Source organism: Paenibacillus sp. RC84, from assembly GCF_041260495.1.
GTDB lineage: Bacteria > Bacillota > Bacilli > Paenibacillales > NBRC-103111 > Paenibacillus_F.
Genome location: NZ_JBGBYL010000012.1, coordinates 57,351 through 244,284, shown reverse-complemented (window position 1 = coordinate 244,284; position 186,934 = coordinate 57,351). Strand labels below are relative to the sequence as shown.

Annotated in this window: 125 protein-coding genes and 1 pseudogene (1 of these 126 running past the window's edge); 85 read left to right on the top strand and 41 right to left on the bottom strand. The window is 53.9% G+C overall.

The genetic code is table 11. The annotated features are described in order from the left end of the window. Positions 1-1,444 precede the first annotated feature (1,444 nt). Both ABH899_RS25610 and ABH899_RS25605 read left to right on the top strand, forming a co-directional pair. Positions 1,445-3,043 carry a DNA cytosine methyltransferase gene (locus tag ABH899_RS25610; RefSeq protein WP_370001533.1) on the top strand — a complete coding sequence of 533 codons (1,599 nt, stop codon included), beginning with the start codon at positions 1,445-1,447 and terminating at the stop codon, positions 3,041-3,043. A gap of 181 nt (positions 3,044-3,224) precedes the next feature. Further along, positions 3,225-3,662: a very short patch repair endonuclease gene (locus ABH899_RS25605; RefSeq protein WP_370001531.1), complete on the top strand. Its 438-nt coding sequence runs from the start codon at positions 3,225-3,227 to the stop codon at positions 3,660-3,662. Positions 3,663-3,677: 15 nt separating this feature from the next. Here ABH899_RS25605 and ABH899_RS25600 read toward each other — a convergent pair whose 3' ends face one another. Continuing rightward, positions 3,678-4,880 (bottom strand): DNA cytosine methyltransferase, encoded by a 1,203-nt coding sequence (locus ABH899_RS25600; RefSeq protein WP_370001530.1) that lies wholly within the window; start codon positions 4,878-4,880, stop codon positions 3,678-3,680. A 225-nt stretch (positions 4,881-5,105) separates the two neighbouring features. Between ABH899_RS25600 and ABH899_RS25595 the strand changes: the two genes are divergently transcribed. From ABH899_RS25595 to ABH899_RS25565, 7 genes are all read left to right on the top strand, one after another. Continuing rightward, on the top strand, positions 5,106-8,234 hold the full coding sequence (locus tag ABH899_RS25595; protein WP_370001529.1) for a sensor histidine kinase: 3,129 nt from the start codon (positions 5,106-5,108) through the stop codon (positions 8,232-8,234). A 1-nt stretch (position 8,235) separates the two neighbouring features. After that, entirely contained in the window at positions 8,236-10,122 is a 1,887-nt protein-coding gene (locus tag ABH899_RS25590; RefSeq protein ID WP_370001528.1) for a response regulator receiver domain, read from the top strand. A gap of 33 nt (positions 10,123-10,155) precedes the next feature. After that, positions 10,156-11,844: a hypothetical protein gene (locus tag ABH899_RS25585; protein ID WP_370001527.1), complete on the top strand. Its 1,689-nt coding sequence runs from the start codon at positions 10,156-10,158 to the stop codon at positions 11,842-11,844. A 120-nt stretch (positions 11,845-11,964) separates the two neighbouring features. After that, a complete protein-coding gene (locus ABH899_RS25580) occupies positions 11,965-12,231 on the top strand; it encodes a hypothetical protein (protein WP_370001526.1) in 267 nt (88 codons plus the stop codon). 185 nt (positions 12,232-12,416) lie between these two features. Next, positions 12,417-13,100 carry a nuclease-related domain-containing protein gene (locus tag ABH899_RS25575; RefSeq protein ID WP_370001525.1) on the top strand — a complete coding sequence of 228 codons (684 nt, stop codon included), beginning with the start codon at positions 12,417-12,419 and terminating at the stop codon, positions 13,098-13,100. Between the two features lie 49 nt (positions 13,101-13,149). Then, a complete protein-coding gene (locus ABH899_RS25570; protein ID WP_370001524.1) occupies positions 13,150-14,136 on the top strand; it encodes a restriction endonuclease in 987 nt (328 codons plus the stop codon). A 54-nt stretch (positions 14,137-14,190) separates the two neighbouring features. Next, positions 14,191-14,988: a hypothetical protein gene (locus ABH899_RS25565; protein WP_370001523.1), complete on the top strand. Its 798-nt coding sequence runs from the start codon at positions 14,191-14,193 to the stop codon at positions 14,986-14,988. A gap of 246 nt (positions 14,989-15,234) precedes the next feature. Here the strand turns inward: ABH899_RS25565 and ABH899_RS25560 are convergent, their stop codons facing one another. Beyond that, a complete protein-coding gene (locus tag ABH899_RS25560; protein WP_370001522.1) occupies positions 15,235-15,732 on the bottom strand; it encodes a DinB family protein in 498 nt (165 codons plus the stop codon). A gap of 159 nt (positions 15,733-15,891) precedes the next feature. Next, complete coding sequence (locus ABH899_RS25555) at positions 15,892-17,130, bottom strand: YbfB/YjiJ family MFS transporter (protein WP_370001520.1); 1,239 nt, start codon at positions 17,128-17,130, stop codon at positions 15,892-15,894. A 116-nt stretch (positions 17,131-17,246) separates the two neighbouring features. On the opposite strand from ABH899_RS25555, the gene ABH899_RS25550 reads away from it, so the two are divergent. From ABH899_RS25550 to ABH899_RS25540, 3 genes are all read left to right on the top strand, one after another. Further along, positions 17,247-18,149: a LysR family transcriptional regulator gene (locus ABH899_RS25550; protein WP_370001518.1), complete on the top strand. Its 903-nt coding sequence runs from the start codon at positions 17,247-17,249 to the stop codon at positions 18,147-18,149. Next, positions 18,146-18,382 carry a hypothetical protein gene (locus ABH899_RS25545; protein ID WP_370001516.1) on the top strand — a complete coding sequence of 79 codons (237 nt, stop codon included), beginning with the start codon at positions 18,146-18,148 and terminating at the stop codon, positions 18,380-18,382. The genes ABH899_RS25550 and ABH899_RS25545 overlap by 4 nt, the downstream gene beginning before the upstream one ends. A gap of 394 nt (positions 18,383-18,776) precedes the next feature. Then, positions 18,777-38,207, top strand: coding sequence for an amino acid adenylation domain-containing protein (locus ABH899_RS25540; protein ID WP_370001514.1), 19,431 nt, complete (start codon positions 18,777-18,779; stop codon positions 38,205-38,207). An 86-nt stretch (positions 38,208-38,293) separates the two neighbouring features. Here ABH899_RS25540 and ABH899_RS25535 read toward each other — a convergent pair whose 3' ends face one another. Beyond that, the gene (locus tag ABH899_RS25535; protein WP_370001512.1) at positions 38,294-39,499 is read right to left on the bottom strand and encodes a polysaccharide deacetylase family protein; all 1,206 of its coding nucleotides are present in this window, start codon (positions 39,497-39,499) and stop codon (positions 38,294-38,296) included. A gap of 228 nt (positions 39,500-39,727) precedes the next feature. Here ABH899_RS25535 and ABH899_RS25530 point away from each other — a divergent pair, with 228 nt between their 5' ends. Continuing rightward, entirely contained in the window at positions 39,728-42,886 is a 3,159-nt protein-coding gene (locus ABH899_RS25530) for an FG-GAP-like repeat-containing protein (protein ID WP_370001510.1), read from the top strand. A gap of 229 nt (positions 42,887-43,115) precedes the next feature. Here ABH899_RS25530 and ABH899_RS25525 read toward each other — a convergent pair whose 3' ends face one another. From ABH899_RS25525 to ABH899_RS25510, 4 genes are all read right to left on the bottom strand, one after another. Next, positions 43,116-43,922 carry an endonuclease/exonuclease/phosphatase family protein gene (locus ABH899_RS25525; protein ID WP_370001508.1) on the bottom strand — a complete coding sequence of 269 codons (807 nt, stop codon included), beginning with the start codon at positions 43,920-43,922 and terminating at the stop codon, positions 43,116-43,118. 476 nt (positions 43,923-44,398) lie between these two features. Then, a complete protein-coding gene (locus ABH899_RS25520) occupies positions 44,399-45,868 on the bottom strand; it encodes a hypothetical protein (RefSeq protein WP_370001506.1) in 1,470 nt (489 codons plus the stop codon). Between the two features lie 1,208 nt (positions 45,869-47,076). Beyond that, positions 47,077-48,339, bottom strand: coding sequence for a hypothetical protein (locus ABH899_RS25515; protein ID WP_370001504.1), 1,263 nt, complete (start codon positions 48,337-48,339; stop codon positions 47,077-47,079). Between the two features lie 435 nt (positions 48,340-48,774). Further along, positions 48,775-54,978 (bottom strand): OmpL47-type beta-barrel domain-containing protein, encoded by a 6,204-nt coding sequence (locus tag ABH899_RS25510; RefSeq protein WP_370001503.1) that lies wholly within the window; start codon positions 54,976-54,978, stop codon positions 48,775-48,777. Between the two features lie 472 nt (positions 54,979-55,450). Between ABH899_RS25510 and ABH899_RS25505 the strand changes: the two genes are divergently transcribed. Next, positions 55,451-56,266: a GNAT family N-acetyltransferase gene (locus ABH899_RS25505; protein ID WP_370001501.1), complete on the top strand. Its 816-nt coding sequence runs from the start codon at positions 55,451-55,453 to the stop codon at positions 56,264-56,266. Positions 56,267-56,500: 234 nt separating this feature from the next. Further along, positions 56,501-56,884, top strand: a complete 384-nt coding sequence (locus ABH899_RS25500) for a response regulator (protein WP_370001499.1) — start codon at positions 56,501-56,503, stop codon at positions 56,882-56,884. 155 nt (positions 56,885-57,039) lie between these two features. On the opposite strand, the gene ABH899_RS25495 is transcribed toward ABH899_RS25500, so the two are convergent. Next, positions 57,040-57,924 carry a LysR family transcriptional regulator gene (locus ABH899_RS25495; RefSeq protein ID WP_370001498.1) on the bottom strand — a complete coding sequence of 295 codons (885 nt, stop codon included), beginning with the start codon at positions 57,922-57,924 and terminating at the stop codon, positions 57,040-57,042. A gap of 210 nt (positions 57,925-58,134) precedes the next feature. On the opposite strand from ABH899_RS25495, the gene ABH899_RS25490 reads away from it, so the two are divergent. The 11 genes from ABH899_RS25490 to ABH899_RS25440 all read left to right on the top strand — a co-directional run bounded on the left by ABH899_RS25490 (position 58,135) and on the right by ABH899_RS25440 (position 84,293). Then, positions 58,135-59,514, top strand: coding sequence for a GntP family permease (locus ABH899_RS25490; RefSeq protein WP_370001541.1), 1,380 nt, complete (start codon positions 58,135-58,137; stop codon positions 59,512-59,514). 145 nt (positions 59,515-59,659) lie between these two features. Beyond that, a complete protein-coding gene (locus ABH899_RS25485) occupies positions 59,660-60,445 on the top strand; it encodes a 3-hydroxybutyrate dehydrogenase (RefSeq protein ID WP_370001497.1) in 786 nt (261 codons plus the stop codon). 37 nt (positions 60,446-60,482) lie between these two features. After that, the gene (locus ABH899_RS25480; RefSeq protein WP_009675121.1) at positions 60,483-61,193 is read left to right on the top strand and encodes a CoA transferase subunit A; all 711 of its coding nucleotides are present in this window, start codon (positions 60,483-60,485) and stop codon (positions 61,191-61,193) included. After that, positions 61,190-61,864: a 3-oxoacid CoA-transferase subunit B gene (locus ABH899_RS25475; protein WP_009675076.1), complete on the top strand. Its 675-nt coding sequence runs from the start codon at positions 61,190-61,192 to the stop codon at positions 61,862-61,864. The genes ABH899_RS25480 and ABH899_RS25475 overlap by 4 nt, the downstream gene beginning before the upstream one ends. Before the next feature lie 6 nt (positions 61,865-61,870). After that, positions 61,871-63,055: an acetyl-CoA C-acetyltransferase gene (locus ABH899_RS25470; protein WP_370001496.1), complete on the top strand. Its 1,185-nt coding sequence runs from the start codon at positions 61,871-61,873 to the stop codon at positions 63,053-63,055. A gap of 461 nt (positions 63,056-63,516) precedes the next feature. Next, positions 63,517-66,639, top strand: coding sequence for a hybrid sensor histidine kinase/response regulator (locus ABH899_RS25465; RefSeq protein ID WP_370001495.1), 3,123 nt, complete (start codon positions 63,517-63,519; stop codon positions 66,637-66,639). Beyond that, entirely contained in the window at positions 66,636-67,769 is a 1,134-nt protein-coding gene (locus ABH899_RS25460; protein ID WP_370001493.1) for a response regulator, read from the top strand. Before ABH899_RS25465 ends, ABH899_RS25460 begins: the two co-directional genes overlap by 4 nt. 296 nt (positions 67,770-68,065) lie before the next feature. Next, complete coding sequence (locus ABH899_RS25455) at positions 68,066-72,262, top strand: S-layer homology domain-containing protein (protein ID WP_370001491.1); 4,197 nt, start codon at positions 68,066-68,068, stop codon at positions 72,260-72,262. 199 nt (positions 72,263-72,461) lie between these two features. Continuing rightward, positions 72,462-74,342: a molecular chaperone HtpG gene (gene htpG / locus ABH899_RS25450; protein ID WP_370001489.1), complete on the top strand. Its 1,881-nt coding sequence runs from the start codon at positions 72,462-72,464 to the stop codon at positions 74,340-74,342. Positions 74,343-74,609: 267 nt separating this feature from the next. Beyond that, positions 74,610-83,540 (top strand): GH36-type glycosyl hydrolase domain-containing protein, encoded by an 8,931-nt coding sequence (locus ABH899_RS25445; RefSeq protein ID WP_370001487.1) that lies wholly within the window; start codon positions 74,610-74,612, stop codon positions 83,538-83,540. Between the two features lie 96 nt (positions 83,541-83,636). Beyond that, positions 83,637-84,293 (top strand): spore coat protein, encoded by a 657-nt coding sequence (locus ABH899_RS25440; protein ID WP_370001486.1) that lies wholly within the window; start codon positions 83,637-83,639, stop codon positions 84,291-84,293. Between the two features lie 54 nt (positions 84,294-84,347). On the opposite strand, the gene ABH899_RS25435 is transcribed toward ABH899_RS25440, so the two are convergent. From ABH899_RS25435 to ABH899_RS25425, 3 genes are all read right to left on the bottom strand, one after another. Beyond that, the gene (locus ABH899_RS25435) at positions 84,348-85,118 is read right to left on the bottom strand and encodes a YqcI/YcgG family protein (RefSeq protein WP_370001485.1); all 771 of its coding nucleotides are present in this window, start codon (positions 85,116-85,118) and stop codon (positions 84,348-84,350) included. A 96-nt stretch (positions 85,119-85,214) separates the two neighbouring features. Then, complete coding sequence (locus ABH899_RS25430; protein ID WP_370001484.1) at positions 85,215-85,841, bottom strand: LysE family transporter; 627 nt, start codon at positions 85,839-85,841, stop codon at positions 85,215-85,217. 82 nt (positions 85,842-85,923) lie between these two features. Then, complete coding sequence (locus tag ABH899_RS25425; RefSeq protein WP_370001483.1) at positions 85,924-86,514, bottom strand: DUF1989 domain-containing protein; 591 nt, start codon at positions 86,512-86,514, stop codon at positions 85,924-85,926. 192 nt (positions 86,515-86,706) lie between these two features. On the opposite strand from ABH899_RS25425, the gene ABH899_RS25420 reads away from it, so the two are divergent. The 4 genes from ABH899_RS25420 to ABH899_RS25405 all read left to right on the top strand — a co-directional run bounded on the left by ABH899_RS25420 (position 86,707) and on the right by ABH899_RS25405 (position 91,393). Next, entirely contained in the window at positions 86,707-87,369 is a 663-nt protein-coding gene (locus ABH899_RS25420; protein ID WP_370001482.1) for a phosphodiester glycosidase family protein, read from the top strand. Positions 87,370-87,756: 387 nt separating this feature from the next. Further along, positions 87,757-89,133, top strand: coding sequence for a glycosyltransferase family 2 protein (locus ABH899_RS25415; RefSeq protein WP_009675101.1), 1,377 nt, complete (start codon positions 87,757-87,759; stop codon positions 89,131-89,133). Positions 89,134-89,147: 14 nt separating this feature from the next. Then, entirely contained in the window at positions 89,148-90,251 is a 1,104-nt protein-coding gene (locus tag ABH899_RS25410) for an acyltransferase (RefSeq protein ID WP_009675099.1), read from the top strand. Positions 90,252-90,253: 2 nt separating this feature from the next. After that, positions 90,254-91,393, top strand: a complete 1,140-nt coding sequence (locus tag ABH899_RS25405) for a glycoside hydrolase family 18 protein (RefSeq protein ID WP_009675112.1) — start codon at positions 90,254-90,256, stop codon at positions 91,391-91,393. A gap of 101 nt (positions 91,394-91,494) precedes the next feature. Here ABH899_RS25405 and ABH899_RS25400 read toward each other — a convergent pair whose 3' ends face one another. The 4 genes from ABH899_RS25400 to ABH899_RS25385 form a co-directional block, all read right to left on the bottom strand. Next, positions 91,495-92,226 carry a class I SAM-dependent methyltransferase gene (locus tag ABH899_RS25400; RefSeq protein ID WP_370001480.1) on the bottom strand — a complete coding sequence of 244 codons (732 nt, stop codon included), beginning with the start codon at positions 92,224-92,226 and terminating at the stop codon, positions 91,495-91,497. Between the two features lie 219 nt (positions 92,227-92,445). After that, positions 92,446-93,327 (bottom strand): WYL domain-containing protein, encoded by an 882-nt coding sequence (locus ABH899_RS25395; protein ID WP_370001478.1) that lies wholly within the window; start codon positions 93,325-93,327, stop codon positions 92,446-92,448. After that, positions 93,302-94,633: a helix-turn-helix transcriptional regulator gene (locus tag ABH899_RS25390; RefSeq protein ID WP_370001476.1), complete on the bottom strand. Its 1,332-nt coding sequence runs from the start codon at positions 94,631-94,633 to the stop codon at positions 93,302-93,304. Before ABH899_RS25390 ends, ABH899_RS25395 begins: the two co-directional genes overlap by 26 nt. Positions 94,634-94,877: 244 nt before the next feature. Then, positions 94,878-95,273, bottom strand: a complete 396-nt coding sequence (locus tag ABH899_RS25385; protein WP_370001474.1) for a hypothetical protein — start codon at positions 95,271-95,273, stop codon at positions 94,878-94,880. 218 nt (positions 95,274-95,491) lie between these two features. Between ABH899_RS25385 and ABH899_RS25380 the strand changes: the two genes are divergently transcribed. Both ABH899_RS25380 and ABH899_RS25375 read left to right on the top strand, forming a co-directional pair. Beyond that, a complete protein-coding gene (locus tag ABH899_RS25380) occupies positions 95,492-96,757 on the top strand; it encodes a class I SAM-dependent methyltransferase (RefSeq protein WP_370001472.1) in 1,266 nt (421 codons plus the stop codon). 3 nt (positions 96,758-96,760) lie between these two features. Next, positions 96,761-99,346 carry a metallophosphoesterase gene (locus ABH899_RS25375; protein WP_370001470.1) on the top strand — a complete coding sequence of 862 codons (2,586 nt, stop codon included), beginning with the start codon at positions 96,761-96,763 and terminating at the stop codon, positions 99,344-99,346. A 294-nt stretch (positions 99,347-99,640) separates the two neighbouring features. Here the strand turns inward: ABH899_RS25375 and nrdG are convergent, their stop codons facing one another. Both nrdG and ABH899_RS25365 read right to left on the bottom strand, forming a co-directional pair. After that, positions 99,641-100,174, bottom strand: a complete 534-nt coding sequence (nrdG, locus tag ABH899_RS25370; protein WP_370001468.1) for an anaerobic ribonucleoside-triphosphate reductase activating protein — start codon at positions 100,172-100,174, stop codon at positions 99,641-99,643. Beyond that, on the bottom strand, positions 100,171-102,150 hold the full coding sequence (locus tag ABH899_RS25365; protein ID WP_370001466.1) for an anaerobic ribonucleoside triphosphate reductase: 1,980 nt from the start codon (positions 102,148-102,150) through the stop codon (positions 100,171-100,173). Before ABH899_RS25365 ends, nrdG begins: the two co-directional genes overlap by 4 nt. Positions 102,151-102,403: 253 nt before the next feature. Between ABH899_RS25365 and ABH899_RS25360 the strand changes: the two genes are divergently transcribed. The 4 genes from ABH899_RS25360 to ABH899_RS25345 all read left to right on the top strand — a co-directional run bounded on the left by ABH899_RS25360 (position 102,404) and on the right by ABH899_RS25345 (position 106,059). Next, positions 102,404-102,961 carry an SLOG family protein gene (locus tag ABH899_RS25360; RefSeq protein WP_217561720.1) on the top strand — a complete coding sequence of 186 codons (558 nt, stop codon included), beginning with the start codon at positions 102,404-102,406 and terminating at the stop codon, positions 102,959-102,961. 244 nt (positions 102,962-103,205) lie between these two features. Next, entirely contained in the window at positions 103,206-104,261 is a 1,056-nt protein-coding gene (gene desA, locus ABH899_RS25355; RefSeq protein ID WP_009675092.1) for a Delta(5) desaturase DesA, read from the top strand. 65 nt (positions 104,262-104,326) lie between these two features. Next, positions 104,327-105,463: a sensor histidine kinase gene (locus ABH899_RS25350; protein ID WP_370001464.1), complete on the top strand. Its 1,137-nt coding sequence runs from the start codon at positions 104,327-104,329 to the stop codon at positions 105,461-105,463. After that, complete coding sequence (locus ABH899_RS25345; RefSeq protein WP_103997010.1) at positions 105,460-106,059, top strand: response regulator transcription factor; 600 nt, start codon at positions 105,460-105,462, stop codon at positions 106,057-106,059. Before ABH899_RS25350 ends, ABH899_RS25345 begins: the two co-directional genes overlap by 4 nt. A 276-nt stretch (positions 106,060-106,335) precedes the next feature. On the opposite strand, the gene ABH899_RS25340 is transcribed toward ABH899_RS25345, so the two are convergent. Then, on the bottom strand, positions 106,336-107,415 hold the full coding sequence (locus ABH899_RS25340; protein ID WP_370001462.1) for a DNA alkylation repair protein: 1,080 nt from the start codon (positions 107,413-107,415) through the stop codon (positions 106,336-106,338). 141 nt (positions 107,416-107,556) lie between these two features. Between ABH899_RS25340 and ABH899_RS25335 the strand changes: the two genes are divergently transcribed. Continuing rightward, the gene (locus ABH899_RS25335; protein ID WP_370001460.1) at positions 107,557-108,510 is read left to right on the top strand and encodes a helix-turn-helix transcriptional regulator; all 954 of its coding nucleotides are present in this window, start codon (positions 107,557-107,559) and stop codon (positions 108,508-108,510) included. Between the two features lie 45 nt (positions 108,511-108,555). Here the strand turns inward: ABH899_RS25335 and ABH899_RS25330 are convergent, their stop codons facing one another. Further along, positions 108,556-109,074, bottom strand: a complete 519-nt coding sequence (locus ABH899_RS25330) for a hypothetical protein (protein ID WP_370001458.1) — start codon at positions 109,072-109,074, stop codon at positions 108,556-108,558. Between the two features lie 258 nt (positions 109,075-109,332). On the opposite strand from ABH899_RS25330, the gene ABH899_RS25325 reads away from it, so the two are divergent. Both ABH899_RS25325 and opuFB read left to right on the top strand, forming a co-directional pair. After that, on the top strand, positions 109,333-110,295 hold the full coding sequence (locus ABH899_RS25325; RefSeq protein ID WP_370001456.1) for an ABC transporter ATP-binding protein: 963 nt from the start codon (positions 109,333-109,335) through the stop codon (positions 110,293-110,295). Beyond that, positions 110,292-111,812: an osmoprotectant update ABC transporter permease/substrate-binding subunit OpuFB gene (gene opuFB, locus ABH899_RS25320; protein WP_370001454.1), complete on the top strand. Its 1,521-nt coding sequence runs from the start codon at positions 110,292-110,294 to the stop codon at positions 111,810-111,812. The genes ABH899_RS25325 and opuFB overlap by 4 nt, the downstream gene beginning before the upstream one ends. Positions 111,813-111,943: 131 nt before the next feature. On the opposite strand, the gene ABH899_RS25315 is transcribed toward opuFB, so the two are convergent. Further along, a complete protein-coding gene (locus tag ABH899_RS25315) occupies positions 111,944-112,501 on the bottom strand; it encodes a DJ-1/PfpI family protein (protein ID WP_370001452.1) in 558 nt (185 codons plus the stop codon). Between the two features lie 198 nt (positions 112,502-112,699). Here ABH899_RS25315 and ABH899_RS25310 point away from each other — a divergent pair. The 5 genes and pseudogenes from ABH899_RS25310 to speD form a co-directional block, all read left to right on the top strand. Beyond that, a pseudogene (locus ABH899_RS25310) lies at positions 112,700-112,852 on the top strand (PfkB family carbohydrate kinase); the annotation flags it as partial. Positions 112,853-113,093: 241 nt separating this feature from the next. Next, complete coding sequence (locus ABH899_RS25305) at positions 113,094-114,011, top strand: AraC family transcriptional regulator (protein ID WP_370001450.1); 918 nt, start codon at positions 113,094-113,096, stop codon at positions 114,009-114,011. Between the two features lie 26 nt (positions 114,012-114,037). Continuing rightward, complete coding sequence (locus tag ABH899_RS25300; protein ID WP_009675095.1) at positions 114,038-114,616, top strand: GNAT family N-acetyltransferase; 579 nt, start codon at positions 114,038-114,040, stop codon at positions 114,614-114,616. A gap of 158 nt (positions 114,617-114,774) precedes the next feature. After that, the gene (locus ABH899_RS25295) at positions 114,775-115,833 is read left to right on the top strand and encodes a site-2 protease family protein (protein WP_370001448.1); all 1,059 of its coding nucleotides are present in this window, start codon (positions 114,775-114,777) and stop codon (positions 115,831-115,833) included. Between the two features lie 162 nt (positions 115,834-115,995). Next, on the top strand, positions 115,996-116,838 hold the full coding sequence (gene speD / locus ABH899_RS25290; protein WP_370001539.1) for an adenosylmethionine decarboxylase: 843 nt from the start codon (positions 115,996-115,998) through the stop codon (positions 116,836-116,838). A 359-nt stretch (positions 116,839-117,197) separates the two neighbouring features. On the opposite strand, the gene ABH899_RS25285 is transcribed toward speD, so the two are convergent. Next, positions 117,198-117,920 carry a DsbA family oxidoreductase gene (locus tag ABH899_RS25285; RefSeq protein WP_370001446.1) on the bottom strand — a complete coding sequence of 241 codons (723 nt, stop codon included), beginning with the start codon at positions 117,918-117,920 and terminating at the stop codon, positions 117,198-117,200. A 421-nt stretch (positions 117,921-118,341) separates the two neighbouring features. Here ABH899_RS25285 and ABH899_RS25280 point away from each other — a divergent pair, with 421 nt between their 5' ends. Continuing rightward, the gene (locus tag ABH899_RS25280) at positions 118,342-119,460 is read left to right on the top strand and encodes an NADH-dependent flavin oxidoreductase (RefSeq protein WP_370001445.1); all 1,119 of its coding nucleotides are present in this window, start codon (positions 118,342-118,344) and stop codon (positions 119,458-119,460) included. Between the two features lie 378 nt (positions 119,461-119,838). Here the strand turns inward: ABH899_RS25280 and ABH899_RS25275 are convergent, their stop codons facing one another. Next, positions 119,839-120,669, bottom strand: coding sequence for a 1,4-dihydroxy-6-naphtoate synthase (locus tag ABH899_RS25275; RefSeq protein ID WP_370001444.1), 831 nt, complete (start codon positions 120,667-120,669; stop codon positions 119,839-119,841). Then, positions 120,666-121,367, bottom strand: coding sequence for a futalosine hydrolase (locus tag ABH899_RS25270; RefSeq protein WP_370001537.1), 702 nt, complete (start codon positions 121,365-121,367; stop codon positions 120,666-120,668). The genes ABH899_RS25275 and ABH899_RS25270 overlap by 4 nt, the downstream gene beginning before the upstream one ends. 263 nt (positions 121,368-121,630) lie before the next feature. On the opposite strand from ABH899_RS25270, the gene ABH899_RS25265 reads away from it, so the two are divergent. From ABH899_RS25265 to ABH899_RS25235, 7 genes are all read left to right on the top strand, one after another. After that, complete coding sequence (locus ABH899_RS25265; RefSeq protein ID WP_370001442.1) at positions 121,631-125,170, top strand: PAS domain-containing sensor histidine kinase; 3,540 nt, start codon at positions 121,631-121,633, stop codon at positions 125,168-125,170. Next, positions 125,163-125,831 carry a response regulator transcription factor gene (locus ABH899_RS25260; protein WP_218231415.1) on the top strand — a complete coding sequence of 223 codons (669 nt, stop codon included), beginning with the start codon at positions 125,163-125,165 and terminating at the stop codon, positions 125,829-125,831. Before ABH899_RS25265 ends, ABH899_RS25260 begins: the two co-directional genes overlap by 8 nt. A 336-nt stretch (positions 125,832-126,167) precedes the next feature. Further along, positions 126,168-126,632, top strand: coding sequence for a chemotaxis protein CheX (locus tag ABH899_RS25255; RefSeq protein WP_370001440.1), 465 nt, complete (start codon positions 126,168-126,170; stop codon positions 126,630-126,632). A 43-nt stretch (positions 126,633-126,675) separates the two neighbouring features. Next, the gene (locus ABH899_RS25250) at positions 126,676-126,852 is read left to right on the top strand and encodes a hypothetical protein (RefSeq protein WP_009675115.1); all 177 of its coding nucleotides are present in this window, start codon (positions 126,676-126,678) and stop codon (positions 126,850-126,852) included. Further along, positions 126,849-128,453, top strand: coding sequence for a methyl-accepting chemotaxis protein (locus tag ABH899_RS25245; protein ID WP_370001437.1), 1,605 nt, complete (start codon positions 126,849-126,851; stop codon positions 128,451-128,453). Before ABH899_RS25250 ends, ABH899_RS25245 begins: the two co-directional genes overlap by 4 nt. An 88-nt stretch (positions 128,454-128,541) precedes the next feature. Beyond that, complete coding sequence (locus ABH899_RS25240; RefSeq protein WP_370001435.1) at positions 128,542-128,970, top strand: chemotaxis protein CheW; 429 nt, start codon at positions 128,542-128,544, stop codon at positions 128,968-128,970. A gap of 12 nt (positions 128,971-128,982) precedes the next feature. Then, positions 128,983-131,310: a chemotaxis protein CheW gene (locus ABH899_RS25235; protein ID WP_370001433.1), complete on the top strand. Its 2,328-nt coding sequence runs from the start codon at positions 128,983-128,985 to the stop codon at positions 131,308-131,310. Positions 131,311-132,258: 948 nt separating this feature from the next. On the opposite strand, the gene ABH899_RS25230 is transcribed toward ABH899_RS25235, so the two are convergent. Next, entirely contained in the window at positions 132,259-133,113 is an 855-nt protein-coding gene (locus tag ABH899_RS25230; RefSeq protein ID WP_370001431.1) for an SDR family oxidoreductase, read from the bottom strand. 94 nt (positions 133,114-133,207) lie between these two features. Between ABH899_RS25230 and ABH899_RS25225 the strand changes: the two genes are divergently transcribed. From ABH899_RS25225 to ABH899_RS25210, 4 genes are all read left to right on the top strand, one after another. Next, positions 133,208-133,621 (top strand): MerR family transcriptional regulator, encoded by a 414-nt coding sequence (locus ABH899_RS25225; protein WP_036739596.1) that lies wholly within the window; start codon positions 133,208-133,210, stop codon positions 133,619-133,621. A gap of 481 nt (positions 133,622-134,102) precedes the next feature. Next, positions 134,103-134,327 carry a hypothetical protein gene (locus ABH899_RS25220; RefSeq protein WP_370001430.1) on the top strand — a complete coding sequence of 75 codons (225 nt, stop codon included), beginning with the start codon at positions 134,103-134,105 and terminating at the stop codon, positions 134,325-134,327. Positions 134,328-134,867: 540 nt separating this feature from the next. Further along, positions 134,868-136,844 (top strand): tetratricopeptide repeat protein, encoded by a 1,977-nt coding sequence (locus tag ABH899_RS25215; RefSeq protein ID WP_370001429.1) that lies wholly within the window; start codon positions 134,868-134,870, stop codon positions 136,842-136,844. Positions 136,845-136,919: 75 nt separating this feature from the next. Beyond that, complete coding sequence (locus ABH899_RS25210) at positions 136,920-137,459, top strand: STM3941 family protein (protein ID WP_370001427.1); 540 nt, start codon at positions 136,920-136,922, stop codon at positions 137,457-137,459. A gap of 121 nt (positions 137,460-137,580) precedes the next feature. On the opposite strand, the gene ABH899_RS25205 is transcribed toward ABH899_RS25210, so the two are convergent. From ABH899_RS25205 to ABH899_RS25185, 5 genes are all read right to left on the bottom strand, one after another. Then, positions 137,581-138,372, bottom strand: coding sequence for an SDR family oxidoreductase (locus ABH899_RS25205; protein ID WP_370001425.1), 792 nt, complete (start codon positions 138,370-138,372; stop codon positions 137,581-137,583). A gap of 112 nt (positions 138,373-138,484) precedes the next feature. Beyond that, on the bottom strand, positions 138,485-139,522 hold the full coding sequence (uxuA, locus tag ABH899_RS25200; protein WP_370001423.1) for a mannonate dehydratase: 1,038 nt from the start codon (positions 139,520-139,522) through the stop codon (positions 138,485-138,487). Between the two features lie 163 nt (positions 139,523-139,685). After that, entirely contained in the window at positions 139,686-140,393 is a 708-nt protein-coding gene (locus tag ABH899_RS25195; protein ID WP_370001421.1) for a GntR family transcriptional regulator, read from the bottom strand. A 249-nt stretch (positions 140,394-140,642) separates the two neighbouring features. After that, positions 140,643-140,813 carry a hypothetical protein gene (locus ABH899_RS25190; RefSeq protein WP_370001419.1) on the bottom strand — a complete coding sequence of 57 codons (171 nt, stop codon included), beginning with the start codon at positions 140,811-140,813 and terminating at the stop codon, positions 140,643-140,645. 86 nt (positions 140,814-140,899) lie between these two features. Continuing rightward, complete coding sequence (locus ABH899_RS25185; protein WP_370001417.1) at positions 140,900-141,862, bottom strand: acetylxylan esterase; 963 nt, start codon at positions 141,860-141,862, stop codon at positions 140,900-140,902. Between the two features lie 201 nt (positions 141,863-142,063). Here ABH899_RS25185 and ABH899_RS25180 point away from each other — a divergent pair, with 201 nt between their 5' ends. Next, on the top strand, positions 142,064-142,525 hold the full coding sequence (locus ABH899_RS25180; RefSeq protein WP_370001415.1) for a GNAT family N-acetyltransferase: 462 nt from the start codon (positions 142,064-142,066) through the stop codon (positions 142,523-142,525). 48 nt (positions 142,526-142,573) lie between these two features. Here ABH899_RS25180 and ABH899_RS25175 read toward each other — a convergent pair whose 3' ends face one another. Beyond that, positions 142,574-143,728, bottom strand: a complete 1,155-nt coding sequence (locus ABH899_RS25175) for a Gfo/Idh/MocA family protein (protein WP_370001413.1) — start codon at positions 143,726-143,728, stop codon at positions 142,574-142,576. A 145-nt stretch (positions 143,729-143,873) separates the two neighbouring features. Between ABH899_RS25175 and ABH899_RS25170 the strand changes: the two genes are divergently transcribed. Beyond that, positions 143,874-144,962, top strand: a complete 1,089-nt coding sequence (locus ABH899_RS25170; RefSeq protein WP_370001412.1) for a helix-turn-helix domain-containing protein — start codon at positions 143,874-143,876, stop codon at positions 144,960-144,962. 32 nt (positions 144,963-144,994) lie between these two features. After that, complete coding sequence (ybaK, locus tag ABH899_RS25165; protein WP_370001410.1) at positions 144,995-145,474, top strand: Cys-tRNA(Pro) deacylase; 480 nt, start codon at positions 144,995-144,997, stop codon at positions 145,472-145,474. 155 nt (positions 145,475-145,629) lie between these two features. Here ybaK and ABH899_RS25160 read toward each other — a convergent pair whose 3' ends face one another. Next, the gene (locus ABH899_RS25160) at positions 145,630-146,328 is read right to left on the bottom strand and encodes a peptidylprolyl isomerase (protein WP_370001535.1); all 699 of its coding nucleotides are present in this window, start codon (positions 146,326-146,328) and stop codon (positions 145,630-145,632) included. Positions 146,329-146,580: 252 nt separating this feature from the next. On the opposite strand from ABH899_RS25160, the gene ABH899_RS25155 reads away from it, so the two are divergent. Then, on the top strand, positions 146,581-147,126 hold the full coding sequence (locus ABH899_RS25155) for a glutathione peroxidase (protein ID WP_370001408.1): 546 nt from the start codon (positions 146,581-146,583) through the stop codon (positions 147,124-147,126). 66 nt (positions 147,127-147,192) lie between these two features. Here the strand turns inward: ABH899_RS25155 and ABH899_RS25150 are convergent, their stop codons facing one another. Together ABH899_RS25150 and ABH899_RS25145 are read right to left on the bottom strand one after the other, a co-directional pair. Continuing rightward, positions 147,193-147,861 (bottom strand): 3'-5' exonuclease, encoded by a 669-nt coding sequence (locus ABH899_RS25150; RefSeq protein WP_370001406.1) that lies wholly within the window; start codon positions 147,859-147,861, stop codon positions 147,193-147,195. A gap of 13 nt (positions 147,862-147,874) precedes the next feature. After that, positions 147,875-148,624: an MBL fold metallo-hydrolase gene (locus ABH899_RS25145; RefSeq protein ID WP_370001405.1), complete on the bottom strand. Its 750-nt coding sequence runs from the start codon at positions 148,622-148,624 to the stop codon at positions 147,875-147,877. A gap of 528 nt (positions 148,625-149,152) precedes the next feature. Between ABH899_RS25145 and ABH899_RS25140 the strand changes: the two genes are divergently transcribed. After that, a complete protein-coding gene (locus tag ABH899_RS25140) occupies positions 149,153-151,057 on the top strand; it encodes an ATP-binding protein (protein ID WP_370001403.1) in 1,905 nt (634 codons plus the stop codon). Between the two features lie 15 nt (positions 151,058-151,072). Here ABH899_RS25140 and ABH899_RS25135 read toward each other — a convergent pair whose 3' ends face one another. Both ABH899_RS25135 and ABH899_RS25130 read right to left on the bottom strand, forming a co-directional pair. Further along, positions 151,073-151,321, bottom strand: coding sequence for an NHLP leader peptide family RiPP precursor (locus ABH899_RS25135; protein WP_370001401.1), 249 nt, complete (start codon positions 151,319-151,321; stop codon positions 151,073-151,075). A 62-nt stretch (positions 151,322-151,383) separates the two neighbouring features. Then, complete coding sequence (locus tag ABH899_RS25130; RefSeq protein WP_370001399.1) at positions 151,384-152,325, bottom strand: hypothetical protein; 942 nt, start codon at positions 152,323-152,325, stop codon at positions 151,384-151,386. Between the two features lie 159 nt (positions 152,326-152,484). Between ABH899_RS25130 and ABH899_RS25125 the strand changes: the two genes are divergently transcribed. The 8 genes from ABH899_RS25125 (at position 152,485) to ABH899_RS25090 (ending at position 164,285) form a co-directional block, all read left to right on the top strand. Then, on the top strand, positions 152,485-154,488 hold the full coding sequence (locus ABH899_RS25125; protein WP_370001397.1) for a methyl-accepting chemotaxis protein: 2,004 nt from the start codon (positions 152,485-152,487) through the stop codon (positions 154,486-154,488). A 145-nt stretch (positions 154,489-154,633) separates the two neighbouring features. Beyond that, positions 154,634-156,346, top strand: coding sequence for a sigma-54 interaction domain-containing protein (locus tag ABH899_RS25120; protein WP_370001395.1), 1,713 nt, complete (start codon positions 154,634-154,636; stop codon positions 156,344-156,346). Between the two features lie 207 nt (positions 156,347-156,553). Next, positions 156,554-157,468 carry a proline dehydrogenase family protein gene (locus ABH899_RS25115; RefSeq protein ID WP_009671301.1) on the top strand — a complete coding sequence of 305 codons (915 nt, stop codon included), beginning with the start codon at positions 156,554-156,556 and terminating at the stop codon, positions 157,466-157,468. Between the two features lie 33 nt (positions 157,469-157,501). After that, positions 157,502-159,073: an L-glutamate gamma-semialdehyde dehydrogenase gene (pruA, locus tag ABH899_RS25110; protein ID WP_370001393.1), complete on the top strand. Its 1,572-nt coding sequence runs from the start codon at positions 157,502-157,504 to the stop codon at positions 159,071-159,073. Between the two features lie 216 nt (positions 159,074-159,289). Further along, complete coding sequence (locus ABH899_RS25105) at positions 159,290-161,662, top strand: class I SAM-dependent methyltransferase (protein WP_370001391.1); 2,373 nt, start codon at positions 159,290-159,292, stop codon at positions 161,660-161,662. Positions 161,663-161,736: 74 nt separating this feature from the next. Then, positions 161,737-162,507 carry an NUDIX domain-containing protein gene (locus tag ABH899_RS25100; RefSeq protein WP_370001389.1) on the top strand — a complete coding sequence of 257 codons (771 nt, stop codon included), beginning with the start codon at positions 161,737-161,739 and terminating at the stop codon, positions 162,505-162,507. Between the two features lie 66 nt (positions 162,508-162,573). Next, positions 162,574-163,260 (top strand): nicotinamide riboside transporter PnuC, encoded by a 687-nt coding sequence (gene pnuC / locus ABH899_RS25095; protein WP_370001387.1) that lies wholly within the window; start codon positions 162,574-162,576, stop codon positions 163,258-163,260. Between the two features lie 2 nt (positions 163,261-163,262). Continuing rightward, complete coding sequence (locus tag ABH899_RS25090) at positions 163,263-164,285, top strand: AAA family ATPase (protein WP_370001385.1); 1,023 nt, start codon at positions 163,263-163,265, stop codon at positions 164,283-164,285. Between the two features lie 84 nt (positions 164,286-164,369). Here ABH899_RS25090 and ABH899_RS25085 read toward each other — a convergent pair whose 3' ends face one another. Next, positions 164,370-164,762 (bottom strand): VOC family protein, encoded by a 393-nt coding sequence (locus tag ABH899_RS25085; RefSeq protein WP_009671324.1) that lies wholly within the window; start codon positions 164,760-164,762, stop codon positions 164,370-164,372. Positions 164,763-164,997: 235 nt separating this feature from the next. On the opposite strand from ABH899_RS25085, the gene efeO reads away from it, so the two are divergent. The 3 genes from efeO to ABH899_RS25070 are packed head-to-tail and all read left to right on the top strand — an operon-like array spanning position 164,998 to position 169,011. Continuing rightward, on the top strand, positions 164,998-165,885 hold the full coding sequence (gene efeO / locus ABH899_RS25080) for an iron uptake system protein EfeO (RefSeq protein ID WP_370001383.1): 888 nt from the start codon (positions 164,998-165,000) through the stop codon (positions 165,883-165,885). Next, positions 165,882-167,180: an iron uptake transporter deferrochelatase/peroxidase subunit gene (gene efeB / locus ABH899_RS25075; RefSeq protein ID WP_370001381.1), complete on the top strand. Its 1,299-nt coding sequence runs from the start codon at positions 165,882-165,884 to the stop codon at positions 167,178-167,180. The genes efeO and efeB overlap by 4 nt, the downstream gene beginning before the upstream one ends. Continuing rightward, a complete protein-coding gene (locus tag ABH899_RS25070; RefSeq protein ID WP_370001379.1) occupies positions 167,161-169,011 on the top strand; it encodes an FTR1 family iron permease in 1,851 nt (616 codons plus the stop codon). The genes efeB and ABH899_RS25070 overlap by 20 nt, the downstream gene beginning before the upstream one ends. 167 nt (positions 169,012-169,178) lie before the next feature. On the opposite strand, the gene ABH899_RS25065 is transcribed toward ABH899_RS25070, so the two are convergent. Beyond that, positions 169,179-170,174 (bottom strand): ABC transporter substrate-binding protein, encoded by a 996-nt coding sequence (locus tag ABH899_RS25065; protein WP_370001377.1) that lies wholly within the window; start codon positions 170,172-170,174, stop codon positions 169,179-169,181. Between the two features lie 261 nt (positions 170,175-170,435). Between ABH899_RS25065 and ABH899_RS25060 the strand changes: the two genes are divergently transcribed. From ABH899_RS25060 to deoD, 6 genes are all read left to right on the top strand, one after another. Beyond that, a complete protein-coding gene (locus tag ABH899_RS25060; protein ID WP_370001375.1) occupies positions 170,436-171,824 on the top strand; it encodes a phytase in 1,389 nt (462 codons plus the stop codon). A gap of 251 nt (positions 171,825-172,075) precedes the next feature. Continuing rightward, entirely contained in the window at positions 172,076-172,849 is a 774-nt protein-coding gene (locus tag ABH899_RS25055) for an SDR family NAD(P)-dependent oxidoreductase (protein WP_009671314.1), read from the top strand. Between the two features lie 25 nt (positions 172,850-172,874). Continuing rightward, the gene (locus ABH899_RS25050; RefSeq protein WP_370001373.1) at positions 172,875-173,912 is read left to right on the top strand and encodes an LLM class flavin-dependent oxidoreductase; all 1,038 of its coding nucleotides are present in this window, start codon (positions 172,875-172,877) and stop codon (positions 173,910-173,912) included. A gap of 172 nt (positions 173,913-174,084) precedes the next feature. Then, positions 174,085-174,396: a hypothetical protein gene (locus tag ABH899_RS25045; RefSeq protein WP_370001371.1), complete on the top strand. Its 312-nt coding sequence runs from the start codon at positions 174,085-174,087 to the stop codon at positions 174,394-174,396. 181 nt (positions 174,397-174,577) lie between these two features. Continuing rightward, complete coding sequence (gene msrA, locus ABH899_RS25040; RefSeq protein ID WP_217561598.1) at positions 174,578-175,123, top strand: peptide-methionine (S)-S-oxide reductase MsrA; 546 nt, start codon at positions 174,578-174,580, stop codon at positions 175,121-175,123. A gap of 103 nt (positions 175,124-175,226) precedes the next feature. Further along, positions 175,227-175,937, top strand: coding sequence for a purine-nucleoside phosphorylase (gene deoD / locus ABH899_RS25035; RefSeq protein WP_218231442.1), 711 nt, complete (start codon positions 175,227-175,229; stop codon positions 175,935-175,937). Between the two features lie 221 nt (positions 175,938-176,158). Here deoD and ABH899_RS25030 read toward each other — a convergent pair whose 3' ends face one another. Together ABH899_RS25030 and ABH899_RS25025 are read right to left on the bottom strand one after the other, a co-directional pair. Continuing rightward, complete coding sequence (locus ABH899_RS25030; protein ID WP_370001368.1) at positions 176,159-176,665, bottom strand: MarR family winged helix-turn-helix transcriptional regulator; 507 nt, start codon at positions 176,663-176,665, stop codon at positions 176,159-176,161. 18 nt (positions 176,666-176,683) lie between these two features. Beyond that, entirely contained in the window at positions 176,684-177,892 is a 1,209-nt protein-coding gene (locus ABH899_RS25025; protein WP_370001367.1) for an MFS transporter, read from the bottom strand. Between the two features lie 235 nt (positions 177,893-178,127). Here ABH899_RS25025 and ABH899_RS25020 point away from each other — a divergent pair, with 235 nt between their 5' ends. The 7 genes from ABH899_RS25020 (at position 178,128) to ABH899_RS24990 (ending at position 186,358) form a co-directional block, all read left to right on the top strand. After that, on the top strand, positions 178,128-179,822 hold the full coding sequence (locus ABH899_RS25020; RefSeq protein WP_370001365.1) for a metallophosphoesterase family protein: 1,695 nt from the start codon (positions 178,128-178,130) through the stop codon (positions 179,820-179,822). A 95-nt stretch (positions 179,823-179,917) separates the two neighbouring features. Then, the gene (locus tag ABH899_RS25015) at positions 179,918-180,886 is read left to right on the top strand and encodes a TRM11 family SAM-dependent methyltransferase (RefSeq protein ID WP_370001363.1); all 969 of its coding nucleotides are present in this window, start codon (positions 179,918-179,920) and stop codon (positions 180,884-180,886) included. Positions 180,887-181,414: 528 nt separating this feature from the next. Then, positions 181,415-182,242, top strand: a complete 828-nt coding sequence (locus ABH899_RS25010; protein ID WP_370001361.1) for a sugar phosphate isomerase/epimerase family protein — start codon at positions 181,415-181,417, stop codon at positions 182,240-182,242. 16 nt (positions 182,243-182,258) lie between these two features. Continuing rightward, entirely contained in the window at positions 182,259-183,602 is a 1,344-nt protein-coding gene (locus tag ABH899_RS25005) for an amino acid permease (protein ID WP_370001359.1), read from the top strand. 105 nt (positions 183,603-183,707) lie between these two features. Further along, positions 183,708-184,721, top strand: coding sequence for an SIS domain-containing protein (locus ABH899_RS25000; RefSeq protein WP_370001358.1), 1,014 nt, complete (start codon positions 183,708-183,710; stop codon positions 184,719-184,721). 60 nt (positions 184,722-184,781) lie between these two features. Beyond that, the gene (frlD, locus tag ABH899_RS24995) at positions 184,782-185,564 is read left to right on the top strand and encodes a fructoselysine 6-kinase (protein ID WP_370001357.1); all 783 of its coding nucleotides are present in this window, start codon (positions 184,782-184,784) and stop codon (positions 185,562-185,564) included. Positions 185,565-185,629: 65 nt separating this feature from the next. Continuing rightward, positions 185,630-186,358, top strand: a complete 729-nt coding sequence (locus ABH899_RS24990) for a GntR family transcriptional regulator (RefSeq protein WP_009671286.1) — start codon at positions 185,630-185,632, stop codon at positions 186,356-186,358. Positions 186,359-186,421: 63 nt separating this feature from the next. Here ABH899_RS24990 and nfsA read toward each other — a convergent pair whose 3' ends face one another. Further along, positions 186,422-186,934: the 3' portion of an oxygen-insensitive NADPH nitroreductase gene (nfsA, locus tag ABH899_RS24985; RefSeq protein ID WP_370001356.1), read on the bottom strand. The gene runs 222 nt beyond the window's last position; the window shows 513 of its 735 coding nt (coding positions 223-735); its start codon lies off the right edge, out of view; its stop codon occupies positions 186,422-186,424.

Here is a 186,934-nt window from a genome sequence, read left to right as displayed (position 1 = left end):
GCAGCGAAAGCTAAACAAGCTGACGCCGATGGAATATCGACGCCAGCTTGCAGCCTAGGCTTTTTTCATTTGTCCGTTAAATGGGGTCTTGACCATTAATGCAGTGGGTTTTTGTCGTTACCCAAGATGACAAGCAGGTCCTATAAAAGTTAGAACTACATTTTACACAGGCCGTCAAATACAATTGGCTTATCAGCCAGATTGGCAGATTGACTTCAAACCAACATACAAGGGAGGGCGACATGATGAAAATTCTTAAATACCTCTTTCTATTCTTAAATAGTCTGTTGTCTTTTTACGCAGGTTTGTAGGCTTACGAAATGGTTCTATGGTTAGTTTGGGAGCAAACCATTAGCGAAGGGGATTTACGAGCCGTTCGGTATTGGGCGGGAATCGCGTATTTCATCATCTTGGTTCCCGCTTATTTTTTGATATGTTCCTATGTTGCATCCAAATTAAAATCGGGAATTATGCGTATACTTCTTTATCCTATCGGGTGCGCACTTGTGTTTGTTTTTCCCACCTTGTTTATATTTGCTGTTTTTGGCGGCGGAAATCTCTTTTCGGCGGAGGCGTTCCTGTTTTATGTGTTTTTTATTTCTTCCGGCGTGGTATTTGGTCTTGGGTATGCTTTGAGCATGTTTTTGACATCAAATAGGTTTAGAAAATAATTCGTAGGAGCATTCTCTTTAGTGTAAAAGAGGGTGCTTTTTTGTTTTATCTAATGAAGGGAAAGAAAATATCGTTTACAATGGAATTATTAACCATACCTAGCATTGCATGATTAACTTCGATCAGCAATGTCTATGAAATTAATGGTGGCAGGTATGCGTATAAATTCAATCTGCATGATTGGCCCAGAGCTATCAACCATCGTATATACATGAAGTATAGATTTGCTCCTAATATAACGGGAACTTTACGTGCAGATGCATACAGCCATTATGCACATCAGGAAAAAGTCTACTCCATTGACCCATCTATACAGTTACCGGTAGGAGGAGGCTTGCAATTATCATCCGATGAAGATTTTGATAAAGTTGACGGGCATGCTTCGCTTGTATGGTGACGTAACATATTTTACTTTAGGGGCTGGCTTTAATGAATTCTAACAAGTTAATGTTGTCCGGTATTTTTTTGTTCATCTTGTTGAATTTTGCGACAGAAACTATGCATCTGAATTTATATGTTTTTGAAATCATAATTCCTATCATTGCTGTGGTTTTGTTTGTTTACGGTCTTGTAAAAAAGAATTAGAGTTTGAACGAAATTATATATCATCTCGCATTTCATGTTACTGAACAACTTATCCTATTAGCTGTTAAAGGCTATAAGGATAAGTTGTTTTATTATGTAGGAGTATTTTATTCCTAAACCATGATGTTCCGGATTTATTGTGTATACTATGTAATAGTATCTTTTTGAAAGAAGGAGAGTTCCTGTAGTGAATTATACAGTAGTTTCTTTTTTCGCTGGCGCCGGCGGTATGGATTACGGATTTAGTGAAGCGGGTTACAAGATTCTTTGTGGAGTTAATAGAAATACCGATTGCTGCGAGACCCATAGAAATTGGTCTAATGCTACTGTCATTAATACGAATTTATTGGAAATTAATATTGAGGATATACCGCAAGCGGATATAATATTAGCCTCGCTTACTTCAGTGTCTTTTTCAAAAGCAAATCCTTCGAAACAGCATAGTAAATTATATGAAGAGGAAAAAATTTTTCAAGTTATAACACATTGTAAGCCTAGGGCATTTGTTATTGAAAGTACAAAAGCACACGTTAGTGAGATTAGCAAGTTTTACGAAGGAATGGACTATAAATTGTATTCCAAACTACTCAATACAAAAGAGCATGGTATTGCGCAAAATCGAAAAATATGGGTTACGGTTGGCATTCATAAAGATATTGATAGGAAATTTGAATTTCTTAATAAAAGTGAAGAATTGATTTTTGTGAAAAAAGTGATAAATAATCATGATGTTAATAATATTAAAAATCGAATGAAGTTTAGCAGAAAAAGTATCGATAGACATAAAGTAAATATGAGATATAAAGAAGTGGATTTCAACGATATAGCACCCTCGCTTAAAGCATATAGATTGTACCGCAAAGATTTAATAAATGTTGCTAAAGACTGTTACTACTCTCTTTCATGGGAGGAAGCGGCAGCGATTCAAACTTTCCCAAATTGGTTTAAATTTTCGGGCTCTCTTTCTTCTAAATTCGAGCAAATAAATACATCTTTTCCTCCTGAACTTGGAAGACAAATTGCAATGCAACTTAAAGAGGTTCTCTCATCTTCATTCGGAATTCAAAGCTCATCTAGTATTTTTATTGATAATATACCGGTTATCGAGAAGCAATTAATAAAAGAGGAAGAAAACAACGTAGAACAAGACACTATAAACCCCAAAAATATTGATTTGGTTTCTAACTGCTGTATCTATCCAAAGGAGAACTTCAATAGAAATGTTTGTTTACAGCCATTAAATGATTATGACAAAAGTTCGATTAATTTTATAAATCAATTAGAATCATTATCAACCGGGAACGAAGATGCCTATTCATATCATAATCTTGTGTTTGAGTGCTTGAATTATATATTCAAAGGTAGTTTTATAAGAGGAAAAATTGAAAAGAAAATAAATAACGGCAGAAAAAAAGTGGATATAATTTTTGATAATTACGACGAAACAGGTTTTTTTGCTCATATTGGGAAAAGATATAATATATATTGTCCTAAAATTTTCATTGAGTGCAAAAATTATAGCGATGATCCCGGCAATCCCGAATTAGATCAATTGTTAGGTCGGTTGGGGAGGAATACAGGTTGGCTTGGTATGCTGGTCTGTCGAGAGATAAAGGACGAATCGAAGTTACTCGCAAGATGTAAGGATATACTGAATCAACATAATAAATATATATTATTTCTACATGATTTAGATATAAAAACATTAGTGAAGCTAAAGGAAGCTTCGGATGATGAAGGTATGAGAGAGTTTTTTTCGGTAAAATGGGATGAATTGATTATGTGAAAATAAATGATGTAAATAAGGTATACTTCTGTTTTTCAGAACAAGTATTAATATCGAAATGACTTAAAGATAAGTAATGAAACGACTCAATAAATATTAAGTTTCCCTCATTAGATCTGACTTTAATGTAATGTTGATTCATTAGCGTGAACAGGATCAAAAGCGAGAGGTGGGAAATTTAATGGACAAGTTTTCAAAAGAGCAAAGAAGTAAAATGATGAGTGCCGTGCGAGGAAAAAATACTTTGCTCGAATCTAAAGTCACGAGAGATTTATGGCACAAAGGAATAAGTTTCAGAAAAAACGTTAAATCGTTGTTTGGCAAACCGGATATAGCGATAAAAAAATATAAACTTGTGATTTTTATAGATTCTTGTTTTTGGCACGGTTGTCCGATACATTGTAAATTGCCTCAAACAAACAAGGAATTTTGGGAATTGAAAATTCACAAAAATATCCAACGTGATAGTGTCGTAACCCGACATTATAAAGAAATAGGTTGGCATATAATTAGAATATGGGAACATGAATTAAAGGAAGACTTGGCTCAAATTATTGAGATGATAGATTGTAAACTAAAAGAAATAAAAAACAGCATCAAAAAAAATAACACGCCTTGATAAGCGTGTTTAATCTTAAACTTCAACAAGAGGTTCCTCCGCCGGCAACTCTTCTATTTCGGACAAGTTAAGTTGTTTGTGGAACTCTTCCAAAAAACATCTGGCGAGTTTTACGGGGACCGCATTTCCTATTTGAGTGGCTATGTTTTCACTGGAACCTTCGTTTACCTTTCCGTTTAACCTTCCCGTAAATTTGTAGCTGACCGGGAATGATTGTATCAAAGCGGCCTCTCTCATACTGATGGCACGATCTTCTACCGGATGTCCGAATCTTCCTTTGGTATAGGCCAAGCAGCCACAGGTTATTGTGGGAGAATAATCCTCATAATTCATTCGTCCGTATACGTCTCCAAAGCTTACGTTTTCTTTCGAATGACACGCAAGTCCTAACGAGAGATCAGGTGGCCAATCGGATCTGCTTCCGCCGTTCCTGGGAGTGTTTCTAATACGTTGCAGATTAACGTCGGATAAATTTCTACATTTATGCAGTATATCGTTAGCATCGGTTTGACCCGCATTTAACGGGGGAAGATTGAATTCTCTTAAATATTCACCGAGTTTGGGGGCTTTATTTTTAGCCGGCCAAATCGGTAACGGACTACTGATATAAGGAGTTCCTTTGGACGAATATAAAATTGTCGCATCCCCATTCGGAAATACTTCGATTTTTTTTCCTATCAATATAAGTCTTTTTCTTCGCTGAGGCACGCCGTAATCCGCGGCATCTACAATTTCAAATCTTAAATGATAAGAAGGACGATTTGAATGTTTCTTATAGCCCAAAGTATCCACATTTGCCAGAAGTTCCAAAAAAATATGAAAAACCTTGTAATTTAAAACATTGTCGACATTTTCGAAGAATATAAAAGTCGGCTCAAATAAATTGGTAACACGCAAAATTTCAAGCGTAAGCTTGTTTCTTTCATCTCGATTATTACTGCTTTTTTTTCTGCTATGTCTAGAGAATCCTTGACATGGCGGAGTTGCTATAAGTAAATCAAGCGGTCGGTTTCCTAATCTTGTCTTCTTGATGTTAACCCATTGTTTCTTTTTGATTTTTTTTATATCCTTTACCAACAAATGGCCTTTTCCGTGATTAAGGCCGTAAGTGCTTGCGATAACTTCATCATACTCTACCGCACATATTATATCGAATAATCCTCTGGCCGCCTCGGATACCCCGCCTGCCCCGGAAAAAAGATCTATCGCGTGTCTCAATTGATAAGCCTCCAAATTTCCTGTATAGATCATTATTTTATATCAGTGTAGCCCTTCGTGAAAAGAGGTGTGGCTACATTTAAGCTTTGAATAAATACGAACTATCCAATTGGAGACATTTAACAATTTTTCGTTTATACTAGAGCGTGAAGTGATAAATCGAATTGTAAATAGGATTAAATTCCTAAATTTTATCTTTTAAATGTTAGGGGGCTTCTTGGCAAAATGACATCCAATAAATTTAGAACGAAAGCCAGAGCCGTGGAATTGCTGGGACGTAAACAGATACGGGACGATATAACCGCACTGATAGAGTTAATGAAGAATTCTTATGATGCGGATGCCGAAATGGTGGTCGTAGATTTTACCCTTGAAGACGAATCTCCTTATCTTCTCCTATATGATGACGGCCAAGGCATGACCGAACAAGAGTTATTGGAGAAATGGCTTGTTATCGGTACGGATTCCAAAAAGAAAGAAAAAAGTCTTCAACGGTCCAGAAAAAAGGGTAGGCGATTGATGGGCGAAAAAGGAATAGGAAGACTAGCTTCGGCCGCTTTGGGAGAAGAACTTGTCATGTTTACGAAATCGCTAAACCATAACTGGAACGTATTGTTTTTGAATTGGAATGTTTTTGAAAACACGAATCTTTTCCTCGATGACGTTTCCATACCTACTATTCTAAATGAAACCAGGGGAGAATTACTTAAACAAGACAACATCAATAACTTAGTACTCACCCAGCGAGAAAATCTTAATTTACCCGGTTGGTTTGACGAGAATGGCAAGGAATATAAAAACAACGCTCAGTTATATGAAATCGTATCCGAGCAAATTAATAATTTTAAACTTCCCATAGATCACATTGATTCGATCATCCAACTTCTCAATGACATAGGTCAGGGAACGCTTATTGTTATAAAGAATTTAAGGCAGAGATGGGAAGATGTATTCGATCCTAGGCCTGAGAAATCCGATTTCATTTCTGAGTCGAGAAGAAACAAACTTGGTACATTTGTCGATACTTTCAGAAATGCAGTACAAGAATTTGATGTACATCTGTATGTAGATAACCGCACAATAGAATTTAATTATAGTTTTGATGATGAATTATTTGACATTTATGACCTCAAGATCAAGGGCACTATAGACAAAGGTAAATTTTACGGCAAAATTTATTCTCCTACTGCAGAAATAAATGTATTGAATGAATGCAATATAATTCTTGAGCAGGGGATAGATGTAACATTCGGTATAATGAATTGGAGAGAAAAGGATTGCGGTACATTTGAGGTCGAGCTTTGTCATATAGAAATGCAAAAGAAAAACAGCTCATTGAGTGAAGAAGAACGTGCGAAGATAGACATACGTTTAAAAAATTCCGGCGGAATAATGGTGTTTAGGGATGGGGTACGTGTTCTACCTTATGGAGAACTTGAAAATGATTTTCTTAACTTAGAAAGAAATCGTTCCAAAAATGCGGGTCTTTATTTATTTAGCCATAGAAATATGTTCGGAAGGATAATGTTAGATTCCGAACAGAACCCAAAACTGGAGGATAAATCGAGTCGTGAAGGACTTTTAGAAAATGAGCAATATCATTATTTCATAAAAACGCTACAAAACCTTTTGGTTAGAATAGCGATTGAATTCGTATCGGATTCTCGAAAAGGTTCTAAGGGTTTACGCGGAACGTATGTCAGTAGGAATAATATGGAATTCGATAAAAAGAAACGCGAAGCGAAGCATATAAAAGATGAAGCAGTAGCTGCTAAGAAGGAAATAACAAGATTAAAAAAGGAGTATAAAGAAAAAAACAAAGAATTCTCCTTTCAAAAACACAGTGTCTATGATATCGATTTTGAAAATGTACCGATGGAATTGAAGTATAAAATGTTATCGGAGAAATACAAGTTATTAAAAGTACAATTCGATAACAAGATAAAAAATGTAAATGATAAGATGGTTCAATTGCAAATACAAATTAATGCTCGATATTCAAGCTATATAGATCCTGATTTTTTGGAGGACATTTATTCTCATAACATAGAGGTCGAGGAATATTTTAATAGACTTCAAAAGGAAATTAAAGAAAAATACGACATCTTGGAAAATCAATATAAATTTCGACTTGAAAAATGGCAAAAATCCGTAAGCAATTATTTGGAACATGATTTTGATAAATATATTTCGCTTAACAAAACGAGAATACAATATTTAAAAGACGGTTTGTCTTCAAGATTAGCAGAGATAGATAAAATTGTAACCGAAACGATTAATGAAAAAAAGACAGAACTTGGTTTTCTTACTTCAATTGAAAAAATCATGACAGAATACAAAGAAGACATGATTCAGAAAGAACGTGTGCTTCATGATCAATTAGCAGCTCGAATTGAACAGGCTAATAATTTATTAAATGAGCTTAGTTTAAATGTACCTAGTGAATTAAAAACAAGTGCACAAGAAATGGAAAAATTCATCGCGCTTACCGAACAAGACATACAAAATGTGTTTTCGAAAAATTCCATACGAAAACAATTTGACGGTTTGGTCGAAAATCAATTGAAAGCCATACTTGAGGAGATTTCAAACAAACTCACATATGCGACCGAGGAAAATCAAATTATCGGTGCCTTGTCTGAACGAGTCGCGACTTTAGAAAGAGAAAACGAGCTATACTCCGATTTGGCGAACATGGGAATGGCCGCGGAAATAGTCAACCATGAATTTAATCAGTTATTCACAAATGTAAACGATGCCATTAAGAATCTCCGTAATATAAACGGAAATGCGGAAAAATATTGGATTGATCAAATCGAAACCGGATTTAGAGCAATCTCCGCCAGACATACTCAATTGTCACCCATGTACAGAAGCTATAACTTGAGGAAAAGGCCGTATAAATTGTATGACATGGTTGAAGATATGTTAAGTTTTTTTGAAGCTAGGATCAACAAAAATAAAATCAAAGTTACCAATTCCGTGAATCCGGAAATCAAGTTAAACCTATCGCCTTCCAAGATGTATCCGGTGTTCTCCAATTTAATTGATAATGCGATTTACTGGATCTTAAACCAAGATGAAAAAGTGATTCTGTTTCGTTTCGACGAATACAAGAACGCCATTTATATTGAGGATAGCGGCCCCGGAATATCAGCTCGTATAACGGAAAAGATCTTTGACCCTTTTTATACGGGACGACCGGAAGGTAGAGGTTTAGGATTAACGATCGTCAAAAAAGTCCTTGAATCTCAAAACCATACGATAAGTGTTATTCAGGATAAAAAAGTGAAAAGTTTAAACGGAGCCTGTTTCGAGATAATTTTTAATCAAGATGATAAAGTGGGGACTTAAAATGGGGACACAGAGTGTTAAAGACATCGCTTTTAAATATTTTAGCGACATTATATACATTGATGACGCACTGAAACATCCCAATGAATATATCCAATATAATCTTTCCATGAGAGAGCAAGCAAGTGCTTCCGAAAAGATACAGCAAGATAACACACCGAAAATATATCGCCGCTTACCGACTAAAGGAATCGCACAACCTACAGAAATTGAGGAAAGAATCAAAAGTGATACCTCAAACGTATATCCCGAGGATTACTCCAGAGCGTTTAATCTTTTATATCAATTCCAAAAATTAGGTTGTAAAGCGAGCCCTTATTATTTTGAGTCGGTTGAATCTATTGATCAAGCGGTTAGGCTCATTGAGGCTTCTCATCTGTCGGTTCTCGATTGGGAATTGGATGCGACAGGCGGAGAAACGACGTTAAAATTACTGGATAGAGCGCTTATCAACAAAGAAAAAATGAAAATGATCGTTATATATACCAAGTCACCTCAGATGGCTAGAAAAAGTCTACATGGTAAATATCCTGACTGCCCTCCCGAGAAAATAAAAAAAGAGAGAATCGAATACGATTTAGTAAAGTTAGAAAACGCAATGATCCTAATATGCAATAAAGAAGATTTTAGCGCGGAAGATATTTTAAATACTTTCGTCGATCAAATTATATCAAGCTACGGCTATTTTCCATTCGGTTTTTTTGATGCGATAAATAAAATGAACGATCAAACCGCTCTTATTATGCAAAGATTTTCTTACCCGTTTGACAACGCTCTGATTCTGCAACTTAGTTCGTCGGGTATTACGCAGAATGATTATGCACAAATTGTTTCCAAGATGGTTACTAATCATTTTAATAGGGAAACTTTTATTAATCCCGTTATTTTAGAAAGTATCATTGATAATTGGAAAAAAGCCATTAATCGATTATTAAGTAATCCGGATGAACAACTAATAAGTAGTATTAAAAGTTACATTGAGGAAATTTGTAACCTTCATAACAAAGGGAAAAACGGAAGGAAAAATGTCAAGAATATAAAGTTACTCGAAGAGATACCTGTTGACAAGTGGAAAAACTATCTGGATATGCTGAATAACCTCGATCTAAAAATACGTGATCCGTTTAAGCAGCTTAAAGATGAAGTGATAAAAGAAGCTCTGGAGATTAAAACAAATCAAGAATTATCCAAGTGTAAGTTTAATAAGGAACTGGAAGAAAGTGACTCAAGAATAAAAGAAAGCTACTGTAAATTACTCTCTGAAAAGTTCGCAAAAGAGATAAAAGAAGTATTAGGACCGCTTGTTCCGGTGATATTTGTTTTCTTGCTTTCTTCTAAATCCAGTGCCGCAACAATAAAAAAGTCCGTCAAAGAACTGGTTCATATAATGAAAGTCCTACCTTATCCGAATCAAACAATAGATAAAGTAGAGTCGCTGGATGACGACCAGTTAGTCAACTATTTCTCGACAGGGGATGTGTTATTCGGGGATGATCAAGAGGTATTGGTTTGCATAAGTCCGAGTTGTGACGCGTTTAATCCGGCGGAAAAGGTTGAGCACAATCTTAAATTCGTTTGCGGAACGATCATCAAAAAGGATACCGATTTTCAAAGGTTAAAGGAAAGTCAGCGTCTTTCGGTAATTCCCGATCCGTCCGGTACAGGATTGTTGTGTGTAAAGTGGGAATATTACAAAACCAAAATCATGGATATTAAAAATAATTTTGCCGAATATAAGGATTACAAAAGGCCCTATAAGTTTGAACAATCTTATTGCCAACAAATAATAAATTCTTACCTTGCCTATCATTCCAGATCCGGTGTAGATGAATTGTTCTTTAAAAATGAATCAAGTATGCGTAATTTCTTTCTCTTTCCTAACGATTAGCATATTAGGTTTATTTCCGGGAAATTATTAGGAGTGATTAGTCTGAATAGTGATCCAATCAATATTGTCGAAAGTCTGATTCAACATACAAAGGAAAAACTTGTTGATTCTGGATTCGATAAAAATATTTCCTCTATTATGGCAATGATAACTGTTTTCGACAATTCTTTTTTTGGTTTAAGATTTGGTTCTTTTATGAAAACTGAAGTCGTGAAGCTCTTTGCATACGGATGTGGAATGGCATTAAATGAGTTTTATGATCATGATTTTTCAAAAGATGAAGAAGCGGAATTGTTTGTTATGAATCAAGAAGAATATAATTGGGCCTATGATACACTTTTACAATTCGGACTTCTCAGCCTCTTAAAACTGTATTTAGACTACTATCGAACAGGATTAATTGATATTAAAATTTCTAGCACTTATGAAATTAATGTAATATATCTTACAAAAATCTTAGGGGTTGAATACGTTGAACGTGGAGATATGTTATGGAATCTAAAACATAGCGAGATTGAAGACAAGAGACAAGTTGAAAAATCTAAATATATTCATAATATAATGAAAAAGAATGTGTATATTTCACAAAAAAACTTTATAGCTTACTCAAGTATGCCTGAGGTGGATGACTTCTACCTAAAGCTTGCACTTGACGAATTAGAGAGTACACTTGGAAAAGACTTTTTTCTGCCGGATACAAAATTCGGTGAAATCGAATATCAAGTCTACTTAAATGCTTTAGCTTTTTTAAAAAGTTTATCAATGAGACATGTTGGTTATTTTTCAAATGTGCTTGGTAAAATAAAAAAGCTGAATTCATTTAATTTAATTCAATTAGTTATTTCTGAAGAAGAAGTTGCGGTTTCTTTATCGAAGTATTTGAAAATAAACTTTCAAGCGGCAATCGGTATAATAGATTTACTGACTTTGAATGAAGAAAATAAAGTAGCACATTGTTCTAAAGTCGATGGGCCACTAGCTCCTTTACAAAGAATATCTTCGAAACAATTACTATTTTCATACAGTGCCTTTTATGGGCAACCGGTCCTGTTTTTGTTATCTGAACTCAAAAGAAGGTATTCTAAAGATTGGGATCGGGCATTAAATAAGCGAGAAGAGATTTTTAGAATGCAACTGTATGCTTTCTTCAATCAAAAGAGGTATGTAATGATCAACAAACCCATAGTTATCAAAAAAAATAGCAAGGTAATTACTGACATTGATGGTGTAATTTTCGATACTCAAACAGGTGAGCTTGGCCTCTTTCAATTAAAATGGCAAGAACCATTTGCAAGCTCTCCTTTTGAAAGAAGTAGTAGAAAGAGAAACTTTGAGTCTGAAAGTGTAGATTGGGTTAATGTAATCAGCGGTTGGTTGGAAAATCTCTCATTAGATGAATTGAGTCATCATCTAGGAATTAAAAAGAGCAAACTATCTACATGGAATAGAACGAAATTGTTCATTCTTGGACGTCATTCTGCACATTTTTCTGGGGATACAGAACTCGATGAAAGAGCAGCATGGGGAATATGGCCTCAAATAATACGGCTTTTTAACGAAGTAGACGAAAAAGATAGAAGTAATACATTGAATTGGCTATATGATATCTTAAAAAAGGACTCACCTGTCATGAATGCAAAAAGAGACAGGAAACAATATAGCGACTATTCATGGTTTATAGAGGGATACAGAATTAATATTTTTAGAAGTCATCTTCAATAAGATTCAAATTTATTTGAAGTTCTAAATTAAAGCTGACTTCTGTAGTACGTCCTCGCGTACCACTTCACTCTCGAATTTCTGATATCCTATCCTTAAAACCTACAGGATGGAGGTAAATTCATGACTCACTGGCGTAACAACTCCCTAATCTGCCGCTTCGATAACCTAGCAGACGAGGCCGATACCTCAACCGTTTTCCAACCCATTATGGAGCAGCTTAGTGCCTTAGAAATGGAATTATTACAATCACTTCAACCAGATCAGCAGATGTTTTTCCGAGAGTGGCAAGACAAGGGAATAGCTCTGGAGTACATGAAGAAAGAGTGGATTTACATCAAAGGCGTGCAGGACGGCATCAAGATTTTGTCCCAGCTTCATAGCGAATGACTGGCCTGGGTCATGTCTAGCATTTGAGTCAGCCAGCCATACCATACACAACTCAAAGCCTCGTTCTGATTACCTTATAGGTATCGAGACCTAGGCTTTTTTTGTTTTGTGCCCTCCAAGAAAGGAAATCCATGGAATTTTAGCGAATGATGTCTTATATCGTTTTATAAATGAGGAGAAGACGTATGTTTGCTAAACTACGGGCACTTTTTGCCAAGCCAGCATCAGAACCGCCCCAAAAGAAAGCTAAACAAGCACCCGCCGCGAGACGCCCCAAAGTGGAGGCCACCCGGATCGGGGAACTGGGGGAGCACAAAATCAATATTCAATTGGATCAGCTTCCAAAGGAATGCCGATATCTGAGCGATCTGCTGATTCCGAATCCAAAGTCACGGTCAGGATACTCTCAAATTGATCATTTGGTCATTTCTCCTTATGGGCTTTTTGTCATCGAAACGAAGAATTACAACGGGGAAATCAAGGGTGCGCGTAAGGACCGATACTGGCGTGTAAGCAACCGGTTCAACATGTACAATCCGCTGATGCAGAACTACGGGCATATTAAAGCGGTGGAGCTGCAAATTCCGGCTTACAAGCGGGTGAAATTCATTTCGATGATTTCGTTTACGATGCGGTGCCGTTTTAGCATAGATCCGGAGCTGCGGAAAATTCAGTCCGATGAACTTATCGTTTACGATGTTGAGCTTTCGGAGTTTATCGGGCGCAAGATGGTTCGCATGCAGGCAGAGAATCCAGAACCATCGCTTTCGGAAACGGACATTAGGGGGATTTACGAGCTGGTCGCGGCAGCGAATATTACAGACAAGAAGATCAGGGACGAGCACATCGAGAAAAGCAAAAAGGCTTAGCGTTCGTTACATGCGAGAGGCTGCATTTTACAAACGGGGGGATACAGAGATGACCAAATGGTGGATGGTGCGGGCAGGAGATTATAATGAGTTGATTCCAGAGTGGCAAGCCAATAAAATTGCTTCAATCGGCTGGCCGCAATTGGGTGTTCCCGAGAAATTTGCATCTAAGGAAAAGTTTACTGAACATGTTCATGTGATATATGGGAATGAAAAGCCAAGGACTAGATCATCATGGGCAGGGCAGGTTTGGAGATATTGCCGTGAGCTCACTGTAAATGACCGAGTGATTACCTATTCCAGAGAAACCCGGGAGTATTTGCTCGGAACGGTGACCAAGGCGCCAGAATACAGAACGGATATCAATGCTTTGTATCCAAATGTGATTTCCGTGGCTTGGGAGTCCAAACGAATTCCACGCGATTTGTTTTCGCAAAGAGCGAAGTACTCTTTAGGCAGCACACTGACGGTTTTCCGGATAGACGATTGGCAGGAGGAGATTCTGGTTTTATTTCACCAAACACCAGTTGCACCTGTGAATGTCACCGTTCGAGATGAAGAAGCGGCAGAGTTTAACACGGAAGAGTTTGAGGGACGGGCCAAGTCGCTGATTGAAGATCGGGTGGACAAGCTCGACCCGTGGGAGATGCAGGAACTGGTCGCGGGGTTGCTTCAAGCGATGGGCTACCAGACAAAGGTGAGTCCGAAAGGTCCCGACGGGGGAGTGGATGTGCTGGCTCACCGGGATGCGTTCGGGTTCGAGAAGCCGATCATCAAGGTGCAGGTCAAGCATAGACGTGCCACCAGCGGCGGGCCCGAGGTGCAGCAGCTCGTAGGAGCAAGCCCTCACGGAGCGAGCTGTTTGTTCGTGTCCACAGGCGGTTTTACGGCGGCAGCCAGGACCGCGGCGCAGCATAATGGTGTAAAACTACTGGATTTGGCAGGCATCGTCGAGCTGATTAACGAGTGGTATGACAAGATGCCGGCGGAGAAGCAGGCGTTGATTCCGTTGAAAAGAATTTACGTGCCTTCGTAAGGTGAGGAAGAGAGGCAGTCACACAAGGAACATGTAACCAGGAAGGAAGTATATATGTGGAAAGATATAGCTGCTTTGTTCGGCAGCAATCCGATAGTGACCCTGTTAATTGTGGTGGTCGGCACTTCTACTTTGTGGATGTACAAAGAATTTAAAGAAATATTGAATCGAAATAACATAGCCAAACTAAATCTTATAAATGAACGTTTAAAAACTTTCGGGAAGTTGGAAGCCGCTATTGCATTAGCATTGAAGAAGCCTGAAGATGAGAGCATTTTAGCAAAATTATACGATATTCTTGGAGAAAGTAGTGCTTTATTCACGAAAGAAATGAGGGAAGTGACTCGTACCTTTTATGCACAAGGACATCCTCATATCTTGTCGGCCTTACAAATTTTTATTGATAATCAAATTAACACCTCTAGGGTGGAAAAAGCAGAGCTTTCTAAATACGAGAACTCTACAGACGTTATAGATAAGATTGAGAGAATGATAAAGCCTTTTGTTCCTATCTTATTTATATGGGCTTTTGTTTTACTGCTTGTCTCCTATGTTTCGGTTTTAATTCACCAGCAGGATATGTCCGCTAAAATTCATTGGACCATGTATTTTGTCTCTACCTTAATTTCCTTTTTATTTTTTAGTGTCTTGTTATCGGTTGGACTTGATAATAAATTAGGCAAACAAGGGCGCTACCGCTGGATGCTTCACACTACTATTGTGTTCACTCCGTTTGTTTTCTCGCTATATACAGGATTATGGTGGGTCAGCATCAGTATTCAGGTGATCGCTTTTATACTGCTTATTAAAAAGCAGAAAAAAGCCAAACATTCTTTGATCTTGCTTAAATAAACTAGTCTTATATTTGGAAGAACCATCATGACTTTACCAAGTGAATTGTCCTCGATTTTTCGTCATAAACAAAAGTATGGTCCTCATTCTTGATCTTAAGGGACACATTGAGTCCACGCTGCCGATCCATATCTGCCAACACGCGGACGACGTCACCTTCTTCTACGACAAATCGGGGACAGCGGCGTACTAGGACGGAAAATAAGCCCCAGTTCAGCCGCTGCCCGCGGTCCTTCATTTACACACTCAAAGCGGTGGCGTTACTCCTAATTGCACCCAGCCTTCCTTGGAAGGACCGTAAACCGCAGGGATAGGCAGCTCCGCTTGCCGCATGAGGACCGTAACCTGACCCCGATGATGAACAATGTGTTTGATTAATCCCATGAAGATCGTCGCGTTGGATTCCAATCTTCCGAACGCATGTTGGACGTGCTTCAACGAATCGTCCGTCCACTGTTCTTGAAAAGCTTGGACTACATGAGAGCTGACCTTATTGAAGGTCTCCGCGATCTCCTTTGCGGACGGCACCTCGTTCGGATTCGGCACTTTCTCTACCAAGACTCCGAATTCGGTTAAATAATCCGGGATATTCGTGACAAAATGCCACGCAATCCTTCCGAGCGTACGCCCCCCGGGAGATACCTGCTGCCCGAGCGCATGATCGGTCAACCCGTCCAATACCTTTTGGGTTAATGCCGCCTCATTTTTCCATTCGATGATCAAATCCTGTACGGTAACGTACATCTTCTCATTCCTTTCCTGGGTGAAAATATTTCCTCATGACCGAACCGTTCTCGCCGGAATTCATCATCCCGTTTTCTCTCTCATCTCTATAAAATTTTGTTTAGCTCTAATCCATCATAATCGTTAATGGTGACAGCTATTGTCACTAATTATTTTTTTTCAACCGCTGATAGGCAAATCACGGATCTCAAGCTTTCGCTGCTGTTGCCCATACAAACCGGCCAATACAGCGGCAATAGCCATAAAGATGGCGCTGGATGCCACGCCGAATTGCAAGCCGTACCGTTCGACCGCCACGCCTCCAACGATGGGTCCGATAATCTGTCCAGAGGCAAAAAAGGCAGTAGCTATGCTAAGACATGACGCATACGTGTGGTGAGGGACATGGCGACGAAGAAGCGCAGTTGTCATCAGCGGCGGGGTAATAAAGGAAACCAGCCCGATCGTGGCGGCTCCGAGCACAGTAACTAACATATTATGAGTGATTACCCCGCACACACCGATCGTCCCCAAGGTTAACCCCGACGCAAGCGTATATCCGCTGGGCCATCGGTCAATGGCTTTGCCTCCGATCCATCCGTTAAACAAACCCGCAAATCCGATTCCGGACCATATCAACCCGGCATAGAGGGACGGAATGCCTTTGCTCACCAGATAGGGAATCAAATACGTGAAATAGATGATATATCCCCATCCGAAGAAAAAATAAGAAGCAATAAGAAACAAGAGCCTCTTCGGGTTCAACAGAAGACGGTACACATTTTCGCTTTCTTTGTCCCGTGGCTTCGATTCGGTCTGCGAGGGTATTTTTTCGGCTTCCCTTTTTCTGGTGACAAACTCGAAACCGACTGCGGCAATTACCCCGAATACGCCCATGATCACCCAAGCATACCGCCATCCCTGCAAGTGTGAAGGGTCTATGGTAAAGGGGGCGAATAAACCCGTCACTAGGATGCCGGCAGATCCGCCTAGCCATATAAGACCCGATGCCGCTCCTCGTTCCGCCGGTCGAACGGCATCCATGGCAATGGACAGGACTAACACTGTAGCGAAGGCCGATAACAATCCAATCGCGAACCGCCAAAGCCCAAGCCCGGTGAAATGATCACTAAATGCCGAGCCGATCAAAGTCAATCCGAGCAATAAACACGTTATCCGATTAATGACCTGTTTGCGGTCCGGAAAGCGCGAGATCAAAGGAGGAAGACACAAGGTCCCGACCAAATAACCGATAAAGTTGACTGTGCCGAGTATACCCAACTGTCCGTAGCTCCCCCCGATCACCCTCTGTATCCCAGGCAGGAACATGCCGTAGGAGAGCCGGGAAAAACCGAGTATGACGACAAACAAAAACGATGCCCATAGAGTAATCCAATTAATTGCGGATTTTGTACCCATATACCCCATCTTCCCCCAAAATAATAAGTTGACCCTATTGTAAAATTTCGGGAATGTTTTGTAAAATTGAATTATATGAATAAATCGTTCAAATAATTTAAATGAAGGTGATGACTATGGATCTTCGGGCTTTAAAGACTTTCGAGGCTTGCGTGCGTCTTGGACATTTTCTGAAAGCCGCCGAGGAACTCCAATATGCTCCCTCTACGGTAACCCTTCAGATCCAGCGTCTCGAAGCGGATCTGGGCGTTTCTTTATTCGTGCGCGACGGAAAACGCGTGATCGTGACCGAAGCCGGCCGGTGGCTCCATAAGGAGGCCTCGGCTTTACTGAAGTCGATCGGAACGATGAGGCAGACCGTCTCGGATATTGCTGCGGGAGATAACGGCTCGGTGCGTTTTGCCGCTATCGAGCCCGTTGCGAGCCAGCAGTTAGCGACCGTTATAGCCGACTTTTGCAAGACCCGACCGAAAGTGGAGTTAACCATGGAAGTAAGCGGCAGCAGAACGATTGCGGAGAGGGTTCGGGCCGGCGAACTGGAATTCGTCGTTTGTTCGGCTCCACCTTCCAAACTCATGCTGGAGTTTGAGCCGCTGATCGAGGAAAGATTAGGGGTCATGTTAAACAGGAATCACCCGTTAGCCGGTCAAGACAGCATTACGGCGAGCGATCTCGCGGGGCTAACCGTTCTAGTCAAAGAACCGACTTGTATCTACCGGGAGCTTTGGGAAACGGCGCTTTATGGGGCTGGGCGAAACCCCTTCTCTTGTATGGAGGTTGGAAGTTTCTTTGTCATTCAACAAATGGTTAAGGCAGAGTTCGGCATCGGGATTGTTCCGATTTACAACGGTCTGGAACAGGAAGGTTCCTTGGTCATAAAACCTATAGCTGATTTAAATCCTGTCGTCACGATAGGCATCGCTTATAAAGACAAAAACCACCTAGGCAAGGCAGCGCTATTGTTAATGGAAGCAATTAGGGGCATCCGTGAACCCAACCCTACGCGACCAAGTGCATGATTAAGGATGCTAGCCATCATTCTGGCCTTACGGATGATTTGTTTTCAGAAAAGACCATTCAACCCAAGATCGGCGTGGAAAACATTAATATAGACATTGCTGCCCGCAAGGATCCTTTCCGTCCGTTTGAGTGGGATACTTCTTACGAAGAAGTCAAAGCTGAAAGCCATCAACTGAAAGAATCAGACGACACGTGTGAAGTGCTGTGTATCGCCGCATTTACCTTTCATTAAAACGTATAGAGCCTAGGCTGAGTCAGCGCCTGGGCTTTCCTTATGCAAAAATTTAGAAAAATTAATACCAAATTATGAAAAATTTTGTATATAAGTAAATTTTATTCGTTTACAATGAAGGCACGGCATGTCAACTTGCTTAGAATAAGACGATTCCCGGCGAAGCGTGCGGATGATGATTTAAGCTTCGTCGAATTCGCGGTGTTTCGTCAAGCTAACGGGAATCGATTCCAAGACCGCCGTACGGCCGACTAAACACGATTAGCCGGCTTTTACGCCAAGTTTCAGTCATAATCGAATTCCGGCAACAAGTGGGCGGCTGTAAGCACAATGGGTGCAGAAGCCCAGTGACGACGGGTCCGGCTTTGACGGACCACGCTGCGGAGGGACGATGATGGAACAGTATCTAACGTTAATCGACATTGTTCAAGACAGAAGGGGGCAGGCGGAGAAAGGCATCACTTATATTTCGGGGGATCGGGACGAGCTTTACGAATCGTACGGCGCGTTATTCGAACATGCGCTTCAGGCGCTGCATTATTTGCAGTCGCGCGGAATGGAGCCCGGGGATGAACTGCTGATGCAAATTGACGAGAATCGTACGTTTTTGCATGTCTTTTGGGGATGTCTGCTGGGCGGCATCGTACCGGTTCCGGTAACGGTCGGCAGCAACGACGAACATAAGATGAAACTGTTCAAAATTTGGGACACGCTGCGCCGCCCTTATTTGATCAGCGATGCCAAAGTGTTGGGAAGCTTGGAAAAGTACGCGCGACAGCAGGGGCTTGAGCAGACCTTTGGCGTATTGGCGCAGACCGCATTGCGAACGGAAAGCCTGGATTATGGCTCGGAGGCCAAAGGCGTTATTTATCCGGTTCAGCCGGATCGCTTGGCTTTCATCCAGTTTTCTTCCGGATCGACGGGAGACCCGAAAGGTGTCATGCTGACTCATGAAAACTTGGTGCACAACATACGCGACGCTGCTGCCGAATCGGAATTGGACGACAACGACGCTTACCTCGGCTGGATGCCCCTTACCCACGATTTGGGATTGATTGCCTTTCATCTTACGTGCGTGATCGGCAATGTCAATCAATTCATTATGCCTACCGCGCTTTTTATCCGGCGCCCTTCGCTTTGGCTCAAAAAAGCGTCGGAGCATCAGGTGACGTTAATTTGCTCTCCCAACTTTGGCTATAAGTTTTTTTTGGATCAATACAAACCGGAAGCCGTCAAGGACTGGGATTTATCCCGGATCCGTATCATTTATAACGGGGCCGAGCCGATTTCGACTGAGGTGTGCGACCGGTTTTTGAGTGCAATGGCGGTCCATGGACTGCGCCGATCCGCGATGTTCTGCGTGTATGGAATGGCTGAGGCCTGCGTAGGCGTAGCCCATCCTCTGTTATATGAGGGCATCAAGGCGGTTCATCTGAACCGGGAACACCTGGCCATCGGCGAAGCGGTTGTGCCCGTTGCACCCGAAGAACGCTGCTGCGTGACTTTTGTCGATGTCGGGTATCCGATGGCAAGCTGCGATTTCCGGATTTGTGACGATAACCATCTTCCTCTGCCTGACGATGTCATTGGGCATATTCACATTCGCGGTAAAAATGTGACGTCCGGCTACTACAACAATCCGCAGGCGACGGCCAAAGCGATAACGAAGGACGGTTGGCTGGTAACCGGCGATTTGGGTTTTATGCGCAGGGGCCGGCTCATTATTACCGGACGTGCGAAAGATATTATTTTCGTGAACGGGCAAAATGTATACCCGCATGATATTGAGCGTGTCGCGGAGGAAGTGGACGGGGTCGAGCTTGGTAAGGTGGCCGTCTGCGGCGTGCGCGACCCGGGGACAGGACAAGACCGGATTGTTTTATTTGTTATTTACACAAAGAAACCGGAAAACTTTGTGCCGCTAATTGTCAAGCTGCGTCATCATTTGAACGAACGGGGCGGCTGGGAAGTTAGGGATGTGGTGCCGGTACGCCGTCTGCCCAAGACGACGAGCGGCAAGGTGCAGCGTTACAAACTGGCGCAGCAATATTTGGCAGGCCAATTTGACGAAGTGTCCGGCCAACTGGCCGGTCTGCTGCTGGCGGCGCGCGCAGCGAAGCCGAAAGCCCTGGCCCGAAGCGAAGCGGAGCAGAGGCTGCTCGCTTTATGCAAACGGGTGCTGCAAACGGAGGAAATCGGCACGGACGAAAGTTACTTTGAACTCGGTGCCAATTCGCTGCAGCTGACGCAGTTGGCCGAAGCGCTCGAAGGCGAGTTCGGAAAGCCTATTCCGGTGACTGATTTCTTCTCTTACCCGACCATTGCCAAGCTGGCCGCCCATCTTGCGGCGGACCCGGCGCAGAAAGAGCCGGTTAAGCTTGAGGCGGGACCGACGGATGATCCGGACGACAGGGATATCGCGATTATCGGCATGGCCGGCAAATTTCCGCAGGCGGACACGTTGGAGCAGTTTTGGGAGCATGCAGCGCAGGGGCGCGACGCCATCGGTCCGTATGGCGTTGCCAGGAAGCGGGACGCGGATGCGTTTATGGCCAAGCTGCAGCGTGAACCGGGACAGTGGGAGGCGGTGGAAGGCGGCTATTTGGATGAGATCGATACGTTCGACTATGCTTTTTTCAAGTTGACGCCAAGGGAAGCATCTCTGATGGACCCGAATCAGCGCTTGTTTTTACAAACGGCGTGGAGCGCGCTGGAGGATGCCGGTTATGGCGGCGCCAAGGTGGCCGGATCCAGGACGGGCGTTTACGTCGGTTTTTCCAAAACCAGCTTCGATTACGAGCGTCTGCTCACGGAAGCGGAACCCGAGGCGCTGCCCCGGTTTATTATCGGCAATTTACCATCGGTTATTTCGAGCCGCATCGCTTATTTGCTGGATTTAAAGGGTCCGGCGGTTACGGTCGATACGGCCTGCTCGTCTTCGCTGTCGGCGGTGCATTTGGCCTGCCGGGCTTTAATGAACGGGGATTGCGACATGGCCGTGGCGGGCGGCGTCAAAACCATTTTGCTGCCGATTCGGGCGGGCATCGGCATGGAATCGGCCGACGGCCGTGCGCGGGCATTTGACGGGAAGTCGGACGGCACCGGCGCGGGCGAAGGCGTCGGCGCCGTGATTCTGAAGCCGCTGCGCCGGGCGGTGCAGGACGGCGACCGTATTGTCGCCGTCATCAAGGGCAGCGCCATGAACCAGGATGGCAGCACGATAGGCATCTCCGCGCCCAACGCGCTGGCGCAGGCGGATGTCATCGCGCAGGCATGGCGGAACGCGCGCGTAGACCCCAAGACGATCACATATATCGAAGCGCACGGGACGGGAACGCAGCTCGGCGATCCTGTGGAGATTGAGGGCATCTCGCAAGCGTTTGGCCGGTATACGGAGCGCAAACAGTTTTGCGCGGTAAGTACGGTCAAAACGAATATCGGTCATTTGTACGAAGCGGCCGGTATCGCCGGTTTGATCAAAGCAGTGCTATCGCTGCGGCATCGGCAAATCGCGCCGCTCGTTCACTTCCGTGCGCCTAACCGTCAAATTCGTTTTGAGGATTCGCCGGTTTATCCCAATGTATCGCTGACCGATTGGGAACCGCAGGGATTCCCGAGACGCTGCGGAGTCAGCTCGTTTGGATTCAGCGGCACGAACTGCCATGTGGTGCTTGAAGAATACGAACCTCGGGAGGAAGCGGCGGAGGCCGGCGCGGGCAGCGCTGCGCCGGACGGTGCGCTGCTGCTCGTTTTGTCCGCACGCACCGACAGCGCCTTGAAAACGTTAATCGGACGTTATGCCGAGCGTTTTGAACGTTCACCGGATCTCGACATGCGCGGCGTTTGCTTCACGGCGAGCACCGGGCGCAGTATGTTTGCGCATCGCCTTGCCATAGCGGCTTCCGGCCCGGCAGCGCTGCGCGGCAGCCTTCTCCGGCTGCACCGCGAGGGCATTGCTGGCGAAGGCGTGTTTACCGGACAGAGCGGGAGGGTGTCCGGATTTGGCGAACCGGCCAGGGCGGCGTCGGGCGGGCCGGAGGCTGTCGGGCGATTTTCCACGGGGGAAGGTGGAGCGGCGCCGACGCTGGAAACGGCTGAAGGGGCGGCTCAACTGGCCACAGCCTTTGTGCGAGGAGAACCTATCGATTGGGAGCAATTGTACGCACAGGGGCAGCGCCATCGGGTATCGCTGCCGTCATACCCTTTTGAAGGCAAGCGCTGCTGGATTCAAATCGCCGAGACGCCGCAGCGGCGGAGGGAAGAAACAGGCAGTTTGACGATGGAGAAAGGGCAGGTGAACGGAGTGAGCGCTTTGCATGAACAGTTGTCGCATGCCGGGGCAGCGACGGATTCCGCTCTTCATTCACAGGTTGCGCAAACGCTGGCTCAAATGATAAGCGACGTTTCGCAGCTTGAAATGAATGAGCTTCATCCGCATACCCATTTTTTGGAGCTGGGGCTCGATTCGATCAACTTGACCCAAGTACGGCAAGGCATCAAAGATGTGTTTGGTCTCGATATTCCGATGAGCCGTTTTTTTGAAACGCTGACCAATTTGGAGCAGGTGGCCGAATACATTGTGCATCATTTGCCGCAAAACGCTTCGTCCGGTACGCAGAACGGGATCGACCGTTTCGGACGATCAACCGGGGATGCCGTGCCGCAGCCCGGTTGGGACGGGCCTCCAAGCGCAGAGGCGCTCCGTCAGACTGCGCCCGAGCCGACTGGCGGCTGGAACCACCTGCCAAGCGTCGCATTCGTTCATGCGCTTCGGCCGATTATGGAACAGCAGCTGCACATTATCGCCCGGCAGTTGGATGTGCTGCAGCCGCCTTCCTTTGTCGCGCCTGAAACTTCCGAGCGCGCGGCAGGGACGGAGCCTCCGGCCTTCCCGGCGGCCGTTCCTCACGCGCATTCCGTCGATGCGCGCAGCGAAGCAGCCGCTGCCGGCGGCTCGCCGTCCGTTGCGGCGCCGCCCGCGGTATTCGGCGGCGATCACGGCACAGGCGGCGATTCATCGGAGCCGGTGCGCGCAGCGGCGGCGGGCAGCGAAGGCGGGCAGCCGTTTCGGCCTTACCGTCCGATGGATGTGAAAGCCCGTGAAGCGCTGCCGCTCCGTCAAGAGCAGCATTTGCGCGACTTGATCGACCGCTATACGGCACGCACCGGGCGGACCAAAGCATATACGCAGAAATACCGCGCTGTATATGCCAATAATCGCAATGTGGCGGGTTTTCGGCTTGTGCTTAAAGAGATGGTGTACCAGCTCGTGGCGGAAAAGGCCGAGGGCTCCAAGATTTGGGATTTGGATGGCAACGAATACATTGATTTGACGATGGGTTTCGGCGTGAATTTGTTCGGCCACGACCCGGCGTTTATTCGTGAACATATTGACAAGGCGCTGCGCAGCGGGATGTGCCTCGGACCGATGTCGAACCTGGCCGGCCAAGTGGCTGAAGGAATTTGCCGCATGACGGGCGTAGAGCGAATAGCACTTTTTAACTCCGGCACGGAAGCGGTTATGGTGGCTTTACGGTTGGCCCGGGCCGCTACAGGGCGGAGCAAGGTGGTTATATTTGCCGGTTCGTACCACGGCACGTTTGACGGCGTGCTTGCGCTTGCCCGCCCGGGCGCGGACCGGGATCGGTCGATGCCTTTGGCGCCGGGAGTGCCTTCCGGGATGGTAGATGACATCGTTGTGCTTCCTTACGGCACCGAGACGGCGCTGGCCTATATTCGCGAACACGCCCATGAATTGGCGGCGGTGCTGGTGGAGCCGGTGCAAAGCCGTAGACCGGATTTGCAGCCGAGGCCGTTTTTGGCGGCGGTTCGGGAGGCGACCGAACAAGCGGGCGCCGCTCTTATTTTCGATGAGGTGATCACCGGTTTCCGGCTTCATCCCGGCGGGGCGCAGGCGTGGTTCGGCATTGAGGCGGATTTGGTCACCTACGGTAAAGTTATCGGAGGCGGGCTGCCGATCGGCATTGTGGGAGGCCGTGCCGCTTTTATGGACGGCATCGATGGAGGCATGTGGGATTTCGGCGACGGTTCGTATCCGCAGCATGAGGAACGGCGCACATTTGTTGCGGGTACCTTCTGCCACCATCCGCTCGCCATGGCGGCATCGCTTGCCGTGTTGGAACGGCTGGAGCGCGACGGGGAGAAGCTGCAGGCGGAGCTGAATGCGAAAACCGCCGATTTGGCGGAGACTTTGAACCGCTTCTTTACCGAGGAAAAGGTGCCGATCCGGATCGATTATTTCGGTTCTTTGTTCCGGTTTGTGCTCAAGGGCGATCTGGAGCTGTTTTACTACCACATGCTGGATCAAGGCATCTATATTTGGGAAGGGCGCAATTGCTTTTTGTCGACGGCGCACACGGAGACCGATATAGCCCGCATTGTGCAGGCGGTCAAGAACAGCGTAGCCGCGCTGCGACACGGCGGATTTTTGCCTGATTCGCCTCCGGACGGCCCGGACCCCGGCAAACTTCCGCTGCCCGAGCGGCCCGGGCACGATCATGATATTGTCATTCCTTTGACGCCGGATCAAAAACAGCTTTGGTTTGCGTCGGCTTCCAGCCGTGAGAAGCCGCACGTTTTACATGAATCGGCGCTGATTCGGCTTCGCGGGCCGCTGCGCTTGCAAGGGTGGAGCGAATCGGTTCATACGCTGATGCGCCGGCACGAAGCGCTGCGTACGTACATGGGCGCAGACGGAGAAACGCAGGTGATCGCCGCGTCGCTGGAGGCGCAGATCAAGCTGCTGGATGTCAGCGGGTACGATGATTTATCGCGCGAACGGCAAAAGAGCGCCTGGCTGAAACAGGGCATTGAGACCCCGTTTCGGTTATCGGAACGCGAACCTTTATTCCGCATCCATTTCTTAAAGCTGGAGGAAGAGGAGCACTTGGCGCTTTTCACTTTTCACCACCTGATCGCGGACGGATGGTCCATTGTCGTATTTATGCGGGAGCTGGCGTCAATTTACAGCGCGCTAGTCCGGAAGGAACGGTACCGGCTCCCGGGGGCTGCGGTTTTCCGCGATTATGCGGCATGGCAGCGACTGCGGATGGCCGATCCGCGCAGCGCGGAAGCGTCGGCATTTTGGACCGACGAGCTCTCCGGCCCGCTTTCCGTATTGGAGCTGCCGTCTCCGCTGCGGGGAGTAACTGTGCCGGGCCTTGAAGGGGGGCGGTATACGGCCGTGCTGGAAAGCGGGCTCGTTCAATCGCTCAAAACGCTCAGCATCCGGCTGGGCAGCAGTTTATTTATTACGCTGCTGTCTTCCTTTAAAATCTTGCTGCACCGATTGACAGGCGACTCCAGGCTGACTGTCGGCGTGCCGACGGCCGGTCAAGCACAGATGGACGCTTTTTCGCTGGTGGGACATTGCGTTAATGTGCTTCCGGTGGTTAGCCGGATTCAACACGAGACGACATTTGCGGACTTTGCCGGCGCCGTCAAGGAAAGCATGCAACGGCTCGAAGCTTACCAGGCTTACAGCTTTGCGGCGTTGGCCGAGCAAGGGCTCCGGCATTTGCCTGTCATAAACGTCGTATTCAATATGGACCGGCCCTTGCCCAAGCTGCGGTTTCACGAGCTGGACACGGAGCTGCTCCCCAGCCCGGTCACGGCCAGCAAGTACGAGCTGTTTGTCAACGTGACTGAAGCGAATAAAGAACTGCGGGTGGATTTTGATTACAACGCCGGATTGTTCGAACCGGATGTCATTGCCCACTGGTTCCGTTACTGGGTGACGATTTTGGATGAAATTACAAAAAAATCCAGCCAACCTCTTGCGGAAATATCGCTGTTGGGCATGGATGAAACCCGTCAAATATGCAAGCACTGGTCGTCGCTTGCCGACCGGGACGGCGGCTGCCCTTGCGTGCTTGACGCCTTTGGATGGCCCGCTCCCGCCGGGACAGCGGGGGAGCTGCATATCGTGGCGCAGGGTCAGCTTAACCCGCAGATCATACGCGAGGCTGCACGCACGGGCGAGTGGGTATACCACGCGCCGGGCGGGGAACTGAAACGCATCGGGCCGATCTCGGGTTTTGCCCGTATTCGGGGGCGCCTAATCAACTTGCGGCAGCTTGAGACGCATTTGCTGCGCGTCTGCAATTTGGAAGCTTGCGCGATCCGCGTGTGGGAGGATAGCGCTGCAGGCGGCGCCGCGACGCTTGCGGCATATGTCGTCTCGGACCCGTCCGCGCCTTGGGAGGAGGAGGCGCTTAAACGGCGGTGGAGCGAGGCGCTTCCGGATTATGCGCGGCCCGGCCAAGTGATGCTCATGAAGGCGCTGCCGCTGCTTGCGGACGGCGAGCCGGATTGGGAGCGGCTGCCGGCTCCGTCAATGCCGGGCGCAGACCGTATGCCAGAGATGGGCGCAGGGCCGGATGACAGCGTAGAAGCCGAATTGATTCGGATGTGGCAAGAGGTGCTGGGTGTTTCGACGGTCCGTGCGCACGATCCGTTTTTTCAGCTCGGCGGCGATTCTTTGACGGCCACGGTTCTTTTATCCCGGATTCGCAAAACGTTTGGCGTGCAGATCCCGCTCGGCGAACTGTTTCATCGGCAGACGGCGGGCGCGCTGGCCGAGTACATTCGGGGCGGCGAGAAGCAAGCTTTCAGCCCTATCGAGCCTGTCGGGGCACAGCCGTATTATCCCGCCTCGCCCGGCCAGCGGCGAATGTACTTGCTCCAGCAGCAGGAGGGCGGCACGACATATAACGTGCCTGGACGTCTGCATCTCGAAGGAGATTTGCGCGTGCCGAGCTTCATTGAAGCGCTTCGCGAGGCCGCCGGGCGGCATGAATCGCTGCGTACGTGCTTGAAGCTGGAAGGCGGCGAGGTCGTACAGGCGATCCAGCCTGAGCTTGTGCTTCATGTTCCGGTGACGCAAGCCAAGGCGAGTGAGCTGGAGGCGATTTCCCGCCGGTTTATCCGCCCGTTCCGATTGGAGGAAGCGCCCTTAATACGCGCCGAGCTGCTTGATTTCGGGAATCGGCGTTACGCGCTTTTGATTGATGTACATCATGCGGCTGCGGATGGTTTTTCGATGGCAGTGCTGCTGGACGAAGTGCTGCAAGCCTATCAGGGACGCCAATTGAAACCTGTACGTGTGCAGTACAAGGATTTTGCGGCATGGCAGCGGCGGCAGCTTGCCCAAGGAACGTACCAAGAGCAGGAGGCGTACTGGCTGCAAACGCTGGGCGGCGAGCTGCCGGTGCTTGATATGCCTGCGGACTTTCCGAGGCCTCAGACGCAAAGCTTTGAAGGCGGCGCAGCGTCTTTGACGCTGACGCCTCAGCTCACAGACGCGCTGCGGCAGCTGGCGGCAAACAGCGGCACAACGCTTTATATGGTGCTGCTTGCCGCTTATTTTGCCCTGTTGTCCCAATACACCGGACAGGACGAGATTATCGTCGGCACGCCGGTATCCGGACGCAGACATGCGGATACCGAAGCGGCGGTCGGGATGTTCGTCAACACGCTGGCCTTGCGCGGACGGTTGCAGGCATCCCAGTCGTTTGCGGAGCTGCTGCTGCACGTAAAGGCACTTGCGCTTGCGGCATTCGAGCGCCAAGACTATCCGTTCGACGAGCTGCTGGATAAGCTGAATCCGGTACGCGATTTAAGCCGGAACCCCGTGTTCGATACGATGTTTATGTTCCAAAACGAAGCGGTGCAGCCATCTCGCGCCGGCGCCTTGACCTATAAGGTTGAAGAAATCAATCCGGGCATTTCCAAGTTCGATTTCTCCCTGCAAGTGGCAACGGACCCTACTGATGGGGAAACGCTGCAATGTACTTGGGAGTACGCCGTTCGGCTGTTTGCGCCGGAGACAATCCGTCTGCTGGCGAAGCGTTACATCCGCATCTTGGAAGCCGTTTCCGCCGATCCTGCGGTACGTTTGACGGGGATCGATCTGCTAACGGATGTGGAGAAAGAGCGGCTGCTGGATGCAGGGAACGGAGCGGATTGTCCGGCAATGCCCGAGTTTACCGTGCAAGGTTTATTTGAAAAACAAGCCTTCGCAACGCCGGACAGGGCGGCGGTTGTGTTCGACGGACAAACGGTGTCCTACGGCGAACTGAACCGCCAAGCCAATCGGCTGGCCCACAGGCTGCAGGCGCTGGGCGCCGGTCCGAACACGTTGATTGGCGTATGCTTGGACCGCAGTCCGTCTTTGCCGGCGGCACTGCTTGCCGTGTTGAAATCCGGCGGCGCCTATGTCCCGCTCGACCCGTCGCTGCCGGATGAACGGCTCCGCTATATGACGGAGCGGGCGGAACTTCGCGTGCTGGTCACTGTGCAGGCTTACGCTGAGCGATTGGGCGGGCTGCGCGGCTTGACGGTTGTGTGTCTGGATACGGAGGCCGGCGCCTTGCTGTCGCAGTCTGACGCCAATCCGCGCAGCGAGGCGGACGGCGAGCATCTTATGTATGTGATTTATACGTCAGGATCGACGGGCATGCCGAAGGGAGCGAGCGTTTACCGCTCGGGCTTTGCGTCATTGATGCGTTGGTACACCGGGGAATTCGGGATGTCGGCAGCGGATAAGCTGCTCGTGATCACCTCGCCAAGCTTCGACCTGACGCAAAAAAATATATTTGCGCCGCTGCTGACCGGCGGGCAGCTAATTTTGCCTCCGGCAGGTCCTTATGACGCGCGGCAGATTGTGTCGCTTATTGAGCAGCATGGCATAACGCTGCTGAACGGGACGCCCAGCGCGTTTTATCCTTTGCTGGATGCGTCGGCTCCCGCGCAATTCACGCCGCTTGCAACGCTGCGGCATCTGTTTTTGGGCGGCGAACCGATTGCCGCCGACAGACTTGCGCCTTGGTTGAAATCGGACGCGTGCCTTGCGGAAGTCGTTAACACCTACGGGCCGACGGAATGCACAGATGTGACTGTGTTCGCACGCTTGCCGGCAATCACCGCTTTTGCAGGCAAGCGAGTGCCGATCGGGCGGCCCGTGCCGGGCACTCGCGTCTATATTTTAAACGCGGAGCTGGGGCTGGTGCCTACCGGCACTCCGGGCGAGCTTTGCATCGCCGGTGCGCAGGTAGGCGGCGGCTACGTGGGCGACCCGCAGCAAACGGCCGCCAAATTCGTGCCCAACCCGTACGGCGGCGAGCAATGTCCGGTCATTTACCGGACGGGCGATCTGGCCCGGTTTTTGCCGGACGGAACGATCGATTATCTCGGGCGGATCGATCATCAAGTGAAGGTTCGGGGCTACCGAATCGAACCCGGTGAAATTGAAGCCGTCTTGCGGCACGACATCGGCGCGGCGGATGCCGTCGTCTTGGCTCGGGAAGTCCGGCCCGGCGATCGTCAGCTAATCGCTTACGCGGTGCCGAGGACTTCCTCCAAGGAAGCGGCCATGCCGCCCAAGGCGCTGGCCGCTTTGTGGAGAAGCGAGTTGCGCCGCCGCTTGCCGGAGTATATGGTTCCTTGGCCGCTTGTCATTATGGACGCATTTCCGCTGACGCCGAACGGAAAAATCGACCGGAGCGCGCTGCCCGCGCCGGACGTCGATCTCGCGGAGCGGTCGGGCGAAGGAACGGAAGCGCCGCGCACGGTGCTGGAGGCGAGGCTAACGGAGCTGTGGCGGGAAGTGCTTGGCGCGGAAGCTGTCGGTATCCGCGATCATTTCTTCGAAATCGGCGGGCATTCGCTGCGGGCGGCGGCGCTGACGGCGCGTATTCACCAAGCGCTGCAGGTGGAAGTGCCGATGCGGATGGTGTTCGAGCATCCGACCGTCGAATCGCTGGCGCAGGCGATTGAAGGGCTGCAGCCCAATCCGTACGCGGGCATTCCGGCTGCCGGCGAGCAGGAAAGCTATCCCGTTTCGTCGGCGCAGAAACGGCTGTATGTGCTCAGCCAATTGGAGACGGACGGCTTCGGGTACAACATGCCGGGTGTCCTGCGGCTGGAAGGCGAGCCGGATGCGGCGCGGCTGGAGCAGGCGTTCCGCGCGCTGATCCGGCGTCATGAAGCGCTGCGGACGGCTTTTACGCTGCGTGATGGCGTGCCGGTGCAGCGGATTGCCCCGAAGGAAGCGCAGCCGGAGTTTACGCTGCCGCGCATCCGTGTCCAAGGCGAAGCGGAAGCGCGGCAGGCGGCCCGGGCGTTTATCCGCCCGTTTGATCTGGAGCAGGCGCCGCTGCTGCACGCCGCGCTGGTGGATGAAGGCGCTAATCGCCACCGGTTGCTGGTCGACATGCACCACATCGTATCCGATGGGGTGTCGACAGCAATTTTGCTGGAGGAGCTGTCCCGGCTGTACAACGGCGAAGGCGAAGCCGAAGCGCTGCCGGAGCTGCGCATCCAGTACAAGGACTATGCGGTGTGGCAGCAGTCGGAGGCGGGAAGCGAGCGGGTCCGTGCGCAGGAAGCTTACTGGCTGGAGCGGCTGAAGGGCGAGCTGCCGGTGCTGGATTTGCCGGCGGACCGGACCCGACCGGCCGTGTTCTCCTACACGGGAGGCATTGTCCGCTTCACCTTGGGAGCGGAACGGACAAGCGGGCTGAAGCGGCTGGCGCTGCGCACGGGCGCGACGCTGTACATGGTGCTGCTGGCGGCCTACTCCACGCTGCTGTCGAAGTACAGCGGACAAGAGGAAGTGATCGTGGGGACGCCGGTAGCGGGAAGGCCGCACGCGGAGCTGGAGCGGGTGATGGGCATGTTTGTGAACACGCTGGCGCTGCGTACGTATCCGTCGTCGGACAAACCGTTTGAAGCGTACGTGAGGGAAGTGAAGGAGCTGGCGCTGGAAGCGTACGCGCATCAGGATTACCCGTTCGAAGAACTGGTGGAGAAGCTGAACGTGCGGCGGGATATGAGCCGCAATCCGCTGTTTGACACGATGTTCGCGTGGCAGGGCGAAGGCGGAGGCGTGCCGGAGCTGGCGGGGCTGAAGGCGAGCGCGGACGAAGCGGATTACCGCTCGGCGAAATTCGATCTGACGCTGGATGCGGAGGAGCAGGGGGATGAACTCCTATTCCGACTGGAATACTGCGACGCGCTGTACGAGCGGGAGACGGCCGAACGGATGGCCGGCCATTTCGTGCAGTTGATCGATGCGGCGCTGGCTGATCCGCAGGCCAAGTTATCGGCGTTAAGCATGCTGACGCCGGAGGAGAGGACGCAGGTGCTGGAATCGTTTAACGACACGACCCGCGCCTATTCATCGGATGACATGCTGACAATTCATGGTCTTCTTGAACGTCAGGCGGAGCGCACGCCGGACCGCCCGGCCGTGGTGTCGGGAAAGCGGCAGTGGAGCTACCGCGAACTGAATGAACGGGCGAACCGGCTGGCGCGCACGCTTCAGGCCAAAGGTGTGGGCCGGGAGTCCCTGGTCGGCATACTGGCCGAGCGTTCACCGGAGATGATTGCCGCGGCGCTGGCAGTCATGAAGGCCGGGGGCGCCTATGTGCCGATTGATCCCGATTACCCGGAAGCGCGTATCCGCTATATGTTGGAGGACGCCGGCGTTTCGCTGCTTCTCGCGCAGTCGCGGCTTCGGGACCGTGTGGCGTTTGGCGGCGAATGGCTGCTGCTGGATGATCCGCAAAGCTTCAGCGGCGACGGGTCAAATCTCGCGGGCTCCGTAAAACCCGGCGACTTGGCTTACGTCATTTATACGTCGGGTACGACGGGGCAGCCCAAAGGGGTGCTGGTTGAACATGCGGGGGTATGCAATTACAAACTGTTTTACGATGAAGCGCTTAAGGTGTGCGAACAGGACCGCGTGCTGCAGTTTGCCAGTTTTTCATTCGATGCGGCCTGCTCGGAAATGACAATGAGTTTATTTGGCGGGGCGGCACTTTATATGCCGGACGCTTCGGTGATCGCCGATTACCGGCTGCTGGAACAATACATGCGGGACAGCGGCATTACGGTCGCCACACTTCCGCCGACTTATGCCGCTTACTTGAACCCGGCGCACATGCCGAGCCTGACGCGGCTCATTACCGCAGGCTCCGCGTCTTCCCCCGAGCTGGCGCGCCGTTGGAGCGGGTTTGTACGCTATTTTAACAATTACGGACCGACGGAGGATTCCATCTGCTCGACGGCATGGCCGTATTCGACTTTGGACGATACAGCTAAAACGGTGCCGATCGGGCGTCCCATCGCCAATCATCAAGTATATATTTTGGGCGCGGATCAATCCATCATGCCGGTTGGCATACCCGGCGAATTGTGTGTCAGCGGCATCGGCTTGGCCCGGGGGTATTTAAACCGTCCCGAACTGACTGCGGAAAAATTCGTTCCCGTTCCGTTTGCGCCCGAACGCCGGATGTACCGGACCGGGGACTTGGCCCGGTGGCTTCCCGACGGCAATTTGGAATATATGGGGCGCATCGACGACCAAGTTAAAATCCGCGGCTACCGCATCGAGCTTGGCGATGTTTTGACGCAGTTGAACCGGCTCCCTTCCGTGCGGGAGGCGCTGATCGTCGCCCATGCGGACAAGGCCGGCGCGGTGGAACTGTGCGCCTATTTCACCGCCGAAAAGACATGGAGCGTCGGCGAACTGCGCCAAGCGCTGCTGCAAGAGCTGCCGGCCTATATGGTGCCGACTTATGCCGTGCAGCTCGCCGCGTTTCCGCTGACGCCGAACGGAAAAATCGACCGGAGCGCGCTGCCCGCGCCGGACGTTGATCTCGCGGAGCGGTCGGGCGAAGGAACGGAAGCGCCGCGTACGGCTCTGGAGGCGAGGCTGGCGGAGCTGTGGCGGGAAGTGCTTGGCGCGGAAGCCGTCGGTATCCGCGATCATTTCTTCGAAATCGGCGGGCATTCACTGCGGGCGGCGGCGCTGACGGCGCGTATTCACCAAGAGCTGCAGGCGGAAGTGCCGATGCGGATGGTGTTCGAGCATCCGACCGTCGAATCGCTGGCGCAGGCGATGGAAGGGCTGCAGCCCAATCCGTACGCGGGCATTCCGGCTGCCGGCGAGCAGGAAAGCTATCCCGTTTCGTCGGCGCAAAAACGGCTGTATGTGCTCAGCCAATTGGAGAAAGACGGCTTCGGGTATAACATGCCGGGTGTCCTGCGGCTGGAAGGCGAGCCGGATGCGGCGCGGCTGGAGCAGGCGTTCCGCGCGCTGATCCGGCGTCATGAAGCGCTGCGGACGGCTATTACGCTGCGTGATGGCGTGCCGGTGCAGCGGATTGCCCCGAAGGAAGCGCCGCCGGAGTTTACGCTGCCGCGCATCCGTGTCCAAGACGAAGCGGAAGCGCGGCAGGCGGACCGGGCGTTTATCCGCCCGTTTGATCTGGAGCAGGCGCCGCTGCTGCGCGCCGCGCTGGTGGATGAAGGCGCTAATCGTCACCGGTTGCTGGTCGACATGCACCACATCGTATCCGATGGGGTGTCGACAGCGATTTTGCTGGAGGAGCTGTCCCGGCTGTACAACGGCGAAGGCGAAGCCGAAGCGCTGCCGGAGCTGCGCATCCAGTACAAGGACTATGCGGTGTGGCAGCAGTCGGAGGCGGGAAGCGAGCGGGTCCGCGCGCAGGAAGCTTACTGGCTGGAGCGGCTGAAGGGCGAGCTGCCGGTGCTGGATTTGCCGGCGGACCGGACCCGGCCGGCCGTGTTCCGCTACACGGGAGGCGTTGTCCGCTTCACCCTGGGAGCGGAACGGACAAGCGGGCTGAAGCGGCTGGCTTTGCGCACGGGAGCGACGCTGTACATGGTGCTGCTGGCGGCTTATTCCACGCTGCTGTCGAAGTACAGCGGACAAGAAGAAGTGATCGTGGGGACGCCGGTAGCGGGAAGGCCGCACGCGGAGCTGGAGCGGGTGATGGGCATGTTTGTGAACACGCTGGCGCTGCGCACGTATCCGTCGGCGGACAAGCCGTTTGAAGCGTACGTGAGGGAAGTGAAGGAGCTGGCGCTGGAAGCGTACGCGCATCAGGATTACCCGTTCGAAGAACTGGTGGAGAAGCTGAACGTGCGGCGGGATATGAGCCGCAATCCGCTGTTTGACACGATGTTCGCGTGGCAGGGCGAAGGCGGAGGCGTGCCGGAGCTGGCGGGGCTGAAGGCGAGCGCGGACGAAGCGGATTACCGCTCGGCGAAATTCGATCTGACGCTGGATGCGGAGGAGCAGGGGGATGAACTCCTATTCCGACTGGAATACTGCGACGCGCTGTACGAGCGGGAGACGGCCGAACGGATGGCCGGCCATTTCGTGCAGTTGATCGATGCGGCGCTGGCTGATCCGCAGGCCAAGCTATCGGCGTTAAGCATGCTGATGCCGGAGGAACGCAGCGGGTTGTTGGGCCATTTTGCTAATGCAGGGCTTGAGGCAGGACGAGGAATGGCGGGAGTTTTCCATGAGGCGTTTACTGCGCAGGCGGCACGTATTCCTGCGCAGACAGCCGTTGTTTACCGGGATGAACGGCTAAGTTACCGCGAGCTGGACGAACGGTCCAACCGGCTTGCCCGTAAACTGCAAGCATGCGGTGTAGGCCGAGAGACACTCGTCGGTATTTTGGCGGGGCGATCGCCGCTGCTGCTTGTCGCCGTGCTGGCGGTCTGGAAGGCCGGGGGCGCGTATGTGCCGCTTGACCCCGATTATCCGCCGGAACGTATCCGTTTTATGCTGGAGGATAGCGGAGCATCCGTCCTGCTGACGGAAGCGGCGCTTGAACCGCGGCTGGAAGTGATTTTGGCTGATAACGAAGCCGGAACCGCGGTGCTCGCATTGGATGATGAAGCGATTTACGACGACCAGGGTTCGGCCGTTGCTGTCATCAATCGACCCGGTGATCTTGCTTACCTGATCTACACATCGGGAACGACAGGGCGTCCGAAGGGTGTGATGATCGAGCACCAAAGCTTGATGAATACGGCGGAAGGCTACCGCCGGGAGTACCGGCTTGACCAATTTCCGGTGCGGCTTTTGCAGTTGGCCAGCTTTTCGTTCGACGTTTTTGTCGGTGATCTCGCGAGGACGCTGTATAACGGCGGCATGATGGTCATCTGCCCCAAGGACGACCGACTGGACCCAACTCGCTTGCATCACTGGATTCAAGCTTACGATGTGAACGTGTTCGAATCGACGCCTGCGCTAATCGTGCCTTTTATGCAATATGTGGCGGACAGGGGGCTGGACATAGGCGCGATGAAGCTGCTGATCACCAGCTCGGACAGCTGCAATGTTGCGGATTATCGCGCGCTGCAGGAACGATTCGGCGCGCAAATCCGCATCATCAATGCGTATGGCGTGACAGAGGCGGCTATCGATTCCAGCTACTATGACCAGCCGCTGAAACGGCTGCCGGACGCAGGGCATGTTCCTATCGGACGGCCGCTGCTGAACGCGCGGTTTTATATTTTGGATTCGCAGCTTCGGCCGGTTCCCGTCAGTGTGCTGGGCGAGCTTTGCATCGGCGGAGCGGGCGTCGCGCGCGGATATTGGAACCGTCCTGACCTGACGGGCGAAAAGTTTGTGCCCAATCCCTTTGTTCCCGGAGAAAGGCTGTACCGTACGGGAGATTCGGCCCGCTGGCTGCCGGACGGCGATGTGGATTTTATAGGACGTTTGGATGACCAGGTGAAAATTAGAGGATACCGGATCGAACTTGGCGAAGTGGAGGCGCGCCTCATGAAACAGAGTTTCATTATGGAAGCTGTTGTTGTGGGGAAGGAAAGCATCCACGGGCAAAAACAGCTTTGCGCCTATATTGTCGCCAACCGGATCATCTCCCCGGGCGCGCTTCGGAAAGAGCTCGCCGAAGAGCTGCCGGATTATATGATTCCGTCGGCTTGGGTGCAATTGGACCGTCTGCCGCTCACCCCGAACGGAAAAGTCGACCGCAAGGCGCTGCCTGCGCCAAATGGGGAGGAGAACCCGGACGCGGCCTACGCCGCTCCGCATACGAAACTGCAGCGAACGCTGACGGAGCTCTGGCAAAAGCTGCTTGGCGCCGAAACGATCGGGATAGATGATAATTTCTTTGAACGGGGCGGTCATTCGTTAACCGCCATTCAATTGATCGCTCAAGCGCAAACGGCAGGAATACCGATAGGTATCCATCATATTTTCCAAGGGCAGACGATTCGCAAGCTGTCGGCCCTGCTGGAGCAGCCGGCCGAAGTAAACATTCAGCCTGCCGAAACGGTTCAGGAAAGCGAACGGCGATTGAAGAAGGCATTTGGCCTTCGCTCCCGGTTTGTGACGGAGGAAAGCGAAGACGGTCTTCGCGTGACGCTGAATATGGAGCCGTGCCACAGAGTAAAGGTGAGTGAACTGCTCGCTTTTATTCGTGCCGAGCTTGCTTCGAATCTGCACCCGCACTATCTGACGACAGGCGAGTCTGCAGCCGATTCGGTTGCGGAGGGGAGGGACGCCGCAATAGAGCAGCTCGTGCCGCTTGCTATCTCCGAAAAATCCCCAGCCGAAATAAAACGGCGTGTTAAAAGGGAGCTTTCGCGGATACAGGTTCTCCATGAAGCTTTGCAGTCCGATATCATTGCGGGAGCAGTGGAATGCCGGTATGCGCTTGCTCCGGCTCAGGAGTACCACCTGGAGCGGCCGCAATGCTCGGGCACCGTGATAAGGCTTGATGTGCTTGGCCTCGACGCCGATCTGTTATCCGAAGCTGTCCGCAGCCTGCTTGCTCGCCATAGCCTGCTGCGGAGTGTGCTGGTGCGTGGCGAACAGGACTGGATGTGGGAACAGCGCGCGGTCCCGGAACAGTTGACGCTGCCTGCCGTAGATCTATCCGATTACAGTAAAGCCGATCAACAGGAACTACTCGCCCGTCTGCTGCCAGAGCTGTTTACTGAGCCCTACAGGCTGAGCGGTCGTCTGCTATACCGCATGGCGCTTGTCCGTCTGAATTGGCGGGAGCATTGGCTGCTCCTTCCCTGCTCGCATTTGATCTATGACGAGACAAGCGGGTCAATTCTCGAAAGCGAGCTGCTTGAAGCTTATCGCCGTTTGGATAGCCGCTCGGAGGAGGACCTTACAGCTTGGCCTCAGCTTAGAACGCCGGGCGTAGAGGCCGGTACAGCCGGCATGCCGGCGGACGGTTACCCGGCTTATGTGGCGCAAGTGAGGAAGGGCCCGCAGCATATCGAGGACCATGAATTAGTACGGCTTTTTCACCTTGAAGATTTTGACGCCGGATTGGAATTGGTGAACGAGTCAATCCATGCCCCGCTTGGTCAAGGTTACACCAAGGCCGAGTTACGCTGCGATATGTCGGAATTCAAGGAACTTGCGTCGGTTAACTGGGGAGTGTGGTCACTGCAGCTTGCCGGACGTTTTTTCCGAAGTTATTTGCAAGTGGCCGCGGTTCCCGTGTGGATGACGCATTACGGCAGACATTACGAAAATAATGCGTTTTTCAACACCGTCGGCGAGTGTATCGATCAGATCCCGCTGCTGTTGACCGGCACGGAGGCCGACTCCGAATCCGTTCGGGACAAGCTCCAAACGGCCGCAGCGCGCAATATCAACTTTATGAATCTCGTTTATAATGAACAGACCGCCTCAAACTATCCAAAGTCCCGCCGTTTGCTGCGAAAAGGATTAGACAGCACAGCGATCGTATACAACTATTTGGGCGAGTCGGAGGATGCGGCCTACTTATTTGAAGAAGCGGGAGCGGCCGGCGGCGAATCCCATGCTCAGCAACCGCCCGTATTCCACTTTACGTCACAGCATCAAGGCAGCGTATGGCAAATTTCTGTGACACTGCCTTACCGTGAAGAGAAGGAGCCGATCATGGAGATGCTGGAAAAAGAGCTTCAAGCTTTGGCAGCCTCCTTGCGCAGTGTTAAGGCGCACGTATAAAGTGAGCGGTCTGCAAGCCGGTTTAGGGGACAATCGAACCGGCCTGGGTGTCAGCACGCCGAGTGTGGGTGTGTCTGCAGTGCGGATTAACCAACCAAAGTCTGCGGTAGGGTAGTAGACAACTTTATCAGGAAACCTAAAGAACCCGCGTTATCTTGTGTAACGCGGGTTTCCGTTTGTTTTGGGCAGATTCGGACGCTTAGCCGCCTATCCTTCTTGCCAAACAATCTCCGCTTCGAAGCCCAACTGTTCGCACAGCTTATGAATACGGCGCATGTCCTGCGTGCTGGTAATCCACTCGCAACCCAAGGTTGATGCCTCGTGAGCGGCCCATTGCAGGATAGGTACCAAGGCATCCGCATGGGCTTCCTTCGTAGCGAAGTCCTCCAGCACCAGCGTGCCGCCGCGGACCGAAGCACGCACGTATGCCCAGTGCTGGCCGGCAAAGCTGCGGCGACAAAACGCGTTTCGTCATCCGACTGGACCTGCATGGAGAGCGTTTGCAGCCATTTGCTATAGGCGCCGGGCCCTATCGGGGCTTTCGGGTTCCCCCATTCAAGTGAATCGGCGGCCAGCTTCCGCAATTCATTTTCCCCAGCTACACACTTCCACTGCTCACTATGGAAAGAACCTTGAAGAGTCGGTTTGAAGCGGACTTGCCAGATGCGTTCGCCTGCCCGGATGTCGCTAGCATGAAGCAGTTCGGATACGGGAACCACGGCAAGGCCTTTGGCGTGAGCATGGTGTACAAGCGATTTAACGGCCTGCGGCGTCTCTTTGGCGATTTCATTGGCATGAAACATAAAAATCGACCCATTGACCAGCTTAGGTATTACCCGCTCCACAAGCTGCGCGCTTGGCGGTCCCGACCAGTCGACGGTATCCTCCCCCTCGACGACCAGATAGTTCCACTCCCGGAGCCATTCCAAATTCTCCTCCCGATAAGAGGCGTAAGGAAAACGCATGAAGGCCGGAACCGGCCTTCCCGTTGCTTCTTGATAAGCAAGCTCAGCCAGCTTCAGCTCTTCGAAGAATACGGCTTTGGTCACATCTGCCATTCTGCGGTGATGATAGGTATGCGTTGTGAGCTCATGGCCTCTGGCCAGCATTTCTCTTGCTTTGGCCGGATACCGATCGAACCACTCGCCCGTTAAAAAAAACGTCCCGCGCGCGCCTCCCTGTTCCAAGGCATCCAGCCATGCGTCAACAGGAATCCGCATCGGACCGTCATCGAACGTAAAAGCACAGTGAGAAACCAATGGATTGCCTTGAGTAATTACCAAGTTTGTCATCATAAATCCTCCTTCTGTGGTATCCTTCCACCAACCACTAACCACTTCACCCTATTGTAAAATTCCGGGAATGTTTTGTAAAATTGAATAATATGAATAAATGATTCGACTAAATTAAACAAAGGTGAGAATTATAACCCGCAAAATAACCCGCTTTAAAGGTGATTTTTTTATGCCAGAAATCCGATATAATTAGTTAGTTAGTAGTTACGAGGGAGCGTGAGAGAGTTGGTTCGATCTACAAAAAAAGGTCAAGCGCAGAAATGGCTGGCGCTTGTACTGGGCGCGTCGTTAGTCGCTGTACCGATTGGGCCGGTAAAAGCGAATGCGGCGAATCCGGTTTTTGAAAATGCGGTCGCTTATGAGGTGGGCGGCTGGGCTTACGACGTGGCGACCGGAGATGTGAACGGGGACGGGCTGGATGATCTGGTGTCGCTGAATTTTCAGCAGAATCAGGTGGCCGTGCTTCTCGGCAGGGGGGACGGAACGTTTGGAGCGCCGGCAAGTTTTGCGGTAGGAAGCAATCCGCGAGCGGTTGCTATTGCGGATTTGGATGGGGATCATCGCCCGGATTTGGCGGTTGCCAATTTTATGGACAACACGGTAAGTATCCTGAAAGGCAACGGGGACGGGACGTTCCGGACAGGGGGTAGCGTTGCGGGTGTCGGCCCGGAAGCCTCCGGGATTGCGGCGGCGGATTTGAACGGAGACGGTTTTCCGGATTTGGCCGTAGTCAATAATGTATCCGGCTCGGTTTCGATTCTGTTTAACATCGGTGGGAGCGGGAATTTTGTGCTCGGGGCCTCCATCCCTGTCGGCGCGTACCCGAGAAGTCTTGCGGCTTGGGATATGGATGGCGATGGGAAAACAGACCTTGCCGTCGCGAATTCCGGAAGCAACACGGTCAGTATTTTGAAAAATGACGGAACCGGCACTCAATTCAGCCGGGTTGATTATGCGGCGGGCTCATCCCCCAACAGAATGAAAGCAGCCGATCTCAATGGAGACGGCCTGAAAGATATGGTTTTTGCCGCCAACGGGGACAATGGGGTTACGGTGCTGCTCGGTTCGGCAGGCGGAGGATTCGGACAAGCGGTTGTGTATCCGGCGGGGAACTACCCGCTTGATGTCGCGCTTGGGGATTTCGACGGCGACGGACACCTAGATATTCTTGGCCAAACGCAGGCCCAAGATTTTGCCGTTTTAATGGGCAACGGAGACGGAACGTTTCGATCGCCGATAAGTTATCCGTATCCGCCTTATGCTTTTTACCTGGAGACGGGAGAGTTTAACGGGGACGGCCGGTCGGATATTGTTCTGGCGGGCAGCACTTCTTCGCATACGTCGATATACGTTATGAATAGTAAAGCAGAAGGGACTTTCTCTCTGGCTTCGGACACGTCCGAAACGGCTGAGAACGGCGGAACGGCCAACGTGACGATAAAACGGGCAGGTTCCTCGACGGGCCAAACTTCAGTCCGAATCCGGACGACGGATGGAACGGCCGTTGCGGGTAAAGATTATGCGGCGGTTGATGAGGTTGTTGTGCTGCAGGACGGTGAAACGAGCCGGAACTACCCGATCACGGTTATGGACAACCAGGTCTACGAAGGGGACAAAACCTTCACCGTCAAGCTAAGCAATCCGGCGAACGGCTACGTAATCGGGAGACCGGACGAAGCGGTCGTGACGATCCGGGAGGACGAGGCGGTGCCGGATACGACGCCACCTGTGGTGGATGTAGCTAAATTCGGCGTCATGGATAACTATGCGGGAACGCCGGATCGCCTGTATGGAGCGGCCGGGGCTGTAGGTGAAGCGGGAGCGATTGTAAAAGCGTATCCGTGGACGGATACCGATAAGGACGGCATCGTGGGCGCGGGTGAGCTGGGGACTGCCGTGGCCCTGGGAACAAGCGACACGGATGGTTCCGTGCCGGCCGCCGATATCGGGGACCTTGCCCCGGGAAGCTACGTTTACGTGATTACGGCGACGGATGCGGCCGGGAACGAATCGGCGAAAGATGCCGGTGCCGCCCTGACGGTGCCGCTGGCGAAGGGAGTGTCGCCGGATGCGGAAGCGCCGGTCTGGCCTGCGGGAGGAGTGCTGGCTCTCTCGAGCGTTACGTCTTCCAGCGTGAACGTAGGCTGGCCGGAGGCGGCGGACAACAGAGCCGTTACGGGATATGAGCTGTATAGGAACGGTGCGCTGCTGACGACGGTCAGCGCGGATACGTACAGCTACCGGGCGACCGGTTTGACGGGCGACACGCTGTACTCATTTGCCGTGAAGGCCAAGGACGAAGCGGGGAACGGCAGCACCGAGCTTGCCGGAACGGTTCGAACTCTCGCTGTGCCTGCTTCGGGAGGTTCGTCGGGGTCTTCACCGTCGCTGTCGGCGGAGAGCAGGCTGCAAGAGCTGCGTTTTACGGCGGGAGAGAAGGAAGCTGCGCTGACGCCGGGCTTCCAGCCGGGAGTGAGTGATTATGCAGCCGAGTCGGAGACGGACCGTGGCGTTATCCGGTATAAGACGATGGATTCCGCAGCTAGAGCCGCCGTCAACGGACAGAATGTGGGATCGGCCAGCGGGGAATATGCGGCTTCTTTGAGTGAGGGCGTCAACGTGTTTAAAATTGCCGTTCAGGCGGAAGACGGCTCCACCCGGGAGTATAAGCTGACGGTTACACGGAAGGCTGCCGGGCAGGGCGGAGCCGGTCCCGGAACGAAGCCGGATTCCGGGTCCGGGACTGGCACGGGCACACCACCGGATCCGGGTACAAAACCGGATCCGGGCGCCGAGCCTGGAGCGGGCGGCGGGAGCCGGTTTGCCGATATTTCCGGGCACTGGGCGGAAGCGGATATCGGCCGGGCTTATGCTCTCGGTCTCGTAGACGGCTACGAGGACGGTACGTTTCATCCGGACGCGACAATCAACCGGGCCGAATGGATCGTGATGCTGGAGCGGCTGTTGAAGAGCACGGAGACGGCGGATAATACGTCCACGGATGCGGCGGCAAAAACGCCACTTTCCTTTGCCGATGGAGGCATCATCCCCGCTTGGGCAGCCCGTGCGGTAGTGAATGCGGCCGCCAAAGGCATCGTGAGCGGCTACGAGGACGGAACGTTCCGTTCGGGAGCGGCCGTCACGCGTGCGGAGCTGGCCGTGATGCTGGCCAAATCCGTGAACGGCCCTGCGGCCGGAGGTGGAAAAGCCGCTGCTTTCGCGGATGAGGCCGATATCCCGGCGTGGGCCCGACCTTACGTGCAGATGTCTGCAGAACGCGGCCTGATCGATGGCCGGAGCGGAAACCGCTTCGCTCCGAACGAGAAGGCGACACGGGCCGAAGCGGCCGTGCTGCTGGTTCGCCTGGCGAAGCTGGGCTTGTAGGCGGGCTGATGCAGCAGCTTGGCGCGTAGGCAGTCCGTCTAGCTGATGAGGCTGCCAGACATGCAGCCAAGTCGTTCAACAAAGGAAAAAATGCTAAAGCTAAAATGAACACAATAAACACAAAAAGAGCAGACTGTCCGATTACCGGATAGTCTGCTTTTTTAACGATCATGCCCATAGTATTCCCTGCACTCGAGCGCCAAGACACCAACCTTCCAGCCGCAACGGCCTAGCCCTTAACTCCCAAAATGAGCGCAACCGGATAATGGTCGGAAGGATAAGCTCCGCCACGCTGTTCGCGATCCACAGTGGTCCGGATCATCTCTATATCCTGCGTGGCGAAAATATAATCGATAGGCTCGCCATCGGTACCGCCCTCAAAATCATGGAAGGTCCGGCCGACCGGTTCTTCCAGAAGCGTGTAGGCATCCTGCAACTGCTCGCGCAGCAGCCAGATAGCGGGATTGTCCGGTTCCGCGTTGAGATCGCCCATAAGCAGCACCAAGGCGTTCTCTTCCTCACGGCATGCCTGTATACGATCCAGAAGGCGCTTTGCGCTTTCTTCCCGCGCCTTTTGCCCAAGATGATCGAAATGCGTGTTAAACGCATAAAAACGGTCTCCCGAGTGCTCCTTGCTTTCAAAACAGCCCCACGTGCAGATACGCGGATAGCTGCTGTCCCAGCCCAGGCTTCCCTGTTCATCAGGCGTCTCCGACAGCCAAAATTGTCCGTGCTTAATCAGCGTCAGCGCTTCGTGATGGTAATAGATCGCGCAGTATTCGTCTTCGTCATTGTGCAGTTTGGCTTCCGCTTCTCCAAGGCGTCCGTTCCCGATCCGGCTGTAGCCGGGCAGGCGCACATCCAAATCCTCTAGCATAGCGGCTGTCCCTTCCTGGGTCCCGACCAGATGAGCATTGGAATGGAGAATCGCGTCCGCTGCGAGATGTTCGCGGTGTGGCCATGCGTTGCTGCCGTCGGAGAGCACATTTACGCGTAAATTGAATGTCATGGCAGTCAAGTTTTTGCTATTCGTCATCTATTCAGGTAACAACTCCTTTCGTCAATCCACCCATAATATACCTTTGGGCAAACTATACACAAGGACGTTTAAAGTATGGACAATGTAAAAAAGCGGCGTAAGGCAGATTGAAGGCGAAGCTGACGATGATCTAACAAAGAAATGAACTGCTAAATTGAAAGAGGCCGTTCTCGATGAGACCGCATGTAGTTGATTTATTAATCCGGCTTGGACCTTAAAAATCCAATTAAACATAAAATGGCCGCGAGGGCGAATACATGAGAATAAATAGAAGCATTTGATAAACTGAGACCCCAAAAAGTAGTCTCATCTTTTACATATAGCATCATCAAGGTAATCTCTTCACGAAGGAGCATAAATATAACGGTTAATGTTAGAAATAGTTTTCTAATTATCTTCACCTCCTGCAAAACTAATAGAAAAGGGGCACACATGGATTTACTGGATCCTTGCGCCCCCGTTTAGCAAAATTCTTAATTATAAGAATACCACAAATCATAATAGATTGATTTTTGTGCAAGTTTAGTGTTGTAAGCACCAAAGCCATTTCTTGAATATACACCAAAGTCCAAGGAATAACGGCAGAGGGTTCCTTTTTGTGCTGGTCTATAATTAACATATGATTCAATTGTATAAGTATTACCAACCGAACCCATACGACGATCATCAAGTCTTGCAGAATAGGCTTTGTTATCGTCAGAGGATCCATCATAGATAACTGTTTCTGAGCCGTTGAAGGTATTAGCTGCGCTATTAGCTAACACCGTATCAGCTACAGACCATAGAGCACTGTACCAATTGGGTTTTTTCTTTATTTGTTGCAACAGCTTGGCAACCGGAAATTGATCGTTTGTAGTATTTCCGTATGTTCTAACTTTAACAATTGTATCGCCCCATGGGTTCGATGAGCTGTCAGAACCATTAAATTTTAATGCTGCAATGATCATTCCATCTGTATTATCAAAATGCCCTAAAGTTAGTGCTGAAAAATTTGGATCATCCCACGCATCATAATTACTATCCGTATAAGTACGAGTTATTTTTATATTACCTAAAAATCCTGTATTTGTAAATTGTGCGGCCTTAAAATCCCATTCGATTACTTCATCAATGACTTGACCTGGCTGATTCCCAGTATATTCATACACATAAGAAAATGAAGGATCTTTACATCCGACAACCTGATAACAGGTAGAGGCTGCGGCAGATGAATAGGGTAAAATTGAAGAAATGCCACTAACTTTGGGAAGATTATATGAACGTGGTTCAAATAATTTTCTAGACCAATAGTCATTATCTCTACGTTTTTCTAATAATAACTGTTTATTTTTTATCGCTTCATCTTTAATTTGGTTGATGTCTTGCTTTTGAATAATTTCATCTTGACTAACTTCGTTGCTCGTTTTATCTTTACTCGCATCTAATTTACTTAAGAGGTCTGAATAAATGCTCAAATCAATATCATAAAATAGTACTTCTCGTGTGTTTTTATGTTTAAAGTATAATGAGAGAACTGGTTTTCCTAATAGATTTTTATTTTGAGTCGCTAAAAATTCAGGCTTTGCTTTTTTTACAAAAGAAGAATGCAACAAATTAAAATCTCCAGATTCATCGTTTACAAGAAAGGAAAGATCGGTTTTATTTTTTAAGTATCCTTTTGAAGTGTCAGCATTTAATGAAAATTTATGAGAACCTGAGTTAGATACTAGCGTTCCCTGCAATAATAACCCGTTGTCTGCGGAGATTTCATTTATTATAATATGTGAATTTTTTACCTCTCCTCCATATTCAGTTAAAGGCATGTTAACATAGTTAAGTCCCTCGGCCTGTATTTCAGTTTTGAGCTCTATAGGATCTTGTGATGCTTTCCCTTGAGCAATACCAGAAAATAGAGTTGTCATTATAACGCCGGAAAGAACAGTTTTAAAAAATTTTGATTTCATTCCTCAGTCTCCTCCTTGTTAAATTTCATAAACACAATTACATAATAACAAAATTTGACAAAATAGTAAAATTATAAATGGACGTTAGAACGAATTGATAGCTGTAAAATGTGTTTATTGATCATATTGTCCGTATGTGCCTATTTCATATAGGGGGGAGAGAAAATAATGAAAAGAATACTTCTAATCTTTATGTGTTTTTCGTTAACGGGTCTCAATCTGATAGGATGTTCGCGGCAAAGACCCTATTGATGTCGGCGAAATATTATTTTTATCAACCGTAGCCACAATCGAGCAAGACGCCGACTATAACAACCAATTTACCGGTGTGAGCTATAGCAAAGAAACTTTAGAAGCAATAAGCGAAACAGAAAGGAAAAAATTGTTCGAGCGTGTGGCTCAAAGGTACAATGCGTCGGTTCAGCAACTCCCCGAAGATTTTATCTATGGGAGAAACGATCTGGCACTTGGCATTCGCCTTAGTAAAACAACCTCCGATAAAGTTACCGTGAATTCGACCAAAAGGATGGGTACCGGTATTTCGTACACGATTGAGCTAGTAAAAAATGAAGATACTTGGAAAGTAGAGAAAGTGACAAAAACAAGTACAGGCAAGTAAAACAGGGTGCCGAATTATCTTAATCTTATGTTCCTACCATTATTAAAAAAGGAGCTCTACAATCCCAGACAAATTGAAACTCCGGAGCCCTTCCTTCCTTTTTATGTGTATCGCTTATTTAAGAATCAGGGCTATCCTGAGGGGCGCAGAATCTAAAGTTTTTTTGATTGGACAATCAGTATAAAACCAAGGTAGAGCGTATCATCGGCATTAAGGTATCGCTTGATCTCGAAGTTCTGCTCTTTCTCTAGTGCGAAGGGCAAGTGAATATGATTTACTAGGATGATTCGAATTTTATCTATAAAAAGGGATTTAAACATAATAAGGTATTTTTTTGTTCGGGATAGAAGAGTTAAACTCTATATTATTTTTGGTAGTAAATCGTTTTGGGCCATTTTTTGGTTAAAAAACGGAGTCCACCCCTTACAGGTGCGTGGATTGAAATGCAGGCTACGAAGAACGGATGTCGATGGCGGAGGCCTGTCTTATCTAGAAGTTCCTCCAGTACTAAGCCGATTTAACAAAAAAAGAGCTCCAGAGTCTCAGATAAACTGAAACTCCGAAGCTCCTTTTTTTTGTGCAGATTCGTTCATTTCTGAATCAGGGTAATGCGTGCGGTTTTGGCGCTGCGCGGAGGCGGGGGAGCGTCCGGATTGTTAGTTGTGACTTGAGTCTCGACGTAAAGCTCCTTGTTCCCGCTAAACTGGTAAACCAACATGTAAGAGTCCTCCATCGGGTCCCAGCCTTCCTGCCAAGGTTTGCCCAGCCGGTCGATGACTTTTTGCAGGGTCATGGGCGTATTGAGCTCAATGGCTGAAATTTTATTTTGCTTCCCGACAAAAAAAGAACAGTTGCAAGGCTTGTACAGGTAGCCTGCGCCGCCTTCCCGATGCTGGTCTTGTTTGACTTTGCCCCACTTGGCCTCGACGGCTTTGAAGTCCGTGCCGAGTCCGAATTCGATGCCGTCAAAATAGCCTTTTTTCATGCCGGCTATGGAAAGGGGCTCTTGGGCCTGCGCGGCCGGAGCTGCGGAACTTGGAGCCGGCGACGGTTTCGGCGCTGCCGATGGTGACGGTGTGGGCTTAGCGGCGGCTGCGGATGACGATGTCGACTTGTCTGTCGATGGCGATGACGGCTTCGCTGACGCGGAACCCTCTTTGCTTGCGGATGCTTCGGAGGAGCTCGCCGACGGACTCGACACAGATTCCTGCGCGGCCGTTTGGGTCTTCTGGGCGGGCGTCTCTTTTTTGGAAAAGTCGACCCCGAGCTTTTGCTGCATGGCGATGACGGTACCGACGGATTCAAACAGTAGGGCGTCCGCTTGCTTAATATGATCCCCGTAGGTTACGGCAGATCCGGCTTTGGTCGTGTTGATATAGTCCATCAGCGAATACATGCCTTGGGCTTTGTGATCGTAAGCCTGGGCGTACTTCTCTTTGGCGGCTTCCAGCTCGGTTGTCATGGCAGGGTTGAGTCCTGCCGGAACGGGAATCTTCCGAACTTTTTCCGCCACGTTCGAAAATTGATCATAGGCTTTCAAAATGACCGCCGAATCCGGCATCACATTCTGGTTCATCTTGCCGATTTCCCGATCGGCTTCTTTTTTGGCTTCGCCTGCCGTGCGTTCCGCCGCATATAAGGCTTGCTCGAACGCAAGCACAAGGCTGGCCTGCTCTTCCTGTTTGCCGCCGGCCTGAGCCGGAGTTTGGGTCTCTACGGGCGGATTGGAGGCAGCGGGTTTCACGCCGGCTTTCAGGCCTTGAGACTTCTGATAAAGCTGGTACCCCAGCACGCCGATGGCGATGAGCAGGCTCATAATAATGAGGGTGCCCAGAGCTGCGTTTTTTTTCATGAATGATCTCTCCCAAAGAATGTAAGGTATATTCCTTATTTATCGGCAGAGGCAGGTGCAAGATTGAGGTTTTGCGGGATATTTATTAGGTCTTAGGAACTATGTGTATAAAAAAAGGCTGCCGGGTTTACTCGGCAGCCTTTGCTTTTGAACAGGCGGGGCAGGTCGGGCCTCGCTTCGAAAATGCGAGCCGGCAGCGGAGAATGCCTTCTGCGGCTCCGCGTACCTCTGTCCGCGTATTTCTTATGCGCGCGAATTCCAGGCGCGCGTTGCGGCACTGCACGGCGGTCGAATCCCACGTCGTCGTGACGGGTGACGACCTTCATGCCTGCGCCTTTGTGCACAGCCGTCCGCGTTCTCGCCGTCTTCGACAGGCGGGGCTGCGGCCGGCAGTTCCTCAAAGCGTCACGTCGGTCGCCGGACGAGCCCCGCCGCTTACTTCGACTCAAGCATCCGCAGAAGCAGCGTGACCGCTTCCGCCCGGGTCGTGTAGCCCAGCGGGTCGAACGTGCGGGGACCGCGTCCCTGCACGAGCCCTTTCTGCTGGGCGGCGGCGACGTAGCCAGCGGCCCAGCCGGGGATCTCGTCCGCGTCGGCGTACAGCTCGTGCAGCGCACCGACCGGAACCGGCTGCAGTTGGGCGGCTTTGGCCGCCAAGGTGAGCATCTCGGCGCGGGTGACCGGCGCATAGGGCCGGAACGTGCCGTCCCCGTAGCCGGTGGCGATGCCTGCGCGCTGCGCGAGCGCGACGGCCTCGGCGGCCCAGGCCGGGATGCTGGCGCTGTCCGCAAAGCCGGAGGCGGGAGCCGGCTTCTCCGGCTGGCGCAGAGCCTCCGCGTAAGCTTGCGTCAGCATCACGGTAAACTGGGCGCGCGTGACCTGCTCCTGCGGCCGGAACGTTCCGTTCTCGAAGCCGCTGACGATGCCGCAGTCCGCCGCGCTGGCGACTTCTTTCTCCGCCCAGTGACCCTGCATATCCTTGAAGGCCACGGGGTGCGGGGGAGGAGAAGGACAGCTCAGTCCTCCCGGAACTTCCGGCTTGCCGGGTATCCCGGGATCGCCCGGATTGCCGGTGCCGCCGGGTTCTCCCGGATGCTGCGGCTGCCCCGAATCTACGGGCGGCTTAGGCTCTTCCGTCGGAGGAGTTCCTCCGGGTGAAGTGCCTGGCGAATCGCCGCCGGAATCTTGCCGGGGCTGGCGGGTGATCAGGACGGTATACGTTCTTACCGTCTGCCCGTCCGGCGCCGTGACGGTGACCTGTACCGGGTTGGCTCCGACACGCAGCGCGAGCGGTGCCGAAGGTTTTCCGCTGAGGAGCGGAACTCCGTTGACCGTCACTAGCGCATCGGGATCGTAAACGGAAGCCGTTACGGTCGTCCGATCGTTTTCGTAATCAACGGTCAGTGCGTAATTCGATGTGTCTCCGTCGAAAGCGGGACTCAGCCGACCCGCCGACAGTTCAAGTCCGGTCAAACCGGCATTTGAGCTAAGCTGACGGGTCACGTCCACTACATAGGACTGGATCGTGATCCCGTCTTGAGCCGTCACGACAACCGTGATAGGATTCAAGCCGGGCTTGAGCGCAAGCGGCACAGAAGGCTGTCCGCTGACAACCGGCAGGCCGTTAACGACGAGAGTCGCATTCGGTTCGTAGACGGAAGCCGTCACGGACAGGCTGGACGTTTCCGGACCGACAGCCGCCCGGTAATGAACCATGCCGCTGTCGAAAGCGGGTTCCAGGCTGCCTTCCGAAAGAATCAGTCCGCTGAGCAAGACGTTGCTGCTCGGAGCGCGGCTCACTTCCAGCCGATAGCTTTGCGTCGTGACACCATCTTGAGCGGTTACCGTTACGGTAACCGGATTGGAGCCGACCTTCAACTGAAGGGGAAGGCTACCGGCATTTCCGCTGAACGACGTTCCGTTGATGGTCACTGTCGCCACGGAGCTGGAAGCTTTGGCTGCGACGGTAACGGCATACACGTCGTTGGCAACCGTGGTTGAATAAACGGTCGTTGCGCCGTCAAAACGGGGAGTGAGCTCACCCGACGTCACCGTCAATTCACTCAAGGTCACTTCACTGGAAGCCGCCCTCGTTACGGTGACCGTATAGGGAGTTACCGTCACTCCGTCCTGGGCCGTGATTTCGACCGTAAAAGTCTGGTCGCCCACTTCCAGGGCAACCGGATTGGTCACCGGCTGCCCGTTTTTCAGCAAGCGTACGGCTGCCTGCGCATCTTCCGCCGTGGCCTGTATGGAGGTGACCGTTACCGAATGAGGCACTTGAGCCGTGTACCGGTAAGTGGAGCCGGTCACCGTTTCATTCAGAGCGGCTCCGCCGAGGCTCAGCGAATGAAGTGCGGCATTGGACGAAACAAGGGTAAATGCCGTTTCGGGCGATAAAGGACTTTCATTGCCTGCGGCATCAACCGCAAGAGCTGTGAGCCGGTGTGTCCCTGCGGATAAAGCGGCCCCAGGGGTGAAGCTCCAGCTGTCGCCCGTACCGGTTGTCGTGATTCCGGCGTGGGTGCCGTCCACATATACATTCACGGTCACGCTTGTCTCGGCCGTTCCCCGGATGAGGGGCCGGTTCACATTCGTGACGTTTCCCGGCGCAGGCTCCGTGATGACCGGTGCGGCTGGTGCCGTAGCGTCGATGCGGAAGGCCGTTTCGGCCGAATATGCGCTTCTGTTGCCAGCAGCGTCGGTCGCCGATGCTTTCACGGTGTGCGATCCGTCCGCAAGTGCGGAAGCCGGAATGTATACCCAGCTGCCATCCGGACCGGAGGTAACGGTATGAACGATACTGCCGTCCAGCGCTACGCTGATGAACGCGCCCGCTTCGGCATGACCTTCCACCTTGGGCGTCTTCGTATTTAAGAGCGCGTCCGCAAGCGGCTTCAGAATGACGGGCGCCGCAGGCGCCTGCGTATCTACGGTAAACCGCAGAGGTCCGGAATACGGACCGGCGTTGCCTGCTTTGTCCTCAGCCCATGTCCGGAGGGAGTGGGTTCCGTCGGCAAGCGGCGCAGCCGAGGTAAGGGACCATTTCCCGGTTCCGTCGGCCGTCGCCGATCCCGCTGATGTGGTGCCGTCCAGCTCAACCCGGACGAGGGAGCCGGGTTCGCTTGTGCCGCTGATCACCGGCTGGTTCCGGTTTGTGCTAGATCCGTCCGCGGGGGTAAGCACGACTGGAGCGGGTGGCGGCGTCGCGTCGACCGTCCATGTTACCGCCTTCGTCGAGGGGCTGTTGTTGCCGGCCTTATCGGATGCATATACACGAACGGTGTGCATACCGTCTTTTAACGAATCGGCTCCGGCATAGTTCCAGATCCCCGCGCTATCCGCTTGGACGTCGGCTTTAAGCGATCCGTCCATATAAATATGAACGAACGAACGGGCTTCCGCCGTTCCGGAAATGACCGGTTTGGCGTCTTTAGTCAGAGTCCCGTCCACAGGGAACAAGACTACAGGCACGGCGGGGGCCGCCGTATCCAGGGTAAAGCTTACCGTACCGCTTGCCGGGCTCGTATTGCCTGCCTCATCAGACGCGGCTGCCGTAACGGTATGCGTTCCGTCCGCCAGCTGAGCGGGCAGGCTGTAGGTGAACTTGCCCGCGGTGTCTGCTTGCACGGCAGGATACGCTTTTCCGTCGATGGTAAGCACGACGAAAGAAGAAGGCTCGGCCGTTCCCGTAATGACGGAAATGTTTCTCAGCAGCGCCTGATCCGCGGGTGCCGTAATAGCGGGAGCGCCCGGAGGAGTCCGGTCGATCTTGACGACTATCGAGGACACCAAGCTGACGTTGCCCGCTTTATCGACCGTCCTGGCCGTAACGGTGGTCTGTCCTTCGGCCTTGACGGACAGCGGCCCGGTATAGGCGGTCCAGCCGAGCGTCTCCGCGCCGGATAAGCTGAACTCCGTCCGGCTCACGCCGGCCCCGCCGGTATCCACGCCGTGCGTGATCGCTACGGATACGCCGGAAGCGGAGGTCCAGCCCGTCTCGGACGGCGTGATTCCCGGAGCGGCTGGAGGAGTCCGGTCGATGGAGACGGTGGCTGTTCCTTCTCGGCTGACGTTCCCGGCCCCATCCGTCGTTCTTGCGATGACGGTGGTCTGGCCCGGAGCCGTAACGGTGAGGGGCCCCGTATAAGCCGTCCAGCCTTTGGTCACGGCGCCGGACAGGCTGTACTCCGTTATTTTGACTCCCGAGCCTCCTGTGTCGGTTCCGGGATTAACCGTGACCGGCACGCTTGCCGCCGCCGTCCACCCTGTCGTTCCGGGAGAGACCGCAGGTACGGCAGGAGCTGTTTTATCGATTCGCATAACAGCCGTCGCCGTCTGGCTTACGTTGCCGGCGTTGTCGAAACTTCTGGCTGTGAGCGTAGTCTGGCCCTCGGCCGTTACGGTCACGGGCCCGGTGTATGTTTTCCAGCCGGAAGTGACGGCGCCGGACAAGCTGTACTCCATCCGGTTCAGACCGGAGACTGCGTCCCCTCCCGTCAGCGTCACGAGAACATCCGATGACACCCAGGATGTTCCGGCGGGAGAGATGGAGGGCGCTCCGGGTGCCGTCCGGTCAATTTTGACGTCGGCCGTCGTTACCGTACTGATATTCCCGGCCTGATCGATCACCCGGGCATGAAGGGTCGTAACCCCTTCCGCGGTGACGGTGACCGGTCCCGTATACGTTGCCCAGCCGAGCGTCATCGCGCCGGAGAGGCTGTATTCGGTGCGGTACACACCCGATCCCGCGTCAGTTCCGGGCTTAACGGTGACTTGAACACCGGAAGCTGTCCAGGAAGTGAAGGCGGGAGTGACAGTAGCCGCTCCGGGAGCCGTCTTGTCAATGCTCACGGAAGCGGCAGCGAGCTGGCTGATGTTGCCGGCCTCGTCCACGCTGCGCGCGCTGACGGTCGTCTGACCTTCGGCGCTTACCGTGACGGGACCCGTGTAAGCCGTCCAGCCGAGCGTGCTTGCACAGGACAGGCTGTACTCGGTCCGCTTGACGCCCGAACGGGCATCGGTGCCGGGCGTGATCGTTACAGCCACGTTGTCCTTGCTCCAGCCGGACACCGCTGGCTGAACGGAAGGAGTGGTCGGCGGAGCTTTATCGATGGACACGTCGGCCGTGGTTTCGGCGCTGACGTTGCCCACGTTGTCGATTGTCCGCGCGTGTACCGTCGTAATTCCTTCCGTGCCGATCGGAATAGCTCCGGTATAAGGCGCCCAGTCCTGCGTGGTGCCGCCTGTAAGTTTGTATTCCGATCGTTGTACGCCCGATCCGCCTTTGTCCGTACCGGGTGTGAGCGTGACCGACGCGTTTTGGTTGGTCCAGGCGGAGCTCGCTCCTTTTATGACGGGAGCAGTCGGCGCCGTCTTATCTACCTTCACCACGGCGGTCGTCACGCTGCTTGCGTTGCCCGCTTTGTCGATTGTTCGGGCGCTGATCGTGGTTTCTCCCGAATTCGAAACGGTGATCACATCGCCGTTCGCATAGGGCGTCCACCCGAGAACAGTTGCGCCGGACAAGATGTATTCCGTCTGCTTCACGCCCGAATCCGCATCCGTACCGGCCGTCAGGGTCGCGGTGACATCCGCAAGAGCCCAGTCCGCCGAGGAGGTTGTGATAACGGGAGCCGTAGGCGCCGTGAAATCAAACGACAGCTTGTATACGGTCGTGTTGAGGCCGTAGTTCTCGTCGTACCCGCCCATGACATACACGCTGCCGCCGGTCAGCGACATTTTGGCGTTTTGCAATCTTTTAAGGGAAGGAGTGTCTTGGGCCCATGTGTTGCTGACCGGATCATACAAATAGAAATTGTAATTCCCCATGACGAGCACTTTGCCGTTAGGCAGAGTCACCTGGGCATGCCGGAAGAAAAGGTCGTTATATTGGTAAGGCAGACCGGCTGCTTTGGTCCAGGTATCGGCGGCCGGGTCGTAAATATAGGAGGCAAACGAATAAACGTATCCGCTCAAGCCCCCCGTTAACAGTACACGGCCATCGGGCAGCGTGCTCTGCGCTGCTCCGTAAATGCCGATCGGAAGCGGTGCTTTTTCCGTCCAGGTGTTGGCGGCGGGGTCGTAGATGTAAGTGTTGTTGTAAAGCGTGCTGCTTCCCGGCGAGAAAATGGAGTCCGCTCCGCCCACACTGACGATTCTGCCGTCGGGCAGTGTGCTCTGCGAGTTGCCGAGCATATTTTTCGGCAAATTGGACGCTTGGGTCCAGGCGTTTGTATACGGGCTATAAATCCGCGTCAAATTGTTGTACACGTACCCGGTGCCGCTGAGAAAGGCGTTGCCGCCCGTGACGATGACTCTTCCGTCCTTCATCTCCGATTGGGTGTGGTAGGCCACGTTCAGCGCGGGAGCATAAGTGGACCAGGTTTGGGTCGAGGGCGAGAAGGTGTACGAGTTCTTGGCGAATGAATTGTTCCGGCTATATTGACCGCCGGTTACAAGGATGCTGCTGCCGTTCAGCACACCGCTTGCCGAAACTCCCGCCAGGTCTGCGGGCAAATCGGCCGAAGCGGGAAGAGCTTCCATCATGACGGCCGCATTCGCCGTTTGACACCAACCGGCCAGTATCCCTCCTATCAGGACAGTCGTCCCCCATATTTTGCGCAGCCTGTTAGACATGAAGATGTCATCACTCCTTTGAGAAATGCGGTTGCCGCCGCCGAAAGAAATAGTTCTCAGACGGCCGCAAATAAGTAGCAGGGTCCAGTGTAGCAAAAACTATAGGACCTGAGAATTAACTTTGGTTAATTGCATAAAATTTCGATGAGCGGGCAGAAGAAAGGCCAGTGGCAGGTTCGGTACGGGAAGTTGCAGGTACGGTAGGGGGTCGGCAGCGCGATACTCTTGTTTCTTTCATAAAATCGGATGCCCTTGGAGAGCCGGGGATTTTCGAGAAAAATTCGGGTAGTAGGCGGGGAGAGCAAAGGGGATAGGTGTGTTAGAATGGAAGAATAAAAGGAAGGAATGAATGAGTGAGCGGGAGGGAGGGAAGTTCGCTTTCTCTCATTCATTAATTAATTAGGTGTCATTAATAAACGTCACGCTCACGAACCGGCTGCGGCTGCAGCACGGGAGCAAGGAGGACATCGGCATGAACACAGCGCAGGGCCAAACAGCCCGTTTAATCCGGGATAATTTCATTGCGAAGGCCGCCTATTTCGCCGGCCGGGCAGAAGGCTATACTCTTAAACAAACGTCTGAATACATAAGAGCGGACTGCGGCCTCCCTTCGGATACGTTTAACGTGGCGGTTTTGCTTCAACCCCGCCTGTCCGCGGAGAACGAAGCTATCCTCGAAGAGACGGTTCATTATTTTACGGACAAAAAATACCCGATGGCGTTGTGGTCATGGGAAAGCAAAGACAGCGCCACGTTCGAGACGTTAAGACAGGCGGGGTTAAAAGAAGCGGAAACGAACATCGCGATGTATGCGGACTTGGATGTCCTTGATCCCGTGACGAACTGTCCGGCGGAATTCCGGATAAAGGAAATTGCCTCCCCTGCGGAAGCGGAGCAATTCGGAGACGTGCTGGCTTCGTTGTTCGGAGAGTCGGAGGAGGGGGCTAACGTGAGGGCTTTTTACCGGAAAGTATCCCGTCTGCCGCTGTGGGGGTCTTCTCTTATGAAGCTGTATATCGGCTCGTACCGCGGTCGGCCGGTCAGTACCGGTACGCTTGTGTTCACGGATGACAGCGTCGGCATCTACGATATCGCAACTCTCCCGGACTTCCGGGGACAAGGCTTTGGCTCCGCCATGTTTCGGTTCCTTATCGGTGAAGCAAAGAAAGGAAAGCCCCGGCTCTGCGTTCTGCAGGCTTCGCCCGACGGAATCGGGATCTACAAACGGGCGGGATTTGAACCGGCCTGCGAGGTTACGGTGTACGAGAACAGGCACTTGGTTGAATAATACGAGGAGCACCCAAGAGACAAGCGGTTGAACACCGTCATCCGGCGCTGTACTACACGCTTGAGCCGGGTGGTTGATCCGCCGTCGGCCTAAGAATACGGCGATGATGCATTGCCGGCTTTTGGAGCCGGCTTTTTTATGTCTTTTCAGATCAGTAAATGATCCTTTCCGGGCATGTTTAGTTTTTGTTCAGTTTGTTTTGATACATTGGAACAGACAGAAGGAGGGGGCGCTTTGAACGTACTGGTTGTGGACGACGCCGCATTTATGAGAACGCTGGTCCGTATGTTTTTGGAGCAGATGGGGCACACCGTGATCGGCGAAGCCCAAAACGGGAAGGAAGCGGTCGATCTTTACGGCCGATTGAAGCCGGATCTCGTGACGATGGATATTACGATGCCCGAAATGGACGGACTGGAAGCCGTTAAGCGCATCAAATCCGCCAATCCGGACGCCAAAATCATCATGTGCTCCGCCATGGGGCAGCAGCGGGTTGTCATGGAGGCCATCCGCAGCGGGGCCAGCGATTTCGTGGTCAAGCCGATCCAGAAGGAACGCTTGCAGGAGGCCGTCGAGAAGCTGTTTGCCGGACAAGGAACGAAGGTCGGCGTTTTGTAGGTTTAATTTTCTCCACCAACAGAACCGGAATGATTATAGTAAAAGCTCAGTTATGCGACAAAATGAAAAAGATACCCGCACCGGCAGGTATCCTTTTTTGTCTTTTTTCATACCTTCGTTTCGCAGGTAGCGCACGTAGATTCCCGTACCCCGGCTTAAACCTCCGCTTTCTCCCCGATGAATTCCAGAAGCTCCCGCATCGCGTAAGAAATATACCTTTCTTTGTTCCACAGTACGTACAGGTTCCACGGAACGCCCGGCGAGGTTTTGAGGATAACCCGGACATCGGGGTTCGCTATTTTGGAAGTGATCGGTTCCGGGATAAAAGAGACCCCGAGCCCTCCGGCGACCATCTCCACCAGGAGGTCCCACTGCGAGCTTTCGTGGGCGATGGCCGGGTGAAAACCCGCGCTGTGGCAGGCGTCGAGGACGTGATGCCGCACGGCGAAACCTTTGGCGAACAGCAGAAACGGCTCCCGGCTCAAATCGGCGAGAGAGACCGTTTCCCGTTCGGCCAGCGGATGCGCGCGATGCAGCACGAGGGAGACGTGCTGGCGGATGAACGGCAGCCGCCCCAGGCTGGAATCCTCGTCCGGCGAGATGACGACGCCCATGTCGATCGATCCTTCCAGGACGCGCTGCTCGACGGTTTTGGCGCCCTCCTCGATCATGACGAACTGAATCGCGGGATATTTCCGCTGGAAAGGCGCGATCACGCGCGGAAAGAAGACGGTGCTGATCACCGGCGGCAGTCCGATACGGATGGTGCCCGTTTTGAGCTGGGACACGTCGTCCAGCGTGGTGTAGAGGTCGTTCACCGACTGGAGGATGACCTGCATCCGCTGGATGGCGGCGATACCCGAGTCGGTGAGCTTGACGGTTTTGCCGCTGCGGTCGAACAGGGTGACGCCGAGCTCGTCCTCCATGCTTTTGACCAGCTTGCTTAAGGTCGGTTGAGTCATATGTAAAATTTCGGCGGCCTTCGTGAAATTCTGCTGTTTGGCGACCTCCAGAACGGAGGCGAGATTCCTTACATCCACGGTCGTTCATCCCCAGCCATAAAATTTTGGAATGGTAGCTATTCGATGTCTGAATTTTACCTTGCCTCACCTGCCGTGTAAACTAGAAGCGGACACAGAACGTTCAAATTTCAGGGGACGCCCCGGAATTTCATGGAAAGCGGCACGCAACTTAAAAGAATGTAAGGGCTTACAAGAGATCTTCTAACAGAAAAGAGGAGAAGGCGCATGGTGTTTGTTCAGGTCGTGGCGATTGTACTCGCCTTGGGGCTGCTGATGTTTTTCGCTTACCGGGGGTATCCGGTGATCGTGTTCGCCCCGATCTTTACGCTGCTGGCCGTGGTCATTTCCGGGCTCGCGCTTATGCCGAGCTATACGGAGACCTATATGGCGAATGCGGCGAACTATATTAAAACGTACTTCCCGATTTTCCTGCTCGGGGCGATTTTCGGCAAGGTGATGGAGCTGAACGGAGCGGCTTCCTCGATTGCCCGGTCCATCGTCAAAGTGCTCGGCTCCAAACGCGCCATGCTGTCGGTCGTTCTGGCCTGCGCGGTGCTGACTTACGGCGGCGTCTCGCTGTTCGTGGTCGCTTTCGCCGTCTATCCTTTCGCGGTGGCGGTTTTCCGCGAGGCGGATATTCCGAAGCGGCTCATTCCCGGCACGATCGCGCTCGGCGCCTTCACCTTCACGATGGATGCGCTCCCCGGAACGCCGCAGGTGCAGAACATTATTCCGACCACGTATTTCGGAACGGACGCCTACGCGGCCCCGGTCGTGGGAATTGTGGGCGGAATCATGGTGCTGGCGGCGGGCATGTTCTGGCTGGAAAGACGCCGTAAGCAGGCGGCGGCCGCAGGCGAAGGCTACGGAACCGGACACAAGAACGAGCCGGAAACCGCCGAAGGCCAGCGTTATCCGAACCTGTGGGTCTCGCTCGTCCCGCTCGAGTTGGTGCTTGTGTTCAACTACTTGCTGAGCCGGGGATTTTTGACGGTCAACACCTGGTACAGCCCGGAGCTTCTCAAAACGTTTAACATCGCGAATGTGAAAACGGTTGCATCTTCATGGGCGCTTATTATCGCCCTGTTCATCGGCATCGCGGCGGCGCTCTGTATCAACGTCCGGCACGTTCAGAGCAAGCTGGCGGCAGGGCTTACGGCAGCTGCGATGGGATCGCTTCTGGCGATTTTCAACACCGCTTCCGAGGTCGGCTTCGGCAACGTGGTCAAGACGCTGCCCGGCTTCAAAGCGATCCAGAACTTCATCCTCAATATCAGCTCCCAGCCGCTGATTAACGAAGCGGTGTCGGTCAATATTTTGTCCGGGGTCACCGGCTCCGCATCGGGCGGGCTGTCCATCGCGCTCGAAGTGATGGGCAAACAGTACCTGGCCGCGGGCCAGGCGGCGGGAATCAGCCCGGAATGGCTGCACCGGATCGCCTCGATGGCGTCCGGGGGGATGGATACGCTGCCGCACAACGGCGCGGTCATTACGCTGCTGGCGATCACAGGACTGACGCACCGGCAGTCTTATAAGGATATTTTTGCGATAACCGTCGTCAAAACGCTCACGGTGCTTATTCTCGCCGCTGTCTTGTCTTTCTTGTAAACAGGGAGAGGCCGGAATGCAGCGGAGGCGTCCGTTCGATATTTTAAACCGTTAACAGTCAAGGTCATTCATAGGTACTTAGATGTTTCTTGTTTCAGCATTCATTTTAACCAGGTCTGTAAAACTCACGGAAGGAGGGGCGGTCATGACCCCATTTTTAGCTCAAAAAACAGCTCTGATCACCGGCGCGGCCAGCGGCATCGGCCTTGAAATCGCCCGCACATTCGCCCGCGAGGGGGCCAAGGTCGTGATTTCCGACATTCAGGAGGAAAAGGCTAAAGCGGCGGCTCAGCGGCTGGCGGACGAAGGATACAAAGCCATCGGTCTCGCCTGCGACGTAACCGACGAGAGCCAGTTCGCCGGAGCGATCCGGACAACGCACGAAACCTACGGCCGGTTCGATATTCTGGTGAACAACGCGGGTCTGCAGCATGTCGCGCCTATCGAAGAATTCCCGGTGGAAAAGTTTGAATTTATGATCAAAGTGATGCTGACGGGGGCTTTTATCGGGATCAAGCATGCTCTGCCCATTATGAAGGAACAGCAGTACGGGCGGATTATCAACATGGCTTCGATCAACGGCGTCATCGGTTTCGCGGGCAAAGCCGCTTACAACAGCGCGAAGCACGGACTCATCGGGCTGACGAAGGTAGCGGCTCTGGAAGGCGCGGCGCACGGCATCACGGTTAACGCGCTGTGCCCGGGCTACGTGGATACGCCGCTCGTACGCGGCCAGCTCGAAGATCTGGCAAGAACGCGGGGCGTTCCCCTGGAAAGCGTGCTGGAGGAGGTCATCTACCCGCTGGTGCCGCAAAAAAGGCTCCTGTCGGTCGATGAAATCGCCGAATTCGCCATGCTCATCGCCAGCGACAAGCTGAAGGGCGTGACGGGAACGTCCATGCTGATTGACGGCGGTTATACGGCACAGTAGAGAGAGAAATTTATCACGCGAGAGGAGAGGGGCAGACATGAGCAAGGTTCTGAAATCAGCGGAGGAAGCCGTACGTGTAATCGGCGAAGGAGCGACCCTGATCGTGGGAGGTTTCGGCCTGTGCGGCATACCGGAGCATCTGATCGCGGCCCTGCAGCGGCAGGGCACCGGCGAGCTTACGGTCGTCAGCAATAACTGCGGAGTCGACGATTGGGGCCTGGGGCTGCTGCTGGCTAACAAGCAGATCAAGAAGATGGTGTCCTCCTACGTCGGAGAAAATAAAACGTTCGAGAAGCAGTACTTAAGCGGCGAACTGGAGGTTGAGCTGGTGCCGCAGGGCACGCTGGCGGAACGCATCCGGGCAGGTGGAGCGGGCATTCCCGCTTTTTACACGGCGACGGGCGTCGGGACGCTGGTAGCGGAAGGCAAAGAGGAGAAACATTTCGGGGGCCGGCCGTATATTCTGGAAAAAGCGATCACCGGCGACTTTGCGCTGGTGAAAGCCTGGAAAGCCGACACGGCGGGGAACCTCGTGTTCCGCAAAACGTCCCGCAATTTCAATCCGCTCGCTGCGGCAGCCGGCAAAATCACGCTCGCGGAAGCCGAGGAGATTGTGGAGGCGGGAGAGCTGGACCCCGATGACATTCATACGCCGGGCATTTTTGTGCAGCATGTCGTGCAGGGCGGGAGCTATCAGAAACGGATCGAGCGTCTGACGGTCCGCGAAGCGAAGGAGGAGACAGCATGAGCCATCCGCGCCAAAGAATCGTGGAGCGCGCCGTACGGGAAATCCGGGACGGCATGTACGTCAACCTGGGGATCGGCATGCCGACGCTCGTAGCCGACGAAATTCCCGCCGGTATCACAGTGATGCTCCAGTCCGAGAACGGTCTGCTGGGCATCGGCCCTTATCCGAAACGGGGAGAGGAAGACCCCGATTTGATCAACGCGGGCAAGGAAACCGTCACGGCGGTACCGGGCGCTTCCTATTTCGACAGTGCGGAATCGTTCGCCATGATCCGGGGCGGCCATATCGACTTGGCTATTCTGGGCGGTATGGAGGTATCCGGCGAAGGTGACCTTGCAAATTGGATGATTCCGGGCAAAATGGTCAAAGGCATGGGCGGCGCGATGGATCTGGTGAGCGGAGCCAAGCGCATCGTCGTCATCATGGAACACGTGAACAAATACGGGGAATCCAAGGTGAAAAAAGCCTGCACCCTTCCTTTGACAGGCAGAGGAGTGGTGGACCGGCTCATTACGGATCTGGCCGTATTCGATTTTACGCCGGAGGGTATGGTGCTGGCCGAACTGCTCGGAGAAGCGGAGCTGGACGAAGTCCGGGCCAAGACCGAAGCGGCGTTCACGCTCGGCCCTCTTTTAAAAGAGCGGCTCGAAGCCTGCGGACAGGAAGGGTGATCCGAAATGACCAGAGAAGCGGTTATCGTCAGCGCCGTGCGTACGGCGATCGGCAGTTTTCAGGGCTCCCTGGCCGGCGTGCCCGCGACGGAGCTCGGAAGCATCGTTATCCGGGGAGCGCTGGAGCGCGCGGGAGTGGAGCAGGAGCGGGTCCATGAGGTAATCATGGGCAATGTGCTCCAGGCGGGACTGGGGCAGAACCCGGCGAGACAGGCTTGGCTGAAAAGCGGGTTTTCCGACGGCGTTCCCGCCCTTACGGTGAACAAAGTATGCGGCTCCGGGCTCAAAGCCGTCATGCTGGCGGCCCAGTCGGTCATGCTCGGCGATGCCGACATTGCGGTGGCCGGAGGCATGGAAAATATGAGCGCGGCGCCGTACCTGCTGGAAGGCGCCCGCTCGGGCCTGCGCATGGGCGACGGCAAGCTTGTCGATTCCATGATCCGCGACGGCCTCTGGTGCGCCATGTGCGACATTCACATGGGCGAAACCGCGGAGAATGTAGCGGACCGGTACGGCCTCTCCCGCGAGGAGCAGGACGAGTTCGCGGCTCACAGCCAGCAGAAGGCGGAGCAGGCGGCCGCGGCCGGACGCTTCCGGAGCGAGATCGTGCCGGTCCCCGTCCCGCGGAAGAAGCAGGACCCGCTGCCGTTCGACCGCGACGAGTTCCCGCGCGCGGGCACGACCGCGGAGACGCTATCGCGGCTGCGTCCGGCGTTCCGTTCCGGCGGGACCGTGACCGCCGGCAATGCCTCCGGCATCAACGACGGGGCGGCCGCCGTTGTCGTCATGTCGGCCGAAGAAGCCGGCCGGCGGGGGCTGAAACCCCTTGCCCGGATCAAGGGCTACGCCTCGGCGGCGCTGGATCCGGCCGTGATGGGCCTCGGGCCCGTAAGCGCCGTGCGGCGGTTGTTGAACCGGACGGGCGTGCCGATAGACGGCATCGACCTGTTCGAGTTCAACGAGGCCTTTGCGGCGCAGTCGCTTGCCGTGGGGCGCGAGCTCGGCGTACCGCCGGAGAAGCTCAACGTCAACGGCGGCGCGATCGCCCTCGGGCACCCCATCGGCGCCAGCGGCGCGCGCGTGCTCGTGACGCTGCTGCACGAGCTGGAGCGGCGCGACGGCAAGCGCGGTCTGGCCTCGCTGTGTATCGGCGGCGGCCAGGGCGTGGCGCTGCTGGTGGGGCGCGATTAGGGCGGCGATCGTACCGGTAACGAATCGTTCATACGGGTATTCGGGCAGATGAGTCTCTAATGTAATTAGAGGCTCATTTTTTTTGGAAATGAAGACTTCACACGGATTGTCAATTAGCTGCCGCCTAGCCCGTGCGGGAGAATGGGTACGATTTATTTCTTAACTTTGATTTTATCCGAACCCAAAGAAACCTGGCGCGGCCTGTGGTACAATACAACAGCATCGCTACTTTTTTCCGGCAGGTGAAAGACAATGGGGACTTTATATCATAGAGGTGTACGAGAGCGCAATTTGTCTACGGTGTTGTACACGTGCGGCGGTCAGATGAGGTACAGGAGCTGCGGGCATGTAGTTGACCACCGTCATGTGACCCCAAGCACCGCGCGCTGGGAGCTTCGTGCGGTATGGAAAGACGGTTTACAGGGGTTTTGCAAGCGATTTCATGAGCTGTGGATTAACCTATGAAAAAACAAGCGTTGTTTTTTATACTCGGAGCCGCGCTTATTCTGCTGCTGCCGGTGTATTCCGTTCTTCAGCACGTCGTGTCGATCGAGCGGAATCCCGATGCGGTCCGCGGGGTGCTGGATCTCAGAGCCTGGAACTTTGCGGACAAAGGGACGGTCCGGCTGAGCGGCGAGTGGGAGTTTTACAGGGGAAAGCTGCTCGTACCCGGAGATTTTCACCCTTCCGCGGAAGCGGGAAGGACGCCTCCCGTGCCGACCGGCATGGCGCAAATTCCGGGGAAATGGAATGCGTATATGGGCACGGAAGAGGATTCCGCCGCAGAAGGGTATGCCACGTTCCGGCTTAAAGTGCGGCTTAATGAGACCGACGGGGCCCTTTACGGCATCCGCACCGGCAATATCCGCATGGCTAACCGGGTGTTCGTGAACGGCCGGGAAGTGGGAGCGAGCGGAACGCCGGGCCGTACGGCCGCCGAAGAAAGTCCCGACAACGTCCCGTACACGGGGTTTTCCTACCTGCAGGGCAGTGAAGCCGAGATCGTGGTTCAGATCTCCAACCACAGCTATTCCTCCGGCGGTATGTTCACTCCGATTTTGTTCGGAGACGAAAAGTCCGTCATGAAAAGCCGGGAAGCGGCATTATTTTCCGAGTGGATGACGATGGCGGGCTTCCTGATTCCGGGACTTTATTTTCTGGTTTTGTACAGGATGCGGAGGAAAGATCCGGCCTCGCTTTATTTGGGGCTGTTCTGTCTGGTCGGGCTGTTGTTTGTGCTTACGCACGGGGAGAAGCTGCTTGCCGCCGCCTGGCCGGGGTTTTCCTACACCTGGCTGCTCAAGGTGCAGCTTATGGTGTCTTCATTCGTGTACTTTTTCTTACTCCGCTATGTAGCCGTTGCCGTACCGGGCGGCGTTCATCCGCTTGCGATGCGGCTGAGCTCCGCCGTGACTGCGACCGGTCTGCTGGCGGGTCTGCTGCTGCCGCCTGTTGTTTTCTCGCGGCTCGAGGTGCTGATCCTGACGGTTTCTTTCCTCAGCATGTGCTATATAGCGTTCGTTCTGCTTAGGGACGTGCGCAAGCGCTCCGAGGACACCTTGCTCATGATCGCCGGTGTGATGAGCATTCTGATGGTCATAGCGGCGTACGTGCTCAACCTGGTCGGCTTGTACGAAGGGCTGCTGCTCATTCCGGCCGAAATGCTGCTGTTCGTGATGACCCAGGCCGTCCTGCTTGCGCAGCGGTTTAACCGGACTTTCGTGGAGGTGGACCAGCTGTCGCGCAGGCTGCTTTCCCTGGACGGGCTGAAGGACGAATTCATGGCGAACACGTCCCATGAACTCCGCACGCCTCTTCACGGCATGGTCAATATGGCCCAGTCTATGCTGGAAGGCGCATCGGGGGCTTTGAACGATAAACAGAGGAACGATCTAACGATGATTGTGTCTACGGGCCGGAGGCTTACTCTTCTTATTAACGATATTTTGGATTTCAGCAAGCTTAAAAACGGCGAAATTGTGCTGAAGAGGCAGCCGGTAGATCTCAAAGCCGCAACGAACGCCGTACTCGAGGTTATGACGCATGTCGCCCGGCACAAAGACATCCGTTTCGAGCAAGAATGGCCCGACCGGCTGCCCTGGCTTCTGACGGATGAAGACCGTCTGCAGCAAATTTTGTACAATTTGATCGGAAATGCCGTGAAATTCACTCCTGCGGGAACCGTCACGATCGGGGCGGTAACGAAGGGCGGCCATGTGCTCGTCTTCGTTAAAGACACGGGGATCGGAATCGCGGAGAACCGCATGGAAGAAATTTTCCATGCCTATGATCAGGGTGTGGGTCCCGGGTATCGCGATTACGAAGGAACCGGCCTCGGACTGAGTATTACGAAGAAGCTGGTCGAACTGGGTGAGGGAAAAATCGAAGCGGAATCCCGGCTTGGAGAAGGCTCCGTATTCCGGTTTACCGTTCCGTCGACTACGGCCGCACCGGAAGCGGCACGGTCTTCCGATGCGGGTTCCAGGGCTTCGGCGGCAAGGGACGAAACGGCCGCCGCCGTCCTGGCTGAAGGCGGGGAGGACAGGCGGGCCCGCCAAATCGACGCGACTGTCCTGCTGGTCGACGACGACCCGGTCAACCTGCAGGTGCTGTACAACCTGCTGTCGGTTGAAGGTTACCGGCTGATCGCGGTGGACGGCGGGGCCAAAGCGATGGCGCATATCGGCTCCGGCCAGTCCATCGACCTGGTCATTGCCGACTGGATGATGCCGGGCATGTCCGGCCTGGAGCTGTGCCGGGCGATCCGCGCCCGTGTCTCGCTGGCTGAGCTGCCGGTGCTGCTGCTGACCGCGCGGAGTCTGCCGGAGGATGTGCGTGCCGGTTTCCAGGCGGGCGCCAACGATTTCCTGCGCAAGCCGGTCGATGCCGACGAGCTGAGAGCCCGGGTGCGGACTCTGCTTGAGATGCGCAAGTCCGTCCGGAACGCGGTTTCGGCGGAGATGGCGTTTTTGCAGGCGCAGATCAAGCCGCATTTTTTGTACAATGCGCTGAATACGATTATCGCGCTGCTGCCCTCGGACCCGGACAAAACGACAAAGCTCCTCTTGGAGCTCAGCCGTTATCTTCGGGGCAGCTTCGATTTTCAGAATCGCGACCAGTTGGTTCCTTTACAGAAGGAATTGGCTCTCGTGCAGTCGTATTTATTTCTGGAGAAGGCACGTTTCGAAGAACGGCTGCAGGTGGATTACGACATCCAAGCCGAGCCGAACCGGTTGATCCCTCCGCTCAGCATCCAGCCTATCGTTGAAAATGCGGTTCGCCACGGCATCATGAGGCGTGCGGAAGGCGGAACGATCGGAATTTCCGTCGAGGAGAAGGAAGATGTTCTGCTCGTGGAAATTACGGATAACGGAGTCGGGATGGAAACCGGACGCGCGGCATCCCTCTTGTCGGCAGAGGCCGGGGGAGGGGTAGGCCTGATCAACATCCATACCCGGCTGCTGACGATGTTCGGCGAAGGGCTCGACATCCGGACCGAGGCGGGACGAGGAACGATTGTCCGATTCCGGGTGCCGAATAACGGGGCAACCCGGGGGAATGCCGGAGGAGGTCAAAAACAGTGAAGGTCATTCTGATTGACGACGAAAAGCCCGCCCTGATCCAGATGGAGCGTCTGCTCCAGTCGGATGGGCGCATGGAGGTCGCGGGGATGTATACGCAGGCCCGGCACGGGCTTGAACATATGACTGCCGAGAAGGCGGACATCGTCTTCCTGGACATCGAGATGCCCGAGATGAACGGTCTTGAAGCGGCAGAGCATCTGTACCGGCTGAACCCGGAAGCGCAGATCGTCTACGTAACCGCCTATAACGACTACGCGATCGAAGCGTTCGAGCTTGGAGCGATCGACTATCTGCTCAAGCCGGTCGATCCGGAACGGTTCGCCAAGACCGTCAGCCGCCTGGAGTCGCGTCTTAGCCAGCTTCAGGCCGTCCGCCGGGAGGCGGCGCCGGCCGGCGAACCGGCCGTGCTGTGCTTCAAGCAGCTGTCCCTGGCGGGAAGCGCCGGTACAGGCGGAACCTTGAGATGGCGCACGCAGAAAGCGCAGGAGCTGTTCGCTTTCCTCGTTCATCACGGGAGCAAGCGGGTGGCCAAGGATGTCATTCTGGAGACGCTATGGCCGGAGCTTTCTCTGGATAAAGCGGTCACCCAGCTACACACCTCCGTATACCAGGTGCGCAAAATGCTCAAAGCCTGGGGAATCGGAGCGGGCATCGATTATTCCCACGACAGCTATCGCTTCACGGGGGACGATTTCCGCACCGATGTGGATCTGTTCCTGGCTGGAGCCTCTGTCGGCGAGATTACGTCGCGGGAGCAGTGGCGGCGGCTGGACCAGGCGCTGCAGCTGTACCGGGGAGATTATTTGGAAGAGCACGATTATTTCTGGGCCAAATCGTACCGGGCGCAGCTGCTCGGACAGTATATCCAGGCCAGTCTTCTGGCCTCGGCTTACGAAGTATCCGCAGGTCAGACTCAATCCGCTCTCCGGCGGCTGGAGCTGCTCCACAAAAAGGAGCCGTTCTCGGAAGAAATTTGCCGGGCTGGGATGGAAGTCCATGCGGGGCTGGGGGATAAGCAGTCGCTGAAAAAGCATTACGAAGCGTTCGCAAGCGCCCTCCGCGAAGAGCTGGGATCAGAGCCCGGCCGCGAAACAACCAACCTGTATAAACACTTGATGCAGAGCATCTGAGCGATTCCGGTTATCCGGGACGAAGCCTTTGCCCCTATTGAGCGGCGGGGCTTTTTTTGTGGGGCTGAAACACAATGGAGAGCAGGTTTGCGGCTGCCGGTATCCGAAACGGACCGTTTTGGCGAAAAATGACGAATTTTGTCCAGAATCCGTTCAGTGGTACTTGATACAATTTTCCATGTTAAAAACAGGGGGAAGGGACTGGATAAAGCTTAAATAAAGAGAGAAAAAAATTTCCGTTGATAGTCGTTTTGTCAGTACGTTAACAAGTATTCTACAAAATATGAGGTGAATGTATGCATCAGAGAAAATCCTCTTTCCGATGGATTTCGGTTATGTTGATGAGCGTATTTGTGCTTAACGCCGTTTTGTTCGGCGCAGCGGGCCCGGTTAAGGCGGGACCTCCCGGCGGACCTTTCGCTTATAACGCGGCGGTCACTGCTGCGGAAATGTATCAGGCCATTCTGGATTACCCTAACGATATTTTTGAAACCGTGCAGCAGAAGGATAGTTTTTACTGGAACAGAAAAGCGGATAACGACGCTATCGTGGATGAACTGATCAGCAAGCGTCCTTTTGCGACGGTTACGGATCTGCGCGATGCTTACGGCATTGCCTTGGATAACAGAAATTTCTTTTTGTTTCTTCATGAAGCTACCGATAATTCCGGCGTAAGCGCGGCTTTGAGCTGGGTTAATGACGGAACCTTCCTCAATCCCGGATTGGATTTGGGCAAGTATTCCGGTTTGGATTACACGGAGCAAGCGGTTGTGGACCAAGCTGTACTCGACGGTATTCCTGTCGACGGATATTCCGCTGCGGCCGAGATTCAGACTATTATAGACACAGCGATCGGCCAGATTGTGTCCGGAGCTCTTCAAGATGACAAGACGGCTCTGGAGATCGGTTATGCGACGGGAGACAGTGCCGCACATGTTACCCAGAACGTAACCCTTCCGGCTGCGGGTACACATTTCACGCAAATCACTTGGACCGGAGGAAACGGGGTCATCGATCCCGCGACGGGAACAGTGACGCCATCGACCGGAGGAGATGTAACGGCCGCTCTTCAGGCGAAAATCAGCAGAAATAATGAAAATGTGACCAAGGACTTTACCTTGACGGTCAAAAGCTCGGCGCCGCCTGCCGCGCCTCCGGTGATCACGGCACATCCTCAAAGCACTCCGCCGGTGCTTGAAGGAATGCCTGCTTCCTTTAGCGTTACGGCTACGGGCACGGGTTTGACGTATCAGTGGCAAGTAGACATCGGATCAGGCTTCTTAAACCTGCCGGGCGATACGAATGCCACGTTGAGCATTCCGGCCGTTTCGCCGGTTATGAACGGCTACACCTACCGCGTTGTCGTATCGGGTACGGGCGGCCAGCCGGTGACGTCGAACGCGGCGGTGCTGAACGTGCTGCCGATGATTCCCAATCCAACGTTTCCGCCGATGATCACGGTACAACCGCAAAACTCGCCGCTTGTGCTTGAAGGAATGCCTGCTTCCTTTAGCGTTACGGCCATGGGAACGGGATTGACGTACCAGTGGCAAGTAAACATCGGGTCAGGCTTCTTAAACCTGCCGGGCGATACGAACGCCACGCTGAGCATTCCGGCCGTTTCGCCGGTCATGAACGGCTACACCTACCGCGTTGTCGTGTCGGGTACGGGCGGCCAGTCGGTGACGTCGAATGCGGCGGTGCTGAACGTGGTGCCGATGATTCCCAATCCGACGTTTCCGCCGATGATCACGGCACAGCCGCAAAACACCCCGCCGTTGCTTGAAGGAACGCCTGCTTCCTTTAGCGTTACGGCTACGGGAACGGGATTGACTTACCAGTGGCAGGAAGACAGCGGCATGGGCTTCCTAAACCTGCCGGGCGAGACGAACGCCACGCTGAGCATTCCGGCCGCCACGGCGAACATGAACGGGTACACCTACCGCGTTGTCGTGTCGGGAACGGGCGGGCCGCCGGTGACGTCGACCCCGGCGGTGCTGAACGTGGTGCCGATGATTCCGACGTTCCCGCCGGTAATTATGATTCATCCGCAAAGCGCGTCGCCGGTGCTTGAAGGAGCGCCCGCTGCTTTTAGCGTTTTGGCCTCGGGAATGGGATTGACCTACCAGTGGCAGGTGAATACGGGACAAGGGTTCCAAAACCTGCCGGGCGAGTTGAGCGTCGTGCTGGACCTTCCGGCCGTCACGATGAACATGAACGGGTACACCTACCGGGTCGTCGTCTCGGGTACGGGCGGGCAGTCGGTAACGTCGAACGCGGCGATGCTGACGGTGCTGCCGAGTATTCCCAATCCGACTTTGCCGCCGGTAATTGTAGTCCATCCGCAAAGTCCGCCGCCGGTGCTGGAAGGTGCCCCCGCCAGCTTTAGCGTAACCGCAACGGGATCGAAGCTGATTTACCAGTGGCAGGAAGACAGCGGCAATGGCTTCCAGGACATGCCGGGCGAGACGAACGCGACGCTGAACATTGCGGCCGTTTCGCAGGGAATGGACGGCTATAGGTACCGTGTTGTCGTAACGGGCAAGGGAGGGCTGCAAGCCATTTCGAACGACGCGACTTTGACTGTGACACAGCCCATCGTGCCGCCGGTTATCAAGAACCAGCCGCCGGAGGATCTGTCGGTTCCCAAGGGAGCTCGCATTAATCTTTCCCTGAAAGCGGACGGACGTGATCTGAGCTTTCAGTGGCAGGTGAACACGGGAACGGGTTTTCACGATTTACCGGGTGAAACGGGAGCTCTCCTTAGCATTTTCCCTGTGACCCAGGAAATGAACGGGAACAAATACCGCGTCATCGTCTCGGCGTCAGGACTGTACCCGACCACTTCTGACGAAACGCTTCTAACGGTATATACCGTTCCGTCCGCGCCTACAAACGTTACCGCCACGGCCGGCGACGGCCAAGCGGTCGTCTCCTTTACGGCGCCGTCTGACGGCGGCAACGCGATCACGGGCTACGAAGTCACCGTTTCGCCAGGCAATAAAGTCGTGAGCGGCACGGCCAGCCCGATCACGGTAACCGGGCTTACGAACGGCACCGCATACACGTTCACCGTTAAAGCTTTTAACGCGGCAGGCGATGGCGCGGATTCGGCTTCATCAAATGCCGTCACGCCATATGTCTCTTCGAGCGGTGGCGGAGGAGGTGGCGGGGGCTCCTCGGAACCGAGCACGCCAACGCCGACAACACCTTCCGTTCCGGAAGTACCGGCTAGCGACGGAGCCGATATCCTCGTTAACGGGAAGACGGAACGTGCAGGAACCTTGAAGTCGACCGAAGTAAACGGCCAGTCGGTACTGACGGTTGTGGTGGACCCGAAGAAGCTGGACGAGAAATTGGCGTCCGAAGGCCAGCATGCCGTCGTGACCATCCCGCTTGCGAAAGACAAGAAAGCGGATGTGCTCGTCGGCGAACTGACGGGCCAAATGGTGAAAGGCATGGAGCAGAAGCAGGCCGTCGTTAAAATCTCCTTCGGAGATATCACGTATACGATCCCTGCGGAGCAAATCAACGTTTCCGCTTTGTCGGATCAGCTCGGCAAGCCGGCCGCACTGGACGATATCAAAGTGCGCATCGAAGTTGCCACCCCGTCCAAGGAAACACTGAAAGTCGTCGAAAACTCGGCGGCCGACGGGAATTTCACGCTGGTAGCTCCGACGCTCAACTTTGCGGTGAAAGGAACTTACGGCGGCACAACGGTTGAAGTGTCCCGTTTCAACGCTTACGTGGAGCGTACGATCGCCATCCCGGATGGCGTAGATCCGAGCAAGATTACGACCGGTGTTGTCGTGGAAGGGGACGGTACCGTCCGTCACGTGCCGACCCGGATCGTAAACGTAGGCGGACGCTATTTTGCGAAAATCAACAGTTTAACGAACAGCACCTACTCCGTGATCTGGCATCCGGTTGAGTTCCGGGACGTTGCCGGGCACTGGGCTCAGAATGCGGTCAACGATATGGGCTCGCGCATGGTCGTAAGCGGTGTCGAAAACGGCACGTTTAACCCCGATACGGCCATTACGCGTGCGGAGTTTGCGGCCATCATGGTGCGGGCACTGGGACTTAAACAGGAAAAAGCGTCCGTGCCTTTCTCGGACGTGAAAGCAACGGATTGGTACAGCGCTGCGGTGCAGACCGCTTACGCGTACAAGCTTATCGGCGGTTTTGAAGACGGAACGTTCCGTCCGTCCGACAAAATCACCCGTGAACAAGCTATGGTCATCATGGCAAAAGCGATGAAGACTACCGGCCTCCGGGACAAGCTGCCGTCCCAAGAAGCGGCGGAATCGCTGGCTCCTTATGCGGACGCCGCAGCGACTGCCGAATGGGCGAAAAGCGGCGTGGCCGATTGCCTGCAGGGCGCCATCTTTGCGGGTAGAACCGCCACGGAGCTGGCTCCGAAAGCGTCGATTACAAGAGCGGAAGTCGCCGCCATCGTGCAGAGACTTCTTCAGAAATCCGAACTGATTTAAGAAGGGAAGAGTTATTTTTCCAGCGGTCTTTCAGACGGCTGGGGAATAACTCTATTTTTTTGCAAAAAAGAGAGAAACGCGCGCATGTATTTTTAACGGAGCGGTTGACTTCAAAAAATGGAATAGGTACTATAAAACTAGGAATTAGCACTCATGACATTGGAGTGCTAACTATGATCTTTCGGAAGGAGATTCACTCATGGCCAAGAAGCAGTTTAAAGCGGAATCCAAGCGTTTGCTGGAAATGATGATTAACTCGATTTACACCCAGAGGGAAATCTTTTTAAGAGAGCTGATTTCGAATGCCAGCGATGCGATCGACAAAATTTACTACAAGGCTCTGACGGACGACAGCCTAGCGTTCAACTCCGACAATTATTTCATTAAATTGAAGGCCGACCGGGCTAGCCGTACGCTAACGCTTTCCGATACGGGAATCGGTATGACCAAAGAGGATCTTGAAAACAACCTGGGCGTGATCGCCAAGAGCGGTTCGCTCGCTTTCAAGAAGGAAAACGAAGCCAAGGACGGCCACAACATTATCGGGCAGTTCGGCGTCGGTTTTTATTCCGCTTTCATGGTGGCGGACGTCGTTACGGTCATCAGCCGGGCGCTGGGCAGCGAGGAAGCGTTCAAATGGGAGTCCAAAGGCGCGGACGGCTACACGATTGTGCCTGCCGACAAAGAAACGGTCGGAACCGAAATCATTTTAAAAATTAAAGAGAACACCGAGGACGATAACTACGACGAGTATTTGGAAGAGTACCGCCTCAAGGCGATCATCAAGAAATACTCCGATTTTATCCGCTATCCGATCAAGATGGACGTATCCGGACGCAGACCCAAAGAAGGCAGCGACGACGAATTCGAAGAATACCAGGAAGAACAGACGATCAACAGCATGGTTCCGATCTGGCGCAAAAACAAGAATGAGCTGACGACGGAAGACTATGAGAACTTTTATGCGGAAAAACGGTACGGGTTCGACAAGCCGCTCAAACATATTCATATCAGTGCGGACGGAGCTGTCGTATACAAGGCGATTTTGTTTATCCCGGAAAGTACTCCGTTCGATTATTACACGAAGGAATATGAGAAAGGTCTTGAGCTGTATTCCAACGGTGTGCTGATCATGAACAAGTGCGGGGATTTGCTGCCGGATTACTTCGGTTTCGTAAAAGGGATGGTCGATTCGGAGGATCTGTCTCTGAACATTTCCAGGGAAATGCTCCAGCACGACCGCCAGCTGACGCTGATCGCCAAAAATATCAAAAACAAAATCAAGAGCCAACTGCAAAGCATGCTCAAGGACGAAAGAGACAAATACGAGCAGTTCTACAATTCTTTCGGCCGTCAGCTTAAGTTCGGTGTCTATAACGACTACGGCACTCACAAGGACGATCTGCAAGACTTGCTCATGTTCACCTCTTCTAAAGAGAAAAAGCTCGTCACGCTTGATGAATACGTATCGGCCATGCCGGAAGAGCAGAAGTACATTTACTACGCCTCCGGGGAGTCCATCGACCGCATCGAGAAACTTCCGCAAACCGAGATGGTCCTCGACAAAGGCTACGAGATTCTGTACTTCACCGACGATGTCGACGAATTCGCCATTAAAATGCTGATGGCTTACAAGGAAAAAGAATTCAAATCCGTGTCCAGCGGCGACCTCGGAATCGAGCCGGACGCGGCGGATAAACAGACGGAAGAAGAGGAAAACGACAGCAAAGATCTGTTCGAGGCGATGAAAGCGATCCTGTCGGATAAAGTAAAGAACGTAAAAGCGTCCAAACGTCTGAAATCCCATCCGGTCTGCCTGTCCACCGAAGGCGAGCTGACGATCGAAATGGAGAAAATTTTGAAGGCCATGCCGAACGGACAGGAAGTCCAGGCCGACAAAGTGCTGGAAATCAACGTCAACCACGACGTGTTCCGCTCCCTTAAAGAAGCTTATGCGAACGATAAAGACAAGCTGAACCTGTACACGAATCTGCTGTACAATCAGGCACTTCTGATCGAAGGTCTCCAAGTGAGCGACCCGGTCGAATTTACGAATAGTATTTGCAAGATCATGGTCTAAGCCGCCCGGCGGTTCAGACAAAAAGGCCCGTTCCTTCCGGAACGAGGCCTTTTTTTGCATGTCCACTCTAGGGAAAAGCTAAACTGCGCAGGCAAGCGCAAGCATGCGGCATGAAGGCGAAACGGTTTCGTTCAAGGCCCGATCCTTCGGAGGATGCTTTCCGGCTCATAAAACCAGCCAAAGCTGGGAATAATTTAGTTGTCCCGGACTGTTTAGTTACACCGGACGAACAGTACACCTTTGACTAACTGATCTCCGGAGGAACCGATGACCTATACGAACGAACAACTCAGCCAAAAAGCGCGGGAACTTGCGCTGCAGCACGTAACGACCTTGCCGCGTACAAGGCCTGCTTATATTGAACAACATTTTAAGAAGGACATAGAAAGCTTAAGGGATTTTGTGCTTTCCCTCCAGACGGTTCATGCCGGCTGTACCCAACCGGCCGAGCAGTGGCTGCTGGACAATGCCGAATTTGTCGAAGAACAGGCCCAGGAAGTCAGGGCTCTGCTCCTTCAGGATGCACTGGGCCGCATGCCGAGACTGCGCGGGAACGGGCTTCTCCGCATTCAGTCTATGATGGAAGACTATTTGACGCATGTCGAGGGAATTTTGAGCGAGGAAACGATACTCGCTTATATTCAGGCCTACCAGGAAGTGAGCGCCTTAACGCTGACCGAAGCCCGTTCGGTGCCGCTCATTCTGCGCCTGGTCCTGGTGAAGAAGCTGGCGGAAACGATGGCTTTCGTCCGGGAGCGCCGCGAAGTCTGTATAGACGTCGGACGCATCCTTTCTTTGATCGAGCCTGCCGCCTTAAGCCCCGAAACGGTCCATCTCCAGGTGGAAAAAGCGGGCCTGACGATTCCTTTGCCGGGCCCGTGGATCGTCCATTTAATCAGCCATCTGCGGGAATGGGCCGGAGATACGGCTTCCGTCAGGGAATGGCTGATTTGCAGTTATGAGAACGGCGCGGAGGACCTCGACCGCATCGTTTCTTACGAGCATCAACTTCAGGCGGCTTATCAGGTCCGGGCAGGGAGCGTAATCACCAGTTTGCGTAAAAACGAGCGCTGGGACTGGAACGATCTCTTCGAGCAGATCAGTCTGCCGGACCGGACGCTCCGCCTAGAGTATACGGGCGTGTACCCGCTGCTCGACGCGTACAGCCGGAACCAGATTCTCGCTGAAGTGGAGCGGCTTGCCCGCCGTCTGCGGGTGCCCGAGAATCTGGTTGCCGGACAGGCGGCGGCGCTGGCCAGGGAAGCCGCCCGCGCCGGTTCCGGCAGCCTGGGTGCAGACGCCGCGCACGCGGACGGCCGGAGCGGCTCTTCGCTTGCGGCGGCAGGAATAGCCGCGGAAGCGGACGCTGCGTCCGGGGAGCAGGCTGCATCGGCACGAGCAGCGGAGGCGTCTGCCGCGCGATCAGCCGTGGAAGCGGGCTCCGCATCCGGGGAGCCACCTGCATCGGCACGAGGAGCGGGTTCGCTTCCGGCGGATCTGCCAGCCGCAGATACAGGCGAGTCTCTCCGCCAGCCGCAAATCCCGGCAACTGCGGCCGCTTCCCCGCAAAGCGATGTCCTTATTCTCCACGAGAATGGAGAAGTCACAGCGCCTCTGGCGGCGGGGGACCGCACCCGGCAGCAGTTTCCCTCCTATTATCTGTTCGAATCGGAAGGTGTGCAGAAGCTGATCGCCTCGCTGCGGAAGTGCAGCTCTCCCCGGACGATGCCGGAGAACGCTATATCCAAGCGCCCGAACGGCACCTATTTCGCCTCGATGCTCGGCTTGTTCGCCGTGCTCTGGCTAATCGCGGCCGTATGGATCGGAAGCGGGTACGGTTTGTCCGCTCTCGCCTGGGCAGCCGTCCTCGCAGCTTTGCTATTGCCCGTAAGCGAATGGGGAATGACCTGGCTGCATTTCGCCATTGAGCGGATTTGCCGTCCGCGTCCTCTGCTCCGGTATGATTTCTCCGCCGGTGTTCCGGCGGAAGCCGGCACGATGGTGGTTATACCGGCGATCTGGTCTTCGCCCGACGAGGTGGCGGAGCTTGCGGACCGCCTGGAGGTTCACTATTTGGCCAACCGCGATTCCAACATCCATTATGCGCTTTTAGGCGATTTTACGGATGCATCGGAAGAAACGCTTCCGGAAGATGACCGGCTGGTCCGTCTTGCGGAGGACAAAATTCGTGCGCTTAACGAGAAGTATTCCGCGGCAGGCGGAACGACGTTTCATTTTTACCAGAGGCGCAGGCTTTGGAATCCACGTGAGGGAGTGTATATGGGCTGGGAGCGCAAACGCGGCAAACTGGTCGAATTCGTGGAGCTGCTGAAAGGCAGCGGCGAGACCAGCTACGCGGTAAAACTCGGCGATGCGTCCGTTCTTCCGCGCATCCGCTATCTGATCACGCTGGATGCGGATACGCAGCTTCCGATGGGCAGTGCGCAGCGGATGATCGGAACCCTGCATCTGCCGTACAACCGCCCCCGCTTGAACAAAGCCCGGACACGGGTCGTGGAGGGCTACGGGGTGCTTCAGCCGCGCATCGGGATCAGCCACGATTCGGCGATGCGCTCGCGGCTGGCGTATTTCTGGTCCGAGCCGGGCATGGACCCGTATGCGTTCGCGGCTTCGGACCCTTACCAGGATGCGCTGGGCCAGGGTATTTTTACGGGGAAGGGCATCTTCGATGTCGATGTGTTTGCCGAACTTCTGTGCGAGCGGATTCCCGATAATACCGTACTCAGCCACGATTTGCTGGAAGGCGGTTTTATGCGCGCCGCGCTGTTGTCCGATATCGAGCTGATCGACGATCATCCGGCCAAGTTTGTTTCCTACCAGAAACGGCTGCACCGGTGGGTGCGTGGAGACTGGCAGCTTGTGTGCTGGCTTTTTTCCCGTATCTGCGACCGACGGGGTGTGCTCCGGCCCATTGATTTATCTTTTCTGACCCGCTGGCAGATACTGGATAACCTGAGGCGGAGTCTGCTTCCGCCTGCGGTGTTCGTCCTGCTCGTTCTCGCCTGGACCGTTCTGCCGGGATCGCCGTGGCGCTGGGCCGCTGTGCTGCTGGCGACGATGTTTCTGCCGCTGCTGCGGCAGCTGTTTATGCTCCACCGGATTTACAGGCAGCCTAAACGGCTGCTGGCGACGGCCCTGCACGTTGTTATCCAGATCTGGACGCTGCCTTTTCAAACGGCTGTGCTGCTGGATGCGATCGGCAGAACGCTGTACCGGGTGTTCGTCAGCAAGCGCCGGCTGCTGGAATGGACCAGCTCGTCGCATATCGAGCGAAGCAGCCGGGAACAGCGGCGCACACCGCTTCTTCAAACGGGATGGGGGTATGTGCTCATTCTCGTGTTTGCGCTCGCTTCGGCTGTACAGGCCTCGGCGTCCCTGTTGTGGGCGGGCCTTGCGCTAAGCTTGTTCTGGGCGCTGGCCCCTCTGGCTGTCTCCTGGCTGGACCGGCCTGTGGAGCGGGAGGAAGCACCGCTTGGAGCGGAGGAACAGGACAAGCTCCGGGTGCTGGCTAGACAAATCTGGTCTTTTTATGAAGACTATGCCGGTCCAAAGGATCATTACCTGCCCCCGGATAACATCCAGGTAGACCCGCCGAACGGAGTGGCTCACAGGACGTCTCCGACCAATATCGGCTTTTTGCTGACTTCGGCGCTTGCGGCACGCGAATTCGGTTTTATCGACACTCCATCGCTGGTTGAAAAGCTGGAAAATACGATCGGGACGGTCGAAAACCTGGAGAAATGGCACGGTCATTTATACAACTGGTACGACACGCTGACCTTGGGAGTTCTTCCGCCCGCCTACGTGTCCACAGTCGATTCGGGCAACTTCGTCGCAAGTCTGATGACGGTCAAACAGGGTCTGGCAAGCTGGCTGCGGCAAGAAGGGGAAACGCAAGGCCGCTTTACGGGAATTAGCCCGGCAGAAGCAGGGGCCTACGAGGTGGAATTTGCTGTCGATTTGGATCAGACTCCGCGCGGAGAATCCGCGTTGAACGGGATTGACGGAAAAGCCGGAGAAGGCAGGGAAGACGGCAAAAACGACAAAAACGGCAAAAACGGCATAGATGGCAGAGGCCGGGAGGGCCAAAATCTCGGAAACGGCGGCTACCGCCCGGCAGTCCTGACGGCCGAAGGAAACAGGTTTGAGCAAGCGGGTCATGAGGCCCCGTCGAATCTTCCGGATTGGCTGACCCGAGGGCAGCAGCTTGTACAGCGGCTCGAAGCGCTTATCGCGGCGACCGATTTTACGCAGCTTTACGATCCTAAGGCCAAGCTCTTTGTTCTCGGGTATCATGGCGCGACAGGGGAGCGGGACAGCATTTTGTACGATCTGCTGGCGTCCGAGGCGAGGCAGACCAGCTTCGTCGCGATCGCGCTGGGCCAGGTGTCCGTATCCCACTGGATGGCGCTGGGCCGCACGGTCAAGCTCCAGGGGAACGAGACTACGCTGATTTCGTGGTCGGGCACGATGTTTGAGTATATGATGCCGTGGCTCATCATGCGGACTTACCGCAATACGCTCTGGGACAGCACTTACCGGGGCGTCGTCAAGCGCCAGATGGAATACGCGCATGAACGGGGCGTCCCGTTCGGCATTTCGGAATCGGGCTATTACGCGTTCGATTACCAGATGAACTATCAGTACCGGGCATTCGGTGTGCCGGGCCTGGGATTCAAGCGGGGACTGGAAGAGGATCTTGTGATCGCGCCTTATGCGGCGGTTATGGCGCTTCCGTTTGCCCTCCGGGAAGGGCTGGAGGACCTGAACCGGATGGAGGAGCTTGGAGCAAGGGGAAAATACGGCTTCTACGAAGCGATTGATTTTACGGCGGACCGAATGCCGCGGGGGGAAGACTGCAAAATTATCCGCAGCTTTATGGCCCACCACCAGGGCATGAGTTTGCTGACAATCGCGAACCTGCTTCTCCCAGTTAAAATGTACGATTATTTTCACAGCGACAAACGCGTCCAGGCGGCCGAACTGCTCCTGATCGAACGCATTCCGCCGCGCGAGTCGATGCTGACCCGGGAATTGACGGGAAAGTCGCGTATTCAAAAGCCGGTGGCGGAACGCGCTTATTCCGCGCTGGAAAACATAGCGGCCGACACGCCGGCCCCGGAAGTGGGCGTCCACTCCAACGGGACGTTCACGACGGCCGTTACCAACAGCGGAAGCGGGTTTATCCGCTGGAACGGACTGGCCGTTTCCCGATGGAGGGAAGATCCGGTCGGAGACCCTTGGGGCGTGTACCTGTACATCCGCGATGTTACCCGGGAGAAGGTATGGTCCCCCACCTTCCAGCCCTGCCGCGTTCCTTCGGACTCTCAGAGCGTACGCTTCTCCCAGGAGAGGACAACTTTCCGCCGAGAGGATGACGGCATACAGACCGTGCTTGAAATTACGGTCTCGCCCGAGATGAACGCGGAAGTCCGGCGGCTGACGCTGGAGAACAAAAGCAGCGAGGCCCGCATCGTCGAAGTGACGACGTTTCTGGAAATCGCTCTGGCGCTGCCCGATGCGGACAAGGCTCATCCGGCTTTCACGAAGTTGTTTGTCGAAACGCAGTTTGAGGAGGAGACAGGCTGCCTGCTTGCCCGCAAGCGTCCGCGGAATGCGGGAGAGAAGTCGATTTGGGCTTTCCACAACTTGTCGGTCTTCGGCGCTGTTCTCGGACCGGCCGAATTCGAGACCGACCGGGCCGCTTTCATCGGCCGCGGTCATTCCCTTGCGAGGCCGAAAGGACTCGCTTCCCGCCTCGAGGGTACGGTCGGTTCCGTCGCCGATCCGGCTTTCGTCATGCGCCGCCGCATCAGCCTCAAGCCGGGCGAGAGCGTCCGTCTCTGCGCGGTTACGGGCGTCGCGGATTCGAAGGAGCAGAGCTTGAACATGGTCCGGCAGCTTTTTCAGGCGCAGCAGGTGGACAGAACCTTCCGGCTCGCCTGGACCCGCAGCCAGATCGATTTGCAGCATCTGCATATCACGCCGGCGGAGGCCGCCGTTTACCGGGCGTTGGCGGGCCGCGTGCTTTATAGGGGGCCGTTCAAGCCAGAACAGGCGGAAAACATCGCCGTCAACAGCAAAGGACAGCAGGGCCTGTGGACTTACGGAGTTTCCGGCGACAGGCCCATCGTGCTGGCGAGAGTTGCCGACAGCGCAAATCTGCCGTTCGTGCAGAAGCTGCTGGGGGGCTTCGAGTATTTGCGGCGGCACGGGCTGTTTTTCGATCTCGTGCTGTTTAACGAATCTCCGGGCGGGTATCAGCAGGAGCTGAGGGATGCGCTCGTACGCTTGTCGGAGCAGGCAGCCGGAAATGCGGGTGCCGCCGGTCAGGGAGGCATCCATGTCGTTCCCGCTTCCGCAATGCCCGAAGAGGACCACACGCTGCTGCTCGCGGCGGCGCGGGTCGTTCTGCGTGCGGACGGGCCAAGCCTGCGGGCGCAGCTGAAGATCTGGCGCCGGAAGGATGCCTACGATGTGCCGCTGCCGGTTACGGCGGGGGAAGCGCCGGCTCCGCTCAGGCCGGATGCGTCCGCAGTCTCCGGTGCGGTCGGGAATACGGATGGGGCCGCGGATACTGCCGTGGATACTGCCGCGGGCATATCCACAGTCCCCGGCACAGCCGAGGATGCGACCGCAGCAACCGATATCGCCACAGGCACAACGGCCGCTTCCGGCACAACCGCCTCGGCGCAGGCCAAGGACACGACCGCTGCACAGGTCACGGGAACGGGGCAAGATTCCGGCGCCCCCTTATTTTTCAACGGGTGGGGTGGCTTTTCCCCGGACGGCCGGGAGTACCGGATCACGCTCAAAAACGGGGAGCATCTCCCGGCTCCATGGATTAACGTGATGGCGAATCCAAGGTTCGGCTGTCTGGCCTCCGAACTGTACACGGGATACACGTGGTGGCGCAACAGCCGGGAGTGCAAGCTGACCCCGTGGTCGAACGATCCCGCCCTGGACCCGCGGGGCGAAGTCTTCTATATCCGCGATGAACAAAACGGGGATTTTTGGCAGATGGCGCCTTCCCGGCGGCAAGATGATCCGTCCGTTTACCGGGTGGCTCACGGCAGGGGATATTCGCGCTACGAGCATGAAAGCCGGGGAATACGGCAGGAAATGACGGTATTCGTTCCGCTGGAGGACCCCGTCAAGATTATCGAAGTGAAGCTGCGAAATACAACATCGCATAGTAAATCCTTGTCCGCTACCTACTATGCGGAATGGGTGCTGGGCGTCCAGCGGGAAGGGAACGCCTCCTTCATTATGACCGACTGGGATGACGAAGCGGACAGCCTGCTCGCCCGAAATGTGTATCAGGAAAATTTCCGGAATGCCACCGCCTTCTTAACGGTGCATGCCGGCGAAAGCAGCCTGTCCTGGACGGGCGACAGGCTTGAATTTATCGGCCGCAACCGGACGATTGAAGATCCGGCCGCGATGAGGCGGCTCGATCTGTCGGGCGTGACCGGTCCCGTTTATGACGGATGCGGGGCCGTGCGGACGAAGTTCCGACTGGAACCGGGCGCCGAGCGAACGGTCTATATTCTTCTGGGCTGCGGGGATTCCCGCGAAGAAGCGGTGCGGATAGCCCGCAAGTACAGGGAGCCTGATGCTTGCATGGCCGCTTATGAGGCTGTTTGTACGTTCTGGGAAGACTTGCTTGGAACCGTGACCGTGTCCACTCCAGTGCCGGAAATGGATATGATGCTGAACCACTGGCTTCTCTACCAGACATTGGCTTGCCGGATGTGGGCCCGTACCGCATTCTATCAGGCGGGGGGAGCCTACGGGTTCCGGGATCAGCTCCAAGATTCGCTGGCACTGCTGAACAGCCGTCCGGACCTGACCCGTGCGCAGATTCTGCTTCACGCTTCTCATCAGTACGAAGAAGGGGATGTCCAGCACTGGTGGCACGAGGAGACGCACCGCGGTATCCGTACCCGTTTTTCGGATGACCTGCTGTGGCTCCCTTACGCCGTGTCCCGGTATATCGATCATACGGAAGACAGGAGCATCCTTGACGAAACTGTGCCGTTCCTGGCCAGCAAACCGCTGGAAGCGGATGAACACGAACGCTACGAGGAAACGGTCCTGTCCGGCAATAGCGGCACGATCTTCGATCACTGTCTGCGGGCGGTAGACCGCGCTCTGAAATTCGGGGAGCACGGGCTGCCTCTGATCGGCATCGGCGACTGGAACGACGGCATGAGTATGATCGGCCCCGAGGGGCGGGGAGAGAGCGTCTGGCTGGGGTGGTTCCTTGGAGATGTCCTCCAGGGAATGGCCGATCTTTGCGAACTCCGAGGAAAACAAGAACTCGCCGAGCGATTCCGAAGCCGGCGGGAGAAGCTGGCTGCGGCGCTGAACGAAAGCGCCTGGGATGGCCAATGGTACCGCCGCGCCTTCACGGATGGCGGTCAATGGCTCGGATCGATCCACAATGCGGAGTGCCGCATCGATTCCATCGCCCAGTCATGGTCGGTCATCTCCGGCATGGCTCCGGATGATAGAGCCCGCCAGGCCATGAAATCATTCGACCGGGAACTTGTCGACCGCAGCTTGTCCGTCGCCCATATTTTGACGCCTCCGTTCGACAAGACCGACCCGAGCCCGGGATATATCCAGGGGTACCCTCCCGGTATCCGGGAAAACGGCGGCCAGTATACGCACGGTGTGATCTGGAGTATTGTGGCCTGGTGCGGTCTCGGCAATGGGGAAAAGGCGCTTGAACTGTTCCAGATGTTCAACCCTATCATGCATACCAAAACAGCGGCGGAGGTCCGGAAGTATGTCGGTGAGCCTTATGCCATGGCTGCCGATGTGTACACGGAGCCGCCGCACAGGGGACATGCGGGCTGGACCTGGTATACCGGTGCCTCCGGATGGATGTACCAGGCGGGGCTGGAGTGGATTCTCGGCATTAGACGCCGAGGGGCGAAGCTGTACATCCGCCCTTGTATTCCTCCGGAATGGCCGGAATTCTCGGCGGTATACCGCTTTGGGGAATCCGAATACCGGATCACGGTCCTTAATCCGTCGCGGAAATCAAGCGGTTGTACACGGCTGACGATCGACGGACAGGAGGCGGACGGAGATTTCTCCTCCGGTGAAGGTCCGTTCGTTCCGCTGACAGACGATAACCGGCTTCACGAGATTGTTGTGACTTTGTAATCCGGAGAGGGAGAAAGAAAGTCCCCCTCATAAAAAGAGGATTCAAAACCTAAACTATTCAAGTTGTTAACCATCAACTAAGCGGAGGGATTCCACATGCAGCAGCAAAATTATTTCAACAATCAGAATCAGCAAGGAGCGCCTAACTTTAACCACGGGGGCCACGAATTTTTTGACATGCACGAGGTGCTTTCCGGCACCATCAATGTGCTCGACCAGTTCATGCTGTTCCGGACTTTCGTTAAAGACCCGGAACTTCTGAACATCCTGGACCGCCAGTACAGCTTTATCCTCTCCCAGTACAACCTCACCGCGGAGTGCTTCGCGACAGGCCAGAAGCCAAGTCATGAGACGGCCACGTACATGATGCAGCAGCCGACCAACATTCAGTACGGCATCAAGCCGAGCCAGCCCAAGAAGCCGAACCAGTCCCTGGCGGACGTGAAGGACGCGGGAATCAGCGGCCATATGCTCGGACTGATCAAAACGCACGCGTCTCTTCTGACGATGTCCGCCGTTGAAGTCACGAATCCGGTCGTCCGCCGCGTTCTTGCTTCCCAGGTTCAGAATTTCATCGAACTGGCCTATGAGATTTTCCTGTACCAAAACAAACATGCGTACTATCAGGTGCCTCAGCTTCAGCAAAACGATATGCAGAGCATGCTGAATACGTTTATTCCGGCGCCAGGCTACCCGCAAACACCTGCCGGCCATCAAGCCAACCAGGCGAATTTCGCTCCGCGCTACCAGTAAACATACAAGAAACCCGGTTATGGTTTGCGTTAAAACCATACCGGGTTGTTTTTTTTATTTATGAAAAGGTTCGTTATTTTTTAACTGATTTCTCATCGCCATGAACGGGCACCGGGAAGGAGACGTTTCATCGTTCCGCAGGAAATACTGTTTCCACTCCTGATTGTCCTGCTGTCCGTACCATTTTAAGGAGGCATGCACCGGCACGTCATCATAGTCCGCGAGTTTTTTGCGGATTATTTTGCTGATATTCCGTCCGAACGCAGTCGTTTCGTTGATCTCATCGAAAACCCAGCGGGGCTGGAATGCCACAAGGAACGAAGAGAAGTGCCGGCTTTTGCGCTGCCCGTGCGCAGGTGTCGCGCAGAAGGCGAAATAAGGCTGACCGGCGAAACAAAATTCCCACTTGGGCTTCGCAGGGTCCTGCGGAATATCCTCGGGCCAAGGGGCCGTGTCTTTGTCGTGCAACCGGCTGAGGAGGGACCAGAACAAGGTTTCGTACTCAAGAACGTCCGCGTGATTTTTCAAGTCCTCCGGGGTTTCGAAAAAAACAACAAGCGAGGCGTATTTTCCCGTTTCGCGCGAGCAGCTCCCATAGGCGTTCAGAAGCTCGGCCGTATCGGATACAGCTTGGGCAGACCGGGGATCGGGCGCAAAGCCGTACCGGAGATTATTCGTGACGTACCCTAGGTGTCCGGGCACACAGGGGTACTTGTTCTCAGGGCCCGCGATCATCGCGGCGAATTCCCCGAACGCCGTCCGCTGCCATTCCGGAAGATCCATTCTGTTCTCCTCGATCCAGATCTTACTGCGGAGTTCCGCCATCTCTTCATCCCCTCTCCACACCATGCAGTGTATGAGATCGGATTGGAATAGGTGAATGCCCCTGGAGATTCCGGGATTACCGGAGGTAAACGAGGGTCAGCCCGCAAGCATCAGAAGAGCCTGATAGCCGAAGTAAAGCCCGAACAGAATCAGCGAAATCCCGGCCAGCAGGGAAGTGATCTGAAGAATCAGGCGGTTTCCGAACCGGTGGAAGGAGCTTGCGATGAGGGCTATCGAGACATCCCAGACCATAATGCCGACAAATACGCCGAGGCTTTGCCAAAGCGCCTGGCCGGCGTCGTCATTCTGCGAGCTTTGGGCAAGAATGGAGCCGTATATACCCAGCCAGAAGAGAATGGTCAAGGGGCTCGTCAGCGCGATAAAAAAGCCGGACCGGAAAGAGCTCATTTCGGAAGGAGACTCCCGCATTTCGCCGCTTTCCTTCAGCTTGAGACTTTTCAGGGTCACGATTCCCGTGTATAGAAGAACAAAGCAGCCGAACAGCCACAGGAAGGTTTTCATAAAGGGGGTATCGAGGAAATGGGCAACGCCGAAATAAATCAGCAGCATGTAAAAAAGATCGGCAACCATAGCGCCCGCTCCGACCAGCCACGCGTGAACAAAGCCGAAGCGGACCCCTTTTTCCAGTTGGGCGGCATTGACGGGGCCTGCGGGCGCGGATAACGATATGCCGAGCACGACATAGGCCAAGAAGGCATTCAAAAAGCAACACTCCCCTTAGAGATGGATGACAGGTACAAGCGTACAAGTCATTGTATTCAGGGGATGTCCCGCTTAGAATAATTTACAAAATTTGGACTTCGATCGGCGTGCAGACGTAGCCGTTGCAGATGCTTTCCGAAGCCGGACAAGCCGACATCGCGACCAGCAGATCCGTTTCCGCACGCAGGTCCACGTAATCTCCGGCCTTGGACAGCGGTCTTTTGACGCTGATGGAACCGTCCGGCTGTATAACCGTGTGCATAAACAAATTGAACGGATAGTGCTGTTCCGGAGGTTCGATGCCGAACTGGGCGATGGCCCGGTTCAAGTTGTGGTAACAGCACGCATGATCCTTCTTCTGGTACGTGAACTCGTACATTTCCGGCCGGCAGGCGGAATTGATAAAATCGTGCTGGCCCACCGTGTCGGCCACAATGGTGAGCAGCGGCGTATAGCGGGTGGAATACAGGATGTCCCCGGGTGTTACTTTCATTTTGCGCAGAGCATCCATCGTGACGGTCGGGTCGAACTTCTCCGCGGGATTGTCCGCCCGGTAGGCGACGATATCGGCAACCTGCTCGCCTTCTACGTCCGTGATCCGCACGGTCTGGCCTTTGCCTAGCCGGAATCCGAGCCCTTCGGTTGCGGGAATCCGCCATTTTTGCGTGGACAAAACGGGTCCTCCTCTGTATGGAAAGATTTTATTAGTATGGCTTGGGTTCCGTGGAGGTATTCGCCAAGGTTGGCCGCAGTCGAAGTCGGGGCCGGAAGAAAATAGGGGCCGAACGGTTGTATTTGCACTCCGTTTTCCGCCTTTAAAGGGAAGGGGCTGACGCCCTGAAAATATAAAGGGGAGTGAATATAAATGGCCTATACTTTTTCAACGGTCACCGCATCCAACGGAGTAAAGCTCTATTCGATTAAAACGAGTCCCAAAAACATTACCATCAAGTCCATCGGCGCATCGAGCGTTGTCGGACAGACGGCTTACGGGGTGAACGGCGGGTATTTTTACGACGGGACTTTGCTGCAGATTGCGGTGAACAACAATATTCCCGTGGCGCCTAACGGCAGCGAGAACGCGAAGTATGCCCGAGGCACGCTGGTATGGGACGACAAAAACGGAGAGTTTTCCGTTCAAGTCGTTCGTAAGACGGACGAAATTCTGGTCGCTAACAAAAGCAATTACTGGGCGCAGGGCGGCATCAGCATGATGCTGAAAAGCAGCGAGTCCGCCTGGAAAACCCAGGCCGCCGCGGAGAATATCCAGAACCCGGACGGCGCGGCCAACCGGACCGCCCTCGTGTATAACAACACGAACAATATTTGGCTGATCGTGACCGATTCGAAGCCGACAGCGGCCGCTTTTCGTACCGCGATCAAAGAGAAAATCGGCTCCGGAACCCTGGTGGACGGCATTTTCCTGGACGGAAGCGGCTCCTCGCAGTATAAAGTGGCCGAAGGCTCCTACGGCGGTTCGGATGCCACGCCGCGGCTTGTTTATCAGATGGTCGCTTTGAAGAGCTGATATATATGTAGATTTTTTTAACTCGTGTCTAAATTAATTAATTTTTCTTAATAATTCTCTTAAAAAATCCAATTAATTCCTTAAAAGACTCCAAGTAAACGCTTTGAGTCTTTTTTTTCTTTACAAATAACGAAAATCACAAAAGAGTCACTTAGCAGAGTTAGATAATCGGAGCAAAACGGAGGAAAATTTTAGTAAACGTGTGATGTATTCGCTTTATCGGATGATGTAAGAGTTTTACACTACTAGTAGATTAGACTAAATTAGATAAAAAGAACTACATTTCCAGATGAAAGGAGATTATCGGATAAATCCTTTAACGCTGTAATGCGTGTCTTAACCGGAGGAGACCTATAGACAAAGAGAAAAGATAGGAGGAGTAGAGAGATGCAGATTCTGTTATACGTAACGACAATCGTTTTTTTGGCGTTCCAGCTCCTGTATACCTTTATTCCGCTGCTGTTCAGCAAGGTAAAGAAGCTGGAGGAAGGCTTGGAGGAAAAATCGATTTCCGTTCTTGTGCCGGCCTACAACGAGGAACTGACGATTCGCAATTGTATCGAAGCGATGGAAGGCCTGAAGTACCGGAATCATGAAATCATCATTATCAACGATGGATCGAAAGACGCAACTCTCCGGAGGCTCCAAGAGCTGCTGGATCTGCAGGAAGACGACCGTCAGGTCATGCAGGAGTTAACCTATCAGCCGGTTAGAGCCTTTTACCGTTCCCGGCAGTATCCCCATATTTATGTCATCGATAAACAGAACGGCGGCAAGGCCGACTCCCTCAACGCCGGAATCGATTATGCCCTCTCGGACATCGTCATCACGCTGGATGCCGACTCGATGCTGGAAGCCCACTCGCTTCAATATGTGAACCAGTATTTTCACGATCCCGACGTCATGGCGCTTGGCGGTACCGTCAAGATTGTCCAGGGCGCGGAAAGAAAGGACGGGCAAATCCAGGAGAGATTTACGGGCAAAGGTCTCATCAAGAGTCAGATCATTTCCTATATTCACGGCTTCTACGTTAGAAAACTGACCCAGTCGGCGCTTAACTCGATCGTGGTCATTTCCGGCGCTTTCGGCGCTTTTTACAAAGACGTGCTCATCCAGGTGGACGGGTTCCGGAGCACGGTCGGCGAGGACATCGACATCACGCTGAAAATCCACGAATATATCAAGGCGAACAACCTTTCCAAAAAGCTCGTGTACGCCCCCGAGGCCGTCTGTTACACCGAATGCCCCGAGAACATGCCGAACTTCTACAAACAACGGATCCGCTGGCAGAAAGCCTTTGTCGATTGTATCCTCATTTATTGGTCGGACCTGCCTCGTAAGTTCAATCTGGGCGTCCGGCTGTTTTTCGCCATTGACGGCTTTGTGCTGGGAACGCTGACGGCGTTCACGACCTTCGTGTATTTGTTCCAGCTGCTTATAGCCGGAGACGGCATATGGATGGCGCTGCTCATCCTGTCGGCCACGCTGCTTATTAACGCCATTCAGATTGTCATTTCGCTCGTGCTCTGCAAGAAATACGGGAGCACCTATACGCTCAAGGATTATATCCACATGTTTATTTTCAGTCAATTGGAACTGCTGACGTACCGGAATGTGCTGCTCTATATCAATATTGTGGGGACATTCAAATATTTCGATAACGACGAAGGCTGGGGCTATGTCGAGAGAAAAGGAATCGCGTCCATCTCCCGGAACGTAACCGCCCCGCCTTCCGCACCCGCTGCCCCACTATCCCAGAGCTAACGGAGGAAACCTTTATGAACAACGCAGTGCTCAAAACGAACCGGATCATTTACATCGATCTCCTGCGGATTCTCTCGATTCTCGCCGTGATCATTTTACATATTACCGCCACCCTGCTGACCAGCACGAACGATTTCAATACGGCCTCCTGGTGGGTGAGCAATCTGTTCAATTCCGCCGCGCGTTTCGCGGTGCCCGTCTTTTTTATGATCAGCGGAGCGATGATTCTGCGGTCGGAAGTCAAATCCTACAAAACGTTCTTCCTGAAGCGCATCATGCCGCTTGTCGTTTCGCTCGTAAGCTGGTCCCTCATCTACAGCATTTTCACCCAGTATTATTTGCAGAAAAGTACCATGGGCGCGGGGGAATTCCTGCTCAGCTTCGCTTATAAGTTCATTCTGGACCGCAACTATATCCACCTGTGGTTCCTGTATGCGATCATTGCCATCTACCTGACGGTGCCGCTCATCAGCCGAATGGTCAAAGCATGTACCGAGAAGGAGCTTCGGTATTACCTGCTGCTCTGGTTTACCGTCAGCATCGCGTACCGCTTCATTACGGACTGCGTGCTGCGGATTACGTCGGAAAGCCTGTACGTGCCCATCATGAACATCCCCTTGTTTATGGGGTATCTCGGTTATTTTATCCTCGGCTATTATCTGTTCCATTATGAAATATCGCGTAAGCTGAAGAACGTCCTATTCAATCTGGGGATCGTCTCCTTCTTTCTGACGCCGGTGGCCACGTATTTCGCTTCCATGTACAGCGGGGTGTTGGACGAAATGTTCTACGGCAATTACTCCGTGACGACATTTTTCATGGCGGCCGGACTCTTTATTCTCTTTAAAGAAAAGGATGTCGCGATCAGCGCCAAGGTAAACGACAAAGTCAAACGGCTCGTCGGCTCCATTTCCAAAGCGAGCTTCAGCATTTACCTGATTCACCTGCTTATCGAAATTATGGTCTCCCGGAGGACGGAGGTCGAAGGAAGTCTGGTCGAGACGACCGTGACGCTTCTGTTTAACCTCGGCGCGGTCTTTGTGGTCAGCTACATTCTCGTCAAAATTCTCAATCTCAACAAAATCGTGACGAATGTCTTATTCGGCGGGAAAGGGTAACGATGAAAATACACCTGTATACGAAACTGTTCGTGGCGCTTCTGATCTCCGGAATGGGCTTTTACTTCTATACCACCACTCAGGCCAAAGACCATAAAATCAATTCCGTCTACGTCATCCCGACCGGGGACAAGCTGGACCAGATCAACTTCGAGGAGAAGAAGATCGACATCGCGTTCTTGGCTTTCGCCCAGATAGGGGACAAGTACAAGGTATCCTTTCATAAAGACGAAGCGGCGGATGCCGAAATCAAGGAGAACATCAAAAAGCTCAAAAAAAACAATCCCAAAACGAGCCTTGTGCTCGCGGTAGGGGGATACGGGGCGGACGGCTTTTCCGACGCCAGCCTGCAGGAGAACCGGCGGACGTTCACCGACAACATTATCGCCCTGGTCAAAGAGCTCGGCCTGGACGGGGTCGATATCGATTGGGAATATCCGGCCTCGGATGCCTGGGGAACGCAAAAATCCCGCAGCGAAGACACGCAGAACTTCACGTTCCTGATGAAGGAACTCAGAGAGAAGCTGAACCAGCTTCCGCATAAGAATAAGAAGTATATCCTGACCTTCGCGTCAGGGACGCAGGACTGGTACTTCAAGAACGTCGAGGTTAAGAAAGTGGAAAAATACGTCGACTACATCAACGTCATGAGCTACGATCTGACCGGTAAATGGTCGGATACGACGGGGCTCAACTCCAACCTGTACAAGGATGCGGAGAACAAATCCATAGACAGCGTGGACAGTATTGTGAAGCTGTATCTCAGTCACCAAGTCGATCCGGCGAAGCTGCTGCTTGGGGTTCCCGCGTATTCGTACGGATGGGAAGACGTCAAGAGCGACGGCGACGGTTCGTTCTCGCCGGGCAAGCCGATCGACATCGACAAAACCGATCTCAGCTACAAGACCATCGAGGAGAAATACATGGACAAGAACGGGTTCAAACGGTATTTCGACGAGAAGGCCAAAGCCGCTTATTTATACGACGGCGAAACGTTCATCTCTTACGAGGATAAAGAAGCGCTCCGTGAAAAAATCGCCTACATTAAGGCGAACAATCTCGGCGGCGCCATGGTCTGGGAATATTCGCAGGATGCGGACGACGGGCTTGTGAAGTACTTGGGGGATCATTTGAACGAATAGGAAAAGGGAACGGCGCTTCAGAAGCGTACGGCCCCGGGCTGTCTCTTAGGAGGCAGCCTTTTTGTATCGGGGAGCCGGGTTTAATGCAAATGACACCGCGGCTATATTCGTGGAGTAAATTTCCGGCCGATAATATTGCCGTCCTTATAGCCGTCGTCCCCGAAGAAATCTTTGGCCAGATGCATGTATAAGCGGGGATGAACAAGCGATAAAGGATCCGATTCCGAAGGCTGGTAATCTTGAAGGGGAGCATAACGGCTCAAGGCTTCTTCTCTTACATAAAGCAGAATGTTTTGTGCGTACCACCACTGGACATGAACATTTTCCCAGACCTGATTACGGATACAATCAATGGCGACAAATCCTTTTTTGTTAAAAAGCTCCGCCCAGTAGCCCGGCCACTGCTCGTTAATATGATTTCTTCCCCCCTGATAAGGAATAGCCGCGGAGAATAAAACGGCATCCCCGTGAGAAACGAGGGTATTTACATAGGTTTCGGCGGAAGTGGGGGGCAGGTGTTCGCCGACCTCCAGGGAAACGACCAGATCATACTGCTTCCCGGAAGAAAAAAACGTGGCAAGATCATGTTTTCTGAAATTCTCTTTCGGTATTTGGAGCATGTCCTCATTCACATAATCACCGTCTACCCCCAGGATTTCCCCGACTCCGCGGTCTTTAAAAACGGAAAGCCAGGCGCCCGTGCCGCACCCTATGTCGATGACGGATTCCGGGTTAATAAGGTCCAAGAGAATAGGAACTATCTCGCAGGCCGATTTCCTGGACCCATCCTGCTGTGACTTAAAAAAATCCGGGTTATAAACGGTTTCGTTCATTGTTCTCACCACTCCTTTTCCGCTGGAAATCATGTCAGCCATGTCATAGAAACTTGGAAAAAATTATAATCTCGCTCAGATACCTACTGTTTTTCAACGTTTTTCAGACAATTGAATCGGTATTAGTATTTTATGGTAAATTATACCTTGTTTTATCTATTGCTTACAATCGTTTAAAAAAGGTTTAGTATTGTTTTCCATATCCGCACAAAAAAAGCGTCAGCTCCCCGGAGCCGACGCTTTTGGCGTTTCTATGTGCTTTTCCGTCTCTAGATCAGGCGATATGCCGCCGTTTTCTTCAGGTTCATCCCCATAGCGTGCGAGCGCCCGCGCTGCCGAATCGGCCATGCGCCACTGCAGATGCCGTCCTTCCACGACTTTTACTCTCATTCCGAGAAAACGGATTTTCGATAAAATGTACTCCGCGTCTTCACTCATATAAGTCAGCCGGATCCGGTACAGATCCCTCTCGTCGTCATAGCTTACCTCTTTCTCGAAGCAGGAGAAAGCGTACAGAATCCGGGACAACTCCCGGTTATAAGTGCGGACGACTTCAATGACCGAGCTTTCTTTGCGCAGCCGGGTGCTCTGGTCAAGCTTGGCGGTAATTTCCTCGTATACGCCGTCCGCCGGAGCCTCGGCCTCCAGCTCAAGGATGCTTGCGAGCTTGGTTGCCATATACATGCGGTTCCGCAAGTGGTACCAGAGCAGGTACCATTCTTTCTTCACCATGGAGTATTCCAGTTTGTAAGGGATGCCCGACTGGCTCTCCATCGTACGGCCGTTTCGGATCCGGTAGCTGAGCCGGATACCCTGCCGTTCCCGCATAAAACGGCGCAGGGGGCGCAGAAGCGGATGGTACACCTGCTTGTCGGGGCTTTTGGCCTTCTCCGTAACGAGGGAAGCCGTCCCCAGATCCGGCTCCTCTTCGAGAAGGCTGCGCAGCCTTGCCAGCGTTTCCGCCGCAAATGCCTCTTCCGCAGCGGGATGCGTCAGAGCGGACTTTAACCAGGTGCGCTCATGGGAAGTCAGCGTCACGACACCGGACTCCTCCAGCCGGGAAATCATCTGGTAGTTAAAGATTTTCTCGAACAGGTTCATAGTAGGCGTGAATCTCCTTCCATTCCGCGATGAATTCCTTTCTCAGCTGCCGGGGCGCGAGCACTTCACAGCTGGACCCGAAGCTGCGGAGCCAGGGCTTGATCTCGGTGCATCCGTTGACCGTGATTTCGTAGACGAACGATTCTTCGTTCTCTTCGGTAATCGTTCCCCATTGCCCTTGCAGCAGCACCCTCTCCTTGATAAAGTCGGCCGGCGCATCCAATGGCCTGTAGAAACGCGCACGGACCTTAACGGGTCCGGATGTATCAATGAGCCAGCTGTAGCGCGTTTTCTCTTCCAGTTCCGCCAGCTTGCGCCGGAACTCTTCTTCCGGTACTTGATCGTGCTCCTCGATCTGGGTGAGTCCTTCGATGCGGAACTTCATGATCCCCTGCCTAGCGTCATAGGCGAGCAGATACCATCTTCCGTACTGATGGTCATACACAACCTTTAACGGAAGCACATGCGCTTGTTTCCCGTTCGTCTCCCGTTCGAACAAGGGGTTCGTGTTGCGGGAGGCATAGCTTTTGTGCGTCTTCGGCGAAAAATACAGAAACCGGAGCTTCCTCCGCTGCCGGATCGCCTGAAAGAGGGGGAACAGATGCGCTTCGTCCAGAATGCGCGAGTAATAGTGATATTTGTATAAAAAAGGCTCGGCGATTGCCGCTTCCAGCCCCTGCTGCCGGATCGCCTTCTTGAGGCTGTCCCGGAGGAGATAGCCCTGTACGGAAGGTAGCCGGGTATTCGCCATCACGTCCGCAAAATCGTACAGGTCCAGAAGCTCCTCCCGGCTCAGCTGCCGGATCAGATCGTTATGCAGCCGGTACCGGTAGGGGCGGACGCTCCCTTCTTTACGGATCACGCCGACTTCCTCCAAATATTTGAGGTCGGAGCGGATCGTTTTCTCGTCGGGAAGAGGAACATCGTCCGGCATTCCGCCGCAGCATGCGTCGATCAGTTCTCCGGCCGACATGGCCCGGTCCCGCTCCTGCATGACCGCCAGAAGGAAAGGCAGACGCCGGCTCTCGGATTCCTTCATCGATTTCGCCCGGTAAAGGAAGAGGAGCAGAGGATCGGAAGACTCGTAGTAGTTGAAGCGGAGCATCTCCGCGAATTCCCGGCCCTGTTCTTCGGCCAGGGGATAAGAGACGGTGCTCGCTATTTCTTTGAGCCGGCGAAGCGTTTTATCAAACGTATGTACGGAAATGCCCAGCCGCTCGGCAAACTGCTGTCGGCTGTAGGCGCCGCTCGTCAGAACAAGCAGACGAAGGAACTGGATTTCTTTATCGAAGCTTTCGCGGGCCATGGTCCTCCCCCATCCTGTTTTTATTCCCTAAAATCTGTCATCTTTTCATTGTATCAAAGGCCGGAGACGGGGGGAATGGAAAACTTTCTCTGGCGTCGTAATACTTTCGCCATGTTCCGCCGCCGCCGGATGAGCGAGAATGGGGATAGGAGAAAGATATGAATGGGGGCAGACCGAAGGGAATAAAAAAGACCGGGCAGCGTTGGGAAGTGAGGGAACTTCTTCGCTACCTAGTCTTGGTTAATTATTTCGTGTAGAACGCGTTCAAATTGTAATTATGGTTTCCATCCGTGCTGTAGCCTGATTTCACAGCTATTCTGAAATAGTAAGCCGTGTTTTCTTTTAAAGATGTGTATGTGCCTGTAATGTCTTGTTCTACCGATTTCAGAGCGATTTGTTTATCCGCGTCATATAGCGAAACTTTATAGATTTGTGCACCGGGAGAGGTAAGGGTGAGTTTAAAGGTTACTCCCTTAACACCTTTTGGTACCACGAAACGAACCCAGTCGACCTGATCTTCTGTTTTTAGTTCGCCCTTATAGTCTCCCGGAGGGAAATCCGCGGCGAAAACGCTGGAGCCTAGCGAGAAAATCAATGTAAATACCATCATAATAGAAAGAATTAATTTAGTGCGTTTCATACAATAATCTCTCCCAGTCGTGAAATTTTCCAATATGATATGTGATTTTTACGCAAAAAACGCAACCCTCAAATTAACAATATTGGAATAATTAAACATTATCATATTTTTTTAGACTAGGCAATGCCATTACAAAAGTTAGAAGATAGATTCGTTTTCCGTAGCATTCTGTTCGAGAATTATATGAAAACTATAAACATAGTAAGGAGAACCTTCTTATGGCTATTGTTCAGCTGAGTTCGACAAATCCGCAGTTTTCTTATCTCATCCGCAAAAATCCGGAGTCCGGCATGCTGCTCAGACCCGTCCGCAAAGGCATAGCTTACGGCTGGTACACCGGCGAGAACACCTTCAACGTGTATTTTAAGGATGCGGACAACGAAATTTCGTACAAACAGCATGACAAAGAAGAATTTGAATATCTCAATGTGTCCCGTTACAATACGCCGCTGTTTCCGCTGAACGCATGGAATGAATTTTTTACGGCTCCGCTTAAAATCCGGGACGAACGGGATACGGAAGGATTTACGCACACCGTCCGGATTCCGATGATTCATATCGAGATGATCCGGTACATTCATTTTTTTGAAAAGCATTTGCCGGATTTTTCGTTCGAAATCGTGCATCAGGCGCATAAAACCTACTCCCTGACGGTGACGACGGGCCTCAGTCTGTATCACCTGCTGCATGCCGTCAGTGTGCTCTGCTTGTTCTTGTCCACGTTCGGCAACGAATATATCGACATTTCCGATCTTCTGCTCGAGAAGTATATCCGGAGCGTTCAGGTGATCGACGCGCCGTTTTATATCCGCAGTTTGTTCGTCAGGAATTTCCTGAATTCGCGGGAGCGTTTTAAGAAATATAAGGCGGAGCTGGAAAAAACGGACCGCTACGAAATCGATTTCGATTTCGGGGGAACCGGTCATCAGAGGCGGACTTTCATACGCAGTGAGCTTCCTTTTGACAAAGCGGTTCTCGACATCGGGTGCGGAGAAGGGTTTTACGCCATCCCTTTCGCGACGAAACTGGAAGACACTTACTACGCGGTGGATATTGACGAAGAGGCGCTGGAAACGGTCAGCCGCAAGGCCCGTGCCAAGGAACTGGATAATCTCGTTACCCTGCCTTCGATCCGGCATTTTCTCGACCAGTATAACGGAGAACAAGTCGATGTGATTCTGACGGAGGTCATTGAACACATGAGTCCCGAAGAAGCGCAAGCGCTCATTGTACAGGTTTGCGCAGAGGTCGATTTCGACCGGTTTATTATTACGACGCCTAACGCCGATTTCAATCCCTTCTATGAACTGGACGGTTACAGGCACCCCGATCATAAATGGGAGAAGGGCCAGGAGGAATTCGGGCAGTGGATCGCCGGCTTCATCGGGACGACGGGCTGTCAAGCCGAACCGGTGGCCATCGGGGACGGAGTCAATTCCATCCGCACGACACAGGGCGTTATTTTAAGGAAAAAGGAGGCGTAACCCGTGAACATTCAAACCCGTATCCATACCATTTTCATGCTGGTCGGTTCGACCGAATGCGGCAAGACGACTTTTGCCAAGGAAATTCTCATTCCCGGGCTCCAATTCGAAGCTACCGATAAAGCGTTGAAAGCCAACGTCCAATATTTGTCCTCGGACCGCATCCGGCAGGAAATCCTCGGATTCGATTACGATAAATACGATCAGATTATGCTGGAATCCAGCGGCCAGGCTTTTCATCTCTTGTTCGAGCGGCTGAAGGCGGCGACTTCTTTTCCCGTCAATGCCGAGTTTGTGGTGGTCGACACGACGGGGCTGGCCGAGGATTTCCGTGAGAAAGTCCGCGTGGTAGCAAAGGAAAACAATTACAACCTGGAAGTGATCCTTTTCGATTACCGGAAACGGCACGATTATTATGCGTCCGAACGGTCCAAGAAGCTGATTACATCCCATATCAACCGGCTGAAAAAAGACGTGATGGGCTCGCTCTCCCGCGAAGGTTATACGAAAATCCACAAGGTGCGCGCCAAAGACTTCTACTGCCCGGAGGAGGGGAAGGCGAACGGAGCTTACACCGTCGAAATCCTCGATGTGGACGAATATCTCGCCTCGGTGCTGCTCCAGGAATACGACTACATCATAGTGGGAGATGTTCACGAATGCGTGGACGATCTGAAAGGACTGCTGCTAGACTACGGCTTCAAGCTCAGCGGAAATTCATTGGAACTCCCGGAAAAGCTGCGCCATACGAAAATCGTGCTGACGGGAGACTGGATCGATAAAGGCCATCATACGAGAGCCATCGTGGAATTCCTGTACGAAAACCGTGAACACTTTCTGCTTGTCCTCGGTAACCACGAAAACTTCGTGTTCAAGTATTTGAAAGGCGAGATCGGCGGCGTGGAGGAGGAGCTCTTTCATTCGTATTTCACGTCCGTTGAGACGTTGAGGAAGGATGCCGAGCTGCTGCGGAAATTCAACGAGCTCGTCGGAATGTCGAAGCCGTTTTACAGGAAGGTCGGTACCCGGGGGCCTTCTTTCTACGTGACGCATTCGCCGTGCCGTAATAAATATATCGGGAAGCTGGATGGAAATTCGGCGCGTCATCAGCGAAATTTCAGGCTGGACCGGGAAGAATCTTTCGAAAAGCAGCTCGCTTTCCTGAAAGAAGAAGCGGTGAAGAATCATCCGTTTCACGTGTTCGGTCACGTCGCCGCGAAGAACGCGTTCCGGATCGGAAACAAGGTCCACGTGGACACAGGCTGCGTAAGCGGCAATAAGCTGACTGCGGTTAGCCTTTCGTTCAAGCCGTTTTTCAAATCACGCAGCGCGGGGGCGGCGGTACTGCCGGAAGATCTGCCGGTCCTGTTCCGGGAAGAGCGCAAAGTGACTCTTGGGGACCTGGAGGCCGAGGAACTGAGAAGGCTGCATTACTGCTCCCGCAACCGGATCAACACCATCTCGGGAACGATGTCTCCCGCGGACAAAGACGAAGCTGCCGGCGAACTGGAATCACTGAGGCAGGGCCTGCGCTATTTTGCGGATCACGGGGTGGATAAAGTCGTGCTTCAGCCCAAATATATGGGTTCCCGATGCCAGATCTATTTGCACCGCGACCCTGATCATTGCTATGGCGTCAGCCGGAACGGCTACAAGATCAAGGGAGCCGATTTAAGCGATATTTTCAGAAGCTTGCTGGTAAAATACAGTGCCTATATGGAAGAAAATAAAATAGCCGTGCTCCTGCTGGACGGCGAACTGCTTCCCTGGCATGCGCTGGGGGAAGGGCTTATCGAGCGCCAGTTCAGACCGATCGAGAAGGCGCTGGAAGCGGAGCTGGACTTTCTGAAGGCGAACGGATTCGAAGAAGCGTTCGGCAAACTTGCGGAGGCTTACGCGGCAAGCGGCTTCGAAAAGGACCAGTTCACGATGCCGAAGGCCCGCTTAAGCGAAAAATACGGTACGAGCGTCTACCAGAACTACAAGCACATGCGCAGTCTGCTGGAGAAGCGGGTCCCGCTGGAGGAGTACGAGATTGCATACCGCACGTATAAAAGGCAGCTGGAACTTTACGGGGAGGCGGGCGAGCCGGAATACAAGCCGTTTGCGATCCTCAAGATCGTATACGAAAACGGGGAAGAGCAGATCCCGCAGATGGCGACGTCCGAGGCGTACGAATTTTTGTCCGGAGATGAATTTCTCCAGCTTGATTTGAGTGATCCGGACAGCTATGAGAAAGCGGAAGCGTACTTTGAGAGCCTGACGACCGGACTTCATATGGAAGGAGTCGTCATCAAGCCGGAGCTGCCCGGCAGTGAGACCGTGCCTTACATGAAAGTCCGCAACCGGGATTACTTGACCCTCGTTTACGGATACGACTACCGCTTTCCGCACAAATACGCCAAACTCATGAAGCAGAAGAACATCAAGCTTAAGCTGCGAACCTCGCTGAACGAATACCTGCTGGGTCAGAAGATGCTTGCCGTGAAATACGGCGATATTGCACCTGACCACGAGGGATACAAGGAAGCGGCGGCCAATGTGCTGTTTGAAGTGGCGAAGGAGAAAGAGATCGATCCAAGGCTGTAGAGCCGTTAACCGTCCTGACGCTTTCGTTAGGGCGGTTTTTGGCGTGAGGCTGTTCACGGATCGGACAGCCGGGCTGCTAGCCGTCTGCGGTTGACTGCTGTCGTGCGAAGCCAAACACCGCTAAACGCCGCGTGCTAGGAGCTGCATGCGGTGTGAGGAACGAAGGCCCTCGTTCCTGCCGGTACAAACGCGGACTCAACCGGGAAAATAGATGCCGGGTAAGCACCCTGCAGTTGTTCGCACCGGTTTTATAGCAGAACGGCTGCCTGTCAAAATGCCAAGCAGGTGCGGATGCTATGCCGTCGGCGGCTCTCGGTTCCAAGCGGACTGCCACAAAACGGCCTTCCGGCGCCGCAGGCTTGCCTCGATATCGATTAACCGCTGATTGCGGCTTCCCCTATACAGAAGCGCCGGGTCCCGGAGCTCTTCCACATACCGGCCGTCTACCAGCACCTGGCAGCGGCTTAGCAGACCGAATTCACCGCTTTCCGGATTTGCGGCGAGTTCTTCGTAAGTATAGCCGCTGTAAATCCAGACGCTGACCGTTCCAGCTTTCTGCCGAAGACGGTCCAGAAATGAACTCACCTGACCGGCGGAAAAGAAGGGGTCGCCGCCCAGAATGGATAAGCCGTCGAGTAGGGGGTTGCTCTGAAGTTCGGCGATAATCCGCTTTTCCCAGTAAGTTCCCATGGGCGTGCCGTAATCGAAATCCCACGTCCTGGGACTGAAGCAGCCCCGGCAGTAGTGCCGACAGCCGCTAATATAGAGAGCTGTCCGCAGCCCCTCGCCTTCGTCAATGGTCTCGGGTGCATAACCGCAAATATTCATGGACTGTGCTTCACCCGGTCCCTGACCTCGGCCTGCTTGGCCCCGTTAAAGCGAGTCTGGTAGTCTCCGGTCAGATAGCCGGTCACACGACGCAGGCGGCGGATATGTACGTCCTTTTCATGACTGCCGCAAGCAGGACATACGGCACCGATCATGCCTTCGTAACCGCAAGCGCTGCAGCGGTCGATGGGATGATTGATGCTGAAATAGCTGACCTGCCGGGAAAGCGCAAACTTAATGATTTTGACAAAGGCGGGCAGGTTATTGCGGGCGTTCCCGTTCAGTTCCACGTAGGTGATGGCTCCGGCGTTGCATAATTCGTGGAACGGGGCTTCCAGACTGATCTTTTCCGCCGATGTCATCGGATGATACACCGGAATATGAAAAGAATTCGTGTAATATTCACGGTCGGTGACACCTGGCAGGCAGCCGTAAGCTTCACGGTCCCGCTTGGTGAACTTGCCGGACAATCCTTCGGCAGGAGTCGCGAATAGCGTAAGGTTGATGTTCAGCGCCTCGCTTTTGGCATCGCAGAAATTACGCAGATAACGGATCAGCTCGATTGCTTTGGCGTACACCTGCGGGCTTTCACCGTGGTGAGAGCCGTACATCGCTTTCATGCATTCGGCTAGACCGATGAACCCGATAGACAGGCTGCCATGTTTGAGCAGGTTGCCTACGGGTTCGTCGGGATCCAGCTGTTCCCCGCCTTCCCAGACTCCTTCCCGCATCATGAAATCCGATGCTTTAGTCTTCTGGGCGGCTTGAATGCCGAAACGGTGCAGCAATCCGTCAAGGGCAATCTCGAGATAAAGAGTGAGTTTGCGGTAAAAGCCCGCTTCATCCGCCTTACTGCGACGGCCCGAAACGATGCCGTACTCGATGCCCGGCTTCACCAGATTCAGCGTATTGAAAGACAGATTGCCTTTGCCGGACAAACGGTTCCGGCCGAAGCGGTCGGCGACAACCCGGGTACGGCAGCCCATAGTGGCGAACTCCGTATCGGGATCGACCGGGTCGTAGTGTTCAAGGTTGAGCGGGGCATCCAGATTGGCGAAGTTCGGATACAGTCTTCGCGACGAGCATTCAGCCGCTTTCAGGAACAGGGAGTAATTCGGGTCCCCGGGTTCCAGATTTACGCCTTTCTTGCATTTGAAGATCTGAATAGGAAAAATCGGTGTCTCCCCGTGCCCGAGTCCTCTCATCGTAGCCGTTAAAACGGACCGAATGACCAACTGCCCTTCGGGGGAAGTACAGGTCCCGTAATTGATGCTGGTAAACGGGATTTGTCCGCCCGCTCGGCTGGACATGGTGTTCAGGTTATGAATCAGACTCTCTGCGCCCTGCATCGTTTCCTGTTCGGTCTCTTCAAGCGCATAACGATAAGATTCGGGGCATAATATCCGCAAATCCGCCCGGCTCATCGAGATGCCCCGTTCGTCGTCTCCCGGTTCGTTTTCGCCGAAATAACGCAGCGCCTTCCTGAAATGTTTGGCAAACGACTTGGCCACATAAGGAGCAAGGTCGTGATCGAGCTTATTGGCGGAAACACCGCCGTACTGGGCGTTCTGCTGCGATTGGAAGATGATGGCGACGAGCGCCATCGCCGACGAGATTGAGTTTGGCGGCCGCACGCTGCCGCTGCCCGTGTCAAATCCCCGCCGAAGCAGTTTGGCGAACGGAATAAACATGCAATTGGTCGTCCCGAGAACGTACTGGTCCAGATCGTGCACATACAAATAATTGGCGTCTACAGCTTGTACCAGAACCGCAGGCATCGTAAACCGACGGGCGTACCATTTGGCATACTCGCTCCCGAACTTGCTCATTTTCCCCGAGAAACTCTCTCCGTTCAGATTGGCATTCTCGCGCAGAAGATCAGCATCGCTGCCTTCCATGATGGCGTCTCCCCATTTTTTTATTTCCTCCAGCAAGGCATCCGTGTTGCTCTGGTTTGGCCTGCCTAACAACGACATGTAAATGTCTCCCTTCCGAAAACAGCAGGTTTTTACCGGTAAGAGGTCTCCCGTTCAGATTGCGAGTTTTCACCTCCTTAGACCGAAAAACACTACATATAGATATTTTTATTTAATTTAGCACATGATCTAGTGTTTTTGGTGTCGATTTAATCACAGACAAGCACGGCCCAACCTTCCCCGGGCGTATACTCTTCATTTCGTGTATATTGGAAGATGTACGTTATCACCCGCACCGAAGGAGTGTCCGCAGTTGAAAAACCTTCTCGTGACCGGCTACCGGGCGCATGAGCTGAACATTTTTAACGAAAAGCATGAAGGCATTGAGTATATTAAAAAAGCGATCGCGGGCCGGCTTGTCCCGCTCATCGAAGACGGGTTGGAATGGGTGATCACGCCGGGGCAGTACGGGGTGGATCTGTGGGCGTGCGAGGTCGTGATCGGACTCAAGAAGGAGTATCCGCAGCTGAAGCTTTCGATTCTGACCGCCTACGCCAACCCGGAAGAGAAGTGGAAGGAAGACAAGCAGGAGTTTTACCGCGGCATCCTGAAGGATGTGGATTTCTACGGAGCCGTCAGCAAGCAGCCGTATGCCGGCGTGTGGCAGCTGCAGGCCCGGGACGATCTTCTCCTGCGCAAAACGGACGGCCTTCTTCTTTTTTATGACGAAGAAGCGGGCGAGGGGAGTCCCCGTTTTATGAAAGAACGGGCCCTGAAGAAACAGAACGAAGACGGATACGCTGTCATGATAATCACGCCCGAAGAGGTTCAGGACATAGCGGACGAAGAGAACCGGGCGGATTTTTACTGACGCCGGTCCCGTCATGCAGGTCTTCCCCGCCCAGACTTTCCGGAATCCGCGTTTTTTCCCTTGCGGGCAGCCGTTTCGGTTCATTCCCGCCGACCTTTTTCCCTCCGCCCTATATGACATTTGTCATGTGCCCTCATGACGTTTATGACTACTGCGCGCAAGCGGTTCTCTTTATAATGAAGGTAGAATAGCGCGCTGATGCCAGGGATTTAGCCCCGCGTCAGAACGAGGAGGACACATACTAATGTCTCAAACGAAAGTTATGAATTTGAAAAAAGATGTCGCCCCCTACGAAAAGACCGATACAAGATCAAGCATCCGGCAGGTTTTCAACACGATTGTGCCTCTCCTCCTGCTGTGGTACGCGGCTTATGCAAGCCTTGCCGTCTCGTACTGGCTCACGCTCCCTCTCGCTTTACTCACAGCCGGATTTGTCATCCGGACGTTCATCATATTTCACGACTGCTGTCATCAGTCATTCTTTAAAAGCCGCCGGGCCAACGATATTCTCGGCACGATTACCGGCATTCTGACGCTGTGTCCTTACGAGCAGTGGAAATACAGCCACTCCGTGCATCATGCCACTAGCAGCAATCTCGACAAGCGCGGCACCGGAGACATGTGGGTGCTGACCGTAGAAGAATACGCCGCATCTCCATGGTTCCGTAAAGCCGCTTACCGCATCTACCGCAATCCGCTGGTTATGTTCGGCCTCGGGCCGATAGCCGTCTTTCTGATCCAGTACCGTTTCAACCGCAAGAAAGCGAAGCGCAAGGAACGCATCAACACGTATGTGATCAACGTATCCATCGTGCTGCTGTACGCGCTGATGTGCTGGCTGATCGGCTGGCAGGCGTTCGTGCTCGTGCAGGCGCCGGTATTCTTCGTATCGGGACTGCTCGGCATCTGGCTCTTCTATGTGCAGCATCAGTTCGAGGATTCCTACTTCGAGAAAGAAGACGAGTGGAGCTACGTAAAAGCGGCCGTTGACGGCAGCTCTTACTACCAGCTTCCGAAAGTTTTGCAGTGGATCACAGGCAACATCGGCTACCATCATGTTCATCATCTGAGTCCGAGAGTGCCGAATTACAACCTGGAAAAGGCGCATAACTCAACGCCTCCTTTGCAAAAAGCGACGACCATTACGCTCCGTACGAGCCTTCAGTCTCTCCGCTTCCGTCTGTGGGACGAGAAAGGGAAGACGTTTGTAAGCTTTAAAGATGTCAAACATGTGCTCCGCAGGCCGGGAGCCGCAAGCGATGTCCTGAAAAATCCGAAACCGGGTTTCCAGGGCGAATAGTCCCAAACTTAACGGTTTATGCTAAAATGGATGTAAAACGGCGCCGCAGAAAAGGTGAAGAGACCATGCAGAATTGGATTCGAATTTTTCAGAAAAACACCGGTCTCAGTCCTTACGTGTGGGTAGTCTTTTACATCCTTCCTTTTTATTTCATATTCAGTTCGGGCTCCACCCTCAAGAACGCCTTCGGCATCGGCATGATCATTGTGTTTTTCAGCTGCTATGTGCTGTCCGTCGTATCAAAGGGGTGGCTTGTGTATTTCTGGACGAGCGTGCAGATCGTCGTTTCGATCGCGATGACGCTTCTGTTCGGGTACGTGTATTTTTCGCTGTTTCTCGCTTTTTTTATCGGGAATATCCAGAACAAGATCGGCTTCTTTACCTTCTATACCATTCATCTGGTAAGCACGATCGCTACGATCAATTTCGGTTTCGTCACGCAAAATCCGATCTTCATTACGCAGCTTCCGTTCGTGCTGATTTCCCTGATCGGGGTCATTCTGCTTCCGGTCAACACGTATACGAAGAACAAGCGGGATAAGCTGCAAGGGCAGCTGGAGGACGCGAACAAGCGGATTGACGAGCTGGTCAAGCTGGAGGAGCGCCAGCGGATCGCCCGGGATCTGCACGACACGCTGGGGCAGAAGCTTTCCCTGATCGGGCTCAAGAGCGATCTTGCGGGCAAGCTTATCGCCAAGAATCCGAACCAGGCGCGGGCCGAGATTAACGATGTGCGGCAGACGGCGCGGAGCGCGCTGAAGGAAGTGCGCGAAATGGTGACCAACATGCGCAGCACGCGGGTCGCCGAGGAAATGTTCCGGGTCAAGCAGATTTTGAAAGCGGCGCAGATAGCTTTCAAGCTGGAAGGCGACCCGAAGCAGATCGATACCTCGCTGATGACTGAGAACGTCGTTAGCATGTGTCTCAAAGAGGCCGTGACCAACGTGGTCAAACACAGCGGTGCGACGGCCTGCACGATAGTGATCGAACCGTCGCGGGCGGACCTCGTCGTCAAGGTGAAGGACAACGGGAACGGCCGCGCGGAGCAGTTCGATTATTTCCGCGGAAACGGGCTGCGCGGCATGAAGGAGCGCCTGGAATTTATTAACGGCACGCTGGACATCGTCTCCGAGGGAGGGACCACGGTCGTCATTAAAATTCCGATCGTTTTGAAACAACCGGCAAAGGAGGCGGGAGAATGATTCGCATTGTGATCGCCGAGGATCAGCGGATGCTGCTGGGCGCGCTTGCTTCCCTGCTGAACCTGGAAGAAGATATGACCGTTGTCGGCGTTGCGGGCAACGGGGAAGACGCCCTGAAGCTTGTGCAGGAGCACAAGCCGGACGTCTGCATCATGGACATCGAGATGCCGGCCAAAAGCGGGCTGGACGCGGCCGAGGAGCTGAAAGGCTCCGGCTGCAAGGTCATCATCCTGACGACGTTCGCCCGCTCCGGTTATTTCGAGCGCGCCATGAAAGCCGGGGTGAACGGCTATCTGCTCAAGGACAGCCCCAGCGAGGAGCTGGCGGATTCCATCCGCAGCGTAATGGCGGGGCGGAGGCTTTACGCCTCGGAGCTGGTGGACGAAGCCTACAGCGAGGAGAATCCGCTGACGGAGCGGGAGAAGGAAGTGCTGCTTCTCATCGCCGACGGCAAGAATACGAAGGAGATCGCCAGCCAGATGTACATTACGACCGGGACGGTCCGCAATTACATCTCGGTGATTCTCGACAAGCTGGACGTGAGCAACCGGATCGAAGCCATCACCCGCTTCAAGGAGAAGGGCTGGTTCAAATAAACCGGGACGGGCCCGAACCTGCGCCCGGAAGCGCTCATCCCCTGCGATAACATCCTTTCCGTAAACGTGTGCCTTGTGAGAATGGCGCCGGTGCTGCGGAAAGTTTTTTTGCTTTCCGGCGGGAAAGCGGAAATAAAGGCTCAGGCCGCCTCCGGAGGAGACGGCCCGAGCCTTTTGCTAATCGGTCGGGATAACTAGCGGTAAACCGCAGCTTAGACCGGCCGGGAAAGGAAGCGGGGGACTGCAGACGCATCAGGCGGGAAGCAGCCCATTGCGTTACCCCGTAAATTCAAACGACACCGCGGCCATCGGGGTCCCGTTAACGAGAATGCGGACCTCGTGTTCTCCGGCGTAATACGTGCGGGTAGTGAGAAGTTTGAACGAATGCCGTTTGGCAAGGGGATGAGCGCCCGGTCCGAACGGTTTCTCGGTCAGCTTGAAACGTTTCGGCGCAAGCGTCCCGTTTTTCTTCCGGTACCCGATTTCATAATCCACCCGCAGGGCCTGTATGTCTTCCGATTCGTTCACAAGCCGGAAAGAAAACTCCAGATTCTCTCCCTCCGCTATGCTTCCGGTTTTCACGTCCAGGGCATGAACCGAGATGTTCCGGATCTCTTCATACCCGAACAGGGAGAGCGCACGGGAATCGCCTTTTCTCAGCAGCGAGCGGCAGCCGTGCTTCACGATCCAGTTGGTGGCCGGGGTTTTTCCATACCAGCCCTTGGCAAGCTCCAACACGAGTTCGGGGTGGTCCTTGGATATGTCGTTGAGATTGTTGGCCACGCTCTTCCTCACGTATTCCGACGGGTCTTCCTTCAGCGTTTCGAGAATCGGAAGAATCGGACGAGGGTCTTCCCGCAAGGCGGGCAGATTGGAAGCCCACGGCAGACGGGGTCTGCAGCCTTCACTGGCCAGACGCCGGACATGCTCGTTCTCGTGGCGTGCCCACCGCTTCATATGTTCCAGGGTAAGCCCCGGTTCCCGCAGCAGAAAAGGACGGACGGCAAATTCGGAGCTGGAGTACGGAGTGAATGTTTGCAAAAATTCCATAGAAAGCTCGTACGAACCGAGACCGTTAAGTTCGATGAAGTCGGGGAAGAACAAATACTCGACTCCCCTGCACTGCGGCGCGACGGCCGTCAAGACTTCCAGCGCTTCGGGATAAGAGGAAGGGAGCGTCTCCGTAAGCGAGCATGTAATATGCCGCATCCGCTGTTTGAACGCCTCCGTATCCCAGTTCCCGTCATAAATGGAGCCGCGGAAGCGGTCCCCGTCAAATGAGGGATATTTTTCTTTAACAAGGTTAATAAAACGCTCGAAAAAAGATGGACTATATAAATCTTTAAGCAGTTCCATGATTTGCCCCTTTCCTGATTCAACGACCTGTAATCAACTTATCATGGAATGGTGACAAGGATTGTCAACGTTTGTGAGGTATACTAGAAGCAATTCTTGAAGCTGTCTGTAACCAAAACAACATGCAAGGAGCCCATGTCATTGTCCAAATCCCGAAGACAGATCGAACTGATGATTACGCTCAATACGAAGCGGAGGTTTACGGCAGGCGAACTGGCACAGGAGTTCGGTGTTTCCAAAAGGACCATCCTCCGGGACCTGCAGGAATTGACCGAAGCCGGTCTTCCCTTATATTCCGAGCCGGGAGCGGCCGGGGGATATCAGATGCTGAGGGAGAAAACGCTGCCGCCCATTTTATTTTCTGAAAATGAAGCGGTTGCGATGTTTTTTGCTTACCAGTCGCTGCGCGATTATGCCGACCTGCCTTTTCAGCCGGAATCGCTCTCCGCACTGAAAAAGTTTACCCACTATCTCCCGGAGGAAACCCGGCAGCGGATTAACGGACTCCGGACGCGTTTCACGTTCTGGACCCCGCAGCGGCATGTGGAAGCGCCTCATCTGTCCGGGCTTCTGGAGCAGGCGGTGGAGCAGCGGATCATCCGGATCCGGTATGACGCCAACACGGATATCGTCTCCAGAAAAATCCAGCCCATCGGCATCTATGCGACGAACGGCTTATGGTACTGTCCGGCCTACTGCTTCGAGCGATCCGCGATCCGTGTGTTCCGAGTAGACCGGATTACCGCCATCGAGCAGGTAGAGGATCAGAGCGGCAAGCGGAACTATGACAAGCTTACCGTCCAAGACTATCTGTCGCTCTCCGATGAAGAAGGGGCCTCTCTTTTGCACGTTGTGCTCGACAAGGAAGGCGTCCGACGGTGCAGCACGGAAACTTGGATGGCCGAAGGGCTAACCGTGTACGAGGACGGGACCGGAACGATCAGCCGGATGATCCGGCCGGATTTCATCCCTTGGGCCGCCCGATTTTTTGTGAGCTTCGGCAAGGAGGCGCGTGTGGAGCAGCCGGCGGCTCTCGTAGCCGCCATCCGGGAGCTCATCGCGGAACTCAGCGTGCAGTATCCCGGTCCCGCCTGATGGCGGGTGCGCGCCGCAAGCCGTCGGCAGCGCAGCGCAGCCGCCTTAGCTTTTACGCGCCGTTTTACGGATTTTACCCAGCGGCTTGAAATAGGAAATCGCCGTCATAAACACGAGCGCCGCGATGTTGGCGACCGCTCCTCCGAGCAGCCGGTAGGCGGTGCCGAGAAATTCGGCGTCGCCCAAAGCGGCCAGCCTCATTTCGTCCGCCGTGCGGAACAGCCAGGAAAGCCACTGCCCCATGCAGGTGATGCCGAACACGATAAGGGAGACGGTCAGCACAAGCTTGATGAGAATCCAGTAGTATTTGAAAAGCCCCCACTGGGTCCACAGGGAGAGGACAATGCCGGTAACGAGTGCGATCAGCGCGGGGTACCGGATCAGCGTGCTGTCGATGAGGTGCATGTTTTCCAGCGTGTAATACAGCTGTTCCCCCTGATCGGCATAGAGCATGTGGCGGCTTAAGAGGAGCATGCACACCGCGCCTCCCAGCCATCCTACGACAGACAGCACGTGCAGGATCACTACCCAATTTTTCTGTTTCATGGTCAAACGATAAGACATCGATGTTTGTGCCGGATGTTCGAGCGGATCGGGCAGGACCGGACGAATCTACCCTTACAACCTGATCATTTGGAAAGCTTACGCGGGCAAAGACGTGAAGTCTTGCCTGCATGCCGGATAACCTCTTCTCAAAACCTTGACGGGCCTCTATGCCTAGCAAGGTTTTTTTCGCAGATTCATTTTTTGCCCGTAAGGCTATTATAAAGAGAGATAGGTACACAGAAGCCAATAAAAGTCAGTGGCGCAGAGGAGAAAACTATGATCCGTTTCGAGAACGTCTCTAAACGTTACGCGGACGATACGGTAGCCGTAAACGATCTGAATCTGGAAATTAACGAAGGGGAATTTTTCGTATTTATCGGGCCCAGCGGGTGCGGGAAAACGACGACGCTGAAAATGATCAACCGGCTTATCCCGCTGTCCGGGGGAACGCTGTGGATCAGCGGGCGCAAAGTGAGCGAATACGACATCCACGAGCTTCGCTGGAACATCGGCTATGTGCTTCAGCAGATCGCGCTGTTTCCGCATATGACGATCGAAGAGAATATCGCCATCGTGCCGGAAATGCGCAAATGGGATCGCGCGAAAATACGCGCCCGCGTGGACGAGCTGCTCGATATGGTGGGACTCGAGCCTAAAACCTACCGCTCCCGCAAGCCGAAGGAGCTGTCCGGCGGACAGCAGCAGCGGGTGGGAGTCGTCCGCGCTCTGGCGGCGGACCCGCAGATCGTGCTGATGGACGAACCGTTCAGCGCGCTGGACCCGCTCAGCCGGGAGAAGCTGCAGAACGAGCTGCTGGAGCTCCAGCAGCGGATCAAGAAGACGATCGTGTTCGTCACGCACGATATGCAGGAAGCGATGAAGCTGGGTGACCGGATCTGCCTCATGAACGAAGGCGAGATCGTCCAGCTGGACACCCCGCAGGGGTTTTTACAAAATCCCGCCAGCGCGTTCGTGGAACAATTCGTCGGCGGGCAGAAGGGACTCTTCGGCAGCCGGTTGACGCTGGAAGATGTGCTGCTGGAAATCGGCCCGTCCGATTTCCCGACCCGTCCCGCGGCTATCGCCAAGGCGGAAGTGCCGCTGGAAGCGGCCATGCAGCTGCTTGCCGATGAAGAGGTGCTCGCCGTCGAGAAGGCCGGCGTGATCGTGGGCTCCGTCTCGCGGCAGGCGCTGCTGAAGTTCATGGCCGGGCGGCTGAAGGAGGGGGCGCGGACATGAATACGCTGGCCGAGGTTTTCCGCGAGAGGCAGTCCCAGCTTCTCGGCGCCGTGGCGGACCATATCGTGCTGTCCGTCATCGCTTTGTTTTTCGCCGTCCTTATTTCGGTTCCGCTCGGCATTTATCTCACCCGGAAAACCCGCGGAGCGGAAGGAATTATCGGCATCGCGGCCGTCCTGCAGACGATTCCGTCGCTGGCGCTGCTCGGCATGCTCATTCCGCTGTTCGGAATCGGACGGGTGCCGGCGGTAATCGCGCTCGTCATCTACGCGCTGCTTCCCATTCTCCGCAACACGTATACGGGGATCAAAGAGGTGGACGCCTCGCTCATCGAAGCGTCCAGAGCGATGGGGATGAACAGCCGCAGGCGTCTGTTCAAAGTGGAGCTGCCGCTCGCGCTTCCCGTCATTCTGGCCGGCATCCGCACGGCCACCGTGCTCATCATCAGCACGGCGACACTGGCCGCCCTCATCGGAGCGGGCGGTCTCGGCGATCTCATCCTGCTCGGCATCGACCGGAACGATTCGGCGCTCATCATTCTGGGCGCGGTTCCGGCAGCGCTTCTGGCCATCTTGTTCGACCTGCTGCTGAGGGCGTTCGAGCGCATGTCGTTCCGGCGCTTCATGCCGGCAGCCGGGGCGGCCGTCCTGGTCGTGCTCCTTCTGCTGCTGGTCCCGTACTTCACGGGCGGGAAGGACAAGAATCTCGTGATCGCGGGCAAGCTCGGCTCCGAGCCGGAGATTCTCATCCAGATGTACAAGCAGCTCATCGAGCAGGATACGGATTTGAAGGTCGAGCTTAAGCCGGGCTTAGGGAAAACGTCGTTTGTTTTCAACGCGCTGAAGGCCGGCGAAATCGACATTTACCCGGAGTTTACGGGAACCGCCATCTCCGAGTTTTTGAAGGAAACACCGGTCAGCACCGACAGCAAGCAGGTGTACGAACAGGCGAAAGCCGGCATGCTGAGTAAATTCGGCATGGAAATGCTGACGCCGATGGCGTACAACAACACCTATGCGCTGGCGGTGCCCGCACAGCTTGCGGAAGAGCGCGGGCTGAAGACCATTTCCGATCTGCAGAACGTGCGGCAGACGATTAAGCCCGGCTTTACGCTGGAATTTTCCGACCGCGAAGACGGGTACCGGGGCATTCAGAAGCTGTATGGTCTCCAGTTCGCGGACGTCAAAAAGATGGAGCCCAAAATCCGCTATCAGGCCGTACAGTCCGGCGCTATCAATCTAGTGGACGCGTACTCCACCGACAGTGAGCTGAAGCAATATAATCTGAGGATGCTGGAGGACGACAAGCATTTGTTCCCGCCGTATCAGGGCGCGCCCGTGCTGCTCACGAAGACGCTAGAGAGGCATCCGGAGCTGCGTGGAGTTCTGAACAAGCTGGGCGGGAAGATCAGCGACGACGAGATGCGCGAAATGAACTACAAGGTGAACGTTCAGGGAGCGTCGGCGGAACAGACCGCGAAGGAGTATTTGATGCAGGCGGGGCTGCTGGGGAAATAGGCAGAGAGGTTTTGAATGTATCTTCTGTCTGCCGTCGTATGATCGGCTTTACGTAAAAAGACCTGCCGGAGCTTTTGCTCCGTCAGGTCTTTTTATATGGCATGAACTATCAGGGATGTTTATAAGCCCGGTCAGCTTTTCACCAGCTTCAGAAATTCGCGCATAAAACCAGGCAGATCCGGCCAGGCATGCCCGGAGACGAGGTTTCCGTCCACGTGCAGCGTTTCTTCCGTGTAGTTCGCCCCGAGGCTCTCCACATCGAACCGGCAGGCTGTGTAGGCGGTCAGGGTGCGGCCCTCGAAATATTTGTTGTTTTTTAGAGCCGCAAGTACGAGAGCGGCATGACAGATAGCCCCGACCGGCTTGCCTTCTTCGAAGAAGTGGCTCACGATGCGGGGAATGTTCGGATCCAGCCGGATATATTCGGGCGCACGGCCGCCGGGGATGATCAGAGCGTCGAACTCGGCCGGGTTGACCTCATCGAATGAAACGTGGGATTCCAGCAGGTAACCGGGCTTCTCCGTGTAGGTGTCCCAGCCCTCGAAGTCGTGGATGACGGTTTTAAGCACTTTCTGCTGGGGAGACGCGAGAACCGCTTCATAGCCCTCTTCCAGCACGCGGTAGTACGGGTAATATACCTCTAAAGCCTCGACTGCATCGCCTGCAATGATCAGGATCTTCTTGGACATTCGATCACTCCTACAAGGATTTTAGGCTTGGATCACCTATATCCATATTTTGCATCGGGGGCAACTATCTGTAAAGAGGGCAGACTTCGGTTCTTGCAGGATCGGCGGCAAAACACGTAAGGATGCCGTCAAGCAATCCTCCCCGCAGGCGTGATACACTTATCTAATACAGGCGGTGTACGAAAGGGGAGCTATAACATGAACAGGCCGGTCAAAATTGCGATCGCGGGAAGCATCAATATGGATCTGGTCGTTACGGCTGAACGTCTGCCGGTTCCCGGCGAAACGGTAATGGGACGGCAGTTCCGCATGATCCCCGGCGGAAAAGGCGCCAATCAGGCGTTCGAGGCGCCGTTCCGGGGCGACTCTGCCTGACGCGAGGAAGCCCGCCTCGGCACTCGCTGTGCCGTAAAGACTGGCCTGCCGGACAGCGCATCTTGGCGAGCGGCTCTTCCTGACCGCAGCGCTGTAAGACGCTCTCTAGGCACTTTGGCGGTCCCGGCCCGACTTGTGGCTCCGGCCGACCCCGCGCCAAGACTGCACGGTCCGAACCGGCCGTGCCAAGATTCCGCCCGAAAGGACGAAGCATACCATGAAGCACGAATATGCCGACCGCATCGGCAAAGTGATCGCTTACATCGAGGAAAACAGCTCGCGCAAACTCGATCTGGACACGCTGGCGGGCGTATCGAACTTTTCCAAATACCATTTCTCCCGCATTTTTGCCGCCGTGACAGGCGTAACTCCGGCCGCTTACGTGACCCGCAACCGTCTGGAGAACGCCGTCCGGCTTCTGAAGGATACCGACAGGACGGTGCTGGATATCGCGCATTCCTGCGGGTTTGAATCTTTATCGACTTTTAACGGCGTGTTCAAAAGGCAGCACGGGAAATCTCCGAGTGAACTCCGCAGAGAACTTCAAGACCGCAATTTTTCGTTAGGAGACCGCAAGAAGCGGGAAGAACCCTCCTCGTCTCGCGAGTATGATGAAAGTGCCGGTAACGGAAATCACTTTCTGAGGAGGATTTGGAGCATGAATGTTACGCTGAAAGAACTGCCGGATTTGGAAGTAGCCTTCGTTCGGCATATGGGAAGCTACCTGGAGACGGGGCGGGCCTGGGAGACGCTCGGGAGCTGGGCCGGCCGGAACGGACTCACCCCGGAGCGCCAGCAATTCATCGGGATTTCGCTGGACGACCCGTCTCTCGTGGACGAATTTGCCTGCCGCTACGATGCTTGCGTCACGCTGCCGCCTGATTTCGAGCGGGAAGGCCACACCGAGGTGAGCTTCAAAAAGCTGGAGGGCGGCCTGTACGGCCGGTACGCTTTTTACGATACCGTGGACAAGCTTGCCCTCGCTTACGCAAACTTGTACGGTAACTGGCTGCCGGGAAGCGGGTACGAAGCGGACGACAGGTACGGCCTGGAGTTCTGTATGAACGACCCGCTCCGGGACCCGGAAGGCAAAGCGAAGGTGGATCTGTATATTCCCGTCCGGCCCAAAGATTAACTTATTCCGCTGTGAGAAGGTGTGACATGAACATTCAAGCTGTATTTGCGCAGCTTCCTGTTCTGGAAACCTCCAGGCTGGTGCTGACAAAAATCGGAGAAGACAACCTCGACGAGGTGTTCGGCATATACGACAACGAGGAAGTATTCCGGCACTGCGGCATTATCCCCAAGCATAACAAAGAGACGGTCCGTTCGATGATCGGCCATTTCGAGAGAGATTTCGGCAAAAAATCGAGAATCAAATGGGGGATTTTCCGGAAAGAGGACGGCAGGCTGACGGGAATCGCGGAAGCTTTCGATTTCAACCAGAAAGTCGATAGGGTGACGATCGGCTATTTCCTGGCCGAAGATTGCTGGGGCATGGGAATCGCTACCGAAGCCGTCCGGCTGCTGACCGCCTATCTGTTTACGGAAGCGGAGGTAAACCGGATTCAGGCCGAGGTGATGCCGGCGAACGATGCTTCCAAGAAGGTGCTGATCAAGAACGGCTTCCGCAAAGAAGGAACGCTTCGGCAGGCCGCTTTATGGTCGGGCAAAGGAATTGTCGATCTGGAAATCTACGCGATTTTAAAAGAAGACTACGACGCTGCACCGGTTAAATAGAGGGTTTCCGGCATGTCAGGCATATTCGTTCAGGCGGATGTGCCTCTTTGTGTTTTTAACTTTTTATTTTATGAGGTAAAATAAACCTGACACGACTTTTTAACAAAACGGCAGGGAGCGTTCGGCGCAAAGTCTGCCGGTCTTCAAAGGAGAGAGAAATGAAGGGAAAAGTAAAGTTTCTGATCGGCTGTTTAGTTGTTCTTGCGGCAATTGCCGTTGCGAGCCCCGGCATGGCTCTAAATATCGTCGTTTTCCTCCTGTCTTTCGTGGCCGCGGGCGGAGCCGCCCTTTTTGTGCATGAACTGGGTCATGTTCTGGGGGCGTTTATTACGGGCAGAAAAGTAATCAAATTCAGTCTGGGGCCCTGTACCCTGTCCATTCCGCAGAAGAAGATCGTTTTTTCATGGAAGAACTTTTATTATGTCGGCAATGTGCTGGTGGATGTGGCCGATTTCAGGGATGAAGCTTCTTATGAGCGGAACAACAAGAAGCAGTCGGTAATTTTCATTCTCGGGCCTGTTATGAGCCTGGTAACGGGTATTCTGGCCTTGACGCTGCTTAAAAGCACTTTCGATCATCTGGTCGTGACGCTGTTCGGTATTTTATCGCTGACGATGGGCCTCGGTACGCTGATCTTCTCGGACGGCAGGCTTGCCAAGACGATTTCCGATCCGTACGAATCGCTTTATTATTACTGGAATATTTTATTTACCATTCCGAATGTTAAGGAAGAGAGCCTTAAATTTCTGCTGCTGAAGTCGGAAACGTATCTGTTCGATAAATATATCGGCAACAAGAAGGGAATCACGGAAAAGTTTACAGATCTGTTTGTGCTGTATTATTCGAAATATTTCAGCCAGGTAATCGGCAGAGAACGAATCAATGCCATTGATTTCATGCCGTTTCTGATGGACGATCTCCGCGATGAGTCCGGAAATAGACACAACAAAATGATCATTTCCCATATTTTATGCGAGGAAGCGATGGGCTGGAGTCTGGCGGGCAGGCAGGATGAAGCGGAATCTTTGTACGCGTTTGTCCAGGAGCATGGGGTTACGGAGCCGATCACCCGGCTTAAAGTCGAAACCGTCCTCAAACGATCCGTGGAGCTTGGCCGTGAGTATGCGGAACAGCGCAAAGCGCTTGTGCAGAACAACGTGTTTGATTATTACGAAGAAAAATGGTTGAAGGAACGCGGACTTCCCGGATTTAAGTAAGACCGGATAAAGCGCGTGACAGAGGCTGCCCGCAAGGGCGGTCTTTTTGTAGTTGCGGAGGGGCGGCTCCTCCCTTTTTTCGACATGTTTTTTATTGGGCAGAGTGGGTAAAAATAAAAAGAGTCTTTTTTTAACCTGAATGAGGATAGGGGGAAATCAATGATGGCACTGACACCCGAGCAGCGGATCACCCTCCATGGCTTTAATAACCTTACAAAGTCATTGAGTTTTAATATGTACGATATTTGTTACACCCGTACCCGGGAAGAGCGGCAGGCGTATCTCGAATATATCGACGAGCAGTACAATGCGGAGAGGCTGACCAAAATTTTAAATACCGTGTCCGACATCATCGGCGCCCACATCCTGAATATCGCCAAGCAGGATTACGAGCCGCAGGGCTCCAGCGTTACGATGCTCGTATCGGAAGGACCGGTCGATACCGCACCCACGGAATCGTTCGAGGAATCCCCGGGGCCCCTGCCGGAAGCCGTTGTGGGTCATCTCGATAAAAGCCACATCACGGTCCATACGTATCCCGAGTATCACCCTGATGAAGGTATTTCCACGTTCCGTGCGGATATCGACGTCTCCACTTGCGGCGAAATTTCTCCGCTAAAGGCGCTGAACTATATGATCCATTCGTTTGACACGGATATCTTTACGATGGATTACCGGGTCCGCGGCTTTACGCGGGACATTAACGGCCATAAATTGTTTATCGACCACGAAATCAGCTCCATCCAGAACTATATTCCGCAGTCCATCAAGGATAAGTATCATATGATCGACGTGAACGTATACCAGGAAAATATTTTCCATACGAAATGTAAACTGCGTAAATTCGATCTTAACAACTATTTGTTCGGCTATACGAAGGACAAGCTGACTGCCGAGGAGCAGGAGGAAATAACGGAAAGCCTGACGCTGGAGATGGACGAAATCTTCTACGGCAAAAATATTTATTCCGCGACGCTTGAGGATGAAGAAGGCGGGAGCGAGTGAAGTCTGACGCATGAGCCCAGAAAAGCGGGACACGGGGCAGCGGACGGGATGAGAAAAGCAGGACACGGGAAAACAGACGGGATGTGAAAAGCAGGACACGAGGGGATGAAAAGCAGACACGGGACACCGGACGTTCCGTGTCTTTGCCGTGAGGTTGTTGCCCGCGCGCAGAGCTCGCGGTTTTTGCTGCGCATGAAGGCGGTCAACCGCAGACGAGTGTTCTTCCCGCTGTGTAGGCCGGCACGCATCCAGGGCCATGCCGGAAGCGGCAGGGCAGAGCCGGCCGCTGAACACCGGCCGCGGAACGCCACAAAGGCCGTCCATTGCCGGACGGCCTTTCGTGGAGAAGCGGGAGAAGGTTACTTATCCCGCGCGGGAGGCGTACACACGCCGTCGGCACAGGCTCCGTCAGCCGCGGCGCCTTCGTCGCCCAAAATCGTGAGAGGCTTGGATTCGGCGTACGCTTTCTCCAGAGCCTGCACGAAAACATCAACGGGCTGGGCGCCCGAAATGCCGTATTTGCGGTCGATCACGAAGAACGGAACGCCGGTTATGCCCAGCTCGGCGCCTTCCTGCTCGTCGGCGCGCACTTCGCTTGCATACAGGTCGCCCGCCAGCATTTGCTCGGCCGCGGCCTTGTCGAGTCCCACTTCCTCCGCGAGGGAAGCCAGTACGGCATGATCACCGAGATGAAGGGAATCCGTGAAGTAGGCTTTCAGCAGCCGTTCGGTCATCTCGTGCATTTTGCCGTGGGCGTTCGCGAAATGAGCCAGACGGTGCGCGTCGAACGTGTTCGTCAAAACGATTGTGTCCATGCGGTAGGTGAGCCCGACGGATTCCGCCTGCGCAACCACATTGGCATTCATCGTTTTGGCCTGCTCGACGCTCATCCCGTATTTCTGGGAAAGCATCACATGGACGCTGTGGCTGATGTCCCGGGGAGAGTTCGGGTCCAGCTCGAAACTGCGGTACACCACTTCAAGCTCGCTCTTGCGGGAAAATTGTTCAAGCGCCTGCTCGAACCGGCGTTTGCCGATATAACAGAACGGACACGCAAAATCGGACCAGATTTCAATTTTCATAGTAGGAAAACCTCCAAATTTCTATCTCGGACCGTTTGCACGAAGCAAACAGGGAGTTGGTTTTGAATATCTTGTAATCATTATAGTTACAGTTTATCCGGAAAGCAAGAGGGGCGAAAATAGGGATGAAAAGCAGCAAAGCCAAGCAGGCTATAAAAAGTCCGCAAAGGGAAAAATAAGGTTCACTTTTTCTGCTAAATCCCAGAGAAACAGGCGGAATAGACCGAAAAAAAGGACGGCTGCAAAAATAAGCGGAAAGAGGCCTCTTGACAACGATAACTGTTACTAATAGAATAACAGTCGTGGCCGGAACTAACCATTCCTTGGTTTTCCGATTAACCTTCGGATGAATATATATTCAAAAGAAATAGAGAACGCTAACCCTGTAAAATTTGTTTGGATATAGAGGAGGAAAAACCAGATGAACAGTAAATTCAACCCTTTATTCGAAAGTTTCTCTCTTTCCAGCGGTGTGGAGCTGGATAATCGTATCGTGATGGCTCCGATGACGAATTTTTCGTCCCACGAGGACGGAACCGTTTCGGATGCGGAGATCGCCTACTATGAGCGCAGATCCAATGGAGCGGGTCTCGTCATTACGGCTTGCACGTACGTAACGCCTAACGGCAAAGGGTTTCCCGGCGAGTTCGCCGGAGACCGCGACGAGATGATCCCGAGCCTGGCCCGTCTCGCTTCGGCAATCAAGGGGCAGGGCGCCAAAGCCATCCTGCAAATTTTCCACGGAGGCCGAAGCTGTCCGCCCGAGCTGGTGCCGAATGGCGAAATCGTAAGCGCAAGCGCCGTTGCGGAAGAGAAGGAAGGCAGCGTCGTGCCCAGAGCGCTGACGGATGCCGAAATCGAAGGCATTATCCGCGACTTCGGCGAAGCGACCCGCCGCGCCATCGAAGCGGGCTACGACGGCGTGGAAATTCACGGAGCGAACGGCTATCTCATTCAGCAGTTCTTCTCCCCTCACTCCAACCGCCGCGACGACCGCTGGGGCGGAGACGTGAACAAGCGGATGACTTTCCCGCTTGCCGTCGTGGATGAAGTGCAGCGTGTCGCAGCGGAGCATGCGAAACAGCCGTTCGCCGTAGGCTACCGCTTCTCGCCGGAAGAACCCGAGACTCCAGGAATCTCCATGGACGATTCCATTCAGCTCGTAAATACGCTGGCCGACAAAGGTCTGGATTATATCCACGTGTCCCTGATGGATTTCTGGTCGGCTCCGAGAACGCTGGACGATAACCGTCCGCGGATCGAGATCATCCTCGAAACCGTCGGCGGCAGAACGCCCGTGATGGGCGTAGGCTCTATCCATACGGCGGACGACGCTTTGAAAGCTTTGGAGTCCGGCGTGCCTCTGGTCGCTCTGGGCCGCGAGCTGATCGTGGAACCGGACTGGTTCGGCAAAGTCGCGGACGGACGCGAGTCGGAGATCAAGACGACGCTGACCAAAGACGATCAGGAGCGACTGGTCATTCCCGATCCTTTGTGGAACGCGATCCTAAACACACCGGGCTGGTTCCCTGTGGTATAAGCGACAGAGCCGGCTGAGATGCGGCTGGCACGAGCGGAAAACATAGACACAAAAAAGAAGAAGCCATGCTATACGCGGGCTTCTTCTTTTTTGTGCTTTTACGCGGCGGTAAAACAATAAAATGAACGACCGCCGGATTCCGGCGATTCCGTAAACGAAGAAAAGCAGCCGGAATTCCGGCTGCTTATAAAAGGAACCTGCCCGTTGGCGCACGCCTATTCCCGGGATCTTCCTGTGCCCGCGGTTGCAGCTCAAGGCTGCCGGGATCACGCACTTAACGAGGGCAAGGCGAACATGCTAAGACCCTTGCAGTAGACCCCATCTGCACAGCGCTACATAGCGTCAGACGACAGCTGCAGCACTAACGCCAGGAACCCGCTACCCGCGAAGCATCCTCAGATCGAACTCGGGCACCAGCCCTTCCTGCGCGGCCCGACCCAGCAGCGCTTCGATCGCTCCATAGCCGTCTTCGCCGAGATCCGCCGTGAACGAATTCACATACAAGTCGATATGCGCCTTGGCGACCTCGGGAGACATTTCCTGCGCATGCTGGAGCACGTAAGCCTGAGACGCTTCCGGATGAGCCCACGCGTACTCCACGGAAGAGCGGACCCATCCCGCCAACGCCTCCAGATCCATCGACCGCTTCGCGATGATGGCGCCGAGCGGAATCGGGAGTCCCGTGTCGGACTCCCACCAGCTGCCGAGATCGGCCAGCAGGCTGAGACCGTAGGACGGGTAAGTGAAGCGCGCCTCGTGAATGACGAGGCCCGCGTCGATCTTCCCGTCCCGCACGGCCGGCATGATCTCGTGGAAAGGCATCACGACGATCTCGCCGACGCCGCCCGGAACCTGCTGGGCGGCCCACAGCCGGAACAGCAGGTACGCGGTTGAGCGTTCGCTCGGGACGGCCACGCGCTTGCCGGAGAGGGACGCCGGATCGGCGGAGTCCCGGGACAGCACGAGCGGCCCGCAGCCTCTGCCGAGAGCGCCGCCGCAAGGGAGCAGGGCGTAGTCCGAGAGGACCCAGGGCAGGGCCGCGTAAGAGATTTTCATCACTTCCGGTCCGCCGGGCCTGGCGGCCAGACCGTTGGTAATATCGATGTCGGCATACAGGACATCGAGCTCGGGTGCGCCCGGGACGAGCCCGTGCACCCAGGCGTGAAAGACGAACGTGTCGTTCGGACACGGGGAAAACGCGATTTTCATAACAGCACCTCCGGTAAGACTGAACTGGCTTTCTCCAGCATGGCGAGCGCTTCGGGAATTCGCCATGCCGCTTTGTTGCGCGGTCCCACCGCGTTGGAGACCGAACGGAGCTCCAGGCACGGGATGCCGCGGGCGAGGGCGGCGCTTGCCGCGCCGAAGCCTTCCATGCCCTCGGCGGCGGCGCCGGGCACCCGCCCGGCAAGCTCCAGGGCATGCTCCGCCGTGCCGGTCACGGTCGAGACCGTAAGCACAGGACCTGTGCTTACAGGCAGCCCGGCGGCCGCCAGAGCCTCGGCAACGCGGCCGACAAGCGCCGCGTCGACGGGCACGCGGGCCGAGCCGAAGCCGAGCTTGTCCAGGCTGAGGAAACCCCCGGGCGTCTCGGCGCCCAGATCGGCCGCGAGAATCTCGCTTGCCACGACGAGCGAGCCGACCGCGGCCCGGCCCTCGAAGCCGCCGGCGATTCCGGCGGCTACGACGAGGTCGTACTCGGCGGCGGCGAGCGCCGTCGTGGTGGAGATAGCCGCGGCCACGGGCCCGACGCCCGCGAGCTCCACGCGGAAGCCGGGCGTTCCGGCCAGACCGCGGAGTACGGCGTCCCGTTCGGCTTCGACCGGGGTCATAATCAAGACACGCCTCATGGCAGGCGTTCCGCCGGCTGGGGGCCGGGAAGAGGGAGAATTAAAATCAGGGCTCATTTGCAAGATCTCCTTTAAATGCTGATCCGGATAAGCTATATTATAAACCAATGCTTCGCGGTATAAAAACTTTAGCGCTAAACAAATGTTCTCCATGACCAAATTTATCCGCATTTACGCACGGATCGGGAAGGACTGGAACGTGCTTTTTCCGAACTAATAGCTATTTGAATCCAATTTATGCCTTTCTTGTTCCATGGCAGCCGCATCTGCCGCACATCATCCCCGAGCTTACTCTTCAACGCATAAAGGAGACACACATCTTGAATGAATTTATCATCGGCGCTGTTGTATGCATCCTTCTTCTGACCGTCCAAATCATTCTTATCCTTTACAAAAGAAATCTGGAAAAACGGAAACATCATGAAGAGCTTGTCAAAAAGTACGGCCTGCTGTTGAAAATTATGCATACCGTGGATGTCGGCACCTGGTCGTACGATTACTCGTCCCAGCGCGTTCCTTTCACATCGGAAGCTCTGTTCAAAATTACCGGCTATCGGGCTGAATATTTCGCTACCCAGCAAGCATGGGAAAGAATTATCCATCCGGACGATTTTCAGCGGTACAGGGTAGCGTGCGATAACGTCAGACAGGGGATTTCCGATTTCAGCGAATACCGGATCGTTCACGCCCGAGGTGATATCCGGTGGGTAGAGGTGCGGATGATTCCGACACTGGATGAAACGGGCGGCCGGATTGTCCGTCTGGACGGTGTGGTGCTGGATATTACGGCCCGCAAATCGGCGGAGGAAGCTCTGCTGAGAAGCGAGCAGCGCTACCGTTCTCTATTCGAACATCATTCGGATGTGATCGTGGAGCTGGATCTGCACGGGAAGGTTCTGGATATCAATTCGGCCGCCCTGGAAATTACGGGGAACGGGCACAATATCGCAAACCCGCTGTCGCTTATCGAATTGTTCGGCGTGGACAGCCTGAAGCGGTTGTCGGTGTATTTCGAGCAGGTGGTGCAGGGGACGACCCAGACGTTTGAATTGATCTCTCACCATAAAGAAGGCCGCATGTACCACTGGGATATAAAAATGGTGCCCGTGTATGTAAACGGCGCGGTTACGGGAGTTTTTGTCCTGTGCCGGGACATCACTCCGAATAAACGGACGGAGCAGTCGTTAAAAGAGAGCGAGGCCATGTACCGTCTGATCGCGGAAAATATGACGGATCTTGTGGCCGTAGTCGGTACGGACGGAAAGTTCCGCTACACGTCTCCTTCTTATAAAGCCAGGCTCGGTTTGGACGGGGCGGCCGCGGCGGATTTGTCGCTGTACGATATCATGCATCCCGAAGACGAGAAGCTTGTCCGGCTTAAGCTGGAAGAAATGCCGGAATCGGCTTGCGTATGGACGGCGCGCTGCCGGCTTATTCACGCGAACGGCTCAGAGCTGCATTTCGACTGTGTGGCGAGCCCTGTCCAGGGAGCCGCCGGGAAAGCGGAAAGCATTATCATCGTATCCCGGAACATCACGGAGAGAGTGCTCATCGAGCGCGAGCTGATGGAGAACGAAGAACGGTACAGGCATCTGATCGAGCTGCTGCCCCAGCCCTTGACGATGATCCGCGACGAGCGGTTTATTTATGCGAATCCCGCAGGACTGGAGCTGTTCGGAGCCGCGCTGCCCTGCGATTTCATCGGCCGGAGCATCTACGAATTCATGCATCCGGATTATGTGGAACAGGCCCGAGGCCGCGCGAATGCGATGGCGCAGGAGGAGTATGCTCCGCCGCTGGAATACAAAATGGTCCGTTCCGACGGGAGCGTCATCGACGTGGAAGTGACGGGCATCTACGACGCACTGTCGCTTTCCTCCCTTCACGTGCATACGGATATTACGATGCGCAAGCAGATGGAGCAGGCGCTCCGGGACAGCGAAGAACGCTACCGCAGTCTTGTGGAGCTGTCCCCGGTTTCGATCGCGCTCTATAAAGACGGGCAGGTAACCTATGTGAATCCCGCTGCGGTCCGAGTACTGGGCGCGGGATGCCCGGAGGAGATCATAGGCACGACGCCGCAGGACTGGCTTCAGCCGGGTACGCTCTTCGAAGAAGAATATGCCATCCGGGAACGGGGGACCAGCGCTCCTATCGATCTGGCCATTACCCGGCGGGACGGCAATGTGGTCGATATGCTCGCGACCGCCATCTATGACGCCCGGACCGAAGCGTTCCTTGTTTTCTTCGAGGATATTACGACGCGTAAACAGGCGGAAACCGCCTTGCAGGAAAGCGAGAGGCTAAGCCGCCACCTGGTAGAGCTGTCGCCGATACCGACGATTCTGACCCGGGACCACAAATTTGACTACGTCAATCCTGCCGGCCTGGATCTGTTCGGAGCGGGTACGTCCTGCAGCCTGATCGGCCGCTCGATTTACGACACCGTCCACCCGAACTATAAGGATAAGGTGCGAGCGCGGCTGAACGCGGTTTACGAGAACAAGGAAGCCACCCGCATCGCCGAGCACAAGATCATCCGGCTGGACGGGCGGATCATCGACGCCGAAGTCGTATCCATCCCCATTCCGTACATCGGCATGGATGTCGCCATGACCGTCATCCGGGATATAAGCGAACAGAAGAAGGCGGAGAAGGACCGGGACTATGCGGAACAGATTGTCCGTGAGAGCAAGGACCGCTATTATATGCTGCAAACGAGCCTGGACCGCTTCTCAAGCGATTTATTCGGGCTTATGAACGTGCAGGAGCTGGACCGGAGGCTTATTCAGGAAGTGCGGGAAATGATCCGCACAGAGAAGGTCAGTCTCGTTGAGGTGGATAAGCTGAACAAGATTACGGTCAAAAACGGCAGCTCGGACATTCCCCAACACGTCTGGGAGGAGATTGTCGAGGGCTGTTCCGACCCGCTGCCCGTCTGCGAAATTATCGACACGCTCGACGGACATCTGATCCGCATCGGGGAAATTAAAGGAAAAAGCTACCTGCTGTGCATCGGGGAAAAATCCCCTTCTCTCGTATTGCAATCCAAAAGGGTGTGGATCAAAACGATTGCCCGTTACGCGAGCGTCCTGTACGACAATTTCAGAGTCATCGAAGATCTGACGCAAGAGCTCCGCGAGCTGGCAACCCGCCATAAGACGCCTTCTTGGCTGATCCGGCTTCTATTCACTTTATCCGAGAATGAAAGCAAGCGTCTTTCCCAGGATCTGCACGACGGGGCTTTGCAGGAGCAGATCATCTGGTACCGCAAGCTGGACGAGATCTCGTCGGACGACGGGGTTCCGCCGGGCCTGCGCGAGAAGTTGGCGCCAATTACGCAGGGGCTTCTCGACGTTATTTACCAGATCCGTATCACGTGCAACGAACTGAGGCCGCCGATGCTCAAGGAAGAGGGTCTGGTGGCTTCTCTGGAGGCCCTGTTCGAATTTACGCAGCTGCGGAGCGACTATTCCATTGCTTTTGACTACACGGGCTTTCACGGGTCTCTACACGACGACGATTTGTTGATCGGGTTGTATCGAATTGTACAGGAGCTTCTGGCCAACGCGACGAAACATTCTAACGCAGTGAAAGTTCAATTCAAGTTGTCGGCTCACTCCGACCGGATTCATTTGAGTTATGAGGATAACGGAATCGGTATGGATGTTAGTGGAATGGTGGAGTCCTTTAACAGTATGGGAGTTTACGGCATTAAAGAAAGAGTTCGCAGTATGGATGGCGACGTTGAGTTTTACTCCTCCCCGAACAATGGGCTCGCCGTTTTCATTAACGTACCGGTGAAACAGAATCAGAAATTCGAAATCAGAAATTGGAGTGTTAGGGATAACGATGATTGAGATCTTATTGGTCGACGACCACCCTTCCGTCATGGAGGGGACGAAAATGCTGCTGGAGCAGGATACCAATATGAAAGTCTCCTTGGCTCATACGGCCAAAGAAGCGATGGAGCTGGCGGTTGCCCAGCATTTTGATGTAATGCTGATCGATCTGCACATGCCTACGATGAACGGGATCGATCTGGCCAAACAAATTCTCAACCTTATTCCGGACGCCGTCATCCTGATCTACACCGGCTTTGAATTCAACAATCATTTTAATCTGATGATTGAAGCCGGGATCGCCGGATTTGTCCTCAAAACGGCAAATAAGGAACAGCTCGTAACGGCTGTGCGCTGCGCTCTCAGGGGCGAAGCCGTGCTGCCTTTGTCTCTCGTGAAACAGCTTAGGCGGGCGACGGGCAGCCAGTTTGCGGAATCGGCAAGCGGCAATCCGGAAACGCAGGCAGTCAACTCCAAGGAATACGAGATCTTGAAAGAGATCGCGAGAGGAAGAAGCAACAAGGAAATCGCCGCATCCGTCCTGATGAGCCAGCGTTCGCTGGAGTACTGCTTGACGAACCTGTTTCACAAGCTTAACGTGAAATCACGGATCGAAGCGGCCATGAAAGCGAAGCAGCTGGGTCTGCTGTCCGATGAGGATTTTCCGAAAATGGCCTGATAAAAAATTTATCAAGTTCGACATAAACCCGACCGTACACAGCCGTGTTACGGTTTTTTTGTCTATTTATTACCATTAATCCGACAGGGATTTACAAGTTTCCGCAATATTTTTGCGGGTTCCCGCAAAGTTTTTTCGGTTACCACCGCTCTTTTGCGGTTTATGATTAAAACATCTTCTAGGTCTTTTAACCTATGCCGGATTGCTCAGATTTTTAACGCTCCCGAAAAAGAGAATGCGAATTTGCGGGTAAATGCCTGCCTCTAACCGCGGGCGTTTCACAACGAAGGTCCCGGGCTGAGATCATTTTATACACATAAAGGATGGTTGATTGAAGTGCAGAATCCAAACGGAGTTAAAGATTTGCTGAACAGCACCATCGCATCGATGAGTCAGGTTTTTCCCATCCCCATCGTCACGAATCCGCCCAGTATGCTGCAAAATGCGGTCATCCAGGGCGAGATCGGGGTGTTGATCGGGATTGTTGGCGATGTCGAAGGGAGACTGGTGATCGAAGGAGATATGCAAACGTTCGGTAAACTGGGACAATCCATGTTTGGCATGCCTCTTGAGGGTGAAATGCTCCATAGTTTTGTAGGAGAAATGGCGAATATGATTGCCGGAAATACATCGGCCATCATTTATCAGAAAGGGCACAAAATCGATATTACCCCGCCCACGGTCATGGTAGGTCAAATGCAGCTTTACGGATTCGAGAAGGGGATTTCAATAGCGGTTTCCCTCCAGGAAGTCGGAACCATCCAGATGATCCTTCTTCTGCAGAAAACCGAAGCCGCTTAAGGAAGCATACACAACTAATCGAAAATTAAAGGTGGGGGAACACATGGAAAAAACGAGAGTCATACGAGCGCTGTGGGACAATTCCAGAAGAAGAACCGATTACAATCCGGAACGAAATGAGGGAGAATTGACGAGCGAAGAAATAGACGACATTCTGCACGATCTGGAGGCCGAGCTCCGAGTCATTGAAGGGCGCAAAGGCAGGAGGTACGGACAATGAAATGGTACCGCAATCTGAAAACCTCCGCAAAGCTGGTTTCGGCATTCGTGTTCATCGCGATTCTGCTTGTATTTACGGGTTTTTTCGGACTCGTTAATATGAGCAAACTTAACAACAGCCTGAGCAGCATGTATGAGGATAACCTGGTTCCGATTCGTCTCGTTTCGGATGCTTCCTACTATTATCAGCTGATACGAACGGATCTTAGGGATATGAACGATTTGGCGGAAACTCCGGCCCAGAAAGACGAGTACAAGAAGAAAATCGACGAGAACGTGAAAAAAATCGGAGACAAGATCGGGACCTACGAGAAAACAGAGGTCACTCAGGGTGAAAAAGATCTGCTTAAGGCTTATCATCCCGTATGGGAGAGCTACCAGAAGCAGCTGGAGGAAGCCGTTAAAATTGGCTATGGCAACGACCGGGAGGCGTTTAAAGGCCTGATCGCGGACGGCGTCTTCAAAACCAAGGGCGACGAGCTGTTGAAGGTTTTCGACGACATGTTCGAGATTAACGTGAAGCTGGCGGAAGAACGCAATGCCGAAGGCGCCGCTTTGTACAAAAGTTCCAGCAACGTGACCTTCGGGGTGATGATCGCGGCTTTCCTGATCTCCATCGGATTGGGGTATGCTATCGCGCGGATCATTTCCCGGCCGCTTAACCGGGTGGTCGGTCTGGTCGGTAAAGTATCCGCAGGCGATTTGACCGAAGTCACGGACATCGACACCCGCGACGAAATCGGGCAGCTGGCCAAATCCGTGAACGAAATGGTTTACAGCCTGCGAAGCACCGTGGGCGGTATTCTGACGTCGGCTGAGAGCGTGTCCGCGGCAGCCGAGCAGATTTCGGCGAGCACGCAGGAAATTGCCAGCGGAAGTGTCAGTCAAGCGGGCGCCGCGCAAACCATCCACGAGCTGTTCAAGGAGCTGTCGACCGCGATTACGTCGGTCGCGACCAGCGCCGAACAAGCCTCGGAGGTATCTTCGGACGCGCTGGATATCGCCCAGCAGGGCGGCAAGATCGTGAATTCGTCCATTGAGAGCATGAACCAGGTCAATGAGCAGGTGTCCAGACTCGAAGAGGATTCCAACAAAATCGGAGAGATTATCGAAGTGATCGACGATATCGCCGAGCAGACCAATCTGCTTGCCCTGAATGCGGCCATCGAAGCGGCGCGCGCGGGGGACCAGGGACGCGGGTTCGCGGTCGTCGCGGATGAAGTCCGCAAGCTCGCCGAACGGAGCGGGGAAGCGACGAAGCAGATTACCGCGATTATCAAGGGCATGCAGGAGAATACGCGCCAGAGCGTCAAGGCGGTCGGCAACGGTGTGGTCCTGTCCCGCCAGACGGGCGAATCGTTCCATAACATTATCGGCATGGTGAACGAATCGGCCAATAAGGTGATGGAGATTGCCGCGGCAAGCGAGCAGCAGGCGGCGCAGTCCTCCGAGGTTATGTCGTCGATCGAGAGCATCTCCGCCGTAACCGAGCAGTCGGCGGCAAGCAGCGAAGAGACGGCCTCGACGGCCCAGTCGCTCGCCGGATTGGCGGAAGAGCTTAACCGGACGGTAGCGGTGTTCAAAATCAGCAAATCCGCCTAGCGAGGCAGGGACCCCAGTCAGCCTGATTGGGGTTATTCTTTTAACGGCGGGAGCCGGATTCCGTATGAACGGCAGGGAGGACCTTTTTATGCAGGGAAATGGGCAGGAACAATATGTGGCGTTCGGCATCGACCGGGAACAGTACGCCATCCGGATTTACGATATTCACGAGATTATTAAAATGCAGGCCGTTACGGCCATCCCGAATGTAAAGCCCTATGTCAAAGGGGTGATCAATCTGAGGGGGCGGATCGTCCCGGTCATCTCCCTTCGGACCTTGTTCGGAATGGAAGAAGCGGAGCCGACGAAGGCGTCCCGCATTGTCGTGGTTCATCATCTGGAGGATACCGTCGGGATTATGGTGGATTATGTGAGCAAAGTGACGACTTTCACGGACATTCAGCCTCCTCCGGAGCGGGTGGGCGGCGTGCAGGGCGGATTTTTTACGGGAATCGGGCTTGCGGACAGCGGTCTGGCCGGGATATTGAAACTGGACGAAGTTCTGCTTCACGAATAGGAGTTGACGGGTATGTTGTCCGAGTACAGGGAAATCTTTCTGGAGGAGCTGGAAGAACAGCTTCAGGTCATGGACGGGGAGATTCTAAAGCTGGAGCAGTCGGGTGAGTCCGGGACCGTCATTCAAAGTCTGTTCCGGGCCGCTCATACGATCAAAGGATCGTCGGCGGCGATGGGCTTCGAGGAGATGAAGCAGTTAACCCACGAGATGGAACATTTGCTGGACCGGGTTAGAAGCGGGCAGCTTGCCGTGTCCGGCGCTTTGATCGATCTTCTGTTTACCGCGCTGGATATTCTTAAGCAGCTTAAGCGCGACATCGTGGGCGGGGAGCCGTCTTCCGCAGATATTTCGGAATGTGTCCGGGCGCTGAGGAGCTTCGGCAGTGAAGATCCGGGCCTGGACGGAGATAGGCCGGATGCGGAGGGAATGCCCGCTCATCGCGGTAAACCGTCTCTGTCGCTCGATTTGGGGTTAAGGGTGCAGGAGCGGATGGAACTCGGCCAAAAGCTGTTCTGGGTGGACATCCGGATTGCTTCCGAATGCCTGATCCGCGGAGCCCGGGCGTACGTTATCCATTCGGCGCTGAATGAGCACGGAGACGTGCTTCTGGCCGATCCGGAACCGGAAGGTCTGGACGAGGAGGGCCCCGGGGACCTGCTTTTCCTGTATGCGGGAAATCAGTCCCGGGAGGAACTGCAGGCGTTCGCGGACGGCCTCATGGAGGTCGAGCGGGCCGTGGTGGGGCCGCTTGCGCAAGAGGAAGCGGCGGTAAGCGGAGCCGGGGCCGCAGAGCGCGATGCGGCGGGCGCCGGAAACAGCGCGGCGGCCGGAGTGAACGCGGCGGATGCAGCAGACGCCGGGGGCCGAGCGGGCGGCGTCATGTCCGCAGAGGAATCCGCGGGTCACACAGGCAGCACTGCGGGCGTGGGAGACAGCGGAGTCGCCGCAGTGAACACGGCAGGCCCGGCGCGCAGCGCAGCGGCTCCGGCGGGCGCGGCAGGCGGCCCGGCCGCCGCGGCAGATCCCGCGTGGAGCGCGGGCAGCACGCCAGCCGCCGCAGACGCGCCGCCGCACGCGCCGCCGCACGCCACGGCACCGGCCTCCCAGCCGGCGGCGGAGGATGCTTCCGCTCCGGCGAAGGCCAAGTCTCCGACGATCCGTGTGAGCGTCGAGCGGCTGGAGCACCTGATGAACCTGGTCGGAGAACTCGTGATCGACCAGACCCGCATTCATCAGGTGGAGCGGACGCAGCGGCGGCGTTTCGCCGACGAGACCGTCGACGAGCTGGGCGACATTGCCGATCATCTGTCGCGGATAATCGGCGATCTGCAGGAAAGCGTCATGAAGACGCGAATGCTGCCGATCGAACAGCTCTTCAACCGCTTTCCCCGCATGATTCGGGATCTTTCCCGCATGCTGGGCAAGGAGATCGAGCTCGTCCTCGAAGGAAAGGATACCGAGCTGGACCGGACGCTCATCGAGGAGATCGCCGACCCGCTGATTCATCTGATCCGCAACGCGGTGGATCACGGGATCGAGAAGCCGGAGGTCCGGACGTTGTCCGGCAAAAGCTCCGGAGGCGTCCTCACGATCCGGGCCGCCCATGAAGACAACCAGGTCGTCATCTACGTGCAGGACGACGGAGCGGGGATCGATCCCGCCCGGATGATCCGTTCCGCGCTGGAGAAGGGGATCATTACCCGGGAAGAAGCCGGACAGATGAGCGAACGGGAAGCCGTGGAGCTTATTTTCCGCCCGGGTTTTTCAACCGCAAGCACAGTAAGCGACGTGTCCGGCAGGGGTGTCGGAATGGATATCGTCCGCAGCCACATTGAGAAGCTGAACGGGCTGATCGACATCGAAACCCGCCTCGGACAAGGAACCTGCTTCAAAATCAAGCTTCCCCTGACACTGGCCATTATCGTGGGCCTTCAGGTCAAACTCGGCGGGCGGACCTTCATCGTCCCGATGAGCAACATCGCAGAGATCGTCCGCGTGAACCCGGATGAGATTCGCAGCATTCAGGGACAGTCGGTCATCGTGCTGCGCAATCAGGTCATTCCGGTTGCCCGGCTTCACGATTACCTCCAGATCCCGTACACGGCGTATCCGGGCAGCCACATTCCGCTCGTTATCGTGGGATCGGCCGAGAAACGCCTCGCTTTGGCGGTCGACGAACTGATCGGCAACCAGGAGATCGTTATCAAGTCGCTGGGGCCTTTTATCGGAAAAGTCGACGGCATCGCCGGGGCAACCATTCTGGGCGACGGAAACGTGGCCCTTATCCTGGAGATCGCCTCCATCATCGGCAGGGCCGGCGGCCAAAGTTTGTTGCCCTGATTAAGCGTTTTGGGGCCTGCCTTTTTGGTTCGGTGGTGGATGTAGCTTTGCAGGAGGCGTTGCGGAACTTTCCGGTTTAGACGTAGGATGTTTTAGCATGGTGATAGTATCCGGTATTTTCGTATTCCTTGAGATGTACAGAAGGTTTTGTGTGAAGTTATTTGCTCTCGGGAATGGTCCGCCCTTACAGCTAATTCTGGATACTGAAGGGTGAACTGACTGAGCTACGGGTACCCGGCTGCCTGCGGGCGTGGCCTGTCTAGACGAGTTCGTATCGATCGGAAAGCTTGGCCATTGAAGGATGAGTTGAAGGTGTTCAGTGAAAATAAAGTATTTTCTTAATGCTTAGGTTAAGATAAGTCCCCTGTTTAAGAACTACATGCTACCCGCATACGTTCTTTAATTAGTAATTGGAAATGGAGTATAATGAGAAGGACGTAGCCCAAGCGAAGGCGCGGGAGCGTCCTTTTTATTGAACTAACGGGCAGGATAGTTTAAATGTTCATGTTGTTATTAAAGTTGCCTAAAACTATTCGTCCATGGATATTATTTGAGTACTTGCTTTCAAAAGAAAAGTGAGGATTATATTAGAGTTATTTCTAATATAGTCCTCACTTTATTTAAGCTATTTCCTTATGTTTTAACAACTATAATCGTAGGCGAAAGAGGGAGCTTCCGAAAATTAGAAAAAATCTTGCCTAATTTTTCTGGATTATATCCTAAACCGTGTAGAAGCAATATTGCCTGTTTCACCATCCGGGAAAAACATATCTCCAGTAAACAGAACGCTATCTTCATTGTACTACTTCCAGATACGTTTCAATTTCATTGAAATTGTTGACTGATGATACAGAATGTAGTCCAGCCAGATACTATTAGTTAAAGTCGAAGTAATTATAAGGGGATGTACCAAGCAGCCATTTAAGGCTTTTGGTACGCCCTCCTTTTTTATGCAAAATAATGCCCTTTTTCGAGATCGGCGATCAATCCGGGCTGTATCGGTTTCCAGCCCAGAAGCTCCCGTGTTGCCAGACTCGCTTGCGCAGTGTTAGACAAGCCTGTGATGTCGAATGCCGCAATGGGGCCAAGAAAGCCGAAATGGGCGGCAGCTTCTTCAGGTGTGATGCTGACCGTCGGCACGTTCAATTGCCGCCCGATGACCGCGGCGATCTCGCGGAACGGAATGCCTACATCGCCGACGCCAAACAGCCGTGAGCCGGCCGGGGCGGATTCCAGCGCCAGTCGGTACAGAACCGCCGCATCCAGGAGGTGAACCGCCGGCCAGCGGTTCGTTCCGTCGCCGATGTAGGCGGCGAAGCCCTTCGCCCGGGCGATGTTGATCAGCTTCGGCACAAAGGCCCTATCGCCTTCGCCGTGCACGGACGGTGAAAGCGTGACGATGGATGCCCGAATACCCCGTTCTGCCATTGCGAGCACTGCATGATCCACGGTTTGTCCATCTGCGTGAGCCGTGTGAGCCGTGGTAATGAACGGCTTTCCGGAACCTTCGAGCGCAGCTCCCATGACTTCAACGGCCCGCAAATCCAGAGCCAGCGCATCCGTCAAGTCGGAAAAATCGCTAGTGAACGCTAGATGAATCACGCCGTCCGCAGCAGCAGCGGCGCTGCGCAGAGTATCGAGATCGTCCAGTGTGCCGTACAGCGCTTCGGCCCCCGCCGCCTTTAATCCCGCGGCTTTCTCTTCAGAACGGCAAAGACCCGACACTGTATGTCCCGCGCCGATCAGTTCCCGGACGACCGCGGAACCGACGTACCCTGTTGCTCCTGTAACAAAAACATGCATAATGATATCCTCCTTCATAGGTTGACTGCTTGATCATGTTAAACATAAACTATGAAGTGAACTCTAGGGCAAGCGGCCCAAAGGAGAAATGATGATGAAAATTCAGGAACTGGCGGACAAGATGGGATTAACGATCCATACGATCCGCTTTTATGAAAAGGAAGGCTTGCTGGATGATCGGCATGTCCGGCGAGAAAGCAACAATTACCGTAACTATTCGGAAGAGGCTGTCGAGCGGTTGAGGCTCATCAAGAATTTCCAGTCCATCGGTTGTTCGCTGGCCGAACTGAAGGAAGCTTTGCAGGAATGCGACACCAATATGAGCACCAATCTGCAGATTATAGATTGGATTCGCGGCAAGAAAAAGGAGATCGAAAGCAAGAAGGAAGAATACGACCAAATGCTGGACTCCCTTAACAAGATGCTGGAGTACAAGACTCTACTCATGAACGATCCGCAAAAAGCTCAAGAGATGCAAATGACTTGGTATGCCAGCTCATCCGATTGAGCTGCATTGTAGCTTCCCATTAGTCCATGCGGAACAACTGAAACAGGAACGCATACAAGCGATTTCGTTCGGCGACTCGGAAATTTTTTGAAAAGGAAACAGGTGATATTCTTGGTCAGGTCGCTGCACAAGAACATGATGACCTGCATGAACCTGAATTGCGATTGCAACATCCCGTCTCAAAAGGTTCTTGAATACTGCGGGTTCCAGCTTGTTGATGGAGCAAAATTTGCTGGTTCATGTGATGAATGAGCGACATGATTTTAAGTATTACCGGTAATTTGAAGTAGTCCAGAATACACCGATAACCGATACACACGATTACGCTAACGGGGAACGTTAGTTCAATAAATTAGCTTTTACCAACGGTGTAGCTTATCTTACTAAGAATTAAATTTAGTCTAGTAATTTTACAATCATTAGGCATTTTAACTATATTTTAGTATATAATGGTCCTATATGAATAAAGGAGAAGGCCAAATTGAGTATTAGATACCCGCTAAATTTTATTTTGTTCATCGTTGTTTTCCTAATAGTTAACCAGTTTTCATTAAATGACATTTTGAAAATCGCATTAGTCGCAATAATATTGGGTGGTATAGATTACTTATCATTTAAAACGGGACTTATCGAAAAGAAGGTTCCTGTATATATAGGTGCTGGCTTCATGGTGTTAGTAATCGCAGTAATGCTTTCAATAGGGTAGTCATGTTTGGTAAGGGCTCATGCAAAGACTTCCTTGCTTCAGGAATTATGGCTTACGTTGCTTATCTGCTGTGCTGCCTGAATGATCCGCAGGATTCATTCCGTTTCGGTCAAGGAGATCGGCTTTAATGCGGCGAAATGGGACTGTTCAATTTGTACCCACGACATCCGTGATTATTGTAACTGTAGTCATTTCTCGTATACACATATGCCGTCCACATTAATCCGGTGTTTCTCCCGGTCCTTCTTTTTCAATAGTCCTTTACCGGCTGCCTGCCGGTCGAAGGGCTATTTGTGTTTCCTTTTATCGTCCCCCTATAAAAACGTATACCTCCCCCGAGTAAAAATTTGTATAATAAAAGGATAGCTGTACCGGAAGAGCGTACGAAGGCAGGTTCCTTTGACGTTCTTTTCCTGCATCGGGGGCTGCCGGGGATTTTGAAACGTGCCGGGACAGATGCCGTATGAAACCGTGTTTCATTTAACGAATTCAGGTATACTTACTTACTGCCGGATGAACAGAACAGAGGGAGGGAAGACCGTGAAGCTTTTTAACGGCTATTATATAAAAAAAGGCAGACAGTACATAAAAGAAGGAAATTTCGCGAAAGCGCTTGAGTATTACGAAAAAGCCGATTACGGCAAGCTGGACACCGCCGAAAAGATTCGAGTCGCGGAGGTTTACCACGAGTGCGGGCGTACGGAACACGCGCTGGCTCTCCTGGGAGATATTATCGGGAGGGTGAGTTCGGATCAGGCCCATGAGCGGCGTGCGCATATTTTGCAGGAAATCGGCCGGGAAGATGAGGCCATGCGGGATCTGGACGAGGCCATCCGGCTCAATCCCGAACCTTACATGTACTGGTATACGAGGGGAATATGGCACAAGGATTTTCACAATTACGAGGCGGCGGCCGCCGATCTGGAGGAATGCGTCAAGCGCGAGTCCGAAGATTCCGTCGTATCGAGCTACTACGAGCTGGGCATGTGCTACTGGCGGATGGAAGATTACGGGCGGGCGGAGGAAACGTTCCGTAAAGTGCTGTCGTATCCCGACCGGGACATTCCCATTTTCCATTACAGGCTTGGAAAAACGCTGGAGAATCTGGGCCGGCTGGAAGAAGCCGCCGCTTCTATGCGCAAAGCCGTCGATCAGGTGATCGAATGGGAATACATATCGGATAAGGGGCAGCAGCTTGTGCTCACCCGGACCGGCTACGGCGCGGGAGCTTTCCGGATTTTCATGGAAGAGGCGGAGCGCACCTGTGGATTCCGCAAGGATCTGGCGGGTCTTTATGCGGGGCTGAAACGGTACGGGGAAGCTTTGGAAGAAATCAACCGCGCTCTTGAAGCCTACCCGGACAACGACGGTTTGCATCTGCAGCGTGTGGCGGTCTACCGCAGTTCGGGGCGCTGGGAGGACGCAGAGCGCGAACTGGATGTGCTGGAGAAAGGGCGGGACGTGGAAGAGCGCGTGCTGTGGATGGAAAGAGTCCTTCTCTACCGGGCGCAGAACCGGGATTCCGAAGCGGTCCCCCTTCTTCACAAGCTCTACGAGCAGGATTCCGGAAATCCGATCGTCTGCTACTGGCTGGCGGACGCTTACCTGGATCTGGGCCAGACCGAGAAAGCGCTGGAATTCAACAAGCGCCTGCTGGAACTGGAGGACGACGATCCTCTTAACGAGCAGCAGCGGGGTTTGATTCTGGAAGAGACCGGCGCCTACGGGCAGGCGGCGTCCGCTTACGGCCGAGCGATCGCGATGCAGGACCGGGCGGATTTCCGCATGAAGCGCAGCTATGCTTATTTCATGGACTCCCGCTTTGACGAGGCCCTGATGGATCTGCACCATGCGGCAGAGCTGGAGCCCGGCATTTCCGAAGGCGCCGGCTACCATCATGCGATGGGCCGGGTGCTTGAGGAGATGGGCCATCTTGACATGGCCATCGCTTCGTTTACGAAAGCGATCGACATTCAGCCGGAGCATGCGGCCTATTACGAGAGCCGGGCGAAATGCTACCTCACGCTGCGCGAGCTAGAGAAGGCGGAGCTGGACTGCATCGTCGGCTACGATAAGGATGCCTCCTATACGGATCTGATCAGTCTGCGGGGCAATGTGCTGTACTTGAAAAAAGAGTACGCCGAATCACGCAACCTCGCGAGCCAGTTTTCGAGACTTCATCCCGACAGTCCTTCGGCTTTTTTCAATCTGGGTATCGTCTGTTTCAAGCTGGAGGGGGAAGAGGATGCGGCACGCAACGCTTTCGACCAGGCTTTGGCCCTGGACCCGTCATACGGAGCCTGTTATATTTACAAGGCTTATCTGGATTACGGCCGGCTGGATTTCCGGGAGGCAATCGAGAATCTGGCCAACTGGAGCCTGTTCACGTTCCCGGAGCTTTCGCTGGAAGAAAGACTCGAACATCTGGAGGAGCTAGACGGGCTGAACGAAACGGTATTGGAAGGAGCGGCACGGCGCATTACCGAGCTGTATCAGGGACACGTGTATCTGTCTTAAATGCGTCTCTGTGTTTCAACCTGACGCGAGGCTTGTTATATAACGGATAGAGGAAAAAATTAGGGGGGATTGTTTTTGCAGCCGGTTCATCAGCCTAATGATTTGATCATTTATCCGAGTACCAAAAAAACGATCGGGCTTGCTTTGGCCGCACTCGTTTTTGTTGTTCTGGGCGTCGTGTTTATAGGAGCGGGGCAGTCGGAGGAGGAGCGTTCCCTGGGGCTTGTAGGGATCGGGGGAGTCAGCGTCGTCTTTTTCGGAGCGTGTCTGGTGTATCTGGTTTACCGGCTCTTCAACCGGAAGCCTTCTCTTATCGTGAACGATGAGGGAATTGTGGACCATTCGTCGGCTATCGGCGGAGGCGAGCTGAGATGGGCGGATATCGAGGAGATTATGCTGTACGACTATATGGGCCAGCGGTTTATCGGCATCCGTCTTCACGACACGGAAACGTACCTGGCCCGGCAGAGCGGATTTAAGAAAGCGCTCATGAAAGCGAATCAGGGGCTGGTGCAAGCTACGGTCAACATTACGCAGACCGCCGTGAAGATGCCTTTGGAGGAGCTGTACGAGCTGATGATGGAAAAATGGGAACGCGACCGCGCCAGTGCCTGAAAAGACCGGCCACACCCATGACATTACATAGGGCAGGGACGACGGCAGGCAGGCGCGCCGTATACCCTGCAAACGCCGAAAGGGCGCTCTCCACGGAAAATGGAGAGCGCCCTTTGTCCGATTAGCCGCGCAGGAGCGACTCCGCCCCGTCGACGTAGATTTCCGTCCCCGTGACATGGGAGGACTCGTCGGAAGCAAGGAAGAGCACGAGATCGGCCACCTGCTCGGGCTTTCCCGGCGCACCCTTGAGCGGATGATCGCCTTCCGGAAATTCGACCGGAATTTGAACTTCCTTCAAATCGTCGGTCGGATACGTGTTATCGTCGATATTCGTGTCGATTGCGCCCGGACAGATGGCGTTTACCCGGATTTTGTACCGGGCAAGCTCCAGGGCCGCCATTTTCATAAAGGCTACCTGACCGGCCTTGGTCGTGGCATAAGTAGAAAAACCGATATTGGAAAAGACGCGGTTGCCGTTAATGGAACTCGTGATAATGATGCTCCCGCCCTTTTCTTTCAGATGAGGAATCGCGTATTTGACGGTAGCGAACGTTCCGCGCAGATTGATGTGAATCGTCTGCTCCCATTCGTCGATTTGCAGCGTTTCGATCGGAGCTTTGGTTCCGTTGATGCCCGCGTTGGCGAACACGATATCGATGCCGCCGAACCGGCTGACCGCCTCTTTGAACCCCTGTTCGATCATCTCCGGTTTGGAAATGTCGCACTCGATCACAAGAGCCTCTCCGCCGGCGCTTTCGATGGTTTTTTTCGTTTTCTCCGCGTTATCGGGGGTGCGGTCCAGCATGACGACCTTAGCCCCCTGCTGGGCCAAACGGATGGCCGAAGCTTTGCCGATTCCGGAGCCGCCGCCCGAGACGACGGCCACTTTACCTTCCAAACGTTTATCCGGCATGTGTATGCCCTCCTTTTCAACGTGAGTTCCGCCTGTTCGTAGATCTGAACGGGATAGTAGAACGAGATAAATCCTTTAAGGAATTACCCTCACGCCGGGCGGAGTGAACCAGTTAACGGTTCAGGGCCTCGCGGATGCCGTTCAGGTAGACGATGCCGAGGGCGCGGTCGTAAAGCCCGTAGCCGGGCTTTCCCGTTTCGCCCCAGATCATGCGGCCGTGGTCGGGCCGCAGAGGACCCTCGAAGCCGACTTCCTTGAGAGCCTCCATCACTTCCACCATGTCGACGGACCCGTGCTCGGAGAGATGGGAAGTCTCGCAGAAACTTTTGTCCCCGATCCGCTTGATATTGCGGGCATGGACGAAGTGGATGCGCTTCTGGTGCCCGAAATGACGGAGCATGGCCGGGAAATCATTGTCTTTATGGGCGCCCAGCGAACCGCTGCACATGCACAGGCCGTGATTCCGGCTGTCGTAGAGCCCAAGGAAACGGTCGAGGTTCTCCCGGTTCGTAATGATACGGGGAAGCCCGAAGATCGGCCACGGCGGGTCGTCCGGGTGAATCGCCATTTTGATGCCTTCTTCGTCAGCGACCGGCATGATTTCCCGGATGAAATAAGCGAGGTTCGACCAGAGCTTCTCTTCGTCGACATTTTTATAATGGTCGAAAAGGGTCTTGAGCTGGTCGTCCGTATAGCTCGTATCCCAGCCGGGAAGCTTCAGTTCGCCTGTAAGCGGATTCATTTTCTGCGCGACTTCTTCCTCGTAGATGAGGGCGTTGGAGCCGTCTTCCAGCTCATAGTTGAGTGAGGTGCGGGTCCAGTCGAAGATCGGCATAAAATTGTAGCAGACGGTATCGATGCCGGCTTTGGCCAGGTTGCGCAGCGTTGTTTTGTAGTTGTCGATATAGGCTTGGCGAGAAGGAAGGCCGAGCTTAATGTCCTCGTGAATGGGTACGCTTTCAATTACGTCCAGGCGGAGACCGTGATCTTCGATCGTCTGCTTCAAGCGGGTAATTTTGTCGAGCGGCCATGCTTCTCCGACGGGAACATCGTAGATAGCCGATACGATTCCGGTCACGCCGGGGATTTGACGGATCTTCGTTAAGGTTACGGGATCGTTCTCGCCGAACCAGCGAAAGGTCATCTTCAAGGTGATCATCCTCCCAATAAGTTTCGAGGCCGGGACCCCGGTGCTCGGTGCTGCGGGAATCTCCCGCTTTATCCTGCCAACGCTGCATGCTGTATACGGAATGCGAGCGCCTGCTCTTGCATGCTCAAGAGGTAAGGCATCCCGAATCCTGCCGCTTGCGTCTTCAATCGGTGAAATAGTGCGGAAACTGTTCCCGGAGCTGTGGAAGCTCATGGTCCAGGCTGCCGAGATGCTGTTCCAGCAGCTGAACGGTACGCGCTTCGTCTCGCTTTTTCAGGCTGTCGAACAGCTCCAGGTGCTCTTCGACCAGTTTCCGGGTCAGCACCAGTTCTTTCATGGCCAGGTACCTGAGACGGTTCAGATGGCCCCGCATATGGTAAACCACTTCCAGCAGGGTTGCGTTGCCGGTCAGCTCCAGGATGCACTTGTGAAAAGCCTCGTCCAGCTGCAGGAACTGAATCACATCCTGATGCTCCGCCGCCTCGCTCTGCTCCCGGAGGATACGGCTGATCTGTCTCTCCGCCTGCACGAACTTCTCGGAACTGTCCCAGCTTCCGGCCGCCAGCTTGAAGGCGCTGCTTTCGAGGCTGAGCCGCACAAAGCTGCTTTCTTTCACTTTGGATTCCGAAATGCGGGCGATCTTCTTATGCCTTTGGGGCAGCACCTCGATCAGATGCTCCGTTACAAGAAGCTGGAACGCGTCGCGGATCGGAGTCCGGCTGATCTGGAACGTATCCGCGATTTCACTTTCGAAAATCGTTTGCCCGGGCTCCAGCTTTAACGTGATGATGGAGTCCCGCAAGGCTTCATACGCTTGTTCGCCCAGCGACTTGCCGCTCGTAATGAGGGGGATTTGCCGGGTAGACGCCATAGAACTCACCTCCTTTATATGAGAGTCGGATTAAAATAAGTATACGTGTATACACGTATACGCGTCAATGAAAAACGATCCAGATGCTGGAAGGTTACTGATTACGCGATCAGGCCACTGGTAAAGAGAAGGCTATCACCGCTTGCGGGGATCGGCCTGCAAGCAGGAAGCGGTTCGGTCCGCCTGCCAATCTATGATCGGCCGGGAACCACATGGTCAGGGCCAGCCTTCCGGCGCGCGAATCACGAGCTAGCGTTCCTGCAAGGCATGGCGGCGCTCAAGCTTGGCGCTCCCGCAGCCCGGCGCTAGGCCCTGAAGCGGAACTGCCGCGTGTCTGCGCGTCTGACCGCCTGCCGGGATCGGCCCGGCTGCATCTGACCTGCCCCGGAGCCTCGCCCCGTCCCGCATCCGCCACCCCAAAAAGCAGGTCCTCCGCTACCCGTCCGCATGCTCTGCCGACGGATAACGTGAGGGCCTGCTTCCAGGGCCGGGCTCGCGGTGCGGCTCTACTGCGCCTCGCGGGCCCACTCGGCCAGATATCTCCTGTGCTCCTGCTGCTGCCGCTCGCTGACTTCATGGCCGGAGAAGGGATGCACGTCGATGTGCTTATCCCCTTCGATCCGGTTGTAAGCGGCGAAGATGGACTCCGGCCAGCACACCATATCCTTGAGCCCGACGGTCATCCGGACAGGCACGCGGATTCGGTGGGCCAGGTTCATCATATCGAAATGGGCAAGCGTTTCGAATACCGGTTCCAGCCGGTCCGGGTTCCGCTTGATAAAATCGGCGGCTTCCTTCAGGGAACCGACCGAGTTCAGCACGCCGAAGTCCATGTGGCACATGTTCGGGATGTCCGCGACGATCAGCGACACTTTCTCGTGAAGCGCGCCCGTGATCAGCGAGAGGCCTCCGCCTTGGCTGCCGCCCACTACCGCGATTTTGGACGTCCGCACTTCCGGCCGTCCGGCGGCCCACTCGACCGCTTTGTACGCATCCAGCGTAACCGCCATGTAATAGCAGCGGTCCTTGTCGAGGATGTTCTGCGTCATCCAGCCGGTACTGGTCCCTCCGTCGTAGTCGAGCCGGTTGCCGGTTTCGCCTCCTTGCCCCCTCACATCGACGGCAAAAACGGCAAAACCCTGCAGCAGCCACGCCGCATACCGTTCCGGCAGGCCTTTGTCGGCCGTGTATCCCGGGAACATAACGAGACAGGGGTAGCTCTTCTTTTGCAGAAAAGAGGGGACCAGAAACCAGCCGTGGATAGGGGTTTCGTCAAACCCTTCGTAGGTAACGTGATAAGTATCGACTCCGTTCATGAGCGAGTCTCTTCGCTCGACACGGGCGTTGAGGGGCTTGCTTTTGAAAAGGTCCAGCTTCTTGTCCCAGAAATGATCGGCTGCGGACGGGTCCAGCGTCAGTGCGGGCTTGTACTGATGAAGAGTATGAATTCTTTTCTCGACGGCATTCATTTCCTAATCCTCCAGTAATTTTGAAGTTTTATTCCATTTATTATAAACTCGCCAAGTGGAAAACACACGATGTTTTTGTGTGCGAAAGGACAGGAAGAAGCGGACCGATTCGCAAAATAAGGTTGTAACCGGAGTCTGTCGTAACTAAAATGATAGAAAAGCATAAATCCTATATCTGCGCTATGAAGGAGAACGCCTGCCATGACTACGGATTCGGTCAGCATCAGACCCGCAACGGCGGAAGATACCCGCCAGCTTCACGATCTCATGATCCAATATATCGTCGGCTTCTATAAAAGGCCCCGTCCGGATGAACGCGAGCTGGTTAAGCTCATTGACCATCTCCGAGAGAATCCGTCCGCCGGTCTGCAGTTTGTAGCGGAAAGAGACGGTACGCTCGTCGGCTTCGCGACGCTGTATTTTTCGTTCAGCACGCTTCAGGTCAAACGGACGGCCGTGCTGAACGATCTTTTCGTCGATGCTTCGGCCCGTGGACATAAAGTCGGAGAGCGGTTGTTCCGCTCGTGTCTGGCCTATATCCGGGAGCAGGGCTTTGCTTACATGACGTGGGAAACGGCCAAAGATAATACGGCGGCCCAGTCGTTGTACAACAAAATGGGCGGGCATGTCTCTACGGACTGGCTCGTATACGAGATCGAGTAAAACGGACAGCAGCCCGTCCGTGATGGACAGGCTGCTTCAAGCGGCCGGTTAAGGCGCGCATATCTCCGGCGTGTCGTACCGGATAGGCCGGAACGTGCCGGATGCTGCGGATTCACGGGCTTGGACGCACATCAAAGCGCTTAACAGGCCGTCGTCCATCGTAGCGACCGGTGAAGCGGTGCCCCGCATCAGCCCGGCGAAATTGGCCGCAAGGGCGGAGTCGCCGCCGAAATGGTTGTCGCCCGCCCCGATCTCGTAAGTCTCCACACGGGGTGTGTGGTGCATGAACACTTTCACCTGGCTCGTGTAGAAATCGAACTCGACGGTACCTTTGTACCCGAGGAAACGCGCTCCTCTGGAAGCGGCCGCCCGGCGGGCGAAGAAATTTTGCGAATACGACACATGCATGCCCGATTCGTAGCGGATCAGCGCGCTGCCGGAATCCTCGTTGCCGGTATCTTCGGCGTATAAGCAGTATTCCCACGTCTCCGGGATATCCTTGGAGGGGAACGCCGTGCTGTCCGGGCAGGTCCGCTTCTCTTCGCAGTCGGCGCATTTCAGGCCCGCAGGTTTCGTCCCTTTGAAAATCTGCTTGGACGTCATGGCGGCCACATCCGTCGGAGCGAGGCGGAGAACCGAATTGATATAGTCGAAGTCGTGTGTCGCCTTCTGGAGGAAAAGTCCGCCTGTTTCGGCTTCGTCCCGATACCAGTTCTGGTAATACACCGCTCCGTACGGCACGTTATTGACGGCCTGCACGTGCTCGACGGTGCCGATTTTACCGGAGTCGATGATTTCCCGGACGAAATTGACGATTGACGTGACCCGCAGGGGAAACGATACCACGACCGGCGAACGAGACGCCTCGTAGCCCTGTTTCAGCCGGAGCAGATCTTCCATCGTTGTCGCGACAGGCTTTTCCAGATACAGCGGCAGATGGCGGGAAAGCACCTTGAGCGCCATGGGCGTATGCAGGGAGCAGCGCGTTCCGATCAGAACGCCGTCCAGCCGTTCGTTACCCAGCATCTCGTCGGCGGATGCGTAGAAGGAGATATCCTCCCGTCCTTTTTCACGGAACTGTTCCCGAAGTTCCCCCAGGCGGATATCCGTGATGGCGGTTATTTTGCAGTCCGGGTCCTCCTTCATGATCTCCGACGCAACGTGGCTGATGCGGTCGCCGTAGCCGATTATTCCCAGGTTCATAGAAGCTCCTCTTTTCTGAATCGCATTTGGTAAAGGAATAAAATCCATTACGTTCAGTATAAAAAGGGAAGCCTTCTTTTTCTTTGTCCGAAGGGCCGGATTTTTTGTCCCTTTTTTAGTTGAGAACGGTAAGGGAGGCGAGAGAGTGAAGGAGAAAGAGAAGGAGCCGCGCGAAAAGCCTGGTGCCCAAGAAGCCCAAGAAGCCCAAGAAGCCCAAGAAGCCCAAGAAGCCCAAGAAGCCCAAGAAGCCCAAGAAGCCCAAGAAGCCCAAGAAGCCCGTACCTTGGAACACCAAGAAGTTCCGGCAAGTGGAGAAACCCGGGAGGCCCGGCTTAACCGGATGCAGAGGACGCACCTGGAGCAGGTGATCCGGATCGGCAGCATCATCACGATGTATTATTTCGAGCATGGGAAGGACTACGTGTTCCGGGGAGAGCGGCATAACTTCTGGGAGTTTCTGTACGTGGACAAGGGAGAGATCGAGGTCGTGACGGACGACGCCGGGCATGTCCTCAAGCAGGGCATGGCTATCTTCCACGAGCCGAACGAATTTCACAGCTTCCGGGCCGCTCCCGGCAGGGCGCCTAATGTTATCGTGCTGACCTTTGACTGCGATTCTCCGGCCATGAGAGCTTTTGCGGGCGGGGTGCTGAGGCTGGAGGACGAAGAGAGGGATCTGCTGGCCCGGATTGTCCAAGAAGGGGAGAACGCGTTCGAATTTCCGTTCGAGTATCCGCTGAAGCGAAGAGAGAGGGCTCTGCCCGGTTCCGAGCAGCTGCTGCGCTGCTATCTGGAAGCGTTTCTGATCCGGCTGCTGCGTCAAGCGCCGTTTGACGAGAAAGCCTCTCCCGCCCAGCTGTCATCTCCGGCAAGACAGAAGAATCAGGAGGAGCTGGCGGCCAAAGTAATTGCGTTTATGGAAGCGAATGTGGAATCTCCCGTCACGCTGGATGAAATTTCGCGTCATTTTCATATCGGAAAAACGCTGCTCAAAGAGAGCTTCAAAGCGCAGACCGGCACAACCATTATGAAATATTGGAGCCGGATCAAGATCGGACAGGCCAAGCTCCTGATACGGGAAGAGGCGTGCAATTTTACGGAAATCGCCGGCCGGCTCGGATTCGGGAGCGTGCATCATTTTTCCAAAACGTTCAAGAAAGCGTCCGGCATGAGTCCGTCCGAGTATGCACGCTCCGTGAAAGCGAGAATGGGGACGGGGGACGGCCGGACGTAAAAACGATACAAACACAGCAGGGAGGCTCAGCGATGGGTACACAAGCCAAAACAAACGCTTGCCGGATGCTCGACAAGCTCGGTATCCTGTATACTCTTCACGAATACGAGTGGGACGAAGATCAGCTTGATGCGGGAACCGTGGCGGGAAAAGTAGGGATCGGAATCGGCAGCATGTATAAAACCCTGGTTTTGCGCGGGGACAAAACCGGGGTTCTGCTGGCCTGCATTCCGGGAGACAAAGAGCTTCACCTGAAGGCGCTCGCTTCGGTAAGCGGCAACAAGAAGGTGGATATGGCCCCGGTGAAAGAGCTGCAGGCGCTGACCGGCTACATACGGGGCGGGGTATCTCCGCTCGGTATGAAAAAGAACTACCCGCTGTATCTGGAGCGCGCGGCGCTGGAGACCGAGCCGGTGAGCATTTCGGCCGGCCGCCGGGGGCTGCAGATTTTCCTCAGCGGGAAGGACCTTGCGGCGGCAGCGGACGCCATCCCGGCCGACATCACGCACTGAGGAGCGCGGAGAGCCCGGTGAGACAGGCGCTTCCCCGGCGATATTCCCGCGCGCAAAAAGGCCCGCCAGCTTGAATGCTGGCGGGCCTTTCCGGCCTGCACGCAAGGTGCGGGCCGACCGGCTTCCGCTACCGGAGAGCGGCGGCCTGCGGCTGCTTACTTAATCGTTTTCGGCTCCGGATAGTCGACTCCGAGCGTATCCACCGTGACCTTCTTCATCGCCGGCGGAGTTTTGGGACGGTCGTTGGCTTCCGTAGGCTGGTTGACGATCTCGTCGACCGCCTCCATGCCTTCGGTTACTTTGCCGAAGGAAGCGTACTGTCCGTCGAGATGCGTGGAGTCCGCTACCATGATGAAGAACTGGGATCCGGCGGAGTCCGGGTCCTGGGCGCGGGCCATCGAGAGGACGCCGCGGGTGTGCTTCAGCTCGTTCTTGAAGCCGTTGGAGGTGAACTCGCCTTTGATGCCGTAGCCCGGACCGCCGGCGCCGGTTCCGTCAGGGTCGCCGCCCTGGATCATGAAACCGGGGATAACCCGGTGAAAGATTTTGCCGTCGTAAAATCCTTTTTTGATGAGCGAAATGAAGTTGTTCACCGTATTCGGAGCCACCTCCGGATATAGCTCCGCTTTGATGATTTTGCCGTTGTCCATTTCGATGGTCACGACCGGGTTTTTGCCGTCCGTCTTCGGCGGCTCCGAACCGCCCGCGGAACCGGCTGCCGTCGGGGACGGCGTCGGTGCCGGAGTTGCCGTGCCGCTTCCGTCCGTCTTCGCTTTACCGCATCCTGCGGCGATGACCAGAAGGGCCATCACGAGAAGCAGAAGACCTGTAAAACCTTTGCGCTTGCCTGTCATGTCATTCATTCCACCTTATCTGCATGTTCTCGTTCCTATCATACCGCTTTTGGATGCCGGATGGAAATTTTGGGAATCGCGAGACGTGCAGACCCAAGTTTTGACTTGGTTTTTAGACTGTGCTACATTTAAAATGTACATAAATTGCGGACAATTTAATTTTTGTAAATCAAATAAGAGCCGGGTACCTGTACCACCGCCGGGCAGCCGCCACTGTAGTGCGGGACCGCAAAAAAATGGAGGAATTTGACGATGAGCGTATACCCTTATTCGGCCAGAAACATTCGCGGAGCGGAAACGAAGCTTGAAGAGTATAAAGGCAAGGTGCTGGTGATCGTCAATACGGCGAGCCAATGCGGATTTACGTCGCAATATGCCGATCTGCAGAAGCTGTACGAGAAATACCGGGACCAGGGACTTGTCGTCCTCGGATTTCCGTGCAACCAGTTCGGCGGGCAGGAGCCGGGCACGAACGAGGAAGTCAACACCTTCTGCCAGCTCAACTACGGCGTTACGTTCCCGCTGTTCGAGAAGATCGACGTGCGCGGTGAGGAGAAGCACCCGCTTTTCGCTTACTTGACCGAACAAGCGCCTTTCGAAGGCTTTGACCTGAACCATCCGAGCGGGAAAATGCTGAATGCGTTTCTGTCGGAAAAGCAGCCGCATCTGCTCCAGGGCAACGATGTGAAATGGAATTTCACCAAATTCCTCATCGATCGTGACGGCAACGTCGTGAAGCGCTTCGAATCCGGTGTCGATCCTCTGGATATGCAGCCGGCTGTCGAAGCCGTCCTATAGAACCGGCGGACCCAGGCAGCACCGCTGGCTGCCGGAAAGTCTCATCCGGCCCAAAAGAAAAGGAACCTACGACGTAGGTTCCTTTTGTGCGAACAGGGCCAGCTTTTCGAACGGATTGTTCGTGAAGCTGTCGCCGGTTTTGTACACGACCTCCGTCGTATACAGGGGAAGATCCCCGGCCTGATTCCGCTCCAGCACGAGCCGGTCGTGCAGATGGATGAACAGCTTGGCGGTATTCATCGCATCGTCCAGGGCCCGGTGATGGGAGCCGTCGAACGGGATATTCCAGTATTCGAGGGCGGTCTTGAGGCCCATCTGCTGCTGCTTCTCCTGCTGGACGAGTCCGGCCATAAGCTTTTGCAGGTTGTTGTGGTTGCAGATCCAGTCGGTTTTGACGCCATGCATCCGGCAGTCGCTGCCGAGCTGGATCAGGTCGTCGGGGCCCCACGCGCACAGATAGTAGTCTCCGTCTCCGATCCATTCCAGCAGACGTTCCAGCACGAGCGGCCAAGGTTCCGCCGATTGCAGCTCGCTTTGCTTAATTCCGGTCAAGGCCTGGGTGGAAGCGGAAATAACCGGAGACCGGTCGGGTTTAACGAAAGACTGGAACGTGCCGGTAACGGCAGGTTTGCCGTCCGTGATTTCAACGGCCGCCGCTCCGATTTCGATAATTTCCGAAACGTGGATCTTTTTGCGGGTTACGGTCATCTCCAGATCATACACAATTACTTTCAAAGAAACTCACCTCCTAGAGAGAAACCCTCATCATATCGTGTGCCAGCAACACGCCCGGTGTGCCGGTTTTTTTATATTGGGCTAAAACCTCTTCGTAAGGCTCGTCATCCGTAAGATGAATCGCGATCACTTGAGGGATCCGGTCGACCGGATAGAAGGTCAGGATGCCTTCCAGGCTCGTATGGATGCTCATGTCGCCCCGGGCCTGCGTCGCTTCGTGGATCAGTACGTCTATCCTTGGCTGGCTGCGTATCCATTCGCTCGGCGCCGTGTCCGCCGAATACACGAGCACCTTGTCCCCGCATGCGACCCGGATGCCCGATGTGGAGCCGGAATGCAGGCTCGTGAAGACGGAGACCGTCATATCGCCCTGGACGAACAAGGTTCCGGGCTCTGCGCAGTCGAACGGCTGCACCTGGATCTCGAAGCCGATGGGCCACTCGTCGGTCCGGTACGCGCGGAGAATATCGCCGAGCTGGTCCTGATGATCCTGCGGGCAGCAGATGATCAGCGGCTCTTTTCTTTTGCCGAGCCACATTCCCCAGAGCAAAGAAGGGAGACCGAAAATATGGTCGATGTGGAAATGAGTAAGAATGACCCCTTGGATAGATTGCAGCGGGATTTCAGCCTGCTTCAGCTTGCCGAGCGGATTGCCGCCCACGTCTATCATCCAATTGCCTTCTTCATGCTGAAGAAGCAGGTAAGTGTTGTCCCTTTCCCTGCTTCCCGAAGCGCTTGCACTTCCTAATATAAGAACGTCCACGGTGTTTTCCTCCGATCTGTTTGTCCCAAGTACTTATAAATGTATCGGCAATCGGCGGAATGTGCAAGAAAATCCTTGTAGGGGCGCCGTTTTCGGCCGTTCGGCCCTCATAACGGATTTTAAGGAAGATAAATTGCGGCTTTCTGCCGTCAGGTGTTTTGACGCTCCTTACAAAATGGTAAGCTTAGAACAAACGGAACCGCTAAGACGGAGGCTGCGTATGACCATTTATAACAAACTCGTTCGGGATAAAATACCGGCAATCATCCGGTAAAACGGAAAACTGGAGGCTTTGCGCAGGCGGAAAGCGGACAAGCGCGGAGGGTTCCGGGACAGGATTTATCTGCTGGAAACGGAAGAAACGGAGAAATAGAAGGCCGTACAGCGATGTTTGTCGAATAAAATCGTGCTTTGTCATTTATTTTTCCAAATAGGCAGGAAATTTAAGTATATTTGGCGAATTTTGTCATCTTAGGTACTCCGGTATAAGACTATCCTTTTCTATTTTTCTTCAGAGGTGCATACATAATGACCAAATCAAGAGCAACGGCGTTCCTGGCATTCGTGTTTACCGGGATCGTACTGCTTACTCTGTTGTTCGTGCCGGCCACGGCGCGGGGGCAATCTCCCTTGGATACGATTAAGATTACCGAATGGGCATACAAATGGGACAGTCAGGGGACTGGCTCTGACGGGACACGGACTCCGGCCGGCACAGACGGATGGACGCCCGCCAACGAGAAGGGGGACATGCCGGTCAAGCCGGAGGGCGTTACCGCACTCTGGGTGAAAATCGAACTGCCTCGGCTGGAATGGGACGAGCCGGGCATGCTGATCGACAAATTGTACGGTCACCGCATCGAAGTATTTACGGATGAACGCAGAATCTACAAAGCGGGACACACGTACGTGTACGACAAGAACCGGCTGCTGATTCCGCTCAGTGCCAAAGAATCCGGCAAAACGGTTTATATTCATATCGATACGGACAGCGACAGGATCGGACTCCAGAAAAACGTGAAAATCGGAGATTATCAGGCGCTGCTTCCCGGCTATGTCAAATCGAATCTGACCGATGTTTTGCTGGGCTGCGCCTTCGTGTTCATTGCCCTCCTCATGTTGATCTGCACGGTATTTCTGAACCGGGGGCAGCTTGCCAAATGGCTCTCGCTCAGTCTGGTCATTCTGGCCATCGGGATGCTCATGATCGGGTCTTCCCAATTTACGTATACGTTTTTTGAAGATCAGGGCAAGTGGGTCGAAAGTTTATTTGACCTGGCGCTGCTTGTGTTTTTGCCGACGTTGACTCTGTATTTCGAACAAATATTGGGTCACGGGACCTGGTCGATGCTGACGAGGTACCGCTGGTTCCAGATCGGATTTTCGGTTCTCTGCGTTTTGTTCCAGCTGGTGAATCACCTGGCCTCCTACCGGTACGACAAAGCCTATTATTTTGTCACCGTTATGCTGCTGGGGCTTACGATGCTGATCCAATTCGTGCTGCTCATCGGAATGGCCATCACGCATGCGGTCAAGGGCAGCAAGGACGGGATAACCCTAACGACGGGAATCGGTCTTTTCGCGGCATCCGGAGTCGTCGATCTGCTCGTATTCTATGTCAAAAACGAACAGTACGAATTTATTTACTGGAAGTTTGGAATCGTGTGCTTCGTGACCTCGCTGATCATAATTCTCGGCAGGGGATTTGCCCGCGATCACGAGAAAATCGTGAGGTATTCCAAGGAACTGGTGATGTACAACAATGAGCTGCAGCGAGCGGAAAAAATGGAGATCATAAGCGACCTCGCCGCCTCCGTGGCTCATGAGGTGCGTAACCCTCTGCAGGTGACGAGAGGTTTCCTTCAATTGGCCGCAGAGAAGCTGGGCCAGAAGGAAAAAGGGTACATGAACATGGCGATCGAGGAACTCGACCGGGCTTCCAACATCATTACGGACTTCCTTACGTTCGCGAAGCCGCAATTGGAACATATCACGTCACTGAACATCTGCCAGGAATTAAAGCAAATCGAAGGCATTCTGGTTCCGCTGGCTAATCTTCAAGGCGGTGTAATTACGCTGGAGGTGCCGGAGGATCTGTACATCGAGGGCAATTCTTCGAAATTCAAACAGGCGTTTATTAACATCATTAAGAATAGTATCGAGGCATTGGACGGGCAGGGGCAGATCCGGATCTGGGCGTACAAAGAGAAGAATGAAGTGTGGATTCATATCCGGGATAACGGGGAGGGAATGGAAACAAAAGAGCTCTCCAAACTTGGAGAGCCGTACTTTTCAACGAAAACCAAGGGGACTGGCCTGGGTCTTATGGTCACCTTCCGGATCATCGAGGTCATGCATGGCCGTCTGGAATTTAAGAGCGAGAAAGGTGTCGGCACTGAAGCGATCGTCCGGTTTCCTTCGATACCCGGCTAGCCGTTTTGTAGGGGATTACCAGACGCTGTTCGCGTCGGATTTGGCGCTGAATACTTCAGCCGGATTCGGAGGAATCACGAGAAAGTACTGGCCCGGAGCTTCATCCAGAACTTTTACATCCGCCGATTCCGGCAGCTCGATGTCAAAGGCTTGTTTTAAGGCTCCTCTAGGGTCGTTCATCAACGCTTTCTTGAATTCCGGGTCCGCCCAAGCTTTCTCAATGATCTGATTTTTCAAAATCTCTTCTGCTGACACAAGGCTCATCCTTTCAAAGTAAAGGGATCATATTCCGCCCTGAGTATAGCATGGGTCTAGGTCTAATGTCATTAAGATTTGTTTCTTTTTGACAGCAAGTAGGCAAATCCTCCTAGTTCCAAAAGTCCCCTTTCTTTGTCAATTCGTGAAGCTTCCGCCAAGAGGTCATCCAATAAGGATTGATGAAAGGCGTCCATATGCGGGGCATGGAACAAGACGGTCCGGGCACCGGCGGAGGCCGATGCGGCCTCGGCATAATCGCGCAGGCAGCCGTGAATGAACACGGCTTGTTTGACGTTGTCTTCCGTAAGCGGCTCCTCCGGCTTCAAGCCTCTTCGCGCCCGGATCAGAGAGAGGAGGCAGTTGTAGCTGCCCGTCTCCAGGTCTTCCCGCCAGTCGGCCCAGTCATCGGCCATTTGCAGGGCCAGCAGCGTATGATCCGTCTGCCGCGAGAACGGCCCGATCAGCTCCTCCTGATCGCTTAACAGCAGGACGCCCGTACTTGCCAGCTTAACGGGAGCGGCTTTATACGCGATGCGGACCGGGTCTTTGCGGAAATAATCCGCTTCGTTCTCCTTGGCGACGCATTCCGCCCACTGCCGCAGGTAGGCGTCCGCGTATGCCCAGAACGGGGAATCCGCAGGAAAACACTCCCGGTAGAGGCGGGAATATTCCGCTTGAAACAGATTCGAGAGGGGCAGCATCAGCCGGCGCTCGTCCGCTCCCGTATCCGTGTCCATGAAATCGTCCTGGACGAAAAAATGAAGCATGACGAACACATTGGCTAATGAAAGCGTTCTGTACATATCGGAAGGGAGCTTGGTCTGTTCCCTCAGCCAGAACGGCAGCAGATAGCAGATGTAGTTTTTCGTGCTGTCTTTTTTCAGGGGATGAAACTTGTCCAGATAGTCCAGACCGGCCGTGTGCAGCGGGGCGGGAAATGCGGCAACCCTGCGCACCGCCTCTTCGAAAACAAGCTCCAGTTCTTCTGTATAGTCCGTAAACCACTTCATGGGGCACCTGCCTCTTTTTTGTTCTTTTTCAAGTATAGGTCACAGGTACTAGACCGGCAAGATAAGCAGGCTTCTCTTTTGTGCAAAAAATGAACTCAACTCTTTCCCGGTTTCCTCCGATAAATAATAAGCTGACATATATAACAGGAGGAAAAGCAGATGAATCAGGTGTGGAAGAAAATGAAGCTGAAAAATTCCCTGAAAACCAAGCTGATCGCCGCTTTTCTGCTGCTTTCGCTTGTGCCGCTGGTCGTGACATCCGTCGTTCTTCTGAATATGGCGAAAACCAACACGGAGAATGAGATTGCCCACAACATGACAAACCTGGCGAAGTCCAATGCCGATAGCGTAGATTACTGGGTGCGACAGAGAATATCAATGGTCGAAGAGATGATAAAGAAGCATCCCGAGATGGCTAAAGGGGAAAAGACCCAAATTTTGAGCATGCTCAAGACGGTTGGAGAAATCGACAAAGAATTCGAGTACTTTGCCTACGTGGAGAAGGACGGTACTAGTACAAACACCGAGGGCCTCGTGTCGAAAGTCGGGGAACGCGAGTTTTTCAAGAAAATGGTCGAAACGAAAAAAACGGTCGTCAGCGACATGATTATCAATTCCAAAACGGGAAAACCGGTCATTGTCATCGCCGTGCCGATCATAGAAGGAAGCGAGTTCCTCGGGGCCATCGATGCGGTCATTAACCCCGAGATTCTTCAAAAGCTCATAGAAGGAGTCAAAGTGGGCGAGAGCGGTTTCGGTTACCTGATCTCCGGTGAGGGCACCTATATGACTCATCCGGATAAAGCGCGGATCGGGAAGAAGCTTGATGAGGTGATGCAGTCGAGCGAGCTGAAAAAATTCAAAGAACAGGTACTGGTGCAAAATGATGGCGAAGTCGATTACAAGTCGGCGGAAAATATAGACCGGACAGCTTCCTATCATACCGTGTCGGCTACCGGTTGGAAGATGATTGTCCTGACCAATGACGCGGAGGTTCTGGAGGCACTCCAGAAATTCGCCCGGACGACTACCATCATCATTCTGATCGTGTGTATCTTGGTTCTGCTCGTTTCCTGGCAGATCGGCAGGGTGGCCGTTGCGCCTATGCTGCATCTTTCGGAAGTGCTGAAGAAAGTTGCGGGAGGAGACCTGACTCCCCGTTTGAAGGTAACTTCAAAAGACGAGATCGGGGATATCGCCCAAAATACGAACAAGATGCTCGAATCGATGAGCGCGATCATCGGGGACGTGAGCCTCATGGCGGAGCAGGTTGCCGCTTCCTCGGAAGAGCTGACGGCTTCGTCGGCCGAATCGGTCGAAGCGTCCAAGCACGTGGGCCAGTCGATCGAGGAAATCGTTCGCGGTTCGGAAACGCAGGTGCAGAGCGCCGAGCAGAGCTCGAAGGCGATGGAAGAGATGGCCGGAGGCATCCAGCGGATCGCGGAGTCTTCATCGACGGTTGCCGATACGACCAACCGGACGGCCGCCGAGGCGAAGCAGGGGAACAACGCCATCCAGATGGCGGTCCGGCAGATGGATTCTATCCGCGATTCCGTAACCGTCACCTCCGGGGAGCTTAAAACGCTCGGCGAGCATTCGCGGCAAATCGGCGACATTGTCGACGCCATCACGCAAATTGCGAGCCAGACCCAGATGCTCTCGCTCAACGCCTCCATTGAGGCGGCCAGAGCGGGTGAGCATGGGCGCGGTTTTGCCGTCGTAGCGGGCGAGGTGAAGAAGCTCGCGGAGCAGTCCGCGAAATCGGCCGCGCATATTACGGAGCTGATCGCGCACATCCGCACGTCCACGGATAATGCCATCACGACGATGGACCGTGGCGTTGCGGAAGTCGGCAAGGGTGCGGAAATCATCCATATTGCCGGGATTGTTTTCCAAGATATCTACACAGCCGTTCAGAACGTATCGGATCAGATCCGCGAGGTTTCCGCGGCAACGGAACAAATGTCTGCCGGCTCCGAGGAAGTGAGCGCTTCGATGATGGAAATGCTGCAAATCTCCCAGGGCTCGTCGGACAGTGCCCAGATGATTTCCGCGGCATCCGAGCAGCAGCTTGCTTCTATGGAGGAAGTTTCCTCCGCGAGCGAATCTTTGAGCCGGATGGCCCAAAATTTGCAGGAGAGCCTCTCCAAATTTAAAATCTGACCTCATATAGAATGAGACCTGTTTCCTCCTCCGGAGGAGCGGGTCTTTTCTTTTTGGAGAGAGCCAAATTAACCGGACCCGATGGATTTGGTTACATAACTGTGTTAATTTTAAATAGAGATTATTGACGAGAGGATACACATTCATGTTCGGTCTTGAACACCTTCAGTTGGACACCTCTTTCCTTGCTTTGGAGGGGGAATGCCCGGTATCGCAAGCCAAGGCTCTGCTGGAACAGGTCCGTTTTGTGATCGTGGATACGGCCCCCGGCGCAGCTTATATCATTTCCTATCAGGAAGCGAAATTTCTGGATGCTTTTCATCCGGATATGACTATAGATGAGTGGGTCCGCCGTACAGGCTGGCCCCGCTCGGCCGCTTGTCCGAAGTCCAGGCTGGGCGAGCTTCAAACCGACTGGCAGAAGCCCGTTCTGGTTCTCGGCGAGGATTCGGGGAAGCTGGGCATCGTTACGGCCGAAGCCATGATGAACTGTCTGCAGCAGGAGAAAAGGCAGTTGGTCTCTTATCTGGACACCCTCGTGGAAACCGTCAACGACGCGGTGACGGCCGTAGACCGGGAGGGCCGCGTTATTTACTGGAACCGGACGGCGGAGCAAGTATACGGGATCGGCAAGCAGGACATTATCGGACGGACGATCGGCGAGCATTTTGAGAAAGAATCGATCATGCTTCATCAAATATTGGACGAAGGCCGGACCATCCGCCAAGTCTATCACCAGCCCGCCCCGGACACCCACGTCCTGATCAGCGCTTCTCCAATTGTGGAGAACAATCAGATTATCGGCGGGATTGCCACGGAACAGGATATTACGCGGATCGTGCGTCTAAACGAAGAACTGTATTCGGCCATTCCGCTGCGGATCGAGCAGGACAAGCCTTTCTCGTCCATTATCGGAATGGGCCACGATATTAAACGCTCCCTGGAAGTCGCCCGCAAATTCGCCCGTTTCAGCACCCCCGTGCTGCTTGTCGGGGAACCGGGCTCGGGCAAGGAGATGCTTGCCCAGGCCATTCATTACAGCAGCGAGCGCAAAGACGCCGCTTTCGTTTCTCTGCACTGCGGAGCCATTCCGGGCGGTCTGCTCGAAACGGAGCTTTTCGGCTACCAGGGAGGCGCTTTTACAAGCGGCGAAGACCAGGGCAAGGAAGGGAAGCTGGAGTTTGCCGACGGCGGCACTCTATTTCTGGAGGAAGTGGGCGAGATGCCCCTGGATATCCAGCTCAAGCTTTCCCAGTATTTAAGGGACAAGTCGTTCCATCGTGCAGGCGGGGAAGAAAGTATCCGTACGGATGCGAGAATTATCGCCACGACGCATACTTCGCTGCAGCCGCTTATGGAGCAGGGGCTTTTTCTGGAGGATTTGTTTTATCAGCTCAACGTGATGAGCATCGAAATCCCGCCCCTGCGTGAGCGGAGAGAAGATATCCCCGAGCTGGTGCAAGCTTTTATCCGGGAATTTACGGAGCATTATCACAAGCCCGTTCCCAAGGTTGATCCGGACGTGTTGAACGTACTTATGAATCATGACTGGCCCGGCAATATCCGGGAGCTGCGGAATGTCATGGAGCGCGCCGTCATTCTTTGTGAAGGAGATATGATTACGGGTGTCCACCTGCCTCCGGGCCTTTCCTCCAAAATGCAGCATGCCGATTTTTTCGCGGACAGAGAGGAAGCGGGAGCGGCGAAGCCTCATTCGGCTTTTCAACAAGAAGACCATCTGATCGAAGAAGCTTTGCGGAGGGCGTACGGCAACAAAAGCGCGGCCGCCAAGCTGCTCGGCATTTCTCGCGGGACCCTCTATAAGAAAATGAGGGAGTACGATATCCACACGGAGTAGCGGCAGATCTCTGCGTAACAAAGACAGCAAGTACAATTTATGCGCACCTTTGGACAAGAAATTGTTCGGAGGTGTTTTTTATTGGCTGAAAATAGAAGAAAGTGTATACAATTGATGAACATTATTGTATTATTGGACATATATTAAACATATGTGTTCATTGTTCTGAACACAATATTCAATAATTTGGAATATGGAGGCATCTTTATGGAAGCCATCATGAGAAATATGTTCCAAGCGCTGGGCAAAAGCCATTCGGCGAACAAAATGGCCAAAAAGTTCGGCCTCCGCTTTGGAGCCGCCCGGTTTGTGGCGGGGGAATCCATTCAGCAGGCAATTGAAGCTGTCCGCGGGCTGAACAGCGACGGCCGTCTCGCTACGCTGGATCATTTGGGCGAATTTGTGTTCAGCGAGGAAGAGGCCAACGAATCGGCCGAGATGTGTATCAAGACTTTGGAAGCGATTGCAGCGTCCGGTGTCAACTCGAACCTTTCGCTTAAAATGACTTCACTGGGTCTGGATATCAGCAAGGATTTGTGCCTGCAGAACATGCGCCGGATTCTGGACTGCGCCAAGAAGCACGGGAACTTCGTCCGCATCGATATGGAGGATTACGAGCACTGCCAGATCACGCTCGATATTCTGCACGAGCTGCGCGACGAATACGATAATGTCGGCACCGTTATTCAGGCATACCTGTACCGCTCAGAGCAGGATATCCGCGATTTGAACAGCATCCACGCGAATCTGCGTCTAGTCAAAGGCGCCTACAAGGAATCGCCGAAGGTTGCTTTTCCCGAGAAGAAAGACGTGGATGACAATTATAAAAAAATCATTAAACAGCACTTATTAAACGGCAATTATGCCGCAATCGCCAGTCACGACGAAGCCGTCATTAACGAGATGAAAGCTTTTATCCGCGATATGAAGATTTCGGGGGATCAATTCGAGTTCCAGATGCTTTACGGAATCCGCGAGGATCTTCAAAAGCAGCTGGTCGCGGAAGGATACCGGGTGCGCGCTTACGTACCTTACGGAATCGACTGGTTCGGGTATTTTATGAGGCGGCTTGCCGAGCGCCCGGCCAACGTCTGGTTTGTTTTGAAGAACTTTTTTAAATAAACATACATTTTCATTTAGGGAGAGGTGGCCATTATGACTACGAACCAAACGACAATTGCCCCGTTCAAAAACGAGCCGTTTACGGATTTCACGCAAGAGGATAACAAGAAGGCGATGCAGGAGGCTCTGGCCAAAGTTAAGCAGGAGCTCGGCAAGGAATATCCCCTTCATATCGGGATGGATAAAGTAACGACCGAGGACAAAATTGTCTCGATCAATCCCGGGAACATCGACCAAGTAATCGGCCGCGTCAGCAAAGCCACTCAGGAGCTCGCCGAGCGCGCCATGCAGACGGCTTTGTCTACCTTCGAGACATGGAAAAAGGTGCCTGTGCGCGAACGCGCCGAGTATTTGCTGAAAGCGGCGGAGCTGATGAGACAGCGCAAGCATGAATTTTCGGCCTGGATGATCCTGGAGTCCGGGAAGAACTGGGCGGAAGCCGATGCGGATACGGCGGAAGCGATCGACTTCATGGAATTTTACGCGAGGGAAGCGATTCGTCTAAGCGAGACGAATACGCATCAGCCGCTTACGAAGCTAGACGGCGAAGATAACCGCCTGACTTACATCCCGCTGGGAGTAGGCGTGGTGATTCCGCCGTGGAACTTCCCGCTGGCGATTTGCGCCGGTATGGCTACTGCGGCAGTCGTTTCGGGCAACACGGTGCTTGTGAAGCCGGCGTCCACTACACCCGTCATCGCTCACAAGTTCGTGGCTCTTATGGAAGAAGTCGGTTTGCCGGCCGGCGTAATCAATTACATTCCGGGCAGCGGCGCCGAAGTCGGCGATTACTTGACGACGCATCCGAAAACCCGTTTCGTCAGCTTCACCGGTTCCAAAGAAGTCGGCCTCCGCATTAACCGTCTGGCTGCCGAAACGGCGGAAGGCCAGATCTGGATTAAGCGCGTTATCGCCGAAATGGGCGGCAAAGACGGTATCGTCGTCGATGAAACCGCAGATCTTGATGCGGCAGCGGCAGCCATTACCGCTTCGGCATTCGGCTTCCAGGGTCAGAAATGCTCGGCCGGTTCCCGCGCCGTTGTTGTGGAATCCGTGTACGACGAGATTGTGGAGAAGGTTGCGGAGCTGACCAAAAAGCTGGAGATCGGCCTCCAGGATGAAAACTATTCCGCGGGTCCCGTGATCGACGAGAACTCATACAATAAAATCCTTGAATATATTGAAATCGGCAAAAAAGAAGGTCGTCTCGTTACGGGCGGCGGCAAGGCCGAAGGAAACGGCTACTACATTCAGCCGACAGTATTTGCCGATGTGGACGGCAAGGCACGCGTCATGCAGGAGGAAATTTTCGGTCCCGTCCTGGCCATCGCGAAAGCGCAAGACTGGAAAGAAGCGATCGCCATGTACAACGATACCGAATTCGGCTTGACCGGCGCTTTCTTCTCCAAAGACGAAAGCCGCATCGAAACGGCTCTTGAAGACATGCACTGCGGCAATCTTTACATTAACCGCAAATGTACGGGCGCTTTAGTCGGCGTCCATCCTTTCGGAGGCTTTAACATGTCCGGTACGGATTCCAAAGCGGGCGGCTACGATTATCTGCTTCTGTTCACGCAGGCTAAGCTGACTTCCAGAAAACTGTAAGGCTGTCACGAAAAGCTTACGCGCACCGGAAAGCACCGCGAAGACCCCAGGACTCTTTAGGAAAGGCTGCTTTAATTATAGAAGACGGGAAGGGACGGAAGTTCCTTTCCGTCTTTTTGTTATTCGTCGGGGGAATTAAATCTTTCCCCTTTGGGTTAAACATCATATGATTGCTATAACGACTATCTTGTTTTCACAGGAGGCGAGGATCTAATCATGCTTACTTCACTAGAAGCGATCGAAGCATACCGTCGAGGCGCAGAACCTCCGGTTCCTGCTTATACCTGGCTCCGTTTTCTCGTTTCGGCGGAAGAGCGGATCGTCAATCTGGAAAGAATCCGTTCCATCCATGAGTTGGCGGATGCGAACCCCGTGCTGGATTATGTGGAAAGAACGCTGCGCATTCTGGACGGGTTGGAGCTTTCTTTCTGGGTAAAAGAAATTTTGGAAACCGTGCTCGTTTGGTCCGAAACGGCCAAAGGCGGAACGGTCCGCCAGCGGATGCAGTGGCAGGCCGACGGGATCAATTTGTTTGTTCATAATATAGGGTCCGCGCAGCTTTTTGACCGATTTAACGAAATGGGCGATACGGGGACGGACAAGCTTCTCGTGATCCGTAGCTTGATCGCAACGCACGGCTTGATCGGCCAGTACATACGGGGCGAAGTCCCCTTTGAAGGAAATGAACCTTTGACGGAGATCGTCAAGCGGGGGCTTCTGACTCCCGAAGAGCTTCAAAGCCTGCTGCTTCCTTTGAATCACAGCATCATTGGCGCTGTTTCGCCCGAACTGTGGAACACGGTGCGAAGCGAAGTGGAGGAACTGGCGTCGCTTATCTCCAGCGGAGAGCAACCCGGAGCATGGTCGGTCCGTGAGCGGCTGCGTAAACTGAGGAGCGGCTCCATCCGCCAGGGGGAGAACTTCGAAGCCGAATACGAGAAAGTAGCGGAAAGGCTGGAGGCGATTGAACGCGCCCGAGTGGACGAAGCGGGAGAAAGGATGCCGCCGAACGGGCAAGTATTTGTCGGCGAAGCGTTTGACGGGGGGACGGGGCAGGTCAAGCAGACCGGGCAAGCCGGATCAGCCGAGCAAGCGGGGGCAAACGACTATGACGGGCCAATGAGACAGGCCGGACAAGATGAGGAAGCCGGACAAACCGCACGGACCAAGCAAGCCGGTCCTATTGGTCAAGTCCGATACTCCGGACTTGCCCTCGAAAGAGCGCTGCAACCCCTAGCGGGAAAAACGCTGTGGTATGTGGAATCCGCGCTTCAGGAATTCAGCCTGGAAGAAGTCGTAAAGGTATTTATGCTCGCATTGCAAACGGGAGCAAACACCGTCTCGGCTACGACTATGACGGATGAACCCGTCCATCATATCAGCTTCGAGCGGCTGATGAATGCCATGTATTATGATTACAAGGGCGTGAAGAAAATCAATGTGTATAAAAAACGTATCATTGAAAAATTTCTTCGTGAGCTTGCCTTTGAACATATAGGGTCGAGCAGGGCGCCCGTGAACCCGCACCTGGCCTATAAGGTAGAACGCAGCCCGTCGGCTGCGGACACGGTGTTCTTCACCTTCGAATTTTCCGCTGCCGCCGAAAAACTCATTGAGTTTTGTATGGAAGCGGAGAAATCGCCTCTTTATGAGAAGGCGGTATTGCTCCTGTTCGACCTTTTCGAACTGAGACGTGACGCCTACGACCGGTTTCATAACGAGGAAGAGTATTTGGAGACGATGAACCGGACCGCCGACTACAAGAGCGTGATGCTGGAGTTCATTACGGGGGAAAAGGTGCTTGATATCGGGCCGGGCGGCGGAGTTATGCTGGATCTGATCGAGCAGAGGCTGCCGGATAAGAAGCCGGTCGGAATTGACATCTCCACCAATGTCATTGAAGCGTTAAACCGCAAGAAACAGCTTGAAGGACACCATTGGGAGGTTCTGAAAGGTGACGCGCTCAACTTGAAAGATTACGTGCATCCTGGCACTGTCGGCACCGTCATTTTCTCATCCATCCTGCATGAACTGTACTCTTACATCGAATGGAACGGTTCAAGGTTCAACCGGGATACGGTGGCAGCCGCTCTGCGCAGTGCTTTCGATGTACTGGGCGTAGGAGGGAGAATCATTATCCGTGACGGCATTATGACGGAACCCGCAGAGATGAAACGGCGCATTCGTTTTCTGGCCCAAGAGGACAAAGAGTGGTTGATGCGGTATACGGGTGATTTTGCCGGAAGGCAGATACAGGTGGAGTATGCGGAAAACGGCGATGTGGTGATGCCGGTGAACGATGCCATGGAGTTTCTCTACACGTATACGTGGGGAGAAGAGGCGTACGTTCACGAAGTGCAGGAGCAGTTCGGTTACTTTACGCCTTCTGACTATGCCGATTTCATCGGAAAGGTGCTGGGATCGGAAGCCGTTATTGTGGAATTCCGTCACTTCCTGCAAGAAGGTTATACAGACGCGCTTGCGGGCAAAGTCGTTTTCATGGACGAGAAGGGTGCACCCGTTCCTCTTCCGGACAGCACTTGTTTGATTGTTATAGAAAAAAGAGGAGAAACACACCTTGACAATTAGTTTCAATATGTCATAATGATAATATCAATTTGATCATATATACTTCTTTTCTCTAAGAAACGGCAGGTGCAATCATGAAACCGAATTTGGAGGACGAGAACTACTCGGCGGGCAAATACAGAACCCCGGACGGCGCTCCCGCGGATATCGTGATTTTTACGATCACTTCGACCGAGCGCATCAAGGCCAAAAAATCTTTGCCCCACCGGGAGCTGCAGGTTTTGCTCATCCAGCGCAAAGGCTGGCCGTTCGCCGGCCAATGGGCACTTCCCGGAGGCTTCTGCAAGGAGACGGAGACCGTTTACGATTGCGCAAAGCGCGAGCTGAGTGAAGAAACCGGAGTCCAGGAGGTACACATTGAATACTTCAATGTATACAGCACGCCTGGCCGAGATCCGCGAGGCTGGATTATCTCGCATGCTTTCTTCGCGCTGGTGCATGAACAGTATTTGGCGGGGCGTCAGGCAGCGGATGACGCAGCCGATGTTAAGCTTTTCTCCGTAGAAGAGGCGCTCCGGATGGAGTTGGCCTTCGATCACAAGCAGATTCTTCAAGACGCTTTGGATCAAGTCCGCAGGCAGATGCTGACGACGATTATCGCCAAGGAATTTCTTCCCGAAGAATTCACGATCAGCGAGCTCTATCAAGTTATCCGGACGCTTGTCCCGGAATTTGAGGAGAAAAATTTTATCCGCAAAATCACCTCCACTCAAAGCCGCAAAGGAATTATAGAGGAAGCGAGGGATTTCCGGGGCGAGCGCAAATTTTCCAACCGCTATTCACAGCGTGCGGCTCAGCTTTACCGGTTTACCGGAGATGTGCCTCAGCTGTCATTGTACAGCTAGGCTTTTCTTTTAGGTTTTGATATTGTCATTATAATATTATTAAATTAATTATTTGGAGGGAATGAAATGAAAAAAACGGGAACCATGCTTGTGCTGCTTGCCGCGATGCTGACGGTTGCCTGGCTGACTTCTTCGTCGGCTTTTGAAATCGCAGCTACAACGACAGGATTGCTTTGCGTCTGGCTGACAGCCAGAGAAAACATATGGTCGTGGCCGATTTCACTGGTTAATGTGGCCTGTTTCTTCTATATGTTCTGGGAGGTAAAGCTCTATGCGGATATGGCGCTTCAAGTTTTCTTTTTCCTGTTGAGCATCTATGGCTGGATCGTATGGCTCACAAAAAGGGGAGGAGCGGACGTGCGTCCGACGAGGAAAATAGCGCCGTGGCTGATCCTTCCTCTGGTTCTGTTCCTGATTGGCGCGACGGCGGGCTGGGGATATGTTCTGCACAAGTATACCGACGCCTCGATCCCTTATGCGGATGCATTTATCGCTACGCTTAGCATCATTGCCCAGCTGCTCTTATCGGCTAAGATTCTGGAAAATTGGACGGTCTGGATTGCGGTGGATGTGCTGTCGATCGGCATGTACGCCTACAAGGGGTTGGATGCGATTGCGTTCTTGTATCTGATCTACCTGATCATCGCGATAGCCGGACTGATTACGTGGAAAAGAAACTATACCGCCGCGGAAGGGTTTCGTCTTACCCCGGAGCCTGCGGGAAATTCTCACAGCACGGAAAGAGGTGCATGAAAATGAATACGCAATCGAAAACTACCGGACTCACTCTCGGGAAATTCGCTCCGCTTCATAAGGGGCACCAATTGATGATTGAGACGGCGATAGAGGAAAACGACGACGTGATCGTGCTCATCTATGACAGCCCGGATGTCACGGATGTTCCGCTCCCGATACGGGCCAAATGGATACGGACGCTGTATCCCGGCGTTGAAGTGATTGAAGCCTGGGACGGACCGGCAGAGAACGGGTATACGCCCGAGTTTCAAAGGATGCACGAGGAGCACATTCTCGCCATGCTCGGCGGCAGAACGATTACGCGTTTCTATTCCAGCGAAAAATACGGAGACCATGTAAGTGCCGCGCTGGGTGCGCATAACAGGCAGGTAGATCCCGGCCGTCTGACGGTACCTGTCTCCGGCACACGGGTTCGCCACGACCCGTACGGCCAGCGCCGCTATGTAGATCCTGTCGTCTATCGCGATTTGATCACGAAGGTTGTGTTTCTGGGGGCTCCGTCGACCGGAAAAACAACGCTCGCCGGTTACTTGGCGAAACTTCACGGAACGGACTGGATGCCCGAATACGGGAGGGAATATTGGGCGGAGCACCAGATCGGCCGCCGTTTGTCAAAAGAGCAGCTCCTGGAAATCGCGGAGGGTCACGTGCGGAGGGAAGAGAAGCTGACGGGGGAAGCCAATAAGTATGTATTCGTTGATACCGATGCCCGTACAACGCTGCGGTTCTCGATGTATTATCACGGCGGGGCGCTGCCGAAGCTTCAAGAATTGGCGGAAGCTGCCGCTGCACGATACGATTTGGTATTCGTATGCGACACCGATATTCCTTACGATGACACGTGGGACCGGTCGGGCGATGCCCAGCGGAATCTGTTCCAGAAACAGATTCTGGCGGATCTGAACATGCGCCGTATCCCTTATTTCGTGCTCAGCGGGACGCTGGAGGAACGAGCTGCCCGGGTTAATGCCGTATTGGCCAAACACCGGAAATACCGCAGCCTCGCCGAAGTGCTGGTATAATCCGCAGCCATGGAAGAGGGAGAGTCCTGCCGGGACTCTCTTTTTTTGTCCGTCAAGCAAAACAAAACAAAGACGGGCAACCCGCTAAACGTCGTCGGGAGCAACCACTTCGACCTTGATCCGGTCCGGGTCTTCAAAATAAACGGCATAATGCCGGGGGCCGCCCGCATGCGGATGCTGTTCCCGATACAAGACACGGACGCCTTTTGCCGTTAAAGCCTCCGTCAATCCGTCTACCTGCTCTCTGGATTTCGCGTGAAAGGCGAGATGGTTCAAACCGGTACGCCGCCTGTGGTAAGGAAGGTCCAAGAAACGTTCTTCGGTCTGAACAAAAACCAAATACGTGTCTCCGCACTTCCAACTGATTCCTTTCTCCCAGCGCTGGAACGTCTCGTAACCCAACTGGCTCAGCAGCCATTCCCAGAACGGGGCCGATTCATTCAAATCGGACACATTGATTTCGACGTGATGAAGCATAAAAACCTCCTGGAATCTCTTGTAAACAGTATAAACAAGAACGTTTGTTCCTGTCAATTATTTTTAAAAAGCTCAACTGAATAGAATGCAAAAAAACGACCATTTTACCAAAAAAAGATATTGATAACGATTCTCATTGTTGATATACTCGTTTTGGGAATTTGTGATGAACGGACATGAAAAACCATGCTTTATCATCCTGTTTTCAGCCAAAAGAACTTGAGGAGTTGTCTTTATGAAGATTCGTTATGTCGCGCTTTTTGCAGCCTGCACGGTGCTTTTTACGGGATGTGGTTCCAAAAACAATGAAAACGCGGGTGCTTCCGCAACTCCGGATGCCAAAGCGACACCGGCAGCGGCAGCGGCAACTCCGGCTCCGGCAGGCGATGAATCGTGGAAACCGATTCTCGACGCTTACCGCACGTACGCCACGGAACAATCCGATCTGTTCGTCAAAGAAACGGAAAAGTTCGTGAAGGCCGTTAAATCCGGAAATTTTGAAGAAGCCAAGAAACTGTACGCGCCGACCCGGATGTATTATGAAAGAATCGAGCCGATCGCCGAAGCTCTCGGTGACTTGGATCCGAATATCGATGCCCGCGAGAACGATGTCGAAGAGAAAGACTGGCGCGGATTTCACCGCATCGAACAGGCACTCTGGCAGAAAAACACGACGAAGGGCCAAGAAGAGTATGCGGACCGTCTTTTGAACGATGCGAAGCAGCTTCGTGCCCTGATCGAAACGGTCGAGGTGGATTCTGGTCTGCTTGTAACAGGTGCGGTTGAACTTTTGAACGAAGTATCCGCCTCCAAAGTGACGGGGGAAGAGGAGCGTTATTCGCATACCGATCTGTATGATTTCGTGGCGAATGTCGAGGGAGCGAAGAAGATTTACACCCTCCTGCAGCCTAAGCTCAAGAGCAAGGACGCGGCGCTCGAAGAAACGATCGGAGCGAAATTCAAAGACCTGGAACAGGCGCTTGCTGCCTACAAAGAAGGGGATGGGTATGTCTCTTACGAGAAATTGAAGCAGGATGACACGAAAAAATTGAGCCGCCTGCTGGATGCGCTGGCCGAGCCCCTTTCTCAAATGGGAACGATTTTGGGAGCGGCTGCGAAATGAGCGGGAACGATAACGATCAGAAAAAAGGATTTTTCGATAAACCGCTCAGCCGCAGAGATATCCTGAAGCTGGCCGGAGTTGGCGGCGCCGGGCTATTGCTTGGCGCTGGCGGCGTTGGAGGAATCGTTGCGGCGCAGGCGTCCAAAACGGAAAAGGCATTTTCCGCCTCCGGAGCTGAAACGGATCCCCAGGGCACGGTGCCTTTCTACGGCGGTCACCAGGCGGGGATCGTTACGCCCGTCCAGGATTTCATCTGCTTTGCGGCATTCGACGTAACGGCTTCTTCCCTCGCGGAAGTACGCAAGCTCTTCCAGGCATGGACGGCCGCAGCGGCTAACATGACTCAGGGCAAAATGGTCGGCCAGGACGACGGCAACGAGCTGCTTCCTCCCTCCGATACGGGTGAGGCGGCGGGACTCACACCGTGCCGGACGACGATAACCTTCGGGGCCGGGCCGTCGTTCTTCGACGGCCGATTCGGTCTCGCGGGCAAGAAGCCCGAGGCCCTCCAGGATCTGCCGGCGTTCGGCGGCGACGAGCTGCGGCCGGAATGGTGCGGCGGCGATCTGTGCGTGCAGGTGTGCGCCAACGATATGCAGATCGCGTTCCACGCGATCCGCAATCTGGCACGCATCGCACGGGGCAAGGCCGTCCTCCGCTGGACGCAGGAAGGCTTCCAGCGGACGGGATATTCGGACCCGGCCAAAGCGACACCGCGCAACCTGATGGGATTCAAGGACGGCACCGGCAATCCGGATGTGAAGGATGAGCAGGAGATGAAGAAGGTCGTGTGGGCGGACAGCGCGGACGGAAGCGGCTGGATGCACGGCGGAAGCTATATGGTCGTCCGCCGGGTCCGGATGCGGATCGAGGTCTGGGACCGGTCGACGCTGGCGGATCAGGAGGCCACCTTCGGCCGTCACAGGAACAGCGGCGCTCCGCTCGGCGCATCGGGCGAGTTCGATTCGCCCGATATGGAGAAGAAGGACGCCTCCGGCAAACCGGTCATTCCGGCTACGTCGCACTTCAAGCTGGCCCGAGGAGACGGTTCCGTCAAAATTCTGCGCAGATCTTACTCCTATTCAACCGGAATAGACCACAAAACAGGCCAGCTGGATGCAGGTCTCTTGTTCGTTTGCTACCAGCGCGATCCGCGCAAACAGTTTGTTCCCATTCAGAAAGCGCTGGGCAAGAGCGATAAGCTCAATGAATATATCGTGCATATCGGCAGTGCGGTTTTTGCCTGCTTTCCCGGCGTGAAGGAGGGCGGATATATTGGCGACACCCTTTTTTAAACGGAAAAAACGCAGCCTTTCTTTAGCCGCAAGCCGGAGCGTTTTCAAAATCGGTCTGGCAGCGCTTCTGCTGCTGATCAGCGTAACGGCGGCCGGGACCGGATACTCTCCCGTTTTAGCGGCCGGCGACAGTAAGGCGTCGGGCGCGGACGGAATGCTTCCCGTTGTCGGAGGAGCGCTCGTTGAAGCCGGGCAGGGAAGCTGGACGAAAGCCGCCGAGCATCTGGCTGAGGCCGATAAGCTTTGGCAGGCTGAGAACGCTAAGTCCTCCGCTGCGGCAGCGGACGTCAACTCGGCCTTGGCGCATGCGAAGAAAACGGTCGCTGAGGGGGATAAGGACCCCAAGGCCGCAACCGCGGCTCTGTCCGAACTGGCCAAGGCCGTGAACAAGTATGCGAAGGAAGGCCGGCAGGACGCGAAAACGGGCCAGTCCGGGCAGGACACGGCGGCCAGTCTGCTTCCCGTTATGACCAAGCTGGCTGCGAGCATCCAGTCGGGCGATTTAACTCAGGCGTATAACGACTATAAAAACTTAAACAACGGATGGCTCAAAGTCGAACAGGCTATCCGAAGCGATAATTTTACCGTATACAGCGGAATGGAGACGCAAATGAGCATGATCCGCGTGGCTCTGCAGGCCGAGCCCAAACAGCCGGAGCAGGCTGCGGGTGAAACCGCGACTCTCATTCAGCTCGTGAACGATTATACGGCAGGCAAGATCGTATCCAAAGCCCCGGAACCCGCAGACATGTCCGTTGCGGAGCTTATCGGGATTCTCGACCAGGCTTCTTCGGACATTGCGGCCGGACATCATACGGAAGCGGCGGGACAGATGCAGGCCTTTATCCAAAAATGGCCTTCGGCCGAAGGCCAGGTCAGAATCCGTTCCGCGGCCGTCTATACGCAGATCGAAAACCAGATGACGGAAGCTTCGCGTTATCTGATGTCGGTGCCGCCTGCGGGCGATAAGGCGAAGGAAGTCATCGCGGCCATGCGGGAACAGCTTCAGCCGATGACAGGCGAGAAGCGGTACACGGCCGTGGACGCCGGGCTTATTCTGCTGCGCGAGGGCCTCGAAGCGATTCTCGTCATCTCGGCGCTGCTCGCTTATTTGAAGCGAACCGGCAACGGGGCTAAGCGCAGGTGGATCTGGTCGGGCGTCGGAAGCGGGCTGCTTCTGAGCGCGGCAATGGCGTTCCTGCTTTCCTATATGATTTCCCAGGCTGCCTCGGGCAGTACACGGGAGTTCATTGAAGGCGGAACGGGGCTCCTTTCCGTCGTTCTTATGCTGACCGTGGGCAACTGGCTGCACGCCAAATCCAATGTGAGAGCGTGGAACAGCTACATTGACCGGCAGATGGGCAGCGCCCTGGCCGGCGGAAGCTTATGGTCGCTGTTCGCGGTTTCTCTTCTCGCCATTCTGCGCGAAGGGGCGGAAACGACGATCTTTTACGTGGGTATGGCGCCTTCGATTGCGCCGTCTCAGTTGTTTCTCGGTATCGGAGTGACGCTCTTGCTGCTGATCGGCATTGGTTTTGCCATTATCCGGCTGAGTGCCAAATTGCCGATCCGGCCCTTTTTTATGACGGCGTCGGCGCTTATCTACTACCTCGTTTTCCGCTTCCTCGGGGAAAGTATCCATTCCCTGCAAGTCGCGTCGGTTGTACCTGCTCATTCCGCATCCGGACTCCCGTCCGTGGGCTGGCTGGGAATTTATCCGACCTGGGAAACGCTGCTCCCTCAGTTGGCGCTGCTCGCTTACATAGCGGCGAAACTGCTTAGAAGCAGATCCGGTAAGGCGTCTTCAGAGCCTGCTCTGACCGAACGCTAACCTTTCGTAAAGAACCTTGCTCCGTTTTTAATGGGGAAGGTTCTTTTTTTCGTGTTTAGAGCTGCTGAAGGCACAAAGGATTTGGTCCAAAAGAAAACCGCCCAAAAAGAAGGCGGTCAATTCACATTAGTTCAAGTCCATGAAATAAAGTTCGGATTTTTCTTGGCCTACAGCTTATCCGCGTACTTCACCAAATCGTCCAGCATCAGGTTGGCGGCTTTGATTCCGCCTGAAGTATTCCAGATGATTTCATCGATTTGGAAAGCTTTGTCGGTTTTGGCCGCGTTAAGATTTTTGTAGAGCGGGTCCGACATCCATTCCTGCTGGGTTTTCGTGCCGCCTTTGGAATCATCGTAGTCGGAATTGAAGTAGAAGAGGATATCTCCGTCCATATCGACCATACGCTCCTTCGTAATGACCTCCATGAAGGCGTTCTTATCCTGAGCTGCCGGACGGGCGAAGCCCAAATCCTTAAGGATGACGCCGGAGAACGTATCGTTCTGATAAATACGGACGGCTCCCGGGAGGAAGCGGACGATAGATACTTTGGCCGATGTCTTGGAGCCGAATTTCGCTTTCACATCCGCCACATGCTTGTCGTAAGCGGCTAGGGCTTTCTCACCCTCGGTTTTTTTATTTAAGGCTTCGGCATAGAGATTGAAGTTTCCTTTCCACTGTCCGGTTAACGTTTCGGCAAAAACCGTCGGGGCGATTTTCTGCAGCTGGCCGTATATTTTCTCGTGCCGGACTTTGTTTCCGATAATGAGATCGGGCTTGAGAGTGACGATCAATTCCAGGTTCGGCTGGACTTCCTCTCCCAGATCCGTGACGCCCTGCATCGCATCTTTGATGTGCGGGTACCACGTTTTGCCGACACCGGATTTAACGGCTCCGACGGGTTTGACGCCAAGCTCCAGAAGAGCCTCGGTTCCTTCGTTGGTCAGAATCACGACGCGCTGCGGAGTGCCTTTGATTTCGGTCTCTCCCATCGCATGTTTCACTTTACGAGCGGTATCGGCTTCGGGTGGCGCCGGTGATGCCGTGTTCGGAGCCGTTGAAGCGGCGGGAGCCGTGCCTGGTTTGCCGCACCCGGATACAGCCAAGGCGAAAATCGTAAAAATTAAAAGAGCCAGTGTAGACAAGGACCGTTTAGGACGGTTCATTTCATAGTTCCCCCTTAAGGATTATGTAGGAATAGAGAATGGGTTATTTATTTAGAATTGATTATGATAATCATTCTCATTCGTTATTAAATAGCATTTTCCCCTTGCTGTCAATACTTTCCTCAGGAATTGCCGGTTATAGCCGTTTATAAATGAGGCGCGTTTTAACACAACCTTAATGCCTTCCGTGATTTCCCCTAATATTCCGTCTTCATAATAAAGATAGAAGCTTATTCGGGTAAAACCGGGAGGACCTTAACGATGAAACTGTTCAAAAGCTTTAGCGTACTGCTGATCGCCGCAAGTTTTTACAGTCAGGCTGCCTGGGCTTCGGTCGAGGAAGGTTATGAACCGCTGAGGGATATGATGGAGCAGGCAGGAGCCCGCGTGACGTGGAATCAGAGCACGCTGACGGCTGATTTTGCTCTGCAGAGCGGTCTGGAAGGTTCGGTCACCATCGGGAATGACGGATATAAGCTAAACGGAACGGACGGAAAATTGAACGGGCATGTGAAACTGATCGGAGATAAAACGTATGTGCCGCCAGGCTTCGTCGAGCTGGTTCTCAGCAAGCTGCGCAGCGGCGGCGGGGAGCAGACGGCTGTCGGGGAGGCGCTCGCCCGGGTAACGGCGGACGGTGAAACGGAAGCGGTCGATACAGGGGAAGATGCGGCCGATGACCCTGCCATCTGGGTGCATCCGGATGACCCGGCCAAGAGCAAGCTGATTGCGACCAACAAGGGCGGCGGCATTCTGGTCTATGACCTGGACGGCAAGCAGGTCCAGTCCTACAAGCTCGGCAAAATGAACAATATCGACGTGCGCTACGGATACGAGCTTAACGGTAAGAGGATGGACATCGCGGCGGCGACGAACCGGACGAGTAATACGGTCGACGTTTTCTCCATCAACCCGGAAACGGGGGCGCTGACCGATATTGCGGCCAAGCCGATTAAGTCGGACATGGGCGAGGTGTACGGCTTCAGCCTTTATCACAGCCTTAAAACCGGCAAGTACTATACGCTTGTGCTCGGCAAAGAAGGGGAATTCGAGCAGATCGAACTGATACCCGGATCGGCCGGGGTGGAAGGCAAGCTTGTACGCCACTTCAAACTGGCGTCCCAAGCGGAAGGAATTGTCGCGGACGACGAGTACGGAACGATCTACATTGCGGAAGAGGATGCGGCCATATGGAAGATCGGCGCCGAGCCGGACAGTGGCCTGAAGCCTGACGCCAAGGTGGATGAGGCGGGCAAAGGGCATTTAACCGCGGATATCGAAGGGTTGGCGCTGTATTACGGGGCGGACGGCAAAGGCTACCTGATGGCTTCCAGCCAGGGAAGCAGCACCTACGCGGTCTACAACCGCCAGGGGACAAACCGGTACTTGGGCAGCTTCGCCGTCAAGGACGGTCTCATCGACGGGACAACGGAGACGGACGGAATCGATGTCGTCGGATTCGGTCTGGGACCCGCTTATCCTAACGGGATTTTCGTGGCGCAGGACGATGAAAATACGGATAACGGAAAGAAACGCAATCAGAACTTTAAAATCGTGTCGTGGGACAAGCTGGCGAAGTCATTCCACGCCCCTCTTCGTATCGACAACGGTATCGATCCCCGCAAGCTCAGCCCGCGTAAAGACGGTTGACATTCTAGGCAGACAGGTTCGGAAGGCGCAGACAAGCATGGGCCGCCCGGAGCTGTCTGTTTTTTTACGGCCGGCATTTGCCCGCCCGGATCATCCTGACTTTCTCCCGTTTCTCCGTCCGGTTTCAACCCCTGATTTTGAAAACGCGGTCTTTGCTTTCTGGCGGATAATCTTTTATCATGAAAACTAATTTAGTTTACCGTTCTGTTCCCGTATGCGCGGGTGCGGTTATATAAAAGGAGTGTATAGGAATGTATTTGCCGTCTTTTCAACTGGAAGGTAAAACGGCTCTGGTGACCGGAGCGGGGAGAGGCATCGGCAGAGCGCTGGCTATCGGTCTTGCGGAAGCGGGAGCGGATGTCGTGCTGCTTTCGCGGACGCAGAGCGATCTGGACGCCGTAGCGGCGGAAATCGCCGAAGCGACCGGGCGCAAAGCCTACGCCATTGCGGCCGATGCGGGGACTCGCGAAGGCGTGACGGAGGCTGTAGGCCGTGCCGTACGCGAAGCGGGACGCCTCGATATTCTCGTCAATAACGCGGGCATGAACATCCGTACGCCTGCGCTCGAAGTAACGGATGAAGAGTGGGACGCGATCGTGCAGACGAATCTCAAGTCGGCTTTTCTGATGTCGCAGACGGTCGGGCGCCACATGAAAGAGCACGGGGGAGGACGAATCGTGAATGTCGCCTCCGTTGCGGGCCATATGGCGCTGCGCACGGGAGTCGTGTACGGCTCGACCAAGGCGGCACTCATTCAAATGACGAAGATCCTGGCGTTGGAATGGGCGCAATACGGCATCCTCGTCAATGCGATCGGACCCTGGTATTTCCCGACGCCGCTTACGGAGAAGCTGCTGGCCGACGAGTCCTTTGTGGCCGAAGTGACAGGCCGCACGCCGCTGAAGCGGGTGGGCCGGCTGGAGGAGCTGGTCGGACCGGTCGTCTTCCTCTCGTCGGATGCGGCGAGCTATGTGACGGGACAGACGCTTTATGTGGACGGCGGTATGACCATTTACGGATTCTGACGACAGACGCGAAGGAGGAAGACCAATGAAACCGTTGCCGCTGCGTCTCAGCGTGCTGGATCTCGTACCGGTCATGCAAAAAGCGGATTCCCATACGGCGCTGGGACAAGCCGTCACGCTGGCGCGGACAGCCGAGAAGCTCGGCTATACGCGCTACTGGGTGTCCGAGCACCACGATATGAAACACCTCGCCTCCGCGTGTCCGGAAGTGCTCCTGGCCCATATCGGAGCCCATACGGAGCATATCCGGATCGGATCGGGCGCCGTTCTGCTGCCGCATTACCAGCCGGTTAAAGTCGCGGAGGCGTTTCACCTCCTGGCGACGCTGCATCCCGGGCGCATTGACCTGGGTATCGGCCGGGCTCCCGGCGGTTCCGCGCATGTCACGCTTGCCCTGAGCGGCAATTTCCTGGAGAATGTGCGGAAGATGCCGGACAAAATCCGCGATCTGACCGCGCTGATCGAAGGTGAATTTACCGTGGAAGGGGAGCGGGTCACGGCCCGCCCGGTTCCGCCCGATTCGCCGGAGCTGTGGCTGCTCGGCACGAACGCCAAAAGCGCCGCTTACGCGGCCGAATACGGGACAGGCTACGTATTCGGCCGGTTCATGAGCGACAACGACGGCGCCGCCGTGCTCGGAGAGTACCGCAGCGCTTTCCGGCCTTCCCGCCTGCTCGCGGAGCCGAAAGCCATCGTCGCCGTCGGCGCGGTCTGCGCCGAGACGGAGGAGCGGGCCCGCGAGCTGGCCGCCGAGGGAGCGGGCTGGCTTCGCTCCGGGCTTCCGGCCGCGGAGGAGGCTGCCGGGAGCGAAGCCGCGCAGGCGCAGGGCGCGCCTTCGGCGGCGGATGAGGCGGGCGAAGGCGGGCCGCCGGAGAAAGCGGACGCGCCCGACAGGCGCACGCTGATCGGCACGGCCGGCCAGATCAAGGAGCAGCTGCACGAGCTGCAGAACTTATACGGCGCGGACGAGTTCCTCCTCGTGACCCAGGTGGCGGATTACGCGCAGCGTCTGAAATCTTACGAGCTGCTCGCATCCTGCATCATCGGTCCAGGGCGTCAGTAACGATGGGACACCGCTCCCGGCTAAATTTCGAACACGGGGCGGAGGACATTTTTCACGCTATAATCGCAGGAAACCTCCGCTCTATCCCGCGGACGATTCTTCCTGTACAATATAAACCAGCGCATGCCGACAAGCCATTTTAAAACGAAATCTAATTTAAGCAGGTGACATAATGGGTGAAATGGACGGACAAACGATTCAGGTACTGAACGCGAGCATGATTCACGATGCGGAGAACGGATATATCGGCAAGGTGGAATTTAAACTGGCGGAAGGCAAGACCGCTTACGAGGTGGCCCTTTTCAGCAAAAAGGGGAAAGAATGGATGTACAGCTTAAATTTCACCGCCGAATCCGGCACGGAAGAAGAGATTGTCGCCATCGAGCAGCAGTTGGAGGAAGATGACGATCTGTTTGATTTTCTCGTAAACACGGCGCTCAGCCGTATGGAACAGGATTCTTCCGGGGGCGTGGAGGGGGAGTAATCTCCTTCATGCAGACCGTGTTTCCGCCGCATTTCCAAGCGATGCCCGCAATTTCGGTTGCGGGTATTTATGCTGGGCGAATCCGTCGTGAAACTTGCCATGGCGGCGGGAGCCGTGCTATTTTAAGGCCATGCGGCACGCGTTTTTAACCTGGACGTTTAGACGGGGAGGACGACATATTATGACAGAGACCGAAAAACAGGCGGCCGCTTACGAGCTCGCTACCTTTGCGGGAGGCTGCTTCTGGTGCATGGTGACTCCGTTTGAGGAACTGCCGGGCATTCACGGCATCGTATCGGGGTATACGGGCGGCAGCGAGGTGAATCCGACCTACGAGCAGGTGAAAGCGGGAGAGACCGGTCATGCGGAAGCGGTGCAAATCCGGTTCGACCCTGACGTTTTTCCTTATGAAAAGCTGCTGGAGCTGTTCTGGCAGCAGGTCGACCCGACGGATGCTTTCGGGCAGTTTCAGGACCGGGGGCTTTCGTACCGCGCGGCTATTTTTACTCACACGGAAAAACAGCGGGAGCTTGCGGAGCAGTCCAAGCGGGAACTGGCGCAAAGCGGCCGTTTCGACAAACCGATCGTGACGGAGATTGTTCCGGCAGGGCCGTTTTACGAGGCGGAGGAGTACCATCAGAATTACCACCGCAAAAATCCGAAGCACTATAAAGAAGACCGCGCCCAATCCGGGCGGGACGAATTTATCGGCAGCCACTGGAAATAAAATCGGCGGCATGTCGTGAAAGCGAGGCCGGAAGCCGGTGGACATGCCCGGTTCCGGCCGGATCATAAACAAATGCGGAAGTTTTGAGAGGAGCTTATTAATCATGAGTGTACATATCGGAGCGAAGGAAAACGAAATCGCGGAACGTATTTTGCTGCCGGGAGATCCGCTGCGGGCGAAATTTATCGCCGAGAATTTCCTGGAGGATGCCGTCTGCTATAACGAAGTGCGCGGGATGTACGGATTTACCGGAACCTATAAAGGCCAGCGCGTATCGGTTCAAGGGACGGGCATGGGCGTGCCGACCATTTCGATCTACGTGCACGAGCTGCTGGAAAGCTACGGCGTGAAGACGCTGGTGCGCGTCGGTACGTGCGGAGCTTTCCATGAAGACGTGAAGGTGCGCGATCTTGTGCTCGCGATGACTTCCCACACGGACTCCGCGGTTAACCGCATCCGCTTCAACGGGCTGGATTTTGCCCCGGCCGCCGATTTCGGGCTGCTGAAGAGCGCTTACGAAGCCGCCGAATCCGCGGGCATGCCCGTACATGTGGGCAGCGTCTTCACAAGCGACACGTTCTACCGCGACGACGAGGGCGCGACGGCGGCCCTGTTGACGAAGTACGGCACTTTGGCGGTAGAAATGGAGACCGCCGCGCTGTATACGCTGGCCGCCAAGCGCAAAGCCCGCGCCCTGTCCATTCTGACCGTCAGCGATCACCTCGTGACCGGTGAGGAAACGACGGCGGAAGAGCGCCAGACGACGTTCCGCCAAATGATCGAAGTGGCGCTCGATACGGTTATCCAGTATTAAGGATATGAACGGGGGCCGGGTGCAAAAGGACCTGCCTCATTCGGCGCTTGTGCGCAAAGTCTTTGTGAAAGCTAAGATCCCTGACCTAAGATGGTCAGGGATCTTTTTGTCGCGGCAAGAGCAAGAAAGCAGCCTGTACGCTGCCGCATGTCTGAGCAAGGCATGTCTTCTAAAGAGGAGCACTTGTGCTCCTTAAAGACGCTTAACGAGATAGAAATCTTTTATAAAGGCTTCTCGTTCAACCGGGTAAGATCGTCCAGAAACCTTACGATCACGGAAAGCTCTTCACCCGAATAAGTGCTGTACAGCTTGAAATGCTTCTCTTCCAGCAGCCGGTGAAGTTTATCGTGCACACGTGCGATTTGTTCCCCCTGAGGAGTGACGAGATAATGCATTTCCCGCTTGCTTCCGGGACGGGGGGCTTCTGCCGCCAGACCCGCCTGGATCAGTTTGGCTACGGCTTTGGAGACGCCGCCTTTGGTAACGCCGATGTGGTTCGCGATTTGGGTAACGTTGGCGTTCTCCCCGCTTGCTATCTCGTGGAGCACGTGCATCTGCGTCAAGGTGAGCTGGCTCAGATCCGCATTTCGCTCCTCCCCGTCTTTTTGCAGGCCTCCGATCATGTCATACGCTTTCTGTTTTTTAAGTTCCGCCGCTTTGTCTCTGGAATGCAGGTATTGGAGAAGTTTGGCTTGTAAAAGTTCATATGCGGCTTTGCCGTCGTTCACTTGGCGCGCCCCCTGTCTTTAAGTAGAACGGACCGGTTTTCCGGTTCTTTCCCATTTTAGCAGGACAAATACGGCTGTGGCAAAGGCGAGCCCGAGCAGTCCGAACAGCGGGGCGGGATGAACATACACCTGTAAATATCCGGAAACGACCGGTCCCGCAGCCATTCCCGCATAGCGGATAAAGTTATATAGACCGAGAGCGGTCCCCCGAATGGACGGGAATTCCCCGGTGAGCAGTGTCGTATGTACCGGAAGGGTGAATCCCGATGAAATCCCGTACAGAACGAGCGCTGCGGATAGTCCAGCCAAGGAAGCCATACCGGTAAGGGCGAACAAGACGATAAACCCGGAAATGAGCAGACTGCCCCAAAACAGCAGCGCCGTCAGGCCGATGCGGTGCTGGATTTTTTTGAACAGCCAGCTTCCCGCAAGGGTGCTGACCGCCATCGGAAGATAGAGCAGCCCCACCCATTCGAGGCCGAGCCCGTAATGATCGGTGAGCAGAACGGGAAGATATACAAGCAGGGCGAAATAGATGAAGAAATGAAGGAAGCCCGTAAGCATCACGGTCAAACCGATTTTGCTGCCGAATATCGTCCGATAGGAGGTGTGCGTCGAAACGGGCTTCGCTTCAGCGGGAAGAGGTTCCCCTTCACTGCGGCTTGAAGGAAAGTAGAGAACATGGACGATAAACAAAACGGCCGCGATACCCGTCAAAAGCCAGAAAATGCCCGCATAACCGGCTCTGCTTCCGATAAAACCCCCGAGTACGGGAGCGACGGCCGGTGCGAAGGACAGCAGGGTCTGATACGTTCCCATCGCTCTGCCGCGGTCATGGCCGGAAAACAGGTGCCCGATGGTCGTTGCCGCGATTAGCGGGACGGCCGCCGTACCCAGCGCCTGCAGCGCCCGGAAAAACAGGAAGCTGTCGAAACGGACCGCAAGCGAGCAGCCGGCCGATCCGATTACGGTCAGGAAGAGGCCGGGCAGCAGGATTTTACGCGCTCCGATAGAGTCGATCAAAGGACCGAGCACGAGCTGCATTACCGCTAAAATCAGCATGAAAAGGGAAACCGACGCGTTAACCCGGGCGAGGGAAACGTGAAAAGAATCCCTCAGCAGCGGCAGCACGGGCGAATAAATATTTTGCGTCAGTGAAGCCAGGAAAGCGCTTATGGAGAGTAGGTACAGAAGAAAAGAATGTTGCGTGCGAATGGCAGTTGGCATGAAGTCAACCTCCTGAATCAAATTGTTTCCGGGAAACTGTTTCCTGGAAACAATTAAAACATTCTGAGAACATAAAGTCAATTCCCCTAACCGGAATGCCGGCACGTGTGCTTTGAAGGCTGCTTTTAAGAGAAGGTCTGTCCTTAATCGGATGAATGGTTAATTGCGCTGAGCAATCTTTATCCCCGGAGGTGTATAGTAAACATTACCAGATCTCTTAAAAGGAGGGAAAATCATGGCAAGATTTCGGACGGTATCCGACCGTTCTCTTTCGTTATGGCAGTCCGCTGTTACGGAGACGGTACAGAAGCAGGCGGGCGTGCGAGAGCCTGTAAAAACTGACGCGGAGGAAAAGGAGACTGAGGAGACTGAGAAGCCGATCCAGCAGTGCCTCGTGGAAGGCTCCTGCTTATTCACGACGGAGCAGAATCTGATTCTGTCCGCGCTGGGAATCCAGGTGAAGCAGGAGCAGAACACAGCGGGGAATGAGGGTACCGCACAGGGCTCAGTAGAAGATAGACATGAAGACAAGGCTGAACGTAAGACTGAAAGCAGCGCTGGAGTTACGGCGGGGGAAGAACGGGCTGACCGCCATATGGGAGACCGTAAGGTTTCTGCCGATGAGGCGAGTGAAGGCGTGGAAACAGAGGCGGTAATGGCGAGTCCTAACACGGGTGATGCCGTCCTGAATCTGCCAGACACCGCAAGCGATATGGGGCAGGCCTCCAGGCTTATGTTCGAGGCAGCCTTAGCGAAGGCCGAAGGCAGCGAAGAAGAAGCGCTGAGGCTCATGCGGGAGGCGAGAAAATATTCAACCGGCGACTTGGCCGGCTGGCTGAGCTGCATCACGACCTATTTGGAGTATGATGCGAGATACGACGCGCCTTACTATCGCGACTGGAAGCTGGACGGTCGTGATATAGACACGTACGGAGTGATCTCTCACGTTCTGCCCGGCGACGCTAAGGTCGGGCTGATCGGGGACTGGGCCACGGGAATGCCGGATGCCCGGGAGCTCATCGCATGCATATTGGACCAGGATGTCGACGCCGTCATTCATCTGGGCGATACTTACTACTCCGGGACACCCGAAGAGTGCAGGCGCAACTTTAAGGAAGTTTTTGACGAAGTATTCGCGAAAACGGGCAAGCCCCGCATTCCGGTCTATTCCATACCCGGCAACCACGATTATTACGCGTTCGGATACGGGTTTTATCAGGAGATTCTGGACGAAATCAACCGGGGGGAACCGGAATGGAAGCAGGAGGCCAGCTATTTCTGCCTCCGTACGGAAGACGGCGCCTGGCAATTTCTCGGCATGGATACGGGCCGCAACGATTATTCTCCCTACAACGGGATTAACCCGACTTACGACGGGCCCTGGCTGGAAGAATCCGAAGTGGAGTGGCATCGCGACAAACTGGCGAATTTCAAGGGAAGCACGCTGCTGCTGTCTCATCACCAGCTTTTCTCCCAGCACAGCGCAATCCAGGGCTGGGGTGCGCAGCGCCCTTGGCTGAACGAGCACTTGGAAGCGGCGTTCTCGCCTTTTTTCGACCGGATTGCATGCTGGTTCTGGGGGCATGAGCACAACTTGTGCCTGTTCCGGGACGGATTGATGGGCCTGGCCAAAGGCAGGCTCGTCGGATGCTCCGCTTATGAGGAAACCTCCGGAAAAGATCCGTACGCCCCGTATCGGGACGACTATGCGGAGCACGTGCCTTATCGGGAGGAGATGCCCCGGGTCAGTCAGACGGACGGGTATTATAACCATGCTTTTGCCATCCTGGATTTTAAGCGAGAGGCAAAGGAAGATCCGATTACATGCGCCTACTACGAGTTTCCTTCTTGGGGTTCTAATGCTCCGGAGAAGCGGGGAGCCAAATTATTGATGCGGGAATTCATTCATTCGAAGCATTTTAACGTGTAAAACGAACAGGGTGCAAAGGCCGCTTGTAGACGCAGAGCCGGGTATCCGCTAGAATACGGGGATACGAGTCAAACCGCAGCAAGGAAGGGATTTCGATGAATTCATCCGCAGACGGCCGCCCTGTGCCGTCTTATGTATACAGTTTTGCCTGCCACGAGGACGAAAAGGAGCTCTGCATGCTGGAGCTGCGCACCCTGCTGGGCGTCCGGCCGCTGGACGGCTGGGCCGAGAGCCCGCTGGAGCTGGACCCGAGCCGGAGCCCGTTTATCCGGCACCGGCTGGAGGTCCGGCTCCAGGCAGCCAGCTTGGACGAGCTGGCCGAAAGGGCCGAAACGCTCGATTTGAACGGGGACACGTTCAAGCTGCTCTACGTGGAGGCCGAAGAGAAGGCCTCCTACGACGAACGGCGCGCCATCGAGCGCCGAATCGGCCAACATGTCCGGGGCAAAGCGGACATGAAGCAGCCCCGGCACCTGCTCGGCGCGGCTTACGCGGGCGGCCGCTGGGTGCTGGGCCCGTGCCGCCGGAGCGAAGCCGTCTGGCTGGCGCACAACAGCAAGCCGCGGCAGTACTCCACGGCGCTGAGCACGCGCGTGGCCCGCGCCGCGGTCAACATCGCGGTGCCGGACCCGGCCGGCATCCGCGCGGTCGACCCGTGCTGCGGCATCGGCACGGTGCTGGTGGAGGCCTTGTCGATGGGGATCGACATCGTCGGCCGCGACCTCAACCCGCTTGCCGTCCGCGGCGCGCGGGAAAATCTCGCCCACTTCGGGTATCCCGATGTGGTGAAGATCAGCGACATCCGTGATCTGGATGGCGCTTATGATGCGCTGCTTCTCGACATGCCGTACAATCTGTGCTCGGTCATCAGCACAGAGGAGCAGCTCGAGATGCTGCGCAGTGCCCGCAGGCTGTCTCCGCGGGCGGTCGTCATCTCGGCGGAGCCGGTCGACGCCGCTCTGGAGCGGGCGGGCTTCGCCGTGAAGGACCGCTGCGTCGTCCGCAAAGGGAGCTTCGAGCGGCAGATTATCGTGTGCGAGCGGCGGGAGGATGGGACGGAATAGGACGACGTCAAAAAAAGAATCCCTAGCTGCGCGAACATCTAAAGACTCTGGCGCACAACGTCCGCATAAAGAGCGGTCGGCTTCGATAAAAATTTTTTATATCACACCAATAAAAAGTGATAGATCCTACCTTGGCGGGCGGTCTATCACTTTTTATATACTTTCCCAACACGATAACAACAATCAGGCCCAAAATACAACTAGTAGAAAGGTCCTGAAATAACCTGCTTAAGCCCCAGCCCGGGGATTAACGGGAACCGTTAGCGCAGCAATGTTCCAAACAGGTCGCTCGTTCGGGGCTTATTGACTAAAGCTAAAATTTATCCCGAAAAGAGCAGGCAGAGCGGGCGGCACCGCCAAGCTTGCTTTTTTGTGTTCTGTTGAACGAACTGCAGGTTGGTTCGTACTTTTAAGACATCAAACAGGAATTTTTGCCCTTTTTAAAAAAGGCATTGAAATATATGTAACTCTTAGTTATAATACAAAGCATAACAAATAGTAAAACGCTTTCATTGAGAGGGTGAAGCCATGAACCTAGCCGGAATGAACATTACGTACAAGCATTTTCCCTTCCAACACTTCCTGGATTCCATGTCGGAGCTCGGCATCGGTCATATCGAACTGTGGGCGGGTGAGCCTCATTTGTATGTCTACCGTAATGTCCTCGGTAACTTAAGGCAGATCAGGCAGCAGTTGAAGTCAAGAGATATGCAGGTTGTCTGTTACACGCCGGAGCAGTGCGTATATCCGTTCAACATCGCGGCCTCAGACGCACATTTGCGGCAGAAGAGTGTCGATTATTTCATCGATAATCTGTACGCCGCGCTGGAGCTGGGGACCGATATGATGCTGATGACCTCGGGAATCGGGGACTTCTCGGTATCCCGGGAGGAATCGTGGAAATATGCAACCGATTCGATCTACCGGGTATCGCGGGTGGCTGAGAAGGAGGGGGTGACGCTTGCGCTGGAGCCTCTGACCCGGTTCGAAACGAATCTTCTGATCGACGTGGAGGGAATTCTGAGGGTGATGAGGGACGTCAATTCCCCTTCGTTAAAAGGAATGATCGATACCGTAGCGATGCAGCTTGCCGGAGAGACGCCCGAGGATTACTTTACGAAACTGCCGGAGATCTGCCATTTCCATCTGATTGATGGAGACGGCTCGTCGGATGCGCATTTGGCCTTAGATGACGGGGAGCTGAATTGGAGAGAATATGTAACGACCCTTGAAAGCCACGGTTATAAAGGAGCTTGCACCTTAGAGATTATGGGAGCAGGTTATTATCAGAGTCCGCATGAGGCACTTAAGAAATCAATCAGGAAAATAAGGGATTTGGAAGTCTTATCATCTTGATTTGGAGGAACTCGCTATGAGTAATGACACACTTACACGAAAACTGGGTTTCTGGTCGGCCCTGGCTATCGCAGTTGGAACTACGGTAGGTTCCGGGATATTCGTCTCTTCCGGAGATGTGGCAAAAGCGGCGGGTCTCCCCTCGATTTCAATCCTGGCCTGGGTTATCGGCGGGATCATCGCAATTCCGCAAGTCATGGTGCTGGCTGAATTATCAACGGCTTACCCGCAAAATGGAAGCGGTTACGTTTACCTGAATAAAGCGGGCTGGAGGCCCTTGGCTTTCCTGTATGGCTGGGCGACGTTCTGGGCGCTCGATCCGCCGTCCATTTCAATTATGGCTTTGGCCATCGTGGCTTACTTGGCAAGCTTCTTCCCGTTCTTTGCCGGGTTCGCCGGCAAGCTGCTTGGGGTGGCGATTATTCTGATTATCACATCCATCCATTATCGCAGCGTTAAGGGAGGCGGAAGTTTTCAGGTTATTATTACCGCGGTTAAAATCATTCCTTTCCTGATTGTTATTGTGCTCGGACTTATGTATATGAATTTTGACAACTTCGCTTACACCCCGGCGGCGGGAGCCGGAAGCTCAAGTCTTATCGGAGGCGTATCCGCTACGACCTGGGCGTATACGGGAATGGCGGCCATCTGTTTTATGGCCGGAGAATTCAAGAATCCAGGGAAAGTTCTGCCTAAGGCATTGATCAGCTCGGTGCTGATTATACTTGGCCTGTATACACTGCTTGCGGTGTGTGTCACCGGCTTGATGCCGTTCGACAAGCTGATGGGTTCCAGCGCGGCTGTATCCGATGCCGTGAAATACATTCCGGGATTATCCGGTATTGCCTCCTCTTTTGTGGCCGTTACGGCAATCATTGTTATTCTGGGTTCCTTGAGCTCGTGTATTATGTTTCAGCCGCGCCTGGAGTATGCCATGGCGAAGGACGGACTGTTCTTCCAACGCTTCGGGAAAGTCCATCCCAAATTCGAAACACCTAGCTTCTCGATTATCGCTCAGGTTACATTTGCGTGTATTCTTGTTTTCTTCAGCAATCTAACGGAATTGCTGGGTTATTTTACACTCATTCAGCTGGTTATTAACATCCTGGACTTTGCCGCCGTCTACAAATGCCGGAAGAGAGACGATTATAACCCGATTTACCGGATGCCAATGTGGAGAGTAACGACAATCCTGGCGATCGCCGGGGCGGCATGGCTGGCATGGGGAACCTTTACATGGGCCCCGATTCAAGGCATGATTGCGGCTGCAATTGTCATCGCGACAGGGCTGCCCGTGTACTATTACTGGGAGAAAAAATATGGCTCCAAAAAGCCCGGGGACAGCCAAATCGTTGCTTAATCAAAAAAATGTTGTCCGAATTGTAATGTTGTTTTATAATACAAGACATAACAAATAAAATTGGATCATATTGGAGACCGCCTCCAATATGGGGAGGGAACGAACATGTTGAACTTTGATGAACAGTTATTCCTTAAGCTTGTGGAACAAGAGGGCCTTGCCTTTAGAGGGCAGGTTGAAGAGATTGTGGACGGAATTTGCAAGAAAGGGTACAGCAACATTTTTCTGATCGGTGCGGGCGGTACGATCGCCATGATGTATCCTTATGAATATATTTTGAAATCGAACTCGACGATTGACGTGCATGCGGAGATCGCCGCTGAGTTCATGGTGATGAACAACCGCCATTTCAGTAAAGATTCCGTATGTATCTTCACCTCGGTATCCGGGACTACTCAGGAGACTGTGGCCGCAGCCGAGTTCTGTAAGGAACGCGGAGCAACTACCATCGCGCTTGTGGCCGAACCGGATACGCCGCTAACGAAAATCGTGGATCACTGCATCACTACGGGCTCGGAGAAACATTCCTTCGATACGTTCTTCATGCTGTTGCACATGGTCGTGTTCCGCTTCATGTATAACAATAACGAGTTCCCTCAATACGATCAGTTCGTCAAGGAAGTCTCCCTGCTGCCGCGTGCGATTCTGAATGCGGTCAAGACCTTCGATCCGAAAGCGGAAGCCTTCGCGAAAGAGCATAAGGATACGGACTACCACATGATGGTGGGCTCCGGAAATCTATGGGGGAATACGTACTCTTACGCGATGTGCATTCTGGAAGAGATGCAGTGGATTCACGCGAAATCGATCCACGCGGCGGAATTCTTCCACGGCACACTTGAGCTGGTGGTTGAGGATACCAGCGTGATTCTGCTAAAAGGTGAAGACGAAACCCGGCCGCTGATGGATCGCGTGGAACGTTTTGCCGAGAAGATCACGAAGAAATTGACCCTTATTGATACCAAGGAATTCAAAATGGAAGGCATCAGCGAAGAGTTCAGAAAACACTTTTCCGTCAATATCAACTGGTCCGTGCTCAGCCGCATCAGCGTCCACCTGGAGCGCGAGAGAAACCATCCGTTAACGCTTAGAAGATACTATCGTCAAATGGAATATTAAAATGCCGTGAGCACTACTTCGTAGTGCTCCTCTTTTAATCGCAGGGAAGGCGGGAGCAAGATGAGAATCGTTACAGTCGGAGATAATTGCATGGATGTTTATCAGGCCAGCGGCAAAGCCTATCCGGGAGGCAATCCGGTGAATGTGGCCGTTTATTTAACGGAACTGGGTGCACAGACCGCTTATATAGGCTGGGTAGGCACTGACATGTATGGGGAGATTATGATCCAGGCTATTAAGGACAAGGGCGTGGATACTTCCCGAATATCCAAAAAGGAAGGAAAAACAGCGGTAACTCAGGTCGAGATGATCGGCAATGATCGCAAGTTCGGCGATTATGACGAAGGGGTTATGGCGCAGTTCTCTCTTACTCCGGAGGAAATTAGCTTTGCCGGAAATAATCAGCTTGTACATTCGGGCATATGGGGGCATGCCGATAAGTATTTTGCTGCGTTTAAGGAAAAGGGTCTGGTGACCTCCTTTGATTTTTCAGACCAGCTCAGCGATGAGCTTGTGCAGACCTTAACGCCTCACGTGGATTATCCGTTCTTCTCTTATACCCAGGACGATGACTATATCCGGGGGCTTCTGACCGAAGTGAAGCAGAGAGGATCTCAGATCGCCGTCGCTACTCTGGGAGAGAACGGTTCACTGGCCTATGACGGGGAGCGGTTCTATACGTGCGGCGTTGGAAAAGTGAATGTGGTGGATACGATGGGCGCGGGGGATTCGTTCATTGCCGGGTTCATCTACGGCCGATTGAAGGGGCTCTCGATTGAGGCTTGCCTGGAGCAGGGCGCATCGACGGCGGCGAAGACCATAGGATATTTCGGGGCATGGTGACTGGAGTAGGCCATCAATGTATAATATGTAATATATAATCATTGATGGATAAGGATGAATGAACGATGAATTTAAATCCTTCAACCCCCCAGCCGCTGTATATGCAGATCCGGCAAATGTTGAAGAATGATATCCAGCACGGAAGATATAAACCGGATGAACAGATTCCAACCGAGGCGGAGCTCTGTGATACGTATAATGTAAGCCGGATTACGATCAGGAAAGCGATCGAGGAATTGGTGCGGGACGGCACGCTGACGCGGATCCCCCGCAGAGGCACCTTTGTGGCCTCGAACAAGTTCCACAACGAGCTGTTATCTGTAAGCGGATTCTCGGAGTTCAGCCATCAGCTCGGCATGATCCCGAACTCCCGGATTCTCCGGAGTGAGGTCATTCAGGCCTCGGAGGAGGTGGCCGGGCATCTTCAGATTGAGGAAGGCAGTCCCGTACTGGAGCTTGAGCGGCTGATGTACGTGGATGACCGCCCTCTTTTCTATGATATTGCCCACTATTCACTCACCCGGTTCCCCGATCTGGAGAAGAAGATTGCGATGAACGAATCGACCTACAAGATTCTGTCGGAGGACTATCATACCGAGATTGTAAGCAACGATAAGATCATCGATGTCATTGGGGCGACCAAAGATTACGCGAAGCTGCTTGAATGTGATATCGGGGCGAATCTGTTCCGGATCTTAAAAATTGCTTTCGACGCGAACGATGAGCCGGTTCACCGCTCCACCTTCATGTGTGAGACCAACCGGGTCAACTTGACAGTTCACCGGGCCAAATAAGGTCATGCCCAGCGGCATGAAGACCCCAAAAGAAGGGGTCTTTTGTTTATTCAGAGTACGGAACTATTCCAGCTTAAACCCCTGTTTCTCCAGAAACGGCTTCAAATGAGCGCGTACCGGCTGGCGGTACTTGTCCGCCATACTCCGGGACCAGGTGATGCTCTGCTTGCCTCCGGTCCGTTCCTCGTAATATTTCCGCGTCGTCTCGTCGTACTGGCGGACGCCTTCGTCCGAGCGTTCGCTCTGATAGCCGTTCTCGTGCAGAACGGCCGTTTGGGGAAGCCGGGGACGGAGGGAAGGCTCCTGGTCCGGCACGCCTACGCACATTCCGAACACCGGGTAGACGAGCTCCGGAAGCTTCAGCGCTTCGGCGACGCCATCCGGGTTGTTGCGGATGCCTCCGATGTAGCAGATGCCCAGGCCGAGAGATTCGGCCGCAATTGCGGCATTCTGCGCGGCCAGCGCTGCGTCCATCGAGGCGACGAGGAAGCTTTCGGTGTTCTGGTGGAACACTTCGCCGGACTGCTCGGTTGCTTTGCGGAGCCGGTTCAGGTCGGCGCAGAACACAAGAAAGAG

What these genes read in the sequence shown, in the direction of transcription:
- ABH899_RS25605 (WP_370001531.1), top strand. Translation starts at nt 3,225, where the DNA reads ATGGACAAGTTTTCAAAAGAGCAAAGAAGTAAAATGATGAGTGCCGTG.
- ABH899_RS25595 (WP_370001529.1), top strand. Translation starts at nt 5,106, where the DNA reads ATGACATCCAATAAATTTAGAACGAAAGCCAGAGCCGTGGAATTGCTG.
- ABH899_RS25590 (WP_370001528.1), top strand. Translation starts at nt 8,236, where the DNA reads ATGGGGACACAGAGTGTTAAAGACATCGCTTTTAAATATTTTAGCGAC.
- ABH899_RS25580 (WP_370001526.1), top strand. Translation starts at nt 11,965, where the DNA reads ATGACTCACTGGCGTAACAACTCCCTAATCTGCCGCTTCGATAACCTA.
- ABH899_RS25575 (WP_370001525.1), top strand. Translation starts at nt 12,417, where the DNA reads ATGTTTGCTAAACTACGGGCACTTTTTGCCAAGCCAGCATCAGAACCG.
- ABH899_RS25570 (WP_370001524.1), top strand. Translation starts at nt 13,150, where the DNA reads ATGACCAAATGGTGGATGGTGCGGGCAGGAGATTATAATGAGTTGATT.
- ABH899_RS25565 (WP_370001523.1), top strand. Translation starts at nt 14,191, where the DNA reads ATGTGGAAAGATATAGCTGCTTTGTTCGGCAGCAATCCGATAGTGACC.
- ABH899_RS25560 (WP_370001522.1), bottom strand. Translation starts at nt 15,732, where the DNA reads ATGTACGTTACCGTACAGGATTTGATCATCGAATGGAAAAATGAGGCG.
- ABH899_RS25555 (WP_370001520.1), bottom strand. Translation starts at nt 17,130, where the DNA reads ATGGGTACAAAATCCGCAATTAATTGGATTACTCTATGGGCATCGTTT.
- ABH899_RS25550 (WP_370001518.1), top strand. Translation starts at nt 17,247, where the DNA reads ATGGATCTTCGGGCTTTAAAGACTTTCGAGGCTTGCGTGCGTCTTGGA.
- ABH899_RS25545 (WP_370001516.1), top strand. Translation starts at nt 18,146, where the DNA reads ATGATTAAGGATGCTAGCCATCATTCTGGCCTTACGGATGATTTGTTT.
- ABH899_RS25540 (WP_370001514.1), top strand. Translation starts at nt 18,777, where the DNA reads ATGGAACAGTATCTAACGTTAATCGACATTGTTCAAGACAGAAGGGGG.
- ABH899_RS25535 (WP_370001512.1), bottom strand. Translation starts at nt 39,499, where the DNA reads ATGACAAACTTGGTAATTACTCAAGGCAATCCATTGGTTTCTCACTGT.
- ABH899_RS25525 (WP_370001508.1), bottom strand. Translation starts at nt 43,922, where the DNA reads ATGACGAATAGCAAAAACTTGACTGCCATGACATTCAATTTACGCGTA.
- ABH899_RS25520 (WP_370001506.1), bottom strand. Translation starts at nt 45,868, where the DNA reads ATGAAATCAAAATTTTTTAAAACTGTTCTTTCCGGCGTTATAATGACA.
- ABH899_RS25515 (WP_370001504.1), bottom strand. Translation starts at nt 48,339, where the DNA reads ATGAAAAAAAACGCAGCTCTGGGCACCCTCATTATTATGAGCCTGCTC.
- ABH899_RS25510 (WP_370001503.1), bottom strand. Translation starts at nt 54,978, where the DNA reads ATGTCTAACAGGCTGCGCAAAATATGGGGGACGACTGTCCTGATAGGA.
- ABH899_RS25505 (WP_370001501.1), top strand. Translation starts at nt 55,451, where the DNA reads ATGAACACAGCGCAGGGCCAAACAGCCCGTTTAATCCGGGATAATTTC.
- ABH899_RS25485 (WP_370001497.1), top strand. Translation starts at nt 59,660, where the DNA reads ATGACCCCATTTTTAGCTCAAAAAACAGCTCTGATCACCGGCGCGGCC.
- ABH899_RS25480 (WP_009675121.1), top strand. Translation starts at nt 60,483, where the DNA reads ATGAGCAAGGTTCTGAAATCAGCGGAGGAAGCCGTACGTGTAATCGGC.
- ABH899_RS25475 (WP_009675076.1), top strand. Translation starts at nt 61,190, where the DNA reads ATGAGCCATCCGCGCCAAAGAATCGTGGAGCGCGCCGTACGGGAAATC.
- ABH899_RS25470 (WP_370001496.1), top strand. Translation starts at nt 61,871, where the DNA reads ATGACCAGAGAAGCGGTTATCGTCAGCGCCGTGCGTACGGCGATCGGC.
- ABH899_RS25465 (WP_370001495.1), top strand. Translation starts at nt 63,517, where the DNA reads ATGAAAAAACAAGCGTTGTTTTTTATACTCGGAGCCGCGCTTATTCTG.
- ABH899_RS25455 (WP_370001491.1), top strand. Translation starts at nt 68,066, where the DNA reads ATGCATCAGAGAAAATCCTCTTTCCGATGGATTTCGGTTATGTTGATG.
- htpG (WP_370001489.1), top strand. Translation starts at nt 72,462, where the DNA reads ATGGCCAAGAAGCAGTTTAAAGCGGAATCCAAGCGTTTGCTGGAAATG.
- ABH899_RS25445 (WP_370001487.1), top strand. Translation starts at nt 74,610, where the DNA reads ATGACCTATACGAACGAACAACTCAGCCAAAAAGCGCGGGAACTTGCG.
- ABH899_RS25440 (WP_370001486.1), top strand. Translation starts at nt 83,637, where the DNA reads ATGCAGCAGCAAAATTATTTCAACAATCAGAATCAGCAAGGAGCGCCT.
- ABH899_RS25435 (WP_370001485.1), bottom strand. Translation starts at nt 85,118, where the DNA reads ATGGCGGAACTCCGCAGTAAGATCTGGATCGAGGAGAACAGAATGGAT.
- ABH899_RS25420 (WP_370001482.1), top strand. Translation starts at nt 86,707, where the DNA reads ATGGCCTATACTTTTTCAACGGTCACCGCATCCAACGGAGTAAAGCTC.
- ABH899_RS25415 (WP_009675101.1), top strand. Translation starts at nt 87,757, where the DNA reads ATGCAGATTCTGTTATACGTAACGACAATCGTTTTTTTGGCGTTCCAG.
- ABH899_RS25410 (WP_009675099.1), top strand. Translation starts at nt 89,148, where the DNA reads ATGAACAACGCAGTGCTCAAAACGAACCGGATCATTTACATCGATCTC.
- ABH899_RS25405 (WP_009675112.1), top strand. Translation starts at nt 90,254, where the DNA reads ATGAAAATACACCTGTATACGAAACTGTTCGTGGCGCTTCTGATCTCC.
- ABH899_RS25400 (WP_370001480.1), bottom strand. Translation starts at nt 92,226, where the DNA reads ATGAACGAAACCGTTTATAACCCGGATTTTTTTAAGTCACAGCAGGAT.
- ABH899_RS25395 (WP_370001478.1), bottom strand. Translation starts at nt 93,327, where the DNA reads ATGAACCTGTTCGAGAAAATCTTTAACTACCAGATGATTTCCCGGCTG.
- ABH899_RS25390 (WP_370001476.1), bottom strand. Translation starts at nt 94,633, where the DNA reads ATGGCCCGCGAAAGCTTCGATAAAGAAATCCAGTTCCTTCGTCTGCTT.
- ABH899_RS25385 (WP_370001474.1), bottom strand. Translation starts at nt 95,273, where the DNA reads ATGAAACGCACTAAATTAATTCTTTCTATTATGATGGTATTTACATTG.
- ABH899_RS25380 (WP_370001472.1), top strand. Translation starts at nt 95,492, where the DNA reads ATGGCTATTGTTCAGCTGAGTTCGACAAATCCGCAGTTTTCTTATCTC.
- nrdG (WP_370001468.1), bottom strand. Translation starts at nt 100,174, where the DNA reads ATGAATATTTGCGGTTATGCACCCGAGACCATTGACGAAGGCGAGGGG.
- ABH899_RS25365 (WP_370001466.1), bottom strand. Translation starts at nt 102,150, where the DNA reads ATGTCGTTGTTAGGCAGGCCAAACCAGAGCAACACGGATGCCTTGCTG.
- desA (WP_009675092.1), top strand. Translation starts at nt 103,206, where the DNA reads ATGTCTCAAACGAAAGTTATGAATTTGAAAAAAGATGTCGCCCCCTAC.
- ABH899_RS25350 (WP_370001464.1), top strand. Translation starts at nt 104,327, where the DNA reads ATGCAGAATTGGATTCGAATTTTTCAGAAAAACACCGGTCTCAGTCCT.
- ABH899_RS25345 (WP_103997010.1), top strand. Translation starts at nt 105,460, where the DNA reads ATGATTCGCATTGTGATCGCCGAGGATCAGCGGATGCTGCTGGGCGCG.
- ABH899_RS25340 (WP_370001462.1), bottom strand. Translation starts at nt 107,415, where the DNA reads ATGGAACTGCTTAAAGATTTATATAGTCCATCTTTTTTCGAGCGTTTT.
- ABH899_RS25330 (WP_370001458.1), bottom strand. Translation starts at nt 109,074, where the DNA reads ATGTCTTATCGTTTGACCATGAAACAGAAAAATTGGGTAGTGATCCTG.
- ABH899_RS25325 (WP_370001456.1), top strand. Translation starts at nt 109,333, where the DNA reads ATGATCCGTTTCGAGAACGTCTCTAAACGTTACGCGGACGATACGGTA.
- opuFB (WP_370001454.1), top strand. Translation starts at nt 110,292, where the DNA reads ATGAATACGCTGGCCGAGGTTTTCCGCGAGAGGCAGTCCCAGCTTCTC.
- ABH899_RS25315 (WP_370001452.1), bottom strand. Translation starts at nt 112,501, where the DNA reads ATGTCCAAGAAGATCCTGATCATTGCAGGCGATGCAGTCGAGGCTTTA.
- ABH899_RS25305 (WP_370001450.1), top strand. Translation starts at nt 113,094, where the DNA reads ATGAAGCACGAATATGCCGACCGCATCGGCAAAGTGATCGCTTACATC.
- ABH899_RS25300 (WP_009675095.1), top strand. Translation starts at nt 114,038, where the DNA reads ATGAACATTCAAGCTGTATTTGCGCAGCTTCCTGTTCTGGAAACCTCC.
- ABH899_RS25295 (WP_370001448.1), top strand. Translation starts at nt 114,775, where the DNA reads ATGAAGGGAAAAGTAAAGTTTCTGATCGGCTGTTTAGTTGTTCTTGCG.
- speD (WP_370001539.1), top strand. Translation starts at nt 115,996, where the DNA reads ATGGCACTGACACCCGAGCAGCGGATCACCCTCCATGGCTTTAATAAC.
- ABH899_RS25285 (WP_370001446.1), bottom strand. Translation starts at nt 117,920, where the DNA reads ATGAAAATTGAAATCTGGTCCGATTTTGCGTGTCCGTTCTGTTATATC.
- ABH899_RS25280 (WP_370001445.1), top strand. Translation starts at nt 118,342, where the DNA reads ATGAACAGTAAATTCAACCCTTTATTCGAAAGTTTCTCTCTTTCCAGC.
- ABH899_RS25275 (WP_370001444.1), bottom strand. Translation starts at nt 120,669, where the DNA reads ATGAAAATCGCGTTTTCCCCGTGTCCGAACGACACGTTCGTCTTTCAC.
- ABH899_RS25270 (WP_370001537.1), bottom strand. Translation starts at nt 121,367, where the DNA reads ATGAGCCCTGATTTTAATTCTCCCTCTTCCCGGCCCCCAGCCGGCGGA.
- ABH899_RS25260 (WP_218231415.1), top strand. Translation starts at nt 125,163, where the DNA reads ATGATTGAGATCTTATTGGTCGACGACCACCCTTCCGTCATGGAGGGG.
- ABH899_RS25250 (WP_009675115.1), top strand. Translation starts at nt 126,676, where the DNA reads ATGGAAAAAACGAGAGTCATACGAGCGCTGTGGGACAATTCCAGAAGA.
- ABH899_RS25245 (WP_370001437.1), top strand. Translation starts at nt 126,849, where the DNA reads ATGAAATGGTACCGCAATCTGAAAACCTCCGCAAAGCTGGTTTCGGCA.
- ABH899_RS25240 (WP_370001435.1), top strand. Translation starts at nt 128,542, where the DNA reads ATGCAGGGAAATGGGCAGGAACAATATGTGGCGTTCGGCATCGACCGG.
- ABH899_RS25235 (WP_370001433.1), top strand. Translation starts at nt 128,983, where the DNA reads ATGTTGTCCGAGTACAGGGAAATCTTTCTGGAGGAGCTGGAAGAACAG.
- ABH899_RS25230 (WP_370001431.1), bottom strand. Translation starts at nt 133,113, where the DNA reads ATGCATGTTTTTGTTACAGGAGCAACAGGGTACGTCGGTTCCGCGGTC.
- ABH899_RS25225 (WP_036739596.1), top strand. Translation starts at nt 133,208, where the DNA reads ATGAAAATTCAGGAACTGGCGGACAAGATGGGATTAACGATCCATACG.
- ABH899_RS25205 (WP_370001425.1), bottom strand. Translation starts at nt 138,372, where the DNA reads ATGCCGGATAAACGTTTGGAAGGTAAAGTGGCCGTCGTCTCGGGCGGC.
- ABH899_RS25195 (WP_370001421.1), bottom strand. Translation starts at nt 140,393, where the DNA reads ATGGCGTCTACCCGGCAAATCCCCCTCATTACGAGCGGCAAGTCGCTG.
- ABH899_RS25185 (WP_370001417.1), bottom strand. Translation starts at nt 141,862, where the DNA reads ATGAATGCCGTCGAGAAAAGAATTCATACTCTTCATCAGTACAAGCCC.
- ABH899_RS25180 (WP_370001415.1), top strand. Translation starts at nt 142,064, where the DNA reads ATGACTACGGATTCGGTCAGCATCAGACCCGCAACGGCGGAAGATACC.
- ABH899_RS25175 (WP_370001413.1), bottom strand. Translation starts at nt 143,728, where the DNA reads ATGAACCTGGGAATAATCGGCTACGGCGACCGCATCAGCCACGTTGCG.
- ybaK (WP_370001410.1), top strand. Translation starts at nt 144,995, where the DNA reads ATGGGTACACAAGCCAAAACAAACGCTTGCCGGATGCTCGACAAGCTC.
- ABH899_RS25160 (WP_370001535.1), bottom strand. Translation starts at nt 146,328, where the DNA reads ATGACAGGCAAGCGCAAAGGTTTTACAGGTCTTCTGCTTCTCGTGATG.
- ABH899_RS25155 (WP_370001408.1), top strand. Translation starts at nt 146,581, where the DNA reads ATGAGCGTATACCCTTATTCGGCCAGAAACATTCGCGGAGCGGAAACG.
- ABH899_RS25140 (WP_370001403.1), top strand. Translation starts at nt 149,153, where the DNA reads ATGACCAAATCAAGAGCAACGGCGTTCCTGGCATTCGTGTTTACCGGG.
- ABH899_RS25135 (WP_370001401.1), bottom strand. Translation starts at nt 151,321, where the DNA reads ATGAGCCTTGTGTCAGCAGAAGAGATTTTGAAAAATCAGATCATTGAG.
- ABH899_RS25130 (WP_370001399.1), bottom strand. Translation starts at nt 152,325, where the DNA reads ATGAAGTGGTTTACGGACTATACAGAAGAACTGGAGCTTGTTTTCGAA.
- ABH899_RS25125 (WP_370001397.1), top strand. Translation starts at nt 152,485, where the DNA reads ATGAATCAGGTGTGGAAGAAAATGAAGCTGAAAAATTCCCTGAAAACC.
- ABH899_RS25120 (WP_370001395.1), top strand. Translation starts at nt 154,634, where the DNA reads ATGTTCGGTCTTGAACACCTTCAGTTGGACACCTCTTTCCTTGCTTTG.
- ABH899_RS25115 (WP_009671301.1), top strand. Translation starts at nt 156,554, where the DNA reads ATGGAAGCCATCATGAGAAATATGTTCCAAGCGCTGGGCAAAAGCCAT.
- pruA (WP_370001393.1), top strand. Translation starts at nt 157,502, where the DNA reads ATGACTACGAACCAAACGACAATTGCCCCGTTCAAAAACGAGCCGTTT.
- ABH899_RS25105 (WP_370001391.1), top strand. Translation starts at nt 159,290, where the DNA reads ATGCTTACTTCACTAGAAGCGATCGAAGCATACCGTCGAGGCGCAGAA.
- ABH899_RS25100 (WP_370001389.1), top strand. Translation starts at nt 161,737, where the DNA reads ATGAAACCGAATTTGGAGGACGAGAACTACTCGGCGGGCAAATACAGA.
- pnuC (WP_370001387.1), top strand. Translation starts at nt 162,574, where the DNA reads ATGAAAAAAACGGGAACCATGCTTGTGCTGCTTGCCGCGATGCTGACG.
- ABH899_RS25090 (WP_370001385.1), top strand. Translation starts at nt 163,263, where the DNA reads ATGAATACGCAATCGAAAACTACCGGACTCACTCTCGGGAAATTCGCT.
- ABH899_RS25085 (WP_009671324.1), bottom strand. Translation starts at nt 164,762, where the DNA reads ATGCTTCATCACGTCGAAATCAATGTGTCCGATTTGAATGAATCGGCC.
- efeO (WP_370001383.1), top strand. Translation starts at nt 164,998, where the DNA reads ATGAAGATTCGTTATGTCGCGCTTTTTGCAGCCTGCACGGTGCTTTTT.
- efeB (WP_370001381.1), top strand. Translation starts at nt 165,882, where the DNA reads ATGAGCGGGAACGATAACGATCAGAAAAAAGGATTTTTCGATAAACCG.
- ABH899_RS25065 (WP_370001377.1), bottom strand. Translation starts at nt 170,174, where the DNA reads ATGAACCGTCCTAAACGGTCCTTGTCTACACTGGCTCTTTTAATTTTT.
- ABH899_RS25060 (WP_370001375.1), top strand. Translation starts at nt 170,436, where the DNA reads ATGAAACTGTTCAAAAGCTTTAGCGTACTGCTGATCGCCGCAAGTTTT.
- ABH899_RS25055 (WP_009671314.1), top strand. Translation starts at nt 172,076, where the DNA reads ATGTATTTGCCGTCTTTTCAACTGGAAGGTAAAACGGCTCTGGTGACC.
- ABH899_RS25050 (WP_370001373.1), top strand. Translation starts at nt 172,875, where the DNA reads ATGAAACCGTTGCCGCTGCGTCTCAGCGTGCTGGATCTCGTACCGGTC.
- ABH899_RS25045 (WP_370001371.1), top strand. Translation starts at nt 174,085, where the DNA reads ATGGGTGAAATGGACGGACAAACGATTCAGGTACTGAACGCGAGCATG.
- msrA (WP_217561598.1), top strand. Translation starts at nt 174,578, where the DNA reads ATGACAGAGACCGAAAAACAGGCGGCCGCTTACGAGCTCGCTACCTTT.
- deoD (WP_218231442.1), top strand. Translation starts at nt 175,227, where the DNA reads ATGAGTGTACATATCGGAGCGAAGGAAAACGAAATCGCGGAACGTATT.
- ABH899_RS25025 (WP_370001367.1), bottom strand. Translation starts at nt 177,892, where the DNA reads ATGCCAACTGCCATTCGCACGCAACATTCTTTTCTTCTGTACCTACTC.
- ABH899_RS25020 (WP_370001365.1), top strand. Translation starts at nt 178,128, where the DNA reads ATGGCAAGATTTCGGACGGTATCCGACCGTTCTCTTTCGTTATGGCAG.
- ABH899_RS25015 (WP_370001363.1), top strand. Translation starts at nt 179,918, where the DNA reads ATGAATTCATCCGCAGACGGCCGCCCTGTGCCGTCTTATGTATACAGT.
- ABH899_RS25010 (WP_370001361.1), top strand. Translation starts at nt 181,415, where the DNA reads ATGAACCTAGCCGGAATGAACATTACGTACAAGCATTTTCCCTTCCAA.
- ABH899_RS25005 (WP_370001359.1), top strand. Translation starts at nt 182,259, where the DNA reads ATGAGTAATGACACACTTACACGAAAACTGGGTTTCTGGTCGGCCCTG.
- ABH899_RS25000 (WP_370001358.1), top strand. Translation starts at nt 183,708, where the DNA reads ATGTTGAACTTTGATGAACAGTTATTCCTTAAGCTTGTGGAACAAGAG.
- frlD (WP_370001357.1), top strand. Translation starts at nt 184,782, where the DNA reads ATGAGAATCGTTACAGTCGGAGATAATTGCATGGATGTTTATCAGGCC.
- ABH899_RS24990 (WP_009671286.1), top strand. Translation starts at nt 185,630, where the DNA reads ATGAATTTAAATCCTTCAACCCCCCAGCCGCTGTATATGCAGATCCGG.